Origin of the sequence: Streptomyces sp. NBC_01445 (genome assembly GCF_035918235.1) — a bacterium.
In the GTDB taxonomy this organism is placed as follows: Bacteria; Actinomycetota; Actinomycetes; order Streptomycetales; family Streptomycetaceae; genus Streptomyces.
The window spans coordinates 9186577-9412573 of record NZ_CP109485.1; the positions used below are offsets into that span (position 1 = coordinate 9186577).

The following is a 225997-nucleotide window of genomic DNA, read 5'->3' on the forward strand; positions in this document are numbered from 1 at the left end:
AACGGGGCGGGATACACCTCGTGCACGTCGGGGGTGACGGCTATGTGGTCGGAGATCATCGCGAATGTGAAGCCCAGCGCGCGGGCGTCCGTCGCCTGGCGCTCGAGGGTTCGCGGGGTGGTGCCGGAGCCGAAATTGAGAAGGTTCACGCCGAATCGCATGATCCGCAGTCTTGATGATCATGGGTGGGGTTGTCGAACCGGGGTTGTCGAGCCGGGGTGGGTGCCCGGGTGGTCGTATCGGGGGTCGCGACCGGGCCCGACCCCCGATACGCCGCAGGGTCAGCGGGCCCAGAAGGGCACGGGGGCACAGGTGTTGGCGCAGGTGTAGGAGCCCGGCCTCAACAGGCCCGCGTCGTCCTCGTAGTTGCCGCCGCCCGCGAAGTACACCTCCGGCGTCCAGCCCCAACGGCCGTTGTCCGCCCGGGTGCTGGCCCACCAGTTGTTCTCCGCGGCGCCGTCCCGGTACGTCTCGCCCTTCATCTCGGTGACGAACCAGTTGGCCGCGCCGCCCTGTGCCAGATAGCCGACCACGGGGGAGCCGGGGGAGCGGCTCGCGTGGACCGGGACGTGGCCGCGCGTGAGGTTGCAGTACATGACGGCGGTCCCGGGCCAGGTGCGCCCGGACGACGGGTCGGTCAGGTCCCGCTTCACGGTGTTGTGGCACGGCACGTTGTCGGTGGCCTGCGCCGGGGCGGCGGCGGGCCCTGCGAGGCCGGCCAGCGCCACGACGGCGAGGGCCGCGAGTCGGACGCGGAGGGGGGTGCGCATGGAGGTGTGGTCCTTCGCTCAGGGGTGGGCTCCGGGGGTGGGCGAGAGGGACGTTACGGCGGGGTGCCCGGTGGTGAGCGGTGACGACACGGCGCATCGGGGTGAGGGAGCGAGCATCCACCTGCGTGCCCAGCTGCAGGGTTGTCATATCAAACTCACTCGCGCTAGGTTGCCGTGCATGACGGTTGGAAAAGCAAACTCAATGGGTGGGGCGGGCGCGTCGACCGCGAGCTCGGACGCGCAATCGGGCACTTCGGCGTCGAAGGCGGAGGCGGGTTCAAGGGCAAGCGGTCCGGCTACCGGCAGGACCGGATCCGCCACCGCGTGGATCGTCTCCGCGGGCGTCTTCGTCGTGAACCTCGACCTGTTCATCGTCAATGTCGCCGTACCCGCCCTCTCCACCTCCTTCGACGGTGCCTCGCTCGCCTCCCTTTCCTGGGTCCTCAACGCCTACGCGATCGTGTTCGCGGCCCTGCTCGTGGCCGCCGGACGCCTCGCCGACCGGTACGGACACCGCCTCGGATTCCTGCTCGGCCTCGCGGTGTTCACCGTCGCCTCCGCGCTGTGTGCCGTGGCACCCGACGTCGGCTGGCTGGTCGCGGCGCGGGCGCTCCAGGCTGCGGGCGCCGCCGCCCTCATGCCGACATCACTCGCGCTGCTCCTCGTCGCCACCCCGGCGGAGCGCCGCCCGCGCGCCATTCGCGGTTGGGCGGCCATCGGAGGCATCGCCGCGGGCCTCGGCCCCGTGGCGGGCGGGCTGCTCGTGGAGGCCGACTGGCGCTGGGTCTTTCTCGTCAACGTGCCTGTCGGGATAGCCGGCCTCGTGGCCGGGGTGCGGCTGCTGCCCGCCGACCGTCCCGACCGCAGCGGCCCGCTGCCGGACCTGGCGGGCGCCGTCCTTCTCACGCTCGCCATCGGCTCCCTGGCGCTCGGTCTCGTCAAGGCCGAGGCGTGGGGCTGGAGTTCGGGCCGCGTGCTCGGCTCACTGGCTGCCGCCGTGATCCTCGCGGCGGCGTTCTGGCTGCGCTCGGCCCGGCACCCCGTCCCCATCGTCGAACTGCCGCTCCTGCGCATCCCGGCCTTCGCGTTCGCGACGCTCGCCGCACTCCTCTTCACCGTGGCGTTCGCCGCGATGCTCCTCACTTCCGTCCTGTGGTGCCAGCAGGTGTGGAGCTACTCGGCGATCCGTACCGGACTGGCCATCGCGCCGGGCCCGCTGGTCGTCCCCGTCCTCGCCGTCGCGTCAGGACCCGTCGTGCGACGCCTCGGCGCCGGCCGCGTGGCCGCGGCCGGCTGCCTCCTCTTCGCCGGCGGCCTCGTGTGGTGGGCCCTCGCCCTGGACACGTCGCCGCACTACGCCGCCGCGTTCCTGCCCGGCATGCTCATCACCGGCGTCGGCGTCGGATTCGCCCTGCCGACCCTCGTGGGGGCGGCCGCCACGGCGCTGCCGCCCGGCCGGTTCGCCACCGGGTCCGCGGTCACGACGATGGCCCGGCAGACGGGCGCCGTCCTCGGGGTGGCCGTGATGGTCGGCCTCATCGGCGAGCCCCGCACGGCGGAAGCGGCCCTCACGGCGTTCCGCCACGGCTGGCTGACCGCCGCGGTCGTCGGGGCGCTCGCGGTGGCGGCGGCCCTGGCGCTGCCCCGCCCGGCACCCGCCGCCGCGGCCCCGGCGAAGGCGCCTGCCTGACCCGGCTCGCCGGTTCGCCTAGAGTGCGGCGGGTAGTCACAGTGCCGGCGGAGGGACGCGCATGTCGCGGTATCGCGAGTTCAAGTTCAGGGCCGTGACGTCGTTCCAGCGGCGTATCGGCAACCCGCTCCTCTCCCGGCTCCCCGGCCAGATCCTGCTGGAGACCACCGGCCGCACGTCCGGGCTGCCCCGGCGCACCCCGGTCGGCGGCCGCCTGGTCGGCCGCGAGTTCTGGTGGGTGTCCGAGTACGGTGACAAGTCGCAGTACGTGCGCAACATCCAGGCCGACCCGAAGATCCGCGTACGGATCAAGGGACGCTGGCACACGGGCACGGCACACCTTCTGCCGGACGACGACGCCCGCGCGCGACTGAAGCGCCTGCCCCGGTACAACAGCGCCGCCGTGCGCACCCTCGGCACGAACCTGCTGACGCTGCGGGCCGATCTCACGGACCTCACCGACTGAGGCACGCCGTCCGCGCGCGGGTGCCGGCGCGGCATGGGCGTGGCGAGGCCGGCGGCCCGCGGCGCGGATACGTGAACTGGCTTGTGCGAGCACGAAGTTGACGACTTCGGGGCGGCGGAATCCGGTTGGTCGGATTCGGTGACAATCGGTTACCGGGTGCGCTCGACTGGCTACACTTGCGCGGCGCGTCACGTCGGGCAGCACGTCCGGCCGCACCCCGGAAGGTCCCTGCATGACTGCCCGTTCCCAGCCGGTGTCTCCTCTGCCCGAGCAGGTCGGCGCGCTGCGCGTCAGCGCCCGGCACCTGGCGAACGCCACCGTCGCGCCGGTGGAGACAGGCCCCGCGGCGGCGGGCGGCGATGTGTACGGAGCCGTTGAATCCCCTTACGGCACACGCCTGTTGATGGGTGATGTCATGGGCAAGGGCCGCGCGCTCGCCCGTACCGCGGACAGTGTCTTATGCGCCTGGCGCGATCTCGCCGTCTGCGAGGCGCGGTTGGAAGGGATCGCCGTACGGCTGCACTCGCTGGTCGCGTGCTCCGACGAACCCGACCGCTTCGTCACGGCGACCCTGCTCAGCGTCGAACCTGACGGATCCGCCCAACTGGTCTGCTGCGGACACCCGCCGCCCGTCCTGCTGCGCGACGGCGCCGCCGTCCACGCGGCGGTCCCCGCGCCCGCGCCACCGCTCGGCCTGCTCGACCTGCACTCCGGCTGGTGCGCCGCCCAACCGGTGCCCGCCACCGCCTGGGAGTGCATGCTGCTCTACACCGACGGGGTGAGCGAGGCCAGGGACGCGCGCGGGGCGTTCTACCCGCTGGCGGAGCGAGCCGCGGCCCTGGAGAACACGGTCCTCGAGGACTTCACCGACGCTCTCGCCGCCGACCTGCTCCGCCACGCGGAGGGCCGGCTCCAGGACGACGCCTCACTCCTCGCGGTCCGGGCCGCGGCCTAGGGCTCTCGTTCGGATCATGCCGGGCTCGCGGGGTCTGGTGCCGCACCTCGCGGCGTTGTCGTCAGTGGCCGACTCCCCCCCCGAGCTCTTGGCTGCGCTCGAGCAGGGGGACCCCAGCCCCGCTCCCTGATCCGGCCTCGTCCAAACGAAAGACCTTGGGCGAGAGTCCGAGGCGGGCGGGATCAGACCTTCAGGGCCCCTGCGCCGACGGACTCGGCCAGGACCTCGTCCGCCAGGTCCCGCGTCGGCTGCCACAGCGTTGTCACCGGAGACCAGACGCGCAGCCCGCCCGGCTCGGAGAGTGAGGCGGCGGTGAACTTCTGCCCATCGTGTTCCGGATTCGCCGCCACCACGACGTAGCCGACCGACCGCGCATCGGCGTCAGCGCTCGCGGACACGGAGCGCACAGCGGCGTGGGCGGTCTTCCCCGCGTCCAGCTTGTACGTGGCGCTCCCGGAGAGCGGGAACGGGACGGCGGCCCCGTCCAGATCGCCGTAAGTGACCAGCGGGACGTGGCCCACGAGGCACGCGTGCGAGGAGTTGTTCTTGACGCTCAGGCGCAGGACGTGGTCCTCGCCCGATGCGGCCGCCCGCACCGTCAGCGCGTTCTCCGCGCACTGCTTGAGGGCGGCGGCCGGTGCGGCGGCCGGGTGAGCGGGGCGGGGGTCGGCCGACGCGGCGGAGGCGGAGGCGCCGGTGGCTGACACGCCGGTCGCGGATACGAGCAGCGCGGCGGCGGCGAGAACGGTGCGAGTGGGCATCAGTCTGGTCTCCCGGCGAACAGTGGCTTTTCGCATTTCACCTGAAATGACGCTTAAGGAGCCTATCTCGGATGAATGCCTCTGCCCATGTCAGTGCCCATGTCAGCGCCTGAGCCGGTGTTCAAGCCGGTGCCTGCGTCGCTGACGTGACCACGGGTGTCGAGGGTCCATGGGCCCTAGGTGCAGTGCGCGCAAAGATTGCAGTGTGTGCAAGAATCTTTGGCGTGATGACATCAGGCACCGCGACGTCGGCGGTCCGCGAGCAGGCGCCGGCCGAGGGGCTGCGCGCCCGGCGACGGCGCCAGACCCGGGCCGAACTGCACGCCGCCACGGTCCGCCTGGCCCGTGAACACGGCCTCGAACACGTCACGGTCGAGATGATCAGCAAGGAGGCCGGCGTCTCCCCGCGGACCTTCTTCAACTACTTCCGCACCAAAGAGACCGCGCTCTTCGCCTGGCCCGGTGGCCTGACGGAGGCCGAGGCGGAGCAGTTCGTCTCCGCGCCCGGCCGCGACCCGGACGCCGTGCTGCGGGACCTGGGCGAGGTGTTCGCCACGCACGTGGACGAGATGGCGCCCGGCGCCGGAGCGTTCGAGGACGTCTTCGCCATCGTCGAGAAGGTGCCCTCGGCACTCGGTGCGTTCCTCGCCGAGTGCGACGCGCTCGAACGGGATCTCGCCGGCGCCATCGCCCGCCGCACCGGAGACGCCCCCGACGGGCAGACCGTCGCTCTTCTCGCGGGGATCGCCATGACCGCCGTACGCAACGGCCTCATGCGATGGGCCCGCGACAAGCAGCACCCCGACGGACCCGCGGCCTCGGTGCGCGACTCGTTCACCGCCCTGCGCGGCCTCCTCTCCCCGGCGGACTTCCCACACGCCACCACCGACCGGGAGGCCTGAGGCGCGGCTCCGAAGCGCGACCCGGCTGCCGCCCCCACGGCACCGGTGCGCGCACTCCCCGCGCAGGGCCCCCACACGACTCCCCACCCGAGCCCCGAAGACTCCCCAGCCTCCCCGGGCGGCGACCGCTCGCGCGCCGCGCACCCCATCCCTTCACGTACGGAGACCTGAGCATGACCCACGCCCCCGCACCGGCGGGCTCCGATCCCGCCCCTGAGGACGGCATAGCCAAGCCGCACAACTTCGGGCTGATCTTCGGCGCGCTGATGCTGACGATGCTGCTCGGCGCGCTCGACCAGACCATCGTCAGCACCGCCCTGCCGACCATCGTCGGCGAGCTCAACGGCATCGAGCACATGGCGTGGATCACCACCGCGTACATCCTCGCCGCCACCATCGGCATGCCGGTCTACGGCAAGCTCGGCGACCTCATGGGCCGCAAGAACATCTTCCTCGCGGGCATCGCGCTCTTCCTGGTCGGCTCCGTGGTCTGCGGGCTCGCCCAGAACATGGGCACCCTCGTCGCCGGCCGCGCCCTCCAGGGCCTGGGTGGCGGCGGCCTCATGATCACCTCGCAGGCGATCATCGCCGACCTCGTTCCGCCCCGGGAGCGCGCCAAGTACATGGCCCCCATGGGTGCCGTGTTCGGTCTTTCCTCGGTCGTCGGGCCGCTGCTCGGCGGCTGGTTCACCGACGAGCACTCGTGGCGCTGGGCGTTCTGGGTCAATCTTCCGCTCGGCATCCTCGCCTTCTTCGTCGCGGCCGTCGCGATCAAGCTGCCGCGGAAGGCCGTCAAGGTCACTCTCGACTACCTCGGTACCGCCCTGATGGCCGCCGCCGTCACCTGCACCGTGCTGTTCGCCAGCTGGGGCGGCACGCAGTACGCGTGGTCCGACCCGCTGGTCATCGGGCTCGGCGTCGGCGCGGTCGTCGCCTGGGTGCTGTTCTTCGTCGCCGAGAAGCGGGCCGCCGAGCCCGTCATCCCGCTGCACCTCTTCCGCAGCCCGATCTTCAACGTCGCCACGCTGCTCGGCATGATCGTCATCGGCCTCGGCATGTTCGCGATCGTCGGCTACATGCCCACGTATCTGCAGATGGTCTACGGCAAGACGGCCACCGAGTCGGGGCTGCTGCTCATCCCGATGGTCGTCGGCATCATGGCCACGGCGCTGCCGTCCGGCGCGATCATGAGCAAGACCGGCCGCTACAAGGTCTATCCGATCGTCGGCACGGTCATCATCATGCTCGTCGCGTTCCTGATGTCCCGCCTCGACGTGAGCGACCCGGTCTGGCAGGTCTGCCTGTACGTCGGACTCGCGGGCGCCGGTGTCGGCCTGATGATGCAGACGCTCGTACTCGCCGTGCAGAACGACTTCCCGGGCGCCGAGGTCGGCACCGCCACCTCCGCGAACAACTTCTTCCGTGAGATCGGCGCGACGCTGGGCACCGCCGTCGTCGGCGCGGTCTTCGCCAGCCGCCTCACCGACCAGCTCGCCACGCGCCTGCCCGTGGACGCCGCCTCGAAGGTCGGCGACAGCGACTCACTGACGCCCGCGCTCGTACGAGCCCTGCCGGCCGACCTGCGCGCCACGGTCGTCTCCTCGTACCAGGAGGCACTCGTGCCGATCTTCCTGTACCTGGTGCCCGTCTTCGCGGTCGGTCTCGTCCTCGCCTTCGTGCTGAAGGAGAAGCCGCTCGCCGACAACGAGGACTGGCATGCCGAGAACGAGACGGCGCGGCCGGGCGGTGAGGAGAAGGAGTTGGAGCCTGCCGTCGGTTGAGTCGGTCGGTCGGGTCAGCCGGCTGCTTGTGTGGCGCTGGGCGCGCCCGTCGGAGGGGTCTTCGGCGGGCGCGTTCTGTGTTTTTCGGCCTCGGGGGTGCGGTGAGTGGCGGTGCTCTTCAACTCGTGCGGCGGTGCAGGTGGTTCAGCCCTCGATCCACGCGCCCTCCCGCATCAGCTCCCTGCCCGCCAGCTCGTTGGCCTCCCGCCAGGCCTGGACCCGCTGCGGCGTGACCCGGAAATAGAGGTACTCCGAGGTCAGCCCGCGCGGGTCGAACCCTGTCTTCGCCGCGAACGCGTCACCGACGTCGTCCGGGAGCTCCGTGGCCGTCAGCGTCTGTGCCGTGCCCTCGATCATGACTACGTCACGCGTCGGCCCGATGCCGAGCCTGGCCCGCCCCGCGGACCGCAGATTGCGTCCCGTGGGACTGGCCGCCGGGGTGGCGAGCAGCAGCGTCGAACCGTCCCACAGGAACGACAGCGGCACGAGATAGGGCGTCGCGCCTTCCCCGTCCGACGTGTCCGCCGTGGCCACCCATACGTCCTCGTCGCGTTCGAGCCGGTCGAGGGTGTCCTGCTTGCGCTGTTTCGCGGTCCGGGCGGGTGGCATCGGCGTCTCCCTGTCGCATCGGGCGGGTTCCCTGGTCACTGTTATGACACGGGTCGGCCCTGGAATGTGACCGATGGGCGAGAACGCGCTTCTCGTTCCGGGCGTCGTCATCGCCGTCATCCGCTCAGGAATGGCGACACTCGGTGTCCTGATTTCGGGCCATGCTCGAACCGGGGACGGGCCACGACGGCCTGTCCGGCAGCAGCGAGGAGGCGGCTTCATGACGCAGGAACCCGGGACCGGAAGCGCCCGGCTGGACGGCAAGGTCGCCCTCGTGGCGGGTGCGACCCGCGGCGCGGGACGGGGCATCGCCGTGGAACTCGGCGCGGCCGGCGCCACGGTGTACGTGACCGGGCGCACCACGCGGGCCCGGCGCTCCGAGTACGACCGGCCGGAGACCATCGAGGACACGGCCGACCTGGTGACCGCGGCCGGCGGACGCGGTATCGCCGTGCCCACCGACCACCTGGAGTCCGCCCAGGTCAAGACCCTCGTCGACCGCATCGCCGACGAACAGGGTCGGCTCGACGTGCTGGTCAACGACATCTGGGGCGGCGAGAACCTCTTCGCCTGGGACACCCCGGTCTGGGAGCACGACCTCGACGACGGGCTTCGGCTGCTCCGCCTCGCCGTCGAGACACACGCCATCACCAGTCACTACGCGCTGCCGCTCCTGCTCCGCAGCCCCGGCGGTCTCGTGGTCGAGGTGACCGACGGCACGGCTGAATACAACCGCGACAACTATCGCGTCTCCTTCTTCTACGACCTCGCCAAGAGCTCCGTCCTGCGCATGGGCTTCGCCCTCGGGCAGGAGCTGGGTCCACGGGGCGCCACAGCCCTCGCCCTCACCCCGGGCTGGCTCCGCTCGGAGATCATGCTCGGGCACTACGGCGTCACCGAGGACAACTGGCGCGACGCCCTGGAACGGACACCGCACTTCGGCATCTCCGAGACCCCGTTCTACGTCGGCCGGGCCGTCGCCGCGCTCGCCGCCGACCCCGAAGTGGCCCGCTGGAACGGGCAGTCGACGTCCAGTGGGGCACTTGCCCAGGTGTACGGGTTCACCGACATCGACGGGAGCCGGCCCGACGCCTGGCGCTATCTCGTCGAGGTGCAGGATCCGGGCAAGCCGGCTGATGCGGGCTCTTACCGCTGACGCTGTGGGGGCTGGGGCTGGGGCTGAGGGCTCGGCGGTTGGTCTAGATCTGTGCCGGCCACACCTGCGTGCCGCCACCCCGCCACTCGACCAGCTCGGGGTCGTCCAGCCGCGCGTCCTCCAGGCCCGCGCGCCGCAGGAACTCGAGCACGTCCTCCTGCCCGGTGGCCAGCCCGGCGTCCTCGCCGCGGATCGTCACCCGGCGCCCGCCGGGCTGAGTGGCGTGCACGACTACAGGGGGAAATCCTTCAGGTTCGTCCATAGTCCTCAGCTTCCGTGAGGTGAATCGGCTCCGCACCCGGACGGGGTCCCGGCGGCGGACGCGTGGCGTTCTCGTTCCGCCAACAATGACGGAACGCGTGCGCGTGCGGCAGCCACTTCCCGATTACGTCCAAATCGCCCTGTATGAGCACCAGTCGAGCTGCTCCTGCCGGTCACGCGCGGCACAGAAGGACCAGTTACGGTGCTGTAGTGGTGACCACTCAGCAGGACAACGGGGAACAGACAGTGACCGGGACCGCGCTGCTCCTTGCGGCCGCCCCGGCGAACAAGAGCTGCCTCATCGACGCGACTTCCGTACTGCCCGCGCTCGCGGCCGTACCGCCCAGTGCCCTGACCGGCACCACCGCCGCGACCGTCGTCGAACTCGCCGATCCCGTCGATCCGCAGACTGTCCTCACCCGCATCCGTACGGCGGTCGCCGCGCCCGGGCCTCTCGCCCTGTTCGTGACCGGGCAGCTTCATCTGGATCAGCGCCAGCGTCTGCTTCATCTCGCCCTGGCCCGTACCACTCCGTCGACCCTGCGGTACACCTCCCTGCCCTGGCACTGGCTCACCGGCGAACTCGCGTTGCGGCGGCCCGACACCACCACGGTTGTCCTTGACCTGGTGGCCGATGGGGATGCCTGGGAGCAGGTGCGGGGCGGGGGGTTCGGTGTGGGGGTGGGTGTTCGTTTGTTCGGGCGGGTCTCGCCTCCGCCTCCGCGTCGTTCCACCGCCGTGCCCGGATATCTCAAGACCTACGCCTCGATATGGCGCAACGGGCACCGTCCGCCGCTTGCGCATCTTCATGCTCAGGCGGCTGGGGAGGCCGGTCCGGATGGTGCCCTGTTCCTCGCGGTCGATGGTGGGCCGGGGCCTGTTCCGGCGGCTCCCCGCCCGCCTGTGCCGGCCGCTCGGCAGGAGGAGGTACCTGTCGTCGAGCCTCGCCCTGATGCCGATCCGCACCCGGCGATCCTCGCCGCCGCGCAGTCCGGGCGGCACGGTGAGGCCGCTGCCCTCGCCGCGATGTGGGAGAGCACTGCTCTGCGTACCCATGGTGCGGGGTCGCCGGAGGCACTCCACTGGCTCGAGGTGCGTGCCGATCTTGCGCGGCTCGCTCAGGATCCTGGGCGCAGTTGCGAACTGTGGACAGCTGCGGCCGAGGCTCGGCTTGCGCGCGGGCAGGCGGTGGGCTCGGAGGATGTCGAGGCTGCCGTCGATCGCGCTCATCACCAGTGGGAGCAGCTTGGTGATCCGGCGCAGGCCCGTGCGCTTGCGGCCTCTCTTACGCGGTTGCGGCGTGCGGTTCCCGGGCGGCGGCCCGGTGCGCTCGAGGCCATTGGCCGGCGGATCTCGGCACTGGAGGGTGTGGCTGTGACGCCGTGACGGAAGGGTGGGTGGTGAGGTCCGGTGCGTTAGCTGGTGCGGGGCGTCTTCGGGCGGTGTGTTGCCGGGTGCGGGGCCGCGGGGGCATGGACGTGCTCGCTGTTCCACGGGTTTTCGCAGGTTGGCCAATTGCCGGTCCCTGTCTCGTGCGGGCATCCGCCTGGCTTTGTGTGCCGGGGCGGTCCGTGACGTAGTTCATAGGGCCGGTTGCGGGGTGGGGAATTCCCCGGGGTGGTTCTTCGTTAAACTAGACGTGGACGCGGATGGAGCTGTGTCCCCGGGCCTCATCTCATTTGCCTGCAAGGACGATCGTTCGGCTGATGCCTTGTGGAGCCCCCGCCGAGAGGCGACCGCCATCCGCGACCACTCAGACCGCCCCGGCCGTGATCCCCCGTCACGGTCGGGGCACTTCCGTTTCCGGGCCGTCCGTCCTTCCGCAGGACGTGCCGCCCCCTCGCCGCCCACAATGGAGACAGAGGCCACCGCTGAAGGAGGCGACGTGGACATCGACGATCAAGGGCGGGGAGACGACGTCTACCAGCCCGACGGGTCCGAGGTCCAGGACGACGAAGGGCTCCTCGACCAGGAGGACACCCTGCTCGGCGGCGGCGTCACCGATCCGCTCGACCAGGGCTATTCGCCGCCCGAGCGGCCCTGGGGGGTCGAGCACACCGGTGTCACCTGCACGGAGCAGCGGCTCGGCGAGACGCTGGACGAGCGTCTGTCCGAGGAGGTCCCCGATCTGGTGGTTCCTGATGACGACGGTATGGGCGACACGTGGGACACCGATGGCGAGTCGCTCGACGACGAGGTGGGGGCCGAGCGCTCCGGTCGGCTCGTGGCGCCCGACGAAGGCGTGCGCAAGAACGAGGAGGGCGAGCTGTTCGCCGAGGACGTCGGGATCGACGGCGCGGCCGCGTCCGCAGAGGAGGCTGCCATGCATCTCGTGGAGGACGTCCGCAGAGGGCGTGATCCACGGCGGGTCACCGACTGACCGTGCGGGAGAGGTGAGCCCGGCTTAGGGTGACGGAAGTCAGCCGACCGCATCGTGCACCCCTGCGGGAGAGTCAGTGACGCAAACGCAGCCTGTCATGGCGCCGCACTCGACAGCGGCCCTTTTTCTCGTGGTGACCACGGCACCTGGCGCCGAACCCCGCGTACGCGACCAGCTCGGTGGTTTGAACGGGCTGCTCCGCTCGGTCTCGTTCCGCTCTCCCGACTCGTTTCTGTCGTGCACCGTCGGGATCGGGTCTGTTGTCTGGGATCGGTTGTTCGGCGGGCCGCGGCCTGTTGGGCTGCATCCCTTTCGTGAGCTGAACGGCGATCGGCATCGGGCCGTCGCCACTCCGGGGGATCTGCTCTTTCATGTGCGGGCGCGGCGCATGGACCTCTGTTTTGAGCTGGCCGGCCACATCGTCGGTCAGCTCGGCGACGCCGTGACCGTTGCGGACGAGGTGCACGGCTTCAACTACTTCGACGACCGGGACCTGCTCGGGTTCGTCGACGGCAGCGAGAATCCGACCGGTGACGCGGCGCGCGCTGCCGTGTTCATCGGCGACGAGGACGCCCCGTTCGCGGGCGGCAGTTACGTCGTGGTGCAGAAGTACCTGCATGACATGACTGCCTGGAACGCTCTGTCGACGGAGGAGCAGGAGAAGGTCATCGGCCGTTCGAAGGCCGACAACATCGAGATGTCCGACGAGACCAAGCCCGCCGACTCCCACGTCGCCCTCAACACCATTACCGAGGACGGCGAGGAACGGAAGATCTTCCGCAAGAACATGCCGTTCGGCACCCTGGGGCGCGGCGAGTTCGGGACGTACTTCATCGGGTACGCGCGGACCCCCGCGGTCACCGAGCAGATGCTCGAGAACATGTTCATCGGCAGCCCGCCCGGCAACACCGACCGGATCCTCGACTTCTCCACCGCCGTCACGGGAAACCTGTTCTTCGTCCCCACCGCAGACTTCCTCGACAACCTGCCGGACCCGCCCGCCCTGCCGGACGCCGCACGCGAACTTCCCCTCCCTGCCGCGTCACCGCAGCCCGTCGTCGCCCCGCCCGACGGCTCGTTGGGCATCGGCGGCCTCAAAGGAGCCCCCGCGTCATGAACAACCTGCACCGCGAACTCGCCCCCATCAGCGAAGCCGCCTGGGCGGAGATCGAGCAAGAGGCCGGCCGGACCTTCCAGCGTCATGTCGCGGGACGCCGCGTCCTCGACGTCACCGGCCCCGACGGGCTCGAACTCGCCGCCGTCGGCACCGGGCATCTGCGGTCCGTCACGCCGCCCGCCCCGGGAGTCATGGCACGCCTGCGCGAGGCCCAGCCGCTTGTCGAACTGCGCGTTCCCTTCACCGTCAGCCGCGAGGCCGTGGACGATGTCGCGCGCGGCTCCAACGACTCCGACTGGCAGCCGGTCAAGGACGCGGCCCGCACCATGGCCTTCGCCGAGGACCAGGCCATCTTCGACGGCTACGCCGCGGCCCGGATCGAAGGTGTCCGCGAGCGCACGTCCAACCCCGTCCTGAGTCTGCCGGCCGAGCCTCGCGACTACCCCGACACCATCGCGAGGGCCCTCAGTGCCCTGCGCCTCGCCGGCGTCGACGGCCCGTACTCGCTGCTGCTCGGCGCGGAGGCGTACACGGCGGTCAGTGAGACCACCGACCACGGCTTCCCCGTGGCCGGCCACATCGCCCGCCTCCTCGACGGTGATCTGATCTGGGCACCCGCGATCAACGGCGCGTTCGTCCTGACCACCCGCGGCGGCGACTACGAACTCCGCATCGGCCAGGACCTGTCCATCGGCTACACCTCGCACGACGCGACCGGCGTCGAGCTGTACTTCCAGGAGACGTTGACGTTCCTGATGTACACGGACGAGGCCGTTGTCGCTCTGCGGGCGTGACGGCTGGGATTCATTGACGGGGTGTGCCGGGGCGGTTAGGAAGACCGGATGAGTCGACCTACCGTTTGCGGGCCCGAAGGGCCTCTGCGCGCCGGACCCGCTGTATCCGAACTGCCTGTGCGTGCCGTTCTCTTCGACTTCTCCGGCACCCTGTTCCAGATCGGCACATACGCCGACAGGATCAGGGCCGTGCTGGGGCCCGTCGACGGCCCGGTGATGGACGCCATCCTCGACGGACTCGAAGCCGGCCTCACCGACCCGGACGTGGTCGCAGCGCAGCTCGGCAGGGACGTGTCCGCGAAGGCCCACCGGCACGCCTTCACCACCTGGTACGCGTCGGCTCCGCAGCTGGCTCCGGTCGCGGACGCGCTGTACGAGCAGCTGCGCGAGCCCGAACACTGGGTGCCGTACGCCGATGTGGAGGCGACCCTTGTCCGGCTTGCCGGCAGGGGGATTCCGTTGGGCGTCGTCAGTGACGTCGGCTGGGATCTGCGAGCGACCTTCGCCCGGCGCGGGCTCGACGGCTTCTTCTCCAGCTGGGTGCACTCCTATGAGCACGCCACCGAGAAGCCGGATCCGGTGCTCTTCCAGCTGGCCTGCGACGAACTGGGCGTCTCGCCCGCCGAGGCCCTGATGGTGGGCGATCACCCGGCCAAGGACGGCGGGGCCGTCGCCGCGGGGCTGCGCGCCTACGTCCTGCCCTCCGGGGCGGCCCCCGGGGCTCGACGCGGGCTCGACGCCGTGCTCCGGCTCATGGAGGCGGAACGCGTTTAGGGAGCGGGCCTTTCTCCTGGGTGCGGCGTCAGGGGCCGGTCTCTTCCAGGCCGGGTGCGCCCCACACCGGGAACCAGCGTTCCAGGTCCGGCTCTATACGGAGGTCGTCGCCGACCACCGCGCGTACGCGCAGTTCCAGGGCGTTGTCGCGCTTCTCGCCCGGGAGCGGTGCGAAGGGGTAGAACGTGCCCCGCTTGTAGAGGTAGACGAGCGCCAGTGAGTGGCCCTCCGCGTTGTGGAATCCGGCCAGGGAGCAGAGGAGTTGGGGGCCGAAGCCGTTGCCTTCGAGTGTGGCGTTCACCGCGTGGAGATCGCCGACCAGTGCCGGGAGATCCGAGGGGGCGCGTTGGGAGAGCAGCCATGTGTAGCCGTATGCGTCCCGGCTGAACTCCGTCGCCACGGCCCGCTCCGCATCGGCGTTCAGGAGCGCCCCCACGTCCTGGCGGATCGTGTCGAAGGCCGTCCCCTCCACGGTCGTGAAGCACACCGAGCCCAGGCCGGTCGGGGTGAACCCGGCCGCCGCCTCAAGGGTGACCGCGGCCGACGGCAGGCCGAAGAGCCGGTCGAGGTCCGGTGGGGCGGGCCTGGTGCGCCCGAGCAGGATGTCCAGGAAACCCATGTGGATCCCTTCGGGGCTCAGGCCGGGCGGCCGAGGTCGGCGGAGATCGCCGCCAGCTGGTCGAGGCGCTGTTCGAGCGAGGGGTGCGTGGAGAAGAGACGGGGGAGCGGGGCGGTCTTCGACAGCGCCGGGATGAAGTAGAACGCGTTGAACGCGCGGGCCGTCCGCAGGTCCTTGTTCGGGATGCGGGCGATGTCCCCGTCGAGCTTGGTCAGCGCGGACGCCAGCGCGGACGGCCTGCCCGTGAGCAGCGCCGCGGCCCGGTCGGCGGCCAGCTCCCGGTACCGGGACAGCGCCCGGATGAGGACGAAGCTGATCGCGTAGACGGCGGCCGAGACGCCCACCACCACCGCGAGGACGACCAGCGTGTTCTGGTCGGTCCTGCGGCGGCCGCCGAGCAGCTCGGAGTAGAACGCGAAGCGCACGACGATGCCGGCGATCACTCCGAGGAACGACGCCACGGTGATCACGGCGACGTCGCGGTGCGCGACGTGGGACAGCTCGTGCGCGAGGACACCCTCCAGCTCGTCGGGTTCGAGGCGGCGCAGCAGGCCCGTGGTGACGCACAGCACCGCGTGATCGGCGTTGCGGCCGGTGGCGAAGGCGTTCGGAAGGTCGGTGCCGGCGATGGCCACCTGCGGTTTCGGCATGTCGGCGGTCGCGCACAGCCGGTCGACGACGCCGTGCAGCTGGGGCTGCTCCTCACGGGTCACGATCCGGCCGTGCATGGCGTACAGGGCGATCCGGTCGGAGAACCAGTACTGCGACGCGAGGAGTCCCGCGGCGAGCACGACGACCAGGAGCGTCGACTTGAGCAGGACCAGGAGCGCGCCGATGAACGCCACGTACAGCAGGCCCAGCAGGAACACGGTGACCAGCATGCGCACGGTCAGCTGCCGGTCGGCCTTGAACCGGCTCCCTCCGGCCTTCAGAGTGCTTGTCACAGCCGTCACCGCCTTCGCTCCGCGGTGCGCGCCGCCGTACGGGCCGCTCACGCGGAGCGGGACCGGCGGTGCGCTCACCTTCCACGATGCCACTTACCGGGGCTCTTCCGACCAGTAGCGCACGGACCCTGTCAGTTCCCTGTCAGTCCCGGCTCCCGCCGTCCTGCCGGGTCGCGTAGGTGTCCTTCTAGAGTGGCGCCATGCCGCCGCGCGAGCAGTACGAAGGGACCGCCGTGTCACTTGCCCTACCCGTGATGAAGCAGGGCGAGGTGTGGACGGTGGGTGCCTTGATCCTCAATGCGCAGGGGCAGGCTTTCGCGCAGAGGCGAAGCCCCGACCGGCGCCTCTTTCCCGACACGTGGGACATCGTCGGTGGCCATGTCGAGCCGGGCGAGAGTCTCCTCGGCGCGCTGGCCCGCGAGATCGACGAGGAGACGGGCTGGCGCCTGCGGCGGGTGGATGCGTTCCTCGGTGTCTCCACCTGGACCGGCGACGACGGTGGCGGCCGACGGCACGAGGCCGACTGGGTCGTCGAGGTCGACGGGGATCTGGACCACCCCGCCCTGGAGTGGTCCAAGCACTCCGCGTACGGCTGGTTCGGTGCTGCCGACCTGGACCGGCTCAAGGAGAACCGTGGGCCGGGCGAGTTCCTGGTCCACGATCTGATCGCCGGCGTCCTGCTCGGCCCGGCCCGAGGCTCCCGCTAGCGCGCCGGTCACCCCTCGTTCGTCCCCAGTACCAGTACCTGGATGGCCAGGACCGCGGCGCCGCGGGCCCACTCGTGGAAGTCGGAGACCTTTGTTTCCAGGTGGACGGGGTCCGCCTGGGGATGGCGGTTGGCGAGGATCGTTTCGTGGACCACGCCGCCCGCTACGTCGGCCAGGCCCACCCCCTCGCCCGCCAGCAGGATCTTCTCCGGCATCGCGAAGTTGGCGATCTGTGCGACCAGGGTGCCCAGGGCCCGGGCCGCCTCGTCGATCACGCGGGAGCAGAGCGGGTCGCCGGAGGCGGCGCCGGAGGCGGCGCCGGCCAGGATCTCCTCGTACGTCACGTCCCGGCCGGTGGCCGCGCGGACCTGGTAGCAGATGCTGGGAATGGTCAACAGGGCCATGGCGCTGCCCCGTTCGCCCTCCGGGGTGAGCGGGCCGTTGGCGTTGATGATCCAGCGCTTGCCGACGCCGTGGCCGTCCTCGCCGGTGCGGACCAGGCGTCCGCCGAGCACGAGGCCGTAGCCGATGCCCGCCCCGATGGTGAGGACCGCGAACCGGTCGAGGCCGCGGCCCGCGCCGAACCAGGCCTCGGCCTCGATCAGCGCCGCCACGTCGCTGTCGACGACGACGGGCAGCCCCGTGCGCTCCTCGACCATCCCGGCGAGGGGCACCTCCTCCCAGCCGAGGAACGCGTTCGCGACGACGGTCGCCCGGTGTCTGACGTTGCCGCCCACGCCGATGCCGACTCCGGCGAGGCGGGGGAAGTTCTCCTGGAAACCGGTGGTCATCCGGTGCAGGAGATCCGCGATCTCCTGCGGATCGTGCGTGTCCAGGGGCTCGGAGCGGCGGGCGACGATCTCGCTCCTGAGGGTGGTGACCACCCCGTAGACCGCGTCACCCGTGATCTTGAACCCGGCGAAGCTCTGTGACCCGGCCACGATGTCGAGCGGCTGCGAGGGGCGTCCCTGGCGCAGGGATGCCGCCGTCGTGGCCTCCTCGACCAGCAGGCCCGACTCTATGAGCGGCTTCGTCAGGCGGAACCTGATGCGACTGCGTGCCTTGACCGCCCTCGCGGGGGCACTCGCCCTCTCACTGGTGTCCGGCTGTTCGGCGGGATCCTCCTCCGGCTCCGCCTCGCACACCGTCACGTACTGGCTGTGGGACTCCAACCAGCTGCCCGCGTACGAGGCCTGCGCCAAGGACTTCGAGAAGGAGAACCCTGGCCTCGACGTACGGATCACGCAGATGGGGTGGAACGACTACTGGACCAAGCTCACCGCGAGCTTCGTCGCGGGCACCCAGCCCGATGTGTTCACCGATCACATCCAGAAGTTCGCCCAGTTCGCCGACCTGGAGGTGCTCGCGCCCCTCGACAGGCTCCCGCACACGAGGAGCATCAAGGACGCGGACTACCAGCCCGGGCTCGCCGCAGCCTGGGTCGGCCAGGACGGACACCGCTACGGCGCACCCAAGGACTGGGACACCGTAGCCCTCTTCTACAACAAGAAGATGACGCGCGAGGCCGGACTGACCGCCGGCCAGCTGAACAACCTCACCTGGAACCCCGAGGACGGCGGAACCTTCGAGAAGGCCATCGCGCACCTGACCGTCGACAGGAACGGCGTGCGTGGTGACGAGAAGGGCTTCGACAAGAACCACGTCAAGGTCTACGGCCTCGCCACGAACGACGCGGGCGACGGCGACGGCCAGACCCAGTGGAGCGCGTTCGCCGCGTCCATGGGCTGGCGCTACACCGACCAGCCGGCCTGGGGCACCCACTACAACTATGACGACAAAAGGTTCAAGGCCGCGATCGACTGGTACTTCGGTCTCGCCAAGAAGGGCTACCTCCCGCCCCAGAAGGACTTCTCCCAGACCAACGGCCCCGATGTGCAGTTCGGTTCGGGCACGGCGGCGACCTCGCTCAACGGCTCGTGGATGATCAAGACGTACTACGGGTTCAAGGGCATCGAGACCGGCACCGCCGTCACCCCGGTCGGCCCGAGCGGCCGGCGCGCCACCATGATGAACGGCCTCGCCGACTCCGTCACCAAGAACGCGCGCAACAAGCCGGGCGCCGAGAAGTGGGTGGCCTACCTCGCCTCCCACGCCTGCCAGCGGACGGTCGGCGAGCACGGGATCGTGTTCCCGGCCACCAAGGACGGCACGGCGGCGGCCGTGGCCGCGTACAAGAAGGACGGCATCGACGTCACGGCGTTCACCAAGCCGGTCGCCGACAAGACGACCTTCTCCTTCCCGATCACCAACTACGCGGCGGACGTGTACGCGTTGATGCGGCCCACCATGCAGGACATCTACGCCAACGACGCGCCCGTCGGCGACCTCGACCGCACCAACAGCCAGATCAACCTCCTGCTCTCCCAGTGAAGTTCAGCGGATTCTTGCGAGGAACCCTGGGCGTTCCCGCCCGGGAGGAATCGCATCCACGGGGTGTGACGCGGAGCGTCGCCGTGATGTGCCGCAGGCCATCACGGCCGCGCAGCGGCCGGGAGGCGTTCCGGCGGAGCCGGGATTTTTCGGCCTTGAGCGCGGTGAGGGTCGGGGCGGGTTTCGCTCGTTCGGGTGAGGTGAGGCGAACGTGTGGTGGGTCTTCGTCCAGGTGTATAGGTTCGCTGATCGTGAAGCTGGTGGTGCGGGTGAAGGTGCTGCCGACGCCCCTACAGGCGGCGGCACTTGAGGCGACCCTGCACGCCTGCAACGAGGCCGCCACGTGGGCCGCGTCCGTCGCATTCGAGAACGAGGCGCGACGCCCGCTGGAGCTCCGCAAGCACACCTATGCCGAGATCCGGGAGAGGTGGGGGCTGGGCGCGCAGGCCGCCCAGCACGCCATCAAGAAGACCTGCGACGCCTACACCACCTTGAAGGCGAACCTGCGTAACGGCCGCTACGGACGGCCCGGGACCAAGCGGCACACTCGCGCCTCGGGCAAGCCGGTCGTCTTCCGGCCCCAGGCCGCCCAGCCTTACGACGACCGGATGCTGTCCTGGCAGCACCAGGCACGCACGGTATCGATCTGGACCACCGCAGGCCGCCTCAAGGGTGTGGCCTTCACGGGGCAGGCCGAGCAGCTGGAGGTTCTGGCTGCGCACCGCCAGGGTGAGTCCGACCTGCTGTTCCGGGACGGGAAGTGGTTCCTGATCGCGACCTGCGAGATCCCCGAGGGGGATCTGAACACTCATCCGGTCGGGTTCCTCGGGGTGGACCTGGGGATCGTGAACATCGCGGTCACCTCCGATGGCGAGCGCCACTGCGGTCGCCGGATCAACCGCAAGCGGGAACGGGATCGCAAGCTGCGTTCCAAGCTGCAGAAGAAGCAGACCAAGTCCGCCAAGCGGCGGGCGAAGAAGTACGCGGGCAAGGAAGCCCGGCGGAACAAGGACATCAACCACAAGATTTCGAAGCGGATCGTGGCGGAGGCTGAACGCACCGGTCGCGGGATCTCCCTGGAGACACTCACGGGCATTCGCGAGCGGGCACGGCTGAGAAAGCCCCAACGCACCACGCTCCACTCCTGGCCATTCGCCCAGCTCGGCTCCTTCATCGCCTACAAGGCGAAGCGGGCCGGGGTGCCGGTCGTCTACGTCGACCCGGCCTACACCAGCCAGGAATGCTCCCTGTGCCATCACACCGAACGCGGAAACCGGCCCGCCCAGGCCGTCTTCGCGTGCCGGGTCTGCGGCTTCGTTGATCACGCAGACCACAACGCGTCCCACAACATCGCCCACCGCGGGTGGTACGTGTGGGTCTGCGGGGCTCAGTCAATGGCCCCTGAACTCACCCTCATCGCGTGAGAACTGGACGCAGCCGAACCCATCACAGCCAGTGATGACTCGAGCAGCAAGCCCGGTCGTTTCACGACCGGGCAGTTGACGGAAGTGGAGGAGCGTGCAGTGAAGTTCCGTGAAGTTCTTTGACGTTCAGTGAAGTTCAGTCTGTGAAGGGATCCTCATGACGTTCTCCATCGGCATCGTCGGCGCCGGGCAGTTCTCCGGGCAGTTCGCCAAACTGTTCCGCGCCCACCCGAGTGTCGGCGACATCCACGTCACGGACCTGCTGCCGGAGCGCGCCGAACAGCTCGTCGCCGCCGAGCGGCTCACCGGCACCTTCCCCTCGTTCGACGCCATGCTGGAGTCCGACGCGGTCGACGCCGTGGCGGTCTTCACCCAGCGCTGGACCCACGGCCCGCTCGTCCTGAAGGCGCTGCGCGCCGGGAAGCACGTGTACTCGGCGGTGCCGATGGCGATCACCGAGGACGAGATCGCCGCGATCATCGACGCCGTGCGCGACACGGGGCTGACGTACATGATGGGCGAGACCAGCCAGTACAACCCGGCGACGGTGCACGCCCGCAACCAGATCGCCGACGGTGCCTTCGGGCGGCTCTTCTACGCCGAGGGCGACTATGTCCACGACATGGACCTCGGTTTCTACGACGCCTACCGGTACAGCGGCGGCGACGACTGGAAGGCCACCGCCAGCTATCCGCCCCTGCTCTACCCGACGCACTCCGTCGGCGGCGTGCTCGGCGCCTGGCAGACCCACGCCGTGAGCGTCTCCGCGATCGGTGTGCCCGACGAGCGCGGTGACGGGGTCTTCGACAAGGAGGTCAGCCAGTTCGGCAACGACCTGTCGAACGCGACGGCGCTCTTCGAGGTCGCGGGCGGCGGCTCGTTCCGTACGAACGAGTTCCGCAGGGTCGGCTATCCGTCGCACATCCGGGAATCGCGGTTCAGGTTCTTCGGCACGGACGCCAGCATGGAGCAGCTGGCCACGGTCAGCTTCTGGCAGGACAAAAAGGGGGTCCAGGACATCTCGGAGCTCCTGCAGCCCAAGCCGACCCTGCCGGCCGACGATCCCTCGCTCCAGCACATCGCGCCCGCGCTCAGGGACGCGTTCACCTCCGGTTCGGCGCCCGTGCACGACCGCGCCCGGTTGCCCCGGGAGTTCGACCACATGCCCAACGGCCACGAGGGAAGCCATCACTTCCTCGTCGACGACTTCGTCACCGCCGTCGCCACGAGGACTCTGCCGTCGGTGAACGCGTGGGTCGCCGCCCGCTACACCCTGCCCGGCATCGTCGCTCACGAGTCGGCGCTTCGAGGGGGTGCACGTCTGGACATCCCGGACTTCGGGGACGCTCCCAACTCCCTCTGAACCAGGGGTGCGCGAGATTAGGGGGAGGCGGTTGCGAGCCCCTGGTGCGTCAGGAGTAGGGTGCGCGCACTGTCAAACGGGGCGAACACATCGCGGAGGAAAATTCTGTGGTAGAGAACAAGAAGACGTGGCGGGCATCGGGCGCCCTCATAGCGGCCGCCACGGCAGGTGCGTTCGGCGTGGGGCTCTTCGCGAGCCCGGCGCAGGCGCACACCCCCGTGTGGGAGGTGACCTGCTCCCAGGTCAGCCTCGACCTGACCAACTACGGGTCGCGGTCCGACAACACGGTGACGGTCACGGTGGACGGAAAGGACCTGCTGCCCACCGAGAAGTTCCAGAACGACTTCCACAAGAAGCTGGAGCTGCCCGAGCACAGCAAGGAACTCACGGTCCGCCTGGTCGTGAAGGCCAGCGACGGTGACCAGTACTCGCGCGACGAGGAGAAGACGGCCCCGGTGTGCGAGGGCAGCACGCCCAAGCCGTCGGACACGCCGAAGCCGACGCCGACGCCGACGAAGCCCGCCGACTCGGCGACTCCGACGCCGAGCGAGAAGCCCAGCACGGCGACCAGCTCCGCTGCCGCGGTGCCCTCGTCCAAGCCGAGCTCCGACTCGGGTGACCTCGCCGAGACGGGCTCGTCCAGCGCCACGCCGCTCATCGCCGGGGCAGCCGCCGTGGTGATCGTCGCGGGTGGCGGCCTCGTGTGGGCGACGCGCAAGCGCCGCAGCGCCGCTCAGGGCTGAGAAGATGTGCGGGGGCGGGCCGATCCTGGTCCGCCCCCGCACGCATGTCCGAGCACGGAGGTGAGGTGGCCATGACGGCCGTCGGCGAGGGGCGCGCCCCGGAGGACCGGAGCGCTCTGGTCATCACCCTGCCCATGGCGAACCCGCTGCTCGAAGCGGCGGCGGAGGTCAACCCCGCGCTGGTGAGAAAGGGCCTGCCCGCCCATGTCTCGCTGCTCTACCCGTTCCTGCCCGCGGCGGAGCTGACGGCAGACGTCGACGCCGGGGTGCGCGACCTCGCGGCATCGCTGCCGGCGGTCGAGACGGATCTCAAGGACTTCGTGGTGGCGCCGCGCTTCGTCGCCGTGCCCGTGCCCGCGCTGCAGGCCGTGGCTGATGCGTTCTGCGCACGCTGGCCGCACATCGCGCCGTACGGCGGCCGGTTCGGGGAGCGTCCCGAGCCGCATGTCACGCTGGCGACGGGGGCCACGGACGAGGAGGCGGAGCTCGTGCGGGACCGGGTGCGGCCGCTGCTCCCGCTGCGCGTGGCGGCCTGGCGGGTCGATCTGGTGGTCCGTACCGACCGGGACTGGCGGCTGCGCCTCACGGCGCCGTTCGCCGCCAGCCCCTGAACGACTACTGCTGGTACGGGTTCTGGCCGAGCGGCTGGCCCGGCTGCTGCTGGCCCTGGGCCGGGTAACCGGCGGGCGCGGCGGCCTGCGCGAGCAGCGCCTCCGCCTGCTCCTTGGCGAGGTGGTGCTCGATCCCGCAGAACGTGCACTGCGAGCGGTACTTGGTCGAGATGGGGAACAGCGGCACGAAGAACAGCGTGAACTTCGTGACGTACTTGCGCAGCGCGTGCGCCGCGGGATTCCCGCAATTGCCACAGACGAACGTGAGCATCGCGAGCTGGTACAGATATCCCCGCGTACCGAAAATGATCATTGTTGGCCCCTCCCGACCGGCGGCCCGCCGGCACATGAGCGGCGGTATGGCGCCATCGTAAAGGGAGCATGCCGAGGCCGGTCGGGCGCAGTGGTCCTCAGGAGGCGTCGAGGTCCAGGGCCTTCGCCATCGCCTCCATCGCGGCCACCTGGTCCCTGATGGGAACCTCCGCCAGATTGAGGTCACCCCACTGGATCTCGTCCGCACCCAGCTCCACGCACCGCTCACGTTCCTCACGCGCGCCGTCGACCAGTGTGGCCACCGGGTCGGGTGTGTCCTGGGAGACCGCGAGGATCCGGATCACCACGGGACCGGCACCGCCGGCTTCCCGGTACCAGCCGATCTGGGTACGGGCGGTGTCCCAGTCCTGGGGGAACGCCACGGTGACGAACCCCGCGCCGAGCCGGGCCGCCCGCTCCACGGCAGAACGCGCGCCCGCCCCGATGACCAGGGAGAGCGGGCCGTTCACCGGCTTGGGCCCGACGGTCGACAGCGGGATCCGTTGAAGTGCTCTCCTCCCTTCGCAGGCTCAGGAAGGAGATTCCTGCTTACCTTGCGGCAGCGGGCTTGACGCCACGGGTGCGCCTGACGACTGCCCTCCCGGCAGCCGGGATCGCCACGAGGCCGATCCGGTACAGGTGCAAGACGTTCCGGGCCGCGTTCCAGTCGGCATTCGCCGACCATCCGCAGTCCGGGTTCTTGCATACGAACGTGGCCTGGTCTTCCCGGCTGCCGGGCGTGATGAATCCGCACGCGGAGCAGCGCAGGGAGGTGTTCGGGGCGGGAACCTTGACCAGGGTGCCACCGTTGCGGGCAGTTTTGTACGTCAGCATCGTCACGGTGCGACCCCACGCCTCCTGGCTGATGGAACGGTTCAGGCCGGACTTCTGCGCGACGTTCCTCCCCGGGTTCTCGATGGTTCCCTTGGCGGACTTGACCATGTTCGTGATCTGCAACTGCTCCACCACGACCGTGCCGTACTGCTCGGCGATGGCGGTGGTGGTCTTGTGCTGCCAGTCGATTGCTCGGCGCGTGGCTCTTGCGCGGAGCTGCTTGATCTGGTCGTAGGTGGCGTGCAGCCGGTTGGAGCTGCGCTCTTTCGGCTTGCGGAAGGACTTGCGGTGCGCGGCGCGCTGTTCCAGGCGGAGCAGTTTGGCTTTCTCGTCCGGGTTCAGCCACTTGTCCCGGTCGGCGGTGCCGTCCGGGAGCCGGGGCGGCCGTCCGTGGTCCTGGTGGCTGCCGTCGGACAGCGCGAGGGGCAGGTTCACCCCGGCGTCGATGCCGACCTCCAGTCCGGTGTGCGGTTCGGGCTTGACCTCAAGAGTCTGGACGCGGAAGGCGATGTGCCAGCCGAGTCCGTCTTTGACCAGCCGTGCCCCGGTGATCCGGTTCTCCTTGTTGGCGTGCTTGCCGACCGGGAGATCCTTGGTCCAGCGGAAGCGGACGCGGCCCACCTTGGGGATGTTGACCATGCCCCACCGGCGGTGCACCCGCTTGATCTGCAAGTCCCGGCCCTGCGGGATGTCCACCGACAATGCCGTGCGGAAGCGGGCCTTGAAGTTCGGCTCGTCCGCACGCCCGTCCCAGCAGTTCCGCCACGCCTGGAAGTACGTCTTGAGGACCGCCTGCGCGGCCTGCGCGGGCAGCACCGCGTACCAGTCGATCTCCTTGCGGGCCTGCCGCAGCGTCTGATCCATGCGGGTCGCAGAGCGCTGACACTTCGGCGTCATCCGCCACAGGTCGTGGAGCTGATTCCACATCGCGCGTGCCGCGTGCGCCTGGTCATCCATGAGCCGGACCTGTGCAGGCGTCAGCCCCAGCCGGGCGCGATGCCCCAACTGCCGCTTCTCCCACACGAGTTCGCCCATGACAATCACCCTACTACAGTTGGCTTATGTCACCACGATGGAACCCGAATCCTGACGTACGCACCGGCCGTCACGTCGTCTACAACCTTCACGTCCACTTGGTATTCGTCACCAAGTATCGGCGTAAGGCATTCACCGACGCCATGCTGACGCGCACCGAGGAGATCATGCGCGACGTCTGCACCGACTTCGAGGCCGAACTCAAGCAGTTCAACGGCGAGCAGGACCATGTGCATCTGCTCGTGCACTATCCGCCCAAGGTCCAGCTCTCCAAACTGGTCAACTCCCTCAAGGGCGTCAGCTCCCGCAGGCTTCGCCAGGAATACGACAGCCACGTCCGCCGCTACCTGTGGGGCGGACACTTCTGGTCCGGCTCCTACTTCGCCGGATCCTGCGGCGGCGCACCGCTGACCGTCGTCAAGCAGTACATCGAAAACCAGCAGCGCCCCACCGGCTGAGGACAACACTGCGGACCCGTGCGAACGCGCGGGTCAGAGCAGCCCTGAGATGGCCTTCACCCCCGCCGTAAACGGCGGAGCACTGGCCAAGATCAAAGGTAGAACTTCCCCTCGTACTCCACCGGGTCCGGACCCCAGCAGGCCCGCATCGCGGCGATGTGCTCCTCGAAGCCCGCGCCCCGGCGACCGGCCGGCACCCCGGTGGCCGTGAACTCCTCCGGCAGCCAGCCCTGCCCGATCCCCACGTCGAGCCGCCCGCCGGAGAGCCGGTCGAGGGTGGCGAGCCGCCGGGCCAGGATCAGCGGCGGCTGGAACAGCGCGTTGACGATGCCCGTCGCCAGCCTGATCCGGCTCGTGTGCGCCGCGGCCCAGGTCAGCGTCTCCAGGGGATCCCACACGTACGCCTCGGGCAGCCGCGCCTCGTTGCGCCAGTCGGGTCCGGCGGGGAGCAGCAGCCGCTCGGACAGGGACACGCTGTCGAACCCGAACCGCTCGGCGGCCCGCGCCACTTCGGCGATGGCCTCGGGGCCTGCGTACGGTCCGTAGCTCGGCAGGCTGAAGCCGATGCGGGGGATGTTCATCGGGAGCTCTCCTCGGTCGGGGGTGCTGCTCCGTGTATGACCGTGAGCGGCGCCGGAACTCATCGCGTGAACGCGGAGCGGCGGGACGCGGGACGATCTCGTCCGATTGCATGTTTCGGTGCGGACAATGGATCGCTGGATGTGTTCTTGACAGGAGAGTTTGCCGCAATGAGCATCGTTGTGCTTTCACCAGCCGGTGAAGGTCATCCGAACGATGGAGGGGGTTTTCGAATGTCCGCGATCGTTTCCACGCTCAAGCACACCAAGTACGTCATGGGTTCGCTGGCGGCGGTGCTCTTCACCAACTGTCCCAGCTGACGCGGCGACGGGGCGGGCGGCGACGGCCGCCCGCCCCGTCTCTTCGCTGCGTTTCAGGGGGGTCACGGTGCGCGATGTGTCGGAGGCGGGGGAGGAACTATGTTCGACGCGGGGATCCGGCAGTTCCGAATGGCGCTGGCGATGGTGCTCGGCCGCCCCATCGACGTACGGTCCGCCGAGCGGCTGGTCGAGGACGCTCTGGCGACGATCGCCGAGTTCGGCTCGCCGGGAGAGGATGTCGAGCAACTCCTGCGGGGCGCGGCCGCCGATCCGCAACTGCGTGCCGACCTGACGAACAAGGCCCTGCGCCGAACTGCGAGGCGACTGGCCGACAAGTCGCCTTTCTATGCCGAGCACTTCGAGGCCGCGGGCGTCGACCCCGCCACGCTGACCGTCGACACCATGGGCCGTGTCCCCGTCACCACGAAGACGGACCTCGTCAAGCGGCCGCGTGACTTTCTGTGCGGTGAGCCTTTCCTCGCCTCGCGCACCACCGGCACGACGGGCCGCCCCGCCGAGGTCTGGTACTCCCGTTACGAGGAGCGGCTGTGGCCTGCTCTGGTCGCTCTCTCGCAGGTCCTGCGCGGCAATGTACGCACCACGGACCTCGTCCAGTTCAACGTCAGCTCCCGCGCCACCGGCACCGCGTACGCGGAGATGCAGGTGGCCCGCATGGCCGGGGCCGCGATCCGCATGGTCGGCCTGGTGCCCCCCGCCGAGACCCTCGACCTCACCGTCGGCACCGACGCCGCCGCCCCGACCGTGATGGTCACCTACCCGAGTTATCTGGGCCAGTTGGTCGTCCTCGCGCGTGAACGGGGCCTCGGTCCCGCCGACTTCCGGCTGCGGCGCATCAACGTGGGAAGCGAAGTCCTGTCGCCGGCGCTGGCCTCGGCCGCCGAGGAGACCTTCGGCGCCCCGGTCCACGACGGTTACGGCATGACGGAGGTGACTCCGGTCGCGGGCGCGATCTGCGCGCAGCGGCATCTGCACATCGACGCCGGGATCGGCCTCGTCGAGGTGTGCGACCTGGAGACCGGGGAGCCGGCCGAGCCCGGTGCGCTCGGCACCATCGTCGCCACCCCGTTCTTCCCGTACCGGGAGTGCATGCCGCTCTTCCGCTACGACACCCGCGATCTCGTGCGGCGCCTGCCCGACGTGCCCCTCACCTGCGAGATGGCGAACGTCCCGGGCACCTCGCACATTCTCGGCAAGGCGGACCACGTGCTGAGCACCCGCGCCGGGGCCGTGATGCCGCGCGACATCATCGAGGTCCTCGACGCACTGCCGGGCGCCCGGTGGCCCATGCGCTACCGGACCGATGTCACCGACGGCCGGCTACGGCTCGAACTCGCGGCCACGTGTGCCGCGGGCAACACTCCGGCCGACATCGCCGGCCGCCTTGTCGAGGCCGGCATCGACGCGACCGTCGCCCTCACCGACGCCGAGGGGCACCAACTGCGGCGGTACCGCTGCGACTTGGTCGAGCACAGCTTTGCCGGGAGGGCCTCGTGAGCGCCGCACAGTCCGTGTTCTTCACCCTCGTCACGCTGGGCATCGCCGTGGGCGTCTCGCTCGCCGGTGTCGCGTACTTCCGGCTCGTCACCCTGCCGCGGCCGGCAGTCGGAGCCTTCAACGGCAACGACATGGTCATCATGATGGGCTTCGTCGTCGCCCTGCCGTTCCTCTACCTGGCCCTGCCCGGTGCGCTCCTGCCGCCCGTCCTCGGCCTCACCCTGGCGGGCGGCCTCGCCGTCGCCTACGGCCCCGTGGTCCGAAGCGCCCGGCTCCGGTGGCTCCTCATCGCCGCGCTCCTCGCGGCCGACTGGTTCGCCGCGCGCACCGCCGAACACGACCCGACCCATGCGCTCCCGTACTGGCTGATCAACAGCACCGTCATCATGCTGATGGCGGTCGGCGCCGCCAATCTCAACGCCCAGGGCGGTCTCCGCCTGCGGCACGTCGCCCGGTTCGCGCTCGCCCTCGCCGCGTACGACCTGTTCTTCGCCACGGCCGTGCCCATCACGCAGCGGCTCTTCGACGCCGTGCAGGGCTACGCCTTCGCGCCCTCCGCGGGCCTGCGCGTCGGAGACCTCGGCGCGGTGCTCGGCATGGGTGACCTCCTCGTGTACGCCCTCTACAGCACCGTCGCGTACAAGGCCTACGGGCGGTCCGGCCTCGCCACCGCTCTCGGTCTCGTCGCCGTGTTCGGCGCGCTGCTGCCGACCCTCACACCGGTCACGGTCGAGGCGCTCACCGGGCATCTCCCCGAGATCGTGCCCGCGCAGATCTTCTTCGGGCCCGCCGCGTTCGTCGGTCATCTGGTGCTGCGGCGGCGTGGACCCGAGCGCCGCATGGCGGACGTTCGCCCGCCCGCTCCGGCGCCCGCCTCCGTGGCCGCGTAGACCGTCGGACCTGCACGCCCGGCACCCGTCTCCCCGCTGAGGACGTCCGCCCGGGTGCTGATGAGCGCGTCGGGCCTCGTACCTGCCGACGAGACACGGAACAGGTACCTGCCCGAGCGCGAGCCAGGTATGTAACGTCTATTACATCTAGCCATCGTGAACATTGATGTGTAACTTCTGGGACGTCGGCGGAGGTGATTCCGCGCGCTTCGGACGTCCGAGAGGGAACGACGTTGATGTACATCTCTGTGCCCCGCCGCGGGGCGACTGCCGTGCTGGCCTGCACGGCTCTGGCGGTGGTCTCCGGCTGCGGCGCGAGCGGCGCCGGCGGAGCCCGGCCGGCGTCCCGGGACAAGGTCGCCGGGGTCACGGTCACGCGGGACGCGGCACTGCACGAGGCATTGCCCGAGCGGATCAGGAAGGCAGGCACCGTGCGCGTGGCCACGGACGTCCCCTACCCGCCGTTCGCGATGTTCGTCACCGAGGGGAAGAGCGAGCTGACCGGCCTGGACTACGACCTCGGCCAGGCCCTGGGCGCGAAGCTCGGCGTCAGGTTCGCCTTCACCCCCACCAAGTTCGACGGCATCGTGCCCGCCCTCCAGGCCGGCAAGTTCGACGCCGCGATGTCGGCCCTGACCGACAACAAGGAGCGGCAGAAGGTCGTCGACTTCGTCGACTACTCGCGATCCGGCTCGGGCATCCTGGTGACCGAGGGCAACCCGGCGAAGATCAGCACGCTGGACGACCTCTGCGGCAGGAAGGTCGGCGTCCAGGCGGCGACCAACCAGTACAAGCTGCTCGACGCCCACCAGGCCGACTGCCGGGCGGCCGGCCGGAAGGCGGCCGACATCCAGACCTTCCCCAAGGACTCGGACGCCCAACTCGCCCTGCGCTCAGGCAAGGTGACGGCCGAGGTCGTCACCAAACCCGCCGCCGGATGGTCGGCCATGACCGCCGACGGCGGCAAGGCCTTCGACCTGGCCGAGGACCCCAAGGCGCCGGCAGGCTACCGCGCCTCACCCAACGGCATCGCGGTCACCAGACAACTTCCGCAACTGACCGACGCGATCCGGCGGGCGCTCCAGGCCCTGATCGACGACGGCACCCTCACCAAGATCTGCGACAAGTACGGCGTCGCCTCCATCGCCGTGAAGGAAGCCACCAAGAACGCGGCGGTGGACTAGAGATGGCCACCACCACCCCCACGGGCCGGCAACGCACGGGCGAGACCCCCGCACCCGACGCCTTCGAGATCGTCCCCGTCCGCCACTGGGGTCGCTGGATCTCCGCGGTGGCCGCAGTCGCCGCGCTGGCCGGCCTCATCGGCTCGCTCGCCAAGAACGGCAACCTGCACTGGGACGTCGTCGGCCACTACCTGTTCGCCGGGCTCATCTTCGACGGTCTGGCCACCACGTTGTGGCTGACCGTCGCCGCGATGACCCTCGGCCTCGTCCTCGGCACCCTCGTGGCCGTCATGCGGCTCTCCGACGACCCGGTCCTGTACGGCCTCTCATCGCTGTTCGTCTGGGTCTTCCGCGGCACTCCGCTGCTCGTCCAGATCATCTTCTGGGGATACGCCGGAGCCCTCTACCAGCACGTGATGATCGGTATCCCGTTCACCGGCGTCACCCTCTTCCAGGCCGACACCAACACCCTGCTCACCCCGGCCGTCGCGGCCCTGCTCGCGCTCGGCCTGAACGAGGCCGCGTACGCCTCCGAGATCGTCCGCGCAGGGATCCGCTCCGTCGACGCGGGGCAGACCGAGGCGGCCCACTCGCTCGGCATGCGCCCGGCGCTCACCATGCGGCGGATCGTGCTGCCCCAGGCGATGCGGGTGATCATCCCGCCGCTGGGCAACGAGACGATCAACATGCTCAAGATGACCGCCCTGGTGTCGGTGATCGCGGCGCACGACCTGATGTCCAACATCCAGGACGTGTACGGGCAGAACTACCAGGTCATCCCCATGCTCGTGGTGGCGTCCCTCTGGTACCTGGCTCTGGTCAGCGTCCTGAGCGTTCCGCAGGCGTGGCTCGAACGCCGCTACGGGCGCGGCACGGCCCGCGGCGCCGCGGTCTCCCCACTGCGACGCCTTTGCGCCGGATCTCTTACCGCCCTGCGCAGCCGCACACAGAAGGAGGCGGGCCGTTGAACGCGCCCATGGTGCACGCCGAGGGCGTGCGCAAACACTTCGGGAAGCTCCAGGTCCTCAAAGGCATCGACCTGACGGTCGAACGCGGGCAGGTGTGCTGCCTGTTGGGGCCCTCCGGGTCCGGCAAGTCCACGTTCCTGCGGTGCATCAACCATCTGGAGAAGATCGACGGGGGCCGCCTCTCCGTCGACGGCGAACCGGTCGGCCACCGGCCGCAGGGTGCCCGCCTCCATGAATTGCGTGAGCGCGAGGTCGCCGCCCGGCGGCGCGACATCGGCATGGTGTTCCAGCGGTTCAACCTCTTCCCGCACATGACGGCTCTGGAGAACGTCATGGAGGCCCCGGTCAAGGTCGCCGGCGCGGCCAAGGACCAGGCCCGCGACGAGGCGAGGACCCTGCTGGACCAGGTGGGGCTCGCCGACCGGGAGGGCCACTACCCGGCCGAGCTCTCGGGTGGCCAGCAGCAGCGCGTGGCCATAGCCCGCGCCCTCGCGATGAAACCGAAACTGATGCTGTTCGACGAACCGACGTCGGCGCTCGACCCCGAACTCGTCGGCGACGTCCTCGACGTCATGCGCCGACTCGCGGCCGACGGCATGACCATGGTCGTCGTCACGCACGAGATCGGCTTCGCCCGCGAAGTCGGGGACCTGGCCGTCTTCATGGACGAAGGCGTCGTCGTCGAATCCGGTGATCCCCGACGGGTCCTGGCCGCACCGGAGCAGGAGCGCACCCGCGCCTTCCTCTCGAAGGTCCTGTGAGCGCCCCGCCCCGGCAGCAGCCCCTCGACGAGGCGCTGTTGGCCCTGTCCCACGCACACCGGGCGCGGTACCTCGAAGACCTGGCCGAACTCGTCGCGATCGACTCCGGCTCGTACAGCCCCGACGGCGTCAACCGGGTGGCCGACCTGGTCCGGGCCCGCCTCGAGCGTCTGGGCTTCTCGGTGGAACGCGTCCCGCTGCCGCCGGCCCACGGTCGCCGTACCGGAGATGTGCTGATCGGGCGCAGACAAGGTCGCCTCGCCGTCGCCGACGGAGGCCGCAGGCTCCTGCTCGCAGCGCACATGGACACCGTCTTCGACGACGGGGCCGCTGCCGAACGTCCCTTCTCCCTCAGCGGATCCCTCGCCCACGGACCCGGCGTCAGCGACGACAAGGGAGGCCTGGTCGCAGGACTTGCCGCCCTCGAGATCCTCGCCCGGGCCGGCGTCGAGGACTACGCGGAACTCGTCTTCCTCGCCACGCCGGACGAGGAGATCGGCTCACCCGCCAGCAGACCGGTCACCCGGCGGGCCGCCGAGGGGGCGCACTACGCCCTCGCCCTCGAATGTGCCCGCGAGAACGGCGACCTGGTCATCGCCCGGAAGGGCGTGGCCGACTTCAGGCTCACCGTCACCGGCCGCGCCGCACACGCGGGCATCGAACCCGAACGCGGAGCGAACGCCGCTCTGGCCGCCGCCCACCTCGTCATCGCGATCCAGGCGCTGAACGGCAGGTGGGAGGGCGTCACCCTCAACGTCGGCGTCGTCCGCGCGGGCAGCCGCTTCAACATCGTCTGCCCCGACGCGGAACTCCTCGTCGAGATCCGCTCGGCCACGGACAGCGGCATGCGCGAGGCCACCGCCGCCATCCGGGAGGCCGCCGCGCGGCCCGTCGTCCCCGGCACCCGCGCCACCGTCGAGGAACTCGAATCCTGCCCGCCGATGGAGGACACCGATGCCTCCCGCCGGATGCTCGACCGGGCCAAGGACATCGGCGTACGTCTGGGCCTGCACTTCGGGGCCACGGCGACGGGCGGCGTGGGGGACGCCAACACCATCGCCGGCACAGGGGTCCCGACACTGGACGGCCTGGGACCGGTCGGCGGCGCCGACCACACCCCCGAGGAGTGGCTCGACGTCGGTTCGGTCCCGGCCCGGGTCGCCCTGCTCGCCTCTCTGATCGCCGATCTCGGCGACAGCCGCAGCGACTGACGCTGCCCCAGACGCTCCCGCACCGGTTCGATCGCGCCGTTGCCCGGTGCGGGAGCACTTGTCGTGGCCCGGGGTGCGGCGACGGCCGGGACCGCGGCTCCGATGATCGGCATTAGGCTCGGCACGCGGGCCCACGCCCGCCGACGACCGAGAAAGGAACCCGCGATGGCCTCCGGCGCACTCGCCGACGTGATCCGGCACAAGCTGGGCGACCTCAGCCCGGCCGAGCGCAAGGTCGCCCGCGTACTCCTGGTCAACTACCCCTCTGCCGGCTTCGAGACCGTCGCCGTCCTCGCCGAGCGGGCGGGCGTCAGCGCCCCGACCGTCATCCGCTTCGTCGGCAGGCTCGGCTACCGCGGCTTTCCCGACTTCCAGAGCGCCCTGCGCGAGGAACTCGACGAACGCAACGCCTCGCCCCTGTCCCTGTACGAATCCGCCGACCGCGCCCGCGCCGACGAAGGGGCGGACGGCGACGCGTCCCTTCTCGGGCAGGGCAGCCGGCTGTTCAGCGGCGCCGTTGCCCAGACCCTCACCGAACTCCCGCCGCACGACCTGGAACACGCCGTCTCGCTCCTGGCCGACGGCAAGCGGCGCATCACCCTGGCAGGCGGCCGCTTCACCCATCTCCTCGCCCAGTACCTCGGGCTGCACCTCATGCAGTTGCGCGGTGACATCCGCCTCCTGCCCGCGGGCGACGTCGAGCGGACCGCGGCGCTCGGCGCGCTCACACGCCGCGACGTCCTGGTCGTCTTCGACTACCGCCGTTACGAGCAGGACAAGGTCACCATGGCCCAACTCGCCCTCGAACAGGGCGCGAAGGTCGTCCTGTTCACCGACAAATGGCTGTCCCCGGTCTCCGCGCACGCCGAGGTCGTACTGCCCAGCCTCGTCACGACACCGTCGCCGTACGACAGCTTCGTGCCCACCCTCGCCGTGATCGAGACCGTCGTCGCCGGAGTCGTCGCGGCGCTCGGCGACGACGCGCCGGCGCGCCTGCGGCACACCGAGGAGATCGCGCGGCGTATCGGTCTGCAGTGACCTGGGGCATCGGCTTGCGGTGATGCGGACCGTCGACTCGCAATGCCCTGTCGAGACATCGGATTGCCATGTACTGTTCAATCGCGCGTGGGCCCTCCCTCCTTACGGCCGGTGTTCTACGCGCGCAGACTCGACGCCCGCACCGCCTTCTCCCCACCCCTCACGGAGGTATGACGGATGCTCGGATCCAGAAGTCCCCGCCGCCGCGTCGCCTGCGCGGCCGCCGTCCTCGGGATGCTTGTCGCCGGTGTGACGGCAGGCCAGGCGGCCACCGCCGCCACCCCGGCCGCCGCCGCGACGCCCCACCGCGTGCTCTTCGACAACACCAAGGCCGAGACGGCCGGCAACGCCGACTGGATCATCGGCACCAGCCAGCCCGACCCGCTCGGCCAGGACGCGACCCCCTCCGCCGAGAACGACTGGACGGGCGCGCTCTCCGCATGGGGCGTGGGCCTCCAGAAGACCGGCGACTACGCGCTCAAGACACTGCCTTCCGGCAACACCATCACGTACGGGACCTCGTCGGCCCTGGACCTCAAGAACTTCGACACGTTCGTGCTGCCCGAGCCGAACGTGCTGCTCGGCGCGGCGGAGAAGACCGCCGTCATGAAGTTCGTCCAGAACGGCGGCGGACTCTTCCTCATCTCCGACCACACCGGCGCGGACCGCAACAACGACGGCAACGATGCGGTCGAGGTCATCAACGACCTCATGACCAACAACTCCGTCGACTCCACGGACCCGTTCGGCTTCTCCGTCGACACGCTGAGCATCAGCACCGACAACCCCAAGGCCATCACCTCCACCACCGACCCCGTCATCAACGGGTCGTTCGGCAAGGTCGGCGGCAGCATCATCCGCAGCGGCACCACGGCCACGCTCAAGCCGGGCGACAACTCCGCGGTCAAGGGCCTCGTCTACCGCACCGGATATTCAGGCAACACGGGCGCTTTCTTCGCCACCAGCACGTTCGGCAGCGGCCGCGTCGCGTTCTGGGGTGACAGCTCCCCGATCGACGACGGCACGGGCCAGTCCGGCAACACGCTCTACGACGGCTGGAACGACCCCGCCGGCACGAACGCGCCACTCGCCCTGAACGCCACCGAGTGGCTCTCCGGAGCCACCGGCAGCAGCGGCGGCGGGGGCACCTGCACCGCCGCCCAGCTCCTCGGCAACCCGGGCTTCGAGTCGGGCAGCACCACCTGGACCGCCTCCAGCGGTGTCATCACCAACGACACCGGCGAACCCGCGCGCACCGGCACCTACAAGGCATGGCTCGGCGGCTACGGCTCCGCCCACACGGACACCTTGTCGCAGGCGGTGAACATCCCGACCGGCTGCGCCGCCACCCTCAGTCTCTACCTCCACATCGACACGGCCGAGACCACCACCACTACGGCGTACGACACGCTCAAGGTGCAGGTCCTCAACAGCGGCGGCACCGTCCTTTCGACGCTCGGCACCTACTCCAACCTCAACGCGGCCCCGGGCTACGCGCTCAAGACCTTCAACCTGGGCGCCTACGCGGGGCAGTCGGTGACCGTGAAGCTGACCGGCACGGAAGGGTCCACCCTCCAGACGTCGTTCGTCGTCGACGACACGTCGGTCGGCGTCAGCTGACCGACCGCAGGTCAACCGCCAACCATCCGTACGGACAAGCGAGTTGCTGTGGCAGACTGCGTGGCCATGACGGCAGAGACATCACCCGGCCCCCGGATAGACACCAGCAAGCCCCACCCGGCCCGTGTCTACGACTATCTTCTCGGCGGCAAGGACAACTACCCCGTCGACGAGGCGGTGGGGGAGCAACTGCCGCCCGAGGCAAGGGACGGGGCGCGCCAGAACCGTGAGTTCATGCACCGCGCCGTCGCGTGGCTCGCGGCCAATGGTGTCGGCCAGTTCCTCGACATCGGTACCGGGATCCCGACCGCGCCGAACCTGCACCAGATCGTCCAGCGGATCCGCCCCGAGTCGCGCGTCGTCTACACGGACAACGACCCCATCGTGCTGCGGCACGCCGAGGCCCTGCTGGTCAGCAGCCCCGAGGGCATGACCGACTACGTCCAGGGCGATGTGCATGCGCCCCGCGAGATCCTCGACCACGCCCGCAAGCTGCTCGACTTCGACCGGCCGGTCGCGCTCTCGCTCATCGCGCTCATGCACTTCCTGCCCGGGGACCAGGAGCCGTACGACATCGTCTCCACCCTGGTGGAAGCGCTGCCCTCCGGCAGTTACCTCGTGCTGTCGCATGCGTCGTCCGACATCTTCCCGGAGCTGTCCGCGCAGGTGACGGCCGAGTACGCGAAGGGCGGGATCGAGCTCGGGTTCCGTTCGCGGGACGAGGTCGCCCGCTTCTTCGAGGGGCTCGAACTCGTGGAGCCCGGCCTCGTGACGGCGACGGAGTGGTTCCGGGACACGGACGCCCCGCGCGCGGAGAACGGCGGAATCTACGGCGCGGTGGCGCGCAAGCCGTAGGACGGATCGAGACGGACACCGGTGCAGCGTCCGGCGGGAGTGATCTCCCGGCGGGCGCTGCATTTATTGTTCGCGCATGGCAGCAAATGTGGAGAAAAAAGGGGAGTTGCTCGACACCCAGCGTGAGCGCCTCAAGGAGCGCATCTACGCCGCGATCACGATGCTCGCGGTGGTCGTGGGCCTCGCGCAGAGCCCGCACGCGGAGCACTGGACCGCTGCCGCCTATGTGACGGGCACCGCGGTCGGGCTGTGGCTGGCCACGCTGGTCGCGGACGTGCAGGCGCACCGCGTCGTGCACAAGCGGTTCCCGGGGCGCGCCGACGTGCGGCACATGCTGTACGTCAGCAGCCCTCTGCTTTCGTCCGCGGCCGGCCCGCTTGCGATGGACGCTCTGTCCGCGGCAGGCGCCCTCGACCTCGACACCGCCCTGTGGATCGCGGCCGGCGCGGGCATCGCGGGCATCGCCGCCTGGGGCTTCGAGGGCGGCCGCCGGATGGGCGGCGGGCTGCTCGCCTCCAGCCTGGCGGCCGCGGTCGACGCGGTGATCGGGGCCGGCGTGGTGGGGGTGAAGCTGCTCGCGGGGCACTGACCGCGAGCCCGCGCGGGACGGTCTGCCCGCCGGGCTGTACATCGTCGGCCGCCACCTCGACGACGCCCAAGTCCTGCGCGCCGCCGCCGCGTTCGAGCGCGTGGCGCGGTGAGCCCACCGGTGGCCGACGGGGCTCGGGGCTCAGTAGGTGTCGGGCGCGTCGAACAGGAGGCGCAGCGCCACCTCCCTGTAGTGGCGCACATGCCGGAGCGCGCACGCGGCCGCCGCCTCGGGGTCTGCCGCGGCGATCGTCTCGTACAGGCGGCGGTGTTCCTCCCATACCGACGTGGGGTCGTCGATCTGGTGGAACAGCCAGCGCAGCCGGCCCTCCAGGGGTTCGAGGGTCGCGGCGAGGAGTTCGTTGCCCGCCGTCTCGATGATGTGGTGGTGGAACGCGGTGTTGGCGCGCGACACGCGCTCGGGACGCCCGGCGAGCGTGGCCTTGCGGGCGGTCTCCAACAGCCGCTGCATCTGGCGGAGCTGAGCCTCGTCCGCGTTCTCGGCGGCCCGGCGCGCCGCCAGGACCTCAAGTGCCTCGCGCAGGTCGAAGAGGTTGGCCACGTCCTGGCGTGACAGCTCCTTGACGACGATGCGCCGCGGGGACAGGGCCTGGAGGAACCCCTCGCTCATCAGGATGCGGATGGCCTCGCGCACCGGGATGCGGGAGACGCCGAACTCCTCGGCCACGTCCCGCTCGACGAGGCGGTCGCCCGGCTTGAGTCTGCCGTCGATGATCTGGTCGCGGATCCCCTCGCAGACCTGGTCGCGAAGCCACCCCGTCCCGGTCGGGGACGTGGTGTCCCGGGTCTGGCCCTGTGTCATGTGTCCTCCCCGAAAAGTTGCTCTTACGGTATACCAAACGCTTGACGAGGCCCTGGGGTTCCCTTCATTGTTTGGTATGCCATAGCGCGGAAGTTGCACGTCAGCACGTACCCGAAGTCTGCCGAATCGAGGGTCCGCCATGTCGCAGGTCAACCCCGTACACAGCACAGATGAAAGAACCGGGGCCGACGCGGGGCCCGCCCCCGCCGCCCGGCCCACCCGCACCCGCTGGAAAGTGTTCGTCCTTCTCCTGGCCGTCGTGGCCCTCAACTACATCGACCGCGGCTCCGTCTCCGTGGCGCTGCCCCTCATCACCGAGGACCTCCACCTCTCCAAGGAGGTCACCGGCTTCGTCCTCAGCGCGTTCTTCTGGACGTACGCGCTCATGCAGATCCCCAGCGGCTGGCTCATCGACCGCTTCGGGCCCCGCTACATGGCCGGTGGCGCCTGCGTCGGATGGGGCGTCGCGACCGGACTCACCGGCGCGGCCACCGGCGTCGGCTCCCTCCTCGGGTTCCGCCTGCTCCTCGGCGCCGTAGAGGCACCGGTCATGCCCGCCGGCGGCAAACTCAACGCCAACTGGCTGCCCGCGAAGGAACGCGGCCGAGGCGCCGTCCTCATGGACGGCGGCGCACCGCTCGGCTCCGCGCTCGGCGGCATCGCCATCTCCGGACTCATCGCCTGGACCGGCAGCTGGCGCATCAGCTTCGTCGTCGCCGGTGTCCTCACCGCGGCCATCGGCTTCTTCGCCCTGTGGTTCCTGCGCGACACCCCGCGCGCCCACCGTGGCGTCAACGCGGCGGAGGCCGACTACATCGACCGCGCCCACGCCGCCGAGGACGCCGCGGCCGGCACCGACCGGCGCGCCCGCCTCCGCGCCTATCTCAGGTACCGCTCGTTCTGGGGCATGTGCCTGGGCTGGATGGGCTTCAACGGCGTCTTCTACGGCATCCTCACCTGGGGCCCGCTCTACCTCTCGGAGACCAAGGGCTTCGACATCAAGACCATCGGCTGGTCCACCCTCGCCATCTTCGGCGCGGGCTTCGTGGGCGAGCTGACCGGCGGCTGGATCTCCGACCGCTGGCAGGCCACCGGCGCCGGAGCCAACCGCGTGATGCGCACGCTGATGGGCATCGCAGGCGCCGCGGTCGTCGCCGGGCTCCTCGGCGTCGTCCTCGTACCCGACGCCCTCACCGCGGTCGCGCTGCTCTCCGGCGTGCTCTTCTTCCTGCGCTGGGCCGGCCTCTACTGGTCCCTGCCCTCGATCCTCGGCGGCCGGGCCAACGCGGGCGTCGTCGGCGCCGCCATGAACCTCTCCGGCAACATCGCCGGAATCGTCACGCCCATCGCCGTCGGATTCATCGTCGGCGGCACCGGCTCCTACACCTGGGCCCTGCTCTACTTCGTCGGCGCCGGCGTCCTGTTCACCGTCTCGTCCCTCGTCATCGACTACTCAAGGAGGCTCGCCACCCGATGACCAGTCACACGCCACCCCGCCTCGGGATGCTGACCCCGTCGTCCAACACCGCCCTGGAGCCGGAGACCTACGCCCTCCTGCACGGCACCGACGCCGCGACCGCCCACTTCGCGCGCGTCCCGGTCACCCGGATAGCCCTGGACGGGGACAGTGACGCCCAGTTCGACCCCGGCCCGATGCTGGCCGCGGCCCGACAGCTCGCCGACGCCAAGGTCGATGTCATCGCGTGGAACGGCACGTCGGGCTCCTGGCTCGGTATCGAGCGCGACCGCGCACTCGCCGCCGCGATCACCGCCGAGACCGGCATCCGCGCCACCACCTCCACGCTCGCCCTCCTCGACGCCTGCGCCGCGTACGGAGTCACCCGGCTCGGACTCGCGCTGCCCTACACCCGGGACGTGTGCGAACGGATCGTCGACACATACGCGAAGGAGGGGATCACCTGTTCCTTCGCGGAGCCCTTCGGCGAGGACGACAACGAGGCCTTCGCCCGTATCCCCGCCACCGACATCGCCCGGCAGATCGAGCAGGCCGCCGAGGAGGACACGCACGCCGTGGCCGTCCTCTGCACGAACGTGCGCGGCGCCGGAGAGGCCGAACGACTCGAAGGGGCCCTGCGCATACCGGTGTTGGACTCGGTCACCGTCACCCTCTGGAAGGCCCTCGACCTCGCGGGCGCCGCCCCCCGCCTCACCGGCCACGGCGACCTGCTGCGCTCGGGCAGCCTGCGGGCCCTGATCCAGGACACCTTGAACGGCCTCCTCGCCGCGACCGGCGCCGACCGCACCACGTTCCGCGTCGACCTGCCCGAGCTCGGCCTCCACGTCGACCTCACCGCCGGAGAGGCGCTGCGCCCCGGCGTCCGCCCGATCCGCCGCGACGCGTCGCTCGACCAGCGCAACCTGAACACCGTCGTGTGGCTCGAACAGCACCGGAAGCCGCTGATCCAGCCCCACTTCCACGAGCACCCACACCCGCCGCAGGCCCTCATCGACGTCTACGGGGTGCAGGCCCAGATGCTCGCCCCCGTAGAGACCGGCGGAGCCATGACCGGCTGGATCTCCGTCCACAGTCTGGCCGAACGCGACTGGACGCCCACCGACACCGCCGCCCTCGACGACGCCGTCACCCGTATCCGCACCGCCCTGTGACCTAGGAGCTGCCCCCATGAAGGACATCAAGATCGCCCTCGGAGTCGACGTCGACGCCGTCGCCGGCTGGCTCGGCAGTTACGGCGGCGAGGACTCCCCGAACGACATCCAGCGCGGCGTCTTCGCCGGAGAGATCGGCACCCCGCGCCTGCTCAAGCTGTTCGAACGCCACGGCATCCGCACGTCGTGGTTCATCCCCGGTCACTCGATCGAGACGTTCCCCGAGCAGACCCGCATGATCGTCGAGGCGGGCCACGAGATCGGCGCGCACGGCTACAGCCACGAGAACCCCATCGCGATGTCCCCCCAGCAGGAGGAGGACGTCCTCGCGAAGTCCGTCGAACTGATCGAGCAGTTCACCGGTCGCAGGCCCAAGGGCTACGTCGCCCCCTGGTGGGAGATGTCCGAGTCGACCGCCGCGCTGCTCCACAAGTACGGCTTCTCCTACGACCACTCGCAGAACTACCGCGACTTCACCCCGTTCTACGCCCGCGTCGGCGACTCCTGGACGAAGATCGACTACTCCGGCGAGGCGAAGGACTGGATGAAGCCCCTCATCCACGGCCACGAGGTCGACCTCGTCGAGTTCTGCGGCAACTGGTACGTGGACGACCTCCCGCCCATGATGTTCAACAAGCACTCCCACAACAGCCACGGCTATGTGTCGCCGCGCGCGCTCGAACAGGACTGGAAGGACCAGTTCGACTGGGTCCACCGCGAGCTCGACTACGCGGTCATCCCGGTGACCCTGCACCCGGACGTCTCGGGCCGCCCCCAGGTGCTGCTGATGCTGGAGCGCTTCATCGCCTACGTCTCCGCCCACGAGGGAGTCTCCTTCTGCACCCTGGAGGACGCGGCCGACGACTTCCGCCGCCGCTTCCCGTTCGAGTCCAAGGAGCGGCCTGCCGACATGCGGTGAGTTCCGCGGGGACCGAGAGTCAGAGAGAGGACCGTCGTGCGCACGGCGGTCACACAGAAGACGGACGGTCCCATCGTGGAGGGTGCACCATGACCACGTACGTGTTGATCCCTGGAGCCGGCGGCTCGGCCTGGTACTGGCACGGGGTCGGTGACGAGCTGATGCGCAGGGGGTGGGACGTCGTCTCCGTGGACCTCCCCGGAGACGACACCCGGGCGGGTCTTCCGGAGTACGTGGACACGGTTGTCGACGCGGTCGGTGACCGGACCGACCTGGTGGTCGTGGGGCAGTCCCTCGGCGGGTTCACCGCGCCGCTGGTGTGCCCCCGCCTGCCCGTGTCGCTCCTCGTACTCGTCAACGGGATGATCCCGCGGCCCGGCGAGACACCGGGGGAGTGGTGGGCCCACACCGGCCAGGAAGAGGCCCGCCGCGCGAACGACGTGCGTGAGGGCCGCGACCCCGACGCGGAGACCGACCTGGAGACGTACTTCCTGCACGACCTGTCGCAGACGCTGATCGACGCGTCGGCGGAGCACAACCAGGACGAGTCCGCGGCGGCCTTCGCCACGCCGTTCACCCTCGACGTGTGGCCGGCGGTGGAGACGCGGGTGGTGACCGGCCGCGACGACCGCTTCTTCCCCGCCGACTTCCAGCGCCGGGTGGCGGAGGACCGACTGGGCATCACCCCCGACGAGGTGCCGGGCGGCCATCTGGCGGCACTGAGTCACCCGATCGAGCTCGCCGACTGCCTTGAGGCCTACGTCAAGGAGAGCGCCTGACGTCCGCCGGGACCCCAGTGGCGTGAGCGCCCTTCCGGATGAGAGCCCGGCCGGCTCATCCGTTGGGCGCAGCGCCGCTCCACCCGCTGGGCGGATCACTCACGGTCATGCTCGCCGTAGCGTCGATGCCATGACGCAGACTCTGTACGGCCGGATCTATCTCACGGCCTACGACACCTCCGCCCACGGCCTCTACGACCGCACGAGGACGGGGTTCCTGATCCGGGCCGCCGTCCTGGCCGAGCTGGCGATCCGGGGGAACCTCGTCGGCTCCGGAGGCGACGTGTCGGTCGCGACGCCGGGACCGACCGGGGACCCGGTCCTCGACCTGACGCTCAGCCATGTCGCGCGCGACCGGCGCGGCTGGAAGTCCTGGATCAAGCACGACCGCAAGGAGACGCTGCACGCGGTCGAGGACCGGCTCGTCGCCGAGGGGGTCCTCGCGGTCGAGGAGAAGAAGTCCTTCGGCCGGTCCCGCCGTGAGGTGACGGTGCGGGACGCCTCCGCGGTCACCTCCCTCCAGGCCACGGCGGCCGGGCTGCTGCACGGCGTCGAGCCGGCCGCGCGGATCGCGCCCGCCGACGCCGCGCTGGTGGCCCTGGCCGCCGCCGGCGGCATCCGGTCGGTCGTCTCCCGATCGGATGCCCGCGCCCGCAAGGACCGCATCGCGGAATTGACGGCACGGCTCGACGCCGTGGCCCCCGGCCTGGGCAAGGCGGTCGGCGGTCTCGGCATGACGATGGTGGCGGCGCAGGGCGGGATGGGCGGTGGCTGACGGCCCTGACCCGGACGCGCTCCCCGGCGAGCGTCCTACGACTGCGGCGGCTGGTTGATCGAGAGCCGTTCCCCGGCGCGGACGATGTACTTCGCGAGATACGCCGGCCGGCCGCCGTGCTGCGCGGTCTGGGTGAGGACGAGCAGCGGGGCTCCCGGGTCTGAACGGCGCCGCGTTCGGCATCGGCGCGGGCCTCGGTATCGGCATCGTCGCCCCGTACGCCGCCCGCGCCACGGCAGGCGGCTATGCCACCGCCCTGTGGATCTCGGTCGCCATCACCGTCCTCGCCCTCGGGACCAGCCTCTGCATCGCGGTGCCCCGCACCGACCACGAGTGACACCCCGACCTCTCCGAACACCGCACCGGCCACTCCTGACACCCTGGCCTCCCCGAACCCGAACCCGCACGTGCACAAGGAAGTCGAGAACCCCATGAACAACGCACCGCAGCCGCTCTACTTCGACTGCGACACCGGCATCGACGACTCGATGGCCCTGGCCTACCTCCTGGCCTCGCCCGAGATCTCCCTCGTCGGCATCGGCACGGTCAGCGGCAACGTCGACTCGACGCAGGCCGCCCGCAACACCCTCGCGCTCCTCGAACTGGCCGGACGGCCCGAGATACCCGTCGCCGTCGGCGAGCACGACCCGCTCGCCGGCACGTTCCCCGGCGGCGTCCCCCACATCCACGGCGTGAACGGCATCGGTGACATCGAAGTGGCCGACGCCCAGGCCGCCCCCGAGGCCGAGAGCGGCCCCGAGATGATCGTCCGCCTGGCCCGCGCCCACGAGGGCCGCCTGCGGCTCCTGACCACCGGCCCCCTCACGAACATCGCGGCCGCCCTCAAGCTCGACCCCGAACTCCCGTCCCTGGTACAGGACATCACCATCATGGGCGGCGCCGGACTCGTCTCCGGGAACGTCACGCCCGTCGCCGAGGCGAACATCTACAACGACCCCGAAGCGGCCAACGCGGTCCTCGATGCGCCGTGGGACATCACCCTCGTCCCCCTCGACGTGACCCTCTCGCACACCCTCGAGGAGTCGCACCGCACGCAGCTCCTGGAGTCGGAACGTCCCATGGCGCGCGCACTCGGCGAGATGCTCGACGTCTACTTCGCCTTCTACGTCCAGACGTTCGGCCGCCCCTGCTGCGCCGCGCACGACCCGCTGGCCGCCGCCGTCGCCACCGGCGGCGTCGTGGCGAGCCTCGCCCCCCGCGTGCACGTGACCGTGGACGACACCGACGGACCCGGCCGCGGCCAGACCATCTGCGACCTGCGCGGCGCCCACCAGGGCTTCCCGGACCAGCCCGGCGCCCGCTGCCGCGTCGTCCTCGCCGCGGACACCGACGTGGCCGCCCATCTGACCGAGCGCATGCTCGCACTCTGACCAGGACGACGGGACGTGGGCCGCACCGCGCGGCTCAGGGCGTCACGGCTCGGGAGGGCCTCCGCGTCACAGGCCGTGACGCCGGCTGCCGAGTACCCGCTCGCACACCTGGCGTTCGGCCTCCGGTGAGAACCCGGAGAAGTCGGCGCGCCGCGCCTCGACGGCGGCACGGGTCTCCTCCGCCATCAGATCGGCATTGATGGCCGCGGCCGCGCGCAGTCCCGCGGCGGCCGAGCCGATGACCTGCTCGGTCAGCTCGGTGACGTTGCCCGCCGCCCACACCCCGGGAACCGCCGTCTGGCCGGTGGGACCGGCGGGGATGCGCGTGCCGATGACCATGCCGTTCATCTCCTGCTCGGACGGTTCGAGCCCCAACGAGCCGAGGAAGCCGGCGCGCGCGGTGAACCGGGGCGCGACCACCAGGGCCTGGACCGGCACGAGCGTGCCGCGCTCCAGGCGGGCTCCGGCCAGCCGGCCGTTCTCGCTCTCCAGCGCGGCCACCGTGCCGTCGACCACGCTGATCCCGCGGGCGGCGAGCTGTTCGTACTCCTCGTCGGTCGGCTCGGGCGCGGTGTGCAGGAAGAGGGTGACGCTCTTGCTCCACTGCCGCCACATCAGGGCCTGGTGCACCGCGGCCGGTCCCGTACCGAGGACGCCGACCGCCTGGTCGCGGACCTCCCAGCCGTGGCAGTAAGGGCAGTGCAGGACGTCAGAACCCCACAGTCCGGCAAGGCCCGGCACCTGCGGCAGCTCGTCCGCCAGGCCCGTCGTGACCAGGATCCGGGCGGCGCACACGGCGCCGCCGTCGTCGAGCACGACCCGGAACCCGTCGCCGTCCCGCTCGGCCGTGACGACGCGGCCCGCCACGATCTCCCCGCCGTACCGGCGGACCTCGTCGCGGCCGGTGGACACGAGCTCGCCGGGAGGTGTGCCCTCGCGGCCCAGGTAGTTGTGCACGCCGTCGGCCGGGGCGTTGCGCGGCTCGCCCGCGTCGATCACGAGGACCGACCGGCGCGCCCGCCCCAGAGTCAAGGCCCCGCTCAGCCCGGCGGCGCCACCGCCGATCACCACGACGTCGTAGCGCCGCTCGTCACGCGAAGGGTGAACGCTCATCATCGGCTCCATCTGCTTGCCCAGCTGATTGCTCATGGGATTGCCTCCGTTCGTTACCGAGCCTGCGCCGGTCCTGTCCCGGTTGACAAAGTTCTTTGCCGTAAGAGCAAAATCGAGGCATGAGCGACGACGAGTTCACCCCGGTCCTGGCCGGCGTGGGGCCTCGGCTGCGGGCCCTGCGGAACGAGCGCGGCACGACCCTGGCCCGGCTGAGCGAGCAGACCGGCATCTCGCTGAGCACCCTCTCGCGCCTGGAGTCCGGGCAGCGCAAGCCCACGCTGGAACTGCTGCTGCCGCTGGCCAAGGCCCACCATGTGGCGCTCGACGAGCTGGTCGGCGCACCCGACACGGGCGACCCGCGGATCCACCCCCGCCCCATCACCCGCAACGGCCACACCTACATCCCGCTGACCCGGCACCTGGGCGGCCTGCACGCCTACAAACAGATCATGCCGGTGCGCGAACTCGGCGAGGGGGTGCGGCCCGAGCAGAACACGCACGAGGGCTACGAGTGGCTCTACGTGCTCACCGGCCGCCTGCACCTGGCCCTTGGTGAGTACGACCTCATCCTCACGGCCGGTGAGGCCGCCGAATTCGACACACGCACCCCGCACGGCTTCGCCAACGCCGGCACGTACCCGGTCGAGTTCCTCTCCCTGTTCGGCCCCCAGGGCGAACGGCTCCACGTGCGGGCACGGCCCAGCGAGGGATGAGCTCCTACGCCGGCTTCGCGTCGTCCGCGGCGAACCGGGCGTAGTACACCAACACCGGCCGCAGGCCCCGGCGTTCGTAGAGGCGCTGCGCCCCCGTGTTCGCGGCCAGCGTGCCGATGAGCAGGTCGGTGACGCCCATGCGGTCCAGTTCGGCGTCGACCAGGTCGAGCAGGAGGGTGCCGATGCCGTGGCCGCGCTCGGCCGGCAGGACGGACAGCGTCTGGAGCTCGGCGATGCGGGTGCCGGTCACCCAGGTGTCGTCCGGGCCTTCCTCGATCTGTACGAAGGCGTACCCGACGGGCTGCCCGTCCCGTTCGGCGAGCAGCACGAACGAGCCCTCGTCGAGGATCCAGCGCCGGTAGCAGCCGCGGCGCAGCTCCCAGGAGTCCTCGTCGGGGAAGTAGGTGAACCCGGGCTGCACGGACTGGTGATGGGCGTGCAGCGCGAGCCAGAGGGGAGCGAGGCGGTCAATGAGCTCGGCCCCTCCCTTACGGACCGTGAGGTCGCCGTCGGTGTGCCGGGCCTGGCTCGTGTCCACGGACTTCTCGCCTTTCGTGTGCCGGTACGGGGCGTGCGGGACCGCCTTGCCGATGTGAGCGGTTACTACCCGTCAAATCGGCGCCGCCATAGTAAAAGACAGAAACATTCCGAGCCCTCTTGCGAGCGGACAGCAAACGCTTACATGCTGTCGCGCAGTCCGCAGTCCGCAGTCCGCAGTCCGCAGTCCGCAGTCCGCAGTCCGCAGTCCGCAGTCCGCAGTCCGCAGTCCGCAGTCCGCAGTCCGCAGTCCGCAGTCCGCAGTCCGCAGTCCGCAGTCCGCAGTCCGCAGTCCGCAGTCCGCAGTCCGACGACGAGTACGAGGAGAGACGTTGACGCTCCCCTCCCTGAAGGGAGGGGATTCTTACGGCTCGCGCCGTGAGATTTCCTGTTTCATCGCCGACTGCCCGCCCGGAGAACTCCGTTGAGGTCTTACACCAGCTCCGCAGGCTGCAACCGCCCGTCCGGCGGCCAGAAGGTTCTTCGCCGCGTTCACGTCCCGGTCATGGGTCGTGCCGCAGCTGTCGCACGTCCATGTGCGAACGTGCAGAGGCATCTTGTCCTGCAAGGCACCGCAGGTGGAGCACAGCTTGGACGAGGGGAAGAACCGGTCGACGGTGATCACCTCACGCCCGTACCAGGCGGCTTTGTACTCCAGCATGCTACGGAACTGAGACCATGCGGCATCGCTGATGGCGCGGGCCAGTTTCCGGTTCTTGACCATGTTGCGCACGGTCAGATCCTCGATCACGAGCGTTTGGTTCTCACGCACGAGACGAGTAGTGATCTTGTGGAGCGCGTCACGCCTGCGGTCGGCGATCCGCGCATGGATCCTGGCGACCTTGCGCCGGGCCTTGGCCCGGTTGGCGCCGTCGCCCTTGGCCTTCTTCGCCAGCCTGCGCTGAGCTTTCGCAAGTGCGACCCGGTCGCGCCGCTCGTGCCTCGCGTTGGCGATCTTCTCGCCCGTCGAGAGGGTCAGGAGGTGGTCGAGACCGGCATCGATGCCGACCGCGGCATCCTTGGTGGGCAGGTGCTTGACGCTGGGGTCCTCGCACAGCAGGGAGACGAACCAGCGCCCGGCCGCGTCCTGACTGACGGTCACGGTAGAGGGGCTACTGCCCTCGGGCAGGGGCCGGGACCACACCATGTTCAGCGGTTCGGACATCTTCGCGAGCCGCAACTCACCGTCCCGGAAACGGAATGCCGAGGTGGTGTACTCGGCGGACTTCCGCGACTTCTTCCGGCTCTTGAAGCGCGGATACTTGGCCCGCTTGCCGAAGAAGTGGGTGAACGCTCCTTGCAGGTGCCGCAGCGCCTGCTGGAGCGGGACCGAGGAGACCTCGTTCAGGTAGGCCAGTTCCTCGGTTTTCTTCCACGCTGTCAGCATCGCGGAGGTCTGGTTGTAGTTGACCCGCTCCTGCCGCGCCCACGCCTCGGTCCGGGCGGCGAGCGCCATGTTGTAGACCTTGCGCACGCATCCGAACGTGCGCGACAGCTCCGCTGCCTGCGCATCCGTCGGATAGAAGCGGTACTTGAACGCCCGCTTCACATGGCTCGTAGTCACGCTCACAAACTAGCGTCACCACACGTGAAGTTCCAACCTGCGGGTCAGAGCACTGTGATCCGCCCTGGCGGCGAATCCCAGCCCGCGGCACTGCTCCGCAGGAGTCCGATTCCTCTCCGCCCTGAAGGGCGGGGTATCCACGGAGGTATCCGATGAAGCCGCTACGTCTGGCCACAGCCGCCGGAGCCGCCGTACTGCTCACGTTGGGTGCGGCGGGCGAGAGTTGGGCCTCGACGCCCACCGTCCGCTGGACGACGGGCGCACCGACGCCCGTCACCGAGCTGACCCTGCCGATGTCGTTCGAGTCAGCCCCCGACGCGTCCGGCATCTACTTCGCGTACTACACGACCCTGGAGAGCGGGACCCGGCCGTACGCGGGCTTCCAGCCGAAGCCGGCCGTCGACGGAAAGCCCACCCTCCAGGCCATCTTCAGCTCCTTCAACCCCAACGCCACCACCACGGACAGCCACTGCAAGTACGGCGCCGACGGCGGCGCGGGCGTCAGCTGCGCCGTCCAATTCCCTTACACGAAGGGCACGATGTATGCCGTCAAGCTCTCACGGGTGAGCGACGACGGTACGACGCAGCTGATGAACGGTGAGGTCGTCAACACCGAGACCGGTGCCGACGTGGCGCACATCGGCAGTTTCAGGCTCCCCGTCGCGTCCGGCCGGTTCAAGTCCGCCGACCAGGGGTTCATCGAGCCGTATCTGACGGCGGGCTGCTCGCAGCAGGTGACCGTCACCTATGGCAGACCTGTCGGGACGGAGGGCGGGAACAAGTACACCGGAAACCTCCCCACCGTCACCGATCCCGCGTCCGGCAGTTGCCTGAGCAGCACGTCGTCCGACACGCCGGTCGGCCGGAAGGTCACCGTGACGGGCGACCAGTTCACGGCCGGTGGCTGAACACGCGTCGGACGGGCGGGCGTGACCCTCTATCGTGGAGGCCATGTCCGCCCCTGAACTGATCCGCATCGTCTCCCGCGACTCGCCCATGGCACTGGCCCAGGTGGAGCGCGTACGTGCCGAACTGGCCGCCCTGCACCCGGGAATCCGCACTTCGGTCGTCCCCGTCAAGACGACCGGCGACAAGTGGATGGGTGACCTGTCCGTGGTCGAGGGGAAGGGGGCGTTCACCAAGGAGGTCGACGCCGCGCTGCTCGCCGGTGAGGCCGACCTCGCGGTGCACTGCGTCAAGGATGTGCCCGCCGACCGGCCCCTGCCCGCGGGAACGGTGTTCGCCGCGTTCCTCAAGCGGGACGACATCCGGGACGCCCTCATCCATCCGGACGGCCTGACGCTCGACAAACTCCCGTCCGGTACGCGGATCGGCACCTCGTCCGTGCGCCGCATCGCCCAGGTCTCCGCCGCGTACCCGCACCTCGAGTGCGTGCCGATGCGAGGCAACGCGAACCGGCGCCTGGAGAAGCTCGCGGCGGGCGACGCCGACGCGCTCCTCCTGGCCGCCGCCGGCCTCGAACGCATCGGGCGTACGGACGTGATCACAGAGGTCCTGTCGCCCGAGGTCATGTGCCCGCCGATCGGCGCAGGGATCCTGGCTCTTCAGTGCCGTGAGGGCGACACCGACCTGATCGACACGATCTCCGGGCTCGGTGACCCCGACGCCCACCGCGAGGCGAGTGCGGAGCGCATGTTCCTCCACGTCCTCCAGGGGCACTGCAACAGCCCGATCGCCGGGTTCGCCAGGGCGGAGCGCAGCGGTGATCTGTCGCTGCGGGCCTGCGTGTTCACCCCGGACGGGAAGACCGTGCTCAACGCTCACGAGTGGGCCGGCCCTCTCGACCCCGCGACCCTCGGAACCTCGGTCGCCGTGGCCCTGCTGCGGCAGGGAGCGCGTGAGCTGATCGACTCGATCTCGCACTGAACGGCAGGCCCGTCACTGCGCGGCGAGCCACTCGCTGTACCACGCGAGGGTGCGGTCCAGGACCTCGCCGAGCGGTGTGGGGTGCACACCGAAGGCCGCTTCGAAAGCGGCGGAGTCGACGATCTGCGGCTCGGTGTGCTGGTAGAACATCTCGGCGTACTCGGCCATGAAGACCTCGTCGAAGGGGCCGAAGGGGCGGGCCTCGTCGAGGATCGTCGCGCTGAGCGGGCGTCCGACGCGCGCCTCGATCAAGCGGTGGATCTCGCGGGTGCTGACCGCCGGCGCGGTCGGCAGGTGCCATACGCGCCCGTCGCCGTCGGTCCGCTCGCCGAGCGTCGCGAGCCCCGAGGCGACATCGCCGATGTACGTGTAGCTGTGCGGCAGGTCGATGTCGCCGAGGCCGAGAACCTCGCCGCTGGTCAGCGCGCCCGGGAAGACGGTGGCGCCGAGCGAGGAGTTGATGACGCCCGGGCCGACGAAGTCCGCCGAGCGGGCGAGCGCCACCCTGACCCGGCCCTCCTGGTGGGCCGCGAGGTACTCCCCGTCGAGCTCGGCCCGCATCCGCCCCTTGCGTGACGTCGCGTTCCACGGGGTGCTCTCGGTCATCACCTCGCCTTTGGTCTCCCCGTAGGGGTAGAGGGTGTCGAGGACGACGAGCCGCGCGCCCGTCTCCTGTACGGCGCCCAGGATCGCCTTCGTGATGCGGGGCATCACCTCGACCTGGAGGTGATAGCCGACGTTGACGCAGTGGTGGACGACGTCGGCTCCCGTGACAGCGACCCGCGCGCCTTCGAGGGTGCTCACGTCGGCCGCGAACCGCTCCACCCCGTCGAGGGCGGGGCCGTCACCCTTGCGGTCGACGAGCCGCACGGCGTGGCCTCGGCCGGCCAGCTCCTGGGCGAGCGCGGTCCCTGCGGGGCCCGAGCCGAGAACGGTGTGGGATCCGTGTGCGGTGGCAGTCATGATGCTTTCCTCTCAGCGGGTGATTGTGTATTGCTTTAGTTAGAGACCGTAACTGAAGTGTTGGTGTGTGGCAAGGTCCTGGGTGGCCTGCCGTCGTTATGCTCCGGAACTGTCGTTAGGCTGAGTCACGCAGTTGATTCGTCCAGCGGTCAGCCGTCAGTAGTTCAGAGGAGCAGCCACCGTGGCCGAGGCCGCCCGGACCCCCAGGGCCCGCTACCGCGAGCAGACGCGCGCGGAGATCAAGGACATCGCCCTCGCGCAGCTCGCCGAGGGCGGCACTGCGGCCGTGGCCCTGACCCGGATCGCCAAGCAGGTCGGTCTGTCGGGCCCGGCCCTGTACCGCTACTTCGACAGCCGGGACGCGCTCCTGACCGAGCTGATCCGCGACGCGTACGCCGACCTCGCCGCCGCTGTCACCGCGGTCGCCGGGACCTGGCCCGCGAAGGCGCCCACGGCCCGCGCCCGGCTGCACGGGCTCGCGGACGCCTGCCGCTCCTGGGCGACCGAGCAGCCGCACCGCTACCTGCTGATCCAGGGCACGCCCGTGCCCGGGTACACGGCCCCGGCCGACACGCTCGACAGCGCCCGCGCCGTACTCGGCCCGTTCCTCACCGCGTTCGAGGGGGCGCGCGCCTCGGAGGCGGCTCAGTCGCTCGTCGAGGAGATGACGGCATGGGCCGGCCGGGACACCTCGGTCGCCGAGTGGGTGCAGCAGCATGCCGGCGAGTCCACGCACGGCGAGGAGGCGGGCACCGCCCTCGCCGGGGCGGTGCTCGCCTGGTCCCACCTTCATGGAGCGATCAGCCTTGAGGTGTCCGGTCAGTTCGCGGGGATGGGCCACGGTGGCGGCACGCTGCTCGCGGCCCAGATCGACATGCTGGCCGACGCGTTCGGTCTCGCCTGACGGTCAGGCGGTCTCGGCGGCCACGTACCGCCAGAAGTCGCGCATCAGCGCGGGATGGGTGGGGCCTGTCATTTCCACCTGCGTGAGCAGGATGCTGACCGCGCCCGTGGACGGGACGAGATACGCCGCCGTTCCGGTGCCGCCGACCCAGCCGTAGCGGCCCATGACGTTCCACGGATTGTCGGGCGCCACGTCGACCGAGCCGCCGAAGCCCCAGCCCTGCCCCTCCGTGAACAGGCCGCTGGCTTCGCGCTGAGCGGCCGTCAGGTGATTTGTCGTCATCTGCCGTACCGCGTCGGCCGACAGGAGACGCCTGCCGCCCGCGACCCCTTCCGCGAGCAGCATCCTGGCGAAGGCGTGCCAGTCGTCGACGGTCGAGACGAGCCCGCCCGCGCCGGACGGGAACTCGGGCAGGCTGCTCCACTGCCCGTCGGGAGCGTCCGCGAGTTCGAGGCCGCCCTCCGGGCGCGGGCGGTAGGACGTGGTGAACCGGTCGAGCTTGCCGGCCGGCACCTCGAATCCGGTGTCGGTCATCCCGAGCGGCTCGAAGACGCGCTCAGCCAGGAAGTCCGGCAGCGTGCTCCCCGTCACCCGGGAGATCAGCACTCCCTGGATGTCCGAGCACGTGTTGTACAGCCACGCCTCACCCGGCTGGTTGAGCAGCGGGATGCGGGCGAGGTGCGCCATCCACTCGTCGGGCGGCGGGACGAGCTGAGGGGAGAGGCCGTTCTTCTGCAGCCCGAACAGCGACTGCACCGCCGGCAGCGAGAAGTCGGACGGGAAGCCCCAGCCCGCGCGGAACGTCAGGAGATCGGCCACCGTGATCGGCCGGGCCGCGGGGACCACGTCGTCGACCGGAGCGTCCGGCGCAGAGACCACCACCGGTTTCGCGATCTCGGGAAGCCACTGGTCGACCGGGTCGTTCAGCGCGATCCGCCCCTCGTCGACCAGCATCATCACGGCCGCGGCGACCATGGGCTTGGTGATCGAGGCGATGCGGAAGATCGAGTCCCGGGCCATCGGAGTACTGCCTCCGAGGGCGGCCGAACCGGCGGTCTCCACCTCGACCCGGTCACCACGGGCCACCAGCGCCACCGCCCCCGGCAGCGAACCGTCGCGGACGTGCGGCGCGAAAATGTCCTGCAAGCTGGTCATCGATCCACCTTCTCGAGTGTGGGGTCGAAGGGGAGACTCCCCACGCGGCGCGGATTCATCGGCCGGGGCGCCGCCGGCTTACCCGAAAGGCGGCGGGGAGGAGGCCGGATGACCCAAGAGGCGACAGGGATGAGGCCCTGGCGGTTCATGGTCCGGTTCGGCACGGTCAGCTCATGGTCCGGTTCGGCACGGTCAGCCTCCTCGCCGACTTCGCCTACGAGGGCGCCCGTTCGGTCACCGGCCCCCTCCTCGCCTTGCTCGGCGCGTCCGCGGCCGTCGTCGGCGCCGTGACAGGAGGGGTGCTGATCGTCCTGCCGGTCCTCTCGGCTGCGGTGCCCGCGCTCGCGTTCACCGACTCCCTCGCCCCGGTCGTGCTCGGCGCTCTGGTGTGGGGTGCGGCGACCGGTGTGCAGGAGGCCACTCTGCGAGCAGTCGTGGCCGATCTCGTCGCGCCGGGCCGCAGGGGACGGCGTCTTCGCCGCGGTCGTGGGTGTGGCCGCGTTGGATGGAGATGTCGTGGAGCGCCCTGTGAGCGCCCCTCCGGCGCGGCCGTACTCCTGCCGGCCGTCACCGGCGTCAGGCTCTGCCGCCCGTGACCGCCCCGCCAACACGCCGACGTTGTCGGCCAGTTGGGGCTGAACGCCGGTCGCGGACCCCCGATCCGCGACGCGCGAGGTCCGGATTCGGCCGCACGTCTCGGCGGGCGGAGGGAGTTGCGCATAGGCTTCGCGCCATGCTGCGCCTCGTCGATGCCTGCTCGGGCCTTCCTGTCGCTCCGGTGATGCACCGGAGCGTGGTGCGCATCGGCGTGCCCGTAGCCCTCCCCGAGGGCGGCGAGGCGCTTTCCGACGTACGGGCGATGCTCGTCGCCGACGTCCTGACCCGCGTACTGGAGCTGTCCGGAACCATCGCGTACACAGGGCTGATCTGCCCGGACGGGGCCGACGCGCGGCGCGCGGCGCTCCAGGCGCGGGCCGCCGACCTCGGCATGCACCCGGCCGCCGCGCACGGGGACGAGCGGGGTGTGGAGAGCGAGCTGGGCGGTCCGTTCGCCGTCCGTGTGGGACCGAATGAGGACGCGGCGAACGGGGACGTCATCCGGCTCGCCGTCGGCGACGCCCACGCCGCCGACGGTGTCGCGGACCGAGCCGACGACCCGTTGGCCCTGCGCCTCGCGCTCCTGACCGAGCCGCGCACGGAGCCCTTGCGCCTCGCACCCGCGTCGGTGTCCGCCGCCCATCACACGCTTCTGCGGTGGCGGCACGCGGTGGCCACCTGGGCGGACAGCCCGTCCCGTCCCATGCCGGGACCCGCCCGCGACAGCATTCGCGACTGCCTCGAGGACGACCTCGACCTGCCCGGGGTGCTGCGCACGCTGCACCGCCTGGAGCACTCCGGGGACGCTCCGGCCGGAGCGCTCTTCGAGACCTTCGCCTATGTGGACCGGGTACTCGGCCTGGATCTCGTACGCGACGTCGGCAGAGGACCCGCACCTCCCCGGCCGCTGACCTAGGACCTTTCGCCGGGGCGGCGCACGACGGGCGTTCACATGTTCTTCGCGCCCGTCCTGATGGCCTCGCGGATACGCGTGTACGTGCCGCAGCGGCAGATGTTGCGGATCTCGTCGAGGTCCGCGTCGGTGATGTCGCGGCCGGCCTCCGCCGCGCGCCGGACCTTGGCGACGGCCGTCATGATCTGGCCCGGCTGGCAGTACCCGCACTGCGCGACATCGAGGTCGAGCCAGGCCTCCTGCATCGGGTGGAGGTCCTTGCCCACCGTGGCGGGCAGACCCTCGATGGTGGTGACCTCGTCCTCGGGGCCGATCTTGGACACCGGCACCGAACACGGGTTGAACGCCTTGCCGTTGATGTGCGACGTACAGGCCTGGCACACGCCGAGGCCGCAGCCGTACTTGGGTCCCGTGACGCCGAGCAGGTCGCGCAGGACCCACAGCAGCCGTACGTCGTCCTCGGCCTCGACCGTGATCTGCTCGCCGTTGAGCTTGAAGGTGTGACTGGGCATGGCGGGGCTCCTCAGAAGGCGCGGTCGAGACCGTCGGTGGGGGACTGGGGCGTGGACGGTTCGAGGGGCAGCGGGTCGAAGGAGAGGGTGGCGTGGTTGATCGGGAAGCTCGTCGGCAGGGTGCCCGTGGCGCGCGCGTAGGCACAGGCGATGGCGGCGAACGCGGGCGCGACACCCAGCTCGCCCGCCCCTGAGGGTTTGTCACCGGTGGACGGCATGACGATGACCCGCAGTTCGGGCGGGGTGTTCCACTGCCGCGTGTAGAAGTAGTGGTCCCAGCTGCCCTCCAGCGGGATGCCGTCCTTGATGTGCAGGCTGGAGGTGAGGGCCATCGCGAGCGCGTCGTTCATCCCGCCCATCATCTGGGCTTCCAGACCACGGGGGTTGATGGCGAATCCGGCGTCGACGACCATCAGGGCGCGGGTCACGCGCGGGCCGGTGACACCGTCCCTGACCTTGCGGTTCACCGTCTCGGGCCGGCAGTCGATCTCGACGAGCGAGGCGACCGCGCCGCGGTACTCCGTGTGCAGGGCGATCCCCTGTGCGACACCTGCGGGCAGCGACCTGCCCCACTCCCCGGCCTCGGCCGCCCTGTCGAGGACGGCGCGCAGCCGCTTCTCCTTGAGGAACTCGCGGCGGAAGGCGACGGGATCCTTGCCCATTTTCGCGGCCAGTTGGTCGACGACGAGCTCGCGCGCGCAAGCCACGTTGGGCGAGTAGATGTTGCGCATGCTGCCGGTGTTGAACTTCAGCGGCACCTCGTTGAGGAGCTGCGTGGTGACACCGAAGTTGTACGGCGTGGACTGGGTCAGCTGGAAGATGGTCTCGGCGAACGTGAGGTTGCCGGCCACGGGCAGCTTCGCCGCCGTCGACGTGATCATCTCTCCGAGCCCGTGCCCGAAGTCGGTCTGCGAACTGGTGTGACGCTGCTCGTAGCTGACGACGTTGCCGAGCGCGTAGGTGGCGCGCACGCGCGAGACACACATCGGATGGGTCCTGCCCTGCCGGAAGTTGTCGGTCCGTGACCACGACAGCTTGACCGGCTTGCCCATCTTCTGCGAGATCTCCGCGGCCTCGGCGGCCACGTCGTGGAAGAGATGCCGCCCGAACGAACCGCCGCCCTCCACCACATGCACCGTGACAGCCGTCTGCGGCAGCCCGAGCCGGTCGGCGATGTCGCGCTGCGCCACGATCGGAACCTTGAGGCTCGCCCAGATCTCGGCGCGGCCGGAGCGCACGTCGGCGATCGCGTTGTCCGGCTCCAGCGGGCTGTTGCTGGCGAACGCGAAGGTGAACTCGGCGTCGATCTTCTTGGTGAGGAGCGGCGGTACGACCATGGGCAGCGCCGCGGCCCTGAGCTTGGCGAGGACGGTGTCGTCCGACTCCTTGTCCACGGTGCCGGGGCCCCAGGTCACGTCGAGCGCCCGCAGCGCGTCGATGCACTGGCCGAAGGTCTCGCCGCGAACCGCGACACCGTGCTCGACGGTCGCGACATCGGTGATGCCCGGCATGTTCCTGACGGCGTCGGCGTTCGCGACGGACACCACCGTGCCGTTGACCGTGGGCGGCCTGCGCACCATCGTCGGCTTGGCGTCGGGCACGTGCAGATCCATGCCGAACTTCTTGGCGCCGGTCACGATGTCGCGTGCGTCGATACGGTTCTGCGGCGTGCCCAGGATCGTGAAGTCGGACGTGGACTTGAGGTGGGCGGAGGCGGTGACGGTGCGCGCGGTGGCGGCCGCCTCGGCGAGCGAGCCGTAGGTCGCGCTCTTCGTGGCGCCGTGCGTGATCACGCCGTCCCGCGTGGCCAGTTCGGACTCCGGTACGCCCCACTGCTCTGCGGCCGTGGCGACGAGCCGCTGCCTGGCGACGGCCGCGGCGGAGCGGACGGGGAGGTAGATGCTGCGCATCGAGTTGGAGCCGCCGGTCAGCTGGTTCATCAGGAGTTCCGGGCGTGCGTCGGCCAGGGACACCCGTACCTTCGCCAGCGGGAGGTCCATCTCCTCGGCGATCATCATGGCGACCGCCGTCGTCATGCCCTGGCCCACCTCGGCGCGCGGAACCGCGAACGACGCCGTCCCGTCGGAGTGCACCTGGACGGAGATCAGACCGGACGTGGGCGCCGCCGCCAGGGTCTGCATGTCACCGAGGTCGAAGAGCTCCTCAGGCTGCGGCACGGAAGGCACCGCGGCTTCTGCGGACTCACTGCCGGCGGCATCCAGGCCGATGCGCGCACCGACCGCCAGCGTCGGCGCGGCGAGCAGATAGGCGAGCACCCGCCGCCGTCCGGGACCGCCACGACCATCGGGTTGAGCGGGTTCACGTGGCGAACGGCTCTGTTCTGCCATGGGGTGCCTCCCGGCGCACGGATTGAGTTGATCAACCGGGGAGCCTAGGGCGCGGGAGGCGGACGGTGTATACGGTGCGGGGAAGCTCCACATGACTGCCACACACTCGCGTATGCGGGGGCAGATGAGGATCACAGCTCGCGGCTGCGAGAGGGGCGGGGCGCCGAGACCCGCCCCGCCCGGCCGGTTCAGCCCAGCGGCACGTCGAGCCGGGCCTTGCGGTGGCTGAACGTCGCGATGGAGTGCGGGCCGTGGTAGCTGCCGAGACCGCTCTCACCGACTCCGCCGAACGGCAGCTCGGGGACGCGGAGATGGGCCATCGGCAGACCGAATCCGATGCCGCCGGAGGACGTCTCGTCGGTGAGGCGGCGCCGGGTGTCCTCGCTCGCCGTGAAGCCGTAGAGAGCGAGCGGCTTGTCGCGGTCGTTGATGAACTCGATCGCCTCGTCGAGCCCGGCGACCTCGACGATGGGCAGGACGGGGCCGAAGATCTCCTCCCGCATGACCGGCTCGTCGGGCTTCACGCCGGTGAGGACGGTCGGCGCGATGTAGGTGTCGTCACGGTCGGTCTGCCCGCCGAAGGCCGTCGTCCCGGAGCCGAGCAGCGCGGACACCCGGTCGAAGTGCCGCTCGTTGACGATGCGTCCGTACGCGTCCGAGGACTGCGGGTCGGTGCCGAACATCGCCTCGACCGCCTTGGCGAGTGCGGCGGCGAGCTCGGAGGCGGTCTCCGGGTCGGTCAGCACATAGTCGGGGGCGACACATGTCTGGCCGGCGTTGCGGAACTTGGCGCCCGCGAGGCGCTCGGCGACGCGGTTCAGATCGACGTCGCGGTCCACGAACACCGGTGACTTCCCGCCCAGTTCGAGGGTGACCGGGGTGAGGTGCTCGGCGGCGGCGCGCATGACGATGCGGCCCACCATTCCGTTGCCGGTGTAGAAGATGTGGTCCCAGCGCTGGGCGAGCAGTGCGGTGGTCTCGGGGATGCCGCCCTCGACGACGGCGACGGCCTCCTTGTCGAGGTACTCGGGCACCAGGCGGGCGATGAGCGCGGAGGTGGCCGGGGTGACCTCGCTCGGCTTGAGTACGACGGTGTTGCCGGCCGCGAGCGCGCCGACGAGCGGCACCAGCAGCAGCTGCACCGGGTAGTTCCAGGGCGCGATGATCAGGACGGTGCCGAGCGGGTCGTACTGCGTTCCGGCCGCCGATCCGTCGGGCAGACCCGCCAGGGCGCCGGACGCCACGGGCCGGGGGCGCAGCCACTCGTCGAGATGGTTCAGGGTGTGGTCGATCTCCCGTACGGGGAAGTCGATTTCGGTGGCGAAGGCGTCGGCGCGCGGCTTGTGCAGATCGGCGTACAGGGCGTCCGCGATGTCGCCACGGTGCTCGGTGAACATGGCGCGCAGCCGGGTGAGCTGCTCCTTGCGCCAGGCGAGCGGCTTGGTGCGGCCACTGGCGAAGGTGGCGCGGAGGCGGGCGACAAGGTCATCGATGTCGGTCACGAGGGGTCTCCTGCGAGGGGGTGCTCGGCGGGTGTCGAGCGGGACGTCAGAGTGGGGGAAGAACGCGGCAGTGGCCTGGGGTGGGCACAGTGTGGCCGGTCAGGCGGGATGCGTCGCGGATCCGGGCGGCGCCCCGCCGGGCGTTGTCACCCGCGAGGTGCATACGGATACGGGGCTGCCGAGGAGCCCTGCGAGCAGCGCGTCCGTGGCCGGGGTGAACAACTGCCGTGCGTCGGACACCGACTCCAGGCCGACCACCAGGGCGATGCAGATGTCGGCGGCCTCGGCGGGTTCCACGGCGGCGGGGGTGCCCGCCTCCGTGAACAGGTCGGTCAGCAGCCGGCGCAGGTCCGCGGTGAACGTGTGGCAGATGTCGGCGAACAGCCGGGCCTTCGCGTCGAGGAGCTCGGCGGAGTGCGGCGAGTCCCCGGCGAGGCGCAGGACCAGGTCGAGCTTGGCTGCCAGGACACCCCGGACGCGCTCGGCGAGGGGAGAATCCTCGGCTGCCGCCCGCCGGGCCCGCCCCAGCGCCTGCGTGTGCTGACGCTCGGCGAGCCGGCGGAAGGCGTCGTCCTTGTTCCGTACGTACTGGTAGACCGCGGACCGGGACACGCCCATGGTGGAGGCGATGTCGTCCATCGTGGTGCGCCGAACGCCGTACCTGGTCAGGCAGTCGTAGGCGGCGTCGAGGACCTCGTCGAGCCGGTCGGCGCCCATCGTCAGGCCAGCTTCTCGAGCAGCTCGGCCGCGAGCGGGGCGGCGGAGGACGGGTTCTGGCCCGTGACCAGGTTGCGGTCGACGACCGTCTTCGGGGCCCACGGCTCGCCCTCCTGGAAGTCCACGCCCGCGTTGACGAGGCGGTCCTGGAGCAGCCACTTCGCCTTGTCGGCGAAGCCGGCCTGGGTCTCCTCGGCGTTGGTGAAGGCGGTCACCTTGTACCCGGCGAAGGCGTTGGAGCCGTCGCCCTTGATCGCGGCGAGCATGGCGGCCGGGGCGTGGCAGACGATGCCGAGCGGCTTGCCCGTCTCCAGGGCGAGGGTGAGGAGCCTGCCCGAGTCGGCGTCGGCGGAGAGGTCCTCCATGGGGCCGTGGCCGCCGGGGTAGAACACCGCCGCGTAGTCGTCGAGGTTCACGTCCTCCACCTTGACCGGGTGCTGGAGTTCGCTGAAGGAGGCGAGGGCCGCGGCCACCCGGTCCGCGCCCTCCTGGCCGCCGTTGAACTCGGGCGCGAGGGAGCCCTTGTCCACGGTCGGGACGACGCCACCGGGGGTGGCCACGACGACGTCGTAACCCGCGGCCTTGAAGGATTCGTACGGGGCGACGGCCTCCTCCGCCCAGAAGCCGGTCGGGTGCAGGGTGCCGTCGGCCAGCGTCCAGTAGGTGGCGCCGGTGACTACGAAAAGGATCTTCGACATGGTGAGTGCTCCGAGGGTGCGGGCCCGCGGGCCCGGAGTACGGGTTCGGATCGCGGAAAGTCTGACGCTCTGTGCTCAGATCGTCAGTGTGTGGCGACGGCACCGACCGTAGGGCGGGTCTCCCATAGGAATCCAATAGGGTGGCCAATATGAGAAATAGGGATTCGAATGGGTCTCCGGGAATAGGCCGGACGGCGCACACGGGCCCGCTGGACCTGAATCTGCTCCGCACCTTCCTCGCGGTGTACCGGTCGGGTTCCTTCACCGCGGCCGCGCGACTCCTCGGTCTGTCACAGCCGACCGTCACCACACAGATCCGTGCGCTGGAGCGGCAGCTGGACCGCGAGCTGTTCGAGCGGCTGCCGCGCGGCGTCGCTCCCGCCCCCTTCGCCGACGAGCTCGCGTCCCGCGTGGTCGACCCGCTCGACGCCCTGTCGGCCGTCGCCGGACAGGGCGGACCCGGCACCGACGCCGCGGCCGAGCCCGTCCACCTCGCGGGACCGGCCGAGATCCTGTGCCACTGCGTCCTGCCGGCGCTGGCACCACTGGTCGAGAAGGGGGTGCGGCTGCGCGTCACCACCGGGCTGACCGACCCGCTCCTGGAGGAGCTGCGCACCGGCCGGCACGACCTCGTCATCGCCACCGCCCGGCCCCGCGGCCGCAACTTGACGTCGGTGCCTCTCGCCGACGAGGAGTTCGTCCTGGTCGCCGCGCCCGCCTGGGCGGACCGTATCGGCGGCCCGGACCGGATCGCCACCGACGGGCCCGGGATGCTGCACACCGTCCCGCTCATCACGTACGCGGAGGAACTCCCGATCGTCCGCCGGTACTGGCATCACGTCTTCGGCAGACGCCTGACCTGCAAGGCCGCCGTCACCGTGCCCGACCTGCGCGGGGTCGTGTCCGCCGTAGCGGCCGGCGCCGGGTTCAGCGTGCTGCCCCGCTACCTGTGCCGCGAACTGCTCGCGGCGGGTGCTCTCGTCCTCCTCCACGACCCGGAGGACCCGCCCTTCAACACCGGTTACGTCGTCCAGCGCCCCGGAACGCCGGACAACCCGCACATCGCCCTCGTCCGCGACCAGCTCCTGGAGGCCGGCCGGGGCTGGTAGCCCTCACCGGCCTCACAGCGGCGGCGCGGCTACGCGCCCGCGGCCTCCTGCCGGATCCGCTCGAACTGCGCTCCCATGGCCTCGGAGAGGGCCTCGGCGCCGGACAGCGGGCGCACCATGACCGTGAAGTCGTCGATGAGCCCGTCCTCGTCGAGGTGGATGAAGTCGCAGCCGTTGACCTCCCGGTCGCCGACGCGGGTGACGAAGACCAGGGCGTGGTCGCGTCCGTCGGCGCTGCTGATCTCCCGTACGTAGCGGAAGTCTTCGAAGACCCGCATGACGCCCCGGAGGATCGCGGCGGTCATCGCCCTGCCGGGGTACGGGTGGAAGGCGACCGGACTGGTGAACACGACGTTCTCGGCGAGGAGGGCCTCGACGGCGTCGGGGTCGTTCGCTTCCACGGCCTTGCGGAATGCCTTCATGCGCGCGCTCCATAGTCAATTTGTTGAATAGGTGCGGCCGAGATTAATCGTGCAAGTGTTAGCGTGTCCAGATGTCTCTGAAGCACGCGGTCCTCGCGGCTCTCCTGGAGGGCGAGGCGTCCGGGTACGACCTGGCCAAGGTGTTCGACGTGGCGGTGGCCAACTTCTGGTCCGCGACCCCGCAGCAGCTCTACCGCGAACTGGAGCGCCTCGCCGGGGACGGCCTGGTCGAGGCGCGGGTCGTGCCGCAGGAACGCAGGCCGAACAAGCGGATGTTCACGCTCACCGACGCGGGACGTGCCGCCCTGGACGACTTCGCCGTCGCCCCGCCGAGGCCCACCGCCATCCGCGACGAACTCATGGTCAAGATCCAGGCTTCGGACGGCGCGGACCCGGACGCCGTACGCGCGCTCGTCGAGGAGCGCATGGGATGGGCGCGCGGCAAGCTGGCCCGCTACGAACGCCTCAGGGAGCGGCTCCTCGACGGGCGCGACGAGGACACGTACCTGCGCGACGCCGAGCGCATCGGCCCGTACCTGACGTTGATGCGCGGCCGCTCCTTCGAGGAGGAGAACCTCCGGTGGGGCGAGCGTGTCCTGGACATCCTGGCGCGTCGCACGTCACGGGCCGGCCGATCCTGAACTCCCTTACGGGGGTGGGTGGTTACTGCAGTCGCAGGTAGGTGTGCGCCGGATCGGCGGGCGCGGTGCGCGGGTTGCCGTCGACCACCACGTCGGCCCGCTCCCGGGTCCCGTCCTGGGCGAAGTGCTCGTCCTCCGCGGCCATCCACGCACGCCACTGCGGCAGCGCGTCCTCACCGTCACGGGCCAGGCCCCTGCGCAGACGCACCGTCCGACCCGTCTCGACCCACACGGCGCAGGCGAGACGGTCGGCGACGGCTCGGCGCGCCGTCGACACACCTTCGAGGACGAGGGCGTGGCCGACGGGAACCTCGTGCCACTCGGCGAGTTCGCGCCGCACCCAGTCGTAGCGCTGGAACCGGCCGGCCACCCCGCTCCCCAACGGCTGGAGCACCTGCTCCTCGAGGCGGGGCCACCAGCCCAACGGGTCGTCCCACGAGGCGAAGTCGTCCGTGTGCACGATCCGCGCGCTGCCGAGTGCCCCGGCCAGGCGCTCGGCGAACGTGCTCTTGCCCGCCCCCGACGGGCCGTCGACGGCGACGAGCCTGACCGGTCCGCACCGCGGTGGCGCCGCCCGGATGCGGGCCGCCAGTGCCGTGTACGTCTCAGGGGTGGGTTCCATGAGGGTGCACGATAGCGGTGGCTGTTCCACCCGGCGTCCGCCAAGTCTCAGGCGTTCGCCGGTGCGTCCTTCTTGCCGGCGGCGTCATCGGCGGTGGCGGGCGCCGGAAGGGCGGTGTAGAACACGGACTTGTTCTGCTTGGTGCGCTCGGCCTGACCGCGGGCGACGAGGGATTCGAGGGTGTTGCGCACGACCGTGCCGCCGGCCTTGCGCTCCGGGTGGGTCCCGGCGAGCGTCGTGGTGACCTCGGCGGCCGAACGCGGCTCGGTGCTCGTGGTGATGAGGTTCAGGACGAGTTCCCGCAGGGTGGGGGTACCGGGTGTGCGGGGCTGCGCGACGGTGGGTGCCTTCTTCGCGGTGTCCTTCTTGCCGGCCGCCTTCTTCGCGCGCTGCTTGGGTGCCGCGCTCTCACCCTTCGGCTTGCGTGCCTTGGGGAGTTCGACGGGAGGCGCCGCCTTCGGCGCGACCGGTGCCTCCTCGGCCACCGCTGCGGTGCCTTGGCCTGAGAGCGCCTCGCGCATCCCCACCAGCAGGGTGCGGTCGTGGTCCAGCGTCTGGAGCTGCTCCTGAAGCGCGGCCAACTCGGCGGCGACGCGCTCCTGTTCCTTGGCGTTGCGCTCGATGTCGGCCTCCACCTGGGCGGAGTACTGGGACTTGAGCGTGTTGCTGTCCGACATGACTGCCCGCTTCCTGTTGCTGTGGGGCTGTGTGTGTTGGTGCCGAAGGGTACTCACACCACACACACTTGTGCACGGTTCTTCGGTGCATTGCCCCTGCGCAGTGTTGATGGGATGGCACGATGTACGGCTGCGCGGGGCCATTCGAGGGGTGTCGGAAGAGGTGTGCGGAACACCAACACCCCTACGTGGGATGGCAGTTGGTCGCACCGGATGGGCATGGCACCTGCGCGATGGACGTCAGGAGTGACATTTGTACCGGTCGGGTGACGACATCTCGCTCTGCCGCGTGCCGCCCGCCGCCGGACATGCTGAGGTCAGCCGTCGAAGTGGCGGCGACGAGACCGATGGAGGTCATGGTGGCATCGCGAGTGGGAGAGCACCCTGTGCCGGAGAGAGGCACGTACGAGATCGATCCGGCGGCGTCGAGCGTGAACTTCCGTATGCGCACGGTCTTCGGGCTGTTCCCGGTGCGGGGCAGCTTCCGGATCACGCGGGGACGGATCGAGGTGGCCGGACCTGTCGAGAAGTCCACAGTGGACGTCAGGATCGGAGCGCACACGTTCGAGTCGGGTGTGGCGCGCCGCGACGAACACGTCAGGTCGGCCGACTACCTCGACGCGGCCACCCACCCCGAGATCGCGTATCGCGCTGACGGTGTCGAGGTGGGATCCAACGGGCCGGTCCTGACAGGGGAGTTGACTGTCATGGGCGTCAGCCGGCCGGTCGACGTCACCGTGGAGAGTGTGGCCGTCGAGGGCCGCAGGCTGACGGTCGTGGGGTCGGCCGTCGTCGACCGGTACGCGTTCGGTGTGACCACCGCGAAGGGCATGACCGGCCGCCGGCTGACCGTGCGCCTGGACATCAGGGCGACGCGTTGACCTGCCGCGACACCGGGTGGGGGGTCACGGAGTGTCGGCGCTGGACGGCCTGGGTGTGTGCGGCATCCCGTTGAGCAGCACCCGCAGGCCCCAGCCCAGGCGGGCCTGGCCCGGCCCGGACAGCAGTTCGTCGCCCAGCGCGGCGAGGCGCGGGTGGCTCGTGGCGGACACGTCGTGCAGCGCGGTGGTCAGGGCGTCCCAGTCGCCCTGGGCGTCCTCGTCCCGGTCGCGGGTGGACTGTTCGGCCGCGGTCGAAGTGGCGTACTGCAGAAGAGCGTCCACGCCCCACGCGGCCTGCCCGTCCGGGACACCACCCTCGGCGAGCAGCGCGAGAAGGGCTTCGAGCAGGTCGAGGTAGTGCTCGCCCGAGGGCATCGCCACGAGTGCCGACCGGGCGAGGCTCGGATGCTCGAACAGCACGGCGGTGTACGAGAACAGGATCCGCACCAGACGGTCCTGCCAGTCGCCCGCAGCGGTGGCAGGGGAGAGGTCGACCTCGCCGAGCAGCTCGTCCAGGATGGCCGCGTGCAGCTCGGCGGTGTTGCGCACGTACACGTAGAGCGAGGCCGGGCCCGTGTCGAGCTCCTGCGCAAGGCGGCGCATGGTGACGCGCTTGAGGCCTTCGTCGCGCATGATCGTGACCGCGGCCGCGACGATGCCGTCCCGGGTCAGGGCGGGCTTGGCCGGGCGCTCTCGGCGGCTGCGGGGTGCTGCGGGCTGGGGGGACACGTGCTCACCGTAACGAGCCGGGTTCGTGACGAACAAGTTCGTCACGAACCTGTTCCCACGGTCTGCGCCGCATCTCCCACCGTCTCTGCCTTCTCTCCCGCGGCTTCCGCCTCCTCGCGGAACGACGCGAACATGTCGAGCAGGCCCTGCGGTGCGTCGGGGCTGAAGATGACGTCGAGGTTGTCGGCGGAACCGGCCGCGGCGTGCTCGCTCCGGGGGAAGAGCGCCTCCTCGTAGACGGCGAGGGCCTTCTCGGTCTCGCCCGGGTGCGCCAGGATCGCGGCGGCCAGCTCGGCGCCGTCGAGCATCGCCAGGTTGGCGCCCTCGCCGGCGAACGGGGACATCAGGTGGGCGGCGTCGCCCAGCAGGGTCACCCCCGGGGCCCGGTCCCACCGGTGTCCGACGGGCAGGGCGTGGATGGGCCGCGGGACGAGAGCGCCGTCGGCGTCGCCGATGAGTCCGCGCAAGGCCTCGTCCCAGCCGTCGAAGGACGTGAGGATACGGGCCTTGGCCGCCTCGGTGTCGGCGAAGTCGATGCCGCTGGTGGTGAACCAGTCGGAGGGCACCCGCAGCGCGCAGTAGACGTGGATCCGGCCGTCGCTCTCCCGGTGGGTGAGGAAGCCCTTCTCGTCCCCGAGCGCGAACAGCGCTCCGCCGCCGACGACAGCGGCACTCTCCGGGTGAAGAGTGTCCGCGTCGTCGAGGTACGCCTCGACGAACGAGATGCCGGAGTAGGCGGGGCGGGCGTCGGAGAGCAGCGGGCGGACCTTGGACCAGGCGCCGTCGGCGCCGACGAGCAGGTCGGTGGTGAACGTCTCGCCGGACGCGAGCGTCACCTCGTGGCGGCCCCCGGTCAGCGGGCGGGCGCCGGTGACCTTGGCGCGCCAGCGGATGGTGCCCTCGGGCAGAGAGGCGAGCAGCATGTCGCGCAGATCGTGGCGGTTGACCTCCGGCCGGCCGTCGGTGCCGCCGTTGTCGGACTCCTCCATGCGGACGGTGCCGTGCTGGTCCAGGATCCGCATGGACTCGCCGCCCGGGTGGATGGCGGCCACGAACTCCTCGTGGAGACCCGCGGCGCGCAGCGCGGCCTGGCCGGACTCCACGTGCATGTCGAGCATGCCGCCCTGGGGACGGGCGGCGGCCGAGGCCTCCAGGTCGTAGACGGCCGCTTCGACGCCGCCGAGGTGCAGAACGCGCGCGAGGACGAGGCCGCCGAGACCTCCGCCGACGATCGCGATGGGGTGGTGGGTGGTGGTCATGGCGTGCTCCTTCAGGTGGAGTGGCGCCCGCCGTTCCGGGAGCCGCTCCACCAAGGTAACGAACATGTTCGTGACGAACAAGTTTCTAACGAACATGTTCGTAAAATCCCGTGACAGTCCCGGCCCGGGGGATTACGAAACGTCCCGGCCGCACCTCGCATAAGCTGCGTCGATGAGCATTCTTGATGACGCCCGCCCGGGTATGAACCCCGAGATCCGGCCGCAGGACGACCTGTTCGGCCACGTCAACGGCCACTGGCTGGACACCGAGCCGATCCCCGAGGACCGCTCGAGCTGGGGCCCCTTCGTGCAGCTCGCCGACACCGCCGAGGAGCAGGTCAAGGCGATCATCGAGGAACTCGCGGCGGGGGCCGAGTCGACCTCGGCCGACACCGGTGAGGCACGCAAGATCGCCGCGCTCTACGCCTCCTTCATGGACGAGCGGGCCATCGAGGCGCTCGGGCTCGCGCCGGCGCGCCCGCTGATCGACGAGGTCGACGCCATCGCCGACCTCCGGGGCCTCGCGACGTTCCTCGGCCGCTTCGAGCGCGTCGGCGGCTCCGGCCTCTTCGGGTCGTACGTCGACACCGACGACCGCAACTCCGACCGCTACCTCGTCAACGTCGTGCAGGGCGGCCTCGGCCTGCCGGACGAGTCGTACTACCGCGACGACAAGTTCGCCGAGATCCGCGACAAGTACGTCACCTATCTCACCGATCTTCTGACGCTCGCCGAGCACGCCGACCCCGCGGCCGCCGCGCGCACGGTTCTCGCCATCGAGACCAAGCTGGCCGCGGGCCACTGGGAGCGGGCCGAGACGCGTGACGTGCAGAAGACGTACAACCTCACCGCGCTCGACGAACTCAAGGCACTGGCGCCGGAGTTCGACTGGCACGGCTACACCGCCGGGATCGGCGGCACCGACGCGACCATCGCCGAGACCTGCGTCCGGCAGCCGTCGTACTTCGCCCATCTCTCCCAGGTCCTGACCGAGTTCCCGATCGAGCAGTGGCGCGACTGGGTGCTGGTGCGCGTGCTGCGCGCCTCGGCGCCGTACCTCTCGGACGCGTTCGTCCAGAACAACTTCGACTTCTACGGGCGCACGCTCAACGGCACCCCGGAGCTGCGCGCCCGCTGGAAGCGCGCCGTCGCGCTCGTCGAGGGCGCGATGGGCGAGGCCGTCGGCAAGGAGTACGTGGCCCGGCACTTCCCGCCGGCGTCCAAGGCGCTGATGGACGAGCTCGTCGCCAACCTCCTCGAGGCCTACCGCCAGTCGATCGCCCAGCTCGACTGGATGACCGACGAGACGAAGGAGCGGGCGTACGAGAAGCTCGCCACGTTCCGCCCCAAGATCGGCTACCCGGACAAGTTCCGCGACTACTCCAAGCTCCAGGTCGCCGCGGACGACCTGCTCGCCAACGCGCAGGCGGCCGCGGCGTTCGAGACGGACCGCGAGCTCGCCAAGATCGGCTCGCCGGTCGACCGCGACGAGTGGTTCATGCTGCCGCAGACGGTGAACGCGTACTACAACCCGGGCACCAACGAGATCTGCTTCCCCGCGGGCATCCTGCAGAAGCCGTTCTTCGCGCCCGACGCCGACCCGGCCGAGAACTACGGCGGCATCGGCTCCGTGATCGGCCACGAGATCGGCCACGGCTTCGACGACCAGGGCGCCCAGTACGACGGCGCGGGAAACCTCAACGACTGGTGGACCGCGTCCGACAAGACGTCCTTCGAGGCCAAGTCGAAGGCCCTCATCGAGCAGTACGACGGCTTCTCGCCGCGCAACCTGCCCGGCGAGTCCGTCAACGGCGCGCTCACCGTCGGCGAGAACATCGGCGACCTCGGCGGCCTGACCATCGGCCACAAGGCGTACGTCATCTCGCTCGGCGACACCCCGTCGCCGGAGCACGAGGCCACCACCGGTTCCCAGCGCCTGTTCCTCAACTGGGCCTACTGCTGGCGCACCAAGCGGCGCAAGGAGCAGGAGCAGCAGTACCTGACCATCGACCCGCACTCGCCGCCGGAGTTCCGCGCGAACATCGTGCGCAACCTCGACGAGTTCCACGACGCGTTCAACACGTCGGACAGCGACGGCCTGTGGCTCGACCCGGCGGACCGCGTGCGCATCTGGTAGCGCGCCGGTGACGCGTGGCCCGTACCTTTCTGGAAGGTACGGGCCACGGCTGTTTCATCGCGTGGTGACGCCGAAATCGGCGTGCAGCCTGCGGGCGTGGTCCACCGCCCGCACAGGTCCGGTGAGCGTCACCTTCGCGGTCAGCCGGAGGTCGGTGCTGGACGCGCCGAGCCGCAGTTCCAGCTCGCCCGGTTCGACGATCCGCCGCCCGTCCCGCCCGGTGAACGACGCGAGGTCCGCGGGCACCGTCACCCGGACCCGCGCGGCCTGCCCGGGCGCGAGTGCCAGGCGCACGAACCCGATCAGCCGCTGGACGGGCTGCACGACCGAGGCGACCGGGTCGTGCAGATAGAGCTGCGCGACCTCGGTGCCGTCACGGTCGCCCGAGTTCCTTACGGTGAAGCCGAGTTCGGCCTCGCCGTCCGTCCTGACCGTCGCGCGCTCCACGGTGAGATCGGACCAGTCGAACGACGTGTACGTCAGGCCGTGCCCGAAGCCGAACGCCGGTGTCGGGTCGATGTTCGACACCTCGTTGACCTGCCCGAGCCGCGCCGCCAGATACGTGGACGGCTGGGCCCCCGGGCCGTTCGGGATGCTGACGGGCAGCCGTCCGGACGGGGCGACCCGACCGCTGAGCACACCGGCGATGGCGGGCGTGCCCTCCTCGCCGGGGAAGAACGACTGGACGACGGCGCCCGACTCCCGTACCGCACGTCCGAGCGCGTACGGGCGTCCCGCCAGGAGTGTCAGCACGACCGGTGTGCCGGTGTCCAGGAGCGTGTTCAGGAGCTGCTCCTGCACGCCCGGCAGCGCGAGCGAGTCCGCGTCGCAGCCCTCGCCGCTGGTGCCGCGGCCGAAGAGCCCGGCGCGGTCGCCGAGCGCGAGGACGACGACGTCGGCGCCACGGGCCAGCTCCACGGCCTCGGCGAAGCCGCCGGTGCCGGTGTCGTCGATGCCGCACCCGGGCGCGGTGACGACCTCGCTGTCGGGAAACTCGGTCCTCAACGCCTCGACCAGGGTGGGCAGTTCGATCCCGGCCGGTATCTCGGGGTGCCGGGCGCCCACGTGCACCGGGAACGCGTAGCAGCCGAGAACGGCCGTCGCGGTGTCGGCGGTCGGGCCGACGACCGCGATCCTGGCGGGCCGGGTCAGGGGGAGTGTGCCGTCGTTGCGGAGCAGGACGACGGCCTGCTCGGCGACCTCCCGGGCGAGGGCGCGGCGGTCCGTGGTGTCCAGGACCACGGTTCCGCGCAGCGCCTGCGGGTCCCCGAGGTCCGCGCCGGCCAGCGCCTGCGGCACCGCGTCCCATCCGGCGTCGAGGAGGCCCAGCTGTGCCTTCTGCACGAGCACACGGCGCAGGGCGCGGTCCACGACGGCCTCGGACACCCGACCGTCCGCGACCGCGTCGAGAAGCGGCTGCCCGAACGCCTTGACGGTGGGCAGTTCCACGTCCACGCCCGCCGTCAGCGCGGCGCCGGCGGCCTCACCCCAAGTCGCGGCGACACCGTGCAGGGTCTTGAGGAACCCGACGCCGAAGTAGTCCGCCACCACGGTCCCCGTGAAGCCCCAGGTGTCCCGCAACAGCACGGTGAGCAGCTGCTCGTCGGCTGCCGACGGGACGCCGTCCGTGTCGGTGTAGGCGTGCATCACCGAGCGGGCGCCGCCCTCGCGCAGCGCCATCTCGAACGGCGGCAGCATCACATCGGCACGCTCCCTGGGCCCCATGCCGACGGGCGCGAGGTTGCGTCCCGCGCGGGAGGCGGAGTAGCCCACGAAGTGCTTCAAGGTGGCGACGATCCCCGCGGATTCAAGGCCCTGGACGTAGGCGGTGCCGAGCGTCCCGACGAGGTACGGATCCTCGCCGATGGTCTCCTCGACGCGGCCCCACCGTGCGTCGCGCACGACGTCGAGCACGGGGGCGAGGCCCTGGTGCACACCCACCGAGCGCATGTCCTGCCCGATGGCCCGGGCCATGCGCCGTACCAGCGCCGGATCGAACGTCGCGCCCCACGAGAGCGGGACGGGATAGGCGGTCGCACCCCAGGCGGCGAAGCCCGCGAGGCACTCCTCGTGGGCGACGGCCGGAATGCCGAAGCGGTTGCCCGCGGCGATGCGGCGCTGGGTGCGCAGCAGCGACAGCGCGCCGAGGGCGGGGTCGACGGGGGCGGTGCCGAAGGGCCTGGTGAGCTGCCCGAGCCCCCGCGGCAGCAGCGCCTCGAGGTCGACCGGCTCCTCCATCTCATGCTGGTACGGGGCGACTTCGCCGCCCTCGTCGGACGCCCCGACCCAGACGCCGAACAGCTGGGCGACCTTCTCCTGGAGGGTCATCTCGGCAATGAGGGCGTCGGCGCGCGTCTCGTGGTCGAGGGTCGTGTCGCGCCACAGGGGCGTGGTGGAGTCTGTCGTTACGGCCACGATGTGGGTCACTTTCCTCCCACGCCCATGAGCCCCTGGACCAGGGTGCGCCGGGCGAACAGGTAGACGAGCAGGACGGGCACCATGGACAGGACCACGGCGGCCAGCAGCCCCGGGACGTTGATGCCGTACTGGGTGCGGAAGTTGTAGAGCCCCAAGGTGATCACCTTGGTGGAGTCGGACTGGGTGAGCACCAGGGGGAACAGGAAGCCGTTCCACGCCTGGAGGGCGGAGAAGACCGCGATCGTGGCGAGCCCGCCCCGCGACAGCGGGAGTACGAGCTGACCGAACACCCGCCACGAGGAGGCGCCGTCGATGGCCATCGCCTCGTACAGGTCCGGGGTGATGTCGCGCATCACGCCGGTCAGGACCAGGGCGCACATGGGGAGCGAGAAGGCCGCGGTCGGCAGGATGACGCCGATGAGGTTGTCGTAGAGCCCCGCCTTGCTGATGACGTAGAACATCGGCACGATCACCGCCTGCGCGGGGATGGCGAGACCGAGCAGGAAGAGGCGGAAGACGGCGGTCGTGACGCGGCCGCGGCTGCGGACGATGGTGTACGACAGCGGCGGCACCACCACGAGGACGATGGCGACCACGCACACGGTCACGATCACCGTGTTGAGGAAGTACCGGCCGAAGCCGGTGGAGAAGTCGTCGACGTAGTTGTGCAGCGTGAAGTGCCGCGGCAGGCTCAGCGGACCGCTCGCGCCGTAGTCCGCGCGTGATTGTACGGACGCCGAGACCAGGACGTAGAGCGGTGCGCCGACGACGAGCAGCCAGACCACGGAGCCCAGGCCGGCCAGGTAGTTGGGGCGTTGCTTGCTCACAGGCCCTCCACCGAGCTGCGCATCTTGTCGTACCCCGAGACCCGTACGACGACGAGCGAGATGACCGTAGCGACCACCACCAGGAGCAGCGCGATGGCCGATCCCGCGCCGAAGTCGAAGCTCTTGAAGGCCTTTTGGTACATGTAGTAGGCGCTGATGGTGGTGTCCGTGCCCGGGCCGCCCTGGGTCAGGATCAGGACGGTGTCGAACGTGGTGAGGCCGCCGACGACCATCAGGATCATCGACGTGATCATGGTGTTGCGCAGTTGCGGCAGCGTGATGTGGAAGAACTGGCGCACCGTGCCCGCCCCGTCGATCTGCGCCGCCTGGTAAAGGACTTGGGGGATGGCCCGCGCCGCGCCCTGGTAGATCAGGGTGTGGAACGGGGTGAACTGCCAGGCGCCCACGAAGACGAGCACCCCGATGGCCCCGCTCTGCATACCGAGCAGATTGCCGTCGCCGAACAGCCACTTGGCCTGCGACGGCACACCGAAGTTGGGGTCGAGCAGGGTGCGCCACAGGACGGAGACCGCGGTGGCGGACAGCAGCAGCGGGACGAAGTAGATCGCGGACAGGATCGCGCGGTTGCGCTGGCGGCCTGCCGCCCAGACGCCGAGCAGGATGCTCAGCGGCGTCTGGACGAGCACGCCGAGGACGGTGATCAGCACGCTCAGCCAGAGGCTGTTGAGCATCACCGGGTCGTCGAAGAGCTTGGTCCAGTTGTCGAGCCCGGCGAACCGGGGCGCGCCCAGGCCGTTCCAGCTCGTGAACGACAGCACGGCGACCAGGACGAGCGGGACGACGGCGAACAGGACGAAGAACGCGGTGGCGGGCAGCGCCCAGGCGAAGCCCGGGCGCCCCACGCCGGCTGTGCGCCGCTGCGCGGGCCGCCGTTCGGCGACGACAGCGGCCTTGGTGACGGTGGTGGTCATCTCGGTACCAGGTCTCACGCGGTGGGCAAGGCCTGCATGGCCTTGATGAAGCCGTCGGTGTCGAGCCCGCCGTTGAAGAACTGCTGGACCGCCTGGTGCATGGGCGTCGAGGCGGACTGGGGGTAGGCCTGGTCCCACGAGAGCTGGAACGACGGGGCCTTCTTCACGAGGTCGAACTGGTACTTCGAGTACGCCGGGCTCGCGGAGGCGCCGAGGAACTTCTCCGTGTTGGTCGTGGTCGGCAGGTTGCCGATGCCCAGCTGCGCCTTCACGAACTCGTCGGAGTACTGGAGCTTCAGGAACGCGGCGACGGCCTCAGGATGCTTCGTCTTCTTCATCACGGAGTAGAAGTTGTTGGTGTTGCCGACGAGGTTGCCGGCGTCGCCCGTGCCGCCCGCGACCGTCGGGAACGAGGAGTAGCCGAGGTCCTTCTTGGCGAACGCGGGGTGGGAGTCCTGCTGGGTCGAGTACTCCCACGAACCCATGAGCTCGAAGCCGGCCTTGCCGCTGGCGAGCAGCGTGGGCGAGCCCTGGTCGGTGAACTTGACCGAGTCGTAGTTGGTGCCGAAGGCGCCCGCGTCGACGAGCTTCCTGATCATGCCCAGCGCCTTCTTGCTGCCCGCGCTCTCCCAGGCGCTCTTGTCACCGCCGAGCGCCTTCTGGAAGACCTCCGGGCCGGCGACACGGTCGTAGAGGTACTCGAACCACATCAGCGTCGGCCACTGGTCGCCGCCGCCGAGCGCGATCGGGGTGACGCCCTTGGCCTTCAGCGCCTTCACCGCGCCGAGCAGGTCGTCCCAGGTCTTGGGCGGCGTGACACCGGCGTCGGCCAGCACCTTCTTGTTGTTGAAGAGCAGCACCGGCTGCGTGCCGCGCATCGGGACGCCGTAGGGCTTGCCGTTCACCGACGCGCTGTCGAAGACCGACGGCAGGAAGCTGGACTTGAGGGCCGGGTCGTCCTTGATGAAGTCGTCGAGCGGCAGCAGGAGGTCGGCGTCGACGAAGGGCTTGATGCTGCCGCCGCCCCAGTTGAAGAAGACATCCGGGGCCTGCGGGGTGCTGATGATGGTCTGCAGCTTCTGCTGGTAGTCGGCGCCGGGGATGGTGTCCAGGACCGCCTTGACCTTCGACGTCTTGTTGAAGGTGGCGACGAGTTGTTTCTCGACCTTGTTGGCCGCGTCCCCGTACACCAGCACGTGGATCTTGTCGGAGTCCCCGCCGCCCGCCGAGTCGGAGGAGCCGCCGCCACAGGCCGACAGGGTCAGACCGAGGGCGAGCGCCACGCCTCCGGCGACAGCGCGGGAGATCCGTGCGGGTGTCTTCATCTTTGAAGCCTCTCGAAAGTGTCGGTCAAGAGAGCGAAATATGCTGGGCGGTGTGACGCTAAGGCGCGCCGAACGGGCGGTCAACCCTCGGCGGACGGGTTTCCGAAGCGTTATCGGTTCGGGCGCCTGGCGCAGGGCGGGCCTTGTGGCGAAAGGGCACGACGGGGCGGCGGTCCGGTTCGGGCCGTCGAAGAGCGCGCGGACCATGCGCGCCGACAGTTTCGAAGATCGCCGCAGGGCGTGATGGCCAATAGCCGTGGTGGCGTGGTGGCGAGGTGGAGCGAGGGCTATCGCTCGGCGGGCGCCGCCGTGCTGCTCCGCACGACGAGGCTGGTCGCCAGGTCCATGCGCAGCGTGGCGGGCTTCTTGCCCCGTGCCAGGTCGAGGGTCAGCCGTGCCGCCGCCTCGGCCATCTCGACCAGGGGCTGGCGGACGGTGGTCAGCGGCGGACCGACCCAGCGGGCCAGGGGCAGATCGTCGAAGCCCACCACGCTGACGTCGTCCGGGATCCGCAGGCCCATTTCACGGGCCGCCTCGTAGAGGCCGAGCGCCTGGAGGTCGTTGCCGGCGAACACCGCGGTCGGCCGGTCCGGCAGGCCGAGCAGTTCGAGACCGGCCGCGTGACCGGACTCGTGGTGGAAGGTCCCCTCGCGGATCAGCGCCGGGTCGAAGGCGACCCCGGCCGTCTCCAGGGCCGCCCGATAGCCGTCGATCCGGGCACGGCTGCACATCATCCCCGCCGGGCCGGCGATCACACCGATCCGGCGATGACCCAGCTCCAGCAGGTGCCGCGTGGCGGCGAGCCCGCCCTGCCAGTTCGTGGCGCCGATCGCGGGCACGTCGTCACCGGGGTCGCCCGCCGGGTCCATCACCACGAACGGGATGTCACGGCTGGTGAGCTGCGCCCGCTGAGCGGCGTCGAGCCCGGACAGGACGAGGATCACGCCGGTGGGACGGCGGGCGAGAACGCCGTCGACCCAGGACTGGCCGATGCTGAGCTGCCCGGCGTGCTCGGACAGGACCAGGCTGAGCCCCTCCTCGCGGGCCACGTTCTCGACCCCGCGGATCACCTCCATCGACCAGGAGCTGTCCAGCTCGTGGAAGACCAGTTCAAGGAGGGGGATGGCCGTGGTGTTGGCCCTGCGGCGCTGGTAGCCGTGGCGGCGGAGCAGTTCCTCGACCCGCTCGCGGGTGGCCGGAGCGACATCGGCCCGGCCGTTGAGGACCTTCGAAACAGTCGGAGCGGAGACTCCCGCCTCGCGGGCGATCTCAGCAAGCGTCGCCGTGCCGGCCCCGGAAGGCTCCTGGGACGCCGACGTCTGCTTCTTCTGCACCGTTGAGGAGTTCACGGTACGGATCGTAACTTCATGGGGGTGAGACGAGGCAAGGGGATCAACGCACCCCCAGCAGCCTTGACGCACCGGCAAGATCCTTCTAGATTTTCGCAACATGCGTCTTCAGCGTCGAAATAGTTGAACGCGAACACCCCTTGAGGACGGACATGCGGATGCCCGCGACCGATACACCACTGCGGAACTGGGCGGGAAACGTCACCTTCGGCGCTGCGCGGGTCCACCGTCCGACGTCGGAGGCCGAGCTGAGCCGGACCGTCGCCTCCGCCGAGAAGGTACGGGTCCTCGGCAGCGGACACTCCTTCAACCGCATCGCGGACACGGACGGCGACCTCGTACTCCTGGACCGGCTCGCGCGCCGGGTGCGGGTGTCCGAGGACCGCGCCACCGTGAGCGTCTCGGCCGGCATGCGGTACGCGGAGGTCGCCTCGGCGCTCCAGGCGCAGGGCCTCGCTCTCGCCAACCTGGCGTCGCTGCCGCACATCTCGGTCGCGGGATCGTGCGCCACCGGCACGCACGGTTCAGGGGACTCGCTGCGGGGTCTGGCCACCGCAGTGACCGGGATCGAGCTGATCGGCCCCGACGGCACGCGGACGACGCTGGACCGCGCCTCCGACCCGGACCGCTTCCCCGGCGCCGTGGTCAACCTGGGCGCTCTCGGTGTCGTCGTCGGCATGACACTCGCCGTGGAACCCGCCTTCGACGTCGCCCAGTGGGTGTACGACGACGTGCCGCTGGACCGCATCGCCGAGGACTTCGACACCGTGTTCGGCGCCGCGTACAGCGTCAGCGCGTTCACCGACTGGCGCGCGGAGACCGCCACCGTGTGGCTGAAGCGCCGCACCGACCGCCTGCCGACCGGCACCCCGGGCGACCGGTGGATGGGCGGCCTGCTCGCGGACGGCCCACGCCACCCGGTCCCCGGCATGCCACCGTCGTCCTGCACCGAGCAGCTGGGCGTCCCCGGGCCGTGGCACGAGCGCCTGCCCCACTTCCGCCCCGACTTCACCCCGAGCAACGGCGAGGAGCTCCAGTCCGAACTGCTCCTGCCGCGCGAGGCCGCGGCCGGCGCGATGGCGGCCCTGCGCGCGCTCGGAGACCGGATCGCCCCGGTACTCCTCGTCTCGGAGATCCGCACGGTCGCCGCGGACGAGCTGTGGCTCAGCCCGAGCCACGGCCGCGCATCTCTCGCCCTGCACTTCACCTGGGTGCGACGACCCGACGACGTGCTCCCCGTCATCAGCGCCATCGAGGAGCGGCTGCTGCCGCTCGGGGCGCGCCCCCACTGGGGCAAACTGACGACGGCTGCTCCCCGTACCGTCGCCGCGCTCTACGAACGAGCCCCCGACTTCCGGCGGCTACGACAAGAGCTGGACCCGGCAGGGAAGTTCAGCAACGCCTTCGTGACGGAACTCTTCGCCGGTCACTGAACGTGATCCCCTGCGGAGCACCGCAGGGCTGGTCCGTTCGGCGGCGCCCGGGTCGCTGCCCTCCGGCGCCGAACCTAGCGTTCCCACAGGCAGGGGGTATTTCTGTCTGGAGGGTCCACTGTGCGTTCCATAGGTCTCGCTTCCGCAGCGCTGTTCGGCGCCGCCGCGCTTCTGTCCGTGACTGCACCGGCGTCCGTGGCGGACGACGGTGGCGGCACCACCCCTACTTACGAATCCGCTGGTGGTGGTTCGACTGCGGCTGGTGAGTCTGCTGGTGGTGGTTCGACTGCGGCTGGTGAGTCTGATGGTGGCGGCACCACTCCCACTTACGAGTCCGCTGGTGGTGGTACGACCGCAGCTGGTGAGTCTGATGGTGGCGGCACCACCCCCACTTACGAATCCGCTGGTGGCGGTACGACTGCGGCTCGTGAGTCTGATGGTGGTGGTTCGACTGCCGCTGGTGAGTCTGATGGTGGCGGCACCACCCCCACTTACGAATCCGCTGGTGGTGGTTCGACTGCCGCTGGTGAGTCTGATGGTGGCGGCACCACCCCCACTTACGAATCCGCTGGTGGCGGTTCGACTGCCGCTGGTGAGTCTGATGGTGGCGGTACGACTGCCGCTGGTGAGTCTGCTGGTGGTGGTTCGACTGCCGCTGGTGAGTCTGATGGTGGCGGTACGACTGCCGCTGGTGAGTCTGATGGTGGCGGTTCGACTGCCGCTGGTGAGTCTGATGGTGGCGGTACGACTGCCGCTGGTGAGTCTGATGGTGGCGGTACGACCGCGGCTCGTGAGTCTGATGGTGGCGGCACCACCCCCGCCCGTGAGTCTGATGGTGGCGGCACCACCCCCGCCCGTGAGTCCGGCGGTGGCACTCGTCCCACCACGCCCACAGTGCCGAGGGGCGTAGAGGCTGGAGACGGCGGAAGCCTTTCCAAGCCCGACGCCGCACAGCTCCTGGCGGGCGCCGCCCTGGTGGCCGGTGCCGTGGGCGCTGGCGTGTACGCAGCCAGGCGCCGCTCCGGTTCGCAGGACTGAGACAGTCTGGTTACGACCTCCGCCGCGCCGGAGTCGCACGTTCGCGTGCCGTCCTGGCTGCCTCGCCCACCGACCCGTGGTGCACCGGGCCGTGCCCGGGCAGCAGCATGTCGCCCGCGAGGTTCTCGAACACGTCCAGGGAGTCGCGGGTGCGATCGCGGTCCCTGTCGAACATGGAGGGCAGGAGCTGAGGTCCCCGCATGCGAGAGATCGGGTGGCCGGTGACCAGGCCGTCGCCGGAGATGACGATGCCCGCGCCCGGGAGGTGGTAGGCGCAGTGGCCCGCGGTGTGCCCGGGGGTGTGGACGGGGACGGGGCGGCCCGGCAGGTCGAGGGCGCCCTCAGTGGGGAACGGCTGGGCCCGGTCGACGCGGGCGTCTGTCGTCCCGCCGGAGCGCAGGGCGTGGACGGCCCAGGGCAGGACACCCGGGCGCCAGCCGTTGCGCAGGATCCGGCCGAGCGAGACCTGGTGCAAGAACTCGCGCCGGGCGTGCGGAACTTCGGCCTCGTGCGCGTACACCGGTGCGTCGAAGGTGCGGCTGAGGTAATCGGCGGACCCGAGGTGATCGTTGTGCGCGTGGGTGAGCAGGATCGCCGTAACCGCCTCGGGGGAGTGGCCCGCCGCGTCCAGTGAGTCCAGGACCTGCTGCCGGTCGCCGGGATAGCCGCAGTCGATGAGAGTGACGGCGTCGCCCTCGCTCAGGATCACCCAGTTCGTGTTACTGCCGTGGACCAGATGAACGCCGTTGGCGGCGTGGACGAGGGTGTCTTCGCGCATGACGGACCGCATCTCTTGAGATATGCCGCTGGTGGGCGGGGGCCGGGGCCGGGGGAGCGTGGGGTGGCGGGGGTACCGCAGTGACCGGTCTGCGACTGCGGTCGCAGGCAGGGTAGTTGATCGCCTGCCCGCCCGGATGCCTTCGACGAGGAGTCGCGCCGATATCGCGCCGATACGTGCCGGATCCCTTGACAGTCATCCGATGAATTTATAGCTTCCGTGGCCAGAAGCTCCTCAATTGAGCCGACTACCTCGCAAACGTTGGATGTTCGGTCCGTAGATCGATGGTCAATCCCGACCTGCCCAACCTGCCCAACCTGCTCACCCAGCCCGATCTGCCCGGCCTCAGGAGTCCCCGTGCGTTCTGTCCCTGGTTTCCGCAAGAGCCGAAGATCCCCGCTTCCCGGTCTGCTCGCCGCGGCGGTGGGTGTGACGCTGGGCTTCGGCGCCGCGACCGCGCCCACCGCGTCGGCGGCCGCGGGTGGCGTCAAGGCCGTCACCCTCCACGTGGCGCCCACCGGCAGCGATCGCGCCAACGGCTCGGCGGCCAGGCCGTTCCGCACGGTCGAGCGCGCTCAGCGAGCCGCCCGCAAGGAGGCGCGCAAGCACCGGGCGAGACCCGTCGACGTCGTGGTGCACGCCGGTACCTACCGCCTGGACCGCACCCTGACGTTCGGCCCCCAAGACTCCGGCACGGACCGCGCCCCGGTCCGCTACCTCGCGGCACCCGGTGAACGCGTCGTCATCAGCGGCGGCCGTTCGCTGCGGCCGGACTGGAACTCGTACAACGACACCATCAAGGTGGCCGACATAGGCGCCGGGCTCGACTTCGACGGCCTCTTCCTCGACGAGGAACGCCAGATTCTCGCCCGCTACCCCAACTACGATCCCAAGACGGCGATCCTGGGCGGCTACGCGGCCGACGCCATCTCGGCCCAGCGTGCCGCCCGCTGGAAGAACCCCACCACCGCACTCGTACGAGGCCTGCACCAGGGCGAGTGGGGCGGCAACTCCTACCGGGTCACCGGCCTGAAGGCCGACGGCACTCCCCAGCTCGACTGGGTGGGCGACAACAACCGCGGCAGCGGCCTGCACACCACGTACCGCATGGTGGAGAACGTCTTCGAGGAACTCGACGCCCCCGGTGAGTGGTTCTACGACAAAGCGGCCGGCAAGCTCTACTTCTTCCCTCCGAAGGGCGCCGATCTCGCCTCGGCGCACATCGAGACCGCCGAACTCGACGAACTCATCAGGGTGCAGGGCGGCGGACCGGACGACGTCGTGCACGATCTGAGCTTCTCGGGCTTCGCGTTCGCCCGTACCCACCGCACCCTCTTCGACCAGCCGTACGAGAAGCTCCAGCTCGGTGACTGGGCGATCGCGCGCGCCGCGGCGGTCCACCTCAAGAACACCGAGAACGTGGCCGTGCGCGACTCGCTCTTCGACCAGGTCGGCGGCAACGCCCTCTTCGTCGACGGCTACAACCGCGAAGACACCGTCTCCGGCAACGAGTTCAGCCACTCGGGCGCCTCCGACGTCGCCGTGGTGGGCAACCGCGACGCCGTGCGCGAGCCGTCCACGTGGGACAGCATGCGCAAGACCCTCACGGACACCACCCCCGGTCCGAAGTCCGAGAACTACCCGCGCGACATCCGCGTCAGCGACAACTACATGCACGACAACGGGCAGTTCGAGAAGCAGACCTCCGGCGTGCAGATCTCGATGAGCCGGCGCGTCACCGTCGACGGCAACACGCTCCACGACGGGCCGCGCGCCTGCGTCGACATCAACGACGGCACCTGGGGCGGGCACGTCATCGAGAACAACGACATCTTCAACTGCGTCAAGGAGACCTCCGACCACGGGCCGATCAACTCCTGGGGCCGCGACAGGTTCTGGCCGCTGACCGCCGACGACGCGACGAAGAAGTCGTACGCGAAGCTCGACGCGATGGACACCACCGTCATCCGGCACAACCGGATCCGCCACTCCTCGCACTGGGACATCGACCTCGACGACGGCAGCTCGAACTACCTCATCGAGGACAACCTCCTCCTCAACGGCGGGGTGAAGCTCCGCGAGGGCTTCCACCGGACCGTGCGCAACAACATCTTCGTCAACGGCGGCGCCCACTTCCACGTCTGGTACGCGGACAGCGGCGACACGGTGGAGAAGAACATCTTCGTCACCGGCACCCCGTACAGCCTGATCCAGGCCGACATGGCAAAGAGCAGGCCGACCGTCGACAACAACCTGTTCTGGAACAACGGCAGGCCGGTCACCGGTGTGACCGACGCGTGGCGCGCCCTCGGCCTCGACACGCACTCGGTGACGGCCGACCCCAAGTTCACCGGGGCCTCGCCCTTCACCGACCCGAAGAAGCTCGACTACACGCTCCAGGCGGACTCCCCGGCCCGCACCCTCGGCTTCCGCCCCTTCGCGATGGACGGCTTCGGAAAGGCCGGCAGCCCCACGCCGCCCCCGCTCGAGTGGGTCGACGACACCCCGACCGACACGCTCGACGCCTTCCCGGAGCCGCTGCTCGGGGCGTCGGCGACGCGCATCTACTCGGACGCGGTCAAGTCGGCGACAGGACTGACCGACTACGACGGACTGCATCTGCCCACCGTCCCCACCGAGTCGGAGGCGTACCGGCAGGGCCTGCGCACGAACGACGTCATCCGGGAGATCGGCGGCAAGAAGGTCACCGGCCGCGACAGCTTCTGGAGCGTCTACAACCGCTCAGCACCAGGCGTCGACGTCCCGCTGACGATCTGGCGCAACCAGGCGGTCGTCCAACTGACCGTCCATAAGCCCGAGTCGGGCGAGCAGATCAACAACACGTCCGGGGTCGTGTACGCCGGTTCGGGCTGGGACTGGAAGAACGCGTCTCGCGGCGGCGCGGGCGGCTGGGCCGACGACGTGCACGCCACGCAGAACAGGGGCGACTCCTTCGAGCTCACCTTCAACGGCACGGCGATCGACGTCATCACCCAGATCAACAGCGACGAGGGGCAGGTCGACCTCTACGTGGACGGGCAGCCGGTGGGCACGATCGACAACTCGAGCCCCACGCGGCAGCATCAGCAGACCGTGTTCAGCAAGTTGGGCCTGACGCCGGGCGAGCACACCATCAAGGGTGTGATGAAGACGGGCAGTTATCTGATCGTGGACAGCTTCAAGGTCCGCTAGGCCCGTCGGAGTCCGCCCTGCGGCCAGGGCCTCGGGCGGGAGCCGCGTCCTCGTCGAGCAGAGGGAACAGCCGCGCGACGGCCGCGACCGCCACGGTGTCCGCCGGGCGCGTCGCGGCCGCGTCGTGACGCGCCTGGAACTCTGTCATCAACTGGCGGATGGATGCGGTGAGTTGGGTCACCTCGTCGGGGCTGAGGCGCAGCACTGCGCTGAACGACTCGTCGTGACGCCACGCCGCCGGTGCCTGTTCCAGGTGAGCGAGGCGGTGCCGGTAGCTCTCGTCCTCCAGGCTGTGGGTCAACGCGGTGAACTCCACTGCGCCGGCCTGGTCCGGCAGGTGGTCGGACTCCCAGCGCAACTGCCACGGACGCGCCCGTCCGTCCATGGGCGGCGCCTCCTCGATGAGGCCGTAGCGCGCGAGCTGGCGCAGATGGAACGAGCAGAGGCCGGAGCTGTGGCCGAGCCGGGCGGCGGCCTCGGTGGACGTCACGGTGCCGACCTCGGCGAGCAGGTCGAGGAGCGCGATCCGGACCGGGTGGTCGGGCAGGGGCCGGCGCGTCGCTCCGTGCGGCGGGATCCACGGGCCGGGGCCTGGGGCGGAGCTGGGACCGTGGCCGGTGGACGGTGCGGGCCGTTCCTTGTCGCTCATTTTGCAAAGAGTGCTACTTTGCAAAGCAGTTGGTCAAGTCGGTCAAGTCCGCCGAGCCGGACCGGGACGCGCTCCGGCCCGGTCCTCCTTCGGCCTGCTCTGGAGGCGTCAACGCCCATGGCTGTCCCGTTCAGTGACGGAACATCACGCGATCTCCGGATGAGAGTGCAGGGTGTCCCCGTGGACTCGTTCCCTGTGCTCCCGCCGGAGGTCGCGCGCGGAACGGTGCGCCGCATCACGGTCGTGGGGGAGGATGTTCTGCACCGCCGCTGCCGCGAGGTGACAGAGTTCGAAACCCCCGAACTCGCCCACCTCGTCGACGACATGTTCGCGACGAACGCGGTCGCGGACGGCGCGGCCATCGCCGCCAACCAGATCGATGTGGACCTCCAGCTGTTCGTGTGGGACATCACGGACGACTGGGGCGTACGCCACGTCGGACACATCGCCAACCCCGTCCTCGACGAACTGCCCGCCGCACAACGCGTCCTGGCCGAGGAATCGGAGGGATGCCTGTCCGTCCCCGGCCCCTACAAACTCGTACCCCGACCGGACCACGCAGTCGTCCGAGGGCGTGACAAGGACGGCAATCTGCTGGTGATCGAGGGCCGCGGATACTTCGCGCGCTGCCTGCAACACGAGACGGACCACCTCTACGGCCGTACGTATCTGGACCGGCTCGCCCGGCGCGAACGGAAGGCGGCGCTGGATGAGATGGAGGCAATGAAGGGTGACGTGTTCGCCCGGCGCGCGGCCCGCGCGGCCGAGCTGGGCAAGTGAGCCCAGCCTGATCCAGACGAAGGACCCTAGGATCGCGGCCATGGCGATGTTCGTACACCTGACCCCCCAGGCCAACGCGGCGCGCATCAGGCGGGCGGGTATCCGGGCCGTCAGCCGGCACCGCGACGGCGGGCGTGGCGTGTACTGCTTCCCCGTGCTCGCGTCGTACGCGCTCACGCACCAGTGGCTGCGGGAGCTGGCACGGCACGGTGGGCCACGCGGGCTTGTCGCCGTCCAGGTGCGGCTGCCGGACGACGAGCCGGTCACGGTGGGCCGGTACAACCGCGACCCGCTGGCGACGACGGCCGGCGACGCGGTGCGCCGGCTGGCCGCGATGGACGACCCGCGCGGGTGGGAGGTGTTCCTCCCCCGGGCGGTCACCAAGCGGGAGGTGCAGCGCGTCCGAGCCGTCCGTCAGGTGACCGGATGGCGCTACTTCCCCAACGCGCACGGCGTCGTGCCGTGCACCTGCGCGGGCTGCCGGGTGCGCGGCGAGTACGGGTCCCGGCGGCTGCGTGAGCGCAGGCCGCACCCCGACGACGGCCCGCCGCCCCCGGCGCCGGTCCTGCTGCGACGGGTCGAGGCGGCCGGAGAGCCGGGCGACGCCACCGCGCTGTGCGAGGCGCTGCGCTGGTTCGGGCTGCGCCGGCGGGGTCCGGTCGCACGCCTGTCGCGGCTGGTCGACCACCCTGAGCCGGCGGTGCGCGAGGCCCTCGCCGACGCGGTCGCCGGCTGGTCGACACCGGGGGTCGACGCACTCCTCGAACGCCTCGCGGCCGACACGGATCCCGACGTACGGGAGCTGGCGGCGGCCGTCGTCGAACGGCGGGAGGAGAGGCGTACGCCTCGCTGAGTGGTGGTGGGAACACCAGGCGTGGCACGCTCTCCCTTACGCGGCGTCGCGCCCGTCAGGATGGGCGTCATGAACCCACGCATCACCTTGATCACCGGAGCGACCCAGGGGCTGGGCCGTGGCATCGCCCTCGACCTCGCCGCGCGCGGCGAGACCCTCCTCCTGCACGGCCGTGACGCGGGCCGGCTCGAAGCGGTCGCCGCGGAGGCGCGGGCGGCCGCACCGGACACCACCGTCCGTACGTACCTCGCCGACCTCTCGGACCTCGACCAGGTGCGCGCCATGGCGGACCGGATCCGCGACGCCGAACCCCGTCTCGACGTGCTGGTCAACAACGCGGTCGCCGGTGGCGGCGCGGAGCCGCTGCGGCGGGAGCTGAGCGCGCAGGGGCATGAACTGCGGTTCGCCGTCAACCACTTGGCCCCGTACGCCCTGATCCGCGGCCTGCTTCCCTTGCTCAAGGCCTCCGCGCCCGCCCGCGTCGTCAACGTCGCCTCCCTCGGGCAGGAGCGCATCGATTTCGACGACGTCATGCTGGAGCGGGACTACGAAGGGCTGCGGGCGTACTGCCGCAGCAAGCTCGCCCTGATCATGGCGACGTTCGAGCTGGGCGCGGAACTCGAAGGCACGGGTGTCACGGTCAACGCCCTGCACCCGGCGCATCTCATGGACACGGAGGGAGTGCGCGCGCACGGCCTCACCCCGGTGACGGGAATCGACGAGGGGGTACGGCCGACGGTGCGGCTGATCACGGACCCGGAGCTCGGGTCCACCACAGGCCGGTACTTCGACCGCTTCACGGACACCCGCGCCCACGAACAGGCCTACGACAAGGAGGCCCGTCGGTGCCTGATGGCCCTGACGGACGAGCTGACCGGGTACGGCCCGGCGGCACCGTGAACCGGACGCCGATGTCCCGGGGCGGCGGGTCCGTCGGACACCGGCCGTCCCGGGACACCGTCCCCTCCTACTGGGTGGTTACGTGGACGTAGTCGACGACGAGCTGCTGGGGGAAGCTCGTGCTGCCGTCGGGGTCGCCCGGCCAGTAGCCGCCGACCGCGAGGTTGAGGATCAGGAAGAACGGCTTGTTGAACGCCCACTGGTTGCCGCCGACGTCGGCGGGCGTTCGGGTCTGGTAGACGTTGCCGTCGACCGACCACTTGACGGAGTTCGGGGCCCAGTCGACGGCGAACGTGTGGAATCCGTCCGCGAAGGCCTGCCCGCCGGGCAGCGTGTAGGCCGCGCCGATGCCGCCCGAGCCCGAGTATCCGGGGCCGTGCAGCGTGCCGTGGACCGTGCTGGGTTCGAAGCCGACGTTCTCCATGACGTCGATCTCGCCGCTGGCCGGCCAGCCGACGCTGCCGATGTCGTCCCCGAGCATCCAGAACGCGGGCCACATGCCCTGCCCGCGCGGCACCTTCATCCGGGCCTCGACATGACCATAGGCCTGGGTGAACTTGCCCGAGGTGTTGAGGCGGGCCGAGGTGTACTCGCAACGCCCGTACCAGCACTGGTAGTTGTTCGGGTTCTCCTTGCGGGCCGTGATGACCAGGTTGCCCTGGCCGTCCAGCGCGGCGTTGCTGTTGCCCGCGGTGTAGTACTGCCGCTCATGGTTGTTGACGTTGTCGCCGGTCTCGATCTGCCACTTGCCGCCGTCGACGGCAGAGCCCGCGGCGCCGTTGAAATCATCGGTGAACGTGGCCGCGGCGGCGGCTTTCGCGGGACTGTCGAGGGGCGCCGGGGCGGCGGACGCGCTGCTGGGCATCGCCGCCAGGCTCGCGGCGCAGCAGGCCAGGGAGGCGGCGTACAGGGAGGCGCGGCGGCGCCAGGATGAGCGCACGGTCATCACATCGCTTCACGTGGGGGGTCGTGTGGGGGGTCGCGTGCATGACAAAGAAGCAAGCGAAGCATCCGGAAGTGAACGCCGACGACGGCCACTTGAGGCACTTCCTTCACTTCTTGATTTAAAGGAGTGGCCACCGTGGCGTCAAGGAGTTGGCATGTACCAAGTGACGGGAGCGGCGCGGCGGCGCGTTCGAGCGTCGATGCCGGCCGCGGGAAGCGGGCGGGCCCTCACGCGTGCGGCAGCCCGCTGACGTCGAGCGGTACCGCCCCCACGTGGTAGCCGCGCTCGTCGAGCAGGTGACTGTTGTGCTTTATCGGCCACAGGGCCACCGCCCGGTCGGCGACGGTCAGCCCGGGCACTCGCTCGGCCAGGCGCACCTCGAAGCGCTGGGCGTCGTCGAGCGAGCGGACCCAGGCGACGAGTTTGAGATTGTGGCGGGCGATCACCGCGGCGCACAGACGCACCTCGCGCATGCCGGTGACCAGCGCGGACACGGCCCGCAGGTCCGCGGGCGCGACCTTGCCCCAGAGAATTACCGACACCGGCCACTCCGACAGAGGGCGCGCCACCTCGCAGCGCGTCTGCACCATGCCCGCCGCGAAGAGGCGGCCCGTCCGGCGGCGGACGGTGTCGGGGCTCGCCTCGCAGACGTCCGCGAGAGAGCGGTACGTGGCGCGGCCGTCGACCGACAGTGCGGCCATGAGGCGGTGGTCGAGGGCGGTGAGCGGGAACACGGGCACGTCAGGGCCGGGCGCCCCCTCGGCCGCGAGGCGGGCGATCTGGCCCCCGCCGAGCGCGCGCAGACGCCAGCGGCTCCCCTCGGTGTAGACGGTGCTGGCCAGTTGGGTGCGGGTGGTGACGATGCCGTCCATCTTGCCGAGCCGGTGGGTCACCCAGCGAGTGAGCGCGACCGGGTCCGGCGCCATCACGGTCAGGAGCAGGTCACGGTCGCCGCTGACGTGCGTGACGGCGGACACGTGCCGCTCGGCGGAGAGTTCGCGGGCGACCGGCAGCAGGCTCCCGTTGGCGCAGTCGACCTCGACGAAAGCCAGGCAGCCCTGGCCCGACGCCGCCAGGACCGGTGCGGGGTGACAGCTGATCCAGGCCGCCCCCCTGTCGGTGAGCCGGTTCCAGCGCCGGGCGACCGTCACCGCGTCCATGCCGAGGGCGGCGCCGATCCGGGCCCAGCCGGCGCGCGGCGCGATCTGGAGCGCGTGCACCAGTGCCTGATCCGCATGGTCCAGCGCATGCACGTAATCCTGCGTCATCACGCTGCTCCTGCGTCTTTCCTGGGAGTTTCAGCCCTGAAATGCCTCATGGCATCAGTCTGGCCTCGTTACCGCCGGCACCGTACCAGGAGGTTCATCCAGCATGTCGACCACGGAACGAGCCAAGGAACTTCAGCCCGAACTGGCCGGGCTGCGGCGCTCCCTGCACCGTGAACCCGAGCTCGGACTCCAGCTGCCCCGCACCCAGGAGAAGGTCCTCGCGGCCCTCGACGGCCTCCCGCTGGACATCACCCTCGGCAAGAACCTCAGCTCCGTGACGGCGGTCCTGCGCGGCGGGCATCCGGGCGGCGCCGTCCTGCTCCGCGGCGACATGGACGCCCTGCCCGTCGCCGAGAAGACGGGGGTGGACTACGCCTCGCGGACCCCGGGCGCCATGCACGCCTGCGGCCACGACCTGCACACGGCCGGGCTCGTCGGCGCGGCCACCCTTCTCGCCGAGCGCCGTGAACACCTGTGCGGCGACGTGGTGTTCATGTTCCAGCCCGGCGAAGAGGGTCACAACGGCGCGGGCGCGATGATCGAGGAGGGCGTCCTCGACGCGGCCGGGAAGCCCCTCGACGCGGCCTACGCGCTGCACGTCGCCGCCAACCGGGTCCCCGGCGGCCTGATCGCCTCCCGTCCCGGCACCATCACCTCCGCCTCCGACGTGCTGCGAGTGACGGTGCGTGGCAAGGGAGGGCACGGCGCGACCCCGCACAGCGCCAAGGACCCGGTCCCCGTCGCCTGCGAGATCGTCACCGCCCTGCAGAACTGGGTGACCCGCCGCTTCGACATCTTCGACCCGGTGGTCGTCACTGTGGGCAGCTTCCACGCCGGTACGAAGCAGAACGTCATTCCTGAGACGGCCGAGTTCGAGGCCACGGTGCGCAGTTACTCCGAGGCCAACCACGAGCGCCTCATCGAGGGACTGCCCCGGCTGGTCCGCGGGATCGCGGACGCGCACGGCATCGACGCGGAGGTCCACTACGACGTGGCCTATCCGGTCACCGTCAACGAACCCGGTGAGACCGCCTTCGCCCTCGACACAGCCCGCGACCTGTTCGGTGCCGACCAGGCCTGGCAGGCCCCGCACCCCGCGAACGGCTCGGAGGACTTCGCGTTCGTCCTCCAGCGCACCCCCGGCGCGATGCTCCTCGTCGGTGCTGCCCCTGAGGGTGTGGACCTGGACGAGGCTCCGATGAACCACTCACCGCACGCCGTCTTCGACGACCGGGTCCTGTACCGCCAGGCCGCGCTCCTCACCGAACTCGCCGAGCGCCGCCTCGCCGCGGGCGCGGCGGCATGACGGCGCCGGGGAAGCCCGACGGCTGCCCCACTGCGCGAACCACCTCGCCCCCTCCCCAGGCCAAGGTCGCCGCCGTGGTAGGTCTGCTCGTCGCCTTCGAGCTGGTCAGCGGACTGCTGCAGGGCGCCGCACCGCCGCTGATCCCGGAGGTCGAGAAGTGGCAGCACCTCAGCACCGCCCAGGCCCAGTGGTTCACGACGGTCCAGTTCTTCGCGGCCGCCGTCAGCGTCCCGGCCTTCGGCCGCCTCGGTGACCTCTACGGCCACCGGCGCCTTGTCCGCGTGGCGCTCGGCTGTGTCGCCGTGGGCACCGTCCTGGTCGCCCTCGCGCCGAACCTGCCGGTCCTGCTGCTCGGCCGGGCACTCATGGGCCCGTTGGCCGCGCTGCTGCCGCTGGAGATCGGCCTGGTGCGTGACCGCCTCGACGTGGACGGCGGCCGCCGCGCCGTCGGGCTCCTGGTCGGGGCGCTCACCCTCGGGTCACTCCTCGGCCATGCGCTGGTGGGGCCGCTCCTCTCGGCCGTCGGCGGCCTGCGCCCCACGCTCGCCGTCCTCGCGGCCCTGGCGGTCGGGTGCCTTGTCGTGTCCTTCCTCGCCATCCCCGAGTCGGCCGTCCAGGCGACCGGCCGCATGGACTGGGCGGGTGCCGTTCTCCTCGCGGTCGCCCTGGTGACGCTGCTCGGCACGATCTCGCGCGGCACGGCCTGGGGGTGGCTCTCCCCGCGCACACTCGCCGCCGTGGCGCTGTCCTGCGCTCTGCTGTGGTGGTGGGCCCGCGTCCAACTGTCCCGCCCGCACGCCCTGGTGGACCTCCGGGCGGTGGCCCGTCGCCGAGCGGCTCCCTACTACGCCTCCGGGTTCGTGCTCGGCGTGGTGATGATGGGAGGACAGGGGGTGGCCGTCAGCTTCCTCGCGGCGTCGCCGGGCGACGAGGGCTACGGATTCGGCCTTGTCACCTGGCAGATCAGTGTCTGGGGCGCGATCCCGCACGTCATGGCCTTCCTGGGCTCAATGCTGTGCGCGGGGATCGCTGCGCGAATCGGGTACGCGCGCACGCTCCTCGGCGCGTTCGCCCTGATCGCCGTCGGCAACGCCGGCCTGATGGCCGCCCACTCCACACTGCCGCTGTTCGCGGTGGCGTACGGGGCGGTGGGCATCGGCATGGGGCTCGCCCTCGGCGGCCTGCCGTCGGTCGTGGTGGAGGGCAGCACCTCCGACCGCACGGCGAGCGCCGCCGCCGTCTACAACAACCTCAAGACACTCGGGGGCAGTGTCGCCGGGGCGGTGTTCGCGGCGGTCCTCGCCACGCTGGTCGTCGGGACGACGGACACACCGACACTCACCGCGTATCTGACCGTATGGGGCCTGGGGATCGCCGTGAGCGTCCTGGCGGCGGGCGCGCAGTTGCTCGTGCGCCGCAGCGCCTGGCAACGGGCGAGCGCTGTCGAGGGGGCCGGCCGCCCAGCCAATTGACAACCCCCTCCCGGTTCCGCCAGGAGGATCTCGGTCCCCGCCACGACGGCGGGGACCGAGGCCTGTGCGGGTACGTGACATCCCGTCACCGGGCGACGTCAGGCGCACGCGAACGACCCCACGGCCGTGAGGGCCTGTGGGGTCGTCCGGTCCGGCCGGCGCTCCGGCGCCGGGGTGGCTCGGTCAGGTGAGGAACGCCAGGCCCTTGGCGATGCCGTTCTTCTGGATCTCGGAGGTGCCGGTCAGGACCCGGAACATACGGACCTTGCGGAAGAGGTACTCCACCTCGTTGCCCTGCGTGAGGCCTTCCTTGCCGTGGATCTGTACGGCCTCGTCCAGGATCCGGAAGGCGGACTCCGCGACGAAGAGCTTGCACATGAAGGCTTCGGTCCGCACGTCGGCCCCGCTGTCCAGGGCAGCCAGGGCGGCGTACGTCATCGAGCGTGCGGCGTAGAACTCCGTGGCCATGTCGGCGACTTTGTGCTGGATGGACTGGAGCGCGAGGAGGGGCTGTCCGCCCGCGACCTTGCGGTGGCGGGTGCGGTCGAGTGTGAGGTCGAGGGCGCGCCGGGTGGCGCCGAGCACGGTCGGGCAGTGCAGGAGCCGGTTCGTGGTGACACGGCCCAGGGCGATGCGCATGCCCTCGCCCTCCTGGCCCAGGAGGTTGGCCGCGGGTACGAAGCAGTCCTGCAGGACGATGTCGCTCTCGATGTGCTCCCCCGACATGGGCGTGGCGCCGTCCAGGACGCGGCAGCCGGGGCTGTCCAGGTCGATGAGGAAGGCGGAGAAGGACGGCTTCGTGTCCCCGTCCCCGCCCCCGTCAGCCATGCGGGCCACCACGATCGCGAAGTCCGCGAAGGGCCCGGCGGAGCTGAACACCTTGTGCCCGGTGATGCGGTAGCCGTCGCCGTCGCGGACGGCCGTGGTGCGCATGGAGCGTACGTCGGAGCCGGCGTCCGCCTCGGTGAGCGAGAAGCAGCAGGCGCGCTCTCCCCGGACCAACGGCAGCAGGTACTTGTCGAGTTGGTGTTCGGTGGCGTGCCGCAGGATGTCGCCGGCACGCAGCGGACCGCCCATGTCACCGAGCACGCAGTGGCCGAGGACGCGCCCGGAGGCACCTATCTCCTCCTTCAGTGCCGCGAGTTCGGTGTACGAGAGGGCCTGGCCGCCGAACTCCTCGGGGAGGTGGATGCCGTAGAAGCCGAGTTCGCGGCTGCGCCGCCAGACGGCTTCGAGGTCGGCGCGGGTCAGCCGGGACGTGTGGGTGATGCCGCGCTCGCGTTCGTAGTCGGCGAGTTCGCCGTCAAGGTGGTCGCGGAGTGTGGCGACGAGGTCGGCGAGGCGCGGCTCGTCGTAGGTGGGGCGCAGGGAGAACGTCATGTGCGGGTTCCTCGTTCAGGTCGTTCGGGGTCAGTTCACGCGGCGGGCCGAGCCGGCCCAGAACGGTTCGCGCACGGCCTTGCGGTCGAGCTTTCCGTTGCGGTTGTGGGGGAGTTCGGCCACGAAGTCCACGGAGCGGGGCTTCTTGAGCCGGTCGAGGCGCTGTGCGCAGAACGCGGTGACCTCGTCCGCGGTGAGGCTGTGGCCGGGGCGGGTGACGACGACGGCCTTGACCGCCTCACCCCACTTCTCGTCCGGAACGCCCACGACGCAGGCCTCCTGGACGGCGGGGTGCTCGTAGAGGGCTGCTTCGACCTCGGTGCAGTAGATGTTGAACCCGCCCGAAATGATCATGTCCTTCTTGCGGTCGACGAGGAACAGATAGCCGTCCTCGCGCATCCACGCCAGATCGCCGGTGTGTACCCAGCCGTCGCGGAAGGTCTCGGCGGACAGCTGGGGCTCGTTCCAGTACGCGTGTACGCAGTCGGGTCCGCGCACGATGACCTCGCCCACCTCGCGCGGCGGGAGCTCGTGGCCCGCGTCGTCCACGATCCGGATCTCGGTGTCGAACATGGCGCGCCCGCAGGACTGCAGGAGTTCGGGGTCCTCGGCGACGGCGCGTGCCGTCTCCGCGCTGCTCAGACCGGCGACCACGCTGGTGGTCTCGCCGAGGCCGTAGCCCTGGGCGACGACCGGGCCGAACAGGGCGACCGCGTCCCGCAGCCGTTGGGGTGAGATCGGCGCGCCGCCGACGCGGACACTGGTGAGTGAGGAGAGATCACGCTCGGCGGCCCCGGGGTGGGCGAGGACCATGTTCAGCATGGCCGGCACGAGGAACGTCGCGGTGATGCGCTCCTTCTCCACGGTGTCCAGGAAGGCGTCGGCGCTCCAGGTGGGCAGGACGTACGTCGTCGACCCCCCGAAGACCCCGGCGAGCAGCCCCATGCCGGTGGCGTGGGTGATGGGACCGCACGCGAGGTATCGGGTGGTGGGCCGTGGCCGTGACTCGTCGTTCATCAACTGCTTGCGCATGTTGGCCAGGCGGTTGCCGGCGGTCTGGACTGCCGCCTTGAGCGCGCCGGTGGAACCGGACGTGAAGTTGAGGACGCATGCGTCGCCCTCGGAGACGTCGACGCGGACCGGTTCGGTGCTGCCTTCGGCGAGCAGGTCCCGATAGCGGACGACCGCGCGGGATTCGGGGGTGTCGACGACCGGGGGTGTGCCCTCGTGGGCCGGGGCGTCCTCCAGCTGGACCGGAACGCAGCCGGTGCCCGCCGCGGCGATCGCCGCCAGCGCGTCCTCGCGGTGTGCGGCGTCGAAGACCAGGACGCGTACGGGCGCGTACCGCAGGATGTGCTCGATCTCGCCGCGGCCGAGCCGGGCGTTGATCGGTGCCCGGGTCAACCCCGCCTTGTAGAGGGCGAATTCGACCTCCACGAGCTCACCCCTGTTCCAGGCGAGTGAGGCGACCGCGTCACCGGGACGCAGCCCGCGCGCGACGAGGGCGGACGCCAGACGGTTTGTCTCGCTGTCGAGGTGTGTGTGGGTCCAGGTGCGTTCGCCGCAGACGAGGGCCGTCCCGTCCGGCCAGTAGCGGGCGCTGCGGGAGAGATAGGTGCCGAGGTTCATCGACGTACTCCAGAGCCAGAAGATTTACACTCTGATCACTCTGATCAATAGCCGACAGCTTGTTCAATAACGCATGGACTGTCAAGGCTCTCCTAGACTGGGGCGCGACGACTGGGGCCTGCGTGAAGGCCGGCCCGGCAACCGTGGAAGGCAGCGATGGCTGAGGACAGAAGGACCAGGCGTACGCGGCGGGCCCTGGCGGACGCGTTGGTGGAACTCGTCCTGGAGCGCGGCTTCAGCGCGCTGAGCGTGGAGGACATCACGGAGCGGGCCGACGTCGCCCGCGCCACCTTCTACAGCCACTTCAAGGACAAGGACGCCTTGTTCGCGCGGGTGACCGCCGACCTCCTCGACGAACTCGGCCGGCGCCTCGCCCCGTCCGTCGCCGGGAGCGCCGTGGGCTTCACGGGGAAGCCCCTCCTGGAGATGCTCCGGCACGCCCGCGACGAGCGTGACCTGTACCGGATCGTGCTGCGCGGGGAGGGTGACGGCAAGCCTCTCCAGATGTTCACGGACGTGTGCGCCGCGAACACCGAGCAGGAGTTCCGTGCCCGCGCCGAGCGCAACGACGTGAAGCCGCGCATCGATTCGGAACTGCTCGCCCGCGTCTGGGTCGGGGAGCAGGTCGCCGTCCTGCGGTGGTGGGCCGAGAGCGAGACGCCCCCCGCCCCCGCCGAGGAGGTCGTACGGATGCTGCTCGACCTCGCCCTGCGCGGCCGTTACTGGGCGAGCGGGTTCGACGCGCCCGAGTGACCCCGGCGCCGCACGGCGCACCCCGCGCGAGACGCTCACCGGCCCCGCCGCCTCCCGAGGCGGCGGGGCCGACTGCTGCCCTGGAGGCGGCGTTTCTCTCCTTTTCTTCCCTGCTCCTCCCTCTTGAGTGGCGACGGCACCTGACCTACATTGCTGATCTCATCGCAAGATATTGAACAATCTGTCCTGTATTGAAGAGCCGCCCACGGGAAGAGCCCGCATGTCCGTGCCAGAGGTGCTGTCCATCGTCCTGCTCGTCTCCGCGTTCGGCCTCGCGATGTGGCGCGACGTCAACGTGGGTCTCGTCGTGCTGCCCGCGGCGTTCGTGATGTCGGTGATCGCCGACATCCCCAAGGAGGAAGTGCTCGCCGGGTTCCCCGCGGACCTCGTCGTCCTGATCCTCGGTGTGATGTACATGTTCGGCCACGCCCAGCGCAGCGGGGCCATCGACCGCCTCGTCCATCTCATGGTCGGTCTGTCCCGAGGACGCGACTGGTTCCTGCCCTGGAGCATGTTCCTGGTCGCGGCGGCTCTGAGTGCCATCGGGACGCTGCCCAGTGCGACGGTCGCCGTCGTGCTCCCGATGGCGATGCGCATCGCCCGTACCAGGGGGATCGACCCCGTCCTCATGGCCGTCGTGGCGTGCGGCGGAGCCGGTGTCGGAGGGTTCTCGCCGCTGTCGCCGTGGGGTGCGCTCGTCAAGGAACTCGCCGGGAAGCTCGATGTTGCCTACTCGCCCGCGATGCTGTTCGCCGGGCTCGCGGCGCTCAATCTGGTCCTGGCGCTGATCGCCTTCTTCGCCCTGGGCGGTGTGCGGCTGGTGCGTGACTCCCGGGTGCGCAGGGTCACCGCGCAAGAGGGCGAGGTGCCGGTCCTGCGAGGCGCCGCGCCGGCCACCCCGTACGAGACCGGGTCGCTGATCGGCCTGGGCGTGTCCGTGATCGCGGTACTGGGTTTCGGGGTGTCCGTGAGTTTCGTGGCGTTCCTGACCGGCCTCATCCTCCAGCTGGTCTTCCGGCCCGACACGCGGCGTGTGGTCGCCGAACTCCCTTGGTCCGTCGTTCTGTTGACCAGCGGAATCATGGTGTACGTCGGCGTGTTGGAGCGGACGGGCACGCTCAAGGCACTCTCGGGACACCTCGGAGGCATCGACAGCACCCTCCTGGCGGTGCTCGCCGTCTCCTACCTCGCGGCGCTCTTCGCGACGGTCGAGTCCTCCACGGTCGCCGTGCTCGGCGTAGTCGTCCCGCTGGCCGCCGCGGTGCTGCCACACGCGGACCGGTCGCAGTTCACCGTGTTGCTGATCGCCGTGTGCGCCACGATCGGTGCAGTGGCGATCAGTCCCCTCCACCTGGGCGGCGGCCTGATTCTCGCCAACATCGAGGAGGCGGACACGCCGCGCGTCTTCCGACGGCTGATGGCCTGGTCCGTCGGCGCGGCGCTGGTACTGCCCCCGGCCCTTCTCGTCCTTCCGCTGGCGACGGGCCTGTGACCCGACGCCGGCGCGTCACATCCCCAGCCCTCCACCAAGGAGCCGCAAAATCATGGCAGTTGAAAAGCAGGACCCGGAAACGGCCGAGCAGTTCGAGCCCGTCAGTGATGCGCACGGCGGACCGCCGGACTGGTCCTTCCTGACCGGCAAGCGCGTGCTCGACCTGTCGCGGCTGCTGCCGGGCCCGTACGCCACCTCGATGCTCGCCGACGTGGGCGCGGACGTCATCAAGATCGAGGAACCCGACGGCGGGGATCCCGCGCGTGCGGCGCCGGCGCTGTTCGAGGCGCTCAACCGCAACAAGCGCTCCGTCACCCTCGACCTCCGAGACGACACGCACCGGGCCGAGTTCCTGCGCCTCGTCGGCACTGCCGACGCGGTGGTGGAGAGCTTCCGCCCCGGCGTCCTCGACCGGCTCGGCCTCTCCTATCCCGTCCTGCGCGAGGCGAACCCGATCGTCCTGTGCTCCCTCAGCGGATACGGCCAGACGGGACCGTACGCGAACAAGCCCGGCCACGAACTGAACTTCCTCGGCCTGTCCGGGTTCTTCGCCGTCCCCGGGCGCATCGACGGGGAGATCACCCGGCCGGGCGTGCGGGTGGGTGACATGGCGGGCGCGATGCAGGCGGCGTTCGCACTGACCGTGGCGCTCGCGGGCGCGGCCGCCACGGGACAGGGGCAGCACATCGACGTCTCCCTCACCGAATCGATCGCCGGCTGGTGCGCCCTGTTCGCGCTGCCCCTGGCCGATGCCGGGGATCCGCTGAAGAGCGGGCTCGTCCAAGGCGACAACGACGTCTTCCGCACGGCCGACGGACGCCTGCTCTCGCTCGCCACGTTCGAGGACAAGTTCTGGCGGGAGCTCCGCACCGCGCTGGGTGCGGAGTTCCCGGGCCTGGACACGGACGCGTACGACCGTCGGCCCGCTCGTACGGCCGCCAAGGAGAAGGTTCGCGATCTGCTGACCGCGGTGTTCGCCACCCACGACTACGCGTGGTGGGAGCGCACGCTGACCGAGATCGGCGCGCCTTGGGCACCCGTGTTCACCGAGGCCCAACAGCTCCTCGACGACCCGCATCTGACGGCAAGAAACCTGTTCTCCCGGGCCTCCGGTCCTGCGCCGCAGACGCGCTTTCCGGTCCGCTTCGGATCCGGCCTGAACACCTTCCGCACGCCGGCGCCCGAACTGGGCGCGCACACAAGGGAGGTGATGGGAGCGATGCCCGCCGCCCCGATCACCGCGGCTTCGGCGCCACGGCCTCCAGCGCGTCGACAGAGCCGGACATGACCGTGCGCACGTGCTCGGTGAGGTGCTCGAAGGGCCAGTCCCACCACGCGAGGGCGAGCAGGCGCTCGACGTCCTCGTCGGAGTGACGGCGGCGGATGAGTTTCGCCGGGTTGCCACCGACGACCCCGTAGTCGGGCACGTCGTCGACGACCACGGAACCCGAGGCGATGATCGCCCCGTGCCCGATGCGCACGCCGGGCATCACCGTGGTGCGGTAGCCGAACCACACGTCGTTCCCGACCACCGTGTCACCTCGGCCGGGCAGTCCGCTGATGAGATCGAAGTGGTCCGCCCACGAGCCGCCCATGATGGGGAAGGGGAACGTCGACGGGCCGTCCATACGGTGGTTGGCACCGTTCATGATGAACCGCACGCCCTCGCCAAGCGCGCAGAACTTCCCGATGACCAGCTTCTCCGGCCCGTAGTGGTACAGCACATTGCGCGTCTCGAAAGCCGTCGGGTCGTCAGGATCGTCGTAGTACGAGAACTCGCCGACCTCGATCAGCGGCGAGGTGACAAGCGGCTTGAGCAGCACGACCCGCGACTGCCCCGGCATCGGGTGAAGCACGGTCGGATCGGCGGGCACGAGCGACATGACAGGTCAACTTCCTCACGTGGTACGGGACGACGATGGACGGCCATGCTCTCAGCCGCGCCGGGTCTCCGACTCCAGCGCGGCCCGCGTCTCGGGACCGTACACACCGGCGTCCTCGTCGATGCCGCGGGCCACCTGATAGCGGTGGACCGCGTCCGCGACATCGGTCGAGTACCTGCCGTCGGCCGGCTCCGTGTACAAGTTGAGTCGGGTCAGCCGTCGTTGGAGGTCTTTGACCTGACCACCGTGGCTGCCGATGGACAGGACTCGGGCGCCGGACACCGGGCGGGCGGCGGAAGACGCCGTGGGCGCGGGTGCGGAAGGCGTCGCGGCGGAGGACTTCGCCGAGGTGGACGAGGGTGCGGTCGCCGAGGTGGACGCCGTTCCGGAGGCCGCCGACGACGGGCCGGGGGAGCGGGTCGCGTTCGCGCCGCCGTTCTCGGGAGAAGCCTCCGCAGACCGTGACGAGACAGATCCGGACGGCGCGGGCACGGCGGAATCGTCCGCCGCCGACACGGTCTGGCTCGGGCCGGTCCCGGAGCTGAACACGCCACTCGCCACGGCGATGACGGCGGCCGCCCCGACACCCAACGCCGCGGTCCCGACGATCACCCACTGGCGCCTGAGGCGCGCGGCTGGCCGACGACCGCGACCGGCGGCGACGACATGCTCCGAAGTCCGGACCGACATGCCCTCGACGGCCGGCCCGACCCCGACCGGCCCCTCGAAGAGCTGCAGATCCTCCTGGGCCACCGTCCCGGCGGACTGACCGGGCGGGGCCACCTGCCCGAACACCGGGTTCGCCGGCACCGCCGGTGCGGACGTCGCGCAGCCGCACGCCGGCTGCTGGCCGGCAATCGGTTCGGACCCGCACAAGGGGCAGCGCTGTGCACTCACGTGAATGGCCCCTCCTCCGGGCGGCCACAGCATATGCGGTGATCAGGTGAAGCCCGACGGTGATGCCTGCCCGACCGTCACCTGACCAATGGAGCCCCGCCGCGGTCTGCCTTTGACGAGTGGATGTGCGAAATGGGTATCGCTCGATACAGTCGTCCCATTACAACTGGTTGTGGGGACAACCGGAGCGCCTTGGGGAGGGCCTGCAACACATGAGTCGACGCTCCAGTGGCTCGGTCGGCGTCTGGGGTCAACTACCCGGTCGTGAAACGATCGGGCTTGCTGCTCGAGTCATCACTGGCTGTGATGGGGTCGGCTGCGTCCAGTTCTCACGCGATGAGGTTGAGTTCGGGGGCCGTTGACTGAGCCCCGCAGACCCACACCATCCAGCCGCGTTGGCGGATGTTGTGGGACGCGTTGTGGTCTGCGTGATCAACGAATCCGCAGACCCGGCACGCGAAGACGGCCTGGGAGGGCCGGTTTCCGCGTGCGGTGTGATGGCACTGGGAGCATTCCTGGCTGGTGTAGGCCGGGTCGACGTAGACGACCGGTACTCCGGCCTTCTTCGCTTTGTAGGCGATGAACGAGCCGAGTTGGGCGAAGGGCCAGGAGTGGAGCGTGGTGCGTTGGGGCTTTCTCAGCCGTGCCCGCTCGCGGATGCCCGTGAGTGTCTCGAGGGCGATCCCGCGACCGGTGCGTTCAGCCTCCGCCACGATCCGTCTGCTGATCTTGTGGTTGATGTCCTTGTTCCGCCGGGCTTCCTTGCCCGCGTGCTTCTTCGCCCGCCGCTTGGCTGACTTGGTGTTCTTCTTCTGCAGCTTGGACCGCAGCTTGCGGTCCTGCTCCCGCTTGCGGTTGATCCGCCTGCCGCTGTGGCGCTCGCCGTCGGAGGTGGCCGCGATGTTCACGATCCCCAGGTCGACTCCGAGGAACCCGTCCGGATGCGTGTTCAGATCCCCCTCGGGGATCTCGCAGGTCGCGATCAGGAACCACTTCCCGTCCCGGAACAGCAGGTCGGACTCGCCCTTGCGGTGCGCAGCCAGGACCTCCAGCTGCTCGGCCTGCCCCGTGAAGGCCACGCCCTTGAGGCGGCCGGCGGTGGTCCAGATCGATACCGTGTGTGCCTGGTGCTGCCAGGACAGCATCCGGTCGTCGTAAGGCTGCGCCGCCTGGGGCCGGAAGACCACCGGTTTGCCCGAGGCGCGGGCGTGCCGCCTGGAACTGGGCCGCCCGTAGCGGCCGTTGCGCAGGTTCGCCTTCAAGGTGGTGTAGGCGTCGCAGGTCTTCTTGATGGCGTGCTGGGCGGCCTGCGCGCCCAGCCCCCACCTCTCCCGGATCTCGGCATAGGTGTGCTTGCGGAGCTCCAGCGGGCGTCGCGTCTCGTTCTCGAATGCGACGGACGCGGCCCACGTGGCGGCCTCGTTGCAGGCGTGCAGGGTCGCCTCAAGTGCCGCCGCCTGTAGGGGCGTCGGCAGCAGCTTCACCCGCACCACCAGCTTCACGATCAGCGAACCTATACACCCGGACGAAGACCCACCACACGTTCGCCCCACCTCACCCGAACGAGCGACACCCACCCCGGCCCTGCCCGCGCACACCGCCGTGGCCCGGCCCCGCCGGAACGCCTCCCGGCCGCTCCGCGGCCGTGATGGCCTGCGGCACGTCACGGCGACGCTCCGCGTCACACCCCGTGGATGCGATTCCTCCCGGGCGTGAACGCCCAGGGTTCCTCGCAAGAATCCGCTGAAATGCAGCGGCAGCAGCAGCGCCAGATGGAGGCCGAAGCCAGACGGCAGAGGCAGGAAGCGCAGCAGGCACGTGCCTATCAACGGCGAGCGATCCAGAACCACCGCGAGTACCGGCAGGCAGAGGCCCTACGCCGAACCGAGGAACTGGACGCTCAAGTCACGTCGCTGCAGGGTTTTCTCGCCTCGGGTTGTCATGCTCCGCCTTTCAGGGCTCCCTCTCTCATGCGCACTGAAGAGGTCCAGCCCTTCGCTCCGGGCTCCTTGGCGCAGCCCGTGCCCATGCCGGACTTCAATCGCTACCAAACGCAGAGCGGGTGGACTGCCACTCGGCGGGCCCAGGCGCAGGCCGAGGCTCGGGCGCATTTCGAGAGGGACTGGCAGTCGGCCCAGGCGGCGGAGGCTCAACGGCAGCAGCAGCTGGCGTCGTACTAGCGGGAGTACCAGCAGTGGGCCGATGCCCGACTGGCCGATGTGCGCCGACACAACGCAGGCGTCGAAGAACTGACCGAAGCAGTCAGGCGCCGCGAACCCGACTCCGTGGTCGAGTACTTCTCCGCCGCTCTTTACGCCTCGACCGCATGGCCGGAGGGTTTCCCGCGTCAGGTGGCAGCCGCGTACGACTCGGCGGCTCGCCAGCTGGTGCTGGACTGGGAGTTGCCCGCCTACACCGTCGTCCCCGAGGTCAAGTCCGTTCGGTACATGTCCGGGTTGGACCAGGACAAGGAGACGTCCCGCCCCGTAGGCCAACGTCGGGCTCTGTACCGGGAAGTTCTCGCGCAGTGCATGCTGCTCGTCCTGCACGAACTCTTCGCCGCGGACGAGATGGGCACGCTCGAGGCGGTTACCTTGAACGGGTTCGTGGACGGGCACGACCCGACGACGGGCCGACCGGGCCACATCTACCTGGCAACCGTCATGACGTCGGGCGCAACGTTCCGCGACCTGTACTTGGCCCAGGTGGACGCAGGCAGCTGCCTGTCCGACGCATTACGCGGGCAACTCTCCGCTCGCCCCGATCAGCTCACGCCGGTACGGCCCGGCCGCCGGCCGCAGGAGGTCGGAAACCGCGTCGTCACGCATGGCAGCGACGAGGAACCCGACCTGTACGACATGGATCCGATCGCCTTCGAGGATCTCGTCGCCGAGCTCTTCCGGGCCATGGGGATGCAGGCGGTCACCACCCAACGCTCGAACGACGGCGGGGTGGACGTCGACGCTCTGGATCCGACACCCATCCGAGGCGGCAAAATCGTCGTGCAGGTGAAGCGCTACCGCAACACGGTGCCGCCCACCGCCGTCCGCGACTTGTACGGAACCGTGCAGGACGCCGGCGCCAACAAGGGTGTCCTCGTGACGACATCAGGGTTCGGCCCGGGCTCGCACACCTTCGCCAACGGCAAGCCGCTGGAACTGATCTCCGGCACAGAACTCGTCGACCTGTTGCATCGGCACGGGCTACGAGGGCGCCTGGGCGATGCTGCCCGCCGCCCGACAGCGCAGCCGACTCCGACGGTTGTGGACTTTCGACTGCCCGACGACTACAACATCCTGGGCATGTCGTGGACCGGAGGCGTCGCCCTGGATGTGTGTGCTCTCGTCTGCCGTGGCAGCAGCATTCTCAGTGACGATCACTTCGTCTTCTACAACAACCCGCACACGGCGGACGGCTCCGTACGCGTTCTGCCCCCGACCGCGCCGGACAAGGCCGCCATCTGCGTCTCCTTCGACGAGTTGCCGGATGAGGCCGACCGGTTCGTGCTCGTCGCCGCGATCGACCCGGAGGTGAATCCGGACGCCGACCTCTCCGGCTTCACGGACGCCTGCATCCGCCTGCTCGACCCGAGGCTGGCCGACCTGGGACGGCTCGAGGTCTCCGACGGCCGCCCGGGCGAAACCGCCCTGGTGCTCGGTTCCTTCCGCCGCAGACCGAACGGGGACTGGGACTTCGTCCTGGGCGGCAAGGGCTACGCGGGGGGCCTGGAGCAGCTCGTCCAGGACTTCGGCATCGAGGTGGATTGAAGTGCTCTTCTCCCTTCGCAAGCTCAGGAAGGAGATTCCCGTCTACCTTGCGGTGGCGGGCTTGACGCGGTTCGCACGCCTGACGACTGCCCTCCCGGCAGCCGGGATGAGTGCGTGGCCCATCCGGTACAGGTGCAAGATATTGCGGGCCGCGTTGTGGTCGGCGTTGCCCGACCATCCGCAGTCCGGGTTCTTGCATACGAACGTGGCCTGGTCCTCCCGGCTGCCGGGCGTGATGAAGCCGCAGGCGGAACAGCGTCGGGAGGTGTTCGGGGCGGGCACCTTGTGCACGGTGCCGCCGTACCGGCCGGCCTTGTACGTCAGCATCGTGACCGTCCTGCCCCATGCCTCCTGGCTGATGGAGCGGTTCAGTCCGGCTTTCTGGGCGACGCCTGTCCCCGGCTCGGCGATGGTGCCCCGAGCGGACTTGACCATGTTCGTGATGGTGAGTGCTTCGACCACCATGACGCCGTACTTCTGGGCGAGGGTGGTGGTCGTCGTGTGCTGCCAGTCCTGGTGTCGTCGCGTGGCTTTGGCGCGCAGCCCCCGGATCTGGTCATAGGTGTGGTGCAGGCGGCGGCTGGTGCGCTCGCCGGGCTTGCGGTGTGTCTTGCGCTGGGCGGCCCGGCGCTCGAGGCGCAGGAGTTTGCCCTTTTCCTCGGTGTTCAGCCACTTGTCACGGTCGGCGCTGCCATCCGGGAGGCGAGGCGCACGCCCGTGGTCCTGGTGGTTGCCGTCCGAGAGGGCGAGGGGCAGGTTCACCCCTGCGTCAATTCCGACCTCCGCCCCCTGGTGGGATGCGGGCTTGGCTTCGAAGCTCTGCACACGGAAGGCGATGTGCCATCCCAGGTGGTCCTTGACCAGCCGTGCCCCGGTGATCCGGTTGTCGGCGTTCGCCTTGTTGCCCACGGGGAGGTCTTTGGTCCAGCGGAAGCGGACCCGGCCGACCTTGGGAATGTTGGCCATGCCCCAGCGGCGGTGTACCCGCTTGATCTGGAGGTCACGGCCCTGCGGAATGTCCACGCTCATCACGGACCGGAACCGGCCCTTGAAGTTCGGAGCGTCCACGCGGCCGTCCCAGCAGTTCTTCCAGGCCTGGAAGTACGTCTTGAGGACCGCTTGCGCGGCCTGCGCAGGAAGGACGGCGAGGAAATCGATCTCTTTGCGGGCCTGGCGTATCGCGGCGTCCGCGTTCGCCAGAGTCCGCTTGTCCTTCGGCATTATCTGCCACCACGCGTGCAGGCAGTTCCACATCGCGCGGGCGGCGTGCGCCTGCTCGTCGGTGAGGAGATTCTCGGCAGGGGACAGTGCCAGTCGGGCACGGTGCCCGAACTGCCGCTTCTCCCAACCGAGTTCACCCATGGTGATCACCATACTACCGTTGGTGTATGCCACCATGATGGAAGCCGAACACCGATGTCAGAACCGGCCGGCACGTCGTCCACAACCTGCACGTCGATGGCCTTCACCCCCGGCGTAAAGGCCGGAACACCGGCCAAGATCAAAAGGTAGATGAAGCGCGGCTCGGGCCGAGGACTGAGCCCCGTCCCGGGGCGTGACGGCGCGGTGACCCGGGAGGCGCTGGCGTTGCGGATGTGCGTGGGTCCGGGTCTCGGACGTACCGTCGTGCACGTCAGCGCCAGACTCGCGTCTCACCGAAACGGCAGGAACGCTCCATGAGTACCACGCACTACGACGTCGTCGTCCTGGGTGCCGGGCCCGGTGGCTACACCGCGGCCGTGCGCGCCACCCAGCTGGGCCTTCGCGTGGCGGTCGTCGAGGAGAAGTACTGGGGAGGTGTCTGCCTGAACGTGGGCTGCATCCCGTCCAAGGCGCTCCTGCGCAACGCGGAACTCGCGCACATTTTCACGCAGCAGGCCTCGACCTTCGGCATCCACGTCGACGGGCAGGTCAGCTTCGACTACGGCGAGGCCTACCGCCGCAGCCGCAAGGTTGCCGACGGCCGGGTCGCGGGCGTGCACTACCTGATGAAGAAGAACGACATCACCGAGTACGACGGGCGTGGCACGTTCACCGACGACCGCACGCTCCGGATCGACCTCACGGCCGGCGGCACCGAGACCGTCACCTTCGGGAACTGCATCATCGCGACCGGCGCCACCACTCGCCTCCTGCCGGGCACCGCCCTCAGCGACCGCGTGGTCACCTACGAGGAGCAGATCCTCTCCGAGACGCTCCCCGAGTCCATCGTCATCGCGGGCGCCGGAGCGATCGGCGTCGAGTTCGCCTACGTCCTGCACAACTACGGCGTCAAGGTGACCGTCGTCGAGTTCCTGGACCGCATGGTGCCGACCGAGGACGCCGACGTGTCCAAGGAACTCTCCCGTCAGTACCGGAAGTTGGGCATCGAGGTGCACACCGGGACGCGGGTGGAGTCCATCGACGACAGCGACCCGGCGGCCAAGGTGCGCGTCACGGTCTCCAAGGACGGGCAGCAGCGCGTGATCGAGGCCGACAAGGTCCTCCAGGCGATCGGCTTCGCGCCGCGGACCACCGGATACGGGCTCGAGAACACCGGCGTACGGCTCACCGACCGCGGCGCGATCGACGTGGACGGACGCGGCCGCACCAACGTGCCCCACCTCTTCGCGATCGGCGACGTCACCGCGAAGCTGATGCTGGCACACGCGGCGGAGGCCATGGCGGTGATCGCCGCCGAGACGATCGGCGGCGCGGAGACCATGGAGGTCGACTTCACCATGATCCCGCGCGCCACCTACTGCCAGCCGCAGATCGCCAGCTTCGGCTGGACCGAGGCGCAGGCCCGCGAGCTCGGCTTCGACGTGAAGGTGGCGAAGTTCCCGTTCTCCGCGAACGGGAAGGCCCACGGCCTCGGTGAGCCGACGGGCTTCGTCAAGGTCATCAGCGACAACCGGTACGGCGAGCTGCTCGGTGCCCACCTCATCGGCCCCGAAGTCACGGAACTCCTCCCGGAGTTGACGCTGGCTCAGCAGTGGGACCTGACCGTCCACGAGGTGGCCCGCAACGTGCACGCCCACCCGACGCTCGGCGAGGCCGTGAAGGAGGCGGTGCACGGGCTGGCCGGACACATGATCAACATGTGACGTGCGTCCGGGCGGCGGCCTCTCCGGTGGCCGGCCGGGTTTCCTCGGTCAAGTAACCAGTGAACCCCCGGCCGTCACGCGGTCGCGAGGGAGACCTCGGTCGACTTGATCAGGGCCACGACCGAGGAGCCGGGGGCCAGGGCCAGGTCGGTGACGGCGTCCTTGGTGATCGCGGACGTCAGTTCGCCGCCCTGGATGCTGACCTTGACGGAGGCCATGGCGCCGCCCGCGACGACGTCGTCGACCGTTCCGGGGAGCTGGTTGCGGATGGACAGGCCCTCGACCGTGCCGGTGGCGAGGGAGACCTCCGTGGACTTGACCAGGGCGCGTACGGCGGATCCCTCGGCGAGGCCCAGGTCCTTGACGGCATCCAGGGTGATCGCCGCGGTGATGTCCTGGCCGCCGTCGAGGCGGACCGTGACTGTCGCCATGGCCTCACCGGCGGTGATGCCGGTAACGCTGCCGGAAAGCTGATTGCGGATGCTCAGGCTCATGCGGAACGCCTCACAAAAATGGTACGGAATGTCAGGCTTTAGGCCTGTATGGGCATCACCGTAGTCGGGTTGGGTGCAGCTGTGTGTGAGGCCCGTCGCATCTGCGAGGCATGGGGGTATGAGCGCCTGGCAGGTCGGAGGCGCCGACTCTGTCACGGGCTCCCGGGGCGCCGAGTCAGGCGGGATACGCGTGCGTCTGCGCCGCCTTGACCGTGGCCCAGACCGGCGCGCCCGGGTGCAGGTTCAGCTCGGCGGCGGCGACCGTCGTGAGGTCGGCGGCGAGCTCGAGTTCACCCGTGAGGTCCGCGCGGATCTGGTCCCCGTGGGTCTCGAGCCCGGCGACCTGACAGTGCCACAGGTTCCGGGCGCTGGTGCCGGTGGGCCGGTCCCGGTACAGGGTCACGGCGATCGGCGGGAACGCCACGAAGGCGGGTCCCGACAGCTCCTCGCTGGTCGCGATGTCCGGCCCGGAGCCGACCCGCACCACGTGCCCGTCGGCCTGCCCCTTGTAGAGGTTCAGGCCGACCAGCTGGGCGATGTAGTCCGTACGAGGACGACGGGCGATGTCGGCGGGGGCGCCCTCCTGGACGACGCGCCCGTCCTCTATGACGACGAGCCGGTCGGCGAGCACCATCGCGTCCAGCGGGTCGTGAGTGACCAGTACGGCGACGGCCTCGAACTCGGCCAGGTGGCGCCGCAGTTGGGCGCGCACGTCGAGGCGGGTGCGGGCGTCGAGCGCGGCGAGCGGCTCGTCGAGGAGCAGCAGCCGGGGACGGGTGGCCAGGGCGCGGGCCACGGCCACGCGCTGGGCCTGGCCGCCGGACAGCCGGCGCGGCTTGGCGCCGTGGTGGCCGGCGAGGCCCATGCGGTCCAGCCACTTCGCGGCCTGATCCCGCGCCTCGGCCTTGGGCACGCCATGGCAGCGCGGTCCGAAGGCGACGTTGTCCAGGGCGTTCAGGTGGGGGAAGAGGAGGTAGTCCTGGAAGACGACGCCGACCGGCCGGGATTCGGGCGCCGTACGGTCCAACGCGGCGCCGTCCAGGTGCAGATGGCCACCCGTCAGAGGCGTGAGTCCCGCCAGGGCGCGCAGGGCGGTGGTCTTGCCGGCGCCGTTCGGTCCGAGGAGCGCGACCACGTCGCCCGGGGCCACGCTCAGGGCGACGTCGAGGCGGAAGGTGCCGCGGTCGACGACGAGGTGGGCGTCCAGGCCTTCGGCGCGGAAGTCGTCGGCGGGGACGCCGCCGGTGACCTGGTCGATGTGCGTCATGGGGCGGTCATCCGGTGGTCGGACGGTCCGGCGGGGACCGTGAGGGGGAGAGCGGGGCCGGTCATGAGGCTGTCATCCAGCGGTCCCGCAGCCCCGCGAGGACCGCGATCGACACGGCGAGCAGCACCAGGCTGAGGGCGATCGCGGCGGCCGGGTCGTTCTGGAGCGCCAGGTACACGGCCAGTGGCATGGTCTGCGTACGGCCGGGGAAGTTGCCCGCGAAGGTGATGGTCGCGCCGAACTCGCCGAGCGCGCGTGCCCAGGCGAGGACGGCGCCCGCTGCGATGCCCGGCATGATCAGCGGCAGCGTCACCCTGCGGAACGCCGTGAAGCGGGAGGCGCCCAGCGTCGTGGCGGCTTCCTCGAACCGCGGATCGGCAGCGCGCAGCGTGCCCTCCACGGAGATGACGAGGAACGGCATCGCCACGAACGACTCCGCGACCACGACCCCCGCCGTGGTGAACGGCAGCGTGATCCCGAACCACGAGTCCAGCAGCTGCCCGACGACACCGTTGCGCCCGAGTGCCAGCAGCAGCGCCACACCGCCCACCACCGGTGGCAGTACGAGCGGCAGCGTCACCAGGGCCCGGACGAAGCCGCGCCCGGGGAATTCCGTGCGCGCGAGCAGCCAGGCCAGCGGCACCCCGAGGACCAGGCTCACCACCGTGGCCGCCGTCGCGCAGATCAGCGACAGCTGGAGCGCCTGCCAGACCTCCGGACTTGTCAGCTGGTCCGGCAGGCTGCGCCAAGGGGCTCGTACGAGCAGGGCGATCAGGGGCAGCAGCAGAAACGCGAGGCCGACGAGGGCGGGCAGCAGAAGCGGGAGGGGCACCCCGCGTCCTCGGGCGCCCGGCCGGGCACGCCGACGCAGCGGCCCGGCCCCACGGGTGTCGCCACCCGTGAGGACCTCGGCCGCGGCCCCGGACTTGTCGAGCTCGGTCACGGCTTGAGGAACCCTGCCGCCGTCAGGACCTTCTGGCCCTCGGGGGACTGCACGAGCGCGATGAACTCCTTGGCCGCTTCGGCGTTCGGCGCGTCCTTCAGGAGAGCGATCGGGTAGTCGTTGATGGCGTCGGCGGACTCGGGGAACTCGACGCCCTCGACCTTGTCGCCCGCGGCCTTCACGTCGGTCTTGTAGACGACGGCGGCGTCGGCCTCCTTCAACTCCACCTTCGTCAGGGCGCTCTTGACGTCCTGCTCGTACGAGGCCGGAGTGAGCTTCAGCTTGCTGGCGTCCAGAGCCTTCTGCGCGGCGGCGCCACACGGCACCGTCTTGTCGCAGAGCACGACCTTGAGGTCGGACTTGGTGAGGTCCTTGAGGGAGGCGACCTTGTCGGGGTTGCCCGGCAGGGTCGCGATCTCCAGCTGGTTGCGCACGAACGTCGCCGGGGCGGTAGCTGTGCCCTTCCCGTCCTTCTTGTCCGTCACGATCGCCATCGTCTTGGGGCTGGCGGCGGCGAACACGTCGGCCGGCGCGCCACCGGTGATGCTGGCGGCGAGAGTGTCGCTGCCGCCGAAGCTGAACGTCACCTTCGTGCCTGGGTGCGCCTTCTCGAAGTCCTTGCCCAGGGTTGTGAAGCTCTCCTTGAGCGAGGCGGCGGCGAAGACGGTCACCGTGCCCGTGAGCTTCTTGGAGGAGTCCGCGGACGCCGAGGAGGAAGAGTCCTTCTTGGAGGACGAGTCCGAGCCGGAGGAGCAGGCGCTCAGCGCCAGCAGCGCGGCGACGCCTACGCCGGTCACCTGCAGGGTCCGGCGGGTCCGGCGCGCGTAACGGGTCATCACGGGGTTACTCCCTAGGGCTCTCTGGAGAAGAATCGGGCTGATTCTCCGCGAAGCGTCCGGCGGACACTTCAAGGACTTTCGACGACCACGTTGGTCGATTTGATCACGGCGACGGCAGGCACACCGGGTTCCAGCTCCATCTCCTCGGCCGACTCCCGGCTGACCATGGCCACGACCCGGAAGGGTCCGGCCTGGATCTCCACCTGCGCCGACACATCCCCGAGGATCACCTCGGTGACGATGCCGGAAAGGCGGTTGCGCGCCGAGGATCCGTTGTTCGTCCGCTCGGTGCGGTGCAGTTCCCGGGCGAAGGACGCCAGGTCCGGCCCGGGGATGATCCGGCGGCCCAGCTCGTCACGCTCGGCATGCAGCTTCCCGCCGTCGACCCAGCGCCGAAGGGTGTCGGCGCTGACGCCCATCAAGGCGGCCGCCTCCCCGATCCGGTAGGTGCGCATGCACGGATCATACTGCCGCAGATGCGAGGCGTAAGTCTCTTGTCGCATCGCATGAGCTGGATGATGTGCGGACGGGGGTAGGCATGTGCGTTTGTATGAGAGTGCTCCGGCCGCGGCCCGGGTACGGTCATTCGGGAGGTGGTAGTCCGTGCGTCAATCCCTTACGGCCGCCGGCCCGGTGGCAGAGCTCGCCCTGACCGGCGATGTCGCGCGCCCGGCCCGGCTGACGGTGCCCGATCTGCTCGACTGGCCGCAGCACGCGGCCCGGGTCAGCTTCGAGTGCGCCACCAGCGGCGTCCAGGAGCACAGCTTCGCGGGCCCGCTGCTGCACGACGTCCTGCACGACGCGGGACCCGGCTTCGATCCAGCCCGGCGCAAGGACCGCCTGCGGTTCCTGATCGCGGTGACCGGAGCCGACGGCCATCACGCCCTGCTGTCCTGGGCGGAGATCGACCCGGACTTCGGGCAGGCACCCGTCCTGCTCGCCGTCACCATCGACGACACGCCCCTCGACCGGGCCGGCCCCCAGCTCGTCCTGCCCCAGGACCGCTGCGGGGCGCGGCACATCAGCGGCATCAACGCGATCCGCGTGGACGGCCGCTACACGTCGTGGGCGTGACAGGGGGAGAGCGCCACCGGCACACCGGACCCGGGCGCATACCGTCGGCCGGTACGCGGTCGACCGGGCCCTGCGCGGCGGTCAGTTGGCGGGCGCGCACACCTACTCCCCTTCGACCGGCGACTCCTGAGGCTTGGTCGACCAGTGTCTCCCGAGGTCGATGAGACGGCCGTCGCCCGCAGACGTCAGGTGCGGTCGATGTGCACGTTCGTCGACTTCACGCGGGCGGTGGCCTCCGCGCCGACCTCAAGTCCCAGCTCCTCCACGGCCTCACGCGTGAGCAGCGACACCAGCCGGTGAGGACCCGCCTGGATTTCCACCTGGGCCGCCACATCGCCCAGCTTCACGGCAGTGACGATGCCGGGGAAGGCGTTGCGCGCGGAGGTGTACGAGATGTCGTCCTCGCCGCCGGTCCTGGCGACCTCGACCGAGAGGGCGGCCAGGTCCCTGCCGTCGATGAGCCGCCGCCCACCCGCGTCACGGTGGGTGGCCACTCTGCCCGCATCGGCCCATCGGCGCGCGGTGTCCGGGCTGACGCCGAGGAGCCGCGCGGCCTGGCCGATCGTGTAGGACTGCATACGCGTCAAGATAGACGAAGACTCAGGTGAGCCCGTCCTCGGCGAGGCGCATCGTGAACCACAGCGCGGGGTCCTCCGGCAGCACGTAGCGCTCCACTTCCACGAACCCGTGCTTCTCCGCGAACCGCACCCCGGCCACGTTGGACGCCAGGATCACCGTCTCGATGATGGCGGCGTCCAGTGTCCGCGCGTGCTCCAGGCCGTGCCGGTAGAGCACTTCGCCGAAGCCCTGCCGCCGGTGGTCGGGGAGCACGCGGGCGATCACTGTGGCTGTGGCGGTGTCGTCCGTCGGCGGGCGCACCGTCGTGCAGCCCACGAGGGTGTCGCCGAGATAGGCGACTTCCAGATGGTTGCGCCCCACCCGCTCGCGCACGTCGTCGAGGGACAGCGGGTCGGCCGGGATGATCAGGTTGTGGACGTGACGCCAGTCCTCGATCAGGGCGTCGCCCTGCACCTTCTCGATGCGCAGATCAGTCATCGCAGCAGGAAATCGTGCGCATCGCCGAACGTCAACTGCATATCGGCGTCCGGCAGTCGGTGATCGGGCGACTTCTTTCCGGCCTGGAGGGGATGCGGTGGCGCGGCGCTGCTTCAGCGTGTCGTTTCCGGGGGCGGGGCGTCGGTCGCGGTCCCGGTGTCCGGTTCGTCGGTGAGGGACTGTTCGGCCCAGATGATCTTCCCGTCGAGGGTGTAGCGCGCTCCCCAGCGCTGGGAGAACTGGGAGACGAGAAACAGCCCGCGCCCGCCCTCGTCGGTGGTGCGGGGGTGGCGCAGATGCGGAGCGCTGGCGCCCGCGTCGGACACCTCGCAGATCAGCGCCCGTTCGACGATCAGACGCAGCCGGATCGGCCCGGAGGCGTACCGGATCGCGTTGGTGACGAGTTCGCTGACGACGAGTTCCGTGGTGTAGGCGAGTTCGTCGAGCCCCCATTCGGACAGCTGCCGGGTGACCTTCTTGCGTGCCTCGGCGACGACCGCCGGGTCGCTCTCCAGATCCCACGACGCGACCTGCCCGGCGCCGAGACGGTGGGTGCGGGCCATCAGCAGGGCCACATCGTCGATCTGGCGCGCGGGCACCAGCGCGTCGACGACGGCCACGCAGCGGCCCTCCAGGGACGGGCCGCGCAGCTCCAGGGCATTGCGCAGGCGCTCCCTGCCCGCGTCGAGGCCGGGCTCGCGGCCGGGTTCCCGTGGGTCGACGGCGAGCAGTCCGTCGGTGTGCAGCGCGAGCACAGTGCCTTCCGCGAGGGAGAACTCGGCCGCCTCGAAGGGCAGACCGCCCGTGCCGAGCGCAGGCCCCACCGGGAGGTCGGGGAAGGAGACCGCGCCGTCCGGGGTCACGAGCGCGGGCGGGGGATGCGCGGAGCTGGCCATGGCGCACTGGCCGCTGACCGGGTCGTACACCACGTACAGACAGCTGGAGCCCACGGCCTGGACCGCGCTGAGGGCGTCCTCTTCGCGTCCGCCCCTGCTGACCAGGTCGTCAAGGTGGGCCAGCACCTCCTCCGGCGGGAGGTCCAGATCCGCGAGCGTCTGGACCGCGGTGCGCAGCCGTCCCATGGCGGCGGCGCCGTCGATGCCGTGGCCGGGGACGTCGCCCACGACGAGGGCGACCCGGGCGCCGGACAGCGGGATCACGTCGAACCAGTCGCCGCCGAGGCCCGTCAGCTCGTCCGCGGGCCGGTAGCAGGCGGTGACGTCCACCGCGTTCTGCTCGGGCAGATGGCTCGGCAGCAGACTCCGCTGAAGCACCAGCGCGGCGTCGCGTTCGCGTGTGTAGCGGCGGGCGTTGTCCACGCAGATCGCGGCCCGGGCGACGAACTCCTCCGCGAGCGCCAGGTCGTCCGCGTCGAACGGGTCGGGGCGGTCCCGCCGGAAGAAGCTGGTGACGCCCATCGTGATGCCGCGCGAGCGGATCGGCACGATCATCATCGAGTGCAGCCCGAGCTCCATGAGGGAGGTCGCCGGGCGGCCCGTGTGGGCCGCCGCCCAGTCCTCGGCCCGGGGGCCGACCCGCTCCTCGTGCCAGGACTCGCCGCTGGTCAGGACGCGGACGGGGGGTGAATCCGCGTGATAGCGGACCGTCTCCCCGATGCGGACGACGGTCTCGGGGACGCCGTCCCGCACTGACCGGTGGCCCGCCCGCCGCAGCATCACCATCTCGGATTCGCTCGGCGGCCCCGGTGTCGGCTCGGCCCCTTCGAGCACCGACTCCAGCAGATCCACGGCGACGAAGTCCGCGATGCCGGGCACCGCCACATCGGCCAGTTCCTGCCCGGTCTGCAGGACGTTCAGACTCCGGCCGATGTGCTCACCGGCCCGGTCCAGGAGGGCGAGCCGCTGCCGGGCCAGATAGCGGTCGGTGATGTCCATCGCCGTGTAGTACACGCCCAGTGGGTGCCCGTCGTCGTCGTTGAGCCGCGAGAACGACATGGCGTGGGCGACCTGGCGGTGCGGCTCGGACTGTACGCGGCCCACCTGCTCGTAGCTCACGATCGCTTCGCCCGTCTCCAGGACCTCGCGCATCTTCTCTTCGAGCCGCTCGGAGTCGAGCCCGGGCTGGATGTCCGCCAGCCTGCGACCGATACGGTCCTGCGCCGGACCGCCGCCGAACTGTTCCAGCGCCTCGTTCGACCACACGTACCGCAGATCCGTGTCCACGATGGCGATCCCCAAGGGGGAGCGCGTGGCCATCTGCTCAAGGACGGAGCGGCTCATGTTCCATCCCGGCGCCCCCGTCAGGTCCGTCACGAGCGCGATCCAGCGCTCGGACCCCGGGCTGAGCTGCGCCTCGACGACGCGCACCATCAGGGTGACCGAGTGGCCGTCGCGATGCCTCGCCGTCAGGATCCCGGACCAGCCGCCGCCCCTCCTGCATCGCTCGCTGAGCGCGGGAACCCGGGCCGCGTCCGCGGGCAGCAGCAGCTCGGCCACCTTCCGGCCCACGACCTCGGCGGCCGCGTACCCCAGCAGCCGCCCGGCTCCGCCCGACCAGCCGGACACCACCCCGTGCGTGTCGAGCAGCACCGGCGCGGCGTCCGCCACGTCGGAACGCTGCTCGGTGGCATCGCTGTGCTCGCTCGTCCCCACGGCGCCCCGCTCCGTCCTGAAGGTGGCCTCCCCCTCTCGTCCATTCTTCACCTCGTGTGACGATGGCGGCAGCTGTTCGACACCCGCACGCCTCCGCCGCCGGGAAAATCCGGGGCGCCCGACGGGGTTCCTTGCGAGGATGACCGCCCGTCGTACCCGCTTCGAAGGGAACTCACGTGCCCAGCGCCGTCTCGCTGATCCGCTCGTCCTCGCTGTCCGATGTCGCCGAGTACGCCTACGCGGCCACCGCGCCCGCCGAAGCGCGGCTGATCTTCCTCGCGGGGGCCTGTCCGCTGAACGAGGACGGCTCGACGGCGGCCGTCGGCGACTACGCCGGACAGGCGGCCAAGGCCCTGGAGAACATGCGGACGGCGCTCACCGAGTCCGGCGCCACGCTCGGCGACGTCATCAGCACCCGCGTCCTCGTCGCGTCCACACGCCAGGAGGACCTGGTGACTGCGTGGGAGGTGGTGCGCGACGCGTTCGGCGACCATGACGTCCCCAGTACGTTGATGGGGGTCACGGTGCTCGGGTACGAAGACCAGCTCGTGGAGATCGAGGGCGTCGCGGCGGTACTGGACTCCTGACGGGGCGGGCCGGTCGCGGGTGGCCGCACGGGCCGGTTCCATGGGTGGCGGCCACGCCACTAGAGTGCGTCCATGCCCGGTGAAATGCTGCCAGACCGCCGCGAACTGCGTGCGTCGCACGAGGAGCGCGACCAGGTCGTGGAGCGGCTGACCGTCGCCGCCGGTGACGGCCGGCTGACCGCGGACGAGCTGGACGAACGGCTCGAGGCCGCGCTGACGGCCCGTACCCACGGTGAGCTGGCGGCCCTGCTCGCCGACCTGCCGGACGCCGGTCCCGCGTGGGCCGCCGGCGTCGCGGCCGCGACCCCGAAGGACGTGTCGCGGATCGTCGTCGACAGCGCGAGCGCGAAGCGGGACGGCGGCTGGGTGGTCCCGAGGCGTCTGGAGATCGAGTCGAGGAGCGGTTCCGTCGTTCTCGACTTCACCCAGGCCGTCATAGCGGTGCCCACCCTGGAGATCGAGGTCGCGGTGCGCAGCGGGTCGGTGACGCTGCTGGTGCCACCCGACGTCGTCGCCGACGTCGACGATGTGACCGTTCGCAGCGGCAGCGTGCGCCAGCAGGCGCGGCCCGAGCCCGCGACGCCGGTCCGCCTGCGCATCCGGATGACGGGTGAAGTCGACAGCGGCAGCGTCACCATACGGCCGCCCAGGCCGCCCCGCCGCGGCTTCTGGCAGTGGCTGCTGCGGCGCCCGCGACCGGTGGCGGCGCTCCCTCGCTGACCGGGACCCCGGTGGGACGTACGGATCATGGTCCGCCCCCGGAGGCTAGGGTCGGCCCGAGCGTTCGCTGCGCGAGGAGGACCGGTCATGGAAGCCGCCGATGTGAACACCCCTGCCGACGACGGCCCACCGGGACGGGCGGGCTACCGGCGGTCGGCCGGGTCGCCGCGCGGCGAAGCCCGGCGGCGGGAACTCCTCGCCCTTGTCACCGAAGACCTCGCGGTGAACGGACTCGTGGACTTCTCGCTCCGGCGCGCGGCGCGAGCGGCCGGCACCACGCACAAGGTGCTGCTGTACCACTTCGACGGGGCCGACGACCTGCTCACGCAGGCGATCGTCCAGCTGCGCGAGCGGCGCATCGCGAAGGCGCTGGCCGCCGCCACCGAGGGCCACGACCGCAGGACGCTGGCGGACTGGGTGCGCGCGGTCTGGCCGATCCTCGTGGGGGAGGAGGCGCGCGTGCTCGACCAGGCCATCGGGCTGGCGATGTACGACCCGGACCGCCATGCGGCGCTGGGCCGCGAGGCGTCGCAGCAGTATCTGCCCACGCTGCTGTCCGTCTGTCCCCGGCACTGGTCCGACCGTCGCAAGCTCGAGGTCGCCGAGATGGTCCTCGCCACGCTCCGGGGCTTCCTGGTGGACGCGCGGACCAGCGGTGACGCCGAGGGAGTCGCCGCCGGGTTCGAGGCACTGGCCCGCGCGCTGGAGCGGGAGGAGGCGGCGGAGGCGTAACCGCGGCGCCCGGGCGGCCCCCAATCCTGCCGGACCCCGTGGGCGGAGACCGTGGACAGGTTGTGAACCACGTGGTTCACTTTTGCTGAGGGTGCTTCTCATCCACTCGGATCCACGCGGGTCCACTCGGAGGCCGGTCATGCGGATGTCCATGGAGCGGGAGAAAGTCCGTTTCCCCAGCGGCGGCACCGAATGTGCCGCGTGGCACTACCCGGGGACCAACGGCGCGTGTGTGGTCATGGCGGCCGGCGGCGGGGTGACCAAGGAGCCGGGCACCGACCCGTTCGCGGCGCGCTTCCACGCCGCCGGGTTCAGCGTCCTGGCCTTCGACTACCGGCGCCTCGGCGAAAGCGGGGGAGCGCCGCGCCAGATCCTGAACATCAGGGAGCAGCTCGCCGACTGGCGGGCCGCGATCGCGTGCGCAGCCGCTCTGCCGGAGGTCGACCCCGCTCGGGTCGCGGCCTGGGGTTTCTCGGCTTCGGGCGGCCACATCTTCGAAGTCGCGGCGAGCGCACCGCAGTTGGCGGCGGCGATCGCGCAGACGCCGCTGGCCGACGGACCCGAGGCGTCGCGCAGGGCGATGACGTATCAGACGCCGTGGGGGATGCTCCGGCTCACCGTGAGGGGCCTGCTCGATGCCGCCGGTGGTCTCGTCGGACGCAGTCCCTTGCTGATGCCGCTCGCTGGTCCGCCCGGGACCGTGGCGGTGCTCACCACGCCGGACGGCAACGACGGGGACCGGGCGCTCAACCCCGGCAACCGCTACCCGCAGTGGCAGCAGGAGGTCGCCGCCCGCACGGCGCTGAGCCTCAGCTTCTACCGGCCTGGCCGCCAGGCTGCCAAGGCGCGGTGTCCCCTGCTGGTCGTCGTGTGCGACCAGGACCGGTCAGCCCTGCCGGGGCCGGCCGTCGCCGCGGCACGGCGAGCACCGCAGGCCGAGGTGGTTCACTTGCCGGGAGGGCACTACGCACCCTTCATGGACGCGCACGAGTCGGCGGTTGAGGCCGAACTCGCCTTTCTGCAGCGCCACTTGGTCGATGAGGCACCCGTCGGCGATGGTGTCGCGGCGGCCGCTGACCCTTCAGTCCGGAGCCGGTCATGAGGGAGCTCGAACTGTCCGCAGGGACCATCGAGTACGAGGACACGGGCGGGCAGGCGGACGCGGACGCCAGTGGCCCCACCGTCGTCTTCCTGCACGGCCTGATGATGGACGCCTCGCTCTGGGACGGGCCGATCGCGGAACTGTCCGGCGAGCACCGGTGCGTGGCGCCGACGCTGCCCCTCGGCGCACACCGCCGTGCGATGCGCGACGACGCCGATCTGTCGCTGCCCGGCGTCGCCCGTCTCGTGGTCGAGTTCCTCGACCGGCTCGACCTGCGCGACGTCACCCTGGTCGGCAACGACACCGGCGGGGCGCTCGTTCAGCTGGTCATCTCCGAGGGCGCAGCCGAGCGTGTGGGGCGCGTGGTGCTCGTCTCGTGCGAGGCGTTCGACAACCTTCCGCCGGGGCTGACCGGCAGGACACTCGCTCTCGCGGGGAAGCTGTCGCCACGGATGTTCGGGCTGTTCATGCAGCAGATGCGGCTCGGCGCGGTACGGCGGCTGCCGGTCGCGTTCGGGTGGCTGACGAAGCGGGGCGGCGCTGCGACCGGTCGGTGGATGACGCCGGTCATCACACAGCCGGACATCCGCCGAGATGCTGTACGGATGCTGCGCGCGGTGTTCGCCGACACGCGCGTCCTGCTCAGGGCGGCGGAGCGCCTGCCGGCATTCGACCGGCCCGCGCTCGTCGTCTGGGCGCGCGACGACCGCGTGATGCCGGTCGACCACGGCCGGCGCCTCGCCGAACTCCTCCCGCACGGGCGGCTGGTCGAGATCGGGGACAGCTACACCCTCATCCCGCTGGACCAACCGACCGAACTGGCCTCGGCTGTACGGGAGTTCATGCGCGTACCCGACCCGGATCCGCGCTAGCGGCTCCCGACCCCACCCACCGGGGGCCAATCCGCTTGCCATGATCGGCGCGCGGACCCGAGGATGACGCCATGCCCGCCTTCACCGCACCCGACGGCACCCGGCTCGCCTACCACGTCGTGGGGGAGGGTGAGCCGTTGATCTGCCTGCCCGGCGGGCCCATGCGCGCCTCCGCCTACCTCGGCGACCTGGGCGGGCTTGCGAAGCGGCGCCGCCTTGTCCTGCTGGACCTGCGTGGCACCGGCGACTCCGACGTCCCGGCCGACCCGTCCACGTACCGCTGCGACCGGCAGGTCGGCGACGTCGAGGCCCTCCGCGTCCAACTCGGCCTGGAGAGTATCGATCTGCTCGCCCACTCGGCGGCCGGTGACCTGGCGCTGCTCTACGCGGCCAGGTACCCCCGGCGCGTCCGCACCCTCACCATGGTCACCGCCCGCGCACGCGCCCTCGGTGTCGACTTCACCACGGAGCAGCGGCTCGAAGCGGCGGACCTGCGCGCGGACGAACCCTGGTTCGTCTCCGCACGCGACGCGTTCGGACGCGTCTGGGACGGCACCGCGACCGACGAGGACTTCGACGCGGCCGTCCCGTTCTTCTACGGGCGCTGGGACACGGCCGCCGAGGCGCACGCCGCCGGCGAGGTCGAGCAGACCAACGAGGAGGCGGCGGACGTCTACGCGTCCCCCGGATCCTTCGACCCCGCCGCGGCCCGCGCCGCCCTGGTCGGGTGGGACGCGCGGGTCCTGGTCCTGGCGGGGGAGCGGGATGGCGGCCCGCTCCCCCGGGTCGCCGCCGCCGTCGCGGAGCTGTTCCCGCGCGCCCAACTGGTCGTCCAGGACGGCGCGGGCCACTTCCCGTGGGTCGACGACCCCGATCGCTTCACGGAGACGGTGGCCTCGTTCCTGGGATAGCCGCCGCCGTGTGTGCCGTGCCGCCCGCGCCTGCCGTGTCAGGATCGGTTCCATGATGTATCGCTGGGCGACCGAGGCCGACGCTCCCGCCATGGCCGCGCTCTTCGCCGCCAATCACCGCGACGCCCTGACGGAACAGCAGCGGGACGAGCAGGGCTTCGTGCAAGGGGGTTTCGACGCCGCCGCACTCCGCGCCATGGCCGCCGCCGGGACGCTCCTGGTCGCCGACGACGACGGGAAGGTGGCGGGTCTCCTCGCCCTCTCCGGCCCCGACGAACTGCCCGCGCCGCCGCCACCGGTCGTGGGTCTGCTCGCCGCGCAGGACACGCTGCGCTGGGAGGGCCGCCCGCTGAGCGAGGTGCGCTGGCTGCTCTACGGCCCTGTGGTCGTCGACGCGGCCTACCGGGGGCACGGGGTGGCGCGTGGCCTGTTCACCATGGCCGTCGAGGCCGCCGCGGCGCGGGCCGACGCCGTGGTCGCGTTCATCGAGTCCACGAACCGGCCCTCCTGGCGCGTGCACGTGGACGGCTTCGGCATGCGGCCCCTGGGCGAGTACGTGGTGGACGGTCGCGCGTACAGCGCAGTCGCGGCGGCGGTGCGTGCGCCGGGTGGCGCCTGAGGCGGCCGGAGCAGGTCTATGACCGCCTCGTCGCAGACATCGGAGGTGTCGTGGCCAGGATCAGCGGGACGCCGTCGCACGGCAGCAGGCGCAGCTCGTCGTGGTCCGTGCCCTGTGCCGGTCCGGCCAGTACCGCCGCGAGGTCGGGGCCCTTGGTGAGGGAGCCGACGAGGTGGCGGGGGTCCGTCGACGCGGCGACGCGGCCGCGCGCGTTCACCAGGCGGGCGGGACCCGGAAGCCGCTGGAGCAGCGGCACGACGACGGACTCGAAGCGCCGCAGGTAGACGTCGGCGGCGGCCACTCCCATGAAGCGGCCCCCGACCGTCACGGGCGCGGACAGCGTGAGGCTGTACTCGTCGGAGCAGAGGTAGTCGACGTAGGGGCCCGCGACCGCCCGCTGCCCGGTGTCGCGGGGCAGCGTGAACCAGTCCCAGTGGGTGTAGTCGGAGTACGCGGAGCGCTGCGGATCCAGGTCGAGCAGCAGCCGCTGCACGGATCCGTCCGCGGTCCGCTGCCACCACTCCAGCCACGCGGGTACGTCGTCGAGGAGACCGGGCGCCGCGACGAAGCCGATCCCCGAGACCAGGTCGTAGCGGTCGAGCCGGGTGTGCAGTCCGGGGCGCAGCGCGGTCAGGTCGTCCGTGGCCGGGCGGCGGCCCTCGGCGGCGACGGAGGAGAGTACCGACTCGATGTCCGCGGCGGTGGCGCCGACGGCGTCGAAGACCCCTTCGAGCGCGTCTCGGACGCGGGCGGCCGCGTCGGCTGCCGACAGGTCGTCAAGCAGCGCCGATCCGGCGTGTGCGGGACGGGGGTTGCTGCCCATCGGGGGCCTCCTTCGGGCGGGGACCGCTCGCGTCGCCTGCCGGGCCGAGGCGGAGTTCGATCAGGCGCGCCATGGAGGTCTGCACGCACTGTTCGGCCAGGGCCCTGGCGCGGTCGTCCGCCCCATCATGCACGGCCGAGATCACGGCGCGGTGACGGTCCGCGGCGTCCGCGAGGAGGTCGTCGTCGTGCAGCACCAGCCGCAGCAGCGCCCCGACTTCGGTCTGCAGAGTGACTTCTTCCCTGGTCAGACGGGTGGACTGGGCGGCGGCGGCCAGCTCGACATGGAAGCGACCGTAGATGCGGCTGCGGGCCCCCGAGTCCTTGGCGTCCATCAACTCTCCCAAAGACCTCTGCAGTTGCCGCAGATCGGCGGGCTCTGTGCGCCGGGCCGCGAGGCGGGCGGCGGCGCCGGAGACGGCGGCCCAGTGGTCGGCGAGATCGCGCAGTTCCTCGGTGCTCCAGTCGGCGAGGCGGGCGAGGAGCCGGTCCTCGGCGGGGCCGTCGGGGACGGTGACGAAGCTGCCGCCGCCGCGTCCTCTGCGGGTGGTGACCAGGCCGCGCTGCCGCAGCGCCATGAGGGCCTCGCGCAGGGTCACGGTGGAGACGCCGAGCTGGGCGGCGAGGTCGCTCTCGCCGGGCAGCTGCTCACCGTCGGCGAGCAGCCCGAGGTCGATGGCGTCACCGAGCCGCCGCACGACGGCGTCCACGCGGGCGAGCGTGTCGACGGGTGTGAAGACGGCTCTTCGGACGCCGGGTTTGTCTCGGTTCACGGTCACCACCTTGCCACTTGGCACAGCCTTTACCTTAGCGGGGCCTTGAAATTAGAACTATGGCTTCATATGTTTACGGCCAACTCCCGACAGCACCAGAAAGGTTCCCGCCCATGGAGGGAATGGCCATCCGGCTGCAGAGCCTGCGCAAGTCCTTCGGCAGGACGGAGGCCGTGGCCGGGGTCGACCTGGAGATCGCGGACGGCGAGTTCTTCTCGATGCTGGGGCCGTCCGGCTCGGGCAAGACCACGGTGCTCCGGATGATCGCGGGCTTCGAGGCCCCGACCGCCGGAACCATCGAGCTCGCGGGCGCCGACGTCACCCGCCGTGCCCCCTTCGAGCGTGACGTGCACACCGTGTTCCAGGACTACGCCCTGTTCCCGCACATGACCCTGGAGCAGAACGTCGCCTACAGCCTCAAGGTCCGCAAGGTGCCCAAGGCCGAGCGCCTCGCGCGGGCCAGGGAGGCACTGGCGAGCGTGCAGCTCGAAGGCTTCGGCGGGCGCCGGCCCTCCCAGCTGTCCGGCGGCCAGCGTCAGCGCGTGGCCCTGGCTCGCGCCCTCGTCGGCCGCCCGAAGGTGCTGCTCCTCGACGAGCCGCTGGGCGCCCTCGACCTCAAGCTCCGCGAGCAGATGCAGGTCGAACTCAAGGCGATCCAGCGCGAGATCGGCATCACGTTCGTCTTCGTCACGCACGACCAGGAGGAGGCGCTGACGATGAGCGACCGCATCGCGGTCTTCAACCAGGGCCGCGTCGAGCAGGTCGGCACCCCGGCCCAGATATACGAGCGTCCCGCCACCCCCTTCGTCGCGGGCTTCGTCGGCACCTCGAATCTCCTGTGCGGCGACGCGGCGGAGCAGGTCGTGGGGGACCGGGGGACGTACAGCATCCGCCCGGAGAAGATCCATGTGCTCAAGGAGTCCGCCGCCGCCGAGCCGGAGCACGCGAGCGCGACCGGCACCGTCGCGGAGATCGTCTATCTGGGCGACGCGACCCGGTTCCTCGTCGACCTCGATGCCGGGGGTCGCCTCACCGCCCTCCAGCAGAACCTCGAGACCTCGTCCGAGGACGTGGCCGCCCTGCGCGGCTCCCGGGTCAGACTCCAGTGGCACCGGCGGCACAACTTCCAGGTGCCCGAGGCGAGTTGACCCCCGGCCCGCCGCGTTCCTGACGCACACGCACACGCACACGTCCCCGCAGACCCCGTACGACCGTTATCGCCTGCCCGACCGCCCCCTCACCGTGGAGATCCCCGTGCGACTGACCCGAACATCCCGAGCGGTGGCCGCGCTCGGCGCCCTGCTCCTCGCCTCCGCCTGCGGTTCCTCGGACACCGCCGGATCCTCGCCCGGCGGCAGCGACTTCACCCCGCCGAAGCTCTCCGCGCAGAAAACCCTCGGCAAGACGGAGGGCCAGGTCAACCTGATCGCGTGGGCCGGTTACGCCGAGGACGGCTCGAACGACCCGAAGGTCGACTGGGTCACCGACTTCGAGAAGCAGACCGGCTGCCAGGTCAACACCAAGACCGCGGGCACGTCCGACGAGATGGTCAACCTGATGAAGACCGGCCAGTACGACGCGGTCTCCGCGTCCGGCGACGCGTCGCTGCGGCTGATCGCCTCGGGTGACGCGGCCCCCGTGAACACCAAGCTGGTGCCCAACTACAAGGACGTCTTCGCCGGACTGAAGAACCAGCAGTGGAACTCGGTCAAGGGTGTCGCCTACGGCATCCCGCACGGCCGCGGCGCCAACCTCCTGATGTACAACACCAAGAAGGTCTCCCCGGCACCCGACTCCTGGTCCGCGGTCTTCGACCAGGCCTCGGCCCACAAGGGGAAGGTCACCGCGTACGACTCGCCGATCTACCTCGCGGACGCCGCCCTGTACCTGATGAAGTCCAAGCCGTCCCTCGGCATCAAGGACCCGTACGCCCTGGACCAGAAGCAGTTCGACGCGGCGGTCGCCCTGCTCAAGGCGCAGAACTCCAATGTCGGCGAGTACTGGAGCGACTACCTCAAGGAGGTCTCCGCGTTCAAGAGCGGCGACTCCGTCGTCGGCACCAGCTGGCAGGTGATCCTCAACACCGCCCAGGCGGAGAAGGTCCCCGTGAAGGGCGTCCTGCCCAAGGAGGGCGCCACCGGCTGGTCCGACACGTGGATGCTCTCCGCCAAGGCCAAGCACCCCAACTGCGCCTACAAGTGGATGGACTGGATCATCTCGCCCAAGGCCAACGCCCAGGTCGCCGAGTACTTCGGCGAGGCGCCGGCCAACGCGAAGGCCTGTGACCTGACGGCCGACAAGAACCACTGCGCCACCTATCACGCGGCCGACGAGGCCTACTGGAAGAACGTCCACTTCTGGACCACGCCCATCGCCCAGTGCATCGACGGCCGCACGGACACCAAGTGCGTCCCGTACGCCAAGTGGGTCCAGGCCTGGACCGAGATCAAGGGCTAGGACCTGCCGCCGATGACCGACACCGCGCCTGCCGCCGGACCCGTCCGGCGGCTCGCCGGGGCCCTGTACCGCCGCCCCCGGCTACAGCTGTCCCTGCTGCTCTCCGCACCACTGGCCTGGCTCGTTCTGGCCTATCTCGGCTCGCTCACCGTCCTGTTCCTGTCCGCGTTCTGGACCACGGACTCCTTCACCTCGAACGTCGTGAAGATCTGGAACACGGACAATTTCACCGCCCTGTTCACCACCGACGTCTACCGGCAGGTGGCCCTGCGCAGCGTCGGCGTCGCCCTCGCGGTCACCGCGCTGTGCGTGCTCATCGCGTTCCCGATCGCGTTCTACACGGCCCGCATCGCGAACCCCCGGTGGCGGCCCCTCCTCGTCGTCGCCATCCTCACCCCGCTGTGGGCCAGCTACCTCGTCAAGGCGTACGCCTGGCGGCTCATCCTCGCCCAAGGCGGCCTGCTGGACTGGGCGTTGGGGCCGCTCGGCATCAAGGGTCCGGGCTACGGCCTCACCGCCACCGTCCTCGTCCTGACCTATCTGTGGCTGCCGTACATGATCCTGCCGATCCACGCCGGACTCGAACAGCTCCCGGACAGCCTCCTCGACGCCTCCGCCGACCTCGGCGCCCGCACGGGCCGAACCTTCCGCTCCGTCGTCCTGCCGATGATCCTGCCGTCCGTCGCGGCCGGCTCGGTCTTCACGTTCTCGCTCAGCCTCGGCGACTACATCGCCGTACAGATCGTCGGCGGCAAGACCCAGCTGATCGGCAACCTCATCTACTCCAACATCACCCTCGACCTGCCGCTCGCCGCCGCGCTCGGCACCGTGCCCGTGGTGATCATCGTGCTCTACCTGCTCGCGGTACGCCGCACAGGAGCCCTCAGCAGCCTGTGAGGCCCGGAGCCCTCCGCCTCCTCTGACGCCCCTGACGTCCCGGGCCGCCGCCCGCCCCCGCCGACCCTCCGGATCACGCACAGCGAAGGTCCCTCCGATGAATCTCTCCCGCCCCGCGCGCATCACCCTGCGCATCGCCGCCGCGCTCGGCTTCGCGGTGATCTACGTGCCCCTGCTCCTGGTCCTCGTCAACTCCCTCAACCCGGACCGCAGTTCGGGCTGGCCGCCGCCCGGGCTCACCTTCGACTGGTGGGCCGACGCCTGGCACAGCTCCGGCGCCCGCGACGCGCTCTGGACGTCGGTCAAGGCAGGGCTCGGCGCGACCGCCATCGCCCTCGTCCTCGGTACGCTCATCGCCTTCGCGTGCCAGCGCTACAGGTTCTTCGGACGCGACGCCATCTCCTTCGTCGTCGTCCTGCCGATCGCGCTGCCCGGCATCGTCACCGGCGTCGCGCTCAACACCGCCTTCCGCACGGTCCTCGAACCGCTCGGCGTCGGCCTCGGCCTGTTCACCGTCATCGTCGGCCACGCCACGTTCTGCATCGTGGTGGTCTTCAACAACGTCATCGCCCGGCTGCGGCGCATGCCGGGGTCGTACGAAGAGGCCGCGATGGATCTCGGGGCGCACAGCTTCCGCACCTATCTCGACATCACGTTCCCGCTGGTGCGCTCCGCGCTGGTGGCGGGCGGACTGCTCGCCTTCGCCCTCTCCTTCGACGAGATCGTCGTGACGACCTTCACCGCCGGACCCGCCATCCAGACACTGCCCGTCTGGATCTACTCGAACATGGCGCGCCCGCAGCAGGCCCCCGTCGTCAACGTCGTCGCCGCCGTCCTCGTCCTGCTGTCCGTCATCCCGATCTACCTCGCCCAGCGTCTGTCCTCGGACACCGCGTCCGGGAGCCGGATCTGACCCGGGCGTCGCGGGCACCCGTTGCCCGCTTGGGAAGGCGCATCGTCCGGCCGTGGTGTTCGATTGCGGTGTGAGGCACAACAAGCCGCTGGACGATCCGCTCGCCGCGCTCCTGGACCGCGTCCGCATCCGGCTGCGCGACCTCACCGACGGCGAGCCGGCCTCGTACATCCCGGAGCTGAGCAGGGCCGACCCCGACCTGTTCGGACTGAGCCTGTGCGCGCTCGACGGGCAGGTCTACAGCTGCGGCGACAGTGAGGTGCCGTTCACCGTCCAGTCCGTGTCCAAGCCCTTCGTCTTCGCGCTCGCACTCGCGGACCGGGGCCTGGAGGACGTCCTGGCGCGCGTGGGCGCCGAGCCGAGCGGTGAGGGGTTCAGCTCGATCCGCCTCGAACCCGGCACCGGACGCCCGCCCAACCCGATGGTCAACGCCGGTGCCATCGTGACCAGTTCACTGGTCGCGGGAGCGAACCCCGACGAGCGCTTCGACCGCATCCTGGCCGGACTGGGAGCCTTCGCGGGCCGGGACCTGACCGTCGACGAAGCGGTGTTCGCCTCCGAGCGCTCCACCGGAGACCGCAACCGCGCCCTCGCCTACCTCATGCACAACGCGGGATCGCTCACCGGCGACGTGGAAGAGCAGCTCGCGGTCTACTTCCGACAGTGCTCCGTGCTCGTGACCTGCGACGACCTCGCCGTGATGCACGCGACGCTGGCCGGCGGCGGCACGAACCCGCTCACCGGCGAGCGCGTCGTCGCCTCCCGCCATGCCCAGCATGTGCTCGCCGTCATGGCCACCTGCGGGATGTACGACGCCTCGGGGCAGTGGATGCTGCGCGTGGGCCTGCCGGCGAAGAGCGGCGTCTCGGGCGGGATCGGCGTGGCGCTGCCCGGCCAGTTCGGCATCGGCGTGTTCAGCCCGCCCCTCGACGAGAAGGGCAACAGCGTCCGCGCCATCGCCGCCTGCCACCTCCTGTCGGAGCAGTTCGGGCTGCACCTCATGCGCGCCACCGGCAGCAGCGGACGCCCCCTGCCACCCCGCTCCCTCGACCCGGGACCGTTGCGCTCGCTGCGCCACCGCCCCCGCGACCAGCGCGCCGCACTCGACGAACGACCCGACCGCATCCGGGTCCACGTCCTTCAGGGCGACCTGGACTTCGCCACCGCCGAACAGACCCTGCGCGCGGCCCGCGACCTCCCGAAGGCCGCCCGCTGGTTCGTTCTGGACCTCGCCCGGGTCGGCCGCATCGAACCCGTCGCGGCCGACCTCCTGCGCGCCCTCGGCCACGACCTGCGCGAACGTGGGATCCGCATGGTGATCGCCGACCCATCGGCCCGACCCGTGACGCACACCAAGGACGAGTTCGCCGACCTCGGTCGCGCCATCGAATCCTGCGAGGACGAACTCCTGACCGGCCTCGGACTCGACCCCTCCGCGCCGGTTCCCCTGACGGACAGCGACCTGTTCGGGAGGGCCGGCGAGCAGGCCGCGCAGGCCGTCTTCGACTGCTTCGGCACCATGTCCCTGTCCGCGGGCCAGACCGTCGAGCCACCCCGCGCGGAGCCCGTGGTCCTCTGGTACGTGGAGTCGGGGCGCCTGGCCGTGTGCGCCCACAGCTCACGGCCCACACCCGCGGGCCGCACCTGGTCCGCCGGGCCGGGCGCGGCCCTCACCCCTGCCGACTTCCACGCCCGCCTCGGCGAGCGCGTCATGGCCGAGGAGGACTCCGTGTGCCGCACCCTTACCGCGGCCGGACTGCTGCGGCTGCGCACGGCCGTCCCCGCGGCGGCCGCGTTCCTGGAGCGCAGCCCGCTCGACGGGGCGGAGACGGTGGACCGGCCCGAGGGCGCCTGAAGCGCGCCAAGGCGCGGCAGTCATGCGGGAGTTGAACGATGGAGCGCCCGAAGCCGCCCCGCCGTTCGGTCAGCTGTCGGCCGTCGTGTCGGCGGGCATCGCGCCGGACTTGTCGACGACGGTGCGGCGCAGGATCGCGTTCGTACCCGCCGGCTTCATGCCTTTGCCGTCCTTGTCCAGGTACGAGCGTGAGCCGAGGTAGGTGAGGCTCTCGCTGTCGAAGATCCACTCGCTGCGGCTCGCGGACCTGGCGTCCTGGCGGGCGATGCCGAACCCGTGGCGCCCCGCCGCGTCGACCGCGTCGGGAACCCGCTTGATCCCGGGGATCCGTGCGACGGCCTTGTAGAGCGCCGCGGCGTTCTTCGGCGGCATCACCGTCTCGTCGAGGAGGGACCCGATCTTCTCGAAGACGGCCTGGTCCTTGGACTCGCGGCCCATGGCCCTGGTCCCGGCGTAGAGCTCGTCGAGGAGCCGGTCCGGGTCGGTGGGCAGCGAGGCCAGCCAGGCGTACGTCGGCCGGTCGAGGCCGGGAGCAAGCGCGTCGGCCGACTCGTAGGGGAGCCGCTGCCCCGACATCGGAACGCCCTTGCCGGTTTCCATGATGGTGCCGAGGCGCTTCACCGGCTTGGACGTCTGTGCCATCCAGGCCTCGCGCCGGTGCGGGGCGCCGAGTTCGACCGGCCCGGCGAACGTGCCTTCGTTCGAGCGGACGGTGCTGCGTACGTACACGTACTGGCCGTCCTTGACCGGTGTGGTGTCCGTCCTGAGCGAGGCGTCGGCGATCTGGTCCAGCAGGACGGTGGCTCCGCTGTCGGCCGCCGGTGCGTGGGCTTCAGGCGTCGCGCCGTGGTCGTCGCCGACGAACGTCAGGGTGGCGGCCAGCGCGCCGGTCAGAGCGAGAGCCGCTACGGGCACGGCCACCGCGGGGCGCAGGAAGCGTCGGCGGGCGGTGACGCTTTCCTGGTGACGCGGCGGAGTGGTGGGCGCGACGCTCTCGTGGTGGCGGTCGATCTGCTGCATCAGGATGTCCTTGTGGTGGCGGTGTCGCCCCCGCGGCAGGTCCCATTCGGGCGCCTCGGGCAGAAGCCGGGATACCTCCTGGGCCTTCTTGCGGTCACTCCCGGACGGGTGTGCTGCGTTCATCGGGTTTCCTCCCGAAGGGGCAGGGCCGCGAACGCGGCCTCACTCGGTACCTCTCCGCGACCGGGGCGCGGTTCCGGTGTTTCCTGCTGACTCAGCTGCTGCAGTTTGGCGCGCGCCCGGGACAGCCGCGAGCGGACCGTGCCCACGGGGACGCCCAACGCGTCCGCCGCCTGCTCATAGTCGAGCCCGGCCCAGACACACAGGGCGATCACGTCCCGCTCGGGGCGCCGCAACTTGGCCAACGAGCCGTGGATACGGGCGAGTTGGCGGGCGTCGTCGATACGGCCGGCCGTCTCCTCCGCGAAGTCGTCCACGTCGGGTGCGGCGGGCTGGCGGGCCAGGAAGGCCAGCCGGCGCCGCACACCACGCCGGGCGTTGTGCGCCTTGTTGGTCGCGATGCCGTAGAGCCAGGGCCCGAGCGGTGCGTCGGCATCGGGGGCGGGGTCGAGACGCTCCCTGGTCGCCCACGCGGTCAGGAACGTGTCGGACATGATCTCTTCGGCGAGCGACCAGTCGCCGGTCAGTCGCAGGGCGTGGTTGTAGATCGCCCGCGCGTACTCCTCATACAGGTCGGCGAACGCCTCGCGGTCCCCTGCCCGGATCCGTGCACGCATCCGCACTCCTTCTCATCGCGCTTCACATCCGGTACCTCTCCGCACCCCAGCACGCGTTCCGGTGACCTGCGCCACACCAGCAACTCGTGGTGGACGCACCCCTGGTGGCCATCCCGGAGGTGGCATCCGGGATGGCCCGGGCCGCACCCTGAGATCGCGCTCACGGCCTGTCGCCGCCTTGCCCGCGATGCCAGTGTCGATGACTGATCCGCCCCACGTTCCACTGCCACTGAGGGAGCCTCATGAGCGATATGACGGACCGTCCGACGCGGCGGTCGGTGCTGTCGGTGATGAGTGCGGCCGCGCTCGCGGCGGCCACGGCGGGGACGGCTACGGCAGATGCGCGTACGGCTGCCGCAGCCACCGCCGGCAGGCAAGGAGTCGCCGCGCGCCCGGGCGGCCGGGTCCGGTTGACCCTGCCCGCACCGGCTGGGCGGGCAGCTGTCGGCACGACACAGCTGCATCTGGTCGACCACTCGCGCGAGGATCCGTGGACCTCGCCCCGGTCGTCCCGGTCGACACACTCGCCCCGGGAACTGATGGTGAGCCTCTGGTACCCGGCCCGCCCCACGCACGGCCGCACACGCGCTCCCTGGCTCCCGCCCAAGGCGTCGGCGTTGTACAAACAGCAAGTGAGCGAACAGCTTCACACGTCCCTGGACGCCGTGGATCTGCCACTCACGCACGCGTACACAGGCGCCGCCGTCGAGGTGTCCGGCCATGGACTGCCGGTCGTGCTCTTCGCCCCCGGGTACCGCGCGCAGCGCGCCCTCGGCACCGCGCTGGTCGAGGACCTGGCCAGTCGCGGCTATGCGGTCGTCACCATCGACCACACGCACGAGAGCGACATCGTGGAGTTCCCGGGAGGTCGTCTCGAACTGGGCCGGCAGCCGGCCCGGCCGACCGACGAGGACATCGCGAAGGCGCTGCGGGTCCGCCAGGACGACACCAGGTTCGTGCTGGACGAGCTGGCCCGCCTGAACGCGGGGAGAAATCCCGACGCCGAGGGCCGCCCGCTGCCCCACGGCCTGTGCGGCTCGCTCGACCTGGGCCGGACCGGCATGTTCGGGCACTCGCTCGGCGGGGACACGGCGGCGGAGGCCATGGCGGCGGATCACCGCATCATGGCGGGCGCCGACCTGGACGGCAGTATCAACGGGTCCGTCGCCACCACGGGCCTCGACCGGCCCTTCCTGCTGATGAGCAACGCGAGCCACGGACGCGAGAACGACCCGTCCTGGGAGGAGTTCTGGTCGCATCTGCGTGGCTGGCACCGGAGCCTGCGCCTGCGCGCGTCCGGACACCAGACCTACACCGACCTGTCCCCGCTGATGCAACAGCTGGACAGAGCGCTTCCGCTTCCGCCCGAGGTGGTCGACGCCATGACCGATGCCATCGGCACGATCACCGCGCACCGCGCCGTCGCTGCCGAGCGGGCTTGTCTGGGCGCCTTCTTCGACCTTCACCTGCGGTGCCGGGACAGCCGTCTCCTGTCCGGGCCGTCCCCCCGCTTCCCCGAGATCGAGTTCGTGCCCTGACAGGCCGGAGGTGAGGCCGGGGAGGTCGGTCAGGTGGGTCGGTCAGGAACGCTGGTCGCCGGACTGCTCGGCGCGCTGCGCGTTCCGCTCCTTGATACGCACGGCTTCCTTGCGGACCGCGGCCTGGGTGGCACGCTCCTGCTGGAGCCACTCGGGGCTCTCGGTCTTCAGCGCCTCGATCTGCTCCGTGGTGAGCGCCTCGGTGATCCCGCCACGGGCGAGACCCGAGATGGAGATGCCGAGCTTGGACGCGACGACGGGCCGGGGGTGCGGGCCGTTGAGCCGCAGCTCCTTGAGCCACTCGGGCGGATCGGCCTGCAGCGCGTTGAGCTCGCTGCGCGAGACGACACCCTCCTGGAACTCGGCGGGGGTGGCCTCGAGGTACACACCCAGCTTCTTGGCCGCGGTCGCGGGCTTCATGGTCTGGGTGGTCTGGTGCGACGTCATGGTGTCAAGGGTATCGACTGTGTGCGATACCTCCGACCACGACCGGTAACCTGGCGGAGTGACAGGCTCGGATGTATCCCCTTCGTTCCGGCTCGCGTATGTCCCGGGAGTGACGCCCACCAAGTGGGTGCGGATCTGGAACGAGCGGCTGCCCGGCGTTCCGCTGACCCTCGTCGCGACGCCCGCCGACGAGGCATCCGACGTATTGCGAGACCGTGGGGCGGACGCCGGCCTCGTGCGGCTGCCGGTGGACCGGACCGTGCTCAGCGCGATCCCTCTCTACGTCGAGACGACCGTCGTGGTGATCCCCAAGGACCACGTCGTGGCCGCGGTCGACGAGGTGTCCCTGGAGGATCTGGACGACGAGACCGTGCTGCACCCCCTCGACGACACCCTCGCCTGGGAGCAGCTTCCCGGTGAGCCCGCGTTCGAGCGCCCGGCGACGACGGCGGACGCCGTAGAGCTGGTGGCCGCCGGGATCGGTGTGCTGATGGTCCCGCAGTCGCTCGCCCGCCTGCACCACCGCAAGGACCTCACCTACCGACCTGTTACCGACGCCCCCGAGTCCCAGGTCGCGCTGTCGTGGCCGGAGGACGAGACCACCGACCTGGTGGAGGAGTTCATCGGCATCGTCCGCGGGCGGACGGTCAACAGCTCACGCGGCCGTACGGCGACCCCGCCGCAGCCCAAGGCCGCGCGTACCGACAAGAGCGGGGCGGCGCGACAGAAGCCGGCCGCCGGTAGGAACCCGCGGAGCGGCGGCGCCAAGGGCGGCGCCAAACCCGGGCCGAAGGGCGGCGGCAAGGGCGGTCCCAAGGGTGGCTCCAAGGGCGGCTCCAAGGGCGGCTCCAAGCGCGGGAAGCCGCGCCGCAAGCCGTAGTAGCGACAGAGGTCGCGGCCACCGATATTCCGTTGCCCCGTACGTCTTCCGGGCGTGATGATCCCTGAATGGCTTCGACTCCGAGTCCTTCCGACGGCCGTGCCGGAATCACCGCCGCACTCGTGGAACGTCTGATCGCCGCGCAGTTCCCCCAGTGGAGCGGCCTCCCCGTGACACCGGTGGAGGTCGACGGCTGGGACAACAGGACGTACCGCCTGGGTGACGCGATGACGGCCCGCCTGCCCACCGGCGCCGGCTACGTTCCCGCGGTCGCCAAGGAGAACGAGTGGCTGCCACGGCTCGCGCCGTCACTGCCCGTAGCCGTCCCGCCCGTCCTGGCCAAGGGCGAGCCCGGCGAGGGATACCCCTTCCCGTGGTCCGTACGCGGCTGGCTGGACGGAGAGACGGCGGCCCGCGGCCCCATCGACGACATGGCGCAGTTCGCGGTCTCGGTGGCCGAGTTCGTCCTCGCGCTGCAACGCTGCGACGGCGTCGGGGGACCGTCGGCCGGAAAACACAGCTGGTACCGGGGCGCGTCGCTCACCCATTACGACGACGAGACCCGGCGCTGCCTCGCGGCGCTCGACGGCCATGTCGACACATCCCGGGCGGCCGCCGTCTGGGAGGCCGCGCTCGCGGCGCGGTGGCAGGGGACGCCGGTGTGGTTCCACGGAGACATCGCCACGGGCAACCTGCTCGTCGCCGACGGCGAACTCACGGCCGTCATCGACTTCGGCACGTCGGGCGTCGGCGACCCCGCCTGCGATCTGGTGATCGCCTGGTGCACGTTCTCCGGAGACAGCCGCGAGGCCTTCCGCCGCACGGTCGCCCAGGACGCCGGCACATGGGCCCGAGCGCGCGGCTGGGCCCTGTGGAAGTCCCTGTTGGTCATGTCCCAGTCGCTCGGCACCGACCCGGAAAGCGCCGCGTCCCATCACCGCGTGATCGACGAAGTCCTGGCCGACCACGCCAGATTCGGCGGAGCAGGCAACTGACGGCCTGTACGAGGAGCGTGCGCTCAACTCGCTCAACAGGCCGGGCAGTTCACCACACGCCCCGATCCGGGGCCACGGCCTGCGGCGGCGTCGCCTTCGGGGAGAGGTTCTGGAGCTTGGACACGTCGACCGAGTCTTCCTTCGACGGAGTCGCGGTCGGTACGGGCCGGTTGTAGTCCGTGAGCGTCATCGTCGTGTTCAGGTCGCCGTTCTTCTGGGTGGCACGCACGAGCCGGTGCGGGTCCTTCGCGGTGATGAACAGGACGACGTCGCTGCCGTCGTTCCTGCCACTCACCGGCACGACGTCAGCGCCGTCCACCTTGATCTGCTTGCCCTTCGTCAGCTTCTCGGGGGGCGCACCGGTGGGGCCGCCGTTCAACTGGGCCTGGAACGCGTTCAAGTCGCATGTGTCGCCCAGGCTCTTGAGCAGGCCGTCGTTCGCATTGCCGTGCACATAGCGCCCTTTGAAGACCTGGGCCGCAAGCTCCCCCGCGCCGCCCTCGACCTGGGACTTCCAGAACGTGGTGTCGGGCTTCATCCACAACTCGTCGCCGCGTTTGACGAGTTCGACGGTGCCGCCATCGGCGCCGCCCGTGCCCATCTTCAGGGATCCGGTGCAGTTGCCGTCCTGGTCCAGGACGAGGTCCAGGACCGCGGGGGACCGGGCGTCGGCGGGTCCCGTGGAGTTGCTCCTCAGGAGCATATGGAGGGACTTCGCGTCGAGCAGTTCCTTCTTCGCGTCGTCCGCGAGCTGCTGCGCGCTCAGCTTCGACGCGTCGCCCCCGTCGTCCGCGAACGCCGGAACTCCCGCGAGAGCTGTCACGCACGCGACGGCAGCGCTCACCGGGATCAGTGCGGCCTTGCGATGCCTCGACACACACCACTGCATGGTGTCACCTCGCAGACGGGACGCTCGCTCGTGAACGCAATTAAATTGTACATTTCGGGCTGGTGGCCGTCGCGGCGGCAGTGCGCTGAGCCCCGAGGACGGGGCGGCGGGATCAGCGGGGTGGACGGGTTGGAGATCATCGCCGTCCTGGACGCCGAGGCGTTCGAGAGCCGGCTCGGGGGCACCGCGCTCGGCAGGAAGGTGCCCCAGGGGCCAGTGGTTCCGGGGGAACGTCGACAAGCTGCTCAACAGTGAACCCGGCCGGCCCAACTTCTCTTCCAGTCAGGTCACTTGATTCGGTCTCTGTCGCCCGGCCGCCCCGTGACGACTCCGCCGGGCGGACCTGGTGGATTCCAGGCCCGCCCGGCGGCGGGTCACGTCATGCGCGGTGGCGCGTCAGCAGCTCAGGTTGTCGCCCGGTGTGGTGCCCAGGATCTGGACGAACGCCTTGTACCGGTCGATGCGGCTCTGGACCTGGCCGGGGTTGCCGCCGTTGCACTCCAGGCTGCCGTTGATGGAGCGGATCGTCTCGCCGAAGCCGGCGCCGTTCACCATGGCGTTGTGCGGCGTCATGGTGCCGGGGCCGTTCTGCGTGTTCCAGTACCAAAGGCCCGTCTTCCAGGCCACGGCCGCGTCCTGCTCCACCAGGTACGGGTTGTGGAGAAGGTCGATGCCGAGCGCGTCGCCCGCGGCCTTGTAGTTGAAGTTCCAGCTGAGCTGGATCGGGCCGCGGCCGTAGTACGCGGCCGTGCCCGCCGGGCAGCCGTAGGACTGGCTGGTGTCGCAGTAGTGCGGGTAGTTGGCGGTGTTCTGCTCGACGATGTACACCAGACCGCCGGTCTCATGGCTGACGTTGGCCAGGAACGCCGCGGCCTCCTGGCGCTTGACCGTGTCGCTGCCGGTGTTCGCGAAGCCGGGGTAGGCGCTGAGCGCGGCGGTCAGTCCGCTGTACGTGTAGAACGGATTCCTGTTCGGGAACATCTGGTTGAACTGGGCCTCGCTGACGACGAAGCCGGACGGATCGGGGTCGCCGGGGTTCGTCCCGCCACCGCCGCATGCGCCCTGGTCCGCCCAGACGTCGGAGGTGCCGGGGGTCTCGTTCTGGGTCCACCACTTGGCGTTCCAGTTGTGCCCGTTGTACGAGGCCGATCCGCCGCCGGTGTAGACGGACGAGGAGTTCCAGGGTGCGGCGCACTCGGCCGCCGATGCCGTGGTGGCAGGGCCGATGACGACCACGGCACTGACCGCGGCCAGGGTGGCGACAAGACTCGTGACGCGTTTGATCATGCCAACGCTCCTTCGGCGCGGCGCGAGTTGGGGATCCCGGCGCCGCCATGGGGGGTGTCGGTCACTCAAGCGAACCTGGTCTGAACCTGTCAAGGTCTAGACCAAAAGCGACCGCCGCGGTGGCAGGGATTCGGCCTGGGCCTCGGCCGAGGAGCAGCCCGCACCGAAGGAGCGGGATGTTCGCGATACAGGCAAGCCCCTGGACCGCTCGACGAGCAGTCCAGGGGCTTCTGAACTGCGGGAACGCGGGCGTGCCGGGGTGGTCCACGTCGCCTTGGCGCGCAGACGCGTAGGGGATGCGTCAAGGCCGCGCACCCCGCCGTATGGGAGGCGTCAAGGGCGGGCGATTCCGGTCCTGAACGGGGGTGTCCTCGTCTGCCTCATCCCGACGACGATCGGCGCACTGCTCTCCGCGATCGGCATCGCGGGCATGGACCGCCTCGTCCAGCGCAACGTCCTCGCCACTCCGGCAGGGCGGTCGCGGCGGCAGGCGACGTATCGACCCGGCTGCTCGACAAGACGGGCACGATCACGCTCGGCAACCAGCAGGCCTCCAGTTCCGCCCGTCAAGGGCGTCACCGCGGCCGAACTCGCCCACGCCGCCCAGCTGTCCTCGCTGTCCGACGCGACCCCCGAGGGCCGCTCCATCGTGGTCCTCGCGAAGGAGAAGTGCGGGCTGCGCGAACGCCACCAGGTCGAGCCGGCCGGCGCCGAATGGATCGCCTTAACCGCCCAGACCGTCACGTCCTCCGGCTCCGGCCTCGACCCGGACATCTCCCCGGCGCACGCCGACCTCCAGGTCCACCGGATCGCGGAGCGGAACCACCTTCCGTGCAGCAGCTCGTGAAGGCTCACACCGACGGGCGGGTCGCCGGCTTCGTGGGCGAGCCCCGCGTGAACGTCCTCGAACTCAACATCGCGCTCAAGGACTTGGCCGCGAAGAGCTGATCGAGAACGGAACAAGGCTGATCGGGAACGGAACAAGACGGAAGCCGGCGGCTCGGGAAACTTTCCCCGTGCCGCCGGCTCCCGTTACGCGCTAGAGCGAGCCCTGCCCGCCGCTGTTGAGCGCTGGCGCCTGCGTCTGCTGCGTCGGCATGGCGCGCGGCAGCGGCGCCGGCATCACCCGTTCCAGATCCCGCAGGGTCTGTTCGGCTACGGCACGGACCTGGGCGGGGATGTCTCCTCGTTCCTGGATGAGCCGACTGTAGATCGGAGCTTCGTGCTGTGCGGCCCACACGTCGAGACTTCCCTCTTTCCTTGGCTGGCGATGCCCCCGGCACCGGAGGAATCAGCCAACGAGTCTACCGGTGACCTCTCCTGCGTAGGCAAAGTGTCCATATCGGGGGACGAGCGGCCCTGAGGAGGGTAGGGATCGTCGGAACGCTTCCGGGCGCTCCGACTTCGATGTGGTCCGGGAGAAGAAACACGACATGGAGGTTGAGAGTGCGCTACCGCGAGCTGGGCCGCAGCGGAATGTCCGTGTCCGAGATCGGCTACGGCGCCTGGGGCATCGGCGCGTCCGGGTGGGTGGGCGCCACCGAGGACGAGTCCGTACGCGCCCTGCACCGTGCCGTCGACCTCGGGGTGAACTTCATCGACACCGCCCGTGGCTACGGCGAGAGCGAGCGGATCGTGGGCCGGGTCGTGCGCGAGCGGACCGGCGACGAGGTACTGGTGGCGACCAAGGTCCCGCCGATGAACAGGATCTGGCCCGCGCCCGACGGCATCGACCCCGTCGAGGCGTTCCCCGGCGCCCACATACGCGAGAGCGTCGAGACCAGCCTGCGGGTCAGCGGCCTCGACCACTTCGACGTGGTGCAGTTCCACGTCTGGAGCGACGAGTGGGTGGGCCGGGGCGACTGGCTGCAGACGGTCGAGGAGCTGAAGAAGGAGGGGAAGATCCGCCTGTTCGGCGTCTCGATCAACGATCACCAGCCGGACAACGCCCTCGACCTCGTGCGCAGCGGCGCCGTCGACACCGTGCAGGTCATCTACAACATCTTCGACCAGGCACCCGCCGACGCGCTGCTGCCCGCCTGCGAAGAACACGGCGTCGGGGTCATCGTCCGCGTGGCGCTGGACGAGGGAGGGCTCACGGGGCGGATCACTGCCGGTGCGACGTTCCCCGAGGGCGACTTCCGGGCGCGCTACTTCCGTGACGACCGGCCGGCGCAGGTCGAGAGGAAGGTCGCCGCTATCGTCGCCGACCTGGGCATCGCGCCCGACGAGATCGCCGAGAACGCGCTGCGCTTCGTGCTGAGTTCGCCCGCAGTCTCCACCGTCATCCCCGGTATGCGCACCGTACGCAACGTCGAGCGCAACACTGCCCTCAGCGACGGACGGCCGCTGACCGCGGACCAACTCGCCGTGCTGGCCGGGCACCGCTGGCAGCGTAACTTCTACGGATGATCTCCACAGAGAGGCTTCACGAGGTGCACCCCGCGACCGACGCCGTGTTAGACACCGTCTCGAACGGGATGGTGCGCATCCCCGGTGGCACCGTCGGCCTACGGGACGACCGGCGCGGCACGCGCTGGACGGCGGACATCGCCCCCTTCCTGCTCGGCCGCCATCCCGTGACGGCGGATCTCCTCCGCTTCGCCACCGGAGCGGACCCGGCTCCCGCCACGAGCGATGCTTCGCCGGTGACGAACGTCAGCTGGCTCGACACGATCGACATCTGCAACGCCATCTCGGCGCGCTCCGGGCTGACACCCGCCTACACCCGCGACGCGGGCAGCGGTGAGGTGACCTGCGACTGGAACGCCGACGGCTACCGGCTGCCGACGGAGGCCGAGTGGCAGTACGCCTGCAAGGCGGGCACGGAGGGCTACCGGTACGGGGCGATCGACGACATCGCCTGGTACGCGGACAACTCCGGCGGCGGAGTCCGCGATGTCGGCGGCAAGGCCCCCAACGCGTGGGGGCTGCACGACATGCTGGGCAACGTCTGGGAGTGGTGCTGGGACCTGTACGACGAGGAGGTCTACGGCTCTTACCGCATTTTCCGCGGCGGTGGCTGGGCCGAGTCGGAGCGCGGCTGCGGGGCCTCGGTGCGGCGCCGCAGCCACCCGACGTTCGCGATCGACGACCTCGGGTTCCGGCTGGCCCGCACCGTGTGACAGCAGGGGAGGAGCCCCCGCGCAACACGCGCGGGGGCTCCTTTCAGGCTCTGGTCAGGAGCCGTCGCGGTGCAGGGAGTCCTGGACTCCGCGGGCGCGGTCGTGGGCGTCGCCCATTGTCTTCTTGGCCTGGCCCTTCGCCTGCTCGGCGCGGCCCGCAGCCTCCTTGCGGCGATCACCGGTCGCCTTGCCGGTCATCTCCTTGGCCTTGCCCTTGACCTTGTCCATGCCGCCCTTGTCAGCCATTACGACTCCTTTGTCTTGTACGGCTCTTGCTCGACCAACGTAGAACGGCGGCGCCGAAGCCGCGCGGCGGACGACTACGCTCCGTGAGAGTCGGCGCTGCTGGGCAGCTCAGGCCGGGGCGGGGTCCAGTCCGTTTGACGCAGAAGCGCGCGGACGGTCACGCGGGACGGTGCCAGGCGGAGAGCGGTTCGGCGAGGCCATCGCGGAGGTGTCGCGCTGGGACGTGCCGGCCGTGGACGAAGGGTCGGGCAGGCGCCGTTGGACCGGGTCGAGGACATCTCTGACGCCCCGGCCGCCCGCATCGACCCGGACGCCCCGGAGCCGCTCGTGCTCTACGGACACGGCATGGACACTCAGTCGGCGCTCGATCTGTCCCGTGGACTGATGACGGACGAGCCGTTGTCCGGCTCATCACAGAACTGGCCGCGCCTCGGACGGAGTTGGAGCCCTCGCGCGTGCCCGCCACGTGAACCGCGATGTCGGCGATGTCCCGCGCCGCCTGTTCCGGAGGCAGCGCGGGCGCGACGATGTGGCTGATGGTCATGCGGACGACGGCGTCGACCATGAGACGCCGACGCTCGTCGGGGATCGTCGGCCAGGCCTCCCCTACGCAGTCGGCGATCGGAGTGCAGGCACTGCCGAAGATCTGCTCCTAGCGCGTCGCGATGTGGGCGACAAGGACGCGGTCCTCGCCCACGTTGCTGGTGAGGATGGACGTCAGCGGGTTGTCCGCCGCGAGGCTCAGGGCGGTGCCGACCCCCGCCGCGGTGCCCCGTCCCAGGTCGTCCGGGTGCTTGCGCAGCTCGGCCGCGATGCCGAGAAGGAACTGGTCCGCCTCCCTCGACACGAATGACCGGACCACCGCGTGCAACGACCCGAAATGCTCGTGCACGACCGCCCGGGTCACACCCGCGGCAGGGGCGATGTGTGCGTCATCCGGAGCTTGGCCCAGCCGGACTCCGCCACCAACGCCTGGGCGGCGTCGAGCAGTTGATCCCGGATCGGCGAGGGGGACGTATCGGGAACGCGGTTCGTGCAGTCCTCTGGGTCGAATGAGCACCACTTACTGGCGTCCGGCCCAGGGACTGCCCGCCCTCGCCCCCGGTCAGCCGCCCACGTAGGCCGCGAGATGCTCGCCGGTGAGGGTGGAGCGGTCCGCGACGAGTTCGGCGGGGGTGCCCTCGAAGACGATCCGTCCGCCGTCGTGACCGGCGCCGGGGCCGAGGTCGATGATCCAGTCGGCGTGGGCCATGACCGCCTGGTGGTGCTCGATCACGATGACTGACTTGCCGGAGTCGACGAGCCGGTCGAGCAGCCCGAGCAGCTGCTCGACGTCGGCGAGGTGAAGGCCGGTCGTCGGCTCGTCGAGGACGTAGACCCCGCCCTTCTCGGCCATGTGCGTCGCCAGCTTGAGCCGCTGGCGCTCACCGCCGGACAGCGTGGTGAGCGGCTGCCCGAGGGTGAGGTAGCCGAGCCCGACGTCGGCCATCCGCTGAAGGATCTTCTGCGCGGCCGGTGTGCGCGCCTCGCCCGCGCCGAAGAACTGCTCGGCCTCGGCCACCGGCATCGCAAGCACCTCGCTGATGTCGCGCCCGCCGAAGTGGTAGTCGAGGACTGAGGCCTGGAACCGCTTGCCCTCGCAGTCGTCGCAGGTGGAGGCGACACCGGCCATCATCGCCAGGTCGGTGTAGATGACGCCCGCGCCGTTGCAGGTGGGGCAGGCGCCCTCGGAGTTCGCGCTGAACAGCGCCGGCTTCACACCGTTGGCCTTGGCGAACGCCTTGCGGATCGGGTCGAGCAGTCCGGTGTACGTCGCCGGGTTGCTGCGCCGCGAGCCGCGGATCGCGGCCTGGTCGACCGTGACCACCCCGTCCTGCCCGGCCACCGAGCCGTGGATCAGGGAGCTCTTGCCCGAACCCGCGACGCCGGTGACGACGGTCAGTACGCCGAGCGGGATGTCGACGTGGACGTCCTGGAGGTTGTTGGTGCCCGCGCCGCGCACCCCCAGCTTCCCCGTGGGCGTCCGTACGGTCGGCTTCAGGGAAGCGCGGTCGTCCAGGTGCTGCCCGGTGAGGGTGTCGCTGGCGCGGAGCCCCTCGACCGTGCCCTCGAACACCACTTCGCCGCCCTCGGTGCCCGCGCGCGGGCCGAGGTCGACGACGTGGTCGGCGATCGCGATCGCCTCCGGCTTGTGCTCGACGACCAGCACCGTGTTGCCCTTGTCCCGCAGCCGCAGCAGCAGGTCGTTCATCCGCTGGATGTCGTGCGGGTGCAGCCCGATCGTCGGCTCGTCGAAGACGTACGTGACATCGGTCAGGGACGACCCGAGGTGGCGGATCATCTTGACGCGCTGCGCCTCACCGCCGGAGAGCGTGCCCGCCGGGCGGTCGAGGCCGAGGTAGCCGAGCCCGATCTCCACGAACGAGTCGAGGGTGTCCCCGAGCGCCTTCAGCAGCGGCGCCACCGACGGCTCCTTCAGGGCCCGCACCCACTCGGCGAGGTCGCTGATCTGCATCGAGCAGGCGTCGGCGATGCTGATCTTCTTGATCTTCGACGACCGGGCCGCCTCGCTCAGCCGCGTGCCGCCGCAGTCCGGGCAGGACGTGAACGTCATCGCCCGCTCCACGAAGGCGCGGATGTGCGGCTGCAGCGAGTCGATGTCCTTCGACAGCATCGACTTCTGGATCTTCGGGATCAGGCCCTCGTACGTCAGGTTGATGCCGTCGACCTTGATCTTGGTCGGCTCCCGGTGGAGCAGATCGTGCAGTTCCTTCTTGGTGAACTTACGGATCGGCTTGTCCGGGTCGAAGAAGCCGCAGCCGCGGTAGATACGGCCGTACCAGCCCTCGACGCTGTAGCCGGGGACGGTGAGCGCGCCCTCGTTGAGCGACTTGCTGTCGTCGAACAGCGCCGTCAGGTCGAAGTCGGTGACCGAACCCCGGCCCTCGCAGCGCGGACACATGCCGCCGACGATGCTGAAGCTGCGCCGCTCCTTCACCTTCTCGCCGCCGCGCTCGATGGTGACCGCACCCGCGCCGCTGATCGACGCGACATTGAAGGAGAACGCCTTCGCCGAGCCGATGTGCGGCTTCCCGAGCCGGCTGAAGAGAATGCGCAGCATCGCGTTGGCGTCGGTGGCCGTGCCGACCGTGGAGCGGGCGTCGCCGCCCATCCGCTCCTGGCCGACGATGATCGCGGTCGTCAGACCGTCGAGTACGTCGACCTCGGGCCTGGCCAGCGTCGGCATGAAGCCCTGCACGAACGTGCTGTACGTCTCGTTGATCATCCGCTGCGACTCGGCGGCGATCGTGCCGAAGACCAGCGAACTCTTGCCCGAGCCGGAGACACCGGTGAACACCGTCAGCCGGCGCTTCGGGAGCTCGACGCTGACGTCCTTGAGGTTGTTCACGCGCGCACCGTGCACGCGGATCAGGTCGTGGCTGTCGGCAGCGTGCAGCGCAGCTGACTGCGCCTGCGTCCCCTTGGCCATGCTCATCGTGTCTCCATCTGTTGCGCGGGACCGCCCTCGCGGACCCCGTCGGCGTCGCCGCTCGATCTAACCAGCTCCGAGCCGTCCGCCTGGTCCTCTTCTGCTTCTGAGCTCCTGAGCTCCTGGCTTCTGAGCTTCTGCCCGGCGTCCGGCAGGCCGGGCCGCCCGTCAACGGTCCTGGAGCAGCCCGAGGACGTTCCCGTCGGGGTCGGTGAACGTGGCCACGAGGCGGCCGCCGCCGACGTCGTGTGCCGCCTCCTTCACCACGGCACCCGCGGCCGTGACCTCGGCCAGCTTGGCCGCGATGTCCGGTACGTGCCAGTACGTCACCGGCGAGGTCATGCCCCCGCCGCCCGGCACGAGCCCGATGTGCTGGCCCTCGACGTCGAAGCCGACGTAGTAGGGCGCGTCGGCCGTCGGCTCCGCGCCGAGCAGGGCGACGTACACGGCCTTGGCCTTCTCCAGGTCGGAGACAGGGTGCAGCACGGTCTTGATTCCCTGAGTGGAAGAGCTGGACATGATCACTCCTGAAGGTGGTGGATGTGGCGGCCGTCGTCTGGTTCCAGGACGGCGGGAGAGCTGCCGTGAGGGGCGCTGTCCACGGAGTTCAGGCTAGGCGCGGCTCATGAGCGGCGCTTCTCCAAAACTGCTCACTTTCGGTGGCCCTCCGCCCCTCCGTGGAGTCGGGCACGGGTTCGACCGTTCCGCGCGACGAGTGGACCGTCGTCCGGTGACGACACCATGGGGCCGCTCAGGCGTTGGGGTTGCCGTGGAGCGGGTGCAGTGACGGTTCTGCACAGGGCGGGCGCGGGCTACGGACGGCGGTGACTGCCGACGGACGAGGGGCAGGAATGTGCGGAGCATGGCGGATGTGTGGACACGCAAGGGCGGCGACAGCGCGCCGTCGGCGGAGGGCCGCGGCCACGTGCCCGGTCCTCTGGTGGGCCGGGAGGTGGAGTCGCAGGCCCTGCGCACCCTCCTGGAGAACCATCGGCTGGTGACGGTGGCCGGCGAGGTCGGCGTGGGCAAGAGCCGACTCGCGGCGGAGGCGGTCGCCGGCTTCGGTGCGCGGGGGGCGGTGGAGCGTGTCCTCGGCGTGGGCGAGGGCCGGGTTGGCGTGGAGGCGGTCGCCGATGTCGGTGCGCGGGGGGCGGTGGAGCGCGTCCTCGGAGTGGGCAAGGGCCGGCTCGCCTCGGACGCCGTCGCCGGCGTCGGTGCGCAGGGGACCCGGCCGCGCGTCATGGTCGTCCGCTGGCCGGGGGGCGGGCAGGACGCCGGGTCCGGTGGTGCCGGGCCGGAGGCGCCCGCCTCGCTGACGGCGGCCGTCTTGGAGGCGGCGGGTGGGATCCACGGGCGACGCCGCGCGGCCGGTGCCGGTGCCGGTGCCGGAGCCCTCGCCGAGCGGCTGCGCGCCGCTGACGTGCTGCTCCTCCTCGACGACGTCGATCCGGTCCATGCCGAGTGCGTGGGCATGGTGCAGACACTGCTGGAGTTCGTACCGTCGCTGCGCGTGCTCGTGACCGCGCGCCGGCCCCTCGGGCTGGGCGGCGAGGCCGTGCTGCGTCTCACGCCGCTCAGCGCCGAGCCCGCGGACGACGACCGGGCCGCGCCTGCCGTGGAGCTGTTCCTGGAGCGGTTCCTGGCGCGGGCGGGCGCCGCCTTCGACTCCGGCGATGCGGAGCCGAATGCGGTGGCAGACATCTGCCGATACGTGGGCGGCCTTCCGCTCGCGGTCGAATTGGCCGCGGAGCAGGCCGCCAGGAGCAGTGTGGGGGAGGTCGCGGCCCGGCTCGAGGAACACCAGTGCTGGCTGAGCGCACCGGACATGGCCGCACCTCGGCACCGGTCGCTGCGGGACGCCGTCGCCGCGGCCTACGTGCTGTGCGACCGCGATGAGCGGATCGTGTGGGCCCGCGCCAGCATTCTGGCCGGAGACTTCGACGAGTCGACGGCTGCGTTCGTCTGCGCCGGCGGCGGCCTGGCCCAGGCCCGGGTGCCCGCGTGCCTGACCCGCCTCGCCGCGATCGGCGTCCTGACTCCGGTCCGCGACCCCGGCGGCATCCGCGAACCGCGCTACCGGATGGCCCCCGCCGCCCACGACTTCGGCGGCGAACGGCTGCGTGAGGCAAGGGAGTTCGAGGTCGCCGCCGAGCGCCGCGCGATCCACTTCCACCGGGTGGCCGCCCTCGCGGAGAGTCTGTGGAGCCTCGGCAGCCAGCCACAGGCCGTACGGCTCGTCCTTGACGAGGCCGAAGGGCTCAGGGCGATGCTGGAGTACGCGCCCCGGCAGCCCGAACTCGCGGCGGCGGCCCTGGAGTCCGTACTGAACCTGTGGTTCTGGTGGGCGGTCTACGACGCAGCCGACGAGGGGCGCCGACATCTGCTGCGGCTGCTCCCGATGTGCCGCTCGGACACCCTCCTGATCGCGCGCGGCCTGTGCCTCGCGGCCTGGCTCACGGCGTACGACGACCCTTGCGGAGCGAACGAGCTGCTCCAGCACGCGTGGCCCGCCGCCGTCCTGGCGGGGGACGACGCGACGATCGGCCGGATCGCGCACGTACAGGGCACGCTGGCGCTCCACGGGGGCGACCTCGACCGGGCCGCCGAGCAGTTCCAGGAGGCGGCAGGCACGATCCCGCCGCACGCCCCCGGCGGACTGCCGCCCGCAGTGAGCCTGGCCGCTCTCGCCGTGACGCAGGCGGAGCGGTCGCCACGGGCGGCGCGCCGGAGCGCCCGCCGCGCCCTCAGCCAGCCCGGCATCAGCGGCGACGCCTGGGCGTGCCTCGTCGCCCGCCACGCCCAGGCGTTCGTCGACCACAGCGACGGCCGCACCGGCAGGGCCCGGCAGCGCGCACACCGCGCGCTCGCCGCCCTGGACGGCCGGCTGCCGGCACCGCACGGCTGCGCCGCGCTGCGGGATCTGATCACCGACATCGACCGGGGGAGCCGCAGCGGCCTGCCGACGGTGCCTGTGCCACGGGGGTGTACGGCGGTGGCGCTTCCTGCACAGGCCGGGAGCGGCATCCTGGGCTGAGTCGGCGGCGGGACCGCGTCAGGCCGTCGGCGCGCCGGGGACGCGGCGGCTGCCGCCGTTGCGCTCCTGCCACAGCCGGTACACGTCGACGGCGTTGTCCCGCGGCTCGTGGCGCATGGGCAGGCGCCGCTCGGTGTAGTCCTTGGCGAACTCACCGTAGAAGGTGTCGAGTTCGAAGTACTTGCGGTCGTCGACGTAGTGCGGCTCGTAGGCGTCGCGGGTGGTGAGGAAGACGACCTCGTCGGGGGAGCAGTAGTACAGCGAACCCAGGCACATCGGGCAGGGGTGGGCGAGTACGTAGATGGTGGCGCCGACCAGGTGCTCGGTGCCGAGCTTGCGGCAGGCGTCGCGGATGGCGAGGATCTCCGCGTGCGCGGTGGGGTCGGAGGTCTGGGCCACCCTGTTGGGGCTCTCGGCGAGGATCTCGCCGTCCCTGACAATGAGGGTGGCGAAGGGGCGTCCGCCCTCTTCGACGTTCTGGCGGGCGAGGTCGATGGTGCGCTGGGCGAAGTCCATGGGGGTCCTCCGGGGATGGCGTGACCGGCTGCGGTATCTGTGCTGACGAAGACTCAGAAAGGCTTTGTGGGCAGGTACTTGCCGTCGAGGGTGATGACGGCGCGCTCGCCGCCCTCGGGGTCGGCGACCTTCTTCACATCGAGCTTGAAGTTGATCGCGCTGATGATGCCGTCGCCGAACTGCTCGTGGACGAGCGCCTTGAGGGTGGTGCCGTAGACCTGGAGCATCTCGTAGAAGCGGTAGATGGTCGGGTCGGTCGGAATGCCGCCGGGGATCGAGCCGCGCGTCGGGATGGTCTGCAGCAGCAGGGCCGCGTCCTCGTCCAGGCCGAGGAGTTCCGCGACGGCCTCGGCGGACGTCTGCGGCAGGGCGTGCTGGCCGAGCACGGCGGCGGTGACGAAGGCCGGCGACAGCCCGGCGGCGTCGGCGATCTGCTGCCAGGTCAGGTCCTTACGGGTCTTGGCGGCGACGGCGGCGACGGCGAGGGTCTCGCGGGCGGTGGGGTCGAACTGGGCGTGCGGCATGGGGGATTCCTCTTTCGGGGTGCGGGGTGCGGGATTCCGGGTTCGGGATTCGGGTTCTGTGTTCTTCGGTTCTGGTCGGCGCGGTCAGGCCGCGATCGCGGTGGCGCCGACCGGTTCGACGGCTCCGGTGGCGATGTCGAACACCCAGCCGTGCAGCGTGAGCGTTCCGTCGGCCAGGCCGCGGGCCACGGAGGGGTGGGTGGCCAGGTTCTGCAGTTGTGCGGACACGTTGGCCCGCACCAGGGCGGCGACCCTGTCGGGACCCGACGCGGCCGGGACGGCGGCGGCCCGGGCCCGCGCGGCGTCCGCGTGCCGCAGCCACCCGGAGACGACCGGCGCCGCGCTCAGGTCGTGCCCCTCGGCCAGGGCGGTCATGGCCCCACAGGCGGAGTGGCCGCACACGACGATGTCGCTCACGTGCAGCACGGCGACGGCGTACTCGATGCTCGCCGCGACGCCGTCGGGGTCCGAGGAGTAGGCCGGGACCAGGTTGCCCGCGGTGCGGACGACGAACAGCTCGCCGGGTTCGCTCTGTGTGATCAGTTCGGGGACCACGCGGGCGTCCGAGCAGCCGATGAAGAGCGTCGTCGGGCGGTGGGTCGTGGCCAGGTGGGCGAAGAGCCCCGCCTTTGCGGGAAAGACGTCGCGGCGAAAGCGCGCGAGACCGTCCGAGAGATCGTGCATGGGTCACTCCCTTCGATGACTGCCGGCCCGTCGGGCTGACGAAATCCACCATGCATGACCAGCTGCTATAGCGTCCAAGACGCGCTGGCCATGACTGCTATCGATGACATCTATTTCTCCGCCTATAGTCGGGGTATGGGTCCCGAACTTCGTCATCTCCGCTATCTGATCGCGGTGGCCGAGCACGGCAACTTCACCCGTGCCGCCGAGGAGCTGCGCATCTCCCAGCCGACCCTGTCCCAGCAGATCAAACAGATGGAACGAGTCGTCGGCGCCCAGCTGCTGGACCGCAGCGGCCGTACGGTGCGCCCCACCGACGCCGGCGAGGGCTACGTGTTCTACGCGAAGCGTGTACTGCGGGACCTCGCGGCCGCCGACCGCGCCGTTGTCGACGTCGCGGACCTCTCGCGGGGCCACCTCCGTCTCGCCATGACGCCCACGTTCACCGTCTACCTCATCGGCCCGCTCGTGGACACGCTCCGCAGCCGTCATCCCGGAATCACCGTCGACGTACGGGAAATGACGCAGGATCACATCGAGGCGAGCCTGCTCGCCGACGAACTCGACCTCGGGATCGCCTTCGAGGGGGCGCATCAGGCGGGTATCGCCGCCACAGCGCTGTTCACCGAACACCTGAGCCTCGTCGTGAGTGCCGACGGGGATGGGCTCCGGGGCGGCCGACCGCTGCCCGTACGCGAACTTGCTGACCGCCAACTAGCCCTGCTCAGCGGTGATTTCGCGACCCGGGGTCACATCGACGACTATCTCGCGGCGTACCGCGTCGATCCGACGGTCGTCGTCGAGGCCAACAGCATCCTGGCGCTGACCGAGATCGTGCGCCGCTCACGCCTGCTCGCCACGGTGCTCCCCGACGCCATCGCCGAAGATCATCCGCACCTTCGGCCCGTCCCTCTCGACCCACCCCTGCCCACCCGCACCGCCGTGCTCCTGCGCAGGGGGAGTGCCTACGAGAGCGCGGCCGCGCGCGCGTTCGCCCGTCTCGCGCGCGACCTGGTCAAGGACCGCGGCTACCGGCAGGCCTGACCGCGCCGAGGCGTCGGCGGAGGCGTGTGCGGGCTGCCGCCCGCTACTTACCCGGGGGTAGGCCAACGCACGTCCCTTGTTATACGGTCCGTCTAACAAGCGGGCGGGTGGCCTCTGCAGAGCCCCCGTCCACCTGTGCTGACCTGGTGTCTCCGCGCAGCCTGCGGAGCCGGCAGGCGGCGCCCCGCCGACGGCCACGGCAGGGCGACGGAGTGGCGGTCCGTGGCCCCGTGCGTGTGCCCGCACGGTGGCCTCCGTGATCAGCCCCGCGTACCCCCGGGTGTACTCACGGCCGGCGACGGAGACGGCAGCGCACCGACAGGGAGCGCACCGACAGGGAGCGCACCGACAGACAACGCACACCGACAGACAACGCACACGTCTGATCCAAGGAGCCGCAGCATGGCAAGCAGCACTGTTCGGCCGGAATCGCATGAACTCCACGACGAGCGCGGCGTCTCGCAGCGACTGCTGGAATCGGCGGCCGTGCTGGCGTACGACCCGGCGACCGAAGTGGACTGGGAGACGCCGCTGGACAAGGACTTCCACGGCGCCAGCCCGGAGTGGAGCACGCTCTACGGCACCGCCTACTGGGCGGAGCTGACCGAGGAACAGCGCAAGGAACTGACCCGGCAGGAAGCCGCTTCGGTGGCGAGCACCGGCATCTGGTTCGAGATGATCCTTCAGCAGATGGTGCTGCGGGACATGTACGCCAAGGACCCGACGAAGGCTGACTTCCAGTGGGCCCTCACCGAGGTCGCCGAGGAGTGCCGCCACTCGATCATGTTCGCCCGCGGCGCGCAGAAGCTGGGGGCGCCTGCCTACCGGCCGCACCGGTTCGTCATCGAACTCGGCCGCGTGTTCAAGACGCTCGCCTTCGGGGAGGCGGCGTACGCCGCGATCCTGGTCGCCGAGGAAGTCCTCGACGTCATGCAGCGCGACTGGATGCGCGACGAGCGGGTCGTGCCGTTCGTCCGCACGATCAACAACATCCATGTCGTCGAGGAGTCTCGGCACATGAAGTTCGCCCGCGACCAGACGCGCAAGCGCCTCGCCGGTGCGGGCCGGCTGCGCCGCCACATCAACGCCTTCCTGGTCGCGACCGCGTCCTACTTCATCGTGACGAGCATGGTCCGCCGGCAGGTCTACGAGAGCGCAGGGCTCGACGTGCGGCGCGCCGTGGCCGAGGCCGGGGCCAACGAGCACCACAAGTCCATGATGCGTGCGAGCTGCTCGGGCCTCATGGAGTTCCTGGCCTCCGCACGGCTGCTCACCAGGCCGGCGCTGGCGTTCTACAAGCGTGCCAACCTCATCTGAACCGACGTGAGTTGACGACATGACGTACGCCATCACCCAGACCTGCTGCAGTGACGCGACCTGTGTCGCCGTGTGCCCGGTCAACTGCATTCACCCCACCCCCGAGGAGCGGGCGTTCGGCAGCACGGAGATGCTGCACATCGACCCGGTGTCCTGCATCGACTGCGGCGCGTGCGCCGACGCCTGCCCGGTCGACGCGATCTTCCCGGTGGACCGTCTCGCTCCGGAGCAGACGGAGTACGCCGCGATCAACGCCGTGTACTTCGAAGGCAGGCATACGGATGCGGGCACGGACGCGGTCGAGGACGGCCCCAACTTCCACGCCTGGGGCAGCCCTTCGTTCCCGCGTGTCCTGCCGTCCGACCTCGCGCCGCTCAGGATCGCCGTCGTCGGCACCGGACCGGCCGGGATGTACGCGGTGCAGGACCTGCTGCTGCACACCAACGCGGAGGTGACCCTCATCGACCGGCTGCCGGTGGCCGGCGGCCTCGTGCGTTACGGCGTGGCACCGGACCACCCGGCCACCAAGAAGGTCGGCGAGACCTTCGCCAGGTTCCACACCCATCACCGGGTACGGATGCACCTGGGCCTCGAAGTGGGTGACGACGTCACCGCGCAGGAGCTGGCCGAGCACCACGACGCGGTCATCTACGCCGTCGGGGCCGCCGCCGACCGCCGGCTGTCCGTCCCCGGCGAGGACCTCACCGGCAGCATCTCGGCCCGCACCTTCGTCGCCTGGTACAACGCCCATCCGGACGTGGCGCACGAAGCGATCGACCTCTCCGCCGAACGCGTCGTGGTCGTCGGCAACGGCAACGTCGCCCTCGACGTCGCCCGCATCCTCCTCGCCGACCCGGACACCCTCGCCCGCACCGACATCGCCGACCACGCGCTGAAGGCGCTGCGCGCAAGCTCCGTACGCGAAGTGGTCCTGCTCGGACGCCGTGGCCCCGAGGATGCCGCGTACACCACGCCGGAGCTGCTGGCGCTCAAGCACGTGCCGGGCCTGCAACTGCTCGTCGACGACCATGATCCCCGTATCGCCGCGGCCATCGACGAAGCCGGTCCGAACGACAGGACCGCTGTCCTGAAGGGCGTTCCCCGCGGCGGCTTCGACGGGGACGTGGCACCGCCGCCCGGGCGCCGCATCGTCCTGCGCTTCCACAGCTCGCCCGTCGAGCTGCTCGGATCGGAACAGATCGAAGCCGTGCGCACCGAAGGGGCGTCGGGGGAGCGGGTGATCGCGGCCGGGATGGTGCTGCGCGCGATCGGCTACCGCGGAGGCCCGCTCGCCGGCCTCCCCTTCGACGAGGCCACCGGCACCGTTCCGCACGAGGGCGGACGCGTCACCGGCATGCCCGGAACGTACGTCGTGGGCTGGATCAAGCGCGGCCCCAGCGGCGGAATCGGCGCCAACCGCACCTGCGCCGCCGAGACGGTCGCCACGCTGCTGGCCGACGCCGTCTCCGGCGCGCTGCCGACGCCACCGCACGCGCCCAAGGCCTTCCACCGGCTGGCCAGGCGCCGCAACCGGCGCGTCCTCGACGCGAAGGGCCTCGCGGCGATCGAACGGGCCGAGGCCGCGCGGGGCCGCGAGGCCGGCCGGCCACGGGTCAAACTGGCCACGGTCGACGAGCTGGTGGCGAGCGCGAGGCGCCGGCGCGTGTTCCGGTGAGGTGAACCGGGGGCCCGGCGCGGCCATTGGCGGCGCCGGGCCGGGATCTATCCGGAGGTAGGTGTCGGGCCGCCCGCGGCGGGACGGCGCGAGCGCATCATGGCGACGTAGACGGCCGCGGAGACCAGGATCCCGATCGGCAGGGAGAGGTCCGTGCCGCCCGCCGCCCGGGCGATCGGCCCGGTGTACATCGGCGTGTTGACGCACTGGGACGCGACCGCGGTGGCGACCACCAGGGCGGTCACGCCGGCCCAGTTGACCCCGCCCGAGTACCAGAACGCGCTGCCTCGGGACTCGTCGGTCAGTTCCCTCCCGTCGTAGCGGTTGCGGCGCCACAGGATGTCGGTGGCGTAGATCGCGATGCTCGGGCCCATCAGCGCCACCATGAGTTCGAGCATGTTGTTCACGGTGTCGAGGAAGTTGGAGACGAGCAGCGCGTACAGCGTCAGCGCCACGCCGAGGGCCCCGTCGAGGGCGACGCTGCGGGACCTGCGGATCCGGACGCCTATCGACTGCAGGGCGAGGCCGGAACTGTAGGCGGTCATGGCGTTGTTGCAGATCGCGCCGAGGATGACGGCCAGCAGGAAGGCCGGCTTGAACCAGCTCGGCAGGATGCCCTCGAGAGCGGTCTGCGGGTCGGACATGTCGAGCGCGGTGCCTGCCAGGGCGCCGAGTGAGGTGAACAGGACGCAGGGCACGTAGGCGCCGAGGGTGGTCCAGCCGGCGATCGCTGTGGGCGAAGTGGTGCGGGGCAGGTAGCGGGCGAAGTCGGCGCTGTTGCTGTACGAGAGCGGCGCGGAGGCGACGAGCGTGATGCCGCCTATCACCACGGACCACAACTCCGTGCCGTGGAGCGGGTGTGGGGGCGCGTAGCCCCAGTCGACGTGGCCGAGCACGTAGCCGGCCAGGACGACGAAGACCGCGGTCAGGGCCAGGGTGAACGGCAGGTAGAGCTTCACGATGGTGGCGTGGCCGTAGACGCTGATGGCGAGCGTCGCCGCGGCCAGCACCACGATGACGACGACCTTGACGCCCGTCGTGAGCTCGAAGCCGGCCTTGTCGACGAGGCTGAACGCGGAGAGCGAGGCCGCGGCCCAGCTGAGGGCCAGATAGCAGACGGACACGAACCAGCCGGTCAGGGCGATGTTCGCCCGGTTGCCCCGGACGCCGAACATCGCGCGCGTGATCACCTGGCTCGGGGTGCCGGCCGCGGGACCGCTCACGGCGACAAGGCCGACCAGCACCCAGCACAGGTTGCCCGCCGCGATCACGCCCAGCGCCTGCCAGAGGCCGAGGCCCATGAGGATGAGGGCGCCGCCGACCACGAGGCTGAGATAGCTGACGTTGGGGGCCGCCCACACGGCGAACAGCTCGCGGGCGCGTCCGTGCCGCTCGGCGTCCGGGATGAAGTCGATGCCGTGCGCCTCCACACGCCCGGCCCGGTCGGCGGGGGGTGTGACGGCTTGCGTCGTGGGGTCTGGGATCGTGGGAGCCATGCAGTCCTCCGAACAGGCGAGCACGGGAGCCGACTTGTCTATTGGTCAGGAATCCAATAGTGGGCAGGGGGTGCCGTCAAGCACTCCGCCGAAACGCGTGCGGAAGAATCCCGAGGCCCGCCGCGCCGAGATCGTGGCCGCCGCGGCGGCGATCGCCCTCGCGGAGGGCCTCGAATGCATCACGATGCGCCGGGTCGCGGACGAACTCGCGGTGCGCCCCGGCCTGATCAGCCACTACTTCCCGGTCGCGGAGGACCTCGTCGCCGAGGCCTTCGGCGTGGCGGCGACGACCGAGCTGGACGAACTGATTCCCGCCGACCGGCCCGAGGGCGAGGCGCTGGAGGACCTGGCCCGCTTCTTCCTCCTGACCACGGGGGACCGCTTCGACGGCATGAGCCGGCTATGGCTCAACGCCAGACACCTGAGCCGCTACCGGGACAGGCTGTGCGACCGCGTGGGCCACCAGGAGGCCCAGTGGCGCGAACGTCTGACCCAGCTCATCCGCGACGGCGTAGCGGCCGGGTTCTTCCGTACCGAGGACCCCGAGGTGACCGCCATCCAGATCCTCGTGGTCCTGGACGGCCTCGGCGTCCACGCCAACACGGAACGCACCAACCGCCCTCCAGCGGTGACGGCCATGGCGATCACGACCGCGGAACGCGAACTCGCCGTCCCTGCCGGGACGCTCGCCGAACTGATGGCGGCCCAGCGCTAGTTGAACCCGGACACCCCCGACGCCCTGAGCGCCCAGTGCGCCGGGCCGGTCAGCCCCGGCGTGACCCCACGCAGCGGGTGGGGTCACTGGGGGGCGATGGCCAGGCCGAGGCCGGTCCGGGCCATCGTCAGTGCGCCGTCCAGTACCGCCTCGTCCCCGGCCGAGCCGGAGACCTCCTCGGCGAACTGCCGGCTGCGCGGCATGCCTTGGGCGCCCAGCACCCCGATCGCCGGGTTAATGGCGGGCAGGGCGTGCGTGAGGTCGCCCATGTCGGTGAAACCGTCCGTACCCACCGGCGACGGGCCCGGCTCCGGGACCTCCCGGCCGGTCGCCCGCAGGTTGCGGGCGTAGGCGGCCATCAGTGACGGGCCGTGGCACAGGTGCAGGTGGTCGGGCTGGACGCGGTGCACCTCGGAGACCCCATCCGTCACGGTCCGGGCGTCCTGCGGTGCACCGGCACTCCTCGGCGTGGCCGTCGCCCGCCGCGTCGGCCGTCCGCAGAGCCGGGCCGGGCGGGTGCTCGCCCCGGAGGCGGCCGTCGCCACCGCGGAGTGAGCCCGGCCCGGGCGGAGCTCAGTCGCCGAGGGCCTTCTTGAGCTCCGCCTTGTCCATGGACGACCGCCCGTGGATGTTGCGCCGCTGCGCCTCCGCGTACAGCTGGTCGTACGTGGGGCCTCCGGCGCCGGAGTGCGACCGCTGCCCGCCACGCTTGCCGGACGACATGTCCTGCGTCGAACTCCTGCTTGCCGTACGGGACTCACCGGCCCGGGCGCGCTCCTTGTTGACGGTGCGGGCGGCGATCTCCTCGGCCCGCTTCCTGCTCTCTCCCCGCTCCTCGGCGCTCTCCTTGATGTGCTCGTACTGGCGCTCCCGCTTGGCGTTCGACCCTCGGGGCACGGCGGCCTCCTCCTGAGTGACCGGGGATGTGCGTGGTCACGGGTTGGTGAGGTGGAGCTGGACCTCGACCTCCTGGTCGCCGGCGACGGTGCCGACCTTCTCGACGGCGAAGGCCGCGTCCAGGGTCCGGCAGAGGCGTTCCACCGCCACGGGGCAGCCCTGGAGGTCGGCCGTGACCGTTCCGGCAAGGGCTACGCCGGAGACCTCGGCGGGGGCGTGCTCCACGAGGAAGTTGCCCGTCCACGCGGCGGGGCGCGGCCCCTCGTTGCCGTGGGGGACGGCCTCGCCGCGGTCGGAGTCGAAGTGGTCGCCCAGGAGGTGGAAGACCGCGTCGGCGTCCGGCGCGGAGCAGCCGCCGAGCACGACCTCCACCAGGTCCCGGGACGAGGGGGCCTCCGCGGGGAAGGCTGTCGAAGCTGATGTTCCGTTCACGTCGTTCTCCGTATCTCTCGGTGGAAACGGGTGGTCCTGTCACGGCCCACTCGGGCCTCCTTCCCCGTCATCCGGCGCAAGCGATGTAACCGGCAGCTCCACCGGTGCCAGTGGCCACATGGCCGGCCCCTGAAGCACCGATCCGTCCGTGGCGAAGCGCGAGCCATGGCACGGGCACTCCCACGTCGTCTCCGCCGCGTTGAACGCCACGATGCAGCCCAGATGTGTACAGCGCGCCGAGACCGCCCGGACCGTGCCGTCCTCGGCGCGGTAGACGGCGCACCGGTGTCCGTCGACGCGCACCACCGCGCCCGATCCCGGCGGGATCTCGGTGACGGAGTCGACATGGGCGGTGTGCAGCCGGTCGCGGACGAAGTGCCGGGCGACGTCGGCCTGTTGCCGCAGCAGAGCGGGCGCTTCCCGCACCGCGCTCCACAGGCGGCGAGGGTCGTACAACCCGGCCCAGGGCGGCTCGTCGCCGGTGATCAGCCCGCTCAGCAGCTGCCCGGCGAGGACGCCGCTGCTCATGCCCCACCCGCCGAAGCCCGTCGCCACATACGCGTGCCGGGCCCCGGGATGCAGCGGGCCGATCATGGGAATCCCGTCGCCGGAGTCGTTGTCCTGGGCTGCCCAGTGGTACGCGGTGTCCTCCACGGCGAAGTGCTCGCGCATCCACGAGTCGAGCCGGGCGAAGGACGCCGCCGCGTCGCCCGTACCCGGTGTGAAACTCTCCCCGGTCACGATGAGCAGCCGCCGCCTGTCGGCGCCGTACGGCGCGGTGCGCACCGAACGCCTGCCCTCGTCCTCGGTGATGAACATGCCGAGCGGGCCGGGGTCGGAGGCGAGCGGCGCGGCGACGACGAGTTCCCGGCGTGGCTGGAGGCGGGCGAACAGGAACGCGCGGTCGAAGATCGGGTAATGGGTGGTGACGACGACGGCGTGCGCGGTCACCGTGTGCTGCGCCTCGGTGGTCACCGTGCACGGGATGCCGCCGAGCATCTCGGTCACCCGGGACCGCTCGAAGATCACGCAGCCCTGGGCGACCAGATCCTCGGCCAGGCCCAGCAGGTACTTGCGGGGGTGGAACTGCGCCTGGTCGTCCACCCGGACCGCGCCCGCGACGGCGAAGGGCAGACCGGTGTCCTCGGTGTACCGCGCGGGGAGACCGGCCTCGCGGGCGGCCTCGGCCTCGGCGCGCAGTACCCCCGTGCCCTCCTGGCGGACCGAGTAGGTGAAGGCCGGGGCGCGCTCCAGATCGCAGTCGATGGCCACACCGGCACAGATCTCGGCCACGCGCTCCACCGCGCCCTGCTGCGACATGGCGTACAGCCGGGCGGCCTCCTCGCCGTGCGTGCGGCTCAGGCGGTCGTACACGAGGGTGTGCAGCGCGGACACCTTCGCCGTGGTGTAGCCGGTGACTCCGGCGGCGATGCGGTCGGCCTCGAGGACGGCGACGGTCCGGCCCGCGCGCGTCAGCTCCCAGGCGGTGCTGAGCCCGGCGATTCCACCGCCGACCACCGCGACATCGACCTCGACGTCCTCGTTGAGAGACGGGTAGGCGGTCGTGCCGCTGGTGTGCATCCAGTACGACTCGCCCCGCCCGGGCAGTTCCAGTCTCGGCGCCACGGTCAGGCCTCCTTCCCGTCACCCGCGATCGGGGTCCCGCGCCGTGCCCCGTAGACCCCCGCCCCCCTCAGACATGGTGACCGCGATACCGGTGAGGCGCTCGTCGAGTGGGGAGGGCGTCGGAAGGCGGGCACGAGGACTCGCGGAGGGGAGACGCTGTGTCCTCGCGCCCTACGGCCGTCGCCCAAGTCATCCCGGCGGCGGCCGCTCCCCGCCGGCTGCCACCCTTGCTCCCGAAGGGGCCGGGGGCAGGGGGCGGAGCTCAGCCCCTGATCCCAGTGTCCTCCCGCCGGCCGGGCAGAGCGGCTGGTGTCAGGCGGCCGTCACGCCGTCGGCCGCCCCGTACTCCCGGCCCGCCTCCGCGCGTACCCGAGCGCAGCTGAGGTGGATGAGGCGGGAGACGTGCATCTGCGAGATGCCGAACTTCTCGGCGATGCGGGCCTGCGTCATGCCCTCGAAGAAGCGCAGGTAGAGGATGGCGCGCTCGCGCTCGGGAAGGTGGCTCAGCCCCGTCTTGGCGGCTTCGCGGTCGGTGATGAGGTCGTACGCGGTGTCGGGTGCGCCGAGCGCGTCGGCGAGGCTCTGTCCGTCGTGGCCGGACGGGGAGAGCTCTGCGTCGAGGGACAGCGCGCTGTAGCTCTCGATCGCCTTGAGCCCGTCGAGGACCTCCGCCTCGGTCAGCCCCGCGTGCGCGGCGATGGCGCCGACGCCGGGTTCTGGGCTGCCGGGCCGGTCGATGAGGTCGCGGCGGGCCGCGCGGACCTTGTTGCGCAGGTCCTGCACGCGGCGGGGCACGTGCACGTCCCACATCCGGTCGCGGAAGTGCCGGCGCAGTTCGCCGGTGATGGTGGGCACGGCGTAGCACTGGAAGGGGCCGCGCTCGGGCCGGTAGTGGTTGATCGCCTTGACCAGTCCCATGGCCGCGACCTGCTCCAGGTCCTCCGTGCTCTCGCCCTTGTTGCGGTAGCGGCGGGCGATGCGGTGCGCCATGGGCAGCCATGCCTCGACGAGCTCCTCGCACAGCAGGTCCCGCTCGGGGCCCTCGGCGAGACCGGCCATGCGCGCGAAAGCCGCCGTTGTGTCGGGGGAGTCGTCATGGGCGTGGCGGGAGGTGCGACGGCGGTGGGCGGGGCCCGCAGTGATGTCAGTGAGCATCGGGATTCGCTCCTCAACGGTGTGCCGGCGCGGGCCGCGGGAACGGTCCAAACGAGGCCCAGCAGTGCCTCCGGTCCGAAGCATCGACATGCGACTGCACTTCGATTCTCCGGCCGCACGTGCCCATATGCGACTCGGCGGGCGTCGCGTCACGGCGGGTCATGGACGTTCGGCGGACGGTTTCCGTCGAGTTCTGGTGTGTCGGACCTGGTGTCAGGGGTACCCGGTCGCCGGCAGAGCCCTGACCGAGTCCCCCGGGCACCGAGAGGGGGCGGCCCTTCATGAACAGCAAGTTGATCTCCAGGACCGGACCGGACGACGCCACGTCGCACCACGCGATCCTCGGATCTCCCTGCTGGGTGAGCCTGGCGGCGCGCGACCTGTCGGCCGCCCAGTCGTTCTACGGTGCCGTCCTGGGCTGGACGTTCCGCGCGGGCTCGCTGGGTGAGCGGTTCGTGGTGGCGCTCTCACAGGGGCGGGCCGTGGCGGGGATCGGAGCGGTCGCTCCGGCTCTGCAGGTTCCCGTCGCGTGGACGCCCTATTTCGCGGTGGCCGACGCGGACGAGACGGTCGGCCGCGTACAGGAGCGCGGCGGAACGGTGGGGGTCGGTCCGATCGGCTTCGCGACCGGTCGGGCGGCGCTGGTGTCCGACCGCGCCGGCGCGGTCTTCGGGATCTGGGCCGGCGCGCTCGTCCGCAACTTCGGCGCGTGGCGCCGGGACGCGCCCCTGTGGCTGCGCCTGGTCACCCGCGACGCGTTCGACGCCGCGATCTTCTACGGGGAAGTCCTCGAGTGGACGTGCCCGGGCTGCTGCGACGTGCGCTACGAGGACGAGGAGGTCGTCCTCGTCTGTGCTGGACAGCCGGTGGCCGCGCTCATCGGCGGGACGCCGGGATCGGCCCCCGACCCGCAGTTGCGGCCGCACTGGCAGGTCCGCTTCACCGTCGGAGATGTCGCCACGTGTACGCAGGCCGCTGTGAAGCACGGCGGAACGGTGACGGGCTGCGAGGCGGACACGACGGGCGACTGCGTGACCCTGCTCGATCCCGAGGGCGCCCAGTTCACGCTCTTCGCACCCCGACTGCGACCGGAGGAGCCCGACGACGGTCCGTGACCGAGGGCTCGCGTTCGGAGCAGGGCCGTGGCGTTCGCGTCGGACCCGGTCCCGCCGTCATTGCGTCCGGCGCCGCAGGAAGTTCATCGCGGACAGCGTGAGCACGGTTTCGCCGCGCTGGTTGAACACCTCGATGTCGGTGTGCACGATCCCGCGGTCGGGCTTGGACTGCGAGAGGCGCGCGGACACCACCGTCGTACGGATCGACAGGCTGTCACCGGGGCGCACGGGGCGGGTCCAGCGCAACGCGTCGACGCCCGGGGAGGCGAGGCTCGCGACCTTGCTCACGTAGTGGTCCGCGTACATGCGCATCATCAGCGAGGCGGTGTGCCAGCCGCTCGCGATCAGCCCCTTGAAGGGGCCCTGCTCCGCCGCCTCGGGATCCGTGTGGATGTCCTGCGGATCGAACTCGCCGGCGAACCGGAGGATCTCCTCCTCGGTCACCGTGACACTCCCGTACACGTAGCTGGACCCGGGAACGTAGTCCTCGAAGTAGCGTTCTCCGACAGGGGTGTTGAAATCCGTGCCGATCGCTGTAGTAGTCATCGAAGGCACGGTAGCCGACCTCCTGGATCAGGCGGGGGAGCCCGGGGTGGCGACGCGGCGCAGTCCCCGGTCGAACACCGTCAGGAGCAGGAAGAGCGCCCCGGCGCCCAGCATGAACCAGGCCAGATGGTGCATGCCACCGGTGTCGGCGTGCTGCCCGAACGCGGTCGCGCTCGCCGCGGAGGCGACCATCGAGCCGAGGTAGATGAACGTGCGGAGCAGCCCGGACGAAGTGCCCACGCGCGCCGGATCGGCCTGGTAGTACACCGAGTTCTGCAGAGCGAGGCTGTTGAGTCCCTGGGGCACGCCGAAGATCAGGGCGACGGCGAGCAGTATCCAGATGGGACTCGTGCCGCCGAGCCTCAACAGCAGTGTGCAGGCGGCAAGTTGGAAGACCGCGCCGATGAGCAGCTTGCCGCGGATCGACTTGTGGCGGCCGGTGAGGGTGGAGACGGCGATGCCGGTGAGGAAGATCGGCAGCTGTACGAGGCCGGCCTGTGACGGCGAGAGCCCACGGCCCTCCTCCGCCCACTGCGTGAAGCCGTAGAGGAACGCGTACGAGACCACGTAGGCGACCAGGGCACGGCCGTAGGTGGCGAGCAGCGGGGTGTTGCCGGCGAGCACTCTGAGGTCGATGAACGGTACGGGGGCGCGCAGTTCACGTACCGCGAACGCGGCGGCCGCGGCTGCGGCGATGGCGAGCAGGTACCACGTGTCGGCGTGCAGGTTCATCAGGAACAGCAGGAGCGAGAACAGCAGCGCGGCGAACAGCGCCATGCCGGGGAGGTCGAGTTCGGACGCGATGCTCCTGCCGCCCGTGCGGCGCGGGCGGGCCTGCACGGGCAGCCGGCGCGCGCCGAGGATCAGGGCGGCCGCCGCGAGGGGGACGTTGAGGGCGGACGTGGCGCGCCAGCCGCCCACGTCGATGAGGAGCCCGCCGAGCGAGGGGCCGATGACGGCGATCGTCTGGCTGGACACCGCGAGCGTGGTGAGGATGCCGCCGGGACTGTCCCGGCCGGTCCGCTCCGCCTCGCTGCGCAGCAGGGACATCGAGGCCGGATAGCCGGCGCAGGTCCCGAAGCCGAGGAGCACGCGTGCGGCGATCAGACAGCCCAGGTTGGGGGCCAGCGTGCCGGCGATGCCCGCGATGCCGACCAGAGACGTGCTGATCAGGAAGAGGCGTCGCGGTCCGAAGAGGTCGATGAGCCGTCCGACGACGGGCTGCCCGAGCGCGGTGGCCAGATAGAGCGCCGAGATGAGCCACGCGGTCTGCGCGGGAGGCGCCCCGAACGCCACCCCGATGGGGACGAGGGCCACGGCGATGATCGTGGAGTTGATCGGGTTCAGGACCGAGCCGAGGATCATCGGCGGGATCAGCCTGCGGTCGAACTGACCCGCCGGGGCGCCGTGCGGCCCGGGTTCGGACTCTGCCGAGAGGCCCTCTGCCGCCGGTGCGGGTATGTCGGGGTTGCTCATGGGCGGGTCAGCCCCTGGCGGGTACGTGGCGGGGTCACGGCGTTCTTGCTCATGGCTCCACCGTAGATTTGACAGGTGTACCTGTCCAGTTTGACTGAGCAGTTTTACTTCCCTTTTGTGTGGTGGTCCGGCGGTCCTGGTGGCGGCCCGCGTCCTGCGGGCGGGGGCGTGGGAACGCCCGAGTGGCGCACCCGCACCGGGGGAGTGGTGCACCGGGTGCGCATGGTATTCGCGCAGGTCGCAGGGGATTAGGGGGCGTTGGTGCGCCGTCCGTGCGACAGGGCGACGGAGTCACGCGGGTATAAAATTTCCCATGTGAGATTCCGGCGATGGTCGATGGATCGCCAGCTGGAGCGGCCATCGGGCCACGGTCTGGTGGTTGTTCCGCTCGCTCTGATCGTGGTCATCACCCTGGTGGACGTCCACTCCCCGACCGACGTCCACCTCGGCCCGCTGCTCGTCATCGCACCGGCCCTCACCGCTTCCATCGCAGGCCCCCGGCTCACCGCCCTGGTCGGGCTCCTGGCCGTGGGCGCTCAGATCCTCATAGGGGCGTTGCACGGCGGTCTGGGCACGGCCAACCACATCTCGCAGATCATCGCCATCACCTTGCTCTCCGTACTGATCGTGATCTTCTGCCGAGCGGGGGAACGGCGCCGCCAGGAGCTGAACCGGGTGCGGTCGGTGTCCGAGGCGGCGCAGCGGGTGCTGCTGAGGCCGCCGCCCCGCAAGGTCGGTCCGTTGCGCGTGGCCTGGCTCTACCTGGCCGCGGGGGACGAGGCCAAGATCGGGGGCGACCTGTTCGCGGTCGCCCGCGCCGCCCACCCCAGCACCCGCGCACTCATCGGTGACGTACGGGGCAAGGGCCTCGCCTCCATCGGTGAGGCGTCGGTCGTGCTCGGGGCGTTCCGCGAGGGCGCGCACCGCCACGCTCTGCTGCCCGACTTGGTGGCGGCCATGGACGACAGCGTCGCCCGGAACCTGGAGGAGGTCGCCGATACCGAGCACGACGCCGGAGAGCACTTCGTCACCGCCCTCGTGCTCGACATCCCGGACGACGGCCCGCACGCGGAGATGGTGACCTGCGGCCATCCGCCGCCACTGCTGGTGCGCGAACACCAGGTCACCGAGCTTGCGCCACGTCAGTCCGCACCACCCCTGGGCATGGGCGAACTCCCCGGTCCCCCGCTCCGAAGCGACCGCTTCGCCTTCACGGCCGGTGACTTCCTCGTCCTCTACACCGACGGAGTCATCGAGGCCCGCTCGCCCACCGGCGCCTTCTACCCGCTCGCCGAGCGGGTCGCCTCATTCCCGTCCCTTCCCGCCGGCGGCCCGGACTCCCTGCTGAACCACATTCACCGCGACCTGCTCGCCCACACCGGCGGGCAGCTCAACGACGACATCGCGCTCCTCGTCATCGAACGCGTACCCACGCGGCACCTGCTCCGCCCGCTTCTCAACGGCCGGCCCATGGCGGACCATGCCGCCGACGCATACCCCGACGGAGCGCCGCCGTCGAGGGCTCACGGGCGCGGGATCTGAACGGTCACGGGACGCCGATGCGGTCGAGCAGGTCGGCGACCGCGTTGCCGGTGCCGGTCTCGAGCAGGACGGTCAGGACGGCGCGCAGTGTGTTGACTCGGGCAACTTCTGCGGAGCGGGTGTGGCGGGTGCGCCAGGCGCGGTGGGTGTGGTCGGTGCGGACGTGTCGGGCTGGGCGTGGGGCAGTCGGCGTACGGCTCTGGAGGCCAGGGGGATCAGGCTGGCCGCGGCGGAGACGGCCCCGGCTGCAGCGGTCACCCGGAAAGCGCCGAACGTCTCCGCCAGTGGGCCCACGCACAGCTGCCCGACCGGAATCGCGAGATAGGACAGCAGGTCGTCGTAGGACGCGACGCGCGACAGCACGTGCGCGGGGACGTGCTCCTGGAGCGAGGTGTCCCACGCGACCGCGGTGACGGAGGAGCCGAGCCCTGCGACGAACGCCGCCAGGACCAGCCATGGAGCGTGCCCCTGTGCCCCCAGTGCGAGCAGCGGCAGCGCGCCCAGCACCCCCGCCACCTGCCCGAACCGCAGCAGATGCCGCACCGTCATCCGGTACATCAGCAGGCTCGACGCCAGCATGCCGGCCCCGCGCACACTGAGCACGAAACCCCAGGTCGTCTCGCCGCTGAGCTGCCGGGTGAGCTGAGGGCCGAGGATCTGCCACGTTCCGGTCTGGACGAGGTTCAGCAGGCAGAAGGACAGGGTTCCGACCCACACCCACCGGATCGCACGGAACGCGCTCCATCCGTCGCGGATGTCGCCCAGCACCGTGTCTCGCTGTGACGCCTCAGAGGTGCCGGTGAGGGAGAGCCGTGCGAGGAAACCGGCCGCGACGAGGTAGGTGAGCGCGTCGAACGCGATGGCGGGCCCGCTCCCGACCGTCACCACCAGCACACCTGACAGACTCGGACCGAGGATCTTCGTGACGTTGCGGGCCGAACCGAGGAGTGAATTCGCCTGCCGCAGAAGGGACTTGGCGACGAGCTGAGGGACGACGCCGCGCAGCGCCGGTGTCGTGAAGGCGCCGAGCACGCCGCCTGCGAACTCGAGGGCGGTCACCAGCGGCAGCGAGTAGTGCCCGGTCAGCAGGAGCGCGGCGACGGCGCCCTGCGTGAATGCCGCCCCCAGATGGGCGGCCACCAGGACGGTCCGGCGCGGGAACCGGTCGGCGACCGCGCCGCCCACGAGCAGGAACGCGAGCAGCGGCAGCATGTGGGCGGCGAGTACGACGCCGAGGTCGTGGCCGCTGCCCGAGGCGTCGAGGACGGCGAAGGCAAGCGCGACCGGAGCCATCGAGCTTCCGAGCAGGGATACCAGACGTCCGGCGAAGAACGAGCGGAACGCGGCCTGTTGGAGGAGGGAGTAACGCATCGGCCCGAGTGTGGGGAGCCGCGGGTGCGCAAGCTAACGTTTCGGCAGGAGGCGAAAGATGGTGCTGCTGCGGTTGAGCTCGATGGCCCTGTCACAGTCCCGGTTCGCGCTGTCGCCGAGCGCCGAGACGCTGGGGTCGATGAGCGTCCTGATGGCGCCCTGCTCCGACCCGTGGCTCACCTCCTGGTACACCCGCCACCACGGCGCCTTCCACGCCGCGCTCGACGCGGACCCGTTCGCCAGAGGCCTCGTCGAGCTGATCTGCTCGACCAAGTACCTCCCCGGCTACCTGAGCCGCCCGCCGTCCGGCGGAATGCGCACCACGCTCGTCGACGAACTGAGGGTCGTCGCGGCGGCCCGTGACGACGACATACGCGCGGACCTCGACGCGGCGGTGGCCCGTAGCTGGAAGCGCCACGACCTGGAGTGGCTGACCGGGCACGGGTGGGGAGCCCGGACCGCCGACCTCTTCCGGCACGTGTGGGAGACGCATGTGTCGCCGGACTGGCCGCGCCGCCGCGCCCTGTTGGAACGGGACGTCACGTACCGGGCGGGGCTGCTCGCCGCGTACGGCTGGCCCAGGGCGCTCCAGCACATGAACCGGCGCAGTGCGTGGGTCGGCGCCGACGCGATCCGCTTCAGCGACCAGCCGGGCCCCGACTGCATCGTCGGCGAGGGCGGAATGCTGTTCGTCCCGGTGTGCGTGACGAGCGGCACCTGGCTCGCCGAGGCGCCTCCCGACCGGTACGCCCTGGTGTACCCGGCCCGCGGCACAGCCGAGCAGACCGGGCGGCCGCGAGCGGCGCAGGCTCTGGAACGGCTGATCGGCACCGGCCGCGCCGCCCTCCTCCAGGAGCTGGAACGCCCCGCGACCAGCAGTGAACTCGCGTCGCAACTGGGGCAGTCGCTCGGCACGGTCGGCGGCCACCTGGCCGTTTTGCGCGAGGCGAACATGGTCGTTGGTACGAGAGTGGGGCGACGTGTGGTGTACCGGCGCACGGAGGCGGGCGATCGCCTCGCCGGTCGTGCAGGCTCTCCGGATGACTGACCACGAGATCGACGAGCCGCTCGGCGAAGCAGTCGACGAAGCAATCGACCAAGCCATCGGCGAAGCATGCGACGAAGCCATCGGCGAAGAGTTGGTGCGGTCGCTGATCGAGGAGCGGTATCCGGATCTGGCGGCGCTGGAACTCCATCAGTCGGTGAGAGGCTGGGACAACCAACTCTGGTGGCTGGGCGACGAGTTGGCCGTACGTCTGCCGCGTACGCCACGTGCCCCGGACCTGCTGCGCAAGGAGCACCGCTGGCTGCCGCTCCTCGCCCAGAGGCTCCCCCTCCCGGTCCCCACGCCCCTCCGGCTCGCCGAACCGTCCGACCTCTTCCCACACCCTTGGACCATCGCGGAATGGGTCCCCGGCGAGCCGGCGGACCGTTCGCCGATCAGCGAGGGCGGGGAGTCCGCCGACGCGCTGGCGCGCTTCCTGACGGCGCTCCACCAGGAGGCGCCCGCGGACGCACCGGCCAACTCCGGCCGCGGAGTTCCCCTCGCCGCGATCTCACATCACTTCGACGAGGCCGTCCGATCCGTCGCCGCCCACGTGCCCGAAGGCGTCCGGGACGTGTTGGACGAGGCCGTAGCGGCTCCCGCGTGGGAGGGGCCGCCGGTGTGGCTCCACGGAGACCTGCACCCCGCGAACGTCGTCGTCTCGGACGGCACACTCTCCGGCGTTGTCGACTTCGGCGAACTCTGTGCCGGTGATCCGGCGATGGACCTCGCGGCCGGGTGGCTCCTGCTGCCTTCCGCCGCAGGCTTCCTGGACGCCTATGAACGCGCCGACGAGGCCATGATCCGACGTGCCCGCGGGTGGGCCGTCCTGCAGGCTCTGTCCCTCGTCGCGATCGGCCGGGCAGGGGACCAGGGCCTGCCCGGCGGCAAGCCCACGTGGGGGCGGGCGGGCCGACTGACCCTCGACCGCGTGCTGGCCTCGCGCTGACCGCGGGGCGGGGTGCGTCAGGCACCCCCAGCAGGTCCCGAAGTTCCTTCGTGACCTCGGCAGGCGCCTCCTCCGGAAGTGGCCGTACGCGACCGGGGTGTGCCGCAGGTCCTCGGCCCAGGCGCTCCACAGCGCAGCCGCGTCGAAGCCGAGCGCAGCGCCCCAGTCCTGCTGAAGCACGGCGACCGGCGCGTCTCAGCCGCGCGCGCCGCCCGCACGGCAGAGTGGGCGTGTGGATGCAGATGATGTCGCGGAGGATCTCTACCGCCTGCCGCCCGTACAGTTCATGGCCGCGCGGAACGCGCAGGTCGCCGAGGCGAAGCGGGCCGGGGACACGGCCGCCGCGCGCCGGATCGCCGCCTTCCGCAAGCCGACTCTCGCCGCCTGGGTGTCGAACCTCCTGGCGCGTGAGACGGAGGAGGCGGGGCAGCTCCTCGAGCTCGCGGAGGCGCTGCGGGAAGCGCACCGCACGCTCGACCCGGAGCAGTTCCGGACTCTCAGCCACCAGCAGCACGTGCTGATCGCGGGCCTCGCGCGACAGGCTGGTGGACTCGCCAGGCGGGCCGGCCAGCCGGTGAGCCTGAGCGTCCTGCACGAGGTCGAACAGATCCTCCACGCGGCGCTGGCCGACGCGGAGGTCGCCGAGCAGTGGGCCACCGGCAGGCTCACGAAGGTGCCCACCGTGTCCACCGACTTCCCCGGTACGGCGCCCCTCGCGCAGGTGTCGAAGAAGGACGAAAAGCCCACTCCCGCCGCCGCAAGCAAGGCCCCCGACCCCGCTGAGGAGAAGCGCCGCGTCCGCCTGAAGGAGGCGATGAAGGCAGCCACCGAGGCCGCGGCCGAAGCGGGCCGTCGCGACGACGAGGTGCGCCGTGCCGAGGAGGAGCACGAGCGGGCCACAGCCCGGCGGTCCGCGGCGGACGAACGCGTCGCGCTCCTGACGGTTCAGCTCGGCGATGCCGAGGAGGAGCGGCGCACCGCTGCCGAGGCGGCGGACGAGGCGTCCGTGCGGGTCCGGGACACCGCACGCGAACAGAAGGCCGCCCGGCGGAGAGCAGCGACTACGTCCCGGGCCGTTGAGCGGCTCTCCGGAGGCGATTCCGGCCGCTGAGCGCGAGGTTTACCCTTGGATCACGAACTGGTCACGCCACCCACCCGTATCCGTGTTCCATTGGATGCTGGCGACCGAGATCACGTCAGGGGATACGTGCTCGCGAAACGGAGTGAGGACATGACCGATCCGACCGCCGCGCCACTGCAACTGACCCACACTCAGATCGACGAGGCGTCGCACGGCCACGACGTCCCGCTGGTGCGGGTGACACTCCCGGGGACCACGACCCCCGTATGGCTGGCCACGCGCTACGACGTGGTGAAGGCGGCTCTCGCGGACACCCGCTTCGTACGGGACCTGGCGAAGGTTCCCGGTGCGCAGGGCGGGGGTGTCGGCGCGGAACTGCTCGACGACGCGGGGCTGCCGCCGGAGTACCGGCAGTACCTGGAGATCCTCGTCATGGTCGACGGGCCCGAGCACACCCGCCTGCGCACGCACGTGATGCGGGCCTTCGCGCCGCGCCGGATCGCCGCGCTGCGTCCGCGCATCGAGCGCATCGTCCAGGACGTGACCGGTGAACTCGTCGCGAAGGGGGACCAGTTCGACCTCCTGAGCGCCTTCGCCTACCCGGTCATGACGGACGTCATCTGCGAGATCATCGGCGTGGACGCGGCCGACCGGCCGAAGGTGAGCGGCTGGATCAGGGACTACGAGTCCGGTGAACCGGACCGGTTCCTGCCCGGCATCGACCACCTCGCCGAGTACGTCGGCGGGCTGCTCGACCTCCGTGGCCCGGCGCCCAAGGAGGACCTTGTCTCCGATCTGCTGCGCTCCAGCGCCACGGCGGCCGAGGGGCAGCGCCTGACGCGCCAGGAGATGATCGCGCTCGTCTTCCTGCTGATCAACACGGGGATCGCGCCGCCCGCCTTCTTCATCACCGACGCGGTCCTCACCCTCCTCGACCACCCGCAGGAGACGGTCCGGCTGCGGGCGGAGCGCGACCTGCTGCCGCGTGCCGTCCAGGAGTTGCTCCGCCATGTGTCGGCGGTACGGGTCGGCGCCACTCTGTACGCCACCGAGGACGTGGAACTCGGCGGCGTCCTGGTGCGCCAGGGCGAGGGCGTGACGAGCGGTCTGCTGGCCGCCAACCGCGACCCGGGAAGCTTTGACGACGCCACGCGGCTCGACCTCACACGCGAGGTGGCACGCGGGGCCGGGCACATCGCGTACGGACACGGCGCGCACCGCTGCATCGGCGCCGCGCTCGCCAACCTCCAGACCGAGGTGATCCTCGACGAGCTGTTCCTGCGCCGGGACAGCCTCGAGCTGGCCGTCGAGCGGGAGGCGGTCGAGCGCGTCGGGTTCGCGGGGGACGGCACCTATCCGATCGCGCTGCCGGTTCGCATCTGAGTCGGAGCCGGGCCCGTGCGGGGCTGGGCATGGTCACAGAACGGCAATGCCCAGCGGCCGATGACCTGCGGGCAGCCGGTGGGTCTTCCCGCTCTCCAGGTCCACGACGGTGATCCCGTCCCAGAATCCGTCTCGCGTGAAGCCCCCGGTGACGTAGGCGGTGCGGCTGTCGCGCGACGCGGCGACATCCTCGTGCGGGCCGTCTAGCGGGACGACGCGCTCCTTCCCCTCGGCGGTACGGATGGTCAGCGAGGCGTCGTTGTCGCCTGCGCTGATCGGGCCTGTGCCGACGGCGAGCAGCGTGCCGTCGGGGGTGAGCCGGGCGCCGTGCTGGTGGGTGTCGGCGGTCATCGGTTCGACGGCGACCTTGCCGGTGCGCGGGTCGAGCACGGCCAGCTTCTCGCCCTCGAAGGGCAGCAGGAGCTTTCCGTCGTCGCGCACGGCGGCGTAGTGCGGCTTCAGCCACGAGCCGAGACCGCCCTCCGTGCCGTACGGGGCGACCTCGAACCGGCGCGGAGTGAGCGTGTCCGTGCGTACGGCGGTCACGTCGAACGAGTCGTGGCCGGTGGCGTACACCTCGCTGCCGTCGCGGGCCACATCCACATCGAAGGGGCGGCGGCCGACCGGGACGGTGTCCGTGACCTTCCGCGTCGCCGTGTCGACGACCTCCAACACTCCATTCCTGTCAGGCACGTTGACGCCCACGTAGACATGCTTTCCGTCGGGTGCGAGGGCGATGCCCATGCCGCCGCCGCGGTACTCGCCGGTCGTGGCGGGGCCGGTCTCCGTCGTGTACGGGATGCGGCCGACGTTCTCGCGCGTCTCGGTGTCGACGACGGCCACCCCTTCGGCCGTCGCAACCCACGCCCGGCCGTCCTTGCCGACGACGAGCCCGTACGGTGCGGTGCCCACCTTCACCGAGTCGAGGGCGCCGCGCTCCGGGTCCACGAACGTGACCGTGCCGCTGCCGAAGTCCGCCACCAGCAACGTGCCTTGAGCGGTTCGCGGGGGCGCCGGCACCGAAGGGATGACGGTGGCTGCCCGTGGTGAGGGCGCGGTGGAGTCGGCGGTGCCGGTCGCGGTGCACCCCGCCGCGAGGAGGACGACGGCCATTGCCCCGAGCGCACCGCGCGCGCGGGCCGTCATGACGCGGCCCTGAGCAGCGCCGCGAGCGCATCGAAGCCGCGGCGTTGCGCGTGTTCCAAGGCCGTGACGCCTTCCGCGTCCGCGAGATCCGGACGGGCGCCCGCCGCGAGCAGCAGCTCCACGATCTCCTGGTGCGCCCGGCCCCCGTCACCGAGGATCACGGCTTCGAGCAGAGCGGTCCATCCGAGATCGTTGACGTGGTTGACGTCGATGTCCGTCTCCCGGAGCACCGCCCGTACGTACGCGACGTGGCCGCGCTCGCTGGCGGGGATCACCGAAACACCCCCATAGCGGTTACGCAGAGTGAGATCCGGGCCCGCCGGGAGCAGGACGCGCATCATCGCGACGCTGCCGGTCACGCCGGTCACGAGCCACGGGCTGTCGTGGCGCCGGTCCTGGGCGTCCGGGTCGGCGCCGGCCGAGACCAGGACCCGCGCGGCCTGGACGTGATCGTTGAGGGCGGCGAGCAACAGCGGGGAGCGCAGTTCCTCGTCGCAGGTCTCTGCCGAGGCCCCGGCGTCGAGTGCGGCGCGCACCTCGGCGGCGTCACCGCGCCGGGCGGCCTCCAGGAGTCGGCGGTCGCGGTCGTGCATCTCGGTGCTCCATGTCCGTAGGGAAGGATCCGTAGGGAAGGAACGGGGGGTGCCTCCGATTTCCGTTCCGGAGTCCATTCTCCGGCGGCGTCCCGCGCTCACCGGTCGGCCTGCCGTCTGCGGTGCGGGAGCCCGACGGACGACACCGGGGTCAACCGATCGGCTGATGCCGACGCGGCCGGCCGAGGGGCGGTACGACGAGGAAGGCCCCCTCCCTACCCGGTGGGGGCGCGGAGGGGGCCTTGACGGAGGCTCGCCCTCAGGGTGTGCACCGGTTGCCGTCGCCACGACAGGAACCTGAAGGCGTCCTCAGGTATCTCAACGAGCGGACATGTGCCATGTTCTGCCATACCCGTACGGGAGACCCGCACGGAGCTGATCGGCGTGGCACGTTGACGCGCTGTGCGGGCTCCATGCGTTCACCGTGATTCCCGACCGTGCGGCGCCCGTGATCGATAGGTTGTTCCCCTGCATCAGCCGTCATCCGGACGGCGATGTCCGCAGCGGTGCAACGTGGGAGGTCAGATGCGTTCGCGAGTCTCGGCGTATGCGGTCGCTGTCATGGACGAGCAGTTGCTGCTCACCCAACTCGCGGACAGTTCGCCGGTGTTCGAGCCCGGCCTGTGGCACCTGCCCGGTGGCGGGATCGACCCGGGGGAGCAGCCGCGCGAGACGCTGGGGCGCGAACTGTACGAGGAGACCGGCCTGGAGCTCCTGGACGCCCGGCTGGTCGACGCGAGGACGTACACCGCTCACCGGCTCGGCATCGACTGGCATCTGGTGGGGCTCTTCTACCGCGTCGACCTCAAGCCCGGCCCTCCCGTGGTGACCAAGGGGGACGACTCCACCAGCGCCGTCACCTGGATGCCCCTGTCCGGCTTGCGGGAGTCCGAGCTGTCCCCCGCGGCGGTCGACGGCTTGGCGATGACCGGTGTGCGCTGCAACCGTCGGCCCCGTGTGGCCGCGACCCACCAGTAGCGGAGGAAGCGAACATGACCTTCCCCTGGAAAGGGGCATAAAATGCCGTGGGGAGTCTGGAGGCACTATGGCCGAGAATCTGGACCGCAGTACACGCCGGGGCTCCGGCTGACAAAATACTCGTCCTCGATGGAGTCGATGACATCCCGAACCGGGCTGATCCCTTTCAGCAGTCCCTCGGACCCCGGCGATTCTGGGGAGGTGACTGGATGGATGCGATCGGTTCGTCGCGGGCCGGCCTGACAACGGCGGGCACGGTTTCCGAGCCCGGCGGCCTTCTGGACGCCCTGGCCGTGGCCGCGGTGATGATCGACGCCCAGGGCCGGATCTGCCTGTGGAGCCCGCAGGCCGAGGAGCTGTTCGGCTTCACCGCCGAGGAGGCGCTGGGGCAGTACGCTGCGCCGCTCCTGGTCGCCCCGGAAAACCAGGATCTCGTGCTCGGCCTGTTCGCCGAGGTCATGGAGAGCGGCCGGAGCTGGGCCGGCGTCTTCCCGGTACGCCACAAGGACGGCAGCACCCGCCTGGTGGAGTTCCGCAACATGCGGCTCCACGACGAGCTCGGAGACGTCTACGCCCTCGGCATCGCCAGCGATCAGGCCCTCCTGCGCCGCGTCGAGAGGGACCTTGCGCTGTCCGTGCAGCTAGTGGCCCAGTCGCCCATCGGGCTCGCGGTACTGGACACGAACCTGCGCTACGTGATGGTCAACCCCGCGCTGGAACGCATCAACGCCCTGCCCGCCGAGCAGCACATCGGCCGCGGCGTCGGCGAGGCCCTGCCGTTCCTGGACACCGAAGCCATCACGGCCACGATGCGCCAGGTCATGGCCACGGGCACGCCGGTCCTCAACGAGTTCACCATCGGCCGACCCGGCGGAGCCTCCGACGTGGAACACGCCTGGTCGGTGTCCTACTACCGGCTGGACGACCCGGCGGGCCGGGTCCTCGGCCTGGCCATCTCCGTGGTGGACGTGAGCGAACAGCACCGGGCCTCGCAGGAAGCCGCCCGGGCCCGCCGGCGCCTGGCCTTCATCGCCGACGCGTCCAAGATCGTGGGCACCACTCTGGACGTCGAGCAGACCGCGCACGAGTTGGCGTCGGTGGTCGTCCCCGAGCTGGCCGACCTGGCGGCGGTCGACATACTCGACGCCGTGCTCCAGGGCCTGCGCCAGACCACCCCGGCCGCCGGAGGACCCGCTCTGTTCCGGGCACTGGCGGTGACGGCGGCCTACTCCACCAACGCGCTCCACGCCGCCGACACCCCCGGGCAGATCGCCAGCTACGCGGCCGACCGGTACATCACCCAGTGCGTGACCTCAGGGCGTCCGGTGCTGGTGGAGCACGTGAGCGAAGCGGACCTGGAGCGCATCGCCCCCGACCCGAAGTCCGCCCGGGTCCTGTCCCGGGCGGGGCTGCACTCCTATCTTGCGGTGCCGCTCATCGCGCGCGGAGAGGTGCTCGGCGCGCTGGACCTGGGCCGCGCGAGGAACGAGCTGCCGTTCGACGAGGACGACGTCGTCCTGGCCGGCGAGCTGGCCGCCCGCGCGGCGGTCTGCATCGACAACGCCCGCTCGTACCAGAGTGAACGCCGCACCGCCCTCACCCTCCAGCGCCACCTGCTCCCGCCCAGGCCGCCCCGCAGGCCCGGCCTGGAGATCGCTTACCGCTACCAGCCCGCCCAGTCGGCCAGCGAGATCGGCGGCGACTGGTTCGACACCATCCCGGTGGCCGGGAACAAGACCGCCCTCGTGATCGGTGACGTGATGGGCAGCGGCATCAACGCCGCCGCCACCATGGGCCAACTGCGCACGGCCACCCGCACGTTGGCGGACCTGGACCTCGCGCCGGCCGAGGTGCTCCGCCACCTCGACCACACCGCCGCCGAACTCGACCCCGCGTTCGCCACGTGCATATACACCGTGTACGACCCGCACCGCGGCGAGTGCCGGATCGCCGTCGCGGGCCACCTGCCGCCCATCCTGGTCAGGCCCGGCCGGCGCCCCGAACTCCTCGACCTGCCCACGGGGACACCTCTCGGTGTGGGGGACGTCGCCTTCCAGGAGACGACTGTGAAGATGGAGAGCGGCGACCAACTCGTGCTCTACACCGATGGGTTGATCGAGACGCGTTCCGACGCCATAGATGCCCGCATCAACACACTGCTCGATCTGCTCTCCGAGCCGCAGGGGTCCCTGGACGAGGTCTGCGACCACCTCCTCGTGGCACTGCGGGACGAGGGGGACCGCGACGACGTGGCCCTCCTGATCGCCCGGGCCCGCCCGCTGGGGTCCACGTCGTAGAGCCTCGGCGCGATCCGGTCGTCTACAACAACTGCCGCCTGCGGCCGAGCCACGTCTGGGCGATGACCACGACCGCGAGGAACGCGCCGCTGACGACCTGCTGGTAGGAGGAGTCGAGGGAGCCGATCTGGTTGATGACGTTCTGGATCACCTTCAGGAGCAGCACACCCACCAGAGAGCCGCTGACGTAACCCAGACCGCCGGTCAGCAGGGTGCCGCCGATGACGACCGCGGAAATGGCCTCCAGCTCCATGCCGTTGCCCAGAATCGTGACGCCGGAGGCGAGCCAGGCGGCGTTGAGCGCGCCGGCCAGGCCCGCGAGGACGCCGGACAGCGTATAGACGATGATCTTGGTACGGGCCACGGGAGCACCCATGAGGGCGGCCGCATCCTCGTTGCCGCCGACCGCGTACACATGCTGGCCGAAGCGGCTGCGGCGCAGGACCACCGCGCCCGCCACGAACAGGACCAGAGTGATCCACACGGGGTTGCCGACGCCGAGGGTCGTGCCCTGGCCGAGCTCGGCGAGGAACGACCCCTTCTTGACGAGGTAGGTGTCGGCGCCCTCGTTGGTCAGGGACAGCATCAGGCCGCGCGCGCCCAGCATCGCGGCCAGCGTGACGATGAAGGGAGCGAGCCGCGAGCGGGCGATCAGCAGGCCGTTGACCACACCGATGAGACCGCAGACGACCATCGGCAGCAGGAGCGCCACCAAAGTGCCGTACTGCGAACCCCACGCGGCAAGAACACCGCCGAGAGCGAAGAGCGAACCGACCGACAGGTCGATGCCGCCGGTGATGATGACGAAGGTCATGCCGAGCGCGACGACCGCCAGGAACGCCGAACTCGTCGCCATGTTGGACAGGTTGTCCCCGGTGGCGAACGAGTCGAAGCTCAGCGACGCCACCGCCGACACGATCACGAGGACCGCGAGCGCGCCGTGCTGCTGGACCAGGGCGCTCAGCCGCTCGGAGCGGCTGCTGCCCACGGGCTCGGCGGCGTCGAGCAGCTCCTTCTCGGTACGGGCCACGGCCTCTTCCGTTTCCGTCCTGGTCGCCGTCATCGCTTCCCCCGTCCGCGCGCCGCGTACACCGCCAGCACGATCACGATGGCCTGGGCGATCTGCGTCCACGAAGGCGGCAGATCGTGCTTGATGAGGGTGGCGGTGAGCAGCTGGATGAGGACGGCGCCCGCCACCGTTCCGGCGATGTTGACCCTGCCGCCGCTCAGGGGGGTGCCGCCGACCACCACCGCGGTGATCGCGGACAGCTCCATGAGGTTGCCCAGCGACGTGGGGTCGCTGGCCTGCAGCCGCGCGGTCGCGAGCACACCGGCGACGGCGGCGAGGAGCGCGCACGCCACGTAGACGAGCATCAGGACGCGGCGCACCGGGAGCCCCGCGAGCTTCGCGGCCGCCCGGTTGTCGCCGATGGCGAGCAACTGCCGCCCGAAGGTGGTGCGCCGGATGACGAAGGCGACCAGCAGAGCGAGCGCCGCGGCGATCACGATGAGGTAGGGGATGCCGAGCACGTCACCCGAACCGAGCGACGCGAGCCCCGGGTTGTGCAGGTCCTTGAGCTGCGGCAGCAGCACCAGGGCGATGCCTCGGCCGCCGACCATGAGGGCGAGGGTGGCCACGATCGGCTGCACACCGACCCAGGCGACCAGCGCCCCGTTGGCCAGGCCCACCACGGCCGCGAACACGGCCACCGTGAGCAGGGCCGGCACCAGCCCGTACCCCAGATAGAGGGCAGTGACCGAGGCGGCGAGCGCCATGACCGCGCCCACGGACAGGTCGATGCCCTCGGTGCCGATGGCCAGGGCCATGCCGAGGGCGACGATGATCACGGGCGCGACCTGCACGGCCTGCGTCCGGAAGTTCTCCGCGGACAGGAAGTGCGGCGTCACGGCGATGTTGACGACGAGCAGGACGGCCACGCCCGCGTACACACCGTACGTCTGCATCCACTGCAGGACTCGCGCGCGGTCGAGGGCGGCCGGGTGTATCGCGGCCTCAGCCATGGCGGGTCACCTCCCCGGCGGCGCCGGGGGCGGGGCTGCCCGCCGCGATGGTCTGCATCAGCTTGTCCTCCGTGACGTCGTCGCCGGTCAGTTCGCCGACGACCGCGCCGTCCTTCAGCACGACCACGCGGTCGGATCCTTCGATGAGTTCCTCCAGGTCGGAGGAGATGAGCAGGACACCGAGGCCGTCGTCGGCCAGTTCGTCGACGAGCTTCTGCACCTCGGCCTTGGCGCCCACGTCGATGCCGCGCGTGGGCTCGTCCAGGAGCAGCACCTTCGGGTTCATCGCCAGCCAGCGGGCCAGGAGCACCTTCTGCTGATTGCCGCCGGACAGCTCACCGACTTTCTGGTTCGGCGAGGACGCCTTGATCCGGAGCCTCTTGACGAAGGTGTCCACGATCTTGTCGACCTGGGCCTCGGAGACCAGACCGAAGCGGGAGAGCCTCGGCAGTGCGGCAAGCGCGATGTTCTCGCGGACGGAGAGCCCGGGGACGATGCCCTCGCTCTTGCGGTCCTCGGGCAGCAGGCTGATGCCGGCGCGGATGGCGGCGGGCGTGGATCCCGAGCGCAGCGGGACACCGGCCACGGTGACGCTGCCCGCCTTCGACGGCAGAGCCCCGGAGATGGCCTTGGCGGTCTCCGTGCGCCCCGACCCGAGCAGCCCGCCCAGACCGACTACCTCGCCGGGACGGATGTCCAGCGAGACTCCGAGCAGCTTGTGAGGAACCGTCAGATCCCGGGCGCTGAGCACAGGTTCGGAACTCGCGGCATGGTGGTCGCCGGTGAACTTGGTGACGCCCTCACTGCGTACCTCACCCATGTCACGCCCCAGCATCGTGGACACCAGCGTGAGCCGGTCCAGGTCCGCGAGCCGTCCGGTGTGCACGCGGCAGCCGTCCCGCAGCACTGTCACGGCGTCGCACACGGCGTACAGCTCGTCGAGCCGGTGGCTGACGTAGATGACGGCGATCCCGTCGGCGCGCAGCCGGCGGATCACCTCGAACAGCGTCTCCACCTCCCGTGGTTCGAGGGAGGAGGTCGGCTCGTCCATGATGACGACGCGTGCGTCGGCGGCGACGGCCCGGGCCAGGGCCACCATCTGCTGGGCGCCGACGCCCAGCGTGCGCAGCGGCTGCCGCACGTCCACCCGCACCCCGTACGCGCGCAGCGTCTGGGCGGCGTCGCGGTGCATACGGCCGAAGTCGAGCAGCCCGAACCGGTTGCGCGGCTCGCGCCCCAGGAAGAGGTTGCGGGCCACGCTCAGCAGCGGGATGAGGTTGACCTCTTGGTAGATCGTGGAGATGCCCGCGTTCTGGGCCTCCAGCGGTGTGGCGAAGGAGACCGGGCGGCCCTGGAAGGTGATGTCTCCCGCGTCGGGCCGGTACACACCGGTGAGCACCTTGATGAGCGTCGACTTGCCGGCGCCGTTCTCGCCGATCAGGGCGTGGACCTCACCGGCGTGCAGCGCGAGGTCCACACCGTCGAGGGCCCGGACACCGGGGAACGACTTGCTGAGTCCGCGGACTGTGAGGACTTCGGCGGAGGGAGTCACCTGTGCCTCCAGGTGGGGTGAAGGGCTGGGGCAGGGGAGAGGAGTACGGATCAGGGGCGGGGTGGGCCGCCGCTCGGGCCTGCCCCACCCCGCCCGCCTGAAGCTGCGTCAGAACGCCTTGCCGATCTCGGACTTGGCATTCTTCACGTCGTAGGCCCCGTCCTGGATGATGACGTCCTGGGGGACTTCCTTGCCCTGCGTGAACGTGTCGAGGGTCTGGAAGGCGAGCGGGCCGAAGCGCGGGTTGGACTCGATGACACCGCTGATCCAGCCGTCGACAATGCCCTGGACCGCGTTGCGCGTCCCGTCGACCGTCACGATCTTCACGTCACCGGCCTTCTTGCCGGCGCCCTTGAGCGCGGCGACCGCGCCGAGACCCATCTCGTCGTTCTCGGCGTAGATCCCCTTGATGCCGGGCTTGGACTGGATCAGCTGCTCGGTGACCTGCTGTCCCTTCTCACGGGCGAAGTCGCCGGTCTGCTGGAAGACCACCTTGAGGTCGGGTGCCTTCTCCTTGATACGGTCCTTGAAGCCCTTGGTGCGCTCGGTGGTGACGTTGTTGCCCGCGGCGCCGAGCAGGATCGCGACCTCGCCCTTGCCGCCGGTCGCCTCGATCATCTGGTCGGCGGCGCGCTTGCCCTGGTCGACGAAGTCCGAGGCGATGAAGCTGACGTAGTCCTTGCACGCCGTGGCGTTGATCTTGCGGTCGATGGTGACGATCGGCACCTTCTTGGCCGCGGCGGCCTTCAGCACCGGCTCCCAGCCGTCCGAGTTGAGCGGAGCGATCACCAGCAGGTCGGCGCCCTTGGCGAGGAGGTCCTGCACATCGCTGATCTGCTTGGAGAACTGGGACTGGGCGTTGGCGGTGAGCAGCTTCAGACCGCGCTTGTTCGCCTCGGCCTTGATCGAGGCCGTCTCGGCGATCCGGAAGGGGTTGGCCTCCTTCTCGGACTGCGAGAAGCCGACCGTGGCGCTCTTGAGGTCGAGCTTCTTCCCGCCGTACGCGTCGATCGTGCAGCCCTTGCTGCCGGGCTTCGGCGTGACGACCTTCTGGCCCGCGTCGGCGGCGGACGCGGAGGAGTCGGACTTGTTCGAGGCGTCGTCCTCGGACTTGGCGCAGCCGGAGGCGGTGAGGGCCATGGCGGCGGCCAGGGCCACGATCACAGGGCGGGCGGTGAGGTGACGGCGGTGGGCGAAGTGCTTCATGGTGACCCCGATCCGGGTGACGCGGCGACGGAGGGTTGGCAGGGAGCAGCGAGGGCGGCGCGTGTGCGGCTCGACGAGGCGAGAGTCGCGACTGGTCCGCCCGCAGGAGTTTTTACATCGTTGAAAGGGGGGTGTAAAGCCTTTGTGCGGGACGTGACCGCCCTGTGATTCGGGCGGGCCGTCCGGTCGTGGTCAACGTGCGACCGTGGTGAGGTGCGGGAAGCTGAGCACGGTCCGGCTGCGCATGACCTGGTCCGGGCGCAGGACGGTGCTCGGATACTCGGACCGGTTGGGGGAGTCGGGGAAGTGCTGCGACTCCAGGCACAGACCCGAGTGGGCGCCGAGCCGGCGACCCAGGAAGTCGCCGAAACCACCGTCGAGTTGCTGCCCCGCGTACACCTGGAGCCCGGGCTCGCTGGTGTGCACCTCGAGCACGCGCCCGCTGCCGGGGTCCTCGAGACGGGCCGCACGCCGCAGGACCAACTGCCCCTCTCCGGACGGTCGTTCACGGTCGTCGAGTGCCCAGCAGTGGTCGTATCCGTCGGCGCGCCTCAACTGCTCGTCGGGCTCGGCGATCCGCGCACCGATCCGCCGTGACCGGGTGAAGTCGAACGGCGAACCGGCCACCGGTGCGGGTGCGCCAGGCAGCGGGAGGCCCGTCTCGTCGATGGGTAGATACGTGGTGGCGTCCACGGTCAGAAGGTGGTCGAGTACCCCTCGGTCCGGGTTCCCGGAGAGGTTGAAGTAGGCGTGGTTCGTGAGGTTGACCGGCGTGGGACGGTCGGTGACGCCGCGATAGTCGAGCGTCAGGGATCCGTCGGACGCAAGGGTGTAGGTGACGGACACCTGGAGCGAACCGGGAAAGCCCTGGTCGCCGTGCGGACTGTCCAGGCTCAGGCGCACACTCGCGGCGCCGTCGGGCCGCTCGCGGGACTCGGCACGCCACACCCGGCGGTCGAACCCGTCGGCCCCGCCGTGCAGCGAATTGCCCCGGTCGTTGCCCGGGATGTGGTGTCGCGTTCCGTCCAGAGTGAAGGTGCCCGCGGCGATGCGGTTGGCGTACCGCCCCACCACAGCGCCGAGATACGCGCCATGGGTGGCGTAGTGCTTCACGTCCGGGAGGCTGAGGACCACCTCGGCGGGCGGCCGGCTCCCGGACGGACCTGGGACACGCAGGGAGTGCAGTACGGCGCCGTACGTCAGGACGGCGGCCTCGACTCCGCTCGCACTGCGCAGAGTCCAGCGCTCGACCGGGAGGCCCGAGGGGGTGGCGCCGAAGGGTGCCGAGAAGGGGGCGGCGAAGGACATGGGCTCCTCGCGGGGGGTGAGGGCCGGGCACTGTCCGGCGCCGGGCGCGGGGGATACCGGCGGGGCGCGGACGGAGCCGGAGACCGGCAGCTGCGGACGCCTGGACATTACAACGTTGTAAGGCGTCGTTGTAAGAGGCCGGTACAGGTATCTGCTCGGGTCTTTCGGATACTCGGAGGGCGAGCGGTTGTCCGGTGGCCAACGGGTCGGGGATTTCGGCGGGAAGTCCTTATCCGGGCTTGTCGGCGGGAACGATCACGCGGTTCCGCCGCTCGGCCTACGTGTGCCGCCCCAGCGTGCTCTCGCGCGCGACGAGCCGGTAGTCCGCCCAGACGCGGCGGGGCTCGTCCGCCTGGCCGCCGAGCCGGGCCAGGACCGACTCGACCGCCATCCGCGCGATGGCCTCCTTGTCCGGCGACACGGAGGTGAGCGTGACCGCCCCGAAGCGCCCCTCCACGACGTCGTCGAAGCCCACCACAGCGACGTCCTCGGGCACGCGCAGACCGCGCTCCGACAGCACCCGCATCGCTCCGATGGCGATGGGGTCGTTGTACGCGAACACGGCGTCGGGCCGGCGCCCGGTCTCCAGGATCCGGGTCATCGCCGCCGCGCCGTCCGCGTGCCCCCACCCCTCGGTCGTCGCGATCAGCCCGTCGTCCACGGAGAGGCCCGCCGACAGGAGTTCCTCGCGCCACCCCTGAACACGCAGATGGGCGGGTTGGCTGTGGCCACGGCGGGCACCGATGAACGCCACCTCGCGGCGCCCCATGTCGATCAGATGACGGACGGCCGTGCGGGCCGCCGCGACGTTGTCCACCGCGATGTGGTCGTAGGGCAGGTCGTAGTGGCGCTCGCCGAGCAGGACCAGAGGCACGTTCTCCGTGCGCTCACGAAGGTCCTCCGCCTCCAGCTCGATGGGGCTAAGGATCAGGCCGTCGATGACGCGTGCGCGGAACCCCTGGCTGACCAGGACCTCTTGCTCGCGCCGGCCTCCCGTGTGGTCCAGGAGCACGATGTAGTCGTGGAGGGCGGCGGCGTCGATCACCGCCGCCGCGAGCTCGGCGAAGTACGGGTTGCCGAGCTCGGGCAGGGCGAGGGCGATGATGCCCGTCCGCCCCTGACGCAGGTGGCGGGCGGCGAGATTGGGCCGGTAGCCGAGCTCGTCGATGGCCTGCTGCACCCGCTCGCGCATCGCGGGGGTGACGTGCTGGTAGTTGTTCACCACATTCGAGACGGTCTTGATCGACACGCCCGCACGCGCGGCGACGTCCTTGAGGCTGACCCGCACAACATTCCTTCCGGTGAACTGCCGGGCGCCGGGACCGGTGCGTGCCCGCACGGCGCCGGAGCCATGGCCCCGGCGCAAAGGCTCTGGAGCCGGGCTTGCAACGTTATACGTCCGTATGGCGAAAGGTGGCAAGGGGACGGCAAGGGGACGGATATCCCCGGCACCGGCTGCTGGACCAGCGGTTCGACCGTCGAGGATGCGGACCCCCGCACACCGACGCCGTGGCGCGCCGGGATCCACCCGGCGCGCCACGACCGGTCACGACCTCAGAGCAGCCGCCACAGATGATCGTCCGTCCCGTTGTCGTCGAACTGGACGACCTGCGCGCTGTCCGCTGTCGACATCCCGTCCACGCCAAGGACCTTGCCGCTGTTCTTGTTGCGGATCCGGTACCACCCGTCCCCGCTGTCGACGAGCGCCCACAGATGGTCGACGGTGCCGTTGTCCTCGTACTGGACGACGTGTGCGCTGTTGTCCGTCGACATCCCGTCGACCCCGAGGACCTTGCCGCTCTGGCCGTTGCGGATCAGATGCCAGCCGTCGCCCTTGTCGACGAGCTGCCACGCGTGGTCGCCCGTACCGGAGTTGGCGAACTGGACGACGCGGGCACTGTTCTCGGTCGACATGCCGTCGACGGCCAGGACCTTCCCGCTGTGCTTGTTGGCGATCCGCCGGAACGCGGGCTCCGGCGTCCACGCCCTGCCGTCGGGCGAGGCCTGGGGAAACGCCGTGATCCGCAGTCGGGCCGCGCCCATCGGCACGAGTGTCACGGTCTCGACGGGTGCGTCGCTACGGGCCGGTCCGCTCTGCAGGGGTGCGACGACGTGCTCGTCGTCCGCGACCCACTCCTCGATGCGACGGGCCTGCGCGGTGATGTGCACCGGCATCGTCTCGTGGGTGAACGGGTTCTCCCCGACCGGCCCGTCGTCGCGCCGGAAGGCGAGGCCGGGGGCGGGGGACAGGCCGTAGTTCCAGGCGGAGGTCGCGTGCACCTCGTAGTGCGGGAACGTGTCGTCGCCCGCGTAGCGCTCGTACTGCTCGCCGATCTTCAAGGAGTAGGTGAGCGGTCCGTGGTCGACGCTGACGGCGTCATGGTTGTCGGGCCAGTGGCGTACGGAAGTGCGCTGAGGCAGGCGCAGCGTCACCACGTCACCGTCGTGCCAGGTGCGCTCCACCTTGGCCCAGACCGGTCCGTCCTCGGCCGCCAGACGCTTGCCGTTGACGAGGAGTTCGGGCCCGCGGCACCACCCCGGGATGCGGAGCTGGAGCGGGAAACGCACCGGCTTCGGGGTGGAGAGCCTGAACTCGACCGTCTCGGTGAAGGGGTAGCCGGTCTCCTCGACGATGGTCACCTCGGTGCCGCCGGCGACCCGCGTACGGACCGTGCAGGGGGCGTACATGGCGGCGGCGAGGCCGTCGCCGGGCGTCGCGAGCCACAGCTCCTCGTTGAAGTAGGGCCAGCCCATACCGTAGTTGTGCGGGCAGCAGCGGTACTGGTCGACGCCGGGCTGCAGGGACTGCATGGCGAAGCCGTTCTGGAACTGCCCCTGTGTCTTCGGGGTGTTGTCCAGGTCGACGCTGTTGGCGCTGGTGACGTAATGCAGGGACTTGCCCTGCGGGTCGAGTGCGGCGGGCAGCATGTTGAACGCGAGTTCCTCGCAGCGGTCCGCCCACACCGGGTCACCGGTGATGCGCGTGAGCAGTTCATGGCTGGCCATGAACTCGACGATGCCGCAGGTCTCGAAGCCCTGACGGGGGTCCCCGAAGCCGGGCCGGTAGTTCTCGTCCCCCGCCATGCCACCGCCGGGGAACTGGCCGTACGCACCCATCACGGCGTCGTATCCGCGGTACGTGGCCCGGGTCAGCTCGGCAGAGCCGGTGAGCTGCGCGTACTGGGCCGGCTCACGGAATCCCTGGGCGATGTTCACGTTGTGCCGCGAGGGCGTACCGCCTGTCCAGTCCGCCCCGAGGGTGTGCATCTTGCCCGCCAGGTCGAGGAGGAACTTCTCCCCGGTACGCCGGTACAGCCACACCACGATGTCGAGTCCGTCGCCCCAACGGAACGAAACCCAGCTGGAGTTGAAGGCTCCGGCCCCCTGGGCGTTCATGAAACGCAGGAAGCGCGTGACGAACGGGACGACGCGCCGGTCGCGCGAGTACTCCTCGTAGGTCCGCAGCGCCATCAGGAGCGGCAGGAACGGCCAGAAGTCCGGACCGCCGTTGAGCGAGGTGCGCAGCGCGCGCGGGCCGAAGAAGCCGTCGCTCTCCTGCGTGGCGAGGATCGCGTCGATCCACTCGCGCGAACGGGCCAGGGCGTGCTCGTCACCGGTGGCGACCGCGAGGGGCACATAGCCGCGCAGCCAGTACGGCAGTTCCTCCCACGCCCCGCGCTCCGGGTGCACCCAGCCGGTGTTGTCGAAGTCCAGGAAGTGGGAGAGGTCCTCGTACCGGCCGCACAGCCCGTCGAGCTGGAGCTTCAGCTGTCCGGCGAGCCAGCCACGGGCGGTGACACTGCCGGAGGGCAGTTTCCGGAACGCGTCCGGGAGCAGCGTGCCGGCCGACGGCCGTGAAGCCGCCGCCGCCGCGGACGGGGCGAACGGGCCGCCGAGCGCCGCGGCGCCCAGGCCCAGGGCGCCGGCACCGAGAAGAGCGCGTCTGCTGACAGGCATGCGGGTGCTCCTGTTCGGGGGGTACGGGTGAGGGAGGTACGGGGAAGGGGGGTACGAAGGGGTCGCGCTCGCGCAAGAAGCGGGCGCGCCACGCCCCGGCCCCCCTTCCGCCCCGAGAGGCGCGAAAGGGGGACCGGGCACATGTCGGACCGACCGCGCTCAGCTGCCGGAGCAGCCGGCCACGGTCGCCTGCGAGGCGTCGCGGATCAGCGCGTCCTGCGCCGCCTTCACCCGCTTCACATCCGGCTTGACGATCTTGCGGTCGTACGTCACCAGACCGTTGAGCTCACCCTCGACGTCCGAGATCTGCGTGTACACGGCGCCGTTGCTGCCCTGGCAGGCCAGCTTGTGCACCTCGGCGAGCCGTGCGAGGTAGTCGTCCGTGTACTTCGCCGGGTCGACGTCCACGTACGACTGCTGCACCGCCCAGGCGTGACCGGGCACCGCGAGGCCGAGGCCGCCGTACTCGCCGCTGACCAGGGCGCGCTTGCCGTCGGGGTGCGGCGGCAGGGCCGGGCTCGGGTAGCCGTGCTCGTCCATGATGTCGCCGGTCCCGCCGTCCGCCCCGAGGTTGAGGCCCGACATGTTGTTGACCAGGCGCGTCGGGTCCCAGGCCTTGGCCTGCTCGGCGATGCGGCCCACGTCGTACTGGCCCCAGCCCTCGTTGAAGGTGACCCACATGACCACCGAGGGGTGGCTGCTGTGCTGGTCGATCATCGTCTTCATCTCGCGCTCGTACTCGGCGCGCGCGGCCGTGTCCGGCGCCGCGCTCATGGCCGGCATGTCCTGCCACACCATCAGGCCCAGCTTGTCCGCCCAGTAGAACCAGCGGTCGGGCTCGACCTTGATGTGCTTGCGCACCGAGTTGAAGCCCATCTGCTTGTGCATCTTCAGGTCGTAGGCCAGCGCCTCGTCCGTCGGCGCGGTGTGCAGCCCGTCGGGCCAGAAGCCCTGGTCGAGCGTGGCCATCATGAAGGCGGGCTTGCCGTTGAGCAGGGTGCGCGGCGTGCCGTTCACCTTCTCGACGGAGATGGAGCGCATCCCGAAGTAGCTGCCGACGCTGTCCTTGCCGACGTTCACCTTGAGGTTGTAGAGGAACGGGTCGTCGGGCGACCACAGATGCGCCTTGTCGATCTTCAGGGTCAGCGGCGCGCCGGTGACCCCGCTCGCCGTGGCGACCCTGCGCTTGCCGTCGTACGCCGTCGCCGTGAACGGCACTCCGTCGCGCACGCCCTTGGCCTCGACGGTGGCCTTGCCCGCCGTGACGTCCGGGGTGATCTTGAGGTCGGCGGCGTGGTCGGCCGCTACCGGCTCCATCCACACGGTCTGCCAGATACCGGAGGAGGGGGTGTACCAGATGCCGCTCGGGTCCAGGCGCTGCTTGCCGACCGGCGGGTTCTCGCCGCCCTGCGCGTCCGTCGGGTCGTAGACGCCGACGATCAGCTCCTGGGTGCGCCCCGGCTTCAGCGCGTCCGTGATGTCGGCGCTGAACTTGTCGTAGCCGCCCTTGTGTTCGGCGACCTTCTTGCCGTTGACGTACACCTCGGACTGCCAGTCGACGGCGCCGAAGTTCAGCTGGAGGCGCTTGCCGTCACCGACCTTCCAGCCCGCGGGGACCGTGAAGGTGCGGCGGTACCACATGCGGTCCTCGTGGCGCTCGATGCCGGAGAGCTGCGACTCGACCGGGTAGGGCACGAGGATCTTCTCGCCGAGCTGCTTGCCGACCGGCGGCTTGTCGCCGGACTTCGCCGCGGCGAACTGCCACTCGCCGTTGAGGTTCTGCCAGGCGTCCCGGGTGAGCTGCGGGCGCGGGTACTCGGGGTGGGCGTTCTTCGGCCCCACCTCGTCGGCCCACTTGGTGCGCAGCTCGTACTCGGAGTCGTTCGGGCCGCTGCTCCAGAACTGGCCGACGGCCTTGTCGCCGGTGCTGGTCAGCCCGCCCTTGCCGTCGTACGTGACGTCCGCCTGGCCGGACGCGCCGCCGCCCTTCTTGCCGACGACCGGCTCCTTGAGCCCGACGAGCAGGGTGCGGGGGTCGGCCGGGTCGGCCTTGATCGTGGAGAGCGGCCACTGGGCGCCGCCGATCACGGCCTGGAGGTGATCCGTGAGGCCGGCCGGCGGGGCCGCGAGGGACTGCGCGAAGTCGAGCTTGAGAGTTCGGCCGTCCTTGAGGACGGTCGTCGATATCGCTCCGTCGTAGTCCCAGCCGTCGGGCAGCCGGAAGGCGGAGGAGGGGATCGCTTCCTTGGTCTCGCCGGGCTCGGTCCAGCGCAGATGGAGGTTCGAGCCGCCGAAGTGCTCGAAGTACTCGACCTTGATGTCGTACGCCTTGCCGGCCGTCAACTCGACGGGCTGGGAGGTCTGTTCCTTGTCCCAGTCGTCGACCCAGTGGTCGATGGCGAGCTTGCCGTCGACCCAGAGCCGGAAGCCGTTGTCGCCGGTGATGGAAAACGTTGTCGCGCCGGTCTTCTCCGGCACGACCTTGCCCGTCCAGCGCACACTGGCGTCGTCGGCCTGGCCGGTGGCGGTCCGCAGCCGCGGCTCGAGGGTGTCGAAGTCGAGCTTCGGGTCGAAGCCGGTGGCCTTGAGCTCGTTGAAGTCGAAGGCTCCGGGGGCGGACTGGGTGTAGTACTCGCCCTTCAGGCCGTGGGGTTCGACCGGGTCGTCGGCCGCTGTCGCCGACGGCGACCCGGTGAGTGCCGCGAGGCCCAGTCCCGCGGCCAGCAGCATGGCCAGTCGGCCTCTGAGTCGTTTGGTGCGCACGAATCCTCCTTGACTGAGGAAGAGGGGGCGGCTCGTCGCTTGCGTCTGTACAACGTTGGAAGGAGCGGGCAGTTGGCATGACAGCACGCCCTCAGGTGCGCTGTCCAGGGTCACGACAAGACGACCCCTCGGTAACTCCGCGGGGGCGATCCGACGGGTTGCAAAGTTTGCTGACAAGAAGGCGAGTGCGACTTCATGGACTCGGTTGAACACGTTCAAAACTTCTGTCAGGCTGACCCCGGCTCGAACGGGCGGACGCTGCCCGCGGTGGCCTGCTGGGGCGTGCGGTCGACAAGGTCGGGGCGGTGGGTGGGGCGTGAAGTCGAGGATGGCGGTGCTGCTCGGATGTCTGGTCCTGGCCTGTGCGTCGTGCGCCGACGCGGGCGGTGAGGCGGCCGTGATCCAGCAGGCCGATCTGGTCGGGGACTGGGCCAACTCGGCCGGAGCTCACGTGCACATGGCGGGCGATCACACCGTGACGGCGAGTGGGGTCGACCATGCCGTGCCCGACTACACGTGCCCGACGACGGTGAAGGCCGCCAGATGGCAGTTCTTCACGCGGGCCGACTCGTCCGGGTTCGTCACCGCCTCCGACTCGGTGACCGAGGGGGACTCGCTCGTGGTGACTGTGGACGCCGGTGACCCCGACTCGCAGTGGTGCGACCTCCAGGCCGCCGTCCAGAGGGACTACCGGGGCTTTAATCTCTGCCTGGTTCTGGATATGGATCAGGGGTGCACGGCTGGGGAGCTCCTGCGCAGGGTTCCGGCGGCACGGGGGTGATCGTGCGGCTGTGTCGAATCGAGTGGATGTCGCAGGTCCGCGGGTGAGCCGAATCGGGTGGAGGTAGCGCTCCCGTGCCGGGCGCTTCTCGATGTCGGCTCGTTTGCAATGGTGTTGGGCCGTTTCCGGCGTGGTGGCCTGGGTCGTTCCGTGCGGGGCCGACGGATGGGTGCGACAGGGTTCCGCGCCCGTGACTCTCATGCTGGACGGCGCAGAATCTTCAACGTAGTACAGCGGCCGCCCCAGCGGTCGTGCCGCTTCGCCAGGTACCTGCTCTCTCTTCCCGGGCGCCCCGTTCACCAGCTGCTTCTCCCACGACGTGGCGGAGTGGGGCGGCGTCGACCGGGCGTCGCAGCACGGCTTCGGGGTGGTGCCCGCCGACTTCTACATGAACGGCACCGTGTGCGTCGGCGTCCCGGCGAAGGTCTCCGCCAAGATCAGGCCCCGGCTGAAGTCCGCCCTTCGCAACGGCGTCCACCTCGCCCTCATGTTCGGAGAGGGCGACAACGTCCAGTACTGCCAGCGCCACATGCGCGACATCCGGGACGACCCGAAGCGCGGCGTCGTCCCCGTCAACTGGACGGTCAGCCCCCTGCTCGCCGGGATCGGGACCGCGCTGCTCGCGTACTGCCAGAAGGCCGCCACCGGAAATGACCTGCTGATCACGGGCCCCTCGGGCGCGGGACACACCTACGCCGGCTCCTGGCCCGAGCAGGCGCTGGACGCGTACACGTCGCTCACCGGACGCTTCCCGCGTCGTACCGGACTGGATCCGGTCTACGCGTGCAACCCCCGCAACGCGGCCGGCGACGGATGGGTCCCCTTCGGCGAGTGCGTCGTCCGCTCCTGCCGGGACCACACGCAGGTGCGCGGCATCATCCAGTCTTGGGAGACGGGGGATCTCCGGATCAGGCCCGCGGGCGTGCCGGTGATCGGCGGCTTCTTCCCGCAGGGATGGGGCGGCGGAGTGCCGGGACGGGCTGCTCAAGCGCGTCAAGACCTGGGACGGCGGCTCACTGCTGTTCATCGCGGGGACGGTCAACGCCTGGAGCTGGACGCCCAGTGGTGTCGCGGAGCTCGGCGAGCCGCTGGGGACCCGTTCGCGATCGTCCGTGGCGATGTCTTCTTCGACCTGCCGAACCGGGTCGGAAGCCGCGAAAGCCGGGCCTCTCGGTGGGCCCGCCTACGCCGCTTCGTAGTGGTGGGCCCGACCGCCGCGCCACTTCACCCAGGCCGGATCGTCGAGCAGCGTCTCCGCGTCCGGCAGCCCGGCCCGGCGCAGGAACTCGACGACTTCCAAGTCGGAGTGCGCGAGGCCAAGTATCTGACCGTGCGCCGTCACCCTGCGTCCACCCGTACGCGAGGGGCGGTGCACGACTATCGGCACGACGTCCATAAGTACAGGGTCATTCGAATGCCGGGCGCGTGCATCCGCTGGCCAGGCTTTTTTGCTGGAAGATGGAGACAGAGCCCCGCTCGGCCCACCCCCCCCGGCCGGGCGGGGCTCGCCTTGTGCGCGCGGGATCTCGCCGTGGTTGTCCGCGGGAGGCATCTCGCAACCTTCTTGCTCTTGCAAGTAATATGCAACAAGCTGGCCCGGTCCTTACCGCCTGCCCCAGGACGCGGAGCCACGACATGCCCGTCATGCCCCAGCTGATGCCCGAAGCGGGACCCCAACGCGTCATCGCCGCATCGAACTTCGTCAACACCGTCGGCAGCGGCCTCTACCTGACCGCCGGAGTCCTGTACTTCACCCAGGACGTCCGCCTCCCCGCGACGCAGGTGGGGCTCGGACTCGGTGTCGCCGGCTTCGCCTCGCTCGTCACGGGCATAGCCGCCGGCCACCTCGCGGACAGGCGCGGCGCGCGCGGCGTCTACGCGGCGACCATCGTCGTACAGGCGCTGGCGACAGCGGGGTTCGCCCTGGTGGACAGCTTCTGGCCGTTCGTCCTGGCCGTCTGCGCCGCGACCGGGGCGCAAGCGGCGGGACGGGCCGCGCGCAGCCCGCTCATCAGATACTTCGGCGGGGACCGGCCGCAGGAGTACCGCGCTTACCTCCGGGCCGTCACCAACATCGGCATCTCACTCGGCGCACTGCTGGCGGGTTGGGCCCTCCAGGTGGGCACCCACACCGCGTACCAGGTCCTGGTCATCGGCAACGCGATCGCCTTCGGTGCCTCCGCCGCCATCCTGCTCTTCCTGCCGCCGGTCGCTCCGGAGCCCGCGGCCGCCGGCCCCCGGTGGATCGCGCTGCGGGACCGGCCCTACCTCCTCCTCACGGCGCTGGACGGCATCATGGCCATCCAGTTCAAGGTGCTCACCGTGGCCATCCCGCTGTGGCTGGTCGTCGCCACCAGCGCACCCCACTGGCTCATTTCGGGCACGATGCTCGTCAACACCGTCATCGTGATCGCCCTTCAGGTGCGGGCCAGTCGCACCGTCAACTCCCCGGCGGCGGGTGGCGGGGCGTACCGGAGGGCGGGCGTGGTCTTCCTCGTCTCCTGCTCGCTGATCTCCCTGTCCGCGGGGGTTCCGGCATGGGCCGCCGCGGCACTGCTCCTGGTCGCGGTCGTGGTCCACACGGTCGGCGAACTGTGGCACTCCGCCGCGGGGTTCGAGGTCTCCTTCGCCCTCGCCCCGGAACGCGCCACCGGCCAGTACCTCGGTGTGTTCGGCCTTGGCGCGGGCCTGGCCGACGCGCTCGGCCCCAGCCTGCTGATCGCGCTCTGCATCACCTGGGGCCGGCCCGGCTGGTACGTCGTAGGCGCCCTGTTCACCGTCACCGGCCTGGCGGCCCCCTTCGCCGTCCGCTGGGCTCAACGGCCTGTGCCCGCACGGGACTTGCCCCTCGAAGCGGGGCGGCCCGTCTCTCAGGTCTGAAAGGTGACCGAGTAATCCCGGTCGGCCGAGCAGCTCCGAGGGTGTCCGTCCGATCGGCCGGTGCACGCCCACCCGCGACGGGCTGCGCATGCTCGCGTCGTGGGCGGCGGATCATCCGGAGGCCGCCTCGGAACCAGCACTCTGACGGCCACCGCCACGGGGTTCAGTCCAGCGCTCTGACGGCTACCGCCACCGGGTTCAGTCCAGCACTCCGAGCACTCCGTCGGGGTTGCAGTGCGGACAGGCCGGCACCTGCTCCCACAGCGCGCGGCGCGCTTGGTCGTCCGTGACGCCTCGCGACCGTTTGCCCGCCATGTGGCAGCCGCCGACGTGCACGTACACAGGTGCGCGCCCGCCGAGCCCCATCTCGATCAGCCAGTCGGGGGCCAGTGGCCGGTCCCGTTCGCCGCGCTGTTTCTCGGCTTCCTGCCGCTCCGCCTCCGCGATCTTGCGGCGCACCCTGTCCAGAGACAGCACGAGCCACGTCTCCAGCGTGCGGAGCCTCGGCAGGTCGGGCGGCAGTTCGGACATGTGTTCGAGTCTACGACGGTTTCCGGCCAGCCAGTACGCGCGTTGAATGGCCCAAGCACAGAGCTCAAAATTGCCCCACATGGATGGGCCGATGCGCGCGTACCGTCATTGCCATGCCGAACCTGCTGCCGCCCGCCGGCCCTCAACGCACCCTCGCCCTGGCCCAGTTGAGCAACTCGCTGGGCGACGGCGCGTACTACGTCACCTCGGCGCTCTACTTCACTCACGTCGTCGGCCTCGCGCCCGCCAGGATCGGCCTCGGCCTCACGGTCGCCTGGGCGATCGGTTCAGTCGTCGGGGTGCCGCTCGGCCGGATCGCGGACCGCCGCGGCCCGCGTGGAACGGCGGTCCTGCTCGCCCTCGCGACCGGCGCCGCGGTCGCCTCCTTCCTGGTCGTACGCGATTTCCTTCCCTTCCTCGTGGCCGCCTGCCTCTACGCGAGCGCGCAGTCGGGACTCGCGGCCGCGCGCCAGGCGCTGCTCGCCGGTCTGGTGGCCAAGGAGGACCGCACGGGTGCGCTCGCCCACCTGCAGTCGACGCTCAACGCGGGTCTCGCGGTGGGCGCGGCGCTCGGCGGCCTCGCACTGTCCGCCGGGACGAAGTCGGCGTATCTGGCGGTGTTCGCGATCGACGCCGTCAGTTTCGTCCTCTGCGCGCTCGTCCTGCTGCGGCTCCCGGCCGTCACGCCGGCGCCGGCCGTCCGCGGAGCGAAACTCGAAGTCCTGCGCGACCGGCCCTACGCCGCCGTGACCCTCCTCAACACCGTTCTTCTCCTGCGGATGCCGCTGCTCAGCCTCGGGCTCCCGCTGTGGATCAACGAGCGCACCGACGCCCCCACGTGGCTCGTCTCCGCGCTCTTCATCCTCAACACCGGCGCCGTGATGCTCTTCCAGGTCCGCACGGCCCGCTCGGTCTCCGGCCTCCCCACGGCAACCCGCGCCATCCGCCGGTCAGGCGTGCTCATGCTCCTGGCCTGCGGCATCTTCGCCGCCTCGGCCACCGGCTCGGTCTGGGCCGCGGTCGCCGCCCTGGTCGGAGGATCGGTGCTCCTGGTCGCCGCAGAGATGCTCCAGTCGGCCGGATCCTGGCAGCTGGGTTTCGACCTGGCCCCGGCCGGGCGCATCGGCGAGTACCAGGGCTTCTTCGGTACGGGCGTCACGGTCGCCCGCACGCTCGGCCCGCTGCTGCTCACCGCGCTGCTGCTCGGGATGGGCACGCCGGGCTGGCTGCTGCTCGGCGGCCTGGTCCTGGCGGCGTCGTACGCGCTGGGGCCGGTGGCGCGGTGGGCGGCGAAAACGCGCCAGGATCCAGCACCCGTACGGGTTGCGGCTTCGACGGTGTGATCTCGACGCCGCGGACGGGTAGGCCCACAGCGTCCTGAGCGGCAAGCGTTGCTGACGCTCCGTCGCCGCGCAGTCTCCCGACCTGTCTCCCGAGCAGTCTCCCGAAAGGAGACCGGCCCCATGACCGAACTCGACTCGCCGATCCCGCGGTTCCACCTGGCCGTGCCGGTGGACGATCTGCCCGCCGCCCGGTACTTCTACGGTGAGGTGCTCGGCCTTGAGCAGGGCCGCAGCGCCGACACATGGGTGGACTGGAATCTCCACGGCCACCAGTTCGTCACCCACCTCGCCCCCACCCGCTCCGAGCACATCCGCAATCCCGTCGACGGACACGACGTGCCCGTACCGCACTTCGGCCTGATCCTCACGATCCCCGTGTTCCAGGAGCTCGCGGACCGGCTCCGCGCCGCGGACACGAAGTTCGTCATCGAGCCCTACGTACGCTTCGCGGGCGAGCCCGGCGAGCAGTGGACGATGTTCCTGCTGGATCCGGCGGGCAACGCCCTGGAGTTCAAGGCGTTCGCCGACGACTCGCAGGTCTTCGCCACCTGAGAGCGCTATGCGCCTTCGCCGCCACCCGCCTTCGCCTTCACGTCCGCCTCGACGTCAGTCCTGGCGAGGCCCTCCTCCTTGGCGTACTCGGTGACGGCCTGCTGCACATCGCGGGCCAGATCCCGCCACGCGCGCCAGGCCGTCTCGTACGTCTGGGTCTGGGACTCGCTCGGCGGCTCGAGCCCCGGTGGTCCGTAGCCGTCCCGCAGTCTCAGGACCTCGTGGTGTGCCGCGTTCGCGGCCTGCTGTCTCTCGACGAGTTCGTCGAAGGTGTGTGCCACGCAGCGGATCCTAGGTCGCCGTCGAGGCGATCCCGGTCAGCGCTCGCGCGGGTTACACGAATGCCGGAGGGGTGTGAGCGAAACGGGTCAGGGGCGGCGCCGTCCGGCGCCGCCCCTGACCCGTCCGGCGAGTTCCCTCAGGACTGGGGGCGCTTGCCGTGGTTCGCGGCGTGCTTGCGGCGAGCCTTCTTCTTGCGCCGTCGCTTCGAGGACATTGCTACCTCCCAGGTGTCGCTGTTCTTCGGTCCTGCCTGGATGAGCGGGCCCACCCAGACGATCATCCGGCCGCCTACCCAAGGACGCGACCGGTAATGACGTGGCCCATGCCACCACTCCCGCCCCCGATCGGCCGGGCGACGCGCCGCTGTGGCGATCCGCCCTGCGGGCCGCCCACTTCCTCGCGTGCGTTACCTAAGTTGGGTGCGGATTTGCCTAAAGGTCTTAGGTAACTGCATAATCGATTTCGTTGATTGGGGTGAAGGTTATGGTGCGTGTGGGGCTGACCAGGGAACGCCTGATCCGAGCCGGCGCCGAGCTGGCCGACGAGGTCGGGTTCGACAAGGTGACCGTCTCTGCGCTCGCGAGACAGTTCGACGTCAAGGTCGCGAGCCTGTACTCGCACCTGAAGAACTCCCAGGAACTCAAGACCGGGATTGCGCTGCTCGCCCTGGAGGAGCTCGCCGACCGGGGCGCCGCGGCGCTCGCCGGGCGTGCGGGCAAGGACGCCCTCGCCGCCTTCGCGAATGTCTACCGCGACTATGCCCGGGAACACCCCGGTCGCTACGCGGCAGCCCAGCTGCGGCTCGACCCGGAGACGGCCGCCGCCAGCGCAGGCGTCCGGCACGCACAGATGATGCGGGCGATCCTGCGCGGCTACGACCTCACGGAGCCGGACCAGACCCACGCGGTCCGACTCCTGGGCAGCGTCTTCCACGGCTACGTCAGCCTGGAGACGCAGGGGGGCTTCAGGCACAGCGCACCCGACTCGCAGGAAAGCTGGTCGCGGATCCTCGACTCCCTCGACGCCACGCTGCGGAACTGGCCCGCACCCTGACCGCGGTCCCGCGCCGACCCCTATCGGTGAGCCCGAGCAGCCCCACAGGCATATTGATCAACAGGTTGAGGCAATGCACATGAATGACAACTGGACCACTACTTCCGTCACCGCGGACCTCGTGCGTGGCGCGTACGAGGTGGAGCGCTCCGAGCACGGCGTGCTCCCGCACCGGCTGCCCGCGCGGGCCCGCGCACAGTGCTCCGACGCACAACTGGCCATGGCCGAGGCCCAACCCTCCGGCGTACGGCTGGTGTTCCGCACCCGGGCCACCGTCATCGAGCTGGACGCGCTCCGGACCAAGATGGCCTTCAAGGGCGCTCCGCCCCGTCCGGACGGCGTGTACGACCTGCTGGTCGACGGCCGTCTGGCCGCGCAGGCCGGTGTCACCGGCGGCAACGTACAGACGGTGGACATGACCACAGGCACCAGGGAGACGCAGCCCGGACCCATCGGCACCGTGCGGTTCACCGGGCTGCCCGACCGCATGAAGGACGTCGAGATCTGGCTGCCGTACAACGAGATCACCGAGCTGGTCGCCCTGCGTGCCGATGCCCCGGTCGAGCGCATGCCGGACAGCGGGCGCAAGGTGTGGCTGCATCACGGCAGTTCGATCAGCCACGGCTCGGACGCCGCAAGCCCCAGCGCGACGTGGCCGGCGCTGGCAGCCTCCCTCGGGGGCGTGGAGTTGATGAACCTCGGTCTGGGGGGCAGTGCCCTGCTCGACCCGTTCACCGCGCGTGCCCTGCGGGACACCCCCGCGGACTTGATCAGCGTCAAGATCGGCATCAACATCGTCAATGCCGACCTGATGCGCCTGCGCGCGTTCGCCCCGGCGGTGCACGGTTTCCTCGACACGATCCGTGAGGGACACCCGACCGTGCCGCTGCTGGTCGTGTCGCCGATCTACTGCGCCATCCACGAGGACACTCCGGGCCCCAGCGCCCCGGACTTCAGCAACCTCAGTGCGGGCAGGCTGCAGTTCATGGCCGTCGGCGACCCGGCGGAGCGAGCAGCGGGGAAGCTCACGCTCAACGTCATCCGGGACGAGCTGGCGCGTGTCGTGAAGCAGCGGATTGCTGACGACCCGAACCTGTACTACCTCGACGGCCGCGACCTGTACGGCGAGGCGGACTTCGCCGAGCTGCCGCTGCCCGACCAGCTCCACCCGGACGCCGCCACGCACCGGCGCATCGGCGACCGCTTCAACGCCCTGGCTTTCGGCGCGGACGGTCCGTTCGCGTTCGCGGTGACCGAGCGTCCCTGAGGCTCGTCCCTGCCAGGGGCCGCGTGTGTCACCCCCTGCGCGCCGTGCCGAGCCTCTGGTCCGTCAGGCGCGCTCGCGACGCGTAGCGCCGTGACCGCGCCGACGCACAGGGCGACGGCGAACTCCGTCATCGTCGCCTCGACGCTCGAATGCCGGATGATCACGCCGAGCAGGATCGCGGGCAGGCCCATGCCCAAGTAGGACTGGAGCGCGAGGTGGGGGCGGCGCTGTTCGACCGGTCCCCGCAACGGCTCGCGCTGACGGCCGCGGGCGCGGCACTGCGCCCCGAGGCGCCGGCGACCCTCGACGCCGCCCGCGGTGCGCTCGACGCCCTACGGGCCGGCCCGGGAGTCGTGCGCGGCGCCAGGCACATCGGATGCCTCACGGCGGTCCGGCTGCTGGATCTGCCCAGCCTGCTCGAGTCCTTTCACACCGAGCCTCCGGACGTCGCGCTGCGCCTGCGGGTGTCGCCGAGCGGGGCGGCGGGACTCGCGCAGAGCCTGCTCGCCGGGCGTCTCGACCTCGCGGCCTGCCCGGCGTCCCCGGGAGGCATCCCCGGGGGCTGACGCTGCGGCAGGTCGCCTCGGTGCCGATGGTCCTCGTCGTCCCGGCCGGCCACCGTCCAGCTGCAGGGGAGCCGTCTTGCCGATCTCGCCGACGAGCAGTTCATCACCCTCCCCGTCGGCTACGGCAATCGTGATCTGGTCGACCGGGCCTTCGCCATCACCGGCATCGAGCGCCGCGTCGCTCTCGAAGTGACCGACTCGGCGCGGCCTCCCCCTTCGTCCGGCGTCGCCTCGGCTTCGCGTTCCTGCGCGAGTTCGCGGCACCGCCCGTCGAGGCGGGAGTGCGCGTACTGAACCTGGTGGACGCACCGCCGCGGTTCGACCTGCACGTCGCCACGGCCACCGCACGCCGTCCGAGCGCGGCAAGCCGCCGACACCTCATCCGGAGCGTCCAGGACAGGAGGGACCGGGTGGGCGCGGGCGGGGGCGTGCCTGTGCGCTCGGCGCGGACCTTCGCGTCGACGGCGCGCACCTGGATCACGTATCGCCTCACTTCGCTCCCGTGGTCGGGCCGGCACGTTCGATGGGCCACAGGCTGTGACCGCTGCCGGAAACAGTCGGACGGTCCCGCTCCTGAGTGCCTCGCTGCACCTCGGAGGAGGACCTGTCTCTACGGTGACGATCTAGCGGCCGGTTTTCACTACATGCCCGGGGTCGTTTGAGGGTCGTTTCTTTACGAGCGGACGCAGGGGCCCCGCTTTCCGATGGCGCCGACAGGAGCGGACGTGCGCCCATGTACCGCTGTCCGGACGGCTGGCTCGCAGCACGGAATCTCCACCTCTGAGGGTCAGGTCCTTGGATGTTCAACCAAGACCCATATCGCTCACACGCTCTTGCATTTACGATGCGATGACTCGCACTCGCCTGGCGAATGTGAGAAATGGGTGCCGCTTTCCTGCGTCCCCGGGTACACAGGGAGTCAGCGCACATGCACATCGAACATCTCCTGAGGGACGAGTCACTCGGCCTGCGCCTGCTCTGGGCCGACGAACCGCAGTTGCGGCAGGAGATCAGCGGCGTGACCGTCACCGACCTCGAGGACCCGGCCCGCTTCGTGCGGCCGGCCGAGGTCGTGCTCAGCGGCCTGGTGTGGTGGACCCAGCGGAGCGGGCGGGCCAAGGCGGACCGGTTCGTCTCCGCGCTGCGCACGGCGGGCGCTGCCGTGCTCCTCGCGGGGGAGGAGACGCACGGCGCCGTCCCGGACGACCTCGTCGAAGCCTGCCGCCGCCACGGGCTCCCGGTCGCGGCGGTCCCGGCGCACATCATGTTCCGCGCCATCACGGACACGGTGTACCTCCAGCAGTGGGGCGAGCTCAGCCGCCACCACGCCCTGCCCGAGAACGTGCGTGCCACGCTCAGCCGGCTCCTGGCGCAGGAGGCGGACCCGGCCGCGCTCGTCGACGCCGCGTTCGCCCACCTCGACAGGCCGGTCGCCTACGTCCTCACGCCGACCGGACGCACCGTGGCCGCCACCACCGCCTCGGCCGATCTCGCGACGCGTGACGCCGCCGCCCTGATCGCGACGGGCACGTTCCCCGCGCAGAGGAGCGGCCACAACAGCTCCGGTACCGGGGCCCGTCCGCCGTTCGGCCGGGCATCGGTCACCCTGCCCGTACAGGCCGACACCGACGCGGTCTCGCCCTACGAACGCTGGCATCTGCACGTCCCCGACCCCGACGACGCCCCGCCGCGCATGCTGCACGAAATTGCGGAGATCCTGGGACGATGCCAGGAAATCCGGACCCGCCGCCGGGCCGACGAGGACCGCGCGGTGCGCGAACTCGGCACGCTGCTCACCGCGCCCGACACCGACAAGGCCGTCCTCGAAGCCGCGCTGCGCGGCTGCGGGCTCCCCGACGAGGGCCCGTACCACGTGGTCGTCGCCGAAGTCGGCTCAGGACGTGAGGACTCGGCGCAGGGCGCGCTGACCGAGGCGGCCGCACACGTTCCGCACACCGGCACCGCCGCGGGCCAACTCCCCGACGGCACCGCCTTCGCCGTCATCGCCGGGGCGGACGCCGTGAGCGAAGCACTCGCCGACGTATGGCCGTTGCTCGCTGCCTGCGAGCCGTCCGACCCGCTGCACGCGGGCATCGCCTCCCCGGCCACCGCATCCCGGAACCTGAACGGGGCGCTGTCCGAAGCCCGTTACGCCCTGACCTCGGCCCGTACGACAGCGCCCGGCGCCTCACGCCTGACCGACGCGGCCTCGCTCACCGGCCTCGAAACGCTGCTCACAGGCGTACCCGCCGAGGTGCGCGCCGCGTTCAGCCGCACCGTCCTCGGCCCCCTGCTCGACGAGACAAACGCGTCCGCGACCGCTCTGCTCCAGACCCTGGAGACCTTCCTCGCCTGCGACGGCTCATGGGCGCGCACCGCGGAGGCGCTCCACCTGCACGTCAACACCGTCCACTACCGCATCCAGCGCATCGAGCACTTCACCGGCCGTGACCTCTCCCGGCTCTACGACCGCGCGGACCTCTGGGCCGCGCTGCTGAGCCGCGAGGAGCCGGCTACGAACGGTCGACGTGCACGCTCGTCGACTTCACGCGCGCGGTGACGGTGACCCCGACGGCGAGGCCCAGCTCCTCGACGGCCTCCCGCGTCACCATGGACACCATCCGGTGCGGGCCGGCCTGGATCTCCACCTGCGCCACGACGTCGTCGGCCTTGAGCGCCGTCACGATCCCCGTGAACGAGTTGCGCACCGACGTGCGCGGAGCTCCGTTCGCGCCCCGATCGGCTTCCGCGGCCCGGCTCTTGGCGAACCGCGCGAGACCGACACCGTCGATGACACGGTTCCCCGTACCGTCCCGCCCCATCGTCAGCCGCCCGCTGTCGGCCCACCGACGCACGGTCTCCCCACTCACCCCGAGCAGGCGCGCGGCCTGGCCAATGCTGTACGACGACACATCAGAACCTTAGCCGTGCCGGGCACCGGGCTCTTCTGGGGGAGGCGGCTCATCCGTGAGGCTTGGCGCGGACGTGCATGCGTTCCCCCTGCCTCCCGAAGAGGCTGAGGAGTTCGACGGGCCGGCCGTTCGCACTGCTGAACCAGTGCGGGACCCGGGTGTCGAACTCGGCGGCCTCGCCCGGGCCGAGAACCAGATCGTGCTCGGCGAGCACGAGCCGCAGCCGTCCATCCAGCACATACAGCCACTCGTAGCCCTCGTGCGTACGGAGATCCGGCTCGCAGCCCCGGTCGGCGATGACCATCTTGTACGCCTGAAGCGGGCCGGGCGACCGGGTCAGGGGGACGAACGTGCCGCCGCTCGGCATCGGGCGGGGCGTCAGCCGGACCCGGGGATCGCCCACCTCGGGAGCACCGACCAGCTCGTCCAGTGGCACGCCGTACGCACCGGCCAGCGGCAGCAGCAGCTCAAGGCTGGGGCGGCGGTGTCCGGACTCGAGGCGCGAAAGGGTGCTCTTGGAGATGCCGGTGACCTCCGAGAGGGCCGCCAGGGTGAGCCCACGCCGGTCGCGCAGTCGTCTCAACCGCGGGGCGACCTCGTCGAGTACCGCTTGATAGGGCGCCGGCTTGTCCACATCGTCAACGTCATCAACGTCATCCACATCGTCCATGTGGGCATTTCATCCGGCTGTCCCGGAAATAGCAACACAGATTGCCGTTCACGGGTGACGGGTGCACTCTCCTGGCCATGAGCACTCACAGCAATCCCGCGCAGAGCCACGGACACGACCACGCGCACGGTCACGGGCATGACCACGGTTCCGACAGCACCGACATCGACTGGGAGGCCATGGCCGACACGCTGGAGAACAACGGCGATCTGCACCTCCCGGTCCTGAGGCGGACGGCGAGCCGGCTCGCGGAACTGCTGGGCCCGGACAAGCAGGTCCGCCGCATCCTCGACATCGGCAGCGGCCCGGGCGTGATGACCTGCGCGCTCGCCGAGGCCTTCCCGGACGCCGAAGTCGTCGCGGTGGACGGCGCGCCCGCACTGCTCGACCGCGCTCTGGCCCGCGCCGAACGGCTCGGACTCGGCGACAGGCTGACGATCCGGCACGCGGAGCTGCCCGGCGACCTGGAAGGCGCCGACGGGCAGACGGGCGGCGGACTCGGCGAGGCCGATCTGATGTGGAGCAGCAAGGCTGTTCACCACATCGGTGATCAGCAGGGTGTCCTGGCCGCGCTCACCGAGGCGCTGCGGCCCGGTGGCATGCTCGCGGTCGCCGAGGGCGGACTGCCCATGCGCTGCCTTCCCCGCGACATCGGCATCGCCAAGCCGGGGTTCCAGGCGCGGCTCGACGCCCTGCAGGAGTACTGGTTCGAGCGGATGCGCTCCGAGCTGCCAGGCAGCACCCGCACGGTCGAGGACTGGCCCGCGATGCTCGGCAGGGCAGGACTCACGGACGTCGGCAGCTTCACGTACCTGCTCGACCTGCCGGCGCCCCTGGGCGAGACGGCCCGCACGTTTCTGCACAACCAACTGACGCGGCTGCGCGACGTGATGAGCGAGACCCTGGAAGCCGACGACCGCAAGACGCTCGACGTCCTGCTCGACGACTCGGCGCCGGAGAGCATCCTGCGACGCCCCGACGCGTTCGTGCTCTCGGCCACCACCGTCTTCGCAGGTGTGCGCCGGGCATCGTGACGACCGGCGGGCGGGGTGCTCCGTCTGCGTGGAACGTGTGGGCTCGTTTGTGTGATGCGCCTGTGTGGCTGGCGTGATCCGCGTTCCCGGCTGTGCTTACCGTGGCCTCTCGTCGAGGGTTGGAGCGCGCATGCCCGAGCAGGAACTTGAAGTGGAGCAGCGGCGGGAACCGTCCGTGCCGTTGGGTGTCGGGGTGCGGCGGGCCACGCTCGACGACGGTCGCGTGGTGACCATCGTGTGCGAGGCGGGACTGCCCCAGAACGAGGTGAACGCCATCGCCGCCCGCGTCGCCGAGTCGAGCCTGAAGCGCTGACACATCGACGCCGCAACGCTCCCGCTCTTTCGGCGCGGGGGCGTTGCGGCGTACCCGGCAGAGGCACGTGGGCACACACCGGGCCGGAATCCGGCTGGTGGCCGTGGGAGGTGGCCACGACCATGGAGTGATGACGAGGATCCGTGAGGCTTCCCCCGGTGACGTCGACGCCATGGTCCGCCTGAGCGGCATGGTTCAGCGGCTGCACGCGCGGCACCGGCCGGACCTGTTCGTCGACGAGCCGTCGGAGGCAGGGATGGCGGAGCGCTTCCGGGGCTGGCTGAGGGAAGAGGCCTCGACCCTCCTGGTTGCCGAGTCCGACGAGGGCGAAGTGGTGGGCTACACGTTCTGCCGCGTCGAGAGGCGGGAGGGATCCCTGATCACCCGGCCGGCCGCAGTGGTCTCCATGGAGCACCTGGCCGTGGACCCCGGCAGCGCTCGGAGCGGGGTCGGCGCGGCGCTGGTGGAAGCCGTCCGTGATGTGGGCCGCCGAGCCGGATGCCGGCGGCCGGTCGCGAGCGTGTGGGAGTTCAACGCCGCGGCACGGCCGTTCTACCAGGCCATCGGGTTGCGTCCGATGCAGGTGCGGATGGACCAGTTGCTGTAAGGCGCCCGCTGCGGGGAGAGGGCCGGTGCCTCACATCACCCGAACAGGGCGGCGGGGCGGGAGACGAGCCACCTCTGGACGGCGAGCGCGACGGTGTCGTCGAGGGCGCTGAGCGCGTCGATGGCCTCCATGTCGTCGGGGTGGGGAGGGATCCCGGCGGTGGTGAGCGTGGCGTTCAGGCTGAGGCGGTGCCGGTCGCGGGGGGTCAGGAGTGAGGGGGCCGGCGGAGCGATGTCCAAGCGCTGCTCCGGGTCGGGCAGCGGGAGCAGGAAGTCGGCGTCGGCATCCCGGTCGGGGGTCGGCAGGACGGTGGCAGGAGAGTTCACGGCACTTCCTCACGACGGTCGGACGGTGTGTCTGTGCCGGACAGGAGGCTGCCGGGCCGCCGGTTGGTTCCGCCCTGCCCGCCACAACACCCGAACGCCGTAATCGCAGCACATATACGGACATCAACTGCCAATCGGAGAAGGCGCTTTCACTTGCGTCTTCACCCGCGTCTTCATCTGTTCTTTGACCTGCGCCCCCGGCGACACGACGTGCAGTTCGCACGCCTGTCGTATCGGCCAAAGCGTCCTGCCGCTCTTGTACGGATCCGATGTTGAGTGCGCGGTCCGCGTGCCGCAGCATCCCCCGCAGCCCCTCGCGATCCACCGCGGGGCGTGGGACATCCAGGAGGACTCATGCGCGTGACGGCCCGTCAACTGTGCCGCCGCAAGCCGCTGGAGAGCATGATCGGCGAGGCGGAGGGCGAGGCCTCGGGGCCGGGCGGACTGCGGCGCAGTATGGGGCTGACGCAGCTGACCCTGCTGGGGATCAGCTCCGTCGTCGGCACCGGCATCTTCTTCGTGCTCGGCACGGCAGTCCCCAAGGCGGGACCGGGCGTGGTGCTCTCCTTCGTCGTCGCGGCGGTGGTCGCGGGGCTCGCCGCGCTGTGTTACGTCGAACTGGCCGGCGCGATCCCGGTGGCCGGCAGCACGTACTCGTACACCTACGCGTCCCTCGGTGAGGGAGCGGCGTATCTGGTCGCCTGGTGTCTGATTCTCGAGTACGGGGTCGCGGTCTCCACCGTGGCGGTGAGCTGGGGGCAGTACCTCAACGAACTCACCGACGCGCTCTTCGGGTTCACGCTGCCCGACGCGATCAGCCAGCCGCCCGGCGCCGGGGGAGTGGTGAACGTCCCGGCGCTCGTCGTGGTGCTGCTCTGTTCCCTGCTGCTGGCGCGGGGCACGCGCGAGTCCGCACGCCTCAACGCCGTCATGGTGTGTATCAAGCTGAGCGTCCTCGTGCTGTTCGTCGCCGTGGCGTTCACCGCGTTCCGCGCCTGTCACTTCGCCGACTTCGCACCGCACGGCGCGTCCGGCATCGGGGTCGCCGCCTCCGCTGTCTTCTTCTCCTACGTCGGCTTCGACACCGTCGCCACGGCGAGCGAGGAGGTCCGCAACCCGCGGCGCACCATCCCGCTCGCACTGCTCCTGACGCTCGGAGCGGTCACGGTGCTGTACATCCTGGTGTCCCTCGCGGCGGTCGGCGCACAGCCCGCCGGCCGGTTCGGCGCGCAGGCCGACGCGGGCGAAGCGGTCCTCGCCGAGATCCTGCGCGACGTCACGGGCGCCGGGTGGCCCGTCGTGCTGCTGTCGGCCGGTGCCGTGGTGTCCATCGTCAGCGTGGTGCTGGTGACCCTGTACGGGCAGACGCGCATCCTCTTCTCGATGGCCCGCGACGGGCTCGTCCCCGAGGTCTTCCGCCGTGTCGACCGCAAGCGGCACACCCCGGTCGGCAACACATGGATCGTGGGGGCCGGCGTCGGGGCGCTGGCCGCGTTCGTACCACTGCAGTACCTGGCCGACCTGACCAGCATGGGAACCCTCGTCGCGTTCGTGGCCGTGGCGGCGGCCGTCATCGTCCTGCGCCGCATCGTCCCCGACGCGCCGCGGCCGTACAAGGTGCCCCTGTATCCGGTGGTGCCGATCGTGTCCGCGGCGTCCTGCCTCTACCTCGCGTGGCTGCTGCCGGGTGTCACGTGGGTGCTCTTCGGTGTGTGGCTGGTGCTCGCGGCGGTGCTCTACCTGACGTTCGGCCGCCGCCACTCCGCCCTGCGTGGGCGGGGCGCTCCAGAGGAGGAGGCCATCGTGACAACTACCTCTGCGCAAGCCTGAGTTCGAGCCATGCGGCAAGCCGTACCTCGCGGTCGTCGAGGTCGAGGCCGAAGAGTTCGCGTACCCGCCGCAGCCGGTAGCGCAGGGTGTTGGGATGCACCCGCAGACCGGCGGCGGCGCTCGCGACATCCCCGGTCGCGTCCAGCCAGGCCGTGACCGTCGCCGCGTAGTCGGTGCCCTGATCCCCGTCGTGCGCCAGCAGCGCGGCGACCCCGGGCAGTCGCAGCCACGGCTCCCGGCGCAGCTCGTCTCCGAGCCGGTTCAGCAGGACCACATGCCGTACGTCCTCGGCGGTGGCCGTGGGCGCGTCGCCCGGGCCGCCGCCGGTGGCCCGGAGAATGTCGTCCGCCTCGCGCCGCAGCGCACAGGCCCGCAGCAGATCCGGGTACGCCCGCGTCACCACGGCCCGCACCGGAGTGCCCAGCGCGGCCCGTACGGTCCCCAGCGCACCGTCCGCGAACCTCCGTGCGGCGGCGGGCGAGAGCGAGGTCAGCAACACGTACACCGCACGCGCCGACGCCGTCACCGTCGCCGACGGCAGGTGCGCCGCGCAGTACCGGACCAGGGACGACTCCAGGTGGGCGACGAGGGCGCTGCCCTCGTCGGGGGCGAACGCGGCCAGGCACACCTTCTCCCCCTGGCCGAGCCCGAGCCGGCCCGCTGCCTCGTCGGCCGGCGGCCCGTACCCCTCGAGGAGCGCCCGCAGGGTGTCCCGGCGCATGCGCTGCTCGGCCTCGGTCGCGTTCAGCGCGCGCAGCAGATGCGGGGCCGCCAGCCGCGCCGCGTCGCGCAACGCCGACTCGGCCTGCTCCGACAGGCCGCCCTCCGGCTCGATCGCCCACAGAGTCCCCAGCGGCAGGGTCCCCGCCCGCACCGCGACCGCCGCACGCGCCAACTCGTCGCGCGCCCGGGGGAACCGCACGACGCCCTGCGCCGCCAGCACATCGCGGTACTGCTGCCGCTGGCCCGGGTCGTCAGGGACCCGCCGCTCCAGGATGCCGCGTTCGCGCAGGCTGTCGATGCGCTGGCCAGGGACGTTCGAGTAGGCGACGACATGCTGGTCCAGGTCCTCCACCGCGACCGAGCCGCCCACGACGGCGGCCACCGCGTCGGCCAGCGCGAAGAGTTCCTCGGTTCCGGCAGGGGCCGACGGGGACAGGTCACCCACTCCGTACGCCGCGAGGGCGCAGCCGATCTCCGCGTCCACGTACCGCCATGGGACCGCGTCGCCGGCGGCAAGGACCGCCACGGAACACCGCTCGGCCTCGGCCGTCAGCCGATCCGCCTCCTGCCCACGGCACTTGACGACCACCCCCGCGTACCCCTCCGCCGCCGCGCGCCGCAGCACAGTACCCGTACGCGGATCGGCCACGTCCGCGCCGACGAGCAGCAGCAGCGCCGAGGGGGCCGCGGGCAGCGGGTCGCCCGGGTCGTGGATGACCGTGCCGCGCACCGGGACGTCGAGGCCGGCGGGTGCGGCGAGCACGCGGAGGGGGCCGGTGGAGCCGACGAGCAGGCGCAAGGAGCCCGCGGTCCGGCCGTCGGGGATTGTCCGATCAGACAACGGGGGCCTCGATTCCTGGGGCGGGACGCCGGTGAAGGCGACGGGGGAAGCCGCCAGGATAGGCCCACCGACCAGGGACAGGAGCCATCGCCCATGAGCGCCACGACCGCCACCTCAGATATCGTCGGACTCTTCCCGAAGGGGACAAATCTTGCCCCGGACGGCGAGATGGTCGTCGGCGGATGCCGCCTCGACGACCTCGCCGAGCGCTTCGGCACCCCCGCCGTCATCGTCGACGAGGGCGTTCTCAGGGCCCGCGCACGCGAGTACGTGGACGCCCTGGAGCGTCATTGGCCGAACGGACAAGTGGTCTTCGCGTCGAAGTCCTTCCCGTGTACCGCCGTCGTCCGGGTGATGGTCGAGGAAGGGCTCGGCGTGGACGTCGCCGGAGGCGGAGAACTCGTGGCCGCACTCGCCGCGGGCGCCGACCCGGCGCGGCTCGTCGTCCACGGCAACGCCAAGACCGACGAGGAACTCGCCATGGCGGTCGGCGCCGGAGCCGGCACGATCGTCATCGACAACTTCGACGACATCGACCGCCTGGAGAAGATCGTCACGGACGAGCAGCGCGTCCTGATCCGCGTCATCCCGGACGTCGAGGCCGACACCCACGAGGCGATGGCCACCGGCCACGCCGGTTCCAAGTTCGGCCTCTCCGTGCCCGACGCGGTGCGCGCCGCGGCCCGGCTGCGCGCCAGTGACCGGCTCCGCCTCGACGGCGTGCACGTCCACGTCGGCTCGCAGCTCCTCGACACCGCCCCGTTCGCCCGCGCCGTCGAGGCCATCGCCTCCCTCGGCGAGCTGGGCGAGCACGCGGTGTACGACCTGGGCGGCGGCCTGGGCGTCCGGTACACCTACGCGGACCAGGCGCCGACGGTCGACGAGTATGTACGGACCCTGACCGAAGCGGCCCGCGCCCACCTCCCGGCGAACGCCCGGCTGATCATCGAGCCCGGACGGTCCCTGGTCGCCGAGTCGGCGCTCACCCTCTACCGCGCGGTCACCGTCAAGCGGGGCCGCCCACGCGCCCTCGTCGCCGTCGACGGCGGCATGGGCGACAACCTCGAACCCATGCTGTACGGCCAGCGTTTCGAGGCGACGGTCACCTCCCGCGTAGGCGGCGGCGAGCCCTGTGACCTGGTCGGCCGGCACTGCGAGTCGGGCGACACCCTCATCCGCGATGTACCGCTGCGCGCCCCTGCCGTCGGCGACCTGATCGCGGTACCGGTCACCGGCGCGTACTGCTACTCGATCTCCAACAACTACAACGGCGCCCGCCGCCCCCCGGTCGTCTTCTGCCGCGACGGCGAGGCCCGCGCGGTGGTCCGCCGCGAGACGTACGAGGACCTGCTGCGCCGCGACCAGTGACGGCGTCCCCGTAGGGGAGTGGTGTCTGATGGCCTCCGCCGCCGGATCCGGACGAATGGCCCTAGACCGACCGCGCGACCGCCGCCACCACCTCGGCGGTCGCCTCGCCGAAGGCGCTGACGGAGGCATCGCCCACGCAGCGGCCCGCCACCGGGTTGTACACGCAGCCGAGCACCCCGGCGTGATCGGTGGCCTGTTCGCTGAGTGCGCAGTCCCAGCCGTGCGCGCGCAGCGCTTCGTGCATTTCCCGAGAGGACTCGACGGGGACGGCGGGGTCCTCCGTGCCGTGCACGAGGCGTACGGGCACACGTGCCGTGGCGCGCCCGAGCGCCTGGAGGGGCACGGCTCCCGTGGTGCGCGCCGGGCGCCGGTAGCCGCCCGCGATGCCGACGACCGCGGCGGGCGGCCTGCTGCTCGGGCCGCCGAAGTGGTCCGGGTCCAGGGCCACCCCCAATGCGGCGCCCGCACCCGCCGACCAGCCCGCGACGACCAGCTGCCGGGACGGGCCGGCGAAGTCGTGGGCGAACCGCAACGAATCGGTGAGGTGCGCGCGGCCCTCGTCAGGGGTGTCCGCACGCCAGTCGGGGACGAGGACGGTGAGGCCCCGCTCGGCCATGCCCTGGGCCAGCGGGATCATCACGTCGCGCTCGTCGGACCCGATGCCGTGCCACAGAAGGACACAAGGACCCTCGGCCTGGGGCGAGTTGTGGATGTCGAGAGGCTTGTGCTCCCTGCCGGTGGGATAGGGCACGGTGCGGATCATTGCGCTCAAGGCCGTTCCTCCGGGCCGCCGGAATGCTGCATCATGACCCCATCCTTGCCGCACCACCGCCGCGAAGTCTCCCCGGGTGGCCGGGATGGATACACGCGACCTCCCGGACCGGACAAAGTAGGCTGGACACGCGCATCCGAAGGGACGTCACGTCACCATGAGACTGACCGGACCGGACAGCCGCGGGGTGCAGGAGCGGCTGGGAAAGAACCTCTTCGCCCGTGTCGCGGGCCCGGAGGGGCCAAAGAACCGCGTCCGTATCCACGAAACCCCCGGACCGCGCTGGTTCGGCCCGGACCGCCCCATCCGCGCGGTGCACGGGGACGCGTCCATGTTCATCGGCGGGCTCTCCGCCCTGCTGCTGCAGTCGCTCCACCCGCTCGCCATGGCCGCCGTGTCCGCCCACTCGGGCTTCCGCGGCGACCCATGGGGCAGGCTCCAGCGCACGAGCACCTTCCTGGCGATGACGACGTACGGCCCAGCCGACGGCGCGCAGGAAGCCTGCGACCAGGTGCGGGGTGTCCACGCGCGGGTGCGCGGGGTGACCACGGAGGGCGAGGCGTACCACGCAGGGGATCCGGACCTGCTGGGCTGGGTCCACATCGCGGAGGTCGACAGCTTCCTGCGGGCTCATCAGCGGTACGGCGCCCAGCCGCTGACGGGCGACGAGTACGACGGCTATGTCGCCGACGCGGCGCGGGTCGCGGCCGCGCTCGGCGTACTGGACCCGCCGACGAACCGCGCGGAGCTCGCCGAACGGTTCACGGCGTACCGGGGTGAGTTGCGTGCGACCCCCGAGGCGCGCGGCGCCGCCCGCTTCCTTCTCCTGAACCCACCGGTGCCGCTGGTCGCCCGCCTTCCCTACGGCGTTCTGGCCGCGAACGCCGTTTCCCTGCTGCCCAGTTGGGCGGCGGCGGAACTGCGGCTGCCGCGGCTGCCGTTGGTCGACACCGTGGCCGTACGGCCGCTCGGCCGCGGCGTCACTTCGCTGGTGCGCTGGGCCATGGCCCCCAACCGTCCCCTGCCGGCCCCACCGGCGGGCTGACTTGGTGTCGGTGGGGCCGGTCCTGGGCGTCCCGCACTATTGGTCCGTGTACGCCTCCAGTTCGGAGAGCTGGGCGGCGGGCCACCCGGTGTTGTCGGTGAAGGTGAGCCGTAGGTAGCGGGTCGGCGTTCCGGTCAGGGCGACCTCCGTCGTGTTGCCGCTGTTCGGGTTGAAGGTGTAGCCGGCGGACGCCCTGAGCGTCGTGAACGTGGAGTTGTCCGTGCTGCCGGACACGCTCAGCGTCTGTGTGCGGGTCGCCCACGCCGCCGCGGGCGGCAGCTTCAGGACGAGGCGCTTGACCGCCTTGGCGGATCCCAGATCGACGGTGATCGTCTGCGGGAACGCGTTGTTCGTGCTCTCCCAGTACGAGCCCGCGTCACCGTCCACCGCGTTCGTGGCCTTGTAGACGTCGGCGTGCCCGGATTCCGCGACCGGGCGGCCCTTGGCGAGGTTGCCCGGGTCGGACGGCGGATCGGTGGGCGGATCGGTCGGGTCGCCGCCGCCCTGCGGCACGCCACCGTTGGTCCACACCGGGTCGGGCCACGTGCCGGTGCAGGCGGGCGGGTCCGCGTACCAGCCGGAGTTGGTGCCGGTGCGGGTGATCTGGAAGCCGCTGCCCACGCAGTTGTGGATGGGGTTGCTCTGGGCGATGTGGGTGGCTGTCACGTTCTCGAAGGTGGCGGTGCCCGGCGCCTGGATCTGCAGGGCGTACGTGCCCGCCCCGTCGATGCGGATGTTCTTGAAGTGCAGGCCGTTGGTAGCGCCCTCGATGAGGTGGATCGCCGCGTAGGAGCTGTCGAGGACTTCGCTGTCGGTGATGTTCAGCGTCGCGTCGACGGGTTCGTTGAGGCCGCTGAACCAGATCGCGCCGACGCCGAAGCGCCAGTTGAAGTCGTTGTTGCCCGCGCGGATCAGCGTGTTGCGCGCCGCGGTGATCGTGCCCGAAACCGCCGTACCCTGACCGGAGTTGACACCCGGATAGCGGTTGGCGATGTGCAGGCCGCCGCCATTGGTGACGGTGTCGGACATGACGTTGTCCGACAGGACGATGTCCTTGCCGCCGTACGTGACGATGTTGTTCGCCAGGATCGGCAGGATCACGGTGTTGAACGTGAACTTGTCGGCGACGTTGGGCTTCGCCTCCGCCCACATCGCCAGGCCGTCGTCGCCCGTGTTGCGGACGAAGGTGTTGGTGACGGTCGAGTTCGTGACCCCTTGGTGGAAGTTCACACCGTCGGCCGTCTGGTCGAGGATGCGGCTGTTCTTGATGGTGAGGTGGTCCATCGGGCCGTCCATCCAGGCCCCGCACTTGGTGTGCTGCATCCAGACGTTGTCGACGGTGGAGTCGGACAGTGCGCCGCCGATGGCGTTGACCTGGTCGTTGTCGACGCGCTCGCGGATGTCGCCGATGATGGCGAAGTCCTTGAGGGTGACGCCGCTGCTGCCGCCCTGCGCCGCGTACTTGCCGTAGACACCGACCGCCTTGCTGCGGTCCGAGGGGTCACGTCCGGTGAGGACGCTGTACCAGGGGCCCGCGCCCCGCAGGGTCACCTTGTCCACCACGATGTGGTCGCGGACCTGGAAGGTGCCTTCGGGGATGTAGACCTCCTTGTTCTGCGCCTTTCCCGCGTCGACGGCCGCCTGGATCTTGGCGGTCGAGTCCGCGGCGCCGGTGGGGTCGGCGCCGAAGTCGCCGACGACGTCCAGCGCTCCGGCCGGTTTGCCGGTCGGAGCCGCGACCTGCTCGAAGTCCGCGAGGTCGACGGTGAACGAGGGCGAGTCCGAGACCGAGGCGACCTGGAGCCTGATCTTCGTGCCGGCGGGCAGCGTCGAGCCGAGCAGGGTCCGGGTCTCGTCGTAGAAGTGGTGCGGGTTGGTGTCGCCCGGGTTGTTGTTGAACGGGTAGCCCCCGTAGTACCAGCCGTACTTGGAGGTGACGGGGACGCTCTTGAGCTGGTTGCCGTCGACCTTGAGGTCGATCGTCGCGTCCCGGCCGGTGCCCGCCGCGTTGTCCGGGAGCGAGTAGCGGAACGACATCGCGTTCGCCGGGGCGGTGAGGGTGAACTCGACGTACTCGCCGACGGCGTCCAGCGTGACCGCCTGACGGCCGGACGCCTCCGAGGGCAGCTTGCCGTAGATACGGTCCGGGCCGGTCAACGAGCCGTTGGTGGCGGCGTATTCGGCCTCCTGCTCCTTGAAGGGGACGGCCGCGCCGCGGTCCTTGACGTCGAGCGGGGAGGGGGCCTGGACCGCTGCGGCCCTGGCCGCGGGGGCGGAGGTGGAGAGCGCGACGGCGGTGGCCGTTCCTGACACCGTCAGCGCCATGACTAATGTCGTGAACATGCCATGTCTGAACAGGTGACTTCTCGGGGGGTGCACCACGGAAGGGGTCCTTGTCGCTCGTGGGAACACTGCGAACGCTCAGAGGCTAGGGCGCCCGATGGGCTGATCGCCATAAGTGTGCGCAAGATTTTGATATGGACGTGAAAATCCACGACATCACCTGGCAAGAAGGCGCGAGAGGATTCTATGAGGGGGCGTGACCTCGGGGCGCGCGCGAGGGGGCGGTCCGCCTACCCTGGTGATCATGAGTGGTGAGAGGGATCTGCGGACCCTGTTGAGCGGCATGCGGCCGGAGCTGAACCCCGGGCGCTACGTCTTCACCACCGTCGACGGCGCGATTCCGCCCGGCGTCACCCCGGTGGTGACCGTCGCCGAGCGGGAGGCCCTGACGCTGGTGGTCCCGCTGGAGGAGGCCGACGCGGCAGGTCTCGCCCACGACTACGTGGCGGGGTGGATCACCCTGCGCGTCCACTCGGCGCTGGAGGCCGTGGGCCTGACCGCGGCCGTCGCCCAGGAGCTCGCCATCGCGGGCCTGAGCTGCAACGTCGTGGCGGGGTTCCACCATGACCACCTCTTCGTCCCGCACGAGCGGGCGGAAGAGGCGGTGGCGCTGCTGCAAGACCTCGCGCACCGGTCGGCCACTACGTGACGAGGGGGCCGGGCACGGGTCACCCGAGAACGCGGCCCTCAAGTGCCGTGCGCCAGGCGGGCGGTGCCGGCTCCTGGGCCGGGGCGTCGCGGCGGCCGCCGCGGGCGAAGAAGTCCTCCAGGGGAAGGGTCGCCGCGCCGACCGTGACCGCGTCGGGGCCCAGCTTGCCCAGTTCGATGGTGGCCCTTCCGGCCGGGTAGGACAGGGCGTACTTCGTACTGTGCTTCCGGACGTCGTCGAGGAAGCGGGAGCCGAACTGCAGCCCGGCCCAGCCGCCGATCAGGATGCGCTCCGGCTGGAAGAGGTTGATCAGGTCGGACAGCCCGGCGCCCAGGTACTCGGCCGTCTTCGCCATCACCTCGTACGCCACCGGGTCGGGATCGGTCCCGTCCGTCGGGCACGCGGCGGCGAGCAGCGCCGTCAACTGGGTCTCCTCGTCGACTCCTCGGGGCGGCTGCCCACCGGCCTCGCGCCACCGTTCCAGTACGGACTCGGCCCCCGCATACGCCTCCAGGCAGCCCGGCGCGCCGCACCGGCACGTCCGCCCGCCGGCCTGCACCGTCAGATGGCCCCACTCCAGCGCCCGCCCCCTCCCATCGGCGAAAAGGCAGGCGCCGACCCCGGTGCCGAAGAGGACGATCGCGGCGCTGCGCGCACCGCGCCCGGCGCCGAACCACATCTCCGCCTGCCCTAGCGTCTTGGCGCCGTTGTCGATGAAGTACGGGACTGTGGACGGGAGTTGGGAGGAAGCCCGTAGCAGCGCCTCCAACGGGACCGCGTCCCAGCCGATCGTCTGGCAGTGGACGACGGCCCCGGACTCGGGGATCCGCTCGACGACACCGGGAACGCCGATCCCGATCCCGAGAAGGCCGTCCGCCGGTACGCCGGCCTCGGCGAGTACCTGCTCGATGCCGCTGCGGATGTGTTCCACGACGACGGCGACGTCGTACCCGTCGCCCGTCAAGGGGATGTCGGCGCGGGCGAGTTCGGTGAGGGTCACGTCGAAGACCTCCACGCGGACGCGGGTCTCGCCGACGTCGATGCCGATCAGGTTGCCGCTGTGCGGGCTGACGCGGAGCAGGATGCGCGGCCGGCCGCCGTCGGAGTCCAGGCTGCCGGCCTCCTCCACGAGCCCGTCGGCGGCGAGTTCGGCCACCACGTTGCTGACGGATCCTGAACTCAGTCCCGTGAGCGGGCCGAGCGCCTGGCGGCTCGTCGGGCCGTCGAAATACAACTGTTGCAGTATCGCTGCTCGGTTGGCTCTGCGCAGGTCACTCACCGTGCGTCTGCTCCGCCGATCCATCTGGGCTCCTTCCTGACCTGCGACAGACGCAAGGTACCCCTGCCCAAACCCTTGACGCGACCTTTCCGCGCGGTTTAACTCACAGCCTAAATTAAGTCGTGGGTGACTTCAGGAACTGAACGCCGAGCGCTTCGGCCTGCAGACCCGCGCCCCGGCTTGGACGCTCCTGAGGAAGGGACACCTGGAGCCATGCAAAGAATTCGAGCACTCGCCAGTAGCGCGGTCGTCGTCTCCCTGCTGGCCGCTGCGACCGCCTGCGGCGGGGGTTCATCCGACGAGGGATCGAACGAGTCGCCCAAGACCCTGACCTACTGGGCGTCCAACCAGGGGCCGAACGTCGAGGCGGACAAGAAGATCCTCCAGCCCGAACTCGACAAGTTCGAGAAGCAGACCGGCATCAAGGTCAAGCTGGAGGTCGTCCCCTGGTCCGACCTGCTCACCCGCATCCTCACGGCGACCACCTCGGGTGAGGGCCCCGACGTCCTCAACATCGGCAACACCTGGTCGTCCTCGCTCCAGGCGACCGGCGCCCTCGTCCCGTGGGACCAGAAGAACTTCGACAAGATCGGCGGCAAGGACCGCTTCGTGGAGTCGGCGCTCGGCTCGACCGGCGCGCAGGGCAAGGACCCGGCCGCCGTACCGCTCTACTCGATGGCGTACGCCCTGTACTACAACAAGGCGATGTTCAAGGAAGCCGGCATCACCGAGCCGCCGAAGACCTGGGACGAACTCACCGCGGACGGCGCGAAGATATCCAAGGGCGGCAAGTGGGGACTCGGCGCCGAGGGCTCCAACCTCTCCAACAACATCCACCAGGTGTTCGTCCTCGCCAAGCAGCACGGCGGCGACTTCTTCACCGCGGACGGCAAGGCCGACTTCACCAACGACGCGGCGGTCGCGGCCGTCAAGCAGTACGTCGACATGATGGCCACGAACAAGATCATCGCGCCCGGCAACGCCGAGTACGCGAAGAACCAGTCCCTCAGCGACTTCTCCAAGGGCAAGACCGCCATGGTCCTGTGGCAGGCCGCGGCCACCACGTTCAAGTCGCAGGGCATGCAGGACGACGAGTGGGGCGTCGCCCCGGTGCCGGTCCAGTCGGGTGCGCCCGGCGCGGGCAAGGCCACCAACTCGATGGTGGCGGGCATCAACCTCGCCGTCTTCAAGAACACGAAGAGCATCGACGGCTCCATGAAGTTCGTGAAGTTCATGACCAGCGACGCCGAGCAGAAGCTGCTCTGCAAGACCTACGGCTCCATCCCGCCGGTCAAGGCCGCCCAGAGCGACCCGGCGTTCGACCGGCCCGAGCTCAAGGTGCTGCGCGAGACCCTCGCGACCAGCGCCACCGCGCTGCCCCAGGTGTCGGACGAGTCCCAGTTCGAGACCTCGGTCGGCACCGCTGTCAAGAACCTCTTCGCCCAGGCGGCGAACGGCAAGAAGCTCTCCACGGCTGACGTCAAGGCCGAGCTGACCAAGGCTCAGCAGCAGATGGCCAGTCAGTGAGCGATGTGCCCATGACCACCATCGTGAACTCCCCGAAGGGGGATCCGGCGGTGCGTGAGGACACACCCGGGGCGACGCGCAAGCCGCGCCGCCCCGGGCGCATCCGCCGCCTGGGACTTCCGTACCTGCTGCTGCTCCCCGCGCTGCTGCTCGAGATCCTCGTCCACCTGCTGCCGATCGCCATCGGCTTCTTCATGGCGTTCAAGGAACTGACCCAGTTCTATCTGCGGGACTGGGGCGCGGCTCCCTGGGCCGGCCTCGGCAACTTCGACGTGGCCGTCGACTTCAACGCACCCGTCGGCAAGGCCCTGCTCCACTCGTTCTGGATCACCTGCGTCTTCACGCTCATGTCGGTCGGCCTGTGCTGGCTCCTCGGCACGGCGGCGGCCGTCTTCATGCAGGAGACGTTCACCGGCCGCGGCTTCCTGCGCACCCTGTTCCTGGTGCCGTACGCACTGCCCGTCTACGCGGCCGTGATCACCTGGGCGTTCATGTTCCAAAGGGACAACGGCCTGGTCAACCACGTGCTCCACGACCAGCTCGGCCTCACCGGCGGGCATCCCTTCTGGCTCATCGGCGACAACAGCTTCTTCGCGCTGCTGACCGTCTCGGTCTGGAAGGGCTGGCCGTTCGCCTTCCTGATCGTGATGGCCGGGCTCCAGAACATCCCCAAGGAGCTCTACGAGGCCGCAGCCATGGACGGCGCGGGCATCTGGCAGCAGATCCGGCGCATCACGATTCCCTCGCTGCGCCCGGTCAACCAGGTGCTCGTACTCGTCCTGTTCCTGTGGACGTTCAACGACTTCAACACACCCTTCGTGCTGTTCGGCAGGGCGGCGCCCGAGGCGGCCGACCTCATCTCCGTGCACATCTACCAGTCGTCCTTCGCCACCTGGAACTTCGGCACCGGCGCGGCCATGTCCGTACTCCTGCTGCTGTTCCTGCTCCTGGTGACGGGGATCTACCTGGTGCTCACCTCACGAGGGAGGAAGGTCTCCCGTGGCTAGCCCCACCGTCTCCCGCGGCGCTCCGCGCTCGCCGATGGCGTCCCCGCGCTCCTTCATCTGGTCCCGCAGGATCTTCCTGACCCTGCTCACGGGCTTCGTCCTGCTGCCCGTCTACGTCATGATCTCCAGCTCGCTCAAACCGCTGGAGGACGTATCGGGCAAGTTCCGCTGGATGCCCAGCGGGCTCACCATCCGGCCCTACTTCGACATCTGGAAGACCGTCCCGCTGGCGAAGTACTTCCTGAACTCGCTGATCGTGGCCGGTGCGGCCACGGTCTGCTCGGTCGTGATCGCCGTCTTCGCCGCCTACGCGGTCAGCCGCTACCAGTTCCGCGGCAAGCGCGTCTTCACGGTGACGGTCCTGTCGACGCAGATGTTCCCCGGCATCCTCTTCCTGCTGCCGCTGTTCCTCATCTACGTCAACATCGGCCAGTCCACCGGGATCGCCCTGTTCGGCTCACGCGGCGGACTGATCCTCACCTATCTCACCTTCTCCCTGCCCTTCTCGATCTGGATGCTCATCGGGTACTTCGAATCGGTCCCCAGGGACCTGGACGAGGCCGCGATGGTGGACGGCTGCGGACCGCTCAAGGCGCTGTTCCGCGTCGTCGTCCCGGCGGCGATCCCCGGCATCGTCGCGGTCGCCGTGTACGCGTTCATGACCGCCTGGGGAGAAGTGCTCTTCGCCTCCGTCCTGACGACGGACACCACCCGCACCCTCGCGGTCGGCCTCCAGAACTACTCCACCCAGAACGACGTGTACTGGAACCAGATCATGGCCGCCTCACTCGTCGTGAGCATCCCCGTGGTCGCCGGATTCCTGCTGCTCCAGCGCTACCTCGTCGCCGGTCTGACCGCCGGGGCCGTGAAGTGAGCAGTGCACCGGACCGTGCCGCCGACCCCTCGCCCGAAAGGACGTCAGTGTCCAAGCCCATCGACTTCGCCGCTCTCCCGAAGGACTTCGCCTGGGGCACGGCCACCTCCGCCTACCAGATCGAGGGAGCCGTCGCCGAGGACGGCCGCGCCCCCTCGATCTGGGACACCTTCTCGCACACCCCCGGCAAGGTCGCAGGCGACGACCACGGGGACGTGGCCTGCGACCACTACCACCGCTGGCGCGAGGACATCGCGCTGATGAAGCAGCTCGGCACCAACGCCTACCGGCTCTCGCTGGCGTGGCCGCGGATCGTGCCCGGCGGCGACGGCCCCGTCAACGCCAAGGGCCTCGACTTCTACGATCAGTTGATCGACGGCCTCCTCGAAGCCGGCATCGAGCCGTCCGTCACCCTCTACCACTGGGACCTCCCGCAGACCCTCCAGGACCGGGGCGGCTGGCCCGAGCGCGACACGGCGCAGCACTTCGCCGACTACGCCACCGTCGTCGCCGAGCGATTCGGCGACCGCGTCACCCAGTGGGCCACCCTCAACGAACCTCTGTGCTCGGCCTGGATCGGCCACCTCGAAGGCCGCATGGCCCCCGGCGTCACCGACCTCACCGCCGCTGTCCGCGCCTCCTACCACCTGCTGCTCGGCCACGGCCTCGCCACCCAGGCGATCCGCGCCGCGGCACCCGACGCGCGCATCGGCATCGTCAACAACCTGTCCACCGTCCAGGCCGCCACCGACCGCCCCGAGGACGCCGCAGCGGCCCACCGCATGGACGGCCACACCAACCGCTGGTGGCTCGACCCCGTCCACGGCCGCGGCTTCCCCGCCGACATGCGCGACGTCTACGGGGTCGAACTCCCCGAACAAACGGGGGACTTGGAGACAATCGCCGTCCCGCTCGACTGGCTCGGCCTGAACTACTACATGCCGGCCGTCGTCGCCGACGACCCCACAGGACCCGCCCCGCACGCCCGCGAGGTGCGCCGCCTCGGCGTCCCGCGCACCGGCATGGACTGGGAGATCGACGCGAGCGGCATCGAGACCCTGCTCCTGCGCCTCACCCACGAGTACGGCGCCCGCAAGCTCTACGTCACCGAGAACGGCTCGGCCTTCCCCGATGTCGTACGGCCCGACGGATCCGTCGACGACCCCGGACGCACTGAGTACCTGGAGGGCCACCTCGCGGCCTGCGCCTCCGCCGCCCGCAAGGGGGCACCGCTCGCGGGTTACTACGCCTGGTCCCTCCTGGACAACTTCGAGTGGGCCTACGGCTACGACAAGCGCTTCGGCCTCGTCCACGTCGACTACAAGACGCAGCGACGCACCATCAAGGGCAGCGGCCACCGCTACGCGGACATCGTCCGCAGGCACCGGCAGGGGAGGGGACTCAGGGGCAACGCGGCCTGACGCGTTGCCGCGGCATTTGCGCCCGTACGCTCACGCATGTCCGCTTGAATGCGTGCGGTATCGCCTACAGCATGGTCGGGCTGACGAAGCTCGAGGGTGCGGCGCACAGGCCGCGAGGAAGGTTTCCCCATTTCTGGAGCGGGCGAGAACCGGAATTTCTGGGGGCGGCGCGCTGCACGGCGGCGCGCACTCCTCGGCGCGCTGAGCGGACTGCTGGCCTGTTACGCGGCCCTGGCCGCCGCCGAACTGGCGGCGGCCGTCACCCGTCCCCAGGCGAGCCCTGTGGTGGCGGTGGGAGGCGCGGCGATCGACCGCACGCCGACCCCTGTCAAGGACTGGGCGATCCGGAATTTCGGCACGAGTGACAAGCTCGTTCTGCAGCTCGGCATCGTCGCCGTGCTGGCCCTCCTCGCGGTGGTCCTGGGCCTCGTCGCCACCCGCCACCGCCGCGCCGGATCGGCCGGCGTCCTGATCTTCGGCGTGATCGGCGCACTCGCGGCCACCACTCGCCCCGACTCCACGAGCATGGCCGACGCCGTGCCGTCCGTCGTCGGCGCACTGGTGGGTGCCTGGCTCCTGTACGCGCTCACCGGCCGGGCGCGGACCACGCTGACCGAGGAGCCACCCGAGGGCAGCACCGAACCCGGATGGGACCGGCGAGGGTTCATCACACTCGCGACGACCGCCGCCGTCGTCTCCACCGCCGCCGGACTGCTGTCCCGGGCCTCGCGCGGCACGCAGGACGAGAACGCCGTGGGCTCACGCAACGGCGTCAAGCTGCCCGTTCCGGCGTCACCGGGCAAACCCACGCCGGCGGGCGCCCAGTTGGCGATCCCCGGCATCGGCGCGTTCACCACACCGAACAAGGACTTCTACCGGGTCGACACCGCGCTGGTGGTCCCCATGGTGGACGCCATGAAATGGCGGCTGCGGATCCACGGCAAGGGTGTCACCCGTCCCGTCACCCTGACCTTCGACGACCTGCTGCGAAGGCCGCTCATCGAGCGCGCCATCACCCTCACCTGCGTATCGAACGAGGTCGGCGGCGCCCTGATCGGCAACGCCCGCTGGATCGGCGCACGCCTCGCCGACGTGCTCGCCGAGAACGGAGTCAGGCCCCCGTCGAAGGGCGGCCCCGCGGACCAGCTGGTCGCCCGCTCCGTCGACGGCATGACGATCGGCAGTCCGGTCGAGGACATCATGGACGGGCGCGACGCGATGCTGGCTCTGGGGATGAACGGTCAGCCCCTGCCGTTCGCCCACGGCTTCCCCGTGCGCATGCTCGTCCCGGGTCTGTACGGCTACGTGTCGGCCTGCAAGTGGATCGAGGACATCGAGCTCACCACCTTCGCCGACTACGACGCGTACTGGGTGAAGCGGAGCTGGGCCCAGCAGGCGCCCATCAAGACGGAGTCCCGCATCGACACCCCCAAGCCCTTCGTGAACCGCAAGGCCGGCACGGTCATGGTCGCCGGGGTGGCCTGGGCGCAGCGTCGCGGGATCGAAAAGGTCGAGGTCCGCGTCGACGACGGGCCGTGGGAGCGGGCCACGCTCGCGGCGGAGGACACCCGCGACACCTGGCGCCAGTGGTCCTATCCCTGGCAGGCGACCTCGGGAGGGCATCGCCTGACGGTCCGCGCGACCGATGGCACGGGCCGGACACAGACGGCGCAGCGCGCCGACCCCGTACCGGACGGGGCAAGCGGATACCACTCGATTCAGGTGGAGATCGGCTGACGGCGGTGAAGGGCGACGGGCCGTGGTCCGTCGCCCTTCGCCGGTGGGGTCAGAGTCAGGGGTACGAGACCACGGTCGAGGGCACCGTGGACGTGCCGGACGTGGCGGCGCCGATGTCGTTGATGACGTGCTCGTACTGGCCCTGGCCACCCAGGGACACGACGAGCAGGTCGTGGAACTTCACCCCCGACGTGTTGGGCGCCGCGAAGCCGTGGTCCTGGCGGATGGTGTTGTCCGACGTGTAGTTGCAGTAGCTCCCCAGGCCCCAACCCTCGTGCGTGGTCACGGAGTCGGCGACCTTGTACGCGGCGAAGCCCTTGACGTTGCCGTCCTGGACGGCGGCCTGGTTCGGGGCGTCGTACGCCTTCTCGTTCTGGAAGAAGATCGTGCGGCCGCGCTGGCCGGCCCAGTACACGTCGTACTTGTTGAAGTGCTCGACGAACAGGCCGGTGGCCAGCACGTCGTCGCCGTTGACGCGCACGCCGTAGTCGGCGCGGTTGGTCTCCCAGCCGACGCCGTCACCGTGGTCGGCGCGCCAGACCCACGTGTGGTCGATGATCGTGTGCCGGCTGTTGACCACGATGCTGGTGGTGGCCTTGCCGGGACCCGCGCCGCCGATCCGTACGAAGACGTCCTGGACGGTGATGGGGTTGGCGGAGTGGTCGGTGGACGCTCCGGAAGGCCCGACTTCCAGCAGAGTCTGCGAGTTGACCGCGCCCGCGTCGATCAGGAATCCGGCCAGGCGCACACCGTCGACGTCGGCGGCCTTCACCGCGGTGACACCGTTGTCCGGGATGAGGGTGGCGTACCCGAGTCCGAGCACGACGGCGTTCGCGCGGTTCACCTCTATGGCCGCGTCGAGGTGGTAGATGCCTGGTGTGAGAAGGAGGTTGAGGCCCTGGTCGAGCGCCGCGTTGAGGGTGGCGGCGGTGACGCCCGGCTTCGCCACGTAGAACTGGGTGAGTGCGAGAGAGGTGCCGCGGGGCGTGCCGCTGCCCCAGGTGGTGCCGCGCGCGTCGGTGCGCTTCTCGGGCAGGAAGACCTTGTAGTCGGCGCCGTCGAGGTACAGGAAGGGCTTCTCGCGGGAGACCGGGGTCGTGTTGAGCGTGGTGTAGGGCGGGTCCGGGAAGCTCTGCGCGGGGGCGCCCTCGACGCCGGAGAACACCATGTTCCAGACGGCGTTGGTCCAGCCGCCGACGGAACTGTCGCGGGTGTACCACTGCTGCTGCGAGTACGGCCCGACGGTGCCGTCGATGCGGCTGTCGGCGATGTAGCCGCCGCTGGCCCAGCCGTAGCCGTCGGGGGCGAGATTGAGGCCGCCCCTCACGTGCATGCGGCGGAACGGCGCGGCCTGTGCGACGGCCCAGCGATTGGTGCCGTTGATGGGGGTGAGGGCGAGGTTCTCGGCGGAGCGCCAGAAATTCTGGGTGGCGTTGCCGTTGAACCAGCCGGCGTCGACCGTCACATCGCCGTTGATCGAGGTGTCGTCGGGGGACAGGCCGAGTCCGGCGATCGAGGTGTAGAAGCCGAGCTGGGCGTTGAGGCCGTTGTACGTACCGGGCTTGAACAGGAACGCGTAGCGGCCGGAGCCGAACTGTGCGGACTCCTGCTGTTTGAAGATCTCGTCCAGCTTGGCCTGGATGCCGGGCGTGGAAGGGTCGAACACGATCACGTTGGGGCCCAGGTCGCCGCCGCCGGGCAGGGGGTCGGCGGCAGGCTTCGCGGAGGCGGGCGACCCGACTGCGAGGAGGCCGGGAATGGTGGCCGCGGTCGCCGCCATGACGCCGAGAACGGTCCGGCGCGAGGGGGAGACGGAACCGGCGGCGGGCGAAGTGGACGTCGTTGAGGGGTCCGTGGGGGGCGTGAGCATAGGGGCGACTCTCCTGGTTCAGAAATTGAACGAATGAGGGGGGTGGGAGCGCTCTCTTGCGGTCGAATGCTTCATCTGTGTGAACGTTGCGTCAAGACTTAAATCCAGAATCGTTGAAATTAGTGGCGGGCCTGCGTCAGTTGGGGCTGGAGCCGCGACGCCTCGGCGCCCTTGGTGGCCCAACACCCCCTGAAAGAAGAGACGTTGACGGTCTCTTGACAGTCTCGCGCCACTGCCGCAACACTCCGACTCGGAGAGCGCTCTCCCAGCGCCCCGCTCCATGAGGGCGCTCCGCTCTGCGGGTGGCCGTGTGACGCAGCACCTGCGCCGGCCGCCCACCCCCCACCCATCCATGCCGATGTGGCAGGAGGTCTCCATGGCACGGAGATCGAAGATCGTTTCAGGGTTACTGATGACCGGCGCGCTGATGGTGACGTCGCTGGGTGTGGGCGGCATGGCGATGAACGCCAACGCCGCCCAGGAGACGCCGAGTTCAGCGTCATCGTCCACGGCGCACGCGGGCCATGTGATGGCGGCGTCCACCGTCGCCTCGGCGGAGGACCCGGACGGCGACGGATACATCCCCGCCGATCCACCGGTGACGGGCGTGGAACCCTCCACGAAGGAGCCGCCGCACCGCTACTTCCACGAGTTCCAGGCCCACTGCACGGTGACCCACACCCGGCCGGACGACCCCATCGTCTATCCGGGGCAGCCCGGCAAGTCCCACGACCACACCTTCATGGGCAACACGACGACCGACGCCAACAGCACCACGGCCTCCCTCGACGCGGGGTCCACCACGTGTCTGGCCCCCGGCGACAAGTCCGGGTACTGGATGCCCACGATGTTCGACGGGGACAAGTCCGTGCTCCCGGTCGGCGAGCAGACCATCTACTACAAGGCCGGAGTCACCGACTACACGAGCGTCCGACCCTTCCCGAAGGGACTGCGGTTCGTGGTCGGCGGCCCCATGCAGACCGCCCAGGAGTTCCGCGACCACCGCGGCTTCGTCGAGGGATGGGAGTGCGGCACCAGCTACTTCAACGTGGACTTCCCCAAGGACTGCCCCACCACCGCGGACACCCAGCTCAACATCCGCTTCCAGGCGCCGAGTTGCTGGGACGGCAAGTATCTCGACACACCGGACCACAAGAGCCACATGGCCTACCCGGTCGTCGTCCCCGGCACCAACAACAACGCCTGCCCGGCCGACCACCCCGTCGCCCTGCCGATGATCGAGTTCAAGATGGCCTTCCCGGTCAACGGTGACCTCTCGCAGCTCAGACTCGCCAGCGGCCCGAGCTACTCCTTCCACTACGACTTCTTCAACGTGTGGGACGCCCCGACGCTGAAGGCGCTGGTGGACCACTGCGTCGTCGGCGGACTCCAGTGCGATCCCCGCGGCTACGACCAGAGCCACCCCGAGGCCGGGGCCGCCCTCGACGAGAACTACGAACTGCCCTGACCCAGGCGCTCCCCGGGCCGGGCCGACCGCTGCCGGCCGCCCCGGCCCGGGGAACCGTACACACGCGTCGCACCCCCTTCACCCCCACATCCAGGGAGAGAACGACCATGCAGAGATCCCGTACATCCCGCCGTCGTCTTACCGCTCCCCTCACCGCGGGGCTGCTCGCCGCCGGTGCGCTGTCGCTCCCGGCCCAGCAGGCGCAGGCCGCCGGCAGCGTCGTGAAGGTCACCGGCTCGCAGGGCGACTGGCAGCTGACCGTCGACGGCTCTCCGTACCAGATCAAGGGGCTGACCTGGGGGCCGTCCGTGGCCGACGCCGACACATACATGCCGGATCTGCGGTCCATGGGCGTCAACACCATCCGCACCTGGGGGACGGACGCCTCCAGCAAGCCACTGTTCGACTCGGCGGCGGCGCACGGCATCAAGGTGATCGCGGGCTTCTGGCTCCAGCCCGGCGGTGGCCCGGGCAGCGGCGGCTGCGTCAACTACCTCACGGACACCGACTACAAGAACAAGATGCTCGACGAGTTCCCCAAGTGGGTCGACACCTACAAGGACAACCCGGGCGTCCTCATGTGGAACGTCGGCAACGAGTCCGTGCTCGGCCTGCAGAACTGCTACAGCGGCGACGAACTGGAGAAGCAGCGCGACGCCTACACCACCCTCGTCAACGACATCACCAAGAAGATCCACGCGGTCGACCCCGACCACCCCGTCACCTCGACCGACGCCTGGGTCGGCGCCTGGCCCTACTACAAGAAGAACGCCCCCGACCTCGATCTCTACGCGGTCAACTCCTACAACGCCGTGTGCGACGTCAAGTCGGCTTGGGAGCAAGGCGGTTACACCAAGCCGTACATCGTGACCGAGACCGGCCCCGCGGGTGAGTGGGAGGTCCCCGACGATGCCAACGGCGTCCCCGCCGAGCCGGCCGACCAGGCCAAGGCCGACGGCTACACCAAGGCGTGGGGCTGCGTCACCGGCCACAAGGGCGTCGCCCTGGGCGCCACCATGTTCCACTACGGCACGGAGTACGACTTCGGAGGCATCTGGTTCAACCTGCTGCCCGCAGGCCAGAAGAGGCTCTCCTACTACGCCGTGAAGAAGGCCTACGGCGCCGACACGTCGCACGACAACACCCCGCCCGTCATCTCCGGGATGAACGTCGAGGGCGACGCCGCCAAGGTGCCCGCGGGCGGGAATCTGACGCTGGCGACCGGGGCCACGGACCCCGACGGCGACCAGATCTCGTACGAGGTTCTGACCAACAGCAACTACATCGACGCGAGCAAGCAGCTCACGCCGGTGCCGTTCACCGACCTGGGCGGCGGCAGGTTCAAGGTCACCGCGCCGGACAGGCCGGGGGTCTGGAAGATCTATGTGAAGGCGACCGACGGCAAGGGCAACGTGGGCGTCGAGACCCGCTCGGTCCGCGTCGTGCCGCCGCCCGTCAACGGCACCGACATCGCCCTCGGCAAGCCCGCCACCGCGTCTTCGTACCAGCCCGGGAGCGGCGACTGCCCCTGCACCGCGGCGAACGCGTTCGACGGCAAGAACGACACGCGCTGGGCGAGCGACTGGAGCGACCCGCAGTGGCTCCAGGTCGACCTCGGCTCCCGCCAGTCCTTCAGGCACGTGCAGCTCAACTGGGAGACCTCGTACGCGAAGGCGTACACCATCCAGACCTCCGACGACGGCCAGAGCTGGCGGACCGTCCACGAGGAGACGGCGGGCAACGGCGGGATCGACGACTTCGACGTCGACGGAACCGGCCGCTACGTCCGTGTCAACGGCACGGCGCGTGGCACCGGATACGGGTACTCGCTCTACGAGTTCGGCGTCTACAACTGAGCCGGCCGCACGGGACCCATGGGAGGGAGAGCGCTCTATCCCGTCCCCCGGCGGGAAGTTAGGGTGCCGACATGAACAGACAGGCGCCGACTCTTGAGGACGTCGCACGTGAGGCGGGCGTCTCGCGCGCGACGGTCTCCCGCGTCATCAACGGCGTACGCAACGTCGACCCGGGCATCCAGGACCAGGTGCGGCAGGCGATCGACCAGACGGGATACGCGCCCAACCGGGCCGCTCGCTCCCTCGTGACCCGGCGGGCCGAGACGATCGCGCTGGTGGTCTCCGGCGCGGGGGACGAGGCCGACAGCGAGCAGAACGCCTTCGCGGCAAGGGTGTTCGCGGATCCGTTCTTCGGACGTATCGTCAGCGGAGTCGTCGGCTTCCTACGGCCGCGCTCGATGCACCCGGTCCTGATGTTCGCCGAGTCGGACACCGCCAGGAAGCAGGTCACCGCCTATCTGCGGCAGGGCAGCGCGGACGGTGCGCTCGTGGTGTCCACCCACGCCGAGGACCCGTTGCCGGAGCTCCTCGCTGCCGAGCGGCTGCCCGCTGTGTTCTTCGCCCGCCCGGCCCTCACGGCCCCGGTCAGCTATGTCGATCTCGCCCATCGGGACGGCGGCCGGCTCGCTGCCGAACACCTGCTGGGGCGGGGGCGCCGCCGGGTGGCGACCGTGTCGGGGCCGCTGGACGTACCGGCGGGCCAGGAGCGGCTGGCGGGGTTTCGCGACGGGATGGAGCGCGGCGGCGTCCCCTGTGTGCCGGTCGCCGAAGGCGGCTTCACTCTCGACAGCGGGGCGGTCGCGATGGAGCGGCTTCTCGGTCAACACCCGGATGTCGATGGGGTGTTCGCGGCGAACGACCTGATGGCCCAAGGCGTCTGCCAGGTCCTGCGGGAACAGGGGAGGCGTGTGCCCGAGGACGTCGCCGTCGTCGGGTTCGACGACTCGAGCGTGGCCGTCACCTGCAAGCCGCAACTGACCACTGTTCGCCAGCCGGTGGAGGAAATGGCGAGTGCGATGGCCCGCCTCCTCCAGGAGCACATCGAGGGCACACGGACCGAACCCACGTCACTGATCTTCGAGCCCGAACTGGTGCTCAGGCAGTCGGCGTAGACCTATCGGGGGAGAGGGGAAGCGCCCTCTCCCCCCGTACCACCGGTCAGTCGCGTGCCGGGGTGAGGAACACCGAGCGCAGCTTGAGGTAGTCGGTGGCCGGCCGGCCGTGCGGACGCAGCGTCCAGGAGTCCCCTTCGCAGTCGGGCCCGGTGAAGACCAGGGCCCACTCGTCCGTGTCGTTGTGCGGGGCGAACGCGGGCTCGGAGGAGCTGGGGTCCGCGACCTCGGGGAGGGTGACGCACTGGCGGCTCGGCAGGTCGTGGAGGGTGACCGACTGCGTCTGGCCGTCGAGCCCGACGATCTTGTAGGAGAAGTCGCCGGTGGCGGCCTGGGCGGAGGCCGGAAGGGCCAGCGCGAGGGCGAAGGCGGCGAGGGAAGCGGCAACGGTGGAGCGACGGCGCATGGACAGCCTCATCATTCGGTGCTCGGGGACGGTCCATGGCAGCTTCACCCATGGGCCCGCCCGTCACGCCGTCGACAGAAGCCGAAAGGATTCACTGTCGCCCGTTCGGCGGAACGTGCGCTTCCGGGCGTGCGGTTCAGCACGCTTACGGCGTACGGCCGTTGACGGCGAGACGGTCGGCGACGTCGGTGGGGAGCGGCGCGAACCCCAGCAGACCGCTCACGATCCGGCCGGTCTGCCGGTGCCAGGAACCGGCCCGCCGCAGCATCGCGTGATCGCCGCCCGGCATCAGCAGCGTGCAGGCCTCCGCGCCCGCGGCCGAGGCCCGGTCGGCGTAGTCGACGGAGGCCGCGGGGTCCGTCGTGCGGTCCCGGTCGCCATGGAGCAGCACCACGCGCCTGCCGCGGAGCTGCGTCACCGGCTCACCCTCGGGACACCACGGAGCGAGTCCCACCACGTCTTGGACGAGCCGATGCCCGGCAGCGCGCAACGCGGCACGTCCGCCCATGGAATGACCGACCAGCACGGTCGGCACGTCCCCGGCGCGTACGGCCAGTTCGTCCAGCGCCCGCAGCGCGTCCCGGAGCGGGTCCTCGCGGTCACCGTTCCAGCCCCGGCAGCGGTAGCGGACGCTCCCCACCAAGAGCCCCTGGCCCTCGCATGCGCGCTCGACGGCACGGGCGAACGGGCGCATGCGCGCACCCGCGAGACTCAACCTCGACACCGCTTCCGTGCCCTCCGAGCGGCCACCGTGCAAGAGGAGCACCGCGGCCTGCGGCGGTTCGACGGCGCGAGGCGCCACGAGTGCCGATCGCGGATCGTCGTCCCATACGAGCACGTCGTCTCCTCTTTCTCGTGCTCCGGCCACGCGGCTCGGCGCTGCGAGGCCATCATGACGAATCCGTAGCCGCGGCCGAACGGATGGGTGCCAGGGGGCGCTTGTCAGCGGCGGGCGAGCCGGTGTTCCCCGTTCGCCCCGGGCTTGTACGGCAGGCCGTAGAGCCGGAACAGGGGTCCTCGTCCTCGGCGGGCAGCACATCGTCCGCGCCGATCGACGGGGACCACCCCTTCACCAGCGCCTTCGCGTAGTCGACCTCGACGTAGGCCGGCCCGACGACCGCGCCGTCCAGCGGAACGTTTAGACGAGCCTGTGCCGCGTGGGAGGCCGAGCAGGACCGTGGCCATGGCCGGTTCGTCCGTCCTCGTGCTGACGTTGACGTCCTCGAGCGCGCCGACCTTGCGGCCGACCTGGTCGACGACTTCGTAGGAGCGCCACTCACGGACATCCGCGGCCCGAATCATGGTGGAGCCCCTCTGCGTCAGGCGAACATGCCTGTTCTGAGCTTGGTGAGGGTGCGGGTCAGGAGCCGGGAGACGTGCATCTGGGACACGCCGATCTCGACGCCGATCTCCGACTGGGTCATCTCCTGGCCGAACCGCATCTCGAGGATGCG

214 protein-coding genes and 6 pseudogenes (2 of these 220 running past the window's edge) are annotated in these 225997 nt (G+C 70.5%); 117 read left to right on the forward strand and 103 right to left on the reverse strand.

Going from position 1 to position 225997, the window contains the following annotated elements; genetic code table 11:
- Both OG574_RS41840 and OG574_RS41845 read right to left on the reverse strand, forming a co-directional pair.
- A protein-coding gene (locus OG574_RS41840; RefSeq protein ID WP_326777465.1) for a TIGR03619 family F420-dependent LLM class oxidoreductase crosses the window boundary here: on the reverse strand, positions 1–161 show its 5' portion. It extends 748 nt beyond the left edge of the window; 161 of the gene's 909 nt are visible here — the first part of the coding sequence; its start codon is at positions 159–161; its stop codon lies off the left edge, out of view.
- Positions 162–281: 120 nt separating this feature from the next.
- A complete protein-coding gene (locus tag OG574_RS41845) occupies positions 282–770 on the reverse strand; it encodes a hypothetical protein (RefSeq protein WP_326777466.1) in 489 nt (162 codons plus the stop codon).
- Positions 771–948: 178 nt separating this feature from the next.
- Between OG574_RS41845 and OG574_RS41850 the strand changes: the two genes are divergently transcribed.
- The 3 genes from OG574_RS41850 (at position 949) to OG574_RS41860 (ending at position 3881) form a co-directional block, all read left to right on the forward strand.
- Positions 949–2460 (forward strand): MFS transporter, encoded by a 1512-nt coding sequence (locus tag OG574_RS41850; RefSeq protein WP_326777467.1) that lies wholly within the window; start codon positions 949–951, stop codon positions 2458–2460.
- Between the two features lie 61 nt (positions 2461–2521).
- Positions 2522–2926, forward strand: coding sequence for a nitroreductase/quinone reductase family protein (locus OG574_RS41855; RefSeq protein ID WP_326777468.1), 405 nt, complete (start codon positions 2522–2524; stop codon positions 2924–2926).
- Between the two features lie 232 nt (positions 2927–3158).
- A complete protein-coding gene (locus OG574_RS41860) occupies positions 3159–3881 on the forward strand; it encodes a PP2C family protein-serine/threonine phosphatase (RefSeq protein WP_326777469.1) in 723 nt (240 codons plus the stop codon).
- Positions 3882–4063: 182 nt separating this feature from the next.
- On the opposite strand, the gene OG574_RS41865 is transcribed toward OG574_RS41860, so the two are convergent.
- Positions 4064–4642, reverse strand: coding sequence for a DUF4232 domain-containing protein (locus OG574_RS41865; RefSeq protein ID WP_326777470.1), 579 nt, complete (start codon positions 4640–4642; stop codon positions 4064–4066).
- A gap of 227 nt (positions 4643–4869) precedes the next feature.
- Here OG574_RS41865 and OG574_RS41870 point away from each other — a divergent pair, with 227 nt between their 5' ends.
- Positions 4870–5544, forward strand: coding sequence for a TetR/AcrR family transcriptional regulator (locus OG574_RS41870; protein ID WP_326777471.1), 675 nt, complete (start codon positions 4870–4872; stop codon positions 5542–5544).
- A 173-nt stretch (positions 5545–5717) separates the two neighbouring features.
- A complete protein-coding gene (locus tag OG574_RS41875) occupies positions 5718–7325 on the forward strand; it encodes an MDR family MFS transporter (RefSeq protein ID WP_326777472.1) in 1608 nt (535 codons plus the stop codon).
- 144 nt (positions 7326–7469) lie between these two features.
- Here OG574_RS41875 and OG574_RS41880 read toward each other — a convergent pair whose 3' ends face one another.
- Positions 7470–7934 carry a pyridoxamine 5'-phosphate oxidase family protein gene (locus tag OG574_RS41880; protein WP_326777473.1) on the reverse strand — a complete coding sequence of 155 codons (465 nt, stop codon included), beginning with the start codon at positions 7932–7934 and terminating at the stop codon, positions 7470–7472.
- A gap of 220 nt (positions 7935–8154) precedes the next feature.
- Here OG574_RS41880 and OG574_RS41885 point away from each other — a divergent pair, with 220 nt between their 5' ends.
- The gene (locus OG574_RS41885) at positions 8155–9090 is read left to right on the forward strand and encodes an SDR family oxidoreductase (protein WP_326777474.1); all 936 of its coding nucleotides are present in this window, start codon (positions 8155–8157) and stop codon (positions 9088–9090) included.
- A 43-nt stretch (positions 9091–9133) separates the two neighbouring features.
- Here OG574_RS41885 and OG574_RS41890 read toward each other — a convergent pair whose 3' ends face one another.
- Positions 9134–9352: a hypothetical protein gene (locus tag OG574_RS41890; protein WP_100594626.1), complete on the reverse strand. Its 219-nt coding sequence runs from the start codon at positions 9350–9352 to the stop codon at positions 9134–9136.
- A gap of 209 nt (positions 9353–9561) precedes the next feature.
- On the opposite strand from OG574_RS41890, the gene OG574_RS41895 reads away from it, so the two are divergent.
- The 5 genes from OG574_RS41895 to OG574_RS41915 all read left to right on the forward strand — a co-directional run bounded on the left by OG574_RS41895 (position 9562) and on the right by OG574_RS41915 (position 14416).
- Entirely contained in the window at positions 9562–10737 is a 1176-nt protein-coding gene (locus tag OG574_RS41895; RefSeq protein ID WP_326777475.1) for a hypothetical protein, read from the forward strand.
- Positions 10738–11203: 466 nt separating this feature from the next.
- Positions 11204–11731 carry a DUF5709 domain-containing protein gene (locus tag OG574_RS41900; protein ID WP_398378989.1) on the forward strand — a complete coding sequence of 176 codons (528 nt, stop codon included), beginning with the start codon at positions 11204–11206 and terminating at the stop codon, positions 11729–11731.
- A gap of 76 nt (positions 11732–11807) precedes the next feature.
- Complete coding sequence (locus OG574_RS41905) at positions 11808–12848, forward strand: Dyp-type peroxidase (RefSeq protein ID WP_326777477.1); 1041 nt, start codon at positions 11808–11810, stop codon at positions 12846–12848.
- Positions 12845–13642 (forward strand): family 1 encapsulin nanocompartment shell protein, encoded by a 798-nt coding sequence (locus OG574_RS41910; RefSeq protein WP_326777478.1) that lies wholly within the window; start codon positions 12845–12847, stop codon positions 13640–13642. The genes OG574_RS41905 and OG574_RS41910 overlap by 4 nt, the downstream gene beginning before the upstream one ends.
- Positions 13643–13759: 117 nt before the next feature.
- On the forward strand, positions 13760–14416 hold the full coding sequence (locus OG574_RS41915) for an HAD family hydrolase (RefSeq protein WP_326777479.1): 657 nt from the start codon (positions 13760–13762) through the stop codon (positions 14414–14416).
- 28 nt (positions 14417–14444) lie between these two features.
- Here the strand turns inward: OG574_RS41915 and pspAB are convergent, their stop codons facing one another.
- On the reverse strand, positions 14445–15035 hold the full coding sequence (gene pspAB, locus OG574_RS41920) for a PspA-associated protein PspAB (RefSeq protein WP_326777480.1): 591 nt from the start codon (positions 15033–15035) through the stop codon (positions 14445–14447).
- A gap of 17 nt (positions 15036–15052) precedes the next feature.
- Positions 15053–15979, reverse strand: a complete 927-nt coding sequence (htpX, locus tag OG574_RS41925; RefSeq protein ID WP_267893705.1) for a zinc metalloprotease HtpX — start codon at positions 15977–15979, stop codon at positions 15053–15055.
- A 200-nt stretch (positions 15980–16179) separates the two neighbouring features.
- Here htpX and OG574_RS41930 point away from each other — a divergent pair, with 200 nt between their 5' ends.
- Positions 16180–16686, forward strand: coding sequence for an NUDIX hydrolase (locus OG574_RS41930; protein ID WP_326777481.1), 507 nt, complete (start codon positions 16180–16182; stop codon positions 16684–16686).
- Between the two features lie 8 nt (positions 16687–16694).
- Here the strand turns inward: OG574_RS41930 and OG574_RS41935 are convergent, their stop codons facing one another.
- Positions 16695–17837, reverse strand: a complete 1143-nt coding sequence (locus OG574_RS41935; RefSeq protein WP_326777482.1) for an ROK family protein — start codon at positions 17835–17837, stop codon at positions 16695–16697.
- On the opposite strand from OG574_RS41935, the gene OG574_RS41940 reads away from it, so the two are divergent.
- The 5 genes from OG574_RS41940 (at position 17734) to OG574_RS41960 (ending at position 23218) form a co-directional block, all read left to right on the forward strand.
- Positions 17734–19077: an ABC transporter substrate-binding protein gene (locus OG574_RS41940; RefSeq protein ID WP_326777483.1), complete on the forward strand. Its 1344-nt coding sequence runs from the start codon at positions 17734–17736 to the stop codon at positions 19075–19077. The genes OG574_RS41935 and OG574_RS41940 overlap by 104 nt on opposite strands.
- Before the next feature lie 251 nt (positions 19078–19328).
- Positions 19329–20501, forward strand: a complete 1173-nt coding sequence (locus tag OG574_RS41945; protein ID WP_326777484.1) for an RNA-guided endonuclease InsQ/TnpB family protein — start codon at positions 19329–19331, stop codon at positions 20499–20501.
- A gap of 157 nt (positions 20502–20658) precedes the next feature.
- Entirely contained in the window at positions 20659–21864 is a 1206-nt protein-coding gene (locus OG574_RS41950) for a Gfo/Idh/MocA family protein (protein WP_326777485.1), read from the forward strand.
- Between the two features lie 107 nt (positions 21865–21971).
- Positions 21972–22607, forward strand: coding sequence for an LAETG motif-containing sortase-dependent surface protein (locus OG574_RS41955; protein WP_326777486.1), 636 nt, complete (start codon positions 21972–21974; stop codon positions 22605–22607).
- A 44-nt stretch (positions 22608–22651) separates the two neighbouring features.
- The gene (locus OG574_RS41960) at positions 22652–23218 is read left to right on the forward strand and encodes a 2'-5' RNA ligase family protein (protein WP_234374382.1); all 567 of its coding nucleotides are present in this window, start codon (positions 22652–22654) and stop codon (positions 23216–23218) included.
- A gap of 4 nt (positions 23219–23222) precedes the next feature.
- Here the strand turns inward: OG574_RS41960 and OG574_RS41965 are convergent, their stop codons facing one another.
- The 3 genes from OG574_RS41965 to OG574_RS41975 all read right to left on the reverse strand — a co-directional run bounded on the left by OG574_RS41965 (position 23223) and on the right by OG574_RS41975 (position 25399).
- On the reverse strand, positions 23223–23531 hold the full coding sequence (locus OG574_RS41965; RefSeq protein WP_326777487.1) for a zinc-ribbon domain-containing protein: 309 nt from the start codon (positions 23529–23531) through the stop codon (positions 23223–23225).
- A 97-nt stretch (positions 23532–23628) separates the two neighbouring features.
- Positions 23629–24000, reverse strand: coding sequence for a hypothetical protein (locus OG574_RS41970; RefSeq protein ID WP_326777488.1), 372 nt, complete (start codon positions 23998–24000; stop codon positions 23629–23631).
- A 79-nt stretch (positions 24001–24079) separates the two neighbouring features.
- A complete protein-coding gene (locus OG574_RS41975) occupies positions 24080–25399 on the reverse strand; it encodes an RNA-guided endonuclease InsQ/TnpB family protein (protein ID WP_326777489.1) in 1320 nt (439 codons plus the stop codon).
- Between the two features lie 26 nt (positions 25400–25425).
- On the opposite strand from OG574_RS41975, the gene tnpA reads away from it, so the two are divergent.
- Positions 25426–25857, forward strand: a complete 432-nt coding sequence (gene tnpA, locus OG574_RS41980; RefSeq protein ID WP_266558385.1) for an IS200/IS605 family transposase — start codon at positions 25426–25428, stop codon at positions 25855–25857.
- Between the two features lie 92 nt (positions 25858–25949).
- On the opposite strand, the gene OG574_RS41985 is transcribed toward tnpA, so the two are convergent.
- Positions 25950–26438 (reverse strand): LLM class flavin-dependent oxidoreductase, encoded by a 489-nt coding sequence (locus OG574_RS41985; RefSeq protein WP_326777490.1) that lies wholly within the window; start codon positions 26436–26438, stop codon positions 25950–25952.
- A 36-nt stretch (positions 26439–26474) separates the two neighbouring features.
- Between OG574_RS41985 and OG574_RS41990 the strand changes: the two genes are divergently transcribed.
- From OG574_RS41990 to OG574_RS42040, 11 genes are all read left to right on the forward strand, one after another.
- The gene (locus OG574_RS41990) at positions 26475–26756 is read left to right on the forward strand and encodes a hypothetical protein (protein WP_326777491.1); all 282 of its coding nucleotides are present in this window, start codon (positions 26475–26477) and stop codon (positions 26754–26756) included.
- Between the two features lie 99 nt (positions 26757–26855).
- Positions 26856–28271: a phenylacetate--CoA ligase family protein gene (locus OG574_RS41995; protein WP_326777492.1), complete on the forward strand. Its 1416-nt coding sequence runs from the start codon at positions 26856–26858 to the stop codon at positions 28269–28271.
- Positions 28268–29161 (forward strand): hypothetical protein, encoded by an 894-nt coding sequence (locus tag OG574_RS42000; protein ID WP_326777493.1) that lies wholly within the window; start codon positions 28268–28270, stop codon positions 29159–29161. The genes OG574_RS41995 and OG574_RS42000 overlap by 4 nt, the downstream gene beginning before the upstream one ends.
- A gap of 236 nt (positions 29162–29397) precedes the next feature.
- On the forward strand, positions 29398–30345 hold the full coding sequence (locus OG574_RS42005) for an ABC transporter substrate-binding protein (RefSeq protein WP_326777494.1): 948 nt from the start codon (positions 29398–29400) through the stop codon (positions 30343–30345).
- Positions 30346–30347: 2 nt separating this feature from the next.
- Positions 30348–31313 (forward strand): amino acid ABC transporter permease, encoded by a 966-nt coding sequence (locus OG574_RS42010; RefSeq protein WP_326777495.1) that lies wholly within the window; start codon positions 30348–30350, stop codon positions 31311–31313.
- An 8-nt stretch (positions 31314–31321) separates the two neighbouring features.
- Positions 31322–32074 (forward strand): amino acid ABC transporter ATP-binding protein, encoded by a 753-nt coding sequence (locus OG574_RS42015; RefSeq protein WP_100594609.1) that lies wholly within the window; start codon positions 31322–31324, stop codon positions 32072–32074.
- Positions 32071–33285, forward strand: coding sequence for a M20 family metallopeptidase (locus OG574_RS42020; protein ID WP_326777496.1), 1215 nt, complete (start codon positions 32071–32073; stop codon positions 33283–33285). The genes OG574_RS42015 and OG574_RS42020 overlap by 4 nt, the downstream gene beginning before the upstream one ends.
- A 165-nt stretch (positions 33286–33450) precedes the next feature.
- The gene (locus OG574_RS42025; protein WP_326777497.1) at positions 33451–34323 is read left to right on the forward strand and encodes a MurR/RpiR family transcriptional regulator; all 873 of its coding nucleotides are present in this window, start codon (positions 33451–33453) and stop codon (positions 34321–34323) included.
- A 177-nt stretch (positions 34324–34500) separates the two neighbouring features.
- Complete coding sequence (locus OG574_RS42030; RefSeq protein ID WP_326777498.1) at positions 34501–35943, forward strand: hydrolase; 1443 nt, start codon at positions 34501–34503, stop codon at positions 35941–35943.
- A gap of 66 nt (positions 35944–36009) precedes the next feature.
- Positions 36010–36798 carry an SAM-dependent methyltransferase gene (locus OG574_RS42035; RefSeq protein WP_326777499.1) on the forward strand — a complete coding sequence of 263 codons (789 nt, stop codon included), beginning with the start codon at positions 36010–36012 and terminating at the stop codon, positions 36796–36798.
- 76 nt (positions 36799–36874) lie between these two features.
- Positions 36875–37387: a hypothetical protein gene (locus OG574_RS42040; RefSeq protein ID WP_326777500.1), complete on the forward strand. Its 513-nt coding sequence runs from the start codon at positions 36875–36877 to the stop codon at positions 37385–37387.
- 141 nt (positions 37388–37528) lie between these two features.
- Here the strand turns inward: OG574_RS42040 and OG574_RS42045 are convergent, their stop codons facing one another.
- The gene (locus tag OG574_RS42045) at positions 37529–38209 is read right to left on the reverse strand and encodes a GntR family transcriptional regulator (RefSeq protein WP_326777501.1); all 681 of its coding nucleotides are present in this window, start codon (positions 38207–38209) and stop codon (positions 37529–37531) included.
- Between the two features lie 139 nt (positions 38210–38348).
- Between OG574_RS42045 and OG574_RS42050 the strand changes: the two genes are divergently transcribed.
- From OG574_RS42050 to OG574_RS42075, 6 genes are all read left to right on the forward strand, one after another.
- Complete coding sequence (locus tag OG574_RS42050; protein ID WP_326777502.1) at positions 38349–39686, forward strand: MFS transporter; 1338 nt, start codon at positions 38349–38351, stop codon at positions 39684–39686.
- Positions 39683–40837: a maleate cis-trans isomerase family protein gene (locus tag OG574_RS42055; protein WP_326777503.1), complete on the forward strand. Its 1155-nt coding sequence runs from the start codon at positions 39683–39685 to the stop codon at positions 40835–40837. The genes OG574_RS42050 and OG574_RS42055 overlap by 4 nt, the downstream gene beginning before the upstream one ends.
- A 16-nt stretch (positions 40838–40853) precedes the next feature.
- A complete protein-coding gene (locus tag OG574_RS42060; protein ID WP_326777504.1) occupies positions 40854–41756 on the forward strand; it encodes a polysaccharide deacetylase family protein in 903 nt (300 codons plus the stop codon).
- Positions 41757–41845: 89 nt separating this feature from the next.
- Positions 41846–42535 carry an alpha/beta fold hydrolase gene (locus tag OG574_RS42065; protein ID WP_326777505.1) on the forward strand — a complete coding sequence of 230 codons (690 nt, stop codon included), beginning with the start codon at positions 41846–41848 and terminating at the stop codon, positions 42533–42535.
- Between the two features lie 130 nt (positions 42536–42665).
- Entirely contained in the window at positions 42666–43310 is a 645-nt protein-coding gene (locus OG574_RS42070; RefSeq protein WP_326777506.1) for a GOLPH3/VPS74 family protein, read from the forward strand.
- 431 nt (positions 43311–43741) lie between these two features.
- On the forward strand, positions 43742–44701 hold the full coding sequence (locus OG574_RS42075) for a nucleoside hydrolase (protein ID WP_326777507.1): 960 nt from the start codon (positions 43742–43744) through the stop codon (positions 44699–44701).
- A gap of 66 nt (positions 44702–44767) precedes the next feature.
- Here OG574_RS42075 and OG574_RS42080 read toward each other — a convergent pair whose 3' ends face one another.
- Positions 44768–45814, reverse strand: a complete 1047-nt coding sequence (locus OG574_RS42080) for an NAD(P)/FAD-dependent oxidoreductase (RefSeq protein ID WP_442816948.1) — start codon at positions 45812–45814, stop codon at positions 44768–44770.
- Between the two features lie 119 nt (positions 45815–45933).
- Here OG574_RS42080 and OG574_RS42085 point away from each other — a divergent pair, with 119 nt between their 5' ends.
- On the forward strand, positions 45934–46527 hold the full coding sequence (locus tag OG574_RS42085; RefSeq protein ID WP_100594595.1) for a helix-turn-helix domain-containing protein: 594 nt from the start codon (positions 45934–45936) through the stop codon (positions 46525–46527).
- 4 nt (positions 46528–46531) lie between these two features.
- Here OG574_RS42085 and OG574_RS42090 read toward each other — a convergent pair whose 3' ends face one another.
- Together OG574_RS42090 and OG574_RS42095 are read right to left on the reverse strand one after the other, a co-directional pair.
- Positions 46532–47065 (reverse strand): GNAT family N-acetyltransferase, encoded by a 534-nt coding sequence (locus tag OG574_RS42090; protein ID WP_326777508.1) that lies wholly within the window; start codon positions 47063–47065, stop codon positions 46532–46534.
- Positions 47066–47428: 363 nt separating this feature from the next.
- Complete coding sequence (locus tag OG574_RS42095; RefSeq protein ID WP_326777509.1) at positions 47429–48628, reverse strand: RNA-guided endonuclease InsQ/TnpB family protein; 1200 nt, start codon at positions 48626–48628, stop codon at positions 47429–47431.
- 152 nt (positions 48629–48780) lie between these two features.
- On the opposite strand from OG574_RS42095, the gene OG574_RS42100 reads away from it, so the two are divergent.
- Positions 48781–49536 carry a hypothetical protein gene (locus OG574_RS42100; protein WP_326777510.1) on the forward strand — a complete coding sequence of 252 codons (756 nt, stop codon included), beginning with the start codon at positions 48781–48783 and terminating at the stop codon, positions 49534–49536.
- A gap of 43 nt (positions 49537–49579) precedes the next feature.
- Entirely contained in the window at positions 49580–50515 is a 936-nt protein-coding gene (gene hemC / locus OG574_RS42105; protein WP_326777511.1) for a hydroxymethylbilane synthase, read from the forward strand.
- Between the two features lie 12 nt (positions 50516–50527).
- Here the strand turns inward: hemC and OG574_RS42110 are convergent, their stop codons facing one another.
- Entirely contained in the window at positions 50528–51478 is a 951-nt protein-coding gene (locus tag OG574_RS42110; protein WP_326777512.1) for an NAD-dependent epimerase/dehydratase family protein, read from the reverse strand.
- 181 nt (positions 51479–51659) lie between these two features.
- Here OG574_RS42110 and OG574_RS42115 point away from each other — a divergent pair, with 181 nt between their 5' ends.
- Complete coding sequence (locus OG574_RS42115; protein ID WP_326777513.1) at positions 51660–52382, forward strand: TetR/AcrR family transcriptional regulator; 723 nt, start codon at positions 51660–51662, stop codon at positions 52380–52382.
- Between the two features lie 3 nt (positions 52383–52385).
- Here OG574_RS42115 and OG574_RS42120 read toward each other — a convergent pair whose 3' ends face one another.
- Complete coding sequence (locus tag OG574_RS42120; RefSeq protein ID WP_326777514.1) at positions 52386–53537, reverse strand: serine hydrolase domain-containing protein; 1152 nt, start codon at positions 53535–53537, stop codon at positions 52386–52388.
- A 173-nt stretch (positions 53538–53710) separates the two neighbouring features.
- Here OG574_RS42120 and OG574_RS42125 point away from each other — a divergent pair, with 173 nt between their 5' ends.
- Together OG574_RS42125 and OG574_RS42130 are read left to right on the forward strand one after the other, a co-directional pair.
- Positions 53711–54133, forward strand: a complete 423-nt coding sequence (locus OG574_RS42125) for a hypothetical protein (RefSeq protein ID WP_326777515.1) — start codon at positions 53711–53713, stop codon at positions 54131–54133.
- A 137-nt stretch (positions 54134–54270) separates the two neighbouring features.
- Positions 54271–55050, forward strand: a complete 780-nt coding sequence (locus OG574_RS42130; protein WP_326777516.1) for a hypothetical protein — start codon at positions 54271–54273, stop codon at positions 55048–55050.
- Positions 55051–55082: 32 nt separating this feature from the next.
- Here the strand turns inward: OG574_RS42130 and OG574_RS42135 are convergent, their stop codons facing one another.
- From OG574_RS42135 to OG574_RS42155, 5 genes are all read right to left on the reverse strand, one after another.
- Positions 55083–55559, reverse strand: a complete 477-nt coding sequence (locus tag OG574_RS42135; RefSeq protein WP_100594586.1) for a (2Fe-2S)-binding protein — start codon at positions 55557–55559, stop codon at positions 55083–55085.
- Between the two features lie 11 nt (positions 55560–55570).
- Positions 55571–57907 carry a molybdopterin cofactor-binding domain-containing protein gene (locus OG574_RS42140; protein WP_326777517.1) on the reverse strand — a complete coding sequence of 779 codons (2337 nt, stop codon included), beginning with the start codon at positions 57905–57907 and terminating at the stop codon, positions 55571–55573.
- A gap of 188 nt (positions 57908–58095) precedes the next feature.
- A complete protein-coding gene (locus OG574_RS42145) occupies positions 58096–59409 on the reverse strand; it encodes an aldehyde dehydrogenase family protein (protein WP_326777518.1) in 1314 nt (437 codons plus the stop codon).
- 99 nt (positions 59410–59508) lie between these two features.
- On the reverse strand, positions 59509–60126 hold the full coding sequence (locus OG574_RS42150; protein ID WP_326777519.1) for a TetR/AcrR family transcriptional regulator: 618 nt from the start codon (positions 60124–60126) through the stop codon (positions 59509–59511).
- Positions 60127–60128: 2 nt separating this feature from the next.
- Positions 60129–60824, reverse strand: a complete 696-nt coding sequence (locus tag OG574_RS42155; RefSeq protein ID WP_326777520.1) for a type 1 glutamine amidotransferase domain-containing protein — start codon at positions 60822–60824, stop codon at positions 60129–60131.
- A gap of 149 nt (positions 60825–60973) precedes the next feature.
- Here OG574_RS42155 and OG574_RS42160 point away from each other — a divergent pair, with 149 nt between their 5' ends.
- The gene (locus OG574_RS42160; protein WP_326777521.1) at positions 60974–61933 is read left to right on the forward strand and encodes a LysR family transcriptional regulator; all 960 of its coding nucleotides are present in this window, start codon (positions 60974–60976) and stop codon (positions 61931–61933) included.
- A gap of 29 nt (positions 61934–61962) precedes the next feature.
- Here the strand turns inward: OG574_RS42160 and OG574_RS42165 are convergent, their stop codons facing one another.
- Positions 61963–62355 (reverse strand): nuclear transport factor 2 family protein, encoded by a 393-nt coding sequence (locus OG574_RS42165; RefSeq protein ID WP_326777522.1) that lies wholly within the window; start codon positions 62353–62355, stop codon positions 61963–61965.
- A gap of 71 nt (positions 62356–62426) precedes the next feature.
- On the opposite strand from OG574_RS42165, the gene OG574_RS42170 reads away from it, so the two are divergent.
- A complete protein-coding gene (locus OG574_RS42170; RefSeq protein ID WP_326777523.1) occupies positions 62427–62996 on the forward strand; it encodes a PadR family transcriptional regulator in 570 nt (189 codons plus the stop codon).
- Positions 62997–63018: 22 nt separating this feature from the next.
- Here the strand turns inward: OG574_RS42170 and OG574_RS42175 are convergent, their stop codons facing one another.
- Positions 63019–63618, reverse strand: a complete 600-nt coding sequence (locus OG574_RS42175) for a uridine kinase family protein (RefSeq protein WP_326777524.1) — start codon at positions 63616–63618, stop codon at positions 63019–63021.
- 47 nt (positions 63619–63665) lie between these two features.
- On the reverse strand, positions 63666–64295 hold the full coding sequence (locus OG574_RS42180; protein ID WP_326777525.1) for a hypothetical protein: 630 nt from the start codon (positions 64293–64295) through the stop codon (positions 63666–63668).
- A 386-nt stretch (positions 64296–64681) separates the two neighbouring features.
- Between OG574_RS42180 and OG574_RS42185 the strand changes: the two genes are divergently transcribed.
- A complete protein-coding gene (locus OG574_RS42185; protein WP_326777526.1) occupies positions 64682–65176 on the forward strand; it encodes a YceI family protein in 495 nt (164 codons plus the stop codon).
- Positions 65177–65200: 24 nt separating this feature from the next.
- Here the strand turns inward: OG574_RS42185 and OG574_RS42190 are convergent, their stop codons facing one another.
- Entirely contained in the window at positions 65201–65905 is a 705-nt protein-coding gene (locus tag OG574_RS42190; RefSeq protein WP_326777527.1) for a TetR/AcrR family transcriptional regulator, read from the reverse strand.
- Positions 65906–65946: 41 nt separating this feature from the next.
- Complete coding sequence (locus OG574_RS42195; RefSeq protein ID WP_326777528.1) at positions 65947–67164, reverse strand: FAD-dependent oxidoreductase; 1218 nt, start codon at positions 67162–67164, stop codon at positions 65947–65949.
- Positions 67165–67336: 172 nt separating this feature from the next.
- Between OG574_RS42195 and OG574_RS42200 the strand changes: the two genes are divergently transcribed.
- Positions 67337–69301, forward strand: coding sequence for a M13 family metallopeptidase (locus tag OG574_RS42200; RefSeq protein WP_326777529.1), 1965 nt, complete (start codon positions 67337–67339; stop codon positions 69299–69301).
- Between the two features lie 54 nt (positions 69302–69355).
- Here OG574_RS42200 and OG574_RS42205 read toward each other — a convergent pair whose 3' ends face one another.
- The 5 genes from OG574_RS42205 to OG574_RS42225 form a co-directional block, all read right to left on the reverse strand.
- Positions 69356–71728 carry a glycoside hydrolase family 3 N-terminal domain-containing protein gene (locus tag OG574_RS42205; RefSeq protein WP_442816884.1) on the reverse strand — a complete coding sequence of 791 codons (2373 nt, stop codon included), beginning with the start codon at positions 71726–71728 and terminating at the stop codon, positions 69356–69358.
- Entirely contained in the window at positions 71725–72546 is an 822-nt protein-coding gene (locus OG574_RS42210; RefSeq protein WP_326777530.1) for a carbohydrate ABC transporter permease, read from the reverse strand. Before OG574_RS42210 ends, OG574_RS42205 begins: the two co-directional genes overlap by 4 nt.
- Positions 72543–73478 carry a carbohydrate ABC transporter permease gene (locus tag OG574_RS42215; RefSeq protein ID WP_326777531.1) on the reverse strand — a complete coding sequence of 312 codons (936 nt, stop codon included), beginning with the start codon at positions 73476–73478 and terminating at the stop codon, positions 72543–72545. The genes OG574_RS42210 and OG574_RS42215 overlap by 4 nt, the downstream gene beginning before the upstream one ends.
- A 14-nt stretch (positions 73479–73492) precedes the next feature.
- Positions 73493–74803, reverse strand: a complete 1311-nt coding sequence (locus OG574_RS42220; protein WP_326777532.1) for an ABC transporter substrate-binding protein — start codon at positions 74801–74803, stop codon at positions 73493–73495.
- Between the two features lie 287 nt (positions 74804–75090).
- Positions 75091–76152, reverse strand: a complete 1062-nt coding sequence (locus OG574_RS42225) for a LacI family DNA-binding transcriptional regulator (RefSeq protein ID WP_398377512.1) — start codon at positions 76150–76152, stop codon at positions 75091–75093.
- Positions 76153–76310: 158 nt separating this feature from the next.
- Between OG574_RS42225 and OG574_RS42230 the strand changes: the two genes are divergently transcribed.
- Together OG574_RS42230 and OG574_RS42235 are read left to right on the forward strand one after the other, a co-directional pair.
- On the forward strand, positions 76311–77585 hold the full coding sequence (locus tag OG574_RS42230; RefSeq protein ID WP_326777533.1) for an FAD-binding protein: 1275 nt from the start codon (positions 76311–76313) through the stop codon (positions 77583–77585).
- A gap of 262 nt (positions 77586–77847) precedes the next feature.
- The gene (locus OG574_RS42235) at positions 77848–78495 is read left to right on the forward strand and encodes a hypothetical protein (RefSeq protein WP_326777534.1); all 648 of its coding nucleotides are present in this window, start codon (positions 77848–77850) and stop codon (positions 78493–78495) included.
- Positions 78496–78633: 138 nt separating this feature from the next.
- On the opposite strand, the gene OG574_RS42240 is transcribed toward OG574_RS42235, so the two are convergent.
- Positions 78634–79401, reverse strand: a complete 768-nt coding sequence (locus tag OG574_RS42240) for an MBL fold metallo-hydrolase (protein WP_326777535.1) — start codon at positions 79399–79401, stop codon at positions 78634–78636.
- A gap of 357 nt (positions 79402–79758) precedes the next feature.
- Here OG574_RS42240 and OG574_RS42245 point away from each other — a divergent pair, with 357 nt between their 5' ends.
- Positions 79759–82593, forward strand: a complete 2835-nt coding sequence (locus OG574_RS42245) for a right-handed parallel beta-helix repeat-containing protein (protein WP_326777536.1) — start codon at positions 79759–79761, stop codon at positions 82591–82593.
- Here the strand turns inward: OG574_RS42245 and OG574_RS42250 are convergent.
- The gene (locus OG574_RS42250; protein ID WP_326777537.1) at positions 82580–83242 is read right to left on the reverse strand and encodes an ArsR/SmtB family transcription factor; all 663 of its coding nucleotides are present in this window, start codon (positions 83240–83242) and stop codon (positions 82580–82582) included. The two genes, OG574_RS42245 and OG574_RS42250, sit on opposite strands and share 14 nt — an antisense overlap.
- A gap of 159 nt (positions 83243–83401) precedes the next feature.
- Here OG574_RS42250 and def point away from each other — a divergent pair, with 159 nt between their 5' ends.
- From def to OG574_RS42265, 3 genes are all read left to right on the forward strand, one after another.
- Positions 83402–84022 carry a peptide deformylase gene (gene def / locus OG574_RS42255; RefSeq protein ID WP_442816885.1) on the forward strand — a complete coding sequence of 207 codons (621 nt, stop codon included), beginning with the start codon at positions 83402–83404 and terminating at the stop codon, positions 84020–84022.
- Positions 84023–84062: 40 nt separating this feature from the next.
- The gene (locus OG574_RS42260; protein WP_326777539.1) at positions 84063–84875 is read left to right on the forward strand and encodes a HEAT repeat domain-containing protein; all 813 of its coding nucleotides are present in this window, start codon (positions 84063–84065) and stop codon (positions 84873–84875) included.
- A 69-nt stretch (positions 84876–84944) separates the two neighbouring features.
- Positions 84945–85775: an SDR family NAD(P)-dependent oxidoreductase gene (locus OG574_RS42265; RefSeq protein WP_326777540.1), complete on the forward strand. Its 831-nt coding sequence runs from the start codon at positions 84945–84947 to the stop codon at positions 85773–85775.
- Positions 85776–85842: 67 nt separating this feature from the next.
- Here OG574_RS42265 and OG574_RS42270 read toward each other — a convergent pair whose 3' ends face one another.
- Positions 85843–86721, reverse strand: coding sequence for a glycoside hydrolase family 16 protein (locus OG574_RS42270; protein ID WP_326777541.1), 879 nt, complete (start codon positions 86719–86721; stop codon positions 85843–85845).
- A 227-nt stretch (positions 86722–86948) separates the two neighbouring features.
- The gene (locus OG574_RS42275) at positions 86949–87989 is read right to left on the reverse strand and encodes an Lrp/AsnC family transcriptional regulator (RefSeq protein ID WP_326777542.1); all 1041 of its coding nucleotides are present in this window, start codon (positions 87987–87989) and stop codon (positions 86949–86951) included.
- 103 nt (positions 87990–88092) lie between these two features.
- Between OG574_RS42275 and OG574_RS42280 the strand changes: the two genes are divergently transcribed.
- Together OG574_RS42280 and OG574_RS42285 are read left to right on the forward strand one after the other, a co-directional pair.
- On the forward strand, positions 88093–89295 hold the full coding sequence (locus OG574_RS42280) for a M20 metallopeptidase family protein (protein WP_326777543.1): 1203 nt from the start codon (positions 88093–88095) through the stop codon (positions 89293–89295).
- Complete coding sequence (locus tag OG574_RS42285; RefSeq protein ID WP_326777544.1) at positions 89292–90767, forward strand: MFS transporter; 1476 nt, start codon at positions 89292–89294, stop codon at positions 90765–90767. The genes OG574_RS42280 and OG574_RS42285 overlap by 4 nt, the downstream gene beginning before the upstream one ends.
- A gap of 183 nt (positions 90768–90950) precedes the next feature.
- Here the strand turns inward: OG574_RS42285 and OG574_RS42290 are convergent, their stop codons facing one another.
- Both OG574_RS42290 and OG574_RS42295 read right to left on the reverse strand, forming a co-directional pair.
- Positions 90951–92147: an acyl-CoA dehydrogenase family protein gene (locus OG574_RS42290; protein WP_326777545.1), complete on the reverse strand. Its 1197-nt coding sequence runs from the start codon at positions 92145–92147 to the stop codon at positions 90951–90953.
- Positions 92148–92177: 30 nt separating this feature from the next.
- Positions 92178–93776, reverse strand: a complete 1599-nt coding sequence (locus OG574_RS42295; protein ID WP_326777546.1) for a class I adenylate-forming enzyme family protein — start codon at positions 93774–93776, stop codon at positions 92178–92180.
- 156 nt (positions 93777–93932) lie between these two features.
- Here OG574_RS42295 and OG574_RS42300 point away from each other — a divergent pair, with 156 nt between their 5' ends.
- The 3 genes from OG574_RS42300 (at position 93933) to OG574_RS42310 (ending at position 97309) form a co-directional block, all read left to right on the forward strand.
- On the forward strand, positions 93933–94529 hold the full coding sequence (locus tag OG574_RS42300) for a TetR/AcrR family transcriptional regulator (RefSeq protein WP_326777547.1): 597 nt from the start codon (positions 93933–93935) through the stop codon (positions 94527–94529).
- Positions 94530–94749: 220 nt separating this feature from the next.
- Positions 94750–96021 carry an SLC13 family permease gene (locus OG574_RS42305; protein WP_326777548.1) on the forward strand — a complete coding sequence of 424 codons (1272 nt, stop codon included), beginning with the start codon at positions 94750–94752 and terminating at the stop codon, positions 96019–96021.
- Positions 96022–96073: 52 nt separating this feature from the next.
- Positions 96074–97309, forward strand: coding sequence for a CaiB/BaiF CoA transferase family protein (locus OG574_RS42310; protein WP_326777549.1), 1236 nt, complete (start codon positions 96074–96076; stop codon positions 97307–97309).
- Here the strand turns inward: OG574_RS42310 and OG574_RS42315 are convergent.
- Positions 97257–97904, reverse strand: a complete 648-nt coding sequence (locus OG574_RS42315; RefSeq protein WP_326777550.1) for a CatB-related O-acetyltransferase — start codon at positions 97902–97904, stop codon at positions 97257–97259. The genes OG574_RS42310 and OG574_RS42315 overlap by 53 nt on opposite strands.
- Before the next feature lie 51 nt (positions 97905–97955).
- Positions 97956–98186 carry a peptidoglycan-binding domain-containing protein gene (locus tag OG574_RS42320; protein WP_326778783.1) on the reverse strand — a complete coding sequence of 77 codons (231 nt, stop codon included), beginning with the start codon at positions 98184–98186 and terminating at the stop codon, positions 97956–97958.
- Between OG574_RS42320 and OG574_RS42325 the strand changes: the two genes are divergently transcribed.
- Positions 98161–98673 carry a hypothetical protein gene (locus OG574_RS42325; RefSeq protein ID WP_326778856.1) on the forward strand — a complete coding sequence of 171 codons (513 nt, stop codon included), beginning with the start codon at positions 98161–98163 and terminating at the stop codon, positions 98671–98673. The two genes, OG574_RS42320 and OG574_RS42325, sit on opposite strands and share 26 nt — an antisense overlap.
- A 457-nt stretch (positions 98674–99130) precedes the next feature.
- Here the strand turns inward: OG574_RS42325 and OG574_RS42330 are convergent, their stop codons facing one another.
- The gene (locus tag OG574_RS42330; protein WP_326777551.1) at positions 99131–100303 is read right to left on the reverse strand and encodes an RNA-guided endonuclease InsQ/TnpB family protein; all 1173 of its coding nucleotides are present in this window, start codon (positions 100301–100303) and stop codon (positions 99131–99133) included.
- 192 nt (positions 100304–100495) lie between these two features.
- Here OG574_RS42330 and OG574_RS42335 point away from each other — a divergent pair.
- Positions 100496–102568, forward strand: a pseudogene (locus OG574_RS42335) (restriction endonuclease).
- Positions 102569–102610: 42 nt separating this feature from the next.
- On the opposite strand, the gene OG574_RS42340 reads toward OG574_RS42335, so the two are convergent.
- Positions 102611–103930 carry an RNA-guided endonuclease InsQ/TnpB family protein gene (locus tag OG574_RS42340; RefSeq protein WP_326777552.1) on the reverse strand — a complete coding sequence of 440 codons (1320 nt, stop codon included), beginning with the start codon at positions 103928–103930 and terminating at the stop codon, positions 102611–102613.
- Positions 103931–104244: 314 nt separating this feature from the next.
- Here OG574_RS42340 and lpdA point away from each other — a divergent pair, with 314 nt between their 5' ends.
- Positions 104245–105654 (forward strand): dihydrolipoyl dehydrogenase, encoded by a 1410-nt coding sequence (lpdA, locus tag OG574_RS42345; protein WP_326777553.1) that lies wholly within the window; start codon positions 104245–104247, stop codon positions 105652–105654.
- Between the two features lie 74 nt (positions 105655–105728).
- On the opposite strand, the gene OG574_RS42350 is transcribed toward lpdA, so the two are convergent.
- The 5 genes from OG574_RS42350 to OG574_RS42370 all read right to left on the reverse strand — a co-directional run bounded on the left by OG574_RS42350 (position 105729) and on the right by OG574_RS42370 (position 109652).
- Positions 105729–106148, reverse strand: a complete 420-nt coding sequence (locus OG574_RS42350) for a TOBE domain-containing protein (protein WP_326777554.1) — start codon at positions 106146–106148, stop codon at positions 105729–105731.
- A gap of 175 nt (positions 106149–106323) precedes the next feature.
- Complete coding sequence (locus OG574_RS42355) at positions 106324–107415, reverse strand: ABC transporter ATP-binding protein (protein WP_326777555.1); 1092 nt, start codon at positions 107413–107415, stop codon at positions 106324–106326.
- A gap of 61 nt (positions 107416–107476) precedes the next feature.
- Positions 107477–108358, reverse strand: coding sequence for a molybdate ABC transporter permease subunit (modB, locus tag OG574_RS42360; protein ID WP_326777556.1), 882 nt, complete (start codon positions 108356–108358; stop codon positions 107477–107479).
- Positions 108355–109194: a molybdate ABC transporter substrate-binding protein gene (gene modA / locus OG574_RS42365; protein ID WP_326777557.1), complete on the reverse strand. Its 840-nt coding sequence runs from the start codon at positions 109192–109194 to the stop codon at positions 108355–108357. The genes modB and modA overlap by 4 nt, the downstream gene beginning before the upstream one ends.
- Before the next feature lie 71 nt (positions 109195–109265).
- A complete protein-coding gene (locus OG574_RS42370) occupies positions 109266–109652 on the reverse strand; it encodes a TOBE domain-containing protein (protein WP_199841808.1) in 387 nt (128 codons plus the stop codon).
- A gap of 148 nt (positions 109653–109800) precedes the next feature.
- Here OG574_RS42370 and OG574_RS42375 point away from each other — a divergent pair, with 148 nt between their 5' ends.
- Positions 109801–110271: a molybdopterin-dependent oxidoreductase gene (locus OG574_RS42375; protein ID WP_326777558.1), complete on the forward strand. Its 471-nt coding sequence runs from the start codon at positions 109801–109803 to the stop codon at positions 110269–110271.
- A gap of 185 nt (positions 110272–110456) precedes the next feature.
- On the opposite strand, the gene OG574_RS42380 is transcribed toward OG574_RS42375, so the two are convergent.
- The 3 genes from OG574_RS42380 to OG574_RS42390 all read right to left on the reverse strand — a co-directional run bounded on the left by OG574_RS42380 (position 110457) and on the right by OG574_RS42390 (position 113939).
- Positions 110457–110849: a TOBE domain-containing protein gene (locus tag OG574_RS42380; protein WP_100594555.1), complete on the reverse strand. Its 393-nt coding sequence runs from the start codon at positions 110847–110849 to the stop codon at positions 110457–110459.
- Positions 110850–110871: 22 nt separating this feature from the next.
- Entirely contained in the window at positions 110872–111327 is a 456-nt protein-coding gene (locus tag OG574_RS42385) for a GNAT family N-acetyltransferase (protein ID WP_326777559.1), read from the reverse strand.
- A 113-nt stretch (positions 111328–111440) separates the two neighbouring features.
- A complete protein-coding gene (locus tag OG574_RS42390; RefSeq protein ID WP_326778784.1) occupies positions 111441–113939 on the reverse strand; it encodes a SpoIIE family protein phosphatase in 2499 nt (832 codons plus the stop codon).
- A 176-nt stretch (positions 113940–114115) separates the two neighbouring features.
- Between OG574_RS42390 and OG574_RS42395 the strand changes: the two genes are divergently transcribed.
- The 7 genes from OG574_RS42395 (at position 114116) to OG574_RS42425 (ending at position 119482) form a co-directional block, all read left to right on the forward strand.
- Positions 114116–114526: a RidA family protein gene (locus tag OG574_RS42395; RefSeq protein WP_326777560.1), complete on the forward strand. Its 411-nt coding sequence runs from the start codon at positions 114116–114118 to the stop codon at positions 114524–114526.
- A gap of 72 nt (positions 114527–114598) precedes the next feature.
- Positions 114599–115246 carry a DUF1707 SHOCT-like domain-containing protein gene (locus tag OG574_RS42400; RefSeq protein ID WP_326777561.1) on the forward strand — a complete coding sequence of 216 codons (648 nt, stop codon included), beginning with the start codon at positions 114599–114601 and terminating at the stop codon, positions 115244–115246.
- A gap of 87 nt (positions 115247–115333) precedes the next feature.
- Entirely contained in the window at positions 115334–115978 is a 645-nt protein-coding gene (locus OG574_RS42405) for a TetR/AcrR family transcriptional regulator (RefSeq protein ID WP_326777562.1), read from the forward strand.
- A gap of 139 nt (positions 115979–116117) precedes the next feature.
- On the forward strand, positions 116118–117080 hold the full coding sequence (locus OG574_RS42410) for an alpha/beta hydrolase (RefSeq protein ID WP_326777563.1): 963 nt from the start codon (positions 116118–116120) through the stop codon (positions 117078–117080).
- A complete protein-coding gene (locus tag OG574_RS42415; RefSeq protein ID WP_326777564.1) occupies positions 117077–117952 on the forward strand; it encodes an alpha/beta fold hydrolase in 876 nt (291 codons plus the stop codon). Before OG574_RS42410 ends, OG574_RS42415 begins: the two co-directional genes overlap by 4 nt.
- Before the next feature lie 71 nt (positions 117953–118023).
- Entirely contained in the window at positions 118024–118863 is an 840-nt protein-coding gene (locus tag OG574_RS42420; RefSeq protein ID WP_326777565.1) for an alpha/beta fold hydrolase, read from the forward strand.
- Between the two features lie 52 nt (positions 118864–118915).
- Positions 118916–119482, forward strand: a complete 567-nt coding sequence (locus tag OG574_RS42425; RefSeq protein WP_326777566.1) for a GNAT family N-acetyltransferase — start codon at positions 118916–118918, stop codon at positions 119480–119482.
- A gap of 16 nt (positions 119483–119498) precedes the next feature.
- Here the strand turns inward: OG574_RS42425 and OG574_RS42430 are convergent, their stop codons facing one another.
- Positions 119499–120305, reverse strand: coding sequence for a cache domain-containing protein (locus tag OG574_RS42430; RefSeq protein WP_326777567.1), 807 nt, complete (start codon positions 120303–120305; stop codon positions 119499–119501).
- Positions 120259–121083 (reverse strand): FadR/GntR family transcriptional regulator, encoded by an 825-nt coding sequence (locus OG574_RS42435; RefSeq protein ID WP_398377536.1) that lies wholly within the window; start codon positions 121081–121083, stop codon positions 120259–120261. The genes OG574_RS42430 and OG574_RS42435 overlap by 47 nt, the downstream gene beginning before the upstream one ends.
- Before the next feature lie 107 nt (positions 121084–121190).
- Here OG574_RS42435 and OG574_RS42440 point away from each other — a divergent pair, with 107 nt between their 5' ends.
- The 5 genes from OG574_RS42440 (at position 121191) to glsA (ending at position 127199) form a co-directional block, all read left to right on the forward strand.
- Positions 121191–122225: an ABC transporter ATP-binding protein gene (locus OG574_RS42440; RefSeq protein ID WP_326777569.1), complete on the forward strand. Its 1035-nt coding sequence runs from the start codon at positions 121191–121193 to the stop codon at positions 122223–122225.
- Positions 122226–122331: 106 nt separating this feature from the next.
- Positions 122332–123534, forward strand: a complete 1203-nt coding sequence (locus OG574_RS42445; protein ID WP_100594544.1) for an ABC transporter substrate-binding protein — start codon at positions 122332–122334, stop codon at positions 123532–123534.
- Positions 123535–123546: 12 nt separating this feature from the next.
- Positions 123547–124431, forward strand: coding sequence for an ABC transporter permease (locus tag OG574_RS42450; protein ID WP_326777570.1), 885 nt, complete (start codon positions 123547–123549; stop codon positions 124429–124431).
- 97 nt (positions 124432–124528) lie between these two features.
- The gene (locus OG574_RS42455) at positions 124529–125344 is read left to right on the forward strand and encodes an ABC transporter permease (RefSeq protein WP_326777571.1); all 816 of its coding nucleotides are present in this window, start codon (positions 124529–124531) and stop codon (positions 125342–125344) included.
- A gap of 70 nt (positions 125345–125414) precedes the next feature.
- Positions 125415–127199 (forward strand): glutaminase A, encoded by a 1785-nt coding sequence (gene glsA, locus OG574_RS42460; RefSeq protein WP_326777572.1) that lies wholly within the window; start codon positions 125415–125417, stop codon positions 127197–127199.
- 69 nt (positions 127200–127268) lie between these two features.
- On the opposite strand, the gene OG574_RS42465 is transcribed toward glsA, so the two are convergent.
- Positions 127269–128342, reverse strand: a complete 1074-nt coding sequence (locus OG574_RS42465; protein ID WP_326777573.1) for a CU044_5270 family protein — start codon at positions 128340–128342, stop codon at positions 127269–127271.
- On the reverse strand, positions 128339–128956 hold the full coding sequence (locus tag OG574_RS42470; protein WP_326777574.1) for an RNA polymerase sigma factor: 618 nt from the start codon (positions 128954–128956) through the stop codon (positions 128339–128341). The genes OG574_RS42465 and OG574_RS42470 overlap by 4 nt, the downstream gene beginning before the upstream one ends.
- A 410-nt stretch (positions 128957–129366) precedes the next feature.
- Between OG574_RS42470 and OG574_RS42475 the strand changes: the two genes are divergently transcribed.
- Positions 129367–130494: an alpha/beta hydrolase family protein gene (locus OG574_RS42475; protein WP_326778785.1), complete on the forward strand. Its 1128-nt coding sequence runs from the start codon at positions 129367–129369 to the stop codon at positions 130492–130494.
- 42 nt (positions 130495–130536) lie between these two features.
- Here the strand turns inward: OG574_RS42475 and OG574_RS42480 are convergent, their stop codons facing one another.
- Positions 130537–130941, reverse strand: a complete 405-nt coding sequence (locus OG574_RS42480; protein ID WP_326777575.1) for a DUF5997 family protein — start codon at positions 130939–130941, stop codon at positions 130537–130539.
- A gap of 58 nt (positions 130942–130999) precedes the next feature.
- Here OG574_RS42480 and OG574_RS42485 point away from each other — a divergent pair, with 58 nt between their 5' ends.
- Positions 131000–131821: a LysR family substrate-binding domain-containing protein gene (locus tag OG574_RS42485; RefSeq protein WP_326777576.1), complete on the forward strand. Its 822-nt coding sequence runs from the start codon at positions 131000–131002 to the stop codon at positions 131819–131821.
- Between the two features lie 68 nt (positions 131822–131889).
- Positions 131890–132816, forward strand: coding sequence for an aminoglycoside phosphotransferase family protein (locus OG574_RS42490; protein ID WP_326777577.1), 927 nt, complete (start codon positions 131890–131892; stop codon positions 132814–132816).
- A gap of 49 nt (positions 132817–132865) precedes the next feature.
- Here OG574_RS42490 and OG574_RS42495 read toward each other — a convergent pair whose 3' ends face one another.
- Together OG574_RS42495 and OG574_RS42500 are read right to left on the reverse strand one after the other, a co-directional pair.
- Positions 132866–133639 carry a hypothetical protein gene (locus OG574_RS42495; protein ID WP_326777578.1) on the reverse strand — a complete coding sequence of 258 codons (774 nt, stop codon included), beginning with the start codon at positions 133637–133639 and terminating at the stop codon, positions 132866–132868.
- A gap of 462 nt (positions 133640–134101) precedes the next feature.
- The gene (locus tag OG574_RS42500; protein WP_326777579.1) at positions 134102–134992 is read right to left on the reverse strand and encodes a glycoside hydrolase family 19 protein; all 891 of its coding nucleotides are present in this window, start codon (positions 134990–134992) and stop codon (positions 134102–134104) included.
- Between the two features lie 352 nt (positions 134993–135344).
- Between OG574_RS42500 and OG574_RS42505 the strand changes: the two are divergent.
- Together OG574_RS42505 and OG574_RS42510 are read left to right on the forward strand one after the other, a co-directional pair.
- A pseudogene (locus OG574_RS42505) lies at positions 135345–135764 on the forward strand (potassium-transporting ATPase subunit B); the annotation flags it as partial.
- Positions 135765–135940, forward strand: a pseudogene (locus OG574_RS42510) (potassium-transporting ATPase subunit C).
- Between the two features lie 91 nt (positions 135941–136031).
- On the opposite strand, the gene OG574_RS42515 reads toward OG574_RS42510, so the two are convergent.
- Entirely contained in the window at positions 136032–136232 is a 201-nt protein-coding gene (locus OG574_RS42515; RefSeq protein WP_326777580.1) for a hypothetical protein, read from the reverse strand.
- A gap of 206 nt (positions 136233–136438) precedes the next feature.
- Here OG574_RS42515 and OG574_RS42520 point away from each other — a divergent pair, with 206 nt between their 5' ends.
- A complete protein-coding gene (locus OG574_RS42520; RefSeq protein ID WP_326777581.1) occupies positions 136439–137404 on the forward strand; it encodes an aldo/keto reductase in 966 nt (321 codons plus the stop codon).
- A 68-nt stretch (positions 137405–137472) separates the two neighbouring features.
- Complete coding sequence (locus tag OG574_RS42525; protein ID WP_326778786.1) at positions 137473–138117, forward strand: formylglycine-generating enzyme family protein; 645 nt, start codon at positions 137473–137475, stop codon at positions 138115–138117.
- A gap of 54 nt (positions 138118–138171) precedes the next feature.
- On the opposite strand, the gene OG574_RS42530 is transcribed toward OG574_RS42525, so the two are convergent.
- The 5 genes from OG574_RS42530 to OG574_RS42545 form a co-directional block, all read right to left on the reverse strand.
- Positions 138172–138363, reverse strand: coding sequence for a CsbD family protein (locus OG574_RS42530; RefSeq protein ID WP_100594532.1), 192 nt, complete (start codon positions 138361–138363; stop codon positions 138172–138174).
- Positions 138364–138520: 157 nt separating this feature from the next.
- Positions 138521–139009: a hypothetical protein gene (locus OG574_RS52865; protein ID WP_398377603.1), complete on the reverse strand. Its 489-nt coding sequence runs from the start codon at positions 139007–139009 to the stop codon at positions 138521–138523.
- A 6-nt stretch (positions 139010–139015) separates the two neighbouring features.
- Complete coding sequence (locus OG574_RS42535) at positions 139016–139255, reverse strand: hypothetical protein (protein ID WP_326777582.1); 240 nt, start codon at positions 139253–139255, stop codon at positions 139016–139018.
- A 213-nt stretch (positions 139256–139468) separates the two neighbouring features.
- On the reverse strand, positions 139469–141859 hold the full coding sequence (locus OG574_RS42540; protein WP_326777583.1) for an excinuclease ABC subunit UvrA: 2391 nt from the start codon (positions 141857–141859) through the stop codon (positions 139469–139471).
- 162 nt (positions 141860–142021) lie between these two features.
- Positions 142022–142372: a VOC family protein gene (locus tag OG574_RS42545; protein ID WP_326777584.1), complete on the reverse strand. Its 351-nt coding sequence runs from the start codon at positions 142370–142372 to the stop codon at positions 142022–142024.
- A gap of 343 nt (positions 142373–142715) precedes the next feature.
- Between OG574_RS42545 and OG574_RS42550 the strand changes: the two genes are divergently transcribed.
- A complete protein-coding gene (locus OG574_RS42550) occupies positions 142716–144887 on the forward strand; it encodes an ATP-binding protein (protein WP_326777585.1) in 2172 nt (723 codons plus the stop codon).
- An 18-nt stretch (positions 144888–144905) separates the two neighbouring features.
- On the opposite strand, the gene OG574_RS42555 is transcribed toward OG574_RS42550, so the two are convergent.
- The 3 genes from OG574_RS42555 to OG574_RS42565 form a co-directional block, all read right to left on the reverse strand.
- Entirely contained in the window at positions 144906–145403 is a 498-nt protein-coding gene (locus tag OG574_RS42555; protein WP_326777586.1) for a nucleoside deaminase, read from the reverse strand.
- 53 nt (positions 145404–145456) lie between these two features.
- Positions 145457–145927 (reverse strand): cyanase, encoded by a 471-nt coding sequence (gene cynS, locus OG574_RS42560; RefSeq protein ID WP_326777587.1) that lies wholly within the window; start codon positions 145925–145927, stop codon positions 145457–145459.
- A gap of 84 nt (positions 145928–146011) precedes the next feature.
- The gene (locus tag OG574_RS42565) at positions 146012–146611 is read right to left on the reverse strand and encodes a carbonic anhydrase (protein WP_326777588.1); all 600 of its coding nucleotides are present in this window, start codon (positions 146609–146611) and stop codon (positions 146012–146014) included.
- A 135-nt stretch (positions 146612–146746) separates the two neighbouring features.
- Between OG574_RS42565 and cynR the strand changes: the two genes are divergently transcribed.
- The 3 genes from cynR (at position 146747) to OG574_RS42580 (ending at position 150647) form a co-directional block, all read left to right on the forward strand.
- Positions 146747–147655 (forward strand): transcriptional regulator CynR, encoded by a 909-nt coding sequence (cynR, locus tag OG574_RS42570; RefSeq protein WP_326777589.1) that lies wholly within the window; start codon positions 146747–146749, stop codon positions 147653–147655.
- A 402-nt stretch (positions 147656–148057) separates the two neighbouring features.
- The gene (locus OG574_RS42575) at positions 148058–148972 is read left to right on the forward strand and encodes an AurF N-oxygenase family protein (protein ID WP_326777590.1); all 915 of its coding nucleotides are present in this window, start codon (positions 148058–148060) and stop codon (positions 148970–148972) included.
- Between the two features lie 19 nt (positions 148973–148991).
- Positions 148992–150647: an FAD-dependent oxidoreductase gene (locus OG574_RS42580; protein ID WP_326777591.1), complete on the forward strand. Its 1656-nt coding sequence runs from the start codon at positions 148992–148994 to the stop codon at positions 150645–150647.
- Between the two features lie 47 nt (positions 150648–150694).
- Here OG574_RS42580 and OG574_RS42585 read toward each other — a convergent pair whose 3' ends face one another.
- On the reverse strand, positions 150695–152143 hold the full coding sequence (locus OG574_RS42585; RefSeq protein ID WP_326777592.1) for a purine-cytosine permease family protein: 1449 nt from the start codon (positions 152141–152143) through the stop codon (positions 150695–150697).
- A gap of 70 nt (positions 152144–152213) precedes the next feature.
- On the opposite strand from OG574_RS42585, the gene OG574_RS42590 reads away from it, so the two are divergent.
- On the forward strand, positions 152214–152858 hold the full coding sequence (locus tag OG574_RS42590) for a TetR family transcriptional regulator C-terminal domain-containing protein (protein WP_398377545.1): 645 nt from the start codon (positions 152214–152216) through the stop codon (positions 152856–152858).
- Between the two features lie 83 nt (positions 152859–152941).
- Here OG574_RS42590 and OG574_RS42595 read toward each other — a convergent pair whose 3' ends face one another.
- The 5 genes from OG574_RS42595 to OG574_RS42615 form a co-directional block, all read right to left on the reverse strand.
- Positions 152942–153289: a hypothetical protein gene (locus OG574_RS42595; protein ID WP_326777594.1), complete on the reverse strand. Its 348-nt coding sequence runs from the start codon at positions 153287–153289 to the stop codon at positions 152942–152944.
- A 142-nt stretch (positions 153290–153431) separates the two neighbouring features.
- Positions 153432–153755 carry a plasmid stabilization protein gene (locus OG574_RS42600; protein WP_326777595.1) on the reverse strand — a complete coding sequence of 108 codons (324 nt, stop codon included), beginning with the start codon at positions 153753–153755 and terminating at the stop codon, positions 153432–153434.
- 36 nt (positions 153756–153791) lie between these two features.
- Positions 153792–154187, reverse strand: a complete 396-nt coding sequence (locus OG574_RS42605) for a hypothetical protein (RefSeq protein ID WP_326777596.1) — start codon at positions 154185–154187, stop codon at positions 153792–153794.
- 39 nt (positions 154188–154226) lie between these two features.
- Positions 154227–155768, reverse strand: coding sequence for an FAD-dependent oxidoreductase (locus OG574_RS42610; protein ID WP_326778787.1), 1542 nt, complete (start codon positions 155766–155768; stop codon positions 154227–154229).
- 357 nt (positions 155769–156125) lie between these two features.
- Positions 156126–156968, reverse strand: a complete 843-nt coding sequence (locus OG574_RS42615; RefSeq protein WP_326777597.1) for a SigB/SigF/SigG family RNA polymerase sigma factor — start codon at positions 156966–156968, stop codon at positions 156126–156128.
- 281 nt (positions 156969–157249) lie between these two features.
- Between OG574_RS42615 and OG574_RS42620 the strand changes: the two genes are divergently transcribed.
- A complete protein-coding gene (locus OG574_RS42620; RefSeq protein WP_326777598.1) occupies positions 157250–158083 on the forward strand; it encodes a VOC family protein in 834 nt (277 codons plus the stop codon).
- 57 nt (positions 158084–158140) lie between these two features.
- Here OG574_RS42620 and OG574_RS42625 read toward each other — a convergent pair whose 3' ends face one another.
- Positions 158141–158629 (reverse strand): MaoC family dehydratase, encoded by a 489-nt coding sequence (locus tag OG574_RS42625; RefSeq protein WP_326777599.1) that lies wholly within the window; start codon positions 158627–158629, stop codon positions 158141–158143.
- A 27-nt stretch (positions 158630–158656) separates the two neighbouring features.
- Complete coding sequence (locus OG574_RS42630) at positions 158657–159994, reverse strand: MFS transporter (RefSeq protein ID WP_326778788.1); 1338 nt, start codon at positions 159992–159994, stop codon at positions 158657–158659.
- A gap of 426 nt (positions 159995–160420) precedes the next feature.
- Here OG574_RS42630 and OG574_RS42635 point away from each other — a divergent pair, with 426 nt between their 5' ends.
- Positions 160421–161647, forward strand: coding sequence for a PP2C family protein-serine/threonine phosphatase (locus OG574_RS42635; RefSeq protein WP_326777600.1), 1227 nt, complete (start codon positions 160421–160423; stop codon positions 161645–161647).
- 72 nt (positions 161648–161719) lie between these two features.
- Here the strand turns inward: OG574_RS42635 and OG574_RS42640 are convergent, their stop codons facing one another.
- Positions 161720–163018, reverse strand: a complete 1299-nt coding sequence (locus OG574_RS42640) for an MFS transporter (RefSeq protein WP_326777601.1) — start codon at positions 163016–163018, stop codon at positions 161720–161722.
- Positions 163019–163076: 58 nt separating this feature from the next.
- Between OG574_RS42640 and OG574_RS42645 the strand changes: the two genes are divergently transcribed.
- Together OG574_RS42645 and OG574_RS42650 are read left to right on the forward strand one after the other, a co-directional pair.
- Positions 163077–164066, forward strand: a complete 990-nt coding sequence (locus OG574_RS42645; RefSeq protein ID WP_326777602.1) for a winged helix-turn-helix domain-containing protein — start codon at positions 163077–163079, stop codon at positions 164064–164066.
- The gene (locus OG574_RS42650; RefSeq protein WP_326777603.1) at positions 164059–165012 is read left to right on the forward strand and encodes an aminoglycoside phosphotransferase family protein; all 954 of its coding nucleotides are present in this window, start codon (positions 164059–164061) and stop codon (positions 165010–165012) included. The genes OG574_RS42645 and OG574_RS42650 overlap by 8 nt, the downstream gene beginning before the upstream one ends.
- Before the next feature lie 28 nt (positions 165013–165040).
- On the opposite strand, the pseudogene OG574_RS42655 reads toward OG574_RS42650, so the two are convergent.
- Positions 165041–165201, reverse strand: a pseudogene (locus tag OG574_RS42655) (alpha/beta hydrolase); the annotation flags it as partial.
- Positions 165202–165244: 43 nt separating this feature from the next.
- Between OG574_RS42655 and OG574_RS42660 the strand changes: the two are divergent.
- Both OG574_RS42660 and OG574_RS42665 read left to right on the forward strand, forming a co-directional pair.
- A complete protein-coding gene (locus OG574_RS42660) occupies positions 165245–166123 on the forward strand; it encodes a hypothetical protein (RefSeq protein WP_326777604.1) in 879 nt (292 codons plus the stop codon).
- A 120-nt stretch (positions 166124–166243) separates the two neighbouring features.
- Positions 166244–167476, forward strand: a complete 1233-nt coding sequence (locus OG574_RS42665; RefSeq protein WP_326777605.1) for a cytochrome P450 — start codon at positions 166244–166246, stop codon at positions 167474–167476.
- 33 nt (positions 167477–167509) lie between these two features.
- Here OG574_RS42665 and OG574_RS42670 read toward each other — a convergent pair whose 3' ends face one another.
- Both OG574_RS42670 and OG574_RS42675 read right to left on the reverse strand, forming a co-directional pair.
- Positions 167510–168622, reverse strand: coding sequence for a YncE family protein (locus tag OG574_RS42670; RefSeq protein WP_326777606.1), 1113 nt, complete (start codon positions 168620–168622; stop codon positions 167510–167512).
- Entirely contained in the window at positions 168619–169215 is a 597-nt protein-coding gene (locus OG574_RS42675; RefSeq protein WP_326777607.1) for an ankyrin repeat domain-containing protein, read from the reverse strand. Before OG574_RS42675 ends, OG574_RS42670 begins: the two co-directional genes overlap by 4 nt.
- 525 nt (positions 169216–169740) lie before the next feature.
- Between OG574_RS42675 and OG574_RS42680 the strand changes: the two genes are divergently transcribed.
- Together OG574_RS42680 and OG574_RS42685 are read left to right on the forward strand one after the other, a co-directional pair.
- Positions 169741–170193 carry an NUDIX domain-containing protein gene (locus tag OG574_RS42680; protein WP_326777608.1) on the forward strand — a complete coding sequence of 151 codons (453 nt, stop codon included), beginning with the start codon at positions 169741–169743 and terminating at the stop codon, positions 170191–170193.
- Between the two features lie 209 nt (positions 170194–170402).
- Complete coding sequence (locus OG574_RS42685) at positions 170403–172490, forward strand: SpoIIE family protein phosphatase (RefSeq protein WP_326777609.1); 2088 nt, start codon at positions 170403–170405, stop codon at positions 172488–172490.
- Between the two features lie 22 nt (positions 172491–172512).
- Here OG574_RS42685 and OG574_RS42690 read toward each other — a convergent pair whose 3' ends face one another.
- The 8 genes from OG574_RS42690 to OG574_RS42725 all read right to left on the reverse strand — a co-directional run bounded on the left by OG574_RS42690 (position 172513) and on the right by OG574_RS42725 (position 185298).
- On the reverse strand, positions 172513–173553 hold the full coding sequence (locus OG574_RS42690; protein ID WP_326777610.1) for an ABC transporter permease: 1041 nt from the start codon (positions 173551–173553) through the stop codon (positions 172513–172515).
- Positions 173550–174512, reverse strand: coding sequence for an ABC transporter permease (locus tag OG574_RS42695; RefSeq protein WP_326777611.1), 963 nt, complete (start codon positions 174510–174512; stop codon positions 173550–173552). Before OG574_RS42695 ends, OG574_RS42690 begins: the two co-directional genes overlap by 4 nt.
- Positions 174505–176064, reverse strand: a complete 1560-nt coding sequence (locus OG574_RS42700) for a sugar ABC transporter ATP-binding protein (protein WP_326777612.1) — start codon at positions 176062–176064, stop codon at positions 174505–174507. The genes OG574_RS42695 and OG574_RS42700 overlap by 8 nt, the downstream gene beginning before the upstream one ends.
- 108 nt (positions 176065–176172) lie before the next feature.
- On the reverse strand, positions 176173–177270 hold the full coding sequence (locus OG574_RS42705; protein WP_326777613.1) for an ABC transporter substrate-binding protein: 1098 nt from the start codon (positions 177268–177270) through the stop codon (positions 176173–176175).
- 192 nt (positions 177271–177462) lie between these two features.
- Positions 177463–178578 (reverse strand): aldose epimerase family protein, encoded by a 1116-nt coding sequence (locus tag OG574_RS42710; RefSeq protein ID WP_326778789.1) that lies wholly within the window; start codon positions 178576–178578, stop codon positions 177463–177465.
- Positions 178579–178855: 277 nt separating this feature from the next.
- Positions 178856–179866, reverse strand: coding sequence for a LacI family DNA-binding transcriptional regulator (locus OG574_RS42715; RefSeq protein WP_326777614.1), 1011 nt, complete (start codon positions 179864–179866; stop codon positions 178856–178858).
- Between the two features lie 266 nt (positions 179867–180132).
- The gene (locus tag OG574_RS42720; RefSeq protein WP_326777615.1) at positions 180133–182535 is read right to left on the reverse strand and encodes a beta-L-arabinofuranosidase domain-containing protein; all 2403 of its coding nucleotides are present in this window, start codon (positions 182533–182535) and stop codon (positions 180133–180135) included.
- 159 nt (positions 182536–182694) lie between these two features.
- Entirely contained in the window at positions 182695–185298 is a 2604-nt protein-coding gene (locus OG574_RS42725) for a PA14 domain-containing protein (protein WP_326777616.1), read from the reverse strand.
- 316 nt (positions 185299–185614) lie between these two features.
- Here OG574_RS42725 and OG574_RS42730 point away from each other — a divergent pair, with 316 nt between their 5' ends.
- Both OG574_RS42730 and OG574_RS42735 read left to right on the forward strand, forming a co-directional pair.
- Positions 185615–186079 carry a hypothetical protein gene (locus OG574_RS42730; protein WP_326777617.1) on the forward strand — a complete coding sequence of 155 codons (465 nt, stop codon included), beginning with the start codon at positions 185615–185617 and terminating at the stop codon, positions 186077–186079.
- Positions 186080–186467: 388 nt separating this feature from the next.
- Positions 186468–186965 (forward strand): annotated as a pseudogene (locus tag OG574_RS42735) (GxGYxYP domain-containing protein); the annotation flags it as partial.
- Positions 186966–187262: 297 nt separating this feature from the next.
- Here OG574_RS42735 and OG574_RS42740 read toward each other — a convergent pair.
- Positions 187263–187475 (reverse strand): hypothetical protein, encoded by a 213-nt coding sequence (locus OG574_RS42740; RefSeq protein ID WP_326778790.1) that lies wholly within the window; start codon positions 187473–187475, stop codon positions 187263–187265.
- Positions 187476–187714: 239 nt separating this feature from the next.
- Between OG574_RS42740 and OG574_RS42745 the strand changes: the two genes are divergently transcribed.
- Positions 187715–188959, forward strand: a complete 1245-nt coding sequence (locus OG574_RS42745; protein WP_326777618.1) for an MFS transporter — start codon at positions 187715–187717, stop codon at positions 188957–188959.
- A gap of 198 nt (positions 188960–189157) precedes the next feature.
- Here OG574_RS42745 and OG574_RS42750 read toward each other — a convergent pair whose 3' ends face one another.
- Positions 189158–189490, reverse strand: coding sequence for a DUF6233 domain-containing protein (locus tag OG574_RS42750; RefSeq protein ID WP_100594495.1), 333 nt, complete (start codon positions 189488–189490; stop codon positions 189158–189160).
- A 113-nt stretch (positions 189491–189603) separates the two neighbouring features.
- Here OG574_RS42750 and OG574_RS42755 point away from each other — a divergent pair, with 113 nt between their 5' ends.
- Complete coding sequence (locus OG574_RS42755; protein WP_326777619.1) at positions 189604–190833, forward strand: MFS transporter; 1230 nt, start codon at positions 189604–189606, stop codon at positions 190831–190833.
- A 120-nt stretch (positions 190834–190953) separates the two neighbouring features.
- A complete protein-coding gene (locus tag OG574_RS42760) occupies positions 190954–191385 on the forward strand; it encodes a VOC family protein (protein ID WP_326777620.1) in 432 nt (143 codons plus the stop codon).
- Between the two features lie 5 nt (positions 191386–191390).
- On the opposite strand, the gene OG574_RS42765 is transcribed toward OG574_RS42760, so the two are convergent.
- Both OG574_RS42765 and OG574_RS42770 read right to left on the reverse strand, forming a co-directional pair.
- Positions 191391–191666 carry a hypothetical protein gene (locus OG574_RS42765; protein ID WP_100594492.1) on the reverse strand — a complete coding sequence of 92 codons (276 nt, stop codon included), beginning with the start codon at positions 191664–191666 and terminating at the stop codon, positions 191391–191393.
- A gap of 137 nt (positions 191667–191803) precedes the next feature.
- Positions 191804–191947 (reverse strand): 50S ribosomal protein bL37, encoded by a 144-nt coding sequence (locus OG574_RS42770; protein WP_159032477.1) that lies wholly within the window; start codon positions 191945–191947, stop codon positions 191804–191806.
- A 203-nt stretch (positions 191948–192150) separates the two neighbouring features.
- Between OG574_RS42770 and OG574_RS42775 the strand changes: the two genes are divergently transcribed.
- The 5 genes from OG574_RS42775 to OG574_RS42790 all read left to right on the forward strand — a co-directional run bounded on the left by OG574_RS42775 (position 192151) and on the right by OG574_RS42790 (position 197113).
- Positions 192151–192720, forward strand: a complete 570-nt coding sequence (locus OG574_RS42775) for a TetR/AcrR family transcriptional regulator (RefSeq protein WP_326777621.1) — start codon at positions 192151–192153, stop codon at positions 192718–192720.
- 73 nt (positions 192721–192793) lie between these two features.
- The gene (locus OG574_RS42780) at positions 192794–193987 is read left to right on the forward strand and encodes a GDSL-type esterase/lipase family protein (RefSeq protein WP_326777622.1); all 1194 of its coding nucleotides are present in this window, start codon (positions 192794–192796) and stop codon (positions 193985–193987) included.
- Positions 193988–194136: 149 nt separating this feature from the next.
- Positions 194137–194553, forward strand: coding sequence for a hypothetical protein (locus OG574_RS42785; RefSeq protein ID WP_326777623.1), 417 nt, complete (start codon positions 194137–194139; stop codon positions 194551–194553).
- A gap of 60 nt (positions 194554–194613) precedes the next feature.
- A complete protein-coding gene (locus tag OG574_RS52870; RefSeq protein WP_442816949.1) occupies positions 194614–194847 on the forward strand; it encodes a LysR substrate-binding domain-containing protein in 234 nt (77 codons plus the stop codon).
- 634 nt (positions 194848–195481) lie between these two features.
- Positions 195482–197113 carry a PucR family transcriptional regulator gene (locus OG574_RS42790; RefSeq protein WP_326777624.1) on the forward strand — a complete coding sequence of 544 codons (1632 nt, stop codon included), beginning with the start codon at positions 195482–195484 and terminating at the stop codon, positions 197111–197113.
- On the opposite strand, the gene OG574_RS42795 is transcribed toward OG574_RS42790, so the two are convergent.
- Both OG574_RS42795 and OG574_RS42800 read right to left on the reverse strand, forming a co-directional pair.
- Positions 197067–197465, reverse strand: coding sequence for a TOBE domain-containing protein (locus OG574_RS42795; protein ID WP_100594488.1), 399 nt, complete (start codon positions 197463–197465; stop codon positions 197067–197069). The genes OG574_RS42790 and OG574_RS42795 overlap by 47 nt on opposite strands.
- Before the next feature lie 49 nt (positions 197466–197514).
- Positions 197515–198135 carry a helix-turn-helix domain-containing protein gene (locus OG574_RS42800; protein WP_326777625.1) on the reverse strand — a complete coding sequence of 207 codons (621 nt, stop codon included), beginning with the start codon at positions 198133–198135 and terminating at the stop codon, positions 197515–197517.
- Positions 198136–198212: 77 nt separating this feature from the next.
- Here OG574_RS42800 and OG574_RS42805 point away from each other — a divergent pair, with 77 nt between their 5' ends.
- The 3 genes from OG574_RS42805 (at position 198213) to OG574_RS42815 (ending at position 200089) form a co-directional block, all read left to right on the forward strand.
- Complete coding sequence (locus OG574_RS42805) at positions 198213–199169, forward strand: class I SAM-dependent methyltransferase (protein WP_326777626.1); 957 nt, start codon at positions 198213–198215, stop codon at positions 199167–199169.
- Positions 199170–199299: 130 nt separating this feature from the next.
- Positions 199300–199482 (forward strand): hypothetical protein, encoded by a 183-nt coding sequence (locus OG574_RS42810; protein ID WP_100594486.1) that lies wholly within the window; start codon positions 199300–199302, stop codon positions 199480–199482.
- 130 nt (positions 199483–199612) lie between these two features.
- Positions 199613–200089 (forward strand): GNAT family N-acetyltransferase, encoded by a 477-nt coding sequence (locus OG574_RS42815; protein ID WP_326777627.1) that lies wholly within the window; start codon positions 199613–199615, stop codon positions 200087–200089.
- Positions 200090–200124: 35 nt separating this feature from the next.
- On the opposite strand, the gene OG574_RS42820 is transcribed toward OG574_RS42815, so the two are convergent.
- The gene (locus OG574_RS42820) at positions 200125–200415 is read right to left on the reverse strand and encodes a hypothetical protein (RefSeq protein ID WP_326777628.1); all 291 of its coding nucleotides are present in this window, start codon (positions 200413–200415) and stop codon (positions 200125–200127) included.
- 354 nt (positions 200416–200769) lie between these two features.
- Between OG574_RS42820 and OG574_RS42825 the strand changes: the two genes are divergently transcribed.
- Positions 200770–202245 carry an APC family permease gene (locus tag OG574_RS42825; protein WP_326777629.1) on the forward strand — a complete coding sequence of 492 codons (1476 nt, stop codon included), beginning with the start codon at positions 200770–200772 and terminating at the stop codon, positions 202243–202245.
- Here OG574_RS42825 and OG574_RS42830 read toward each other — a convergent pair.
- Positions 202226–203809 (reverse strand): PucR family transcriptional regulator, encoded by a 1584-nt coding sequence (locus tag OG574_RS42830; RefSeq protein WP_326777630.1) that lies wholly within the window; start codon positions 203807–203809, stop codon positions 202226–202228. The two genes, OG574_RS42825 and OG574_RS42830, sit on opposite strands and share 20 nt — an antisense overlap.
- Positions 203810–203902: 93 nt before the next feature.
- On the opposite strand from OG574_RS42830, the gene lysA reads away from it, so the two are divergent.
- Positions 203903–205177, forward strand: coding sequence for a diaminopimelate decarboxylase (gene lysA / locus OG574_RS42835; RefSeq protein WP_326777631.1), 1275 nt, complete (start codon positions 203903–203905; stop codon positions 205175–205177).
- A gap of 61 nt (positions 205178–205238) precedes the next feature.
- Here the strand turns inward: lysA and OG574_RS42840 are convergent, their stop codons facing one another.
- Positions 205239–205940 carry an alpha/beta hydrolase gene (locus OG574_RS42840; RefSeq protein WP_398377606.1) on the reverse strand — a complete coding sequence of 234 codons (702 nt, stop codon included), beginning with the start codon at positions 205938–205940 and terminating at the stop codon, positions 205239–205241.
- 166 nt (positions 205941–206106) lie between these two features.
- Here OG574_RS42840 and OG574_RS42845 point away from each other — a divergent pair, with 166 nt between their 5' ends.
- The gene (locus OG574_RS42845; protein ID WP_326777633.1) at positions 206107–206994 is read left to right on the forward strand and encodes an oxygenase MpaB family protein; all 888 of its coding nucleotides are present in this window, start codon (positions 206107–206109) and stop codon (positions 206992–206994) included.
- Between the two features lie 36 nt (positions 206995–207030).
- Here OG574_RS42845 and OG574_RS42850 read toward each other — a convergent pair whose 3' ends face one another.
- Complete coding sequence (locus tag OG574_RS42850) at positions 207031–209337, reverse strand: discoidin domain-containing protein (RefSeq protein ID WP_326777634.1); 2307 nt, start codon at positions 209335–209337, stop codon at positions 207031–207033.
- A 244-nt stretch (positions 209338–209581) separates the two neighbouring features.
- On the opposite strand from OG574_RS42850, the gene OG574_RS42855 reads away from it, so the two are divergent.
- Positions 209582–209986, forward strand: a complete 405-nt coding sequence (locus tag OG574_RS42855) for an ACT domain-containing protein (RefSeq protein ID WP_326777635.1) — start codon at positions 209582–209584, stop codon at positions 209984–209986.
- Between the two features lie 19 nt (positions 209987–210005).
- Here OG574_RS42855 and OG574_RS42860 read toward each other — a convergent pair whose 3' ends face one another.
- A complete protein-coding gene (locus OG574_RS42860; RefSeq protein WP_326777636.1) occupies positions 210006–211289 on the reverse strand; it encodes an ROK family transcriptional regulator in 1284 nt (427 codons plus the stop codon).
- Positions 211290–211478: 189 nt separating this feature from the next.
- Between OG574_RS42860 and OG574_RS42865 the strand changes: the two genes are divergently transcribed.
- From OG574_RS42865 to OG574_RS42885, 5 genes are all read left to right on the forward strand, one after another.
- Entirely contained in the window at positions 211479–212792 is a 1314-nt protein-coding gene (locus OG574_RS42865; protein ID WP_326777637.1) for an ABC transporter substrate-binding protein, read from the forward strand.
- 11 nt (positions 212793–212803) lie between these two features.
- Complete coding sequence (locus OG574_RS42870; RefSeq protein WP_100594475.1) at positions 212804–213799, forward strand: carbohydrate ABC transporter permease; 996 nt, start codon at positions 212804–212806, stop codon at positions 213797–213799.
- 34 nt (positions 213800–213833) lie between these two features.
- Positions 213834–214673: a carbohydrate ABC transporter permease gene (locus tag OG574_RS42875; RefSeq protein WP_100594671.1), complete on the forward strand. Its 840-nt coding sequence runs from the start codon at positions 213834–213836 to the stop codon at positions 214671–214673.
- A 47-nt stretch (positions 214674–214720) separates the two neighbouring features.
- On the forward strand, positions 214721–216094 hold the full coding sequence (locus OG574_RS42880; RefSeq protein WP_326777638.1) for a GH1 family beta-glucosidase: 1374 nt from the start codon (positions 214721–214723) through the stop codon (positions 216092–216094).
- Positions 216095–216223: 129 nt separating this feature from the next.
- Positions 216224–217831: a molybdopterin-dependent oxidoreductase gene (locus tag OG574_RS42885; protein ID WP_398377608.1), complete on the forward strand. Its 1608-nt coding sequence runs from the start codon at positions 216224–216226 to the stop codon at positions 217829–217831.
- 55 nt (positions 217832–217886) lie between these two features.
- On the opposite strand, the gene OG574_RS42890 is transcribed toward OG574_RS42885, so the two are convergent.
- Complete coding sequence (locus OG574_RS42890; RefSeq protein WP_326778792.1) at positions 217887–219611, reverse strand: coagulation factor 5/8 type domain-containing protein; 1725 nt, start codon at positions 219609–219611, stop codon at positions 217887–217889.
- Between the two features lie 466 nt (positions 219612–220077).
- On the opposite strand from OG574_RS42890, the gene OG574_RS42895 reads away from it, so the two are divergent.
- The 3 genes from OG574_RS42895 to OG574_RS42905 all read left to right on the forward strand — a co-directional run bounded on the left by OG574_RS42895 (position 220078) and on the right by OG574_RS42905 (position 224137).
- Positions 220078–221169, forward strand: coding sequence for a DUF1996 domain-containing protein (locus tag OG574_RS42895; protein WP_326777639.1), 1092 nt, complete (start codon positions 220078–220080; stop codon positions 221167–221169).
- A gap of 107 nt (positions 221170–221276) precedes the next feature.
- The gene (locus tag OG574_RS42900) at positions 221277–223025 is read left to right on the forward strand and encodes a discoidin domain-containing protein (RefSeq protein ID WP_326777640.1); all 1749 of its coding nucleotides are present in this window, start codon (positions 221277–221279) and stop codon (positions 223023–223025) included.
- A 71-nt stretch (positions 223026–223096) separates the two neighbouring features.
- Positions 223097–224137 carry a LacI family DNA-binding transcriptional regulator gene (locus OG574_RS42905; protein ID WP_326777641.1) on the forward strand — a complete coding sequence of 347 codons (1041 nt, stop codon included), beginning with the start codon at positions 223097–223099 and terminating at the stop codon, positions 224135–224137.
- A 46-nt stretch (positions 224138–224183) separates the two neighbouring features.
- On the opposite strand, the gene OG574_RS42910 is transcribed toward OG574_RS42905, so the two are convergent.
- From OG574_RS42910 to OG574_RS42925, 4 genes and pseudogenes are all read right to left on the reverse strand, one after another.
- The gene (locus OG574_RS42910; protein WP_326777642.1) at positions 224184–224543 is read right to left on the reverse strand and encodes a hypothetical protein; all 360 of its coding nucleotides are present in this window, start codon (positions 224541–224543) and stop codon (positions 224184–224186) included.
- A gap of 145 nt (positions 224544–224688) precedes the next feature.
- Positions 224689–225381, reverse strand: a complete 693-nt coding sequence (locus OG574_RS42915) for an alpha/beta hydrolase (protein ID WP_100594470.1) — start codon at positions 225379–225381, stop codon at positions 224689–224691.
- Positions 225382–225485: 104 nt separating this feature from the next.
- Positions 225486–225845, reverse strand: a pseudogene (locus OG574_RS42920) (PRC-barrel domain-containing protein).
- A gap of 17 nt (positions 225846–225862) precedes the next feature.
- A protein-coding gene (locus tag OG574_RS42925; RefSeq protein ID WP_326777643.1) for an RNA polymerase sigma factor SigF crosses the window boundary here: on the reverse strand, positions 225863–225997 show its 3' portion. It continues 759 nt past the right edge of the window; only the last 135 of its 894 coding nucleotides appear in the window; its start codon lies off the right edge, out of view; it ends in the stop codon at positions 225863–225865.

Bases quoted from the DNA above. Each gene is read 5' to 3' on its own strand.
- OG574_RS42140 (WP_326777517.1), bottom strand. From the start codon at position 57,907: ATGGCAGAACAGAGCCGTTCGCCACGTGAACCCGCTCAACCCGATGGT.
- OG574_RS41855 (WP_326777468.1), top strand. From the start codon at position 2,522: ATGTCGCGGTATCGCGAGTTCAAGTTCAGGGCCGTGACGTCGTTCCAG.
- OG574_RS42680 (WP_326777608.1), top strand. From the start codon at position 169,741: ATGCGTTCGCGAGTCTCGGCGTATGCGGTCGCTGTCATGGACGAGCAG.
- modA (WP_326777557.1), bottom strand. From the start codon at position 109,194: ATGACCCGTTACGCGCGCCGGACCCGCCGGACCCTGCAGGTGACCGGC.
- OG574_RS42355 (WP_326777555.1), bottom strand. From the start codon at position 107,415: ATGACGCACATCGACCAGGTCACCGGCGGCGTCCCCGCCGACGACTTC.
- OG574_RS42290 (WP_326777545.1), bottom strand. From the start codon at position 92,147: ATGACGTTCTCCCTGCGCCCCACCTACGACGAGCCGCGCCTCGCCGAC.
- OG574_RS42750 (WP_100594495.1), bottom strand. From the start codon at position 189,490: ATGTCCGAACTGCCGCCCGACCTGCCGAGGCTCCGCACGCTGGAGACG.
- OG574_RS42325 (WP_326778856.1), top strand. From the start codon at position 98,161: ATGGACAGGACTCGGGCGCCGGACACCGGGCGGGCGGCGGAAGACGCC.
- OG574_RS42275 (WP_326777542.1), bottom strand. From the start codon at position 87,989: ATGACGCAGGATTACGTGCATGCGCTGGACCATGCGGATCAGGCACTG.
- OG574_RS42630 (WP_326778788.1), bottom strand. From the start codon at position 159,994: ATGATCCTCGGCTCGGTCCTGAACCCGATCAACTCCACGATCATCGCC.
- OG574_RS42470 (WP_326777574.1), bottom strand. From the start codon at position 128,956: ATGCGTGCACGGATCCGGGCAGGGGACCGCGAGGCGTTCGCCGACCTG.
- OG574_RS42810 (WP_100594486.1), top strand. From the start codon at position 199,300: ATGCCCGAGCAGGAACTTGAAGTGGAGCAGCGGCGGGAACCGTCCGTG.
- OG574_RS42770 (WP_159032477.1), bottom strand. From the start codon at position 191,947: ATGATCGTCTGGGTGGGCCCGCTCATCCAGGCAGGACCGAAGAACAGC.
- OG574_RS42370 (WP_199841808.1), bottom strand. From the start codon at position 109,652: ATGCGCACCTACCGGATCGGGGAGGCGGCCGCCTTGATGGGCGTCAGC.
- OG574_RS41985 (WP_326777490.1), bottom strand. From the start codon at position 26,438: ATGAACATCCCCCGCATCGGCTTCAGCCTGCCGAGCTACGGACCGTAC.
- OG574_RS42500 (WP_326777579.1), bottom strand. From the start codon at position 134,992: ATGATCAAACGCGTCACGAGTCTTGTCGCCACCCTGGCCGCGGTCAGT.
- hemC (WP_326777511.1), top strand. From the start codon at position 49,580: ATGTCCGCCCCTGAACTGATCCGCATCGTCTCCCGCGACTCGCCCATG.
- OG574_RS42005 (WP_326777494.1), top strand. From the start codon at position 29,398: ATGTACATCTCTGTGCCCCGCCGCGGGGCGACTGCCGTGCTGGCCTGC.
- OG574_RS42690 (WP_326777610.1), bottom strand. From the start codon at position 173,553: ATGACGGCGACCAGGACGGAAACGGAAGAGGCCGTGGCCCGTACCGAG.
- OG574_RS42905 (WP_326777641.1), top strand. From the start codon at position 223,097: ATGAACAGACAGGCGCCGACTCTTGAGGACGTCGCACGTGAGGCGGGC.
- OG574_RS42155 (WP_326777520.1), bottom strand. From the start codon at position 60,824: ATGTCGAAGATCCTTTTCGTAGTCACCGGCGCCACCTACTGGACGCTG.
- tnpA (WP_266558385.1), top strand. From the start codon at position 25,426: ATGTCACCACGATGGAACCCGAATCCTGACGTACGCACCGGCCGTCAC.
- OG574_RS42025 (WP_326777497.1), top strand. From the start codon at position 33,451: ATGGCCTCCGGCGCACTCGCCGACGTGATCCGGCACAAGCTGGGCGAC.
- OG574_RS42385 (WP_326777559.1), bottom strand. From the start codon at position 111,327: ATGACTGATCTGCGCATCGAGAAGGTGCAGGGCGACGCCCTGATCGAG.
- OG574_RS41975 (WP_326777489.1), bottom strand. From the start codon at position 25,399: ATGGGCGAACTCGTGTGGGAGAAGCGGCAGTTGGGGCATCGCGCCCGG.
- OG574_RS42075 (WP_326777507.1), top strand. From the start codon at position 43,742: ATGAACAACGCACCGCAGCCGCTCTACTTCGACTGCGACACCGGCATC.
- OG574_RS42270 (WP_326777541.1), bottom strand. From the start codon at position 86,721: ATGACCGTGCGCTCATCCTGGCGCCGCCGCGCCTCCCTGTACGCCGCC.
- OG574_RS42785 (WP_326777623.1), top strand. From the start codon at position 194,137: ATGCCGGATGATCACGCCGAGCAGGATCGCGGGCAGGCCCATGCCCAA.
- OG574_RS42250 (WP_326777537.1), bottom strand. From the start codon at position 83,242: ATGAGCGACAAGGAACGGCCCGCACCGTCCACCGGCCACGGTCCCAGC.
- OG574_RS42195 (WP_326777528.1), bottom strand. From the start codon at position 67,164: ATGACCACCACCCACCACCCCATCGCGATCGTCGGCGGAGGTCTCGGC.
- OG574_RS42265 (WP_326777540.1), top strand. From the start codon at position 84,945: ATGAACCCACGCATCACCTTGATCACCGGAGCGACCCAGGGGCTGGGC.
- OG574_RS41965 (WP_326777487.1), bottom strand. From the start codon at position 23,531: ATGATCATTTTCGGTACGCGGGGATATCTGTACCAGCTCGCGATGCTC.
- OG574_RS42555 (WP_326777586.1), bottom strand. From the start codon at position 145,403: ATGGACTTCGCCCAGCGCACCATCGACCTCGCCCGCCAGAACGTCGAA.
- OG574_RS42780 (WP_326777622.1), top strand. From the start codon at position 192,794: ATGCACATGAATGACAACTGGACCACTACTTCCGTCACCGCGGACCTC.
- OG574_RS42685 (WP_326777609.1), top strand. From the start codon at position 170,403: ATGGATGCGATCGGTTCGTCGCGGGCCGGCCTGACAACGGCGGGCACG.
- OG574_RS42215 (WP_326777531.1), bottom strand. From the start codon at position 73,478: ATGACCACCACCGTCACCAAGGCCGCTGTCGTCGCCGAACGGCGGCCC.
- OG574_RS42670 (WP_326777606.1), bottom strand. From the start codon at position 168,622: ATGACGGCCCGCGCGCGCGGTGCGCTCGGGGCAATGGCCGTCGTCCTC.
- OG574_RS42055 (WP_326777503.1), top strand. From the start codon at position 39,683: ATGACCAGTCACACGCCACCCCGCCTCGGGATGCTGACCCCGTCGTCC.
- OG574_RS42620 (WP_326777598.1), top strand. From the start codon at position 157,250: ATGAACAGCAAGTTGATCTCCAGGACCGGACCGGACGACGCCACGTCG.
- OG574_RS41880 (WP_326777473.1), bottom strand. From the start codon at position 7,934: ATGCCACCCGCCCGGACCGCGAAACAGCGCAAGCAGGACACCCTCGAC.
- pspAB (WP_326777480.1), bottom strand. From the start codon at position 15,035: ATGGGTTTCCTGGACATCCTGCTCGGGCGCACCAGGCCCGCCCCACCG.
- OG574_RS42800 (WP_326777625.1), bottom strand. From the start codon at position 198,135: ATGGACGATGTGGATGACGTTGATGACGTTGACGATGTGGACAAGCCG.
- OG574_RS41960 (WP_234374382.1), top strand. From the start codon at position 22,652: ATGTCCGAGCACGGAGGTGAGGTGGCCATGACGGCCGTCGGCGAGGGG.
- OG574_RS42650 (WP_326777603.1), top strand. From the start codon at position 164,059: ATGACTGACCACGAGATCGACGAGCCGCTCGGCGAAGCAGTCGACGAA.
- OG574_RS42490 (WP_326777577.1), top strand. From the start codon at position 131,890: ATGGCTTCGACTCCGAGTCCTTCCGACGGCCGTGCCGGAATCACCGCC.
- OG574_RS42220 (WP_326777532.1), bottom strand. From the start codon at position 74,803: ATGAAGACACCCGCACGGATCTCCCGCGCTGTCGCCGGAGGCGTGGCG.
- OG574_RS42865 (WP_326777637.1), top strand. From the start codon at position 211,479: ATGCAAAGAATTCGAGCACTCGCCAGTAGCGCGGTCGTCGTCTCCCTG.
- OG574_RS42790 (WP_326777624.1), top strand. From the start codon at position 195,482: ATGCACATCGAACATCTCCTGAGGGACGAGTCACTCGGCCTGCGCCTG.
- OG574_RS42540 (WP_326777583.1), bottom strand. From the start codon at position 141,859: ATGAGCATGGCCAAGGGGACGCAGGCGCAGTCAGCTGCGCTGCACGCT.
- OG574_RS42565 (WP_326777588.1), bottom strand. From the start codon at position 146,611: ATGCACGATCTCTCGGACGGTCTCGCGCGCTTTCGCCGCGACGTCTTT.
- OG574_RS42860 (WP_326777636.1), bottom strand. From the start codon at position 211,289: ATGGATCGGCGGAGCAGACGCACGGTGAGTGACCTGCGCAGAGCCAAC.
- OG574_RS42315 (WP_326777550.1), bottom strand. From the start codon at position 97,904: ATGTCGCTCGTGCCCGCCGATCCGACCGTGCTTCACCCGATGCCGGGG.
- OG574_RS41845 (WP_326777466.1), bottom strand. From the start codon at position 770: ATGCGCACCCCCCTCCGCGTCCGACTCGCGGCCCTCGCCGTCGTGGCG.
- OG574_RS42815 (WP_326777627.1), top strand. From the start codon at position 199,613: ATGACGAGGATCCGTGAGGCTTCCCCCGGTGACGTCGACGCCATGGTC.
- cynR (WP_326777589.1), top strand. From the start codon at position 146,747: ATGGGTCCCGAACTTCGTCATCTCCGCTATCTGATCGCGGTGGCCGAG.
- OG574_RS42745 (WP_326777618.1), top strand. From the start codon at position 187,715: ATGCCCGTCATGCCCCAGCTGATGCCCGAAGCGGGACCCCAACGCGTC.
- OG574_RS42740 (WP_326778790.1), bottom strand. From the start codon at position 187,475: ATGGACGTCGTGCCGATAGTCGTGCACCGCCCCTCGCGTACGGGTGGA.
- OG574_RS42665 (WP_326777605.1), top strand. From the start codon at position 166,244: ATGACCGATCCGACCGCCGCGCCACTGCAACTGACCCACACTCAGATC.
- OG574_RS42160 (WP_326777521.1), top strand. From the start codon at position 60,974: ATGAGAAATAGGGATTCGAATGGGTCTCCGGGAATAGGCCGGACGGCG.
- OG574_RS42180 (WP_326777525.1), bottom strand. From the start codon at position 64,295: ATGTCGGACAGCAACACGCTCAAGTCCCAGTACTCCGCCCAGGTGGAG.
- OG574_RS42430 (WP_326777567.1), bottom strand. From the start codon at position 120,305: ATGGGCAGCAACCCCCGTCCCGCACACGCCGGATCGGCGCTGCTTGAC.
- OG574_RS42720 (WP_326777615.1), bottom strand. From the start codon at position 182,535: ATGCCTGTCAGCAGACGCGCTCTTCTCGGTGCCGGCGCCCTGGGCCTG.
- OG574_RS42045 (WP_326777501.1), bottom strand. From the start codon at position 38,209: ATGACACAGGGCCAGACCCGGGACACCACGTCCCCGACCGGGACGGGG.
- OG574_RS42840 (WP_398377606.1), bottom strand. From the start codon at position 205,940: ATGATCCGCACCGTGCCCTATCCCACCGGCAGGGAGCACAAGCCTCTC.
- OG574_RS42585 (WP_326777592.1), bottom strand. From the start codon at position 152,143: ATGGCTCCCACGATCCCAGACCCCACGACGCAAGCCGTCACACCCCCC.
- OG574_RS42465 (WP_326777573.1), bottom strand. From the start codon at position 128,342: ATGAACGCAGCACACCCGTCCGGGAGTGACCGCAAGAAGGCCCAGGAG.
- OG574_RS42070 (WP_326777506.1), top strand. From the start codon at position 42,666: ATGACGCAGACTCTGTACGGCCGGATCTATCTCACGGCCTACGACACC.
- OG574_RS42755 (WP_326777619.1), top strand. From the start codon at position 189,604: ATGCCGAACCTGCTGCCGCCCGCCGGCCCTCAACGCACCCTCGCCCTG.
- OG574_RS41870 (WP_326777471.1), top strand. From the start codon at position 4,870: ATGACATCAGGCACCGCGACGTCGGCGGTCCGCGAGCAGGCGCCGGCC.
- OG574_RS42910 (WP_326777642.1), bottom strand. From the start codon at position 224,543: ATGCGCCGTCGCTCCACCGTTGCCGCTTCCCTCGCCGCCTTCGCCCTC.
- OG574_RS42035 (WP_326777499.1), top strand. From the start codon at position 36,010: ATGACGGCAGAGACATCACCCGGCCCCCGGATAGACACCAGCAAGCCC.
- OG574_RS42855 (WP_326777635.1), top strand. From the start codon at position 209,582: ATGAGTGGTGAGAGGGATCTGCGGACCCTGTTGAGCGGCATGCGGCCG.
- OG574_RS42110 (WP_326777512.1), bottom strand. From the start codon at position 51,478: ATGACTGCCACCGCACACGGATCCCACACCGTTCTCGGCTCGGGCCCC.
- OG574_RS41900 (WP_398378989.1), top strand. From the start codon at position 11,204: ATGGAGACAGAGGCCACCGCTGAAGGAGGCGACGTGGACATCGACGAT.
- OG574_RS42890 (WP_326778792.1), bottom strand. From the start codon at position 219,611: ATGGCGGCGACCGCGGCCACCATTCCCGGCCTCCTCGCAGTCGGGTCG.
- OG574_RS42415 (WP_326777564.1), top strand. From the start codon at position 117,077: ATGAGGGAGCTCGAACTGTCCGCAGGGACCATCGAGTACGAGGACACG.
- OG574_RS42300 (WP_326777547.1), top strand. From the start codon at position 93,933: ATGGCTGAGGACAGAAGGACCAGGCGTACGCGGCGGGCCCTGGCGGAC.
- OG574_RS41995 (WP_326777492.1), top strand. From the start codon at position 26,856: ATGTTCGACGCGGGGATCCGGCAGTTCCGAATGGCGCTGGCGATGGTG.
- OG574_RS42410 (WP_326777563.1), top strand. From the start codon at position 116,118: ATGCGGATGTCCATGGAGCGGGAGAAAGTCCGTTTCCCCAGCGGCGGC.
- OG574_RS42580 (WP_326777591.1), top strand. From the start codon at position 148,992: ATGACGTACGCCATCACCCAGACCTGCTGCAGTGACGCGACCTGTGTC.
- OG574_RS42050 (WP_326777502.1), top strand. From the start codon at position 38,349: ATGTCGCAGGTCAACCCCGTACACAGCACAGATGAAAGAACCGGGGCC.
- OG574_RS42440 (WP_326777569.1), top strand. From the start codon at position 121,191: ATGGAGGGAATGGCCATCCGGCTGCAGAGCCTGCGCAAGTCCTTCGGC.
- OG574_RS42170 (WP_326777523.1), top strand. From the start codon at position 62,427: ATGTCTCTGAAGCACGCGGTCCTCGCGGCTCTCCTGGAGGGCGAGGCG.
- OG574_RS42080 (WP_442816948.1), bottom strand. From the start codon at position 45,814: ATGAGCGTTCACCCTTCGCGTGACGAGCGGCGCTACGACGTCGTGGTG.
- OG574_RS42645 (WP_326777602.1), top strand. From the start codon at position 163,077: ATGGTGCTGCTGCGGTTGAGCTCGATGGCCCTGTCACAGTCCCGGTTC.
- lpdA (WP_326777553.1), top strand. From the start codon at position 104,245: ATGAGTACCACGCACTACGACGTCGTCGTCCTGGGTGCCGGGCCCGGT.
- OG574_RS42285 (WP_326777544.1), top strand. From the start codon at position 89,292: ATGACGGCGCCGGGGAAGCCCGACGGCTGCCCCACTGCGCGAACCACC.
- OG574_RS41940 (WP_326777483.1), top strand. From the start codon at position 17,734: ATGCGACTGCGTGCCTTGACCGCCCTCGCGGGGGCACTCGCCCTCTCA.
- OG574_RS42040 (WP_326777500.1), top strand. From the start codon at position 36,875: ATGGCAGCAAATGTGGAGAAAAAAGGGGAGTTGCTCGACACCCAGCGT.
- OG574_RS42405 (WP_326777562.1), top strand. From the start codon at position 115,334: ATGGAAGCCGCCGATGTGAACACCCCTGCCGACGACGGCCCACCGGGA.
- OG574_RS42455 (WP_326777571.1), top strand. From the start codon at position 124,529: ATGAATCTCTCCCGCCCCGCGCGCATCACCCTGCGCATCGCCGCCGCG.
- OG574_RS42380 (WP_100594555.1), bottom strand. From the start codon at position 110,849: ATGCAGTCCTACACGATCGGCCAGGCCGCGCGGCTCCTCGGCGTCAGC.
- OG574_RS42280 (WP_326777543.1), top strand. From the start codon at position 88,093: ATGTCGACCACGGAACGAGCCAAGGAACTTCAGCCCGAACTGGCCGGG.
- OG574_RS42100 (WP_326777510.1), top strand. From the start codon at position 48,781: ATGAAGCCGCTACGTCTGGCCACAGCCGCCGGAGCCGCCGTACTGCTC.
- OG574_RS42775 (WP_326777621.1), top strand. From the start codon at position 192,151: ATGGTGCGTGTGGGGCTGACCAGGGAACGCCTGATCCGAGCCGGCGCC.
- OG574_RS41850 (WP_326777467.1), top strand. From the start codon at position 949: ATGACGGTTGGAAAAGCAAACTCAATGGGTGGGGCGGGCGCGTCGACC.
- OG574_RS42705 (WP_326777613.1), bottom strand. From the start codon at position 177,270: ATGAAGCACTTCGCCCACCGCCGTCACCTCACCGCCCGCCCTGTGATC.
- OG574_RS42010 (WP_326777495.1), top strand. From the start codon at position 30,348: ATGGCCACCACCACCCCCACGGGCCGGCAACGCACGGGCGAGACCCCC.
- OG574_RS42305 (WP_326777548.1), top strand. From the start codon at position 94,750: ATGTCCGTGCCAGAGGTGCTGTCCATCGTCCTGCTCGTCTCCGCGTTC.
- OG574_RS42480 (WP_326777575.1), bottom strand. From the start codon at position 130,941: ATGACGTCGCACCAGACCACCCAGACCATGAAGCCCGCGACCGCGGCC.
- OG574_RS42550 (WP_326777585.1), top strand. From the start codon at position 142,716: ATGGCGGATGTGTGGACACGCAAGGGCGGCGACAGCGCGCCGTCGGCG.
- OG574_RS42640 (WP_326777601.1), bottom strand. From the start codon at position 163,018: ATGCGTTACTCCCTCCTCCAACAGGCCGCGTTCCGCTCGTTCTTCGCC.
- OG574_RS42575 (WP_326777590.1), top strand. From the start codon at position 148,058: ATGGCAAGCAGCACTGTTCGGCCGGAATCGCATGAACTCCACGACGAG.
- OG574_RS42710 (WP_326778789.1), bottom strand. From the start codon at position 178,578: ATGTCCTTCGCCGCCCCCTTCTCGGCACCCTTCGGCGCCACCCCCTCG.
- OG574_RS42870 (WP_100594475.1), top strand. From the start codon at position 212,804: ATGACCACCATCGTGAACTCCCCGAAGGGGGATCCGGCGGTGCGTGAG.
- OG574_RS42675 (WP_326777607.1), bottom strand. From the start codon at position 169,215: ATGCACGACCGCGACCGCCGACTCCTGGAGGCCGCCCGGCGCGGTGAC.
- OG574_RS42310 (WP_326777549.1), top strand. From the start codon at position 96,074: ATGGCAGTTGAAAAGCAGGACCCGGAAACGGCCGAGCAGTTCGAGCCC.
- OG574_RS42340 (WP_326777552.1), bottom strand. From the start codon at position 103,930: ATGGGTGAACTCGGTTGGGAGAAGCGGCAGTTCGGGCACCGTGCCCGA.
- OG574_RS42615 (WP_326777597.1), bottom strand. From the start codon at position 156,968: ATGCTCACTGACATCACTGCGGGCCCCGCCCACCGCCGTCGCACCTCC.
- OG574_RS41910 (WP_326777478.1), top strand. From the start codon at position 12,845: ATGAACAACCTGCACCGCGAACTCGCCCCCATCAGCGAAGCCGCCTGG.
- OG574_RS42875 (WP_100594671.1), top strand. From the start codon at position 213,834: ATGGCGTCCCCGCGCTCCTTCATCTGGTCCCGCAGGATCTTCCTGACC.
- OG574_RS41860 (WP_326777469.1), top strand. From the start codon at position 3,159: ATGACTGCCCGTTCCCAGCCGGTGTCTCCTCTGCCCGAGCAGGTCGGC.
- OG574_RS42760 (WP_326777620.1), top strand. From the start codon at position 190,954: ATGACCGAACTCGACTCGCCGATCCCGCGGTTCCACCTGGCCGTGCCG.
- OG574_RS42125 (WP_326777515.1), top strand. From the start codon at position 53,711: ATGGTCCGGTTCGGCACGGTCAGCCTCCTCGCCGACTTCGCCTACGAG.
- OG574_RS42030 (WP_326777498.1), top strand. From the start codon at position 34,501: ATGCTCGGATCCAGAAGTCCCCGCCGCCGCGTCGCCTGCGCGGCCGCC.
- OG574_RS42610 (WP_326778787.1), bottom strand. From the start codon at position 155,768: ATGCACACCAGCGGCACGACCGCCTACCCGTCTCTCAACGAGGACGTC.
- OG574_RS42065 (WP_326777505.1), top strand. From the start codon at position 41,846: ATGACCACGTACGTGTTGATCCCTGGAGCCGGCGGCTCGGCCTGGTAC.
- OG574_RS42805 (WP_326777626.1), top strand. From the start codon at position 198,213: ATGAGCACTCACAGCAATCCCGCGCAGAGCCACGGACACGACCACGCG.
- OG574_RS42845 (WP_326777633.1), top strand. From the start codon at position 206,107: ATGAGACTGACCGGACCGGACAGCCGCGGGGTGCAGGAGCGGCTGGGA.
- lysA (WP_326777631.1), top strand. From the start codon at position 203,903: ATGAGCGCCACGACCGCCACCTCAGATATCGTCGGACTCTTCCCGAAG.
- OG574_RS41930 (WP_326777481.1), top strand. From the start codon at position 16,180: ATGCCGCCGCGCGAGCAGTACGAAGGGACCGCCGTGTCACTTGCCCTA.
- OG574_RS42695 (WP_326777611.1), bottom strand. From the start codon at position 174,512: ATGGCTGAGGCCGCGATACACCCGGCCGCCCTCGACCGCGCGCGAGTC.
- OG574_RS41890 (WP_100594626.1), bottom strand. From the start codon at position 9,352: ATGGACGAACCTGAAGGATTTCCCCCTGTAGTCGTGCACGCCACTCAG.
- OG574_RS42350 (WP_326777554.1), bottom strand. From the start codon at position 106,148: ATGAGCCTGAGCATCCGCAATCAGCTTTCCGGCAGCGTTACCGGCATC.
- OG574_RS41990 (WP_326777491.1), top strand. From the start codon at position 26,475: ATGACCGTGAGCGGCGCCGGAACTCATCGCGTGAACGCGGAGCGGCGG.
- OG574_RS41885 (WP_326777474.1), top strand. From the start codon at position 8,155: ATGACGCAGGAACCCGGGACCGGAAGCGCCCGGCTGGACGGCAAGGTC.
- OG574_RS42060 (WP_326777504.1), top strand. From the start codon at position 40,854: ATGAAGGACATCAAGATCGCCCTCGGAGTCGACGTCGACGCCGTCGCC.
- OG574_RS42545 (WP_326777584.1), bottom strand. From the start codon at position 142,372: ATGTCCAGCTCTTCCACTCAGGGAATCAAGACCGTGCTGCACCCTGTC.
- OG574_RS42230 (WP_326777533.1), top strand. From the start codon at position 76,311: ATGCCCGCGACCGATACACCACTGCGGAACTGGGCGGGAAACGTCACC.
- OG574_RS42525 (WP_326778786.1), top strand. From the start codon at position 137,473: ATGGTGCGCATCCCCGGTGGCACCGTCGGCCTACGGGACGACCGGCGC.
- OG574_RS41950 (WP_326777485.1), top strand. From the start codon at position 20,659: ATGACGTTCTCCATCGGCATCGTCGGCGCCGGGCAGTTCTCCGGGCAG.
- OG574_RS42825 (WP_326777629.1), top strand. From the start codon at position 200,770: ATGCGCGTGACGGCCCGTCAACTGTGCCGCCGCAAGCCGCTGGAGAGC.
- OG574_RS42295 (WP_326777546.1), bottom strand. From the start codon at position 93,776: ATGAACCTCGGCACCTATCTCTCCCGCAGCGCCCGCTACTGGCCGGAC.
- OG574_RS42450 (WP_326777570.1), top strand. From the start codon at position 123,547: ATGACCGACACCGCGCCTGCCGCCGGACCCGTCCGGCGGCTCGCCGGG.
- OG574_RS41865 (WP_326777470.1), bottom strand. From the start codon at position 4,642: ATGCCCACTCGCACCGTTCTCGCCGCCGCCGCGCTGCTCGTATCCGCG.
- OG574_RS42895 (WP_326777639.1), top strand. From the start codon at position 220,078: ATGGCACGGAGATCGAAGATCGTTTCAGGGTTACTGATGACCGGCGCG.
- OG574_RS42120 (WP_326777514.1), bottom strand. From the start codon at position 53,537: ATGACCAGCTTGCAGGACATTTTCGCGCCGCACGTCCGCGACGGTTCG.
- OG574_RS42015 (WP_100594609.1), top strand. From the start codon at position 31,322: ATGGTGCACGCCGAGGGCGTGCGCAAACACTTCGGGAAGCTCCAGGTC.
- OG574_RS42850 (WP_326777634.1), bottom strand. From the start codon at position 209,337: ATGTTCACGACATTAGTCATGGCGCTGACGGTGTCAGGAACGGCCACC.
- OG574_RS42165 (WP_326777522.1), bottom strand. From the start codon at position 62,355: ATGAAGGCATTCCGCAAGGCCGTGGAAGCGAACGACCCCGACGCCGTC.
- OG574_RS42530 (WP_100594532.1), bottom strand. From the start codon at position 138,363: ATGGCTGACAAGGGCGGCATGGACAAGGTCAAGGGCAAGGCCAAGGAG.
- OG574_RS42260 (WP_326777539.1), top strand. From the start codon at position 84,063: ATGGCGATGTTCGTACACCTGACCCCCCAGGCCAACGCGGCGCGCATC.
- OG574_RS42130 (WP_326777516.1), top strand. From the start codon at position 54,271: ATGCTGCGCCTCGTCGATGCCTGCTCGGGCCTTCCTGTCGCTCCGGTG.
- OG574_RS42425 (WP_326777566.1), top strand. From the start codon at position 118,916: ATGATGTATCGCTGGGCGACCGAGGCCGACGCTCCCGCCATGGCCGCG.
- OG574_RS42135 (WP_100594586.1), bottom strand. From the start codon at position 55,559: ATGCCCAGTCACACCTTCAAGCTCAACGGCGAGCAGATCACGGTCGAG.
- def (WP_442816885.1), top strand. From the start codon at position 83,402: ATGAGAGTGCAGGGTGTCCCCGTGGACTCGTTCCCTGTGCTCCCGCCG.
- OG574_RS41875 (WP_326777472.1), top strand. From the start codon at position 5,718: ATGACCCACGCCCCCGCACCGGCGGGCTCCGATCCCGCCCCTGAGGAC.
- OG574_RS42150 (WP_326777519.1), bottom strand. From the start codon at position 60,126: ATGGGCGCCGACCGGCTCGACGAGGTCCTCGACGCCGCCTACGACTGC.
- OG574_RS42085 (WP_100594595.1), top strand. From the start codon at position 45,934: ATGAGCGACGACGAGTTCACCCCGGTCCTGGCCGGCGTGGGGCCTCGG.
- cynS (WP_326777587.1), bottom strand. From the start codon at position 145,927: ATGCCGCACGCCCAGTTCGACCCCACCGCCCGCGAGACCCTCGCCGTC.
- OG574_RS42200 (WP_326777529.1), top strand. From the start codon at position 67,337: ATGAGCATTCTTGATGACGCCCGCCCGGGTATGAACCCCGAGATCCGG.
- OG574_RS42175 (WP_326777524.1), bottom strand. From the start codon at position 63,618: ATGGAACCCACCCCTGAGACGTACACGGCACTGGCGGCCCGCATCCGG.
- OG574_RS42240 (WP_326777535.1), bottom strand. From the start codon at position 79,401: ATGCGCGAAGACACCCTCGTCCACGCCGCCAACGGCGTTCATCTGGTC.
- OG574_RS42900 (WP_326777640.1), top strand. From the start codon at position 221,277: ATGCAGAGATCCCGTACATCCCGCCGTCGTCTTACCGCTCCCCTCACC.
- OG574_RS42420 (WP_326777565.1), top strand. From the start codon at position 118,024: ATGCCCGCCTTCACCGCACCCGACGGCACCCGGCTCGCCTACCACGTC.
- OG574_RS42400 (WP_326777561.1), top strand. From the start codon at position 114,599: ATGCCCGGTGAAATGCTGCCAGACCGCCGCGAACTGCGTGCGTCGCAC.
- OG574_RS42625 (WP_326777599.1), bottom strand. From the start codon at position 158,629: ATGACTACTACAGCGATCGGCACGGATTTCAACACCCCTGTCGGAGAA.